Source organism: Pseudomonas sp. NFACC24-1, assembly GCF_900115235.1.
Classification (GTDB): Bacteria; Pseudomonadota; Gammaproteobacteria; order Pseudomonadales; family Pseudomonadaceae; genus Aquipseudomonas; species Aquipseudomonas fluorescens_AA.
The window spans coordinates 1-162,821 of record NZ_FOVS01000014.1 but is presented as its reverse complement, the minus strand read 5'-3'; the positions used below and the strand labels follow the sequence as shown (position 1 = coordinate 162,821).

The 162,821-nt window shown below is 60.7% G+C and carries 167 protein-coding genes, 3 tRNA genes and 2 pseudogenes; 55 read left to right on the top strand and 117 right to left on the bottom strand.

The features are described from left to right. Nucleotides 1-213: 213 nt before the first annotated feature. The gene (rhtA, locus tag BM317_RS15435; protein WP_092168732.1) at nucleotides 214-1,104 is read left to right on the top strand and encodes a threonine/homoserine exporter RhtA; all 891 of its coding nucleotides are present in this window, start codon (nucleotides 214-216) and stop codon (nucleotides 1,102-1,104) included. Between the two features lie 168 nt (nucleotides 1,105-1,272). Continuing rightward, complete coding sequence (locus tag BM317_RS15430) at nucleotides 1,273-1,554, top strand: hypothetical protein (protein ID WP_060741372.1); 282 nt, start codon at nucleotides 1,273-1,275, stop codon at nucleotides 1,552-1,554. A 6-nt stretch (nucleotides 1,555-1,560) separates the two neighbouring features. Here BM317_RS15430 and BM317_RS15425 read toward each other — a convergent pair whose 3' ends face one another. Beyond that, nucleotides 1,561-2,130 carry a TetR/AcrR family transcriptional regulator gene (locus tag BM317_RS15425; protein WP_092168729.1) on the bottom strand — a complete coding sequence of 190 codons (570 nt, stop codon included), beginning with the start codon at nucleotides 2,128-2,130 and terminating at the stop codon, nucleotides 1,561-1,563. Between the two features lie 89 nt (nucleotides 2,131-2,219). Between BM317_RS15425 and BM317_RS15420 the strand changes: the two genes are divergently transcribed. Together BM317_RS15420 and BM317_RS15415 are read left to right on the top strand one after the other, a co-directional pair. After that, complete coding sequence (locus BM317_RS15420; RefSeq protein ID WP_092168726.1) at nucleotides 2,220-2,948, top strand: SDR family oxidoreductase; 729 nt, start codon at nucleotides 2,220-2,222, stop codon at nucleotides 2,946-2,948. Between the two features lie 31 nt (nucleotides 2,949-2,979). Beyond that, a complete protein-coding gene (locus tag BM317_RS15415) occupies nucleotides 2,980-3,570 on the top strand; it encodes a 2-hydroxychromene-2-carboxylate isomerase (RefSeq protein ID WP_092168723.1) in 591 nt (196 codons plus the stop codon). A 9-nt stretch (nucleotides 3,571-3,579) separates the two neighbouring features. Here the strand turns inward: BM317_RS15415 and BM317_RS15410 are convergent, their stop codons facing one another. From BM317_RS15410 to BM317_RS15390, 5 genes are all read right to left on the bottom strand, one after another. Next, on the bottom strand, nucleotides 3,580-5,388 hold the full coding sequence (locus BM317_RS15410; RefSeq protein ID WP_092168719.1) for an aminopeptidase P family protein: 1,809 nt from the start codon (nucleotides 5,386-5,388) through the stop codon (nucleotides 3,580-3,582). Between the two features lie 45 nt (nucleotides 5,389-5,433). Next, a complete protein-coding gene (locus tag BM317_RS15405; protein ID WP_092168715.1) occupies nucleotides 5,434-6,600 on the bottom strand; it encodes a cysteine desulfurase family protein in 1,167 nt (388 codons plus the stop codon). 159 nt (nucleotides 6,601-6,759) lie between these two features. Continuing rightward, nucleotides 6,760-7,374, bottom strand: a complete 615-nt coding sequence (locus tag BM317_RS15400) for a LysE family translocator (protein WP_053123629.1) — start codon at nucleotides 7,372-7,374, stop codon at nucleotides 6,760-6,762. A gap of 103 nt (nucleotides 7,375-7,477) precedes the next feature. After that, nucleotides 7,478-7,744, bottom strand: coding sequence for a hypothetical protein (locus BM317_RS15395; protein WP_053123631.1), 267 nt, complete (start codon nucleotides 7,742-7,744; stop codon nucleotides 7,478-7,480). Between the two features lie 116 nt (nucleotides 7,745-7,860). Beyond that, on the bottom strand, nucleotides 7,861-8,226 hold the full coding sequence (locus BM317_RS15390; RefSeq protein WP_060741364.1) for an antibiotic biosynthesis monooxygenase: 366 nt from the start codon (nucleotides 8,224-8,226) through the stop codon (nucleotides 7,861-7,863). A gap of 96 nt (nucleotides 8,227-8,322) precedes the next feature. On the opposite strand from BM317_RS15390, the gene soxR reads away from it, so the two are divergent. The 10 genes from soxR to BM317_RS15340 all read left to right on the top strand — a co-directional run bounded on the left by soxR (nucleotide 8,323) and on the right by BM317_RS15340 (nucleotide 15,773). Next, nucleotides 8,323-8,769 carry a redox-sensitive transcriptional activator SoxR gene (soxR, locus tag BM317_RS15385; protein WP_060741363.1) on the top strand — a complete coding sequence of 149 codons (447 nt, stop codon included), beginning with the start codon at nucleotides 8,323-8,325 and terminating at the stop codon, nucleotides 8,767-8,769. Between the two features lie 109 nt (nucleotides 8,770-8,878). Next, nucleotides 8,879-9,340: a VOC family protein gene (locus tag BM317_RS15380; protein ID WP_092168709.1), complete on the top strand. Its 462-nt coding sequence runs from the start codon at nucleotides 8,879-8,881 to the stop codon at nucleotides 9,338-9,340. 292 nt (nucleotides 9,341-9,632) lie between these two features. Continuing rightward, the gene (locus BM317_RS15375; protein ID WP_092168706.1) at nucleotides 9,633-10,829 is read left to right on the top strand and encodes a PepSY-associated TM helix domain-containing protein; all 1,197 of its coding nucleotides are present in this window, start codon (nucleotides 9,633-9,635) and stop codon (nucleotides 10,827-10,829) included. Continuing rightward, a complete protein-coding gene (locus BM317_RS15370; RefSeq protein WP_092168703.1) occupies nucleotides 10,826-11,368 on the top strand; it encodes a thiamine pyrophosphate-binding protein in 543 nt (180 codons plus the stop codon). Before BM317_RS15375 ends, BM317_RS15370 begins: the two co-directional genes overlap by 4 nt. Beyond that, the gene (locus BM317_RS15365) at nucleotides 11,365-11,691 is read left to right on the top strand and encodes a hypothetical protein (RefSeq protein ID WP_092168700.1); all 327 of its coding nucleotides are present in this window, start codon (nucleotides 11,365-11,367) and stop codon (nucleotides 11,689-11,691) included. The genes BM317_RS15370 and BM317_RS15365 overlap by 4 nt, the downstream gene beginning before the upstream one ends. Further along, complete coding sequence (locus tag BM317_RS15360; protein ID WP_092168698.1) at nucleotides 11,688-12,263, top strand: DUF6162 family protein; 576 nt, start codon at nucleotides 11,688-11,690, stop codon at nucleotides 12,261-12,263. The genes BM317_RS15365 and BM317_RS15360 overlap by 4 nt, the downstream gene beginning before the upstream one ends. Nucleotides 12,264-12,298: 35 nt before the next feature. Next, entirely contained in the window at nucleotides 12,299-13,228 is a 930-nt protein-coding gene (locus BM317_RS15355) for a metal ABC transporter solute-binding protein, Zn/Mn family (protein ID WP_060741357.1), read from the top strand. Beyond that, the gene (locus tag BM317_RS15350) at nucleotides 13,225-13,977 is read left to right on the top strand and encodes a metal ABC transporter ATP-binding protein (RefSeq protein WP_092168695.1); all 753 of its coding nucleotides are present in this window, start codon (nucleotides 13,225-13,227) and stop codon (nucleotides 13,975-13,977) included. The genes BM317_RS15355 and BM317_RS15350 overlap by 4 nt, the downstream gene beginning before the upstream one ends. Further along, entirely contained in the window at nucleotides 13,977-14,876 is a 900-nt protein-coding gene (locus BM317_RS15345; RefSeq protein WP_014339414.1) for a metal ABC transporter permease, read from the top strand. The genes BM317_RS15350 and BM317_RS15345 overlap by 1 nt, the downstream gene beginning before the upstream one ends. Further along, nucleotides 14,877-15,773 carry a metal ABC transporter substrate-binding protein gene (locus BM317_RS15340; RefSeq protein WP_092474889.1) on the top strand — a complete coding sequence of 299 codons (897 nt, stop codon included), beginning with the start codon at nucleotides 14,877-14,879 and terminating at the stop codon, nucleotides 15,771-15,773. A 131-nt stretch (nucleotides 15,774-15,904) separates the two neighbouring features. Here BM317_RS15340 and prpF read toward each other — a convergent pair whose 3' ends face one another. The 5 genes from prpF to BM317_RS15315 all read right to left on the bottom strand — a co-directional run bounded on the left by prpF (nucleotide 15,905) and on the right by BM317_RS15315 (nucleotide 22,781). Next, the gene (prpF, locus tag BM317_RS15335; RefSeq protein ID WP_092474886.1) at nucleotides 15,905-17,098 is read right to left on the bottom strand and encodes a 2-methylaconitate cis-trans isomerase PrpF; all 1,194 of its coding nucleotides are present in this window, start codon (nucleotides 17,096-17,098) and stop codon (nucleotides 15,905-15,907) included. 52 nt (nucleotides 17,099-17,150) lie between these two features. Next, nucleotides 17,151-19,742, bottom strand: a complete 2,592-nt coding sequence (acnD, locus tag BM317_RS15330) for a Fe/S-dependent 2-methylisocitrate dehydratase AcnD (protein WP_092474883.1) — start codon at nucleotides 19,740-19,742, stop codon at nucleotides 17,151-17,153. 180 nt (nucleotides 19,743-19,922) lie between these two features. Further along, a complete protein-coding gene (gene prpC, locus BM317_RS15325; RefSeq protein WP_063325004.1) occupies nucleotides 19,923-21,050 on the bottom strand; it encodes a bifunctional 2-methylcitrate synthase/citrate synthase in 1,128 nt (375 codons plus the stop codon). Between the two features lie 136 nt (nucleotides 21,051-21,186). Beyond that, nucleotides 21,187-22,071, bottom strand: a complete 885-nt coding sequence (gene prpB / locus BM317_RS15320) for a methylisocitrate lyase (protein ID WP_030137801.1) — start codon at nucleotides 22,069-22,071, stop codon at nucleotides 21,187-21,189. Then, nucleotides 22,068-22,781 carry a GntR family transcriptional regulator gene (locus BM317_RS15315; protein WP_060741351.1) on the bottom strand — a complete coding sequence of 238 codons (714 nt, stop codon included), beginning with the start codon at nucleotides 22,779-22,781 and terminating at the stop codon, nucleotides 22,068-22,070. Before BM317_RS15315 ends, prpB begins: the two co-directional genes overlap by 4 nt. A 283-nt stretch (nucleotides 22,782-23,064) precedes the next feature. On the opposite strand from BM317_RS15315, the gene BM317_RS15310 reads away from it, so the two are divergent. From BM317_RS15310 to pabB, 4 genes are all read left to right on the top strand, one after another. Then, entirely contained in the window at nucleotides 23,065-23,601 is a 537-nt protein-coding gene (locus BM317_RS15310; RefSeq protein WP_053186065.1) for a retropepsin-like aspartic peptidase RloA, read from the top strand. A gap of 5 nt (nucleotides 23,602-23,606) precedes the next feature. After that, the gene (locus BM317_RS15305) at nucleotides 23,607-25,139 is read left to right on the top strand and encodes an osmotic stress tolerance membrane protein RloB (protein ID WP_060741350.1); all 1,533 of its coding nucleotides are present in this window, start codon (nucleotides 23,607-23,609) and stop codon (nucleotides 25,137-25,139) included. Continuing rightward, nucleotides 25,139-26,125, top strand: a complete 987-nt coding sequence (locus tag BM317_RS15300) for an alpha-L-glutamate ligase-like protein (RefSeq protein ID WP_092168683.1) — start codon at nucleotides 25,139-25,141, stop codon at nucleotides 26,123-26,125. The genes BM317_RS15305 and BM317_RS15300 overlap by 1 nt, the downstream gene beginning before the upstream one ends. Nucleotides 26,126-26,447: 322 nt before the next feature. After that, nucleotides 26,448-27,812: an aminodeoxychorismate synthase component I gene (gene pabB, locus BM317_RS15295; protein ID WP_092168681.1), complete on the top strand. Its 1,365-nt coding sequence runs from the start codon at nucleotides 26,448-26,450 to the stop codon at nucleotides 27,810-27,812. 118 nt (nucleotides 27,813-27,930) lie between these two features. Here pabB and thrH read toward each other — a convergent pair whose 3' ends face one another. Beyond that, the gene (gene thrH, locus BM317_RS15290) at nucleotides 27,931-28,548 is read right to left on the bottom strand and encodes a bifunctional phosphoserine phosphatase/homoserine phosphotransferase ThrH (protein WP_092168678.1); all 618 of its coding nucleotides are present in this window, start codon (nucleotides 28,546-28,548) and stop codon (nucleotides 27,931-27,933) included. A 174-nt stretch (nucleotides 28,549-28,722) separates the two neighbouring features. Between thrH and BM317_RS15285 the strand changes: the two genes are divergently transcribed. From BM317_RS15285 to BM317_RS15275, 3 genes are all read left to right on the top strand, one after another. Further along, entirely contained in the window at nucleotides 28,723-29,466 is a 744-nt protein-coding gene (locus BM317_RS15285) for a phosphoadenylyl-sulfate reductase (RefSeq protein WP_063325000.1), read from the top strand. A gap of 452 nt (nucleotides 29,467-29,918) precedes the next feature. Continuing rightward, nucleotides 29,919-31,448, top strand: a complete 1,530-nt coding sequence (locus tag BM317_RS15280; protein WP_092474880.1) for an NCS1 family nucleobase:cation symporter-1 — start codon at nucleotides 29,919-29,921, stop codon at nucleotides 31,446-31,448. A 60-nt stretch (nucleotides 31,449-31,508) separates the two neighbouring features. Next, nucleotides 31,509-32,237 carry an aspartate/glutamate racemase family protein gene (locus tag BM317_RS15275; protein WP_060741345.1) on the top strand — a complete coding sequence of 243 codons (729 nt, stop codon included), beginning with the start codon at nucleotides 31,509-31,511 and terminating at the stop codon, nucleotides 32,235-32,237. Nucleotides 32,238-32,383: 146 nt separating this feature from the next. Here BM317_RS15275 and BM317_RS15270 read toward each other — a convergent pair whose 3' ends face one another. Further along, entirely contained in the window at nucleotides 32,384-33,307 is a 924-nt protein-coding gene (locus tag BM317_RS15270) for a LysR family transcriptional regulator (RefSeq protein WP_060741344.1), read from the bottom strand. A 125-nt stretch (nucleotides 33,308-33,432) separates the two neighbouring features. Between BM317_RS15270 and BM317_RS15265 the strand changes: the two genes are divergently transcribed. Continuing rightward, nucleotides 33,433-34,179 (top strand): 3-oxoacyl-ACP reductase family protein, encoded by a 747-nt coding sequence (locus BM317_RS15265; protein ID WP_060741343.1) that lies wholly within the window; start codon nucleotides 33,433-33,435, stop codon nucleotides 34,177-34,179. A gap of 63 nt (nucleotides 34,180-34,242) precedes the next feature. Here the strand turns inward: BM317_RS15265 and BM317_RS15260 are convergent, their stop codons facing one another. The 6 genes from BM317_RS15260 to BM317_RS15235 form a co-directional block, all read right to left on the bottom strand. Beyond that, on the bottom strand, nucleotides 34,243-34,938 hold the full coding sequence (locus BM317_RS15260; RefSeq protein ID WP_060741342.1) for an HAD-IA family hydrolase: 696 nt from the start codon (nucleotides 34,936-34,938) through the stop codon (nucleotides 34,243-34,245). Nucleotides 34,939-35,292: 354 nt separating this feature from the next. Continuing rightward, on the bottom strand, nucleotides 35,293-35,673 hold the full coding sequence (locus BM317_RS15255) for a hypothetical protein (RefSeq protein WP_092168666.1): 381 nt from the start codon (nucleotides 35,671-35,673) through the stop codon (nucleotides 35,293-35,295). 88 nt (nucleotides 35,674-35,761) lie between these two features. Continuing rightward, on the bottom strand, nucleotides 35,762-35,965 hold the full coding sequence (locus BM317_RS15250; protein WP_092168663.1) for a hypothetical protein: 204 nt from the start codon (nucleotides 35,963-35,965) through the stop codon (nucleotides 35,762-35,764). A 69-nt stretch (nucleotides 35,966-36,034) separates the two neighbouring features. Further along, nucleotides 36,035-36,208, bottom strand: a complete 174-nt coding sequence (locus BM317_RS30715; RefSeq protein WP_170842313.1) for a hypothetical protein — start codon at nucleotides 36,206-36,208, stop codon at nucleotides 36,035-36,037. 151 nt (nucleotides 36,209-36,359) lie between these two features. Then, the gene (locus tag BM317_RS15245; RefSeq protein WP_092168660.1) at nucleotides 36,360-36,776 is read right to left on the bottom strand and encodes a glycine zipper domain-containing protein; all 417 of its coding nucleotides are present in this window, start codon (nucleotides 36,774-36,776) and stop codon (nucleotides 36,360-36,362) included. Between the two features lie 724 nt (nucleotides 36,777-37,500). Further along, nucleotides 37,501-39,690, bottom strand: coding sequence for a GAF domain-containing hybrid sensor histidine kinase/response regulator (locus BM317_RS15235; RefSeq protein WP_092474877.1), 2,190 nt, complete (start codon nucleotides 39,688-39,690; stop codon nucleotides 37,501-37,503). 401 nt (nucleotides 39,691-40,091) lie between these two features. Between BM317_RS15235 and BM317_RS15230 the strand changes: the two genes are divergently transcribed. Continuing rightward, nucleotides 40,092-40,370, top strand: coding sequence for a short-chain dehydrogenase (locus BM317_RS15230; RefSeq protein WP_092474874.1), 279 nt, complete (start codon nucleotides 40,092-40,094; stop codon nucleotides 40,368-40,370). Nucleotides 40,371-40,497: 127 nt separating this feature from the next. Here BM317_RS15230 and BM317_RS15225 read toward each other — a convergent pair whose 3' ends face one another. Then, nucleotides 40,498-41,121: a hypothetical protein gene (locus tag BM317_RS15225; RefSeq protein ID WP_092474870.1), complete on the bottom strand. Its 624-nt coding sequence runs from the start codon at nucleotides 41,119-41,121 to the stop codon at nucleotides 40,498-40,500. A 144-nt stretch (nucleotides 41,122-41,265) separates the two neighbouring features. Here BM317_RS15225 and BM317_RS15220 point away from each other — a divergent pair, with 144 nt between their 5' ends. Both BM317_RS15220 and BM317_RS15215 read left to right on the top strand, forming a co-directional pair. Continuing rightward, the gene (locus tag BM317_RS15220) at nucleotides 41,266-41,943 is read left to right on the top strand and encodes a phytanoyl-CoA dioxygenase family protein (protein WP_092474867.1); all 678 of its coding nucleotides are present in this window, start codon (nucleotides 41,266-41,268) and stop codon (nucleotides 41,941-41,943) included. 99 nt (nucleotides 41,944-42,042) lie between these two features. Further along, entirely contained in the window at nucleotides 42,043-43,098 is a 1,056-nt protein-coding gene (locus BM317_RS15215) for an alpha/beta hydrolase family protein (RefSeq protein ID WP_092168645.1), read from the top strand. Between the two features lie 95 nt (nucleotides 43,099-43,193). Here BM317_RS15215 and BM317_RS15210 read toward each other — a convergent pair whose 3' ends face one another. Next, nucleotides 43,194-43,580 (bottom strand): Imm41 family immunity protein, encoded by a 387-nt coding sequence (locus BM317_RS15210; RefSeq protein ID WP_170842312.1) that lies wholly within the window; start codon nucleotides 43,578-43,580, stop codon nucleotides 43,194-43,196. A gap of 129 nt (nucleotides 43,581-43,709) precedes the next feature. Here BM317_RS15210 and BM317_RS15205 point away from each other — a divergent pair, with 129 nt between their 5' ends. Next, the gene (locus BM317_RS15205) at nucleotides 43,710-44,180 is read left to right on the top strand and encodes a hypothetical protein (protein ID WP_092168639.1); all 471 of its coding nucleotides are present in this window, start codon (nucleotides 43,710-43,712) and stop codon (nucleotides 44,178-44,180) included. A 62-nt stretch (nucleotides 44,181-44,242) separates the two neighbouring features. Next, nucleotides 44,243-44,917 carry an HD domain-containing protein gene (locus BM317_RS15200; protein WP_092474864.1) on the top strand — a complete coding sequence of 225 codons (675 nt, stop codon included), beginning with the start codon at nucleotides 44,243-44,245 and terminating at the stop codon, nucleotides 44,915-44,917. Nucleotides 44,918-44,964: 47 nt separating this feature from the next. Here BM317_RS15200 and BM317_RS15195 read toward each other — a convergent pair whose 3' ends face one another. Then, a complete protein-coding gene (locus BM317_RS15195; RefSeq protein WP_092474861.1) occupies nucleotides 44,965-45,588 on the bottom strand; it encodes an SMI1/KNR4 family protein in 624 nt (207 codons plus the stop codon). A gap of 100 nt (nucleotides 45,589-45,688) precedes the next feature. Further along, complete coding sequence (locus BM317_RS15190; RefSeq protein WP_092474859.1) at nucleotides 45,689-46,504, bottom strand: suppressor of fused domain protein; 816 nt, start codon at nucleotides 46,502-46,504, stop codon at nucleotides 45,689-45,691. A gap of 74 nt (nucleotides 46,505-46,578) precedes the next feature. Between BM317_RS15190 and BM317_RS15185 the strand changes: the two genes are divergently transcribed. Next, entirely contained in the window at nucleotides 46,579-47,139 is a 561-nt protein-coding gene (locus BM317_RS15185; RefSeq protein ID WP_092168626.1) for a nucleotidyltransferase family protein, read from the top strand. A gap of 133 nt (nucleotides 47,140-47,272) precedes the next feature. On the opposite strand, the gene dapF is transcribed toward BM317_RS15185, so the two are convergent. The 4 genes and pseudogenes from dapF to BM317_RS15165 all read right to left on the bottom strand — a co-directional run bounded on the left by dapF (nucleotide 47,273) and on the right by BM317_RS15165 (nucleotide 50,083). After that, nucleotides 47,273-48,076 carry a diaminopimelate epimerase gene (gene dapF, locus BM317_RS15180; RefSeq protein ID WP_092168623.1) on the bottom strand — a complete coding sequence of 268 codons (804 nt, stop codon included), beginning with the start codon at nucleotides 48,074-48,076 and terminating at the stop codon, nucleotides 47,273-47,275. Then, on the bottom strand, nucleotides 48,067-48,432 hold the full coding sequence (locus tag BM317_RS15175; RefSeq protein WP_092474855.1) for a VOC family protein: 366 nt from the start codon (nucleotides 48,430-48,432) through the stop codon (nucleotides 48,067-48,069). The genes dapF and BM317_RS15175 overlap by 10 nt, the downstream gene beginning before the upstream one ends. A gap of 14 nt (nucleotides 48,433-48,446) precedes the next feature. Beyond that, nucleotides 48,447-48,653 (bottom strand): annotated as a pseudogene (locus BM317_RS15170) (transcriptional regulator); the annotation flags it as partial. Between the two features lie 269 nt (nucleotides 48,654-48,922). Continuing rightward, nucleotides 48,923-50,083: a PDZ domain-containing protein gene (locus tag BM317_RS15165; RefSeq protein ID WP_092474852.1), complete on the bottom strand. Its 1,161-nt coding sequence runs from the start codon at nucleotides 50,081-50,083 to the stop codon at nucleotides 48,923-48,925. 269 nt (nucleotides 50,084-50,352) lie between these two features. On the opposite strand from BM317_RS15165, the gene BM317_RS15160 reads away from it, so the two are divergent. Beyond that, nucleotides 50,353-51,408, top strand: coding sequence for a S1C family serine protease (locus tag BM317_RS15160; protein WP_092474850.1), 1,056 nt, complete (start codon nucleotides 50,353-50,355; stop codon nucleotides 51,406-51,408). A 34-nt stretch (nucleotides 51,409-51,442) separates the two neighbouring features. On the opposite strand, the gene BM317_RS15155 is transcribed toward BM317_RS15160, so the two are convergent. From BM317_RS15155 to BM317_RS15135, 5 genes and pseudogenes are all read right to left on the bottom strand, one after another. Further along, nucleotides 51,443-52,003: a GNAT family N-acetyltransferase gene (locus BM317_RS15155; protein ID WP_092168611.1), complete on the bottom strand. Its 561-nt coding sequence runs from the start codon at nucleotides 52,001-52,003 to the stop codon at nucleotides 51,443-51,445. Nucleotides 52,004-52,065: 62 nt separating this feature from the next. Further along, complete coding sequence (locus BM317_RS15150) at nucleotides 52,066-52,836, bottom strand: class I SAM-dependent methyltransferase (protein ID WP_092168608.1); 771 nt, start codon at nucleotides 52,834-52,836, stop codon at nucleotides 52,066-52,068. A 69-nt stretch (nucleotides 52,837-52,905) separates the two neighbouring features. Next, on the bottom strand, nucleotides 52,906-53,544 hold the full coding sequence (locus BM317_RS15145; RefSeq protein WP_092474847.1) for a helix-turn-helix domain-containing protein: 639 nt from the start codon (nucleotides 53,542-53,544) through the stop codon (nucleotides 52,906-52,908). After that, nucleotides 53,541-53,873, bottom strand: a complete 333-nt coding sequence (locus tag BM317_RS15140; protein ID WP_092168602.1) for a type II toxin-antitoxin system HigB family toxin — start codon at nucleotides 53,871-53,873, stop codon at nucleotides 53,541-53,543. Before BM317_RS15140 ends, BM317_RS15145 begins: the two co-directional genes overlap by 4 nt. Nucleotides 53,874-54,126: 253 nt before the next feature. Further along, nucleotides 54,127-54,693, bottom strand: a pseudogene (locus BM317_RS15135) (NAD(P)-dependent oxidoreductase); the annotation flags it as partial. Between the two features lie 186 nt (nucleotides 54,694-54,879). Between BM317_RS15135 and BM317_RS15130 the strand changes: the two are divergent. After that, entirely contained in the window at nucleotides 54,880-55,695 is an 816-nt protein-coding gene (locus BM317_RS15130) for a DUF1206 domain-containing protein (protein WP_092168599.1), read from the top strand. Nucleotides 55,696-55,698: 3 nt separating this feature from the next. Here the strand turns inward: BM317_RS15130 and BM317_RS15125 are convergent, their stop codons facing one another. Next, on the bottom strand, nucleotides 55,699-56,184 hold the full coding sequence (locus BM317_RS15125) for a nuclear transport factor 2 family protein (protein ID WP_092168753.1): 486 nt from the start codon (nucleotides 56,182-56,184) through the stop codon (nucleotides 55,699-55,701). 220 nt (nucleotides 56,185-56,404) lie between these two features. After that, nucleotides 56,405-56,494: transfer RNA gene (locus tag BM317_RS15120), tRNA-Ser, on the bottom strand. A gap of 308 nt (nucleotides 56,495-56,802) precedes the next feature. Here BM317_RS15120 and BM317_RS15115 point away from each other — a divergent pair. From BM317_RS15115 to BM317_RS15105, 3 genes are all read left to right on the top strand, one after another. Beyond that, the gene (locus tag BM317_RS15115; protein ID WP_060741273.1) at nucleotides 56,803-57,492 is read left to right on the top strand and encodes a crotonase/enoyl-CoA hydratase family protein; all 690 of its coding nucleotides are present in this window, start codon (nucleotides 56,803-56,805) and stop codon (nucleotides 57,490-57,492) included. 328 nt (nucleotides 57,493-57,820) lie between these two features. Beyond that, on the top strand, nucleotides 57,821-58,543 hold the full coding sequence (locus tag BM317_RS15110; RefSeq protein ID WP_092474843.1) for a 1-acylglycerol-3-phosphate O-acyltransferase: 723 nt from the start codon (nucleotides 57,821-57,823) through the stop codon (nucleotides 58,541-58,543). A gap of 133 nt (nucleotides 58,544-58,676) precedes the next feature. Beyond that, the gene (locus BM317_RS15105) at nucleotides 58,677-59,648 is read left to right on the top strand and encodes a magnesium and cobalt transport protein CorA (protein WP_092474840.1); all 972 of its coding nucleotides are present in this window, start codon (nucleotides 58,677-58,679) and stop codon (nucleotides 59,646-59,648) included. A gap of 174 nt (nucleotides 59,649-59,822) precedes the next feature. On the opposite strand, the gene BM317_RS15100 is transcribed toward BM317_RS15105, so the two are convergent. The 3 genes from BM317_RS15100 to BM317_RS15090 form a co-directional block, all read right to left on the bottom strand. Continuing rightward, on the bottom strand, nucleotides 59,823-60,557 hold the full coding sequence (locus BM317_RS15100) for an amidotransferase (RefSeq protein WP_092168589.1): 735 nt from the start codon (nucleotides 60,555-60,557) through the stop codon (nucleotides 59,823-59,825). 89 nt (nucleotides 60,558-60,646) lie between these two features. Further along, complete coding sequence (locus BM317_RS15095; RefSeq protein ID WP_092168586.1) at nucleotides 60,647-62,791, bottom strand: 3-hydroxyacyl-CoA dehydrogenase NAD-binding domain-containing protein; 2,145 nt, start codon at nucleotides 62,789-62,791, stop codon at nucleotides 60,647-60,649. 25 nt (nucleotides 62,792-62,816) lie between these two features. Continuing rightward, on the bottom strand, nucleotides 62,817-64,022 hold the full coding sequence (locus tag BM317_RS15090; RefSeq protein WP_092474837.1) for an acetyl-CoA C-acetyltransferase: 1,206 nt from the start codon (nucleotides 64,020-64,022) through the stop codon (nucleotides 62,817-62,819). 609 nt (nucleotides 64,023-64,631) lie between these two features. On the opposite strand from BM317_RS15090, the gene BM317_RS15085 reads away from it, so the two are divergent. Next, complete coding sequence (locus tag BM317_RS15085) at nucleotides 64,632-65,444, top strand: c-type cytochrome (protein ID WP_092168750.1); 813 nt, start codon at nucleotides 64,632-64,634, stop codon at nucleotides 65,442-65,444. Between the two features lie 157 nt (nucleotides 65,445-65,601). Here the strand turns inward: BM317_RS15085 and BM317_RS15080 are convergent, their stop codons facing one another. The 12 genes from BM317_RS15080 to BM317_RS15025 form a co-directional block, all read right to left on the bottom strand. Beyond that, entirely contained in the window at nucleotides 65,602-66,405 is an 804-nt protein-coding gene (locus BM317_RS15080) for a transglutaminase family protein (RefSeq protein WP_092168580.1), read from the bottom strand. Then, nucleotides 66,402-67,352, bottom strand: a complete 951-nt coding sequence (locus BM317_RS15075) for an alpha-E domain-containing protein (protein WP_092168577.1) — start codon at nucleotides 67,350-67,352, stop codon at nucleotides 66,402-66,404. The genes BM317_RS15080 and BM317_RS15075 overlap by 4 nt, the downstream gene beginning before the upstream one ends. A 9-nt stretch (nucleotides 67,353-67,361) precedes the next feature. Continuing rightward, nucleotides 67,362-68,771, bottom strand: coding sequence for a circularly permuted type 2 ATP-grasp protein (locus BM317_RS15070; RefSeq protein WP_060741264.1), 1,410 nt, complete (start codon nucleotides 68,769-68,771; stop codon nucleotides 67,362-67,364). Between the two features lie 388 nt (nucleotides 68,772-69,159). Beyond that, nucleotides 69,160-69,501 (bottom strand): ribonuclease E inhibitor RraB, encoded by a 342-nt coding sequence (locus BM317_RS15065; protein WP_003179463.1) that lies wholly within the window; start codon nucleotides 69,499-69,501, stop codon nucleotides 69,160-69,162. 201 nt (nucleotides 69,502-69,702) lie between these two features. Then, on the bottom strand, nucleotides 69,703-69,939 hold the full coding sequence (locus BM317_RS15060; protein ID WP_072406264.1) for a hypothetical protein: 237 nt from the start codon (nucleotides 69,937-69,939) through the stop codon (nucleotides 69,703-69,705). Between the two features lie 140 nt (nucleotides 69,940-70,079). Further along, on the bottom strand, nucleotides 70,080-70,688 hold the full coding sequence (locus tag BM317_RS15055) for an START domain-containing protein (protein WP_092168574.1): 609 nt from the start codon (nucleotides 70,686-70,688) through the stop codon (nucleotides 70,080-70,082). Nucleotides 70,689-70,741: 53 nt separating this feature from the next. After that, nucleotides 70,742-70,996 (bottom strand): YkgJ family cysteine cluster protein, encoded by a 255-nt coding sequence (locus tag BM317_RS15050; RefSeq protein WP_060741261.1) that lies wholly within the window; start codon nucleotides 70,994-70,996, stop codon nucleotides 70,742-70,744. 150 nt (nucleotides 70,997-71,146) lie between these two features. Further along, a complete protein-coding gene (locus tag BM317_RS15045; protein ID WP_092474898.1) occupies nucleotides 71,147-71,626 on the bottom strand; it encodes a translation initiation factor 2 in 480 nt (159 codons plus the stop codon). 85 nt (nucleotides 71,627-71,711) lie between these two features. Beyond that, the gene (locus BM317_RS15040; protein WP_092168571.1) at nucleotides 71,712-73,154 is read right to left on the bottom strand and encodes an aminotransferase-like domain-containing protein; all 1,443 of its coding nucleotides are present in this window, start codon (nucleotides 73,152-73,154) and stop codon (nucleotides 71,712-71,714) included. A gap of 200 nt (nucleotides 73,155-73,354) precedes the next feature. Then, complete coding sequence (locus tag BM317_RS15035) at nucleotides 73,355-74,164, bottom strand: OmpA family protein (RefSeq protein ID WP_014339473.1); 810 nt, start codon at nucleotides 74,162-74,164, stop codon at nucleotides 73,355-73,357. Then, a complete protein-coding gene (locus BM317_RS15030) occupies nucleotides 74,161-74,520 on the bottom strand; it encodes a DUF4398 domain-containing protein (RefSeq protein ID WP_072406275.1) in 360 nt (119 codons plus the stop codon). Before BM317_RS15030 ends, BM317_RS15035 begins: the two co-directional genes overlap by 4 nt. Nucleotides 74,521-74,529: 9 nt before the next feature. After that, on the bottom strand, nucleotides 74,530-75,354 hold the full coding sequence (locus BM317_RS15025; protein ID WP_092474833.1) for a substrate-binding periplasmic protein: 825 nt from the start codon (nucleotides 75,352-75,354) through the stop codon (nucleotides 74,530-74,532). Between the two features lie 308 nt (nucleotides 75,355-75,662). Here BM317_RS15025 and BM317_RS15020 point away from each other — a divergent pair, with 308 nt between their 5' ends. After that, nucleotides 75,663-77,621: a hypothetical protein gene (locus BM317_RS15020; RefSeq protein ID WP_092474830.1), complete on the top strand. Its 1,959-nt coding sequence runs from the start codon at nucleotides 75,663-75,665 to the stop codon at nucleotides 77,619-77,621. A gap of 144 nt (nucleotides 77,622-77,765) precedes the next feature. Here the strand turns inward: BM317_RS15020 and BM317_RS15015 are convergent, their stop codons facing one another. Together BM317_RS15015 and BM317_RS15010 are read right to left on the bottom strand one after the other, a co-directional pair. Next, nucleotides 77,766-78,695: an electron transfer flavoprotein subunit alpha/FixB family protein gene (locus BM317_RS15015; protein ID WP_072406279.1), complete on the bottom strand. Its 930-nt coding sequence runs from the start codon at nucleotides 78,693-78,695 to the stop codon at nucleotides 77,766-77,768. A 2-nt stretch (nucleotides 78,696-78,697) separates the two neighbouring features. Further along, complete coding sequence (locus BM317_RS15010; protein WP_014339477.1) at nucleotides 78,698-79,447, bottom strand: electron transfer flavoprotein subunit beta/FixA family protein; 750 nt, start codon at nucleotides 79,445-79,447, stop codon at nucleotides 78,698-78,700. A 543-nt stretch (nucleotides 79,448-79,990) separates the two neighbouring features. Between BM317_RS15010 and BM317_RS15005 the strand changes: the two genes are divergently transcribed. Beyond that, nucleotides 79,991-81,655 (top strand): electron transfer flavoprotein-ubiquinone oxidoreductase, encoded by a 1,665-nt coding sequence (locus BM317_RS15005; RefSeq protein WP_092168562.1) that lies wholly within the window; start codon nucleotides 79,991-79,993, stop codon nucleotides 81,653-81,655. Between the two features lie 182 nt (nucleotides 81,656-81,837). On the opposite strand, the gene BM317_RS15000 is transcribed toward BM317_RS15005, so the two are convergent. After that, complete coding sequence (locus BM317_RS15000; protein WP_092168559.1) at nucleotides 81,838-82,728, bottom strand: AraC family transcriptional regulator; 891 nt, start codon at nucleotides 82,726-82,728, stop codon at nucleotides 81,838-81,840. A gap of 190 nt (nucleotides 82,729-82,918) precedes the next feature. On the opposite strand from BM317_RS15000, the gene BM317_RS14995 reads away from it, so the two are divergent. Next, nucleotides 82,919-83,971, top strand: coding sequence for an NAD(P)-dependent alcohol dehydrogenase (locus BM317_RS14995; protein WP_092168556.1), 1,053 nt, complete (start codon nucleotides 82,919-82,921; stop codon nucleotides 83,969-83,971). A gap of 6 nt (nucleotides 83,972-83,977) precedes the next feature. Here BM317_RS14995 and BM317_RS14990 read toward each other — a convergent pair whose 3' ends face one another. The 5 genes from BM317_RS14990 to BM317_RS14970 all read right to left on the bottom strand — a co-directional run bounded on the left by BM317_RS14990 (nucleotide 83,978) and on the right by BM317_RS14970 (nucleotide 89,147). Next, the gene (locus tag BM317_RS14990) at nucleotides 83,978-84,781 is read right to left on the bottom strand and encodes an IclR family transcriptional regulator (RefSeq protein ID WP_092168553.1); all 804 of its coding nucleotides are present in this window, start codon (nucleotides 84,779-84,781) and stop codon (nucleotides 83,978-83,980) included. Nucleotides 84,782-84,840: 59 nt separating this feature from the next. Continuing rightward, on the bottom strand, nucleotides 84,841-86,151 hold the full coding sequence (locus tag BM317_RS14985) for an MFS transporter (RefSeq protein ID WP_060741253.1): 1,311 nt from the start codon (nucleotides 86,149-86,151) through the stop codon (nucleotides 84,841-84,843). 177 nt (nucleotides 86,152-86,328) lie between these two features. Then, on the bottom strand, nucleotides 86,329-87,477 hold the full coding sequence (gene dgoD / locus BM317_RS14980) for a galactonate dehydratase (RefSeq protein WP_003179439.1): 1,149 nt from the start codon (nucleotides 87,475-87,477) through the stop codon (nucleotides 86,329-86,331). Nucleotides 87,478-87,526: 49 nt separating this feature from the next. Beyond that, nucleotides 87,527-88,147, bottom strand: coding sequence for a 2-dehydro-3-deoxy-6-phosphogalactonate aldolase (locus BM317_RS14975; RefSeq protein ID WP_092474827.1), 621 nt, complete (start codon nucleotides 88,145-88,147; stop codon nucleotides 87,527-87,529). 19 nt (nucleotides 88,148-88,166) lie between these two features. After that, entirely contained in the window at nucleotides 88,167-89,147 is a 981-nt protein-coding gene (locus BM317_RS14970; RefSeq protein ID WP_092168546.1) for a 2-dehydro-3-deoxygalactonokinase, read from the bottom strand. 189 nt (nucleotides 89,148-89,336) lie between these two features. Here BM317_RS14970 and BM317_RS14965 point away from each other — a divergent pair, with 189 nt between their 5' ends. Further along, complete coding sequence (locus tag BM317_RS14965) at nucleotides 89,337-89,969, top strand: glutathione S-transferase family protein (RefSeq protein WP_092474823.1); 633 nt, start codon at nucleotides 89,337-89,339, stop codon at nucleotides 89,967-89,969. A 5-nt stretch (nucleotides 89,970-89,974) separates the two neighbouring features. On the opposite strand, the gene BM317_RS14960 is transcribed toward BM317_RS14965, so the two are convergent. Beyond that, the gene (locus BM317_RS14960) at nucleotides 89,975-90,457 is read right to left on the bottom strand and encodes a GNAT family N-acetyltransferase (protein WP_092474820.1); all 483 of its coding nucleotides are present in this window, start codon (nucleotides 90,455-90,457) and stop codon (nucleotides 89,975-89,977) included. A 189-nt stretch (nucleotides 90,458-90,646) separates the two neighbouring features. Between BM317_RS14960 and BM317_RS14955 the strand changes: the two genes are divergently transcribed. Together BM317_RS14955 and BM317_RS14950 are read left to right on the top strand one after the other, a co-directional pair. Beyond that, nucleotides 90,647-90,991 (top strand): hypothetical protein, encoded by a 345-nt coding sequence (locus tag BM317_RS14955; protein WP_092168539.1) that lies wholly within the window; start codon nucleotides 90,647-90,649, stop codon nucleotides 90,989-90,991. Nucleotides 90,992-91,028: 37 nt separating this feature from the next. Then, entirely contained in the window at nucleotides 91,029-91,409 is a 381-nt protein-coding gene (locus tag BM317_RS14950; RefSeq protein WP_092168536.1) for a Rho termination factor N-terminal domain-containing protein, read from the top strand. Between the two features lie 363 nt (nucleotides 91,410-91,772). On the opposite strand, the gene araH is transcribed toward BM317_RS14950, so the two are convergent. The 23 genes from araH to BM317_RS14830 form a co-directional block, all read right to left on the bottom strand. Next, nucleotides 91,773-92,741, bottom strand: a complete 969-nt coding sequence (gene araH, locus BM317_RS14945) for an L-arabinose ABC transporter permease AraH (protein WP_025214842.1) — start codon at nucleotides 92,739-92,741, stop codon at nucleotides 91,773-91,775. A 10-nt stretch (nucleotides 92,742-92,751) separates the two neighbouring features. Then, the gene (gene araG, locus BM317_RS14940; RefSeq protein WP_092474817.1) at nucleotides 92,752-94,296 is read right to left on the bottom strand and encodes an L-arabinose ABC transporter ATP-binding protein AraG; all 1,545 of its coding nucleotides are present in this window, start codon (nucleotides 94,294-94,296) and stop codon (nucleotides 92,752-92,754) included. Nucleotides 94,297-94,371: 75 nt separating this feature from the next. Continuing rightward, the gene (locus BM317_RS14935; RefSeq protein ID WP_060741245.1) at nucleotides 94,372-95,376 is read right to left on the bottom strand and encodes a substrate-binding domain-containing protein; all 1,005 of its coding nucleotides are present in this window, start codon (nucleotides 95,374-95,376) and stop codon (nucleotides 94,372-94,374) included. A 174-nt stretch (nucleotides 95,377-95,550) separates the two neighbouring features. Further along, nucleotides 95,551-96,369: an SDR family oxidoreductase gene (locus BM317_RS14930; RefSeq protein WP_092474814.1), complete on the bottom strand. Its 819-nt coding sequence runs from the start codon at nucleotides 96,367-96,369 to the stop codon at nucleotides 95,551-95,553. Between the two features lie 236 nt (nucleotides 96,370-96,605). Continuing rightward, nucleotides 96,606-97,481, bottom strand: coding sequence for an SMP-30/gluconolactonase/LRE family protein (locus BM317_RS14925; RefSeq protein WP_092168527.1), 876 nt, complete (start codon nucleotides 97,479-97,481; stop codon nucleotides 96,606-96,608). Next, a complete protein-coding gene (locus BM317_RS14920; protein WP_092168524.1) occupies nucleotides 97,478-98,224 on the bottom strand; it encodes a FadR/GntR family transcriptional regulator in 747 nt (248 codons plus the stop codon). Before BM317_RS14920 ends, BM317_RS14925 begins: the two co-directional genes overlap by 4 nt. A gap of 291 nt (nucleotides 98,225-98,515) precedes the next feature. After that, nucleotides 98,516-99,076: a DUF1285 domain-containing protein gene (locus BM317_RS14910; protein WP_092168522.1), complete on the bottom strand. Its 561-nt coding sequence runs from the start codon at nucleotides 99,074-99,076 to the stop codon at nucleotides 98,516-98,518. Nucleotides 99,077-99,091: 15 nt separating this feature from the next. Continuing rightward, complete coding sequence (locus BM317_RS14905) at nucleotides 99,092-99,697, bottom strand: DUF4823 domain-containing protein (RefSeq protein WP_072406309.1); 606 nt, start codon at nucleotides 99,695-99,697, stop codon at nucleotides 99,092-99,094. A 230-nt stretch (nucleotides 99,698-99,927) separates the two neighbouring features. Further along, a complete protein-coding gene (locus BM317_RS14900; RefSeq protein WP_072406311.1) occupies nucleotides 99,928-100,896 on the bottom strand; it encodes a GTP 3',8-cyclase MoaA in 969 nt (322 codons plus the stop codon). A gap of 156 nt (nucleotides 100,897-101,052) precedes the next feature. Further along, on the bottom strand, nucleotides 101,053-101,691 hold the full coding sequence (locus BM317_RS14895) for a TetR/AcrR family transcriptional regulator (RefSeq protein ID WP_060741238.1): 639 nt from the start codon (nucleotides 101,689-101,691) through the stop codon (nucleotides 101,053-101,055). A gap of 384 nt (nucleotides 101,692-102,075) precedes the next feature. Beyond that, nucleotides 102,076-102,870, bottom strand: coding sequence for a TatD family hydrolase (locus BM317_RS14890; RefSeq protein WP_060741237.1), 795 nt, complete (start codon nucleotides 102,868-102,870; stop codon nucleotides 102,076-102,078). Between the two features lie 11 nt (nucleotides 102,871-102,881). Further along, entirely contained in the window at nucleotides 102,882-103,238 is a 357-nt protein-coding gene (locus tag BM317_RS14885; RefSeq protein ID WP_060741236.1) for a PilZ domain-containing protein, read from the bottom strand. 49 nt (nucleotides 103,239-103,287) lie between these two features. Then, nucleotides 103,288-104,274, bottom strand: coding sequence for a DNA polymerase III subunit delta' (locus BM317_RS14880; protein WP_092168519.1), 987 nt, complete (start codon nucleotides 104,272-104,274; stop codon nucleotides 103,288-103,290). Further along, nucleotides 104,267-104,899 (bottom strand): dTMP kinase, encoded by a 633-nt coding sequence (gene tmk / locus BM317_RS14875; protein ID WP_092474895.1) that lies wholly within the window; start codon nucleotides 104,897-104,899, stop codon nucleotides 104,267-104,269. Before tmk ends, BM317_RS14880 begins: the two co-directional genes overlap by 8 nt. A gap of 20 nt (nucleotides 104,900-104,919) precedes the next feature. Then, nucleotides 104,920-106,080, bottom strand: coding sequence for an endolytic transglycosylase MltG (gene mltG / locus BM317_RS14870; protein ID WP_092474808.1), 1,161 nt, complete (start codon nucleotides 106,078-106,080; stop codon nucleotides 104,920-104,922). Between the two features lie 3 nt (nucleotides 106,081-106,083). After that, on the bottom strand, nucleotides 106,084-106,899 hold the full coding sequence (gene pabC / locus BM317_RS14865) for an aminodeoxychorismate lyase (RefSeq protein ID WP_092474805.1): 816 nt from the start codon (nucleotides 106,897-106,899) through the stop codon (nucleotides 106,084-106,086). Next, nucleotides 106,899-108,143, bottom strand: a complete 1,245-nt coding sequence (gene fabF, locus BM317_RS14860) for a beta-ketoacyl-ACP synthase II (protein ID WP_092255817.1) — start codon at nucleotides 108,141-108,143, stop codon at nucleotides 106,899-106,901. Before fabF ends, pabC begins: the two co-directional genes overlap by 1 nt. Before the next feature lie 108 nt (nucleotides 108,144-108,251). Further along, nucleotides 108,252-108,488, bottom strand: a complete 237-nt coding sequence (acpP, locus tag BM317_RS14855; protein ID WP_003175607.1) for an acyl carrier protein — start codon at nucleotides 108,486-108,488, stop codon at nucleotides 108,252-108,254. A 191-nt stretch (nucleotides 108,489-108,679) separates the two neighbouring features. Then, nucleotides 108,680-109,423, bottom strand: a complete 744-nt coding sequence (gene fabG / locus BM317_RS14850; RefSeq protein ID WP_092168510.1) for a 3-oxoacyl-ACP reductase FabG — start codon at nucleotides 109,421-109,423, stop codon at nucleotides 108,680-108,682. A gap of 15 nt (nucleotides 109,424-109,438) precedes the next feature. Beyond that, entirely contained in the window at nucleotides 109,439-110,377 is a 939-nt protein-coding gene (gene fabD, locus BM317_RS14845) for an ACP S-malonyltransferase (RefSeq protein WP_072406322.1), read from the bottom strand. A gap of 123 nt (nucleotides 110,378-110,500) precedes the next feature. Next, nucleotides 110,501-111,511 (bottom strand): phosphate acyltransferase PlsX, encoded by a 1,011-nt coding sequence (gene plsX, locus BM317_RS14840; protein ID WP_072406324.1) that lies wholly within the window; start codon nucleotides 111,509-111,511, stop codon nucleotides 110,501-110,503. Between the two features lie 4 nt (nucleotides 111,512-111,515). After that, entirely contained in the window at nucleotides 111,516-111,698 is a 183-nt protein-coding gene (gene rpmF, locus BM317_RS14835) for a 50S ribosomal protein L32 (protein WP_003179396.1), read from the bottom strand. 13 nt (nucleotides 111,699-111,711) lie between these two features. Further along, nucleotides 111,712-112,239 (bottom strand): YceD family protein, encoded by a 528-nt coding sequence (locus tag BM317_RS14830; protein WP_003204262.1) that lies wholly within the window; start codon nucleotides 112,237-112,239, stop codon nucleotides 111,712-111,714. A gap of 105 nt (nucleotides 112,240-112,344) precedes the next feature. Between BM317_RS14830 and BM317_RS14825 the strand changes: the two genes are divergently transcribed. After that, a complete protein-coding gene (locus tag BM317_RS14825; protein ID WP_092168504.1) occupies nucleotides 112,345-112,923 on the top strand; it encodes a Maf family protein in 579 nt (192 codons plus the stop codon). 211 nt (nucleotides 112,924-113,134) lie between these two features. On the opposite strand, the gene BM317_RS14820 is transcribed toward BM317_RS14825, so the two are convergent. From BM317_RS14820 to rluC, 3 genes are read right to left on the bottom strand one after another with little or no spacing between them, the layout of a single operon-like run. Beyond that, the gene (locus BM317_RS14820; RefSeq protein ID WP_060741227.1) at nucleotides 113,135-114,124 is read right to left on the bottom strand and encodes a S49 family peptidase; all 990 of its coding nucleotides are present in this window, start codon (nucleotides 114,122-114,124) and stop codon (nucleotides 113,135-113,137) included. A 20-nt stretch (nucleotides 114,125-114,144) separates the two neighbouring features. Beyond that, nucleotides 114,145-114,807, bottom strand: coding sequence for an HAD-IA family hydrolase (locus tag BM317_RS14815; RefSeq protein ID WP_092168501.1), 663 nt, complete (start codon nucleotides 114,805-114,807; stop codon nucleotides 114,145-114,147). Continuing rightward, nucleotides 114,797-115,753, bottom strand: coding sequence for a 23S rRNA pseudouridine(955/2504/2580) synthase RluC (rluC, locus tag BM317_RS14810; RefSeq protein WP_060743156.1), 957 nt, complete (start codon nucleotides 115,751-115,753; stop codon nucleotides 114,797-114,799). Before rluC ends, BM317_RS14815 begins: the two co-directional genes overlap by 11 nt. A gap of 699 nt (nucleotides 115,754-116,452) precedes the next feature. Here rluC and rne point away from each other — a divergent pair. Continuing rightward, nucleotides 116,453-119,662: a ribonuclease E gene (gene rne, locus BM317_RS14805; RefSeq protein ID WP_092474801.1), complete on the top strand. Its 3,210-nt coding sequence runs from the start codon at nucleotides 116,453-116,455 to the stop codon at nucleotides 119,660-119,662. Between the two features lie 206 nt (nucleotides 119,663-119,868). On the opposite strand, the gene BM317_RS14800 is transcribed toward rne, so the two are convergent. The 12 genes from BM317_RS14800 to BM317_RS14745 all read right to left on the bottom strand — a co-directional run bounded on the left by BM317_RS14800 (nucleotide 119,869) and on the right by BM317_RS14745 (nucleotide 131,375). After that, nucleotides 119,869-120,459 (bottom strand): nucleotidyltransferase family protein, encoded by a 591-nt coding sequence (locus tag BM317_RS14800; protein ID WP_092474798.1) that lies wholly within the window; start codon nucleotides 120,457-120,459, stop codon nucleotides 119,869-119,871. A 20-nt stretch (nucleotides 120,460-120,479) separates the two neighbouring features. After that, nucleotides 120,480-121,451, bottom strand: a complete 972-nt coding sequence (locus BM317_RS14795; protein WP_092474795.1) for an XdhC family protein — start codon at nucleotides 121,449-121,451, stop codon at nucleotides 120,480-120,482. Next, nucleotides 121,451-123,766 carry a xanthine dehydrogenase family protein molybdopterin-binding subunit gene (locus BM317_RS14790; RefSeq protein WP_092168489.1) on the bottom strand — a complete coding sequence of 772 codons (2,316 nt, stop codon included), beginning with the start codon at nucleotides 123,764-123,766 and terminating at the stop codon, nucleotides 121,451-121,453. Before BM317_RS14790 ends, BM317_RS14795 begins: the two co-directional genes overlap by 1 nt. Beyond that, nucleotides 123,763-124,233, bottom strand: a complete 471-nt coding sequence (locus BM317_RS14785; protein WP_092168486.1) for a (2Fe-2S)-binding protein — start codon at nucleotides 124,231-124,233, stop codon at nucleotides 123,763-123,765. The genes BM317_RS14790 and BM317_RS14785 overlap by 4 nt, the downstream gene beginning before the upstream one ends. Nucleotides 124,234-124,512: 279 nt before the next feature. Further along, nucleotides 124,513-125,532 (bottom strand): UDP-N-acetylmuramate dehydrogenase, encoded by a 1,020-nt coding sequence (gene murB / locus BM317_RS14780; RefSeq protein WP_092168484.1) that lies wholly within the window; start codon nucleotides 125,530-125,532, stop codon nucleotides 124,513-124,515. Next, nucleotides 125,529-125,993 carry a low molecular weight protein-tyrosine-phosphatase gene (locus BM317_RS14775; RefSeq protein ID WP_060741219.1) on the bottom strand — a complete coding sequence of 155 codons (465 nt, stop codon included), beginning with the start codon at nucleotides 125,991-125,993 and terminating at the stop codon, nucleotides 125,529-125,531. The genes murB and BM317_RS14775 overlap by 4 nt, the downstream gene beginning before the upstream one ends. Beyond that, nucleotides 125,993-126,757 carry a 3-deoxy-manno-octulosonate cytidylyltransferase gene (kdsB, locus tag BM317_RS14770; protein WP_092474792.1) on the bottom strand — a complete coding sequence of 255 codons (765 nt, stop codon included), beginning with the start codon at nucleotides 126,755-126,757 and terminating at the stop codon, nucleotides 125,993-125,995. The genes BM317_RS14775 and kdsB overlap by 1 nt, the downstream gene beginning before the upstream one ends. After that, the gene (locus BM317_RS14765) at nucleotides 126,754-126,939 is read right to left on the bottom strand and encodes a Trm112 family protein (RefSeq protein ID WP_003179363.1); all 186 of its coding nucleotides are present in this window, start codon (nucleotides 126,937-126,939) and stop codon (nucleotides 126,754-126,756) included. The genes kdsB and BM317_RS14765 overlap by 4 nt, the downstream gene beginning before the upstream one ends. Before the next feature lie 23 nt (nucleotides 126,940-126,962). Continuing rightward, nucleotides 126,963-127,973 carry a tetraacyldisaccharide 4'-kinase gene (gene lpxK, locus BM317_RS14760; RefSeq protein ID WP_092474789.1) on the bottom strand — a complete coding sequence of 337 codons (1,011 nt, stop codon included), beginning with the start codon at nucleotides 127,971-127,973 and terminating at the stop codon, nucleotides 126,963-126,965. Next, complete coding sequence (locus tag BM317_RS14755; protein ID WP_053123850.1) at nucleotides 127,973-128,401, bottom strand: ExbD/TolR family protein; 429 nt, start codon at nucleotides 128,399-128,401, stop codon at nucleotides 127,973-127,975. Before BM317_RS14755 ends, lpxK begins: the two co-directional genes overlap by 1 nt. Next, nucleotides 128,398-129,033 (bottom strand): MotA/TolQ/ExbB proton channel family protein, encoded by a 636-nt coding sequence (locus tag BM317_RS14750; RefSeq protein ID WP_170842311.1) that lies wholly within the window; start codon nucleotides 129,031-129,033, stop codon nucleotides 128,398-128,400. The genes BM317_RS14755 and BM317_RS14750 overlap by 4 nt, the downstream gene beginning before the upstream one ends. A gap of 95 nt (nucleotides 129,034-129,128) precedes the next feature. Then, nucleotides 129,129-131,375, bottom strand: coding sequence for a DNA internalization-related competence protein ComEC/Rec2 (locus BM317_RS14745; protein WP_092474786.1), 2,247 nt, complete (start codon nucleotides 131,373-131,375; stop codon nucleotides 129,129-129,131). Between the two features lie 146 nt (nucleotides 131,376-131,521). On the opposite strand from BM317_RS14745, the gene BM317_RS14740 reads away from it, so the two are divergent. Next, on the top strand, nucleotides 131,522-132,037 hold the full coding sequence (locus BM317_RS14740; RefSeq protein ID WP_046063671.1) for a DUF2062 domain-containing protein: 516 nt from the start codon (nucleotides 131,522-131,524) through the stop codon (nucleotides 132,035-132,037). Nucleotides 132,038-132,208: 171 nt separating this feature from the next. Here BM317_RS14740 and BM317_RS14730 read toward each other — a convergent pair whose 3' ends face one another. From BM317_RS14730 to BM317_RS14715, 4 genes are all read right to left on the bottom strand, one after another. Beyond that, a complete protein-coding gene (locus BM317_RS14730) occupies nucleotides 132,209-132,988 on the bottom strand; it encodes an ABC transporter permease (protein WP_170842314.1) in 780 nt (259 codons plus the stop codon). A 2-nt stretch (nucleotides 132,989-132,990) separates the two neighbouring features. Next, the gene (locus tag BM317_RS14725) at nucleotides 132,991-133,923 is read right to left on the bottom strand and encodes an ABC transporter ATP-binding protein (protein ID WP_092168464.1); all 933 of its coding nucleotides are present in this window, start codon (nucleotides 133,921-133,923) and stop codon (nucleotides 132,991-132,993) included. A 135-nt stretch (nucleotides 133,924-134,058) separates the two neighbouring features. Beyond that, nucleotides 134,059-134,682, bottom strand: a complete 624-nt coding sequence (locus BM317_RS14720; protein WP_092168738.1) for a glutathione S-transferase family protein — start codon at nucleotides 134,680-134,682, stop codon at nucleotides 134,059-134,061. Nucleotides 134,683-134,726: 44 nt separating this feature from the next. Continuing rightward, entirely contained in the window at nucleotides 134,727-135,362 is a 636-nt protein-coding gene (locus BM317_RS14715) for a transglutaminase-like domain-containing protein (RefSeq protein WP_092474781.1), read from the bottom strand. Nucleotides 135,363-135,734: 372 nt separating this feature from the next. On the opposite strand from BM317_RS14715, the gene BM317_RS14710 reads away from it, so the two are divergent. Both BM317_RS14710 and BM317_RS14705 read left to right on the top strand, forming a co-directional pair. Further along, nucleotides 135,735-138,182 carry an acyl-CoA dehydrogenase gene (locus tag BM317_RS14710; protein WP_092474778.1) on the top strand — a complete coding sequence of 816 codons (2,448 nt, stop codon included), beginning with the start codon at nucleotides 135,735-135,737 and terminating at the stop codon, nucleotides 138,180-138,182. A 116-nt stretch (nucleotides 138,183-138,298) separates the two neighbouring features. Further along, nucleotides 138,299-138,706: a PA2817 family protein gene (locus BM317_RS14705; RefSeq protein WP_003204309.1), complete on the top strand. Its 408-nt coding sequence runs from the start codon at nucleotides 138,299-138,301 to the stop codon at nucleotides 138,704-138,706. Between the two features lie 168 nt (nucleotides 138,707-138,874). On the opposite strand, the gene BM317_RS14700 is transcribed toward BM317_RS14705, so the two are convergent. After that, entirely contained in the window at nucleotides 138,875-139,873 is a 999-nt protein-coding gene (locus BM317_RS14700) for a LysR family transcriptional regulator (protein ID WP_092474775.1), read from the bottom strand. A 90-nt stretch (nucleotides 139,874-139,963) separates the two neighbouring features. Here BM317_RS14700 and BM317_RS14695 point away from each other — a divergent pair, with 90 nt between their 5' ends. The 5 genes from BM317_RS14695 to BM317_RS14675 all read left to right on the top strand — a co-directional run bounded on the left by BM317_RS14695 (nucleotide 139,964) and on the right by BM317_RS14675 (nucleotide 143,880). Further along, the gene (locus tag BM317_RS14695) at nucleotides 139,964-140,590 is read left to right on the top strand and encodes an alanyl-tRNA editing protein (protein ID WP_092168452.1); all 627 of its coding nucleotides are present in this window, start codon (nucleotides 139,964-139,966) and stop codon (nucleotides 140,588-140,590) included. Between the two features lie 195 nt (nucleotides 140,591-140,785). Beyond that, nucleotides 140,786-141,115 (top strand): hypothetical protein, encoded by a 330-nt coding sequence (locus BM317_RS14690; RefSeq protein WP_092168449.1) that lies wholly within the window; start codon nucleotides 140,786-140,788, stop codon nucleotides 141,113-141,115. A gap of 479 nt (nucleotides 141,116-141,594) precedes the next feature. After that, nucleotides 141,595-142,818, top strand: coding sequence for a type II and III secretion system protein family protein (locus tag BM317_RS14685; protein ID WP_060741210.1), 1,224 nt, complete (start codon nucleotides 141,595-141,597; stop codon nucleotides 142,816-142,818). Between the two features lie 56 nt (nucleotides 142,819-142,874). Next, complete coding sequence (locus BM317_RS14680; protein WP_092168735.1) at nucleotides 142,875-143,588, top strand: tetratricopeptide repeat protein; 714 nt, start codon at nucleotides 142,875-142,877, stop codon at nucleotides 143,586-143,588. Between the two features lie 22 nt (nucleotides 143,589-143,610). After that, on the top strand, nucleotides 143,611-143,880 hold the full coding sequence (locus BM317_RS14675; RefSeq protein ID WP_053123871.1) for a DUF3613 domain-containing protein: 270 nt from the start codon (nucleotides 143,611-143,613) through the stop codon (nucleotides 143,878-143,880). A 926-nt stretch (nucleotides 143,881-144,806) separates the two neighbouring features. On the opposite strand, the gene BM317_RS14670 is transcribed toward BM317_RS14675, so the two are convergent. The 12 genes from BM317_RS14670 to BM317_RS14615 all read right to left on the bottom strand — a co-directional run bounded on the left by BM317_RS14670 (nucleotide 144,807) and on the right by BM317_RS14615 (nucleotide 155,077). Continuing rightward, a complete protein-coding gene (locus tag BM317_RS14670) occupies nucleotides 144,807-145,772 on the bottom strand; it encodes a type II secretion system F family protein (protein ID WP_072406368.1) in 966 nt (321 codons plus the stop codon). Nucleotides 145,773-145,799: 27 nt separating this feature from the next. Next, nucleotides 145,800-146,786 (bottom strand): type II secretion system F family protein, encoded by a 987-nt coding sequence (locus BM317_RS14665; protein WP_092168446.1) that lies wholly within the window; start codon nucleotides 146,784-146,786, stop codon nucleotides 145,800-145,802. Then, entirely contained in the window at nucleotides 146,783-148,225 is a 1,443-nt protein-coding gene (locus BM317_RS14660) for a TadA family conjugal transfer-associated ATPase (protein ID WP_092168443.1), read from the bottom strand. The genes BM317_RS14665 and BM317_RS14660 overlap by 4 nt, the downstream gene beginning before the upstream one ends. 3 nt (nucleotides 148,226-148,228) lie before the next feature. After that, nucleotides 148,229-149,449 (bottom strand): AAA family ATPase, encoded by a 1,221-nt coding sequence (locus BM317_RS14655; RefSeq protein WP_092168440.1) that lies wholly within the window; start codon nucleotides 149,447-149,449, stop codon nucleotides 148,229-148,231. Beyond that, entirely contained in the window at nucleotides 149,443-149,937 is a 495-nt protein-coding gene (locus tag BM317_RS14650) for a TadE family protein (protein ID WP_092474772.1), read from the bottom strand. Before BM317_RS14650 ends, BM317_RS14655 begins: the two co-directional genes overlap by 7 nt. Beyond that, nucleotides 149,937-150,416: a TadE/TadG family type IV pilus assembly protein gene (locus tag BM317_RS14645; RefSeq protein WP_060741202.1), complete on the bottom strand. Its 480-nt coding sequence runs from the start codon at nucleotides 150,414-150,416 to the stop codon at nucleotides 149,937-149,939. The genes BM317_RS14650 and BM317_RS14645 overlap by 1 nt, the downstream gene beginning before the upstream one ends. An 8-nt stretch (nucleotides 150,417-150,424) precedes the next feature. Continuing rightward, nucleotides 150,425-151,741 (bottom strand): TadE/TadG family type IV pilus assembly protein, encoded by a 1,317-nt coding sequence (locus BM317_RS14640; protein ID WP_092474769.1) that lies wholly within the window; start codon nucleotides 151,739-151,741, stop codon nucleotides 150,425-150,427. Between the two features lie 71 nt (nucleotides 151,742-151,812). Continuing rightward, nucleotides 151,813-152,628, bottom strand: a complete 816-nt coding sequence (gene cpaB / locus BM317_RS14635) for a Flp pilus assembly protein CpaB (protein WP_092168434.1) — start codon at nucleotides 152,626-152,628, stop codon at nucleotides 151,813-151,815. 15 nt (nucleotides 152,629-152,643) lie between these two features. Further along, a complete protein-coding gene (locus BM317_RS14630) occupies nucleotides 152,644-153,972 on the bottom strand; it encodes a P-loop NTPase family protein (protein ID WP_092474765.1) in 1,329 nt (442 codons plus the stop codon). Nucleotides 153,973-153,974: 2 nt separating this feature from the next. After that, entirely contained in the window at nucleotides 153,975-154,505 is a 531-nt protein-coding gene (locus tag BM317_RS14625) for an A24 family peptidase (protein WP_092474762.1), read from the bottom strand. A 26-nt stretch (nucleotides 154,506-154,531) separates the two neighbouring features. Continuing rightward, a complete protein-coding gene (locus BM317_RS14620) occupies nucleotides 154,532-154,726 on the bottom strand; it encodes a Flp family type IVb pilin (RefSeq protein WP_060741197.1) in 195 nt (64 codons plus the stop codon). Nucleotides 154,727-154,882: 156 nt separating this feature from the next. Next, a complete protein-coding gene (locus BM317_RS14615; RefSeq protein WP_008070254.1) occupies nucleotides 154,883-155,077 on the bottom strand; it encodes a Flp family type IVb pilin in 195 nt (64 codons plus the stop codon). A 299-nt stretch (nucleotides 155,078-155,376) separates the two neighbouring features. On the opposite strand from BM317_RS14615, the gene BM317_RS14610 reads away from it, so the two are divergent. Next, complete coding sequence (locus BM317_RS14610; RefSeq protein WP_092474760.1) at nucleotides 155,377-156,246, top strand: response regulator transcription factor; 870 nt, start codon at nucleotides 155,377-155,379, stop codon at nucleotides 156,244-156,246. 133 nt (nucleotides 156,247-156,379) lie between these two features. Here the strand turns inward: BM317_RS14610 and BM317_RS14605 are convergent, their stop codons facing one another. Next, on the bottom strand, nucleotides 156,380-156,811 hold the full coding sequence (locus BM317_RS14605; protein WP_060741195.1) for an Lrp/AsnC family transcriptional regulator: 432 nt from the start codon (nucleotides 156,809-156,811) through the stop codon (nucleotides 156,380-156,382). Between the two features lie 198 nt (nucleotides 156,812-157,009). On the opposite strand from BM317_RS14605, the gene BM317_RS14600 reads away from it, so the two are divergent. From BM317_RS14600 to BM317_RS14585, 4 genes are all read left to right on the top strand, one after another. Continuing rightward, a complete protein-coding gene (locus BM317_RS14600) occupies nucleotides 157,010-157,723 on the top strand; it encodes a YczE/YyaS/YitT family protein (protein ID WP_092474758.1) in 714 nt (237 codons plus the stop codon). 102 nt (nucleotides 157,724-157,825) lie between these two features. Next, nucleotides 157,826-159,310: an AmmeMemoRadiSam system radical SAM enzyme gene (gene amrS, locus BM317_RS14595; RefSeq protein WP_092168422.1), complete on the top strand. Its 1,485-nt coding sequence runs from the start codon at nucleotides 157,826-157,828 to the stop codon at nucleotides 159,308-159,310. Then, nucleotides 159,307-160,452, top strand: coding sequence for a trans-sulfuration enzyme family protein (locus BM317_RS14590; protein WP_092474755.1), 1,146 nt, complete (start codon nucleotides 159,307-159,309; stop codon nucleotides 160,450-160,452). Before amrS ends, BM317_RS14590 begins: the two co-directional genes overlap by 4 nt. Before the next feature lie 60 nt (nucleotides 160,453-160,512). Next, nucleotides 160,513-161,769, top strand: coding sequence for an aminotransferase-like domain-containing protein (locus tag BM317_RS14585; protein WP_092474892.1), 1,257 nt, complete (start codon nucleotides 160,513-160,515; stop codon nucleotides 161,767-161,769). 11 nt (nucleotides 161,770-161,780) lie between these two features. Here the strand turns inward: BM317_RS14585 and BM317_RS14580 are convergent, their stop codons facing one another. The 3 genes from BM317_RS14580 to BM317_RS14570 form a co-directional block, all read right to left on the bottom strand. Continuing rightward, nucleotides 161,781-162,413 (bottom strand): LysE family translocator, encoded by a 633-nt coding sequence (locus BM317_RS14580; RefSeq protein WP_072406398.1) that lies wholly within the window; start codon nucleotides 162,411-162,413, stop codon nucleotides 161,781-161,783. A gap of 251 nt (nucleotides 162,414-162,664) precedes the next feature. Then, nucleotides 162,665-162,740: transfer RNA gene (locus BM317_RS14575), tRNA-Gly, on the bottom strand. 3 nt (nucleotides 162,741-162,743) lie between these two features. Next, nucleotides 162,744-162,819 (bottom strand) — tRNA-Glu (locus BM317_RS14570). Nucleotides 162,820-162,821: the final 2 nt, after the last annotated feature.

Genomic DNA, 162,821 nt, shown 5'->3' with positions numbered 1-162,821 from the left:
TCATTGAATCTCAAGGAGTTTTCCGTTTCGACTGCGCCGGAAGTGGGGCGAATTATAGACTTCCAGAATCTGCCGTCAACCCTTAATTTCGCTTTTCTATCTTTAGCCCCACATGACACTTAAATATGCCCTGCATATAGACGGAATCGCTGCATATGCGCAATATACTGCTCAACGCAGCCTCCTCGCCTTTATTCTGGACGACACTTCGTAATGACGCTCCCCCCACATCGCAGCCTGGCCTCCACCCTCTACCCGGTTGCCCTGCTATTGATAGCCATGGCTTCCATTCAAACGGGAGCCTCCCTCGCCAAAAGCATGTTCCCGGTAGTGGGTGCACAAGGCACTACGACGCTGCGACTCATTTTTGCCAGCCTCATCATGCTGTTAATGCTACGCCCCTGGCGCGCCAAGCTCACCGGTCAATCCCTGCGCACGGTGATCGTTTACGGCATGGCACTGGGGGGTATGAACTTCCTCTTCTATATGTCCGTTCGCACCGTTCCACTGGGCATTGCCGTAGCGTTGGAATTTACCGGGCCTCTGGCAGTCGCCATTTACGCCTCGCGCCGGGCGATCGACTTTCTCTGGATTGCCTTGGCAGTGGTTGGCCTGCTGCTGCTCATACCGACCGGCGCGACCAGTGCCGGTATCGATCTGGTTGGCGCCGGCTACGCGCTGGGCGCCGGTTTCTGCTGGGCGTTGTACATCCTGTTCGGCCAGAAAGCCGGAGCGGACAATGGCGTACAGACTGCCGCACTGGGCGTCATGATCGCGGCCCTGTTCGTCGCGCCTATCGGTATTGTCCACGCTGGCGCCGCACTGCTCACACCAAGCCTGATTCCAATCGCCATCGGCGTGGCCATCCTGTCCACAGCCCTGCCCTACACGCTGGAAATGATCGCCCTGACTCGAATGCCCGCGCGCACTTTCGGCACCCTGATGAGCGTCGAACCGGCAATCGCGGCCTTGTCGGGGCTCGTCTTTCTCCAGGAATACTTGTCCCTGGCCCAATGGATGGCCATTACCTGCATCATCCTCGCGTCGGTGGGCGCAACGCTGACCATGGCCAGCACCGCAAAGCCTGCTGTCGCGGTAGATTGAATCAGGATTTAACGAAGGTCTGGCATTTGCCGCGCATTTAGGCCATGTTTAGGCCAGTAACCTAATGCCAGACATGGATTTTTTCATACAGGACGTCATGAACGCTTCAAGCCAGAGCGAACACGATCGCACGCAGACATAAGATCCGCGGCGGTCATAAGGACGGGAATGAAACGAATTTTGATACTGATCGCCGTACTTGCAATAGCGGGCTGTGCGGCAACCTCGAAAAGTGAAGTCAAACGCGGCAAAAAGGGTCTGCACATCAACTGCTCCGGCCTGTCCTCATCCTGGGACCAGTGCGCTGCCAGTGCCGCCAATTCATGTGCTCCCAAGAGTTACAAGGTCATTGCCAAGTCCGGCGACGCCGTCGAAGAACCCGGGGATTATCCCTTCGGGCTCAATCCCGCCGGCTACACGAGCCGCAGCATGATCGTCATCTGCAAATAAATCACCTTAACCGAGCCCCTGCTCGGCGATTCGACGACTGATTTCCTCATGGCTGGACCTGAGGACGTCACGCTGGACCTGCGGCGTGACCAGCATCCGCGCGACAACCAACGCCCCCACGCATTGAGACAGAATGGCCCAGGCCAGGCTGTCGCTTCCCAATATCCGTGCCCAGCTTTCGTGCAAACGACAGATCCATGTTTGCGCCGCCTCCCTCACCTGGGCATCCGATCGTGCGATCTCAGCGCCCAGTACCGGTAACGCACATCCTGCCTCGGGCTGCTCGACATGGCTCATGCTCAAGTACTGCTTGAGGCAGCGCTCCAGTTTCATCGAGTCCATGGCGCCGTCGCCGCTCAAGCGATCCAGGCTCTGAGCCAACTCCCGCTCAACAATGGCCTTGAAAAGCTCATCCTTGGACGAGAAATGGCTATAGAACGCACCGCCACTCAACCCGATCGCCTTCATCAGACCGTCGACACCGACCGTAGAGAAACCGGATTTCTTGGCGGAGACGGCACTGCTGGCGAGCAGTTTCTCGCGGGTTTCCATTTTGTGATTGGCTGAATAACGCATGGTCCTGCCCCTGATTGCTCACCTTGACGCTTGCCGGACCTTAGCATAACGTCCGTTTAGTTAACGATCGTTTACCCATGAGGCTGACCATGAATAACAAGAAGGTCGTACTGGTTGTTGGCGCGGGCGATGCCACCGGCGGAGCGATTGCCAAACGCTTTGCGCAGGAAGGTTTCGTGGCCTGTGTTACCCGTCGCAGCGCTGACAAACTCCAGCCGCTTGTGGATGGAATCCGCGCTCAAGGCGGCGAAGCCCACGGGTTTGCCTGTGATGCACGCAAAGAAGACGATGTGATCGCACTCATCGAGCAAATCGAGAACCAGATCGGCCCGATCGAAGCCTTTGTGTTCAACATCGGCGCCAACGTTCCCTGCAGCATCCTCGAAGAAACCGCACGCAAGTATTTCAAGATTTGGGAGATGGCCTGTTTCTCAGGTTTTCTCAATGCACGGGAAGTGGCCAAGCGCATGGTCAAGCGCCAACGCGGAACCATTCTGTTTACCGGGGCGACGGCGGGATTGCGCGGCGCTTCAGGGTTCGCTGCATTCGCAGGCGCCAAACATGGCATCCGCGCACTGGCCCAAAGCATGGCCCGGGAGCTGGGGCCGCTGAATATTCATGTGGCCCATGTGGTGGTGGACGGCGCCATCGACACTGACTTCATCCGCGATCATTTCCCGGAAAAATATGCCACCAAGGATCAGGACGGCATCCTGAATCCTGAACACATCGCCGACAGCTATTGGTATCTGCATAGCCAACCTCGCGACGCCTGGACCTTCGAGCTGGACCTGCGCCCCTGGAATGAACGCTGGTAAACCCTCCCCGTACAACAAGAGAGCAGATACCATGAGCAAATCAGTGGAGTTTTACTTCGATCTCGGCAGCCCGACCACGTACCTGGCCTATACCCAGTTGCCGGCGTTGTGCGCACAGACAAACAGCCAGTTGATCTATCGTCCGATGTTATTGGGCGGCGTCTTCAAGGCAACCGGCAACGCATCACCGGCGACAGTGCCAGCCAAGAACCCTTACCTGTTCAAGGATCTGAATCGCTTCGCCAAGCGCTACGGTGTCGCCTTCCAGTTCAATCCACACTTCCCCGTCAATACACTGCGGCTGATGCGAGCGGTGACCGCCATGCAACTGCGCCATCCCGAACGCTTCGAGGCCTTCGTCGATTGCCTGTTCCGCGCCTTTTGGGTGGACGCCCGTAACCTCAATGACCCCGCGACTGTCGCAGCGGTCCTGAACGAAGGCGGTTTCGACGCCGACCATGTGCTGGCCCTGACGAACGACGAGCAGGTCAAGCAAGCACTCAAGAGCGCCACCGAAGACGCCATCGGACGCGGCGTGTTCGGTGCCCCGAGCATGTTTGTCGGTGACGAGCTGTTCTTCGGCCAGGATCGGCTGGACTTCGTCCGTGAAGCCCTCGCCTGATCCTCTACCTCAAATCGCCATCGTCCGGGTGTTGAGCCACTGCAGCGCGGCACCGTCCAGCAACGGGCTCAATCGACGCTGAACCTCGGCGTGGTAGGCGTTGAACCAGTCTTTTTCATCCTGGGTCAGCAGCGAAGGCTCCAGGCAACGGGTGTCGATCGGGCACAGCGTGAGGGTTTCGAACTCAAGGAACTCGCCGAACTCGCTGCTTCCGGCTTCGCGATTCAACACCAGGTTCTCGATGCGCACACCCCAGCGGCCGGGACGATAAGTGCCCGGCTCGATCGAGGTGATCATGCCGGCCTGCATCGCCGTTTGCGGCGCGGCAGCGGCTTGATAGGCAATCACCTGCGGGCCTTCGTGGACATTGAGGAAATAGCCGACACCATGGCCGGTACCGTGGCCGTAATCGACTTGCTCCGCCCAGATCGGCGCACGGGCGATGGCATCCAGCAAGGGCGAAAGAATGCCCCGCGGAAATTTGGCCCGGGACAGGGCAATCACACCCTTGAGCACACGGGTGCAGTCACGTTTCTGCTCGGCGGTGGGTGTTCCGACCGGCACCATGCGGGTGATGTCAGTGGTGCCCCCAAAGTACTGGCCCCCGGAATCGATCAGCAACAGGCCATCACCTTCGATGACGGCATGGGCCTCTTGCGTGGCGTGGTAATGGGGCATCGCGCCGTTGGCGTTAAAGGCGGCGATGGTATTGAAGCTTAAGGAAACGAAATCCGGCCGACGTGTGCGGGCGGCAGTCAGGTGCTCGTCGATGGTCAACTCGGTGATGCGCTCGCGCCCCCAGGCCCCTTCCAGCCAGGCGAAGAATTCACAGAGCGCCGCGCCGTCCTGCTCCATGACCCGACGGATGTGTTCGGCGTCGGCCAGGCTTTTACGGGACTTGGCCAGCGTCGTTGGATTGAGGCCTTCGATCAGCTTCACGCCACTGCCCAGGTTATCCAGCAAACCAACCGTCACCCGCGCTGGATCGACCTGCAGATTTGCGCCGTCCGGCACTTCGCGCAACGCGGCGGCGGCTTCGCTGTAATCGCGCAGGGTCACGCCGTCCTGCTCCAGAATCGCCCGCAGCGCTGCGTCAACCTTGTCCAGGGCCACGAACAACGTTGCTTGCTGCTGGCTGATCAAGGCAAAGGAAACGAACACGGGGTTGAACGACACATCTGCTCCGCGCAGGTTGAACAACCAGGCGATGTCATCCAGCGTGGCGATGAAATGCCAGTCGGCACCACGCTCCTGGAGGGATTCGCGCAGCTTGGCGAGTTTTTCGACCCGGCTGACGGTCGCCTGGGGCGGCAAATGGGCGTAGACCGGTTGATCCGGCAAGCCTGGACGATCGGTCCAGACGTCCTTGAGCAGGTCGATGTCGGTGCGCAACCGCGCGCCGCGTTCGGCGAGCTTGCCGCCCAGGGTGCGGGCCGATGCCACGGCCATGACCGCACCGTCGACCGCAACCACTGCGCCTTCAGGCGTTTGTTCGGCCAGCCAGTCCAGGGGACCGGGCTGGCCTGGAATCAGCTTGACCAGCTCGATACCACTGCCCTCCAGCTCCTTGGTGGCCTGCTCCCAGTAACGGCTGTCGGCCCAGACGCCGGCGAAACTGCCGGTCACGATCAAGGTACCCACCGAACCATGGAACCCCGACAACCATTGCCGCCCCTGCCAATAACCCGGCAAGTATTCAGACAGGTGCGGGTCGGCCGATGGCACCAGCAGCGCGTGAATACCCTCGCGGCTCATCAGTTGGCGGATTCGGGCCAGGCGCTGGGGAACCAGTCCATGGGGCAAAGGCTCGGTGCTCATTGTTTCTCCTGCTCATTGATATTGTTGTTCGATGCCGAATTCGGCTTATGGGGTCGTGGCCCAGAACGCCGGCGCAGTCGCGCACGCCGCCTTGATCAGCCGCACCGCCTCGTCGATATCCTGCTCGGTGGTAAAGCGCCCCAGGCTCAAGCGGATGGTCCGCCCGGCCGCACGGGCATCGTGCCCCAGGGCCAGCAGCACGTGGGACGGGGTGTTGTGCGCCGAATTGCAGGCCGAGGTCGCGGAAAATGCAATCGATGCGCCCAATGTCGCTGGGTTGAACTCACCTTCGTTGAACGTCAGGCTCAGCGTGTGGGGAATCCGCCGGCTCGCACTGCCGTTTATGCGCACACCAGGCAACGCCAGCAGCGGCTCGAGCAAACGATTGCGCAACCGGGCGATTTTAGCGAGTTCTTCGTCGAATGCCGCGGCTGCCAGTTCGAATGCGGCGCCCATGGCTGCAATCTGGTGGGTCGCCAGGGTTCCGGAGCGCAAACCGCCCTCATGTCCACCGCCATGGATCTGCGCCGCTAGCCGTGGCCGGGCACGGTCGCCGACGTAGAGCGCACCGATGCCCTTGGGGCCGTAGATTTTATGCGCGGAAAAGGACATCAGGTCCACCGGCCAGCGAGACAGGTCGATCTGCACCTTGCCAGCGCCCTGGGCCGCGTCCACATGGAACAACGCACCGTGCTCGCGAACGATCTCGCCGATGGCGATGACGTCGTTGACGGTGCCCAGTTCGTTGTTCACCAGCATCAGCGAGACCAGGAACGTGTCTTCGCGCAACGCCTCGCGAACCGCTTGCGGGCTGATCAGGCCCTCGGCGTCCGGCGCCAGCCAGGTAACCGCGACGCCACTTTCCTCGAGCTGGCGCGCGGTATCGAGAATCGCCTTGTGCTCGATCAGGCTGGTGATGACATGGCCGGCGGAACCACTGCGTGCCTGGGCCACACCCTTAAGGGCCAGGTTGTTGGATTCGGTGGCGCCGGAAGTCCAGACGATCTGTTCGGGCTGGGCCCCCACCAATTGCGCCACCTGCTGGCGGGCACGCTCCACCGAGCGCCGGGCCTCCTGGCCGAAGGCATGGGAACTGGACGCCGGGTTGCCGAAGTTGCCGTCAAAACCCAGACACTCGACCATGACCCGGATGACCCGCTCATCCACCGGCGTGGTGGCGGCGTAATCGAAATACAAAGGACGTTTATTCATAGGAAACTCGCAGAGCCTGCTCCGGGATCAGGCGCCCTCGTTGGGTTCGAGACAAGCAATACCTGATCAAAGACCTTAAAGAAGTCGGACTTCGTTTAAAAGTGCGTAGGAACGCTCCTGAACAGCGAGCTTAGCAGGCATCGCCTCGAAGCTCAGCCCTCAACTGATGCTTTCGAGCAACAACGGATACATCGACGCGACCAACAACAGCGCCATGCCCCAGTTGAACACGCGCAGCCAGCGACGATCACGCAACAGGTTGCGCAACAGGCTGCCGCACACCACCCACAGGCTCACGCTTGGCAGGTTGATCAAGGCAAACACCGCCGCAATCACCAGCACATTGAAGAAATAACCCTGGAGTGGCGTGTAGGTACTGATGGCGCCGATGGCCATGATCCAGGCCTTGGGATTGACCCATTGGAACGCCGCTGCGCCCCAATAGCTGATCGGCGTATTGTTCCCCGGCTGGCTGTCCGAAACCGGGCCGGAGTGGGCTATTTTCCACGCCAGGTACAACAGGTACGCCGCGCCGATGTAGCGCAACGCGGTATAGAGCAGTGGATAAGTCTGGAACACCGCGCCCAGGCCAAGGCCCACCGCCAGCACCAGGGAAAAGAAGCCGCAGGTAATACCCAGCATGTGCGGAATGGTGCGGTTGAAACCGAAATTGACACCCGAGGCCAGCAACATGGTGTTGTTAGGACCTGGCGTGATCGAAGTCACCAGGGCAAACAGGGCGAAGCCCAGCAGCAGGTCAAGCGAAAGGGTCATGTCAGGTCAGTCCATCAGGGGCGGTCAGTCAAGTCATGACCCTACCCCACGTCCCTACCCAAACCCACGGACAGTTGGGCAAAACTTTGAGCGGTACAGTCCCTCAGCTAGACCGGCCAGGCTGTTGCACGACCTGCTCGGCACTCATCTGGCCCTGATCGTCGAACCCCACGTTTTTCTGCGACGAGCCAAGTAGCTCGGCTTTTTTCGCGTGGTATTCCTCGAACGAAAGGCCACGGCGATTCAAGGCTTCAAGGGCCAGCTCGCGGGTCTCATCGGCAGTGTAGGGGCGCAGTTCCGGGGAAGAGCTGGCGCAGCCGCCCAGGAGGGTGGCGGTCAAGAGCAACAAAACGGCAAAGGTACGGTTCATGGCGGGTGTCCGGTGTTCTGGAGTTGGGCGATGAACAAAGGCTACTCGCCGGTCCTGCGCGGCAGAAATCAACCCTCTCGATAGTGGGTATTGCCTGCCTGGATCAGCCGTTGCGCTTAATCGACCAACTGGCAATGTAGCGCGTTGTCCAGGCTGCGCTCGATGTTGCGCAACACCTGGAACGAAGCGAACGTCACGGCCTTGGCGCGGTGAGCCTGGATCAGCCGCCAGAAACCCTGCTCGCCCTTTTCGACACTTCGAAGTGCCGCCTCGCCTGCCTCGCGGGTCTGCCACTGCAAATAGTTGAGCACGCGGCGACCATCGTCGCTGGCCTGGATACTGGCACTCAGGAACCCCTGGTGGTCCCGGGCCAGGCGCTCGGTCTGTTCCGACAAGGCGGTTACCAGCGCCTGCTGCCATTGAGGTTCGATGTCGAATTCCATCAGTTGGGTGAAACTGCGATTGTTCCTTGGCGATTGCATGAAAGGTCCCCTATGCAGGTCAGGCGAATCTTGCGATCCGAAGGCGTGCAGGGTAAAACCTCTAGTTAACTTGAGGTCAAGCAGTGAATTGAAACAATGGCGCAAATCGATATCCACAAGGAACTCACCGTCGGCCAAGTGGCGGCCCGCAGCGGCGTGGCGGTCACCGCCCTGCACTTCTACGAATCCAAGGGGCTGATCAAAAGCACACGTAACCCGGGTAACCAACGTCGTTACCCACGGGCAGTATTGCGTCGCGTGGCATTGATCAAGGTCGCCCAGCGCCTGGGCATTCCGTTGGCGGAAATCGGCGAGGCGTTGAACAACCTGCCAGACAACCGCGCCCCGACGGCCGCCGACTGGCAAACCCTGTCGGCGCAGTGGAGTCGGGACCTGGACGAACGCATCAACCAATTGGTGGCGCTGCGTGATCGACTCAACGGTTGCATCGGCTGCGGATGCCTGTCGATGGAAGCTTGTCCGCTGCGCAACCAGGGCGACGTACTGGGCCAACGCGGGCCGGGGGCTCATCTGCTGGAATAGCCTTAGCGTTCGTCGGCCCCTGCGTCCAGCCAGGGTCGCTGGCCTATAGTGGAGGAGCGCAAATCGACGAAGACTCTCTTCGCCTCCCTATAACAAAAGGAGAAACGTCATGGGCGTCAATGCCATTCCCGAAGGTTTCCATAACATCACGCCCTACCTGGGCATTCAAAAAGCTGCCGCAGCCATCGACTTCTACAAAAAAGCCTTCAATGCCACCGAGGTCATGCGCCTGGCCATGCCCGACGGGGGCATCGGCCATGCCGAGCTGCGGATCAACGGTTATCCGATCATGCTCGGTACGCCTTGCGATCAAGGCCCCCTGAGCAATCCGGATCAATCGCCATCGGTCGGCCTGCATTTATATGTCGAGGATGTGGACCGCGCATTTGCCCAGGCCATTGCCGCCGGCGGCACGGTGATTTCCGAGGTCAAAGACCAGTTCTACGGAGATCGCAGCGGCACCCTGAAGGATCCCTATGGGCATCTGTGGTTCCTCGCGACGCGCAAGGAAGACCTGAGCCAGGAACAGATCGAGCAACGGGCCAGGGAGATGTTTCAACAGCAAGGCTGACTTGTCCCCGCGCTCACCGGGTCGCCCTGTAGGAGCTGCCGAGTGCAACGAGGCTGCGATCTTTCCCCTGACACTTGAGTCCCAAGGGGAAAGATCAAAAAATCGCAGCCTTCGGCAGCTCCTACCACGCGAAACATTTTCTTTCATCTTCCCCTTCAGGATTACGATCGCTCGTTCGTCTTAATTAGATGCAGCAGGCCGCGTCGGCAAAAGCCACGGCCTGCCTTTTTTGGGTTCACGGTGTTGCAAAGCCCGCAATACGGAACCTTTCATCGAATCAAGACGTTCAATCATGTCGAAGAAATCCCGCTCCAAACTCTGGTTCCTGGTCCATAGCTGGCTGGCATTGCCCATCTGGTTCTTCGTACTCATCGTCTGCGTCACCGGCACCCTGGCGGTGGTCAGCCAGGAGATCGTCTGGCTGGCCAACCCCGACATGCGGGCCAACAAGCCCTCGGACGAGGCCACGTCACTCAGCTATGACCAGGTGATCGCCGCGATCAAGCAGGCCCAGCCGCAAACCCAGGTGCAAAGCATCATCCGTCCGGACGAGTCGCATTTTGCGCTGGAAGTCGGCGTGACCTACCCCGACGGACGCCCCGACACGGTGTACGTCAACCCGTACAGCGGCGTCATCCAGGGCTCGGCGCCGACATTCAATTTCCAGGCGTTCACCCGCGCCCTGCATGGCTGGTGGCTGGTACCGTTCACCAACGGCTACAGTTGGGGCTGGTACCTGGTGTCGTTCCTGGGCCTGCCCTTGCTTGCGTCCCTGGTGACCGGGCTGGTGGTCTACAAGCGTTTCTGGAAAGGCTTCTTCCGTCCTACCCTGCGGATTCGCCATGGCGCACGGATTTTCTGGGGGGATTTCCACCGGCTCAGCGGTATCTGGTCGATCTGGTTCATCGCGGTCATCTCCGTCACCGGCACTTGGTTCCTGATCCAGGCCTTGCTGGGCGACAACCAGATCTCCATTTCCAGCGAACCGGTCATCCCGGTGGTGGCCCGTGAAAACGTGCCGTTGTCCGTCGACGGCCAGGCGCCACCGCAGTTGAACCTGGACCGGGCCATCGAAATCGCCCAGCAACGCATCCCGGGACTGGAAGCGAGTTTCATCAGCCTGCCCGGCAATGCCTACAGCCATCTGGAAATCGGTGGCCGCGGCTGGTATCCGCTGATGTTCCAGACCGCCACCATCAATCCCTACAACGGCGACGTGGCGGCCTCCCGGTTGCTGTCGGACCGCACGACCCTGGAGTTCGTCACCGAATCCATGCGGCCCTTGCACACAGGGGACTTCGGCGGCCTCTGGATCAAGCTCATCTGGTTTTTCTTCGGTCTAGTCCTGAGCATGATGGTCCTCAGCGGGCTGCTGATCTGGACCAAACGCACGGCCCTGGCCACCGCCAATGCCTTCAAGCGTAGCCAGAAACCCACCCGTGGCGCCCGAATCGCGCAGGCACTGCAATCGTCGGAGGGCAGCCTGTGACCCCGTCCAATGCCGCTTCATCACCGTCACGCCTGAGTCTGTTCTGGCATAAATGGCGTTTCCATCTCAACGTGTTGTTGCTGCTGATTCCCCTGGGATTCATGCCCAAATACCTCTCCGAGGCCGCCCTGTTCCGCGGTGATGCAGGGCTTGGCGAGCGGGACATCGGCGAAGTCCAGGTCGGTCCCTGGAGCCTGCGCCTGGCGGAGTTTCGCAACGAAGCCCCACGGACCCAAGGGCCCGCCGGGCCGATGAAGCACTTCAACGCGGCCCTGTGCCAGAGCTGTATCGGCCAGGTCAAGGCCACCTACCTGCGCATTGGCAAACCCCGCAGCCTGCGCGCCGCCGGGGTGATTTTCTTTGGCTCGCCCTATCGTATGGGCGCCTTGTTGCCGGTCCCGCCAAAGACCCAGCCCGATGCCGAACTGTGGATAACCCTCGAGGGTTGGGACGGTTCGATGCATCAGGCCTCCATTCCCCTGAGCCAGGCCTCCCCGGCCACCCTCGCCTGGCTGAAGAACCAAGGACCCAAACCATGACCCTCCGCGTTTTATCCAAGGGCCTGGCGCTGTTGCTCTGCGCAGGCGCAAGCACCAGCGTCCTGGCCCACAACCCGATGTGCGAGTGCAAGGCCATCGACGCCGAACAGATCCAATGCACCGGCGGTTTTTCCGACGGCAGCGGCGCACCCGGAGTGACCCTGGACGTGATCGGTTATGACGAAACCATCCTCGTCCCGGGCAAGCTCGGCGCCGACTCGAAGCTGACCTTCAAGAAACCGAACGCTGAATTCTACGTGCTCTTCGACGCCGGCCCCGGCCACGTGGTGGAAATCGACCAAGCCGACATCGAGGCCCCATGAGCAACGCCACGACTCAAGTCATCCGCCCCGCTGGCGCGGGCCATGAAACCCTGTATGTGTTGCTGCTGTGCCTGGTCATCGTACTGGTGGCCGGGTCCGTGGTGGCCTGGCATGGCAAGGCCGAGGACACGCCTCACCTGGCCTCGAACCAGCTCGACGCCCGCCGCGACCTCAGCGCCGCCGAGCAAGGCATCTATGCCGACCTGCGGGTGACCCTGGATGAAATCCGCTTGCTGCGCGAAGACCAACAAACCCTGCCCGCCCCGCAAACCTTGGCCGAAGAAGGCTTCGCGCCGTTCGCCCAGGACGCCAGTTCCGTCAGCCGGGGCGGCCATGCCTGGCAACAACTCCAGGACCAGGCCTACTTCGGCGCCAGTGCCAATCCGTCGGTGGCCGGTTCGTTTCTGATGCGCATCGGCGAAGCGTCCGACGCCGCCCCGGACATCTGGCTCAACCGCGGCACTGGCCTCGCGACGCCCACCGCCCTGGACGATGCGGCGTTGTCCGCCGCCGGCTGGCAACAGATCGTCGCGCAATTCGATGCCGGCGTAACCCGCCAGCACCGGCACTGACCCCACGCCCTCATTCGAGAGAAGACCGTTTGCCCATGCCTATTGCATCCCAACGCCGACCCTTGCTGCGCTTGCTGTTGATCGGCCTGCTGGCCTGCCTGTTCACCTCGCCGGTGAGCGCCGAAACCGCCAAGCGCCTGCGCATCGGCATCACCTTGCACCCGTATTACAGCTACGTGGCCAACATCGTCGGCGACAAGGCAGAGGTCGTGCCGCTGATACCGGCGGGTTTCAACCCCCACGCCTATGAACCACGGGCCGAAGACATCAAGCGCATCAGCGGCCTCGACGTGATCGTGCTCAACGGCGTGGGCCATGACGACTTCGCCGACCGCATGATCGCCGCCAGCGAAACCCCGAACGTCAAAGTGATCGAGGCCAACGAAAACGTGCCCCTGCTGGCCGCCACCGGCACGGCGGCACGAGGCGCGGGCAAGGTGGTGAATCCGCACACCTTCCTGTCCATCAGCGCCTCCATCGCCCAGGTCAATAACATCGCCCGGGAATTGGGCAAGCTCGACCCGGACAACGCCAAGGCCTACACCCAGAACGCCCGTGCCTATGGCAAACGCCTGCGGCAGATGCGCGCCGCCGCCCTGGCGAAGCTGACCCAGGCCCCCAATGCCGAATTGCGGGTCGCCACGGTGCACGCCGCCTACGACTACCTGTTGCGCGAATTCGGCCTGGAAGTGACCGCCGTGGTCGAGCCGGCCCATGGCATCGAACCGAGCCCCAGCCAATTGAAGAAAACCATCGACCAACTGCGGGAGCTGGACGTGAAGGTGATCTTCTCGGAGATGGATTTCCCCTCCACCTACGTCGATACCATCCAACGTGAGTCGGGCGTGAAGCTGTACCCGCTCTCGCACATTTCCTACGGCGACTACAGCGCCGAGAAGTACGAAAAGGAAATGGCCGGCAACCTCGACACCGTGGTCCGGGCGATCCAGGAGTCCGGCGCATGACTGTCCCAGAACCCCTCACCCTGCAACGCGTCGGCCCCTTGATCGAGTTCGCCGAGGTCAGCCTGAACCTGGGTCGCACCACCATTCTCGACAACGTGGCCTTTCAGGTGGTGCCCGGCAGCGTCCATGCCCTGGTCGGTCCCAATGGCGGCGGCAAGAGTTCGCTGATCAAGACCTTGCTGGGGCAGATGCCGCACCAGGGACGCTTGAGCCTGCAATGGCCGGGCGAACCCGGAGTGATCGGCTACGTACCACAGGCGCTGGAATTCGACCGGGGCCTGCCCATGACCGTGGATGATTTCATGGCGGCGATGTGTCAGCGGCGGCCGGCCTTTCTCGGCTTGAGCAAGCATTACGCCGGCGCCATCGGCCAGGCCCTGGAGCGGGTCGGCATGCAGGACAAGCGCAAGCGGCGCATGGGCGCGCTGTCCGGCGGCGAGCGCCAGCGGGTGTTGCTGGCCCAGGGGTTGATTCCCTCGCCGCAATTGCTGGTGCTGGATGAACCGATGTCGGCCCTGGACGAGGCCGGTATCCAGGTGTTCGAACGGTTGCTGCAGGACTGGCGCCAGGCCGGGATCACCGTGCTGTGGATCGAACATGACCTGGAAGCCGTCGGGCGCCTGGCCGACCGTGTCACCGGCCTGAATCGCCGCGTGCTGTTCGACGGCCCGCCACGCCAGACCCTGACCCCGGAACGGCTGCTGACGCTGTTTTCCACCCATCCACGCACGAACGGGAGCGCGGCCTGATGAGTTATGAAGCCTTTCGTTTGATGGTCCAGGGCTGGGCCTCGGCCGGTTACCTGCCTGAAGCGCTGGCCTATGGGTTCGTGGTCAATGCGCTGTTGGCCGGGCTGTTGATCGGCCCGGTGCTGGGCGGCCTCGGCACGCTGGTGGTGGTCAAGCGCTTCGCGTTTTTCTCCGAGGCGGTGGGCCATGCGGCGCTCACCGGCGTGGCCATCGGCATCCTGCTCGGCGAACCCTACACCGGGCCTTACGGCAGCCTGTTCGGCTACTGCCTGTTGTTCGGCATCCTGCTCAATTACCTGCGCAACCGCACCGGCCTGGCGCCCGACACGCTGATCGGCGTCTTCCTGTCGGTGTCCCTGGCCCTGGGCGCCAGCCTGCTGTTGATCCTGGCGGGCAAGATCAATGTGCACATCCTGGAAAACGTACTGTTCGGCTCGGTGCTGACGGTCAATGGCAATGACCTGCTGGTGCTGGCGGTGGTCGGCTCGCTGGTGATGGCCCTGGCCTTGCCGCTGTACAACCGCATCATGCTCGCCAGCTTCAACCCGCAACTGGCGGCGGTGCGCGGGGTGGCGGTCAAGACCCTGGACTACCTGTTCGTGGTCCTGGTGACGCTGATCACCGTGGCGGCGGTGAAAGTCATCGGCGCCATCCTGGTGGGCGCGTTGCTGGTGATTCCCGCCGCGGCGGCGCGCTTGCTCAGTCAATCACTGAAAGGCTTTTTCTGGTGTTCAGTGCTGATCGCCACCGTCAGCACTTTGTGCGGGATCCTCGCGCCGATTGTGTTCGACCTGCCGATCCCGTCCGGCGCCGCGATCATCCTGGTGGCCGGCATCGCCTTCGCCCTGAGCGCCATCGCCCGTGGTGTCGTCCCCAGCCTCAAAGGGAATCTTGGATAAATGGTTTTTTCATTGCGACAACTGACCCTGGCCGTCGCGTTGTGCGGCGTGGCCGTCACCTCGTCATTCGCCAGCGAAAAGATTCGCCTGCTGGCATCGCTGCCAGTCACCTATGGATTGGGCGAAGCTTTGCTCAAGGGCACCGAGGTCAGCCTGGAACGGGCCGCGCCCGCCAATCTGCCCGGCACCCGCCAGAGTGCCTATTTCAGCGGTCGTGGTGCGCCGGCCTTGAGCAAACTGGCGAGCGCTGCCGATGGGGTGATCGGCCTGCGCTCGCTATGGCCGGACGATCCGCTGTACCCCATGGCCCGACGCAGCAATATCCGCATCGTCGAAGTCGATGCCGCGCGCCCGGTGGACGGCGCCCTTCCCGGTATCGCCGTGCAACCGGGCATGGCCGATGGCCTGGCGAGCCAGCCGTGGATGGCCAGCCATAACCTGGGGCGCATGGCCGACGTGATCGCCGCCGACCTGGTGCGCCTGGCCCCGGCGGACAAAGCGAAAATCGACGCCAACCTGGCGGCACTCAAGCAGCGCCTGCTCAAACTCAGCGCCGACAGCGAAAAACGCCTCGCCAGCGCCGATAACCTGAGCGTGGTCAGCCTGAGCGAACACTTCGGCTACCTGATCAGCGGGCTCAACCTGGACGCCATCAGCACCGATACCCGGCCCGATGCCGAGTGGACCGCCGAAACCCTCAAGCAATTGAGTACGACGTTGAAGGACAACGACGTGGCGCTGGTGCTCCATCATCGCCAGCCTTCGGATGCGCTGAAGGCAGCCATTGCCGAGGGCGGCAGCCAGTTGCTGGTGCTCAGCATCGATGCCGACGACCCGGTGGCAGAACTGGAGAGTAATGCAGGGCTGGTGGTCGCGGCGCTGACGAAGAAGGGCTGATTGCAGAAACGCAATCCCTGTGTGGGAGCGGGCTTGCTCGCGAAGACGGTGTGTCAGTCGCCATAAAAGTTGACTGTATGATCGCATTCGCGAGCAAGCCCGCTCCCACAGGTTTCACTTGAGGCTGGCTGTCAGCCCAAAACATCCCCCGGCACCCGCACGACCCCTTCCATCAACACCCGCGCGCTGCGGCTCATGATGGCTTTTTTAACGGTCCATTCGCCGTTGACCACGCTGGCCTCGGCGCCGACGCGCAGGGTGCCGGACGGGTGGCCGAAGCGTACAGCGTTACGCTCGATGCCGCCGGCGGCCAGGTTCACCAGGGTGCCGGAAATCGCCGCAGCCGTGCCGATGGCAACCGCCGCCGTGCCCATCATGGCGTGGTGCAGCTTGCCCATGGACAACGCCCGCACCAGCAAGTCGACATCCCCCGCCGCCACGGCTTTTCCGCTGGAGGAAAGGTAATCCGCCGGCGGCGCGACAAACGCCACTTTCGGTGTGTGCTGGCGCTGGGCCGCTTCGTCCAGGTGCTTGATCAAGCCCATGCGCAAGGCACCGTGGGCGCGAATGGTTTCGAACATCGCCAACGCCTTGGGATCGCTGTTGATCGCCCCCTGCAATTCAGTGCCGGTGTAGCCGACATCGCGGGCATTGATGAAAATCGTCGGGATCCCCGCGTTGATCAGCGTTGCCTTGAAGGTGCCAACACCGGGCACTTCCAAGTCATCCACCAGGTTGCCGGTGGGAAACATCGAGCCACCACCGCCCTCCTCCTCGGCCGCCGGGTCCATGAATTCCAATTGCACTTCGGCCGCTGGAAAGGTCACGCCGTCGAGTTCGAAGTCCCCGGTTTCCTGCACCACGCCCTCGGTGATCGGCACATGGGCGATGATGGTCTTGCCGATGTTGGCCTGCCAGATCCGTACCACGGCCACGCCGTTTTGCGGAATACGGTCAGGCGCCACCAAACCACTGCTGATGGCAAACGACCCCACCGCCGCCGACAGGTTGCCGCAGTTGCCGCTCCAGTCCACGAACGGCTTATCGATGGACACCTGGCCGAACAGGTAATCGACATCGTGGTCGGCCCGGGTGCTCTTGGACAGGATCACGGTCTTGCTGGTGCTGGACGTTGCGCCACCCATGCCATCGATCTGTTTCTCGTACGGGTCGGGGCTGCCGATCACCCGCAGCAGCAGGGCATCGCGGACCGGGCCAGGAACGCGAGCCGCTTCGGGCAGGTCTTGCAAACTGAAAAACACGCCTTTGCTGGTGCCGCCACGCATGTAGGTCGCGGGGATCTTGATTTGAGGCGAGTGAGCCATGTGCTCTAACTCCTGAAAAAGGGGCGGCCAGAGAACGGGCCACCCAAGCGATTTAAACAGCCACCGCCGATTCCAGGAAGTCCTGGGCAAAGCGTTGCAACACGCCCCCGGCTTCGTAGATCGACACTTCTTCGGCGGTATCGAGACGGCAGGTCACCGGTACTTGGATGCGCTCGCCGTTCTTGCGAGTGATGACCAGGGTCAGCGTCGCCCGCGGCGTGCGTTCGCCGATCACGTCATAGACTTCGCTGCCGTCGATGCCCAGGGTCTTGCGATCGGTGCCGGGCTTGAACTCCAGCGGCAACACGCCCATGCCCACCAGGTTGGTGCGGTGGATGCGTTCGAAACCTTCGGCGGCGATCGCCTCGACACCGGCCAGGCGCACGCCCTTGGCCGCCCAGTCCCGGGACGAACCCTGGCCGTAGTCGGCGCCGGCAATGATGATCAGCGGCTGCTTGCGCTCCATATAGGTCTCGATGGCCTCCCACATGCGCATGACCTTGCCTTCCGGCTCGACGCGGGCCAGGGAGCCCTGCTTGACCTTGCCGTTTTCCTGGACCATTTCGTTGAACAGTTTCGGGTTGGCGAAGGTGGCGCGCTGCGCGGTCAGGTGGTCACCGCGGTGGGTCGCGTAGGAGTTGAAGTCCTCTTCCGGCAGGCCCATTTTCGCCAGGTACTCGCCAGCGGCGCTGTCCAGCATGATGGCGTTGGACGGCGACAAATGGTCGGTGGTGATGTTGTCCGGCAACACCGCCAGCGGACGCATGCCCTTGAGCGGCCGAGCACCGGCCAGCGCCCCTTCCCAGTACGGCGGACGACGAATGTAGGTGCTTTGTGGGCGCCAGTCGTACAGCGGCGTCACTTTCGGCCCGGTGTCTTCCTGGATGGCGAACATCGGAATGTATACCTGGCGGAACTGCTCCGGCTTCACCGAAGCCTTGACCACCGCGTCGATTTCTTCGTCGCTCGGCCAAATGTCCTTGAGACGGATCTGGCGACCGTCCACCACGCCCAGCACATCTTTTTCAATGTCGAAGCGGATGGTCCCGGCGATGGCATAAGCGACCACCAGGGGTGGCGAGGCCAGGAACGCCTGTTTGGCGTACGGATGAATACGCCCGTCGAAGTTGCGGTTGCCCGACAACACGGCGGTGGCGTACAGGTCGCGGTCGATGATTTCCTGCTGGATCATCGGGTCCAGCGCGCCCGACATGCCGTTGCAGGTGGTGCAGGCGAAGGCCACCACGCCGAAGCCCAGCTTCTCCAGTTCGGACGTCAGGCCGGCCTCATCCAAGTACAGCGCCACGGTTTTCGAGCCCGGTGCCAGGGACGACTTGACCCACGGCTTGCGGGCCAGGCCCAGGCGATTGGCGTTACGCGCCAGCAGGCCGGCGGCGATCACGTTGCGCGGGTTGCTGGTGTTGGTGCAACTGGTGATGGCGGCGATGATCACCGCGCCGTCGGGCATTTGCCCGGGCACATCGTCCCACTGGCCGGAAATGCCTTTGGCGGCCAGCTCCGACACCGCGACGCGGGCGTGGGGGTTGCTCGGGCCAGCCATGTTGCGCACTACCGAGGACAGGTCGAAGGTCAGGCCACGCTCGTACTGCGCGCCCTTGAGGCTATCGGCCCACAGGCCCACGTGCTTGGCATAGGTTTCCACCAACTGCACCTGGGTGTCTTCGCGTCCGGTGAGCTTCAGGTAGTCGATCGTCTGTTGATCGATATGGAACATCGCCGCCGTAGCGCCGTATTCCGGGGCCATGTTGGAAATGGTCGCACGGTCGCCCAAGGTCAGGGCACTGGCGCCTTCACCGAAAAACTCCAGCCATGCCCCGACGACTTTTTGCTTGCGCAGGAACTCCGTCAGCGCCAGCACCATGTCGGTGGCGGTGATGCCCGGCTGCAGCTTGCCGGTCAGCTCGACGCCGATGATTTCCGGCAGGCGCATCCACGAGGCGCGACCGAGCATGACGCTTTCGGCCTCCAGGCCACCGACGCCGATGGCAATCACGCCCAAGGCATCGACGTGGGGGGTGTGGCTGTCGGTGCCGACGCAGGTGTCGGGGAACGCCACGCCGTCACGCTGCTGGATCACCGGCGACATTTTTTCCAGGTTGATCTGGTGCATGATCCCGTTGCCCGGCGGAATCACATCGACGTTCTTGAAGGCTTTCTTGGTCCAGTTGATGAAGTGGAAGCGGTCTTCGTTGCGGCGGTCTTCAATGGCGCGGTTCTTGGCGAAGGCTTGCGGATCGGCACCACCGCTTTCCACCGCCAGGGAGTGGTCGACGATCAGTTGGGTCGGCACCACCGGATTGACCTGCGCCGGGTCCCCCCCCTGCAAGGCGATGGCGTCGCGCAGGCCGGCCAGGTCCACCAGGGCGGTCTGGCCGAGGATGTCATGGCACACCACACGGGCCGGAAACCAGGGGAAGTCCAGGTCACGCTTGCGCTCGATCAGTTGCAGCAGCGACTCGCGCAGCGTGGCCGGGTCGCAGCGACGCACCAGGTTTTCCGCCAGCACGCGGGAGGTGTACGGTAGGCCGTCATAGGCGCCGGGGCGGATGGCATCCACGGCCTCGCGAACGTCGAAATAATCCAGCGAAGTGCCAGGCAGCGGTTTGCGAAATTCTGTGTTCATCGTCAGGACTCGGTCACGGTGGTTTCAGAAAGGCGCTTGCCACGACCATGATCGTTCCCACGCTCTGCGTGGAAACGCATCCAGTGACGCTCTGCGTCACAGGGACGCGGAGCGTCCCGGGCGGCATTCCCACGCAGAGCGTGGGAACGATCACAGCAATTAGCGTCAGCGCCCTCCAGCTCAGCGTTGTTCGATTGGCACGAACTTGCGCTGTTCGACGCCGGTGTATTCGGCGCTCGGTCGGATGATGCGGTTGTTGGCGCGTTGTTCGAACACGTGGGCGGCCCAGCCGGTCAGACGCGAGCAGACGAAGATCGGCGTGAACAGCTTGGTCGGGATGCCCATGAAGTGGTACGCCGAGGCATGGTAGAAATCGGCGTTGGGGAACAGCTTCTTCTGCTCCCACATGGTCTTGTCGATGGCTTCGGAGACCGGGAACAGCACGGTATCGCCCACTTCGTCGGCGAGTTTTTTCGACCAGCCCTTGATCACCTCGTTGCGCGGGTCGTTGTCCTTATAGATCGCGTGGCCGAAGCCCATGATCTTGTCCTTGCGCGCGAGCATGCCGAGGGTGCCTTCGATGGCCTCCTGAGGTGAGCTGAAACGCTCGATCATTTCCATCGCCGCTTCGTTGGCCCCGCCATGCAACGGGCCACGCAGCGAGCCGATGGCGGCGGTGATGCAGGAGAACAGGTCCGACAGCGTGGAGGCGCAGACCCGGGCGGTGAAGGTCGAGGCGTTGAATTCGTGCTCGGCGTAGAGGATCAGCGACACGTTCATCACCTTGACGTGCAGCTCGCTCGGCTTCTTGCCGTGCAGCAAGTGCAGGAAGTGGCCGCCGATGGACACTTCGTCGGTCACGCATTCGATGCGCTGGCCTTGGTGGCTGAAGCGATACCAGTAGCACATGATCGCCGGGAACGCGGCCAGCAGGCGATCGGTCTTGTCATGTTGCTGGGAAAAATCCTGCTCGGGTTCCAGGTTGCCCAGGAACGAGCAGCCGGTGCGCATCACGTCCATCGGGTGGGCGTCGGCGGGAATGCGCTCCAGCACTTCCTTCAAGGCTTGGGGCAGGTCGCGCAGCTGGCGCAGCTTACCGGTGTAGGCGTCCAACTGTGCCTGGGTCGGCAGTTCGCCGTACAGCAGCAGGTAGGCCACCTCTTCGAATTGCGCATCTGCCGCCAGGTCGCGAACATCGTAGCCGCGATAGGTCAGGCCGGCACCCGATTGGCCCACGGTGGACAATGCGGTTTGCCCGGCCACCTGGCCACGGAGCCCGGCGCCACTGAGTACTTTTGCTTCGGCCATTTGCTGTCTCCATTTTTTAGATTTGTAGAGAATGGGGGGGAAAGATCGCAGCCTCGTTGCACTCGACAGCTCCTACACAGCTCCTACGCGGCCCAACTCTGTAGGAGCTGTCGAGCGAAGCGAGGCTGCGATCTTTTCATTTTTTCGCCGCGAACAACGCATCGAGCTTCTGCTCGAAGGTGTGGTAATCGATGCGATCGTAAAGCTCCATGCGAGTCTGCATGGTGTCGATGACGTTCTGTTGCGTGCCGTCGCGGCGGATCGCGGTATAGACGTTCTCGGCCGCCTTGTTCATGGCCCGGAAGGCCGACAGCGGGTAGAGCACCAGGGACACGTCGGCACCGGCCAACTGTTCGGTGGTGTACAGCGGGGTCGCGCCGAATTCGGTGATGTTGGCCAGGATCGGGGCTTTCACGCGGCTGGCGAACAGCTTGTACATCTCAAGCTCGGTGATGGCTTCGGGGAAAATCATGTCCGCACCGGCCTCGATGCACGCGGCGGCGCGGTCCAGGGCCGATTCCAAGCCTTCCACCGCCAAGGCATCGGTACGGGCCATGATCACGAAACTGTCATCGGTACGGGCATCGACGGCGGCCTTGATGCGGTCGACCATCTCTTGCTGGGAGACGATTTCCTTGTTCGGACGATGGCCGCAACGCTTGGCACCGACCTGGTCTTCGATATGAATCGCCGCGGCGCCGAACTTGATCATCGACTTGACCGTGCGCGCCACATTGAACGCCGAGGAACCGAAGCCGGTGTCCACGTCCACAAGCAGCGGCAGGTCGCACACATCGGTGATACGCCGTACGTCGGTCAGCACGTCATCCAGGCCGGTGATGCCCAGGTCCGGCACGCCGAGGGAACCGGCCGCCACGCCGCCGCCCGACAGGTAGATCGCCTTGAAACCGGCGCGCTTGGCCAGCAGCGCGTGGTTGGCGTTGATCGTGCCCACCACTTGCAGCGGATGCTCGCTGGCGACCGCATCGCGGAAACGCTGGCCTGGAGTGCTGTTGCTCATGACTCACCTCGTTCAGTGGCGGCGCTGTCCTGGAAATGACGCGCGATATTGCGTTTGGAGGCGCCGATGTGCCGGCGCATCAATAATTCAGCCAGTTCGCCGTCACGGTCGGCGATGGCGTCGAGTATCCGGTGGTGCTCGGCAAAGGCCTGGCGCGGACGGTTGGGCGTGGTGGAGAACTGGATCCGGTACATGCGCACCAGTTGGTACAGCTCGCCGCACAGCATCTGCGTCAGGGTACGGTTGCCGCTGCCCTGGATGATCCGGTAATGAAAGTCGAAATCGCCCTCCTGCTGGTAATAGCCGACACCGGCCTGGAACGCCGCATCGCGCTCGTGGGTTTCCAGCACCCGGCGCAGTTCGTCGATTTCTTCCAGGGTCATGCGTTCGGCCGCCAGGCGGCAGGCCATGCCTTCGAGGGATTCACGGATTTCGTAGAGTTCCAGCAGCTCGGCGTGGCTCAGGGACACTACCCGGGCACCGACGTGGGGAATGCGCACCAGCAGGCGCTGGCCTTCCAGGCGGTGAATGGCCTCGCGCAGCGGCCCGCGGCTAATGCCGTAGGTACGCGCCAGCTCAGGCTCGGAGATCTTGCTGCCGGGGGCGATCTCGCCCTTGACGATGGCGGCCTGAATACGCCGGAAGACGTTCTCGGACAGGGTCTCCGAGTCGTCCTGGACCATCACCGGGGTTTCGAGCTGATCGAGCATATTGTCGACACCTTGAAAATCAATATGGCAAAAACTAACCAAATACGACCTTTACGTCAAAACAAAAATCAACATTGTCGACAATCGTCTAATAATCGCCCTGGAGATAACCCTGTTGCATGAAGACTCGTAGCCTCCGGCCAGCGGTGGCGTCAGAAAACCACCGTGCTAGAATGCCGCGGTTATTCGCCGCTCTCCTTTTATTAGAGAAAGGCTGCCTAGGGAGCTTGTGCAGTAATGCCAGGGCCTGAACCGATAAACGGAACGCTGCGCACCAGGATCTATGACACTCAAGCCCTTATCTGCCGCTTTCTACTTCATGTGCCTGCCGGGGCTTGCCGTGGCGGGTGAAAAAACCGTGTACGGCCTCAACGAATACGCCGCCCTGCAGGGTATCGACCTGGAGGTCGCCGCCAAGCTCGACACCGGCGCCAAGACCGCCTCCCTCAGCGCCCGGGACATCAAGCGCTTCAAGCGCAATGGCGAATCCTGGGTGCGTTTTTACCTGGCCATCGACGCAGCCCACTCGCACCCCATCGAACGTCCGCTGGCCCGGGTCAGCAAGATCAAGCGCCGCGCCGGTGACTACGACCCGGAAGAAGGCAAGAAATACACGGCCCGGCCGGTCATCGAACTGGACATCTGCATGGGCTCGGCCCTGCGCAGCATCGAAGTGAACCTGACCGACCGCAGCGCCTTCCAATACCCGTTGCTGATCGGCTCCGAGGCGCTCAAACGCTTCGACGCGCTGGTCGACCCCAGTCTTAAATACGCTGCCGGCAAACCCGCCTGCGCCAATGCCGCTCAAACCGCAGAGTAATTCCAATGCGCTCCCTTACCCTCCATTTGAAAATGCTGATCGCCATCCTGGTGGTGCTGGGCCTGTCGGTGACGGCCTATCAGATTTTCGTGCTCGGCATCCCGGTCACCGAAGACGCCACCGACGATTTGTGGAACATCGACGCCAAGGTCGAATTCGTGCCCAACGCCAAGGACCCGGTGAAGATCCAGATGTTCGTGCCGCCCCTGAGCCGCGACTACGTGAGCCTCAACGAGAGTTTCATTTCCAATAATTACGGCGTGGCGGTGAACCGGGTCGACGGTAACCGCAAAGTGACGTGGTCAGCCCGTCGCGCCAAGGGTAACCAGACCCTGTATTACCGCCTGGTACTGACCAAGCGTTACAGCGCCGAGAAAACCAAGGTCAAGGGCCCGACCTTCCGCGACAGCATCGCCGTCGAAGGCCCGGAGAAACTGGCCGCCGAAGCCCTGCTTGCGCCGATCCGCCAACATTCGGCCGACGTCGAGACGTTCATCAGCGAAGCGATCAAGCGGGTCAACAACCTCAACGACGACAACGTCAAGCTGTTGCTGGCCGGTGATCCTTCCTCGGCCAACAAGGCGCGCATCGTCGAATTGGTGCTGTCCATCGCCCACGTGCCGGTGGAAAAGGTCCACACCATCCGCCTGGTGGCCGACCAGCCGCAGACACCCGAGCTGTGGCTGCGCAGCTTCAACGGCACCGACTGGCTGTATTTCAACCCGGACTCCGGCGAACAAGGCCTGCCCACCGACCGCCTGCTGTGGTGGACCGGCGATGAAAACCTGATCACCGTCGATGGCGGCAAGAAAGCCACCGTCACCTTCAGCATGAACAACAGCGAAATGAACGCCATCCGCCTGGCCAAGCTGACGGACGAGAACACCGACGCCAACTTCCTCGAGTACTCGCTCTACGGCCTGCCGCTGCAAACCCAGCAAACCTTCATGATCATGGTGATGATCCCGATCGGCGTGCTGGTGATCCTGATCCTGCGCAACCTGATCGGCCTGCAAACCCTCGGGACCTTTACCCCGGTGCTGATCGCCCTGGCCTTCCGTGAAACCCAATTGGGCTTCGGCATCATCCTGTTCACGGTGATCACCACGCTGGGCCTGTCGCTGCGTTCGTACCTGGAGCACCTCAAGCTGCAGATGCTGCCAAGGCTCTCGGTGGTGCTGACGTTCGTGGTAGTGCTGATCGCCGCCATCAGCCTGTTCAGCCACAAGCTGGGCCTGGAGCGCGGCTTGTCGGTGGCGCTGTTCCCGATGGTGATCCTGACCATGACCATCGAACGCCTGTCCATCACCTGGGAAGAACGCGGCGCCGGCCACGCGATGAAAGTCGCCATCGGCACCTTGTTCGCCGCGTCCCTGGCGCACCTGATCATGAGCGTGCCGGAACTGGTGTACTTCGTGTTCACCTTCCCGGCGATCCTGCTGATCCTGGTGGGCTTCATGCTGGCCATGGGACGTTATCGCGGCTACCGCCTGACCGAGTTGGTCCGGTTCAAGGCCTTCCTCAAGGCAGACTCCTGATGTTCGGCTTCTGGAAGACCTGGAAGGCCCTGGAAGCGCGGGGCATCATGGGCATCAATCGGCGTAACGCCGACTACGTGCTCAAGTACAACAAGCGCAGCCTGTACCCCATCGTCGATGACAAGATCATCACCAAGGAACGGGCGATTGCCGCCGGCATCCATGTGCCGGAGCTGTACGGGGTGATCTCCACCGAGAAAGAAATCGACAAGCTCGACGACATCATCGGCGGGCGCACCGACTTCGTGATCAAGCCGGCCCAGGGCGCGGGCGGCGACGGCATCATCGTCATCGCCGACCGCTTCGAAGGCCGCTACCGCACGGTGTCCGGCAAGATCATCAGCCATGAAGAAATCGAGCACCACGTTTCCAGCATCCTCACGGGCCTGTATTCCCTGGGTGGACACCGTGACCGGGCGCTGATCGAGTACCGCGTGACGCCGGACCAGATCTTCAAGAGCATCAGCTACGAGGGCGTGCCGGACATCCGCATCATCGTGCTGATGGGCTATCCGGTGATGGCCATGCTGCGGCTGCCAACCCGTCAGTCCGGTGGTAAGGCCAACCTGCACCAGGGCGCCATCGGCGTGGGCGTCGACCTCGCCACGGGCCTGACCCTGCGCGGCACCTGGCTGAACAACATCATCACCAAACACCCCGACACCACCAACGCGGTGGACGGCGTGCAATTGCCCTACTGGGACGGTTTCATGAAACTGGCCGCCGGTTGCTATGAACTGTGCGGGCTGGGCTACATCGGCGTCGACATGGTGCTGGACCAGGAGAAAGGGCCGTTGATCCTGGAACTGAATGCCCGACCGGGCCTGAACATCCAGATCGCCAACGACTGCGGCCTGACCCTGCGCACCCACGCGGTGGAAGCCCGCCTGGAAGAACTCAAGGAACGGGGCGTTATCGAAACCGCGGAAGAACGCGTGGCGTTTGCCCAGGAGTTGTTTGGGCATATTCCGCCGGTTGAAGGGTGATCTCTCTAAACCTGCACACTGCAAATTGTTTGGACCGGGGACATTGTGGACTTGTGGCGAGGGGATTTATCCCCGCTGGGTTGCGAAGCGACCCCAAACAGGCAGATGCAACCAACCTGATGTACCGGGGTGGCAGATTTTAGGGTTGCTACGCAACCCAGCGGGGATAAATCCCCTCGCCACAGAATGTTCTCATCACAAATGTTTCCCCCCAGTCATCTTCGACAGCCCCAGACGTGCTCATCTCCGACATCCCCCTAGGAGCAAATCCTACAGGGGATTACAATCGCTCCCCCGCCTGAATGGCTGACCCGCCCCGCCCATGCCAACCTGCTCCGTACACCCGCTGCCCTACCGTACCAATCCCGCCGAGTATTTCGCGGCGATCCGTCATGCCCCGGGCAGCGTGCTGCTTGACAGTGGCCGGCCGAGTGCCGAGCGTGGGCGTTACGATCTGCTCAGCGCCTGGCCGCTGGCACAATTGGCGGTGTTGCCGAACGAGAGCGGCAGCGATTTCCTGCAACGCCTGCGCATCCAGCTGACGCAACTGGGCGATGCGGCGCTGCCGGCCACGGTACAGTTGCCCTTCGCCGGCGGCCTGATCGGCTACTTGAGCTACGACTTCGGCCGACACCTCGAAACCCTGCCGTCCCACGCCCAGGACGACCTGCAACTGCCCGACGCGCGTTTTGGCGTGTACGACTGGGCTTTGATCAGCGATCACCAGGCGGGCACCAGCCAACTGGTGTTCCATCCCCATTGTGGCGAAGGCGAACGCCAGCGCCTGATCGCGTTGTTCAGCCAACCGACCACCGCAACCGCTCCCTCGTTCAGCCTTGAAGGCCCGATGACGCCGGACCTCAGTGCCGAAGCCTACCGACAGGCGTTCGAACGTATCCAGGCATACATCCAGGCCGGCGACTGCTATCAGGTCAACTTTGCCCAACGCTTCCGCGCGCCCTGCCAGGGTGATGCCTGGGCCGCTTACCAGGCGTTGCGGGCGGCTTGCCCGACGCCGTTTTCCGGCTTCCAGACCCTGCCGGAGGGCGGCGCGGTGCTGAGCCTGTCCCCGGAGCGCTTCGTCAAAGTCAGCGAAGGCCAGGTGGAAACCCGGCCGATCAAAGGCACCCGCCCCCGCGGCACAACGCCCGAGGAAGATGCGGCCCACGCCGCCGAGCTGCTGGCCAGCCCCAAGGACCGGGCGGAAAACCTGATGATCGTCGACCTGCTGCGCAACGACCTGGGCCGCACCTGCCGTATCGGCTCGGTGCGGGTGCCAGAGTTGTTCAGCCTGGAAAGCTACCCGAACGTGCATCACCTGGTCAGCAGCGTGACCGGCGCACTGGCCGACGACAAGGACGCCCTGGACCTGATCGCCGGCAGCTTCCCCGGCGGTTCGATCACCGGCGCGCCGAAAATCCGCGCCATGCAAATCATCGACGAACTCGAGCCGACCCGGCGCGGGCTGTATTGCGGCTCATTGCTGTACCTGGACGTGCGCGGGGAAATGGACAGCTCCATCGCCATCCGCAGTTTGCTGGTCAAGGATGGGCAGGTGTGCTGCTGGGGCGGCGGCGGGATTGTCGCGGATTCGGACTGGGAGGCCGAGTATCAGGAGTCGATTACCAAGGTTCGGGTGTTGCTGGAAACCTTGCAGAACCTCCGAACAACTCCTAGGCCTCACTGATCGTTCCCACGCTCCGCGTGGGAATGCATTTAGTGACGCTCTGCGTCACAAGCGGACGCAGAGCGTCCAAGGGGCGGCATTCCCACGCGGAGCGTGGGAACGATCAACCCGCTCTGGTTTACAGGCTGAGATCGCGGTTCGAAGCCTTGAGGAATTCCTGCTTCAACTCGGCAAACGTGTGCACCGCCGGGAATTGCGGGAATTCACGGATCACGTTCTCCGGCGCATGGAACAGAATCCCGGCGTCGGCTTCGCCCAGCATTGTGGTGTCGTTATAAGAATCGCCCGCCGCAATCACTCGGTAGTACAGGCTCTTGAAAGCCAGAACCGACTGGCGCTTGGGATCTTTCTGACGCAACTGGTACCCCGTCACCCGCCCGCTGTCATCGGTAATCAAGCGATGGCAGAGTAAAGTCGGGAAGCCCAGCTGGCGCATCAACGGTTGGGAAAATTCGTAGAACGTGTCGGAAAGAATCACCACCTGGAAGCGCTCGCGCAGCCAGTCGACGAATTCGATGGCGCCGTCCAGCGGCTGGAGGGTGGCGATGACTTCCTGGATGTCGGAGAGCTTGAGGCCATGCTCATCAAGGATGCGCAACCGTTGCTTCATCAACACGTCGTAGTCGGGAATGTCCCGAGTGGTTGCCCTGAGGGATTCAATCCCGGTTTTTTCGGCGAAGGCGATCCAGATCTCCGGGACGAGCACACCTTCCAGGTCGAGACAGGCAATTTCCACAAGACACTCCCATTTTTTCTGATGTTTATCGGTTGAGCGGACAAAAGGCCTGCCGACTCTAGCCATTCGCCAGTGCCCGCGCAACGCACAGGAGCGCGCCAGCCCCGACAGCTTTTGTTACCATCAGCCCCATATAGAGCGCCCAGCGCCACCGACCTGTAGGAAACCGCCCTGATGAGCCCATCGTTCGACGTCGTGGAACTCGCCACGACCTATGCCAACAAGTCCCCCCAGGACATCCTCAAGCTGGCCTTCGCCGAGTTCGGCGACGACCTGTGGATATCGTTCAGTGGTGCCGAAGACGTGGTGCTGGTGGACATGGCCTGGAAACTGAACAAGAACGTCAAGGTGTTCAGCCTCGACACCGGTCGCCTGCACCCGGAGACCTATCGCTTCATCGATCAGGTGCGCGAGCACTACAAGATCGACATTGAACTGGTCTCGCCGGACTACACGAAACTTGAACCCTTCGTGAAGGAAAAAGGCCTGTTCAGCTTCTATAAGGACGGTCACGGCGAGTGCTGCGGCATCCGCAAGATCGAGCCCCTGCGACGCAAACTGACCGATGTCCGCGCCTGGGCCACCGGCCAGCGCCGTGACCAGAGCCCCGGCACCCGCAGCCAGGTGGCGGTGTTGGAAATCGACACGGCGTTTTCCACCCCGGAGCGCACCCTGTACAAGTTCAACCCCCTGTCGCAGATGACCAGCGAAGAAGTCTGGGGCTACATCCGCATGCTCGAGCTGCCTTACAACAGCCTGCATGAACGCGGCTTCATCAGCATCGGCTGCGAACCCTGCACCCGCCCGGTGCTGCCAAACCAGCACGAGCGCGAAGGCCGCTGGTGGTGGGAAGAAGCCACGCAGAAAGAATGCGGGCTGCACGCCGGGAATATCATTGCCAAATCCAAGACCGTCTAAGCGGTCGTCGTCCTCTGTACACAAAAATGTCACCACAAGTGGCATTTTTGTGTGCACCTATGTCGTCACTGCCCCGAAAAGTTACACCCAATTCCCCGCTCCACCTGGCTTCCTTCCTCCACTGGCGTTCGCCAAAAAATAAATACCTGTTTAAACGGTCAGCTTTAAATCTCCATATTTCAGCTAGTTACTCAAAGACCATAACGAAACGAAATTAGCGTCACCTTGGATAGATCCGTAAGTGGCATAAATCTGGCTTGAGTCGACAAGTGTTTTGTATACAACATTCATAAAACATACACACACTTTAGATCCGCAAGCCTGAAGCGCCCTATCCCGTACAGGCTGCAGATGCCCCGTAACCAATGATGCTCGCCCGCCGCGACGAAGATTTGTCGAGCCCCGCGCTCATGCACAGTCATCGCAGCGCCGAGAATCAGGAGCCTGCCGGAATGCGTACAAGTCTCTCCAATAACATCGCGCTGGATCTGCCCTCCTCCACCACTGCCCTCGATGACAAGGCCGCAGCCTCCCTGGCCCTGAGCCCGCGGCTGCACAACGAGGACCTGGCGCCGACCAAGGCCGAAGGTCGCCGCTGGGGCCGCTACAGCATCTTCGCCCTGTGGACCAACGACGTGCACAACATCGCCAATTACTCCTTCGCCATCGGCCTCTATGCCTTGGGGCTGGGTGGTTGGCAGATCTTGCTGTCCCTGGGGATAGGCGCGGCATTGGTGTATGGCTTCATGAACCTGTCCGGCTACATGGGCCAGAAAACCGGGGTGCCGTTCCCGGTGATCAGCCGGATCAGCTTCGGGATCCACGGCGCGCAGATTCCTGCGTTGATCAGGGCGGTCATTGCGATTGCCTGGTTCGGGATCCAGACCTACCTGGCGTCGGTGGTGTTCCGCGTGTTGCTGGTGGCGATCCACCCGGGCTTCGCCGACTACGATCGCGACTCGATCCTGGGCCTGTCGAGCCTGGGCTGGGTGTGTTTCGTGGCGATCTGGTTCGTGCAACTGGTGATCCTGGCCTACGGCATGGAGACGGTGCGCCGTTATGAAGGTTTCGCCGGTCCGGTGATCCTCGTGACCGTCGCGGCCCTGGCCGGTTGGATGTATACCCAGGCCGGCGCCACCATTGCCTGGTCGATCCGCGAGCCGCTGACCGGTGGCGAAATGTGGCGCAATATCTTTGCCGGCGGCGCGCTGTGGCTGTCGATCTACGGCACCTTGATCCTCAACTTCTGCGACTTCGCCCGCTCCTCGCCGTGCCGCCGAACCATCATCGTCGGCAATTTCTGGGGCCTGCCGGTGAACATCCTGGTGTTTGCCGGGATCACCATCCTGCTCTGCGGTGCGCAGTTCCAAATCAACGGGCAAATCATCGAAAGCCCGACCCAGGTCGTCGCCTCGATCCCCAACACGTTCCTTCTGGTGCTGGGCTGCCTGGCCTTCCTGATCGTCACCGTGGCGGTGAACATCATGGCCAACTTCGTCGCCCCGGCGTTCGTGCTCAGCAACCTGGCACCCAAATACCTGACCTTCCGCCGCGCCGGGCTGATCAGCGCCGCCATTGCCGTGCTGATCCTGCCGTGGAACCTGTACAACAGCCCGCTGGTGATCGTGTATTTCCTGTCCGGCCTCGGCGCCCTGCTCGGGCCGCTGTACGGGGTGATCATGGTCGACTACTGGCTGCTGCGAAAAGGCCGCATCAACGTGCCGCAACTGTACAGCGAGGACCCAAACGGTGCGTATTTCTACAGCAAGGGCGTCAACCTGCGTGCGGTGGCGGCGTTCATTCCGGCCGCGCTGATCGCGATCATCCTGGCCCTGGTGCCCGGTTTTGAAGCCGTTTCACCGTTTTCCTGGCTGATTGGCGCTTCGATTGCAGGGCTGCTGTACCTGATCATCGCCAAGCGCGAACCGTATTACGAGGACGTCAGCGGCGAATCCATCGCTGTGGATAACGTTCATCATTGATCCCTCAAACGGCCCGGCCGGTACGGGCCGCCTACTTTCATGCATCAAGGAGGACAGCTCATGCGAATTCTCGTGGTCAACGTCAACACCACCGAATCCATCACCCAGGCCATCGCCCGCCAGGCCCAGGCCGTGGCTGCGCCGGGCACCGAGATCGTCGGGCTCACGCCGCATTTCGGTGCCGATTCCATCGAGGGCAACTTTGAAAGCTACCTGGCGGCCATTGCGGTGATGGACCGGGTGATGTCCTACGACCAGCCGTTCGACGCAGTGATCCAGGCCGGCTACGGCGAGCATGGCCGCGAAGGTCTGCAAGAACTGCTGAACGTGCCAGTGGTGGATATCACCGATGCCGGCGCCAGCACCGCCATGTTCCTCGGCCACGCTTATTCGGTGGTCACCACCCTGGACCGCACCGTGCCGCTGATCGAAGACCGGCTCAAGCTGTCCGGCCTGTTTGACCGCTGCGCCTCGGTACGGGCCAGCGGCCTGGCGGTACTGGAACTGGAGCAAGACCCACAGCGGGCGGTCGAGGCCATCGTGCGCCAGGCCGAACTGGCGGTCAGCCAGGACAAGGCCGAAGTGATTTGCCTGGGCTGCGGCGGCATGGCCGGGCTTGATGAGCAGATCCGCCAGCGCACCGGGGTGCCGGTGGTCGATGGCGTGACGGCGGCGGTGACCATTGCCGAGTCGCTGGTGCGGCTGGGGTTGTCGACCTCGAAAGTACGCACCTACGCCACGCCTCGGCCCAAGACCATCATTGGCTGGCCGGGGCGGTTTGGGCGGTGAGTTCACAGGCTTGGACCGAGGTGCCTTGAATCGCGAGCACGCTCGCTCCCACAGGGTTTATGGTGTTCACGAAACTGCTGATCAGCCCCTCCAACTGTGGGAGCGAGCTTGCTCGCGATTGAGGCCAACGCGGTCCAGAGCCAAACTCAAACCGCACTGAACCGCCGCGCCAACCCCTGCTCGGCAAACTGCTCGATGATGAAATCCACGAACACCCGTGTCTTGCCCGGCAGCAACTTATGCTCGGCGTAGTAAATGGAGATATTGCCGTCATCGACGTACCAGTCCGGCAGCACCCGTTGCAGCGCGCCGGACTCCAGATAGGGCACGGCCACCGGCATGCTCACCAGCCCGATGCCCAGCCCTTGGGCCGCGGCCGCGCAGTCGGCTTCCGAATCGCTCATGGTCATGCGGGTCTTGAGCATGAGCGGGCTGTGTTGCTGGGTTCGGCTGGTCAGTTGCCAGGAACGCACGCGGCCGGTTTGTGGCGAGCGAATCAGGATGCCCTGGTGCTGCGCCAGATCTTCCGGCTCCACCAATGCAGCGTGGGTGTTCAGGTAGTCCGTGGATGCAACCAGCACCCGATGGGCCACCGTCAACTTGCGCGCCACCACGCCCTGGGGCAGCTCGAAACCACCGCCGATGGCAGCATCGAACCCCTGGCCGATCAGGTCTACCTGGCGGTTATCGAAATGCCAATCGGGGTTGATCGCCGGGTAACGTCGCAGAAATTCCCCCAGCAGCGGCACGACATACAATCGACCGAACGCCGTGCCCATGCTCACCTTCAGCGTTCCCGCCGGTTGCCCACCGGCGCTGGCCAGGTTGGCGACGGCGTTCTGGATGGTGTTGAAACTGCTGCCGACTTCCCTCAGAAACAACTGGCCGGCTTCGGTCAGCCTCAGGCTGCGGGTGCTGCGCTGGAACAGGCGCACTCCCATTCGCGCCTCCAGCTTGGCGACGCTTTTACCCACCGCCGCCGGGGTCACGCTCAAACGTCGCGCCGCTTCGGCAAAGCTGCCGACTTCGGCGCTGCGCACAAAGCATTCGATACTGTTGAAGGTCTCCATGAGCCCCACTCTAAACTTTTGGTTTAGACAGACTATAGCAATGACGGTCTACACAGCCCATGACCTCTTCTTGATACTCGCTCCATCACCGCGGCACTTCGCCCCGGCACTTTTTGGAGAACATCATGAGTACCCAAGCACTGAACGGTAAAGTCGCCTTGATCCAGGGCGGTTCTCGCGGCATCGGCGCCGCCATCGTCAAACGCCTTGCCGCAGAAGGCGCCGCCGTGGCCTTCACCTACGTCAGCTCTGGCGCAAAATCAGAAGAATTGCAGAACAGCATCACCGCAGCGGGCGGCAAGGCCTTGGCAATCAAGGCGGACAGCGCCGACGCCGACGCCGTTCGTAACGCCGTCGCCGCCACCGTCGAAGCTTTTGGACGGCTGGACATCCTGGTCAATAACGCAGGCGTGCTGGCCATGGGGCCGCTGGATGAATTCAAACTCGAAGATTTCGACCAGACCCTGGCCGTCAACGTGCGCAGCGTGTTCGTCGCCACCCAGGCGGCAGCGCGGCACATGGGCGAAGGTGGACGGGTCATCAACATCGGCAGCACCAACGCCGACCGCATGCCCTTCGTCGGCGGCGCGACCTACGCCATGAGCAAATCCGCGCTGGTGGGCCTGACCAAAGGCCTGGCCCGCGACCTCGGCCCGCGCGGCATCACCGTCAACAACGTGCAGCCCGGCCCGGTGGACACCGACATGAACCCGGCCGACAGCGACTTCGCCTCCAGCCTGTTGTCGCTGATGGCCGTCGGGCGCTACGGCAACGTCGATGAAATCGCCAGCTTCGTCGCCTACCTGGCAGGGCCGGAAGCCGGTTACATCACCGGCGCCAGCCTGACCATCGACGGTGGTTTTGGCGCCTGATCCGAGCCAATCATTGTGGCGAGGGAGCTTGCTCCCGCGGGGCTGCGCAGCAGCCCTTCGCTGTCAGGCCCACTCCAGCTCCGGCAGACCGCAAAGGCTCGGCTGGAACATTTTCAAGGAGCGGATGATCCCGTCGGCATGGGCGTATTTTTCGTCCGCCATGGCCGAATCCGGAATGGCAATGGCGGTCATGCCGGCGGCTTTCGCGGCTGTCACGCCGAACGGCGAATCTTCGAACACCAGGCAGTCGCGGGGCTCGACACCCAGGCGCCGGGCGGCGGTGAGGAAGATATCCGGTGCCGGTTTCGCCGCACCGACCTCCGGGTCGTCCGCCGTCACAATGCAATCGAACAGCGCGAACCAGTCCCGGTGCAATGTGGTTTTCAGCGCGAATGTAGGGCTCGACGAACTGGTGCCCACCGCAATGGGAATGTTGTGAGCCTTGAGATGCCGCACCAGTTCCTCGGCGCCGGGCATGCCCAGGGCGTGAGGAAAACGCTCGCGCATCAAGGGCTCGCGGATGACCAGGAATTCCTGGGGGGTGATCGGCAACTCCAGGGCCTGGACGACATAATTGGCCAGGTCCGTGGCCCCGCGCCCGATGATGTTTTGCTTGACGCTCCAATCGAACGTGCGCCCGTAGCGCTCGGCGATGATGGAGGTGACCTCGGTGTAGATCCCCTCGGTGTCCAGCAACAGCCCATCCATGTCGAAAATCACAGCCTTGATCGGGCCAAACTCTTTCAGCGGTGCATTCATCGCATCTGATCCGTTATCAACACAACATTCCAGGGATGGCTCAGGTGCGGCCAGGGCAGCGTGTTCGCCTTAAAGGATTCAGCAGGATAACGAAGGGGGCTTGGAACCGGCAATGGGAAATCGAGTGGCTTACGGCTCGGTTGTGCACTGTAGGAGCTGCCGAAGGCTGCGATCTTTTGATCTTTCGCTTTCTTTCGCTTGAGATTTAAGTGTCTGGGGAAAGATCGCAGCCTCGTTGCACTCGACAGCTCCTACACAGCTCCTACACGGCTCCTACGCAGCGCCTATGGGACCCAGCGGGAGCGAGTTTTCTCCAACACGGAGGTGGATCGGTGTCGGATGATGACGGGACGGCTACTGGCTTGAGCTGCCGGAGCCGCCCGAGCCCGAACCACTGCCGCCCGAGCTGCCACCGCTGTCACTGGTACCGGTTCCGCCGTTGGTCCCACCGCCCGCGTCGGCACCGCCCATCGTGCTGCCGCCACTCATCGAACCGCTGCCCGTGCCGGGGCTGGTGCTGCCGCTGGCATCACCGCCATTGCCGCCGCCAATAGAACCCGGAGGCAAGGCGTTCCCGCTGGCACCGGACTTGGAGCCGGCTTCCATTTCCGAGGAAGGTGGCATTCCGCCCTTGTCCACGGGGGGCGTGCCGCTCGAAGATTGTGCGAAAGCGGCCAATGAACTGACGGAAAGAATTCCGGCGAGTGTCAGCGCTGTCATGTTGGATTTCATCATGGTGAGTCTCCTTTTCAAGATACTTACCTGATGTCTGGCACCCGTGGCGGGGCGATGGTGCCACTGAATCGACAAGCGGGCCCGTCGATCAGCTCGGCGTGCCAGAGGCGTCGTCACCGGCGATGTCCGGATCATCCGGAGTCGCTTCAACATCTTCGTCGTCGCTGGGCACCTGCTCGACACCCACCTCATCATCGGGCGGGAGCTGGTCGCGGCTCAACGGATTGGTGGGCGATGGCAGCGGATATTCCGGGGTTTCTTCGTCATCGGGAACGGGGGAATCGGCAGTCATAGAGTCTCCTGACAGGTGCACGCACCTGTCCTGCAGCCTAGGGAACGCGGGCGATCAGTTTGAGCGCCTTCACTCGTAGGATTCGTCCTCGAGTTCAGCGTCTTCATCGTCGAGCAAGGGCACCTGGGCGTCATCCATCAGGGAACCGGGGTCTTCATTGCCCGGGTCGTTGGGGCCCGGATCGTTGATGAAGGGCACGCCCGTCGGGCCTTTTTCTTCCTTGCCTTCGGTTTCCGGCGTCATGGCACACCTCTCGCGATTGCTGATGGTTGTATGAATTTGAGGTGGGGGGGCGGTAATCGTTCCTGAGAAATGTTCAGGGACCTGTTCACGGGAATGGCAGGTCAATAAAAAACCCGGCACAGAGACCGGGTCTTTTCATGCAAGCATCCGCTTAACGATGATTTCTCTTGTGCTTATGCTTGTACTTCTTGCCGCCGGAGTGACCGTCGTTGTCATTGGACAGGTTGCTGCCCAACGCGCCACCCGCTGCGCCGCCAACGCCAGCACCGATGGTGGAGCCGGTGGAGCCGCCCAGACGGTTACCGACGATCGAACCACCGGCCGACCCCAGGCCACCGCCGATGGCGGCTTCCGTGCGGCTGCCCTTGCGCGCGCCCACGGCACTGCCGGCTGCGCCGCCGACACCCGCGCCGATCGCGGCGCCTGTGCTGCCGCCCATCTGCTGGCCGACCACGTTGCCCAACACACCGCCCAGACCGCCGCCGACTGCAGCGGTACCGTCACCGGCAGCCATCGCGCCCTGGGCAACCACCAGCCCCAGTACCAAGGTGGACAAAGTCAAACGCATGATAGAAACCTCAAGAATGCCGCATCGGGGAGAAATGGCCAGTGCGCGCGGGCGCGAGTGTACGCCAAACGCGTCAGCCATGACGGTTGGACAACGAAACGGCGGATTATTTTATGACAGGCAAAAAAAAGCCCGCTGGGGAAACGGGCAGGTACTGCTTTCTAACGGATGAGCTGAGAGTACGTACCTGCTTGTGAAAGAAACGTGAAAGAAACCGCCGGTTGAGAAAATATGAAAAATATTTACGCAAAGACCGGAATGCTCCCCGTAGGAGCTGCCAAAGGCTGCGATCTTTTATCTTTCGCTTTGGATTCAATCGACAGGGGAAAGATCGCAGCCTCGTTGCACTCGACAGCTCCTACGCAGCCCGGTGGAAACCTGTCACTTCTTGACCGGGACCCTGGGCAAGAACTTGGCCTTCTCACCTCGCTGCACTTTAGCCACCTTCGTCCTGATGGACTTGATCGGCTCGTCGCCAAAGTCCGCATGGTAGGTCGACTGGCCACACTGCAATCCTTCATTGATCGGATACGCGGCTCCGTGCTCCTCGCTGTACGATGCTCCCATTGCCTTTCCCCTTTTCATTGAGGTCCATACCGGCAACAACCGGTTGCCTGACAATATCGACCTTCACGACAATGAGACTAGTCGGTCAGCAACAGACTGTTGATTCGACAAAGCCCTTCGCCGACGAGTGGAACTCACTGTTTCAAAAAGGAAACACTCATTCAGCGCCCAGTATCGTCCGGTTCAAAACCCGGGAAACCTGGTCGGCTGAATAGGGTTTGGACAAGAACTCAAAGCCTTCATGACCACTGTGGGCCAACTCTTCGCTGTAGCCGGAAGTGAGCACCACCGGCAGATCCGGGCGACGCTGGCGCAGTTCCCGGGCCAAGGCGATACCGCCGATGCCCGGCATCACCACATCAGAAAATACCGCGTCGAATGCCATCGCATCCGGCCCGACCATTTCCAGCGCCTCTTCGGCGTTGGTCGCCCAGGCGGTTTCGTAGCCCAGGTCCTGGAGGATCTGGTTGGCGAAACGCCCCACCTCCAAGTTGTCTTCCACGATCAACACCCGGCGCTTGCCCTTTTCCAGCACCAGGTGCGTGACCTCTTCCTTGACCGGCTCGTGGTTTTGCTCGGGCGCCACTTCCGGAAGGTACAACGTGAACACCGTGCCCTCGCCCACCACGGTCGAAACATCGACGTTGCCACCGGACTGTTTGGCAAAACCGAACACCTGGGACAAGCCCAGCCCCGTGCCCTTGCCCACTTCCTTGGTGGTGAAGAAGGGTTCGAAGATATGCTCGAGCACTTGCGAATCAATACCGGTACCGGTGTCAGCCAAGGCAATGGCGGCAAAGGATTGCCCGGCCCCGGCATGACCACGGATCGGCGGCATGCCACTGCCGCAACTGAGCCGAAGCCACAGCGTGCCCTGGCCGTTCATGGCATCCCGGGCATTGAGGGCCATGTTGATCAACGCCGTCTCGAACTGGCTCAGGTCCGCGCGGATGTAACAGGGCCGATCGCACAATTCGACGTTGACCTGGATCCGCGCCCCGGTGACGGTTTGCAGCATGTCCCCCAGGCTCTGCACTTGCTTGCCCACATCGATGACCTCTGGCTTCAACGGCTGGCGCCGGGCAAACGCGAGCAACTGGCTGGTCAACTTGGAGGCGCGCTCCACGGTTTCGGACACCGCCGTCATATAGCGTTGCCGGCGCTCTTCGGACAAGTCGGGCATGCGCAGGAAGTCCACTGAAGAACGGATGATCGTCAGCAGGTTGTTGAAATCATGGGCCACGCCGCCGGTGAGCTGGCCGATGGCTTCGAGTTTTTGCGACTGGCGCAGCGCCGCTTCGGTCTGTTTCAAACGCGTGGTGCGTTCCTCGACCCGTTCTTCCAGCGTCGCGTTCAATTCGGCCAGGGCCGCCAAACCTTCGCGCACGGCAGCGTCGGCACGGGCACGCTCGATGTGGGCCCAGGAGCGCTCGGTGACTTCCATCAGCAGCGCCAGATCGTTGGATGACCAGACCCGCGGCGTTTTGTCGTGAATGGCCATCAGCGCGGTCAAGCGCCCGCCCTTGATCAACGGCACGCAAATGGTGGCCGCGATACCAATGGCCTGGAACGTTGCCGCTTCCTCCGGCGCCAGTTCCTTGAGGTTGTCGTTGATCACCAGCGGCTTGCCGGCCCGCAGGTTGGCGACGGCCAGCCGACCAAAATCAGCCAGCCGATAATGCCCGAGAATATGAGGCGACCCCGCCCTGGCCCAATCGCCGCGAATGGTGAAGCCGTCCTCGTCCTCATCCATGTCCGCATAGGCACAATTGGACAGGTTCAAGTGCGCCGCCAGAATCCGCGTGGTGGTCGCCATGATGGCCTGCGGGTCGGTGGCGTTGGCCACGGCATTGCCGATAGCATCCAGCACCGCCAGCCGTTGGGTCATGAACACCGTGGACGTGGTCTCGGTGACCGTATCCAACATGCCCACCACCGTGCCGAACTGGTCACGGATGGGGCTGTAACAGAACGTGAAGTAAGCCTGCTCAGGACCGCCGCCGCGCTCGATGACCAGGGGGAAGTTCTCTATATAAGTGGCTTGCCCATCGAAGGCCGCGCGCACGATCGGCCCGATATCGTTCCAGACCTCCCGCCACACCTCATCGAACCGCCGCCCCAGCGCCTCGGGCTTGCTGCCGAGGATCGGCAGGAACGCATCGTTGTACAACGTGATCAGGTCCGGCCCCCAGACGATAGCCTGGGGAAAATGCGAGGCGAGGCTCAGCGCCACCGTGGTCTTCAACACATCAGGCCACTGCGAAGGCGGCCCAAGCGGCGTGTCCCCCCAAGGATGGCGCCGAACCCGTTCAGCCATTTCTCCAGAGCTCTGAAGCCAATCTGTCATTGCGTTCGATCCTTCTGAGACGCCAATACCAACGAGGGGGGAAACGCTTGTGACCCCAGGCAGGGCCGTATTATCCCGCGACGGGTGGGAATGCGCGATTGGATTGTGGGAGGCGTCGGGGGGCAAATGGGGGGTGAAGGGCGGAAATCGGGGGTTAGGCTACAGAAATGTCTTACAAATCGCTGGGAATGGGCTTGATGTAGGGAAGGAGACTGCCAAGTTGTAAGACGTACAGCTCGGATGCTTACGACGATGGCAACGTCCTACATATGATTGGGAAACCCCTTCGCTATCAATCCCTTGCGTATTTTTTGCGGTGACGTCTATAGTTTTGGCGTCGCCCAAATGGTGGCCGGGTTTGGCGACCCGCAGTGGGCAAAACTATCCAGTGGAGCTTACTTATGAATCAATACATAAGCCTTACCAGCAACGCCGACGACCAACCCCTCTACGTCGATACCACCGCCCCGCTACACATCCTGCTCGACTCAGCCGCTTACCGAATCCGTGCCGCCACCCAATTCCTGGAGAACCTGGCGATGCGCGATGAACTGACCATCGATCCCGCAACCTTGCAAGATCTGGCGCAGCTTTGCTGCATCCCGCTGCGTGACGGGTGTGACGTGATGGATGTGATTGCACGACGATTGGATGCGGCACCGGCAGGCTCCCCGCTATAAGCCTGCCCGCCGACAACCTGTGGCGAGGGAGCTTGCTCCCGCTGGGCTGCGCAGCGGCCCCTTTTATGAGCGCTGCGCACTCAAGCGGGAGCAAGCGCCCTCGCCACAGGTGCATCGTCGACCTGAACTACTCGACCATCCCGTTATAAACAACAGTCGCAGCGCCCTCCTTCTTGACCATGAGCTTGTTCCCTTCCGCCATGGCCTCGACCAACTCAGAACACCCCTCCACTTCACGCTTGCCATCAACGCGCTCGGCCTGGGTGTCGAAACTGAATACATAAGTGGACGCAGGGCAAGCATTGCCGCCCTCGCCCGTGGAAACCACCAGCACATACTTGCTCGGGCCAAACGTGTAAGCCTTTTCAATCGTCACATAACCGGTGTACTCGGCCTGCTCGACAACGGATTCCATGACGTTCATCACACCCGCTCGCGATTGATAATTCAGCGCAGTTGCCATCGCTTCAGTCTGAGTCGTGAAAGGTCCGGCACGCTCGGTATTGACGGGCAGCGGTTGATAGGCAACGCCCGGCGGCGCGGGAGGTGCGGCTTGAGTCTTGGCGGTGGTTTTTGCAACAGGGCTTCGCTGGAGTTGAGGGCTGTCGCATTGGCCGTTTTTGCAGATGAAATCGCCTTGGCAATCGATGTCTTCCGAGCACGAGTTCGTTTCTTCGAAGGTGCTCTGATCGGCCTTGGCGTAACCGACGACGGCCAGTGTCAGGAGGGTGCAGGCGAGCAAACGCTTCATCGGTGAAGTCCTTTTCTTGGATGGTGGCTGGATGATAATTGCAAAACATTCCGGGATTGTCTCTGTCGCCTTCGTTTTCCAGTGTCCGGTGGCCCCACTTTGGTTTACAGGCTAGCCTTCCAAATGCCCGCACAAGGATGAACCATGGCTGAGCGCACACAACTCCACCAAGACGGCTACGCCCTGCTCCGTCGAGCGATCCCGAACGAGTGGCTGGCTGACTTGCGTAGCGTGTTCGACGCAGGCGTGCGACCGTCGGATCAATGGCCAGTGCCCCGTGGCATGGACTGGCGCTATTCGATGCTGGACGATGATTCGAGGATTCAAGCCGTGTGTCGTCTACCCCAGCTACTGGCGGTGGCAGGTGAGTTGATCGGCGAGCAATTCTTCCTCTCCCAAGTGGAAGGCCGCGAGCCCCTTGCCGGTGGCGGCCAGCAACCACTGCACCGCGATCTGTCGGCCCAACGACCAGGCGACATCGCCATCGCCCTGGCATTCTTCGACGATTACGGCCCCGAGAACGGCGCGACACGGATCGTCCCCGGCAGCCATCGCCCCGAGCCGGATGCGCCACCCTTCGACTTCAATGACGAGTCACGCGCTGTACAGCTTTCAGGCAGTGCCGGTGACATCCTGGTGTTCGATGTGGACCTGGTGCACGCGGGCAGCCTGAACGCGATTGGCGCACGCCGTCGCTCCATCCTGATCAGCTACTTCTCGGAATCGCTCTACGCGTCACACCTGGAAACCGTGGCGCTGCGCAATATTCGCATGGACACCCGCGATCGATTCGCCCCCTCGGCGTTTACTTTCGAGGGCTAGTTTTTTGGGTCGATGAAAGTTGTGCGCAACGGTTCGAATCTGAGCTTTAATGCCCGTGCTTTTTGAGAACCCCATTCGTCTGATCAAGGAAGAACGACATTGAAAACAGCTTTCGGCACCCTGTTGTTGGCCTGCCTGACAACGACCGCGTTGGCTGACGAAGCCCCCATCGGTTTTCAATCTTCCACCCTACCGGATCCGCACAATGGCCGCGCACTGGAGATGGTTGTCTGGTACCCGAGCGCAACCACCGCGGCCCCGCAACTGATCGCCGATAATGCGGTGTTTGTCGGCGCGTCCGCCGTGCGTAACGCGCCGCCAACTGCGGGCGAACACCCACTGGTGGTGCTCTCCCACGGCTACAGGGGTAACTGGAGCAACCAGATTTGGCTGGCCAGCGCCTTGGCCCAGAAGGGTTACATCGTCGCAGCCATCAACCACCCCGGCAGCACCACCCATGACCGCAGCCCCCAAGCAGCGGCGCAGTTATGGCAGCGACCCGTCGACCTGCGCCGAGCCATCGATGCGGTCACGACTCAACCTGAAAAATTTGGTCGGGTCGCCGATGATCGAATTGCAGCCGTGGGCCATTCACTCGGCGGCTGGACCGCCCTGGAGATCGCCGGCGCTCGCTTCGATCCAGAGCGCTTCGCCCAGGACTGCAAAGCCCATTTGCAGTTATCCAGCTGCACGGTTTACAAACAAATGAACCCCGCCAGCACCTCAGAAGCAAAGACCGAACTGGCCGCCGATTGGCGCGATAAACGTGTTACTGCGGTGGTGACATTGGACCTGGGCCTTTCGCGGGGCCTGACCGATAAAAGCCTGGCCGCACTGCCGGTCCCCGCCTTGGTGATCGCGGCCGGTGTACCGTCGCAAGAGCTTCCCGCTGAGTTGGAATCTGCCAACCTGGCCAAGCGCCTGCCCCCAGCGTCAAGCCGTTACGTCGAGATCAGCGATGCGAGCCATTTCAGCTTCATGTCGATGTGTAAGCCTGGTGCGCAGGAAATGCTTGAGGAGGAAGTGCGAGGGGATGGGATCATTTGTCGCGATGGTGATGGTGGTCGTGCTCGGGGGGTGATTCAGCAGCAGGTTGCATCGCTGATCGCAGCGTTTTTGGCGCAGTCATCGGGTTATAAAGAAGGTAGCTTGTAATCGGGTGGTACTGACTTAAAGCGGTTCGAAGAAGGCCTGGGGAGCCATTTTTGCGCCCAGACTCATCAGCGACTATTAATCCCGTCCTGTCGGAATCACCGAGCCCCTACGAGCCACGGATTGGGTTCGTCAAAGCGAGCTGGTGTCGGCATTTCTCCTGCGAAGAAGCCCTCAAAAACCATCTGGAATCTCTCGCGAAAATCATAGATCTGCTTTCTTTTTAGATTTCGGATCTTGAAGAGATCCTTGCGATCAAAGTGGCACCCGAATAACAGAAAGCTGTAGCTGAATATCTCGAACACCCTATGTGAGAGCGCTTGGCTGAAGCTTGCCTCTGTTGCGATTTGATAAAGTGCCCATTCCAGTAGCCAGTATTCGTCACGATCCCAGAGTCCTGCTTCGTGTAACCGTCCGATGAACGAGGCGTCTTCGTATGCTTCGCACCCGACGAAATTTCTGGCGATCAGAGCGTGCGCATCCATGTTAATGATTTCCATATCAGATAAGGTCGACAGCGTACCGAGTTGACATTCTCGGATAATATCCCGAAAAACTCCCGCGCCCTCCCCAACGGAGCTGTTGTCCAGCCATCCACCTTACGGAACCAGGAAATGCCTGCTTTTGAAATTTTACCGCTCGAAGCTATTGGTCCTGTGCGTCTTGGTGTAGCACGCTCTGTAGCGAGGCAAGCAATGGCCGCCATTGGGTTCCCACTCGAGCATTCCCGGAACAGCGTCGATTATTTTTGCGAGTCCTGCATGCAGGTTTCCCACGGACCAAACGATGAAGTCAGCTTCATTGGTGTCTCTGGAAACCCGAACGTCACGTTCGTCTTCAAGGGCATCGATGTCTTCAGGCACTCTGCCATCGACGTGTTTTCGCTGATGGCTGCTTCGGACAATTCCGGTTCGCATGAATTCTCAAGATATGAATACCTATTTCCTAACCAAATCCTGACGCTATGGGATGCGGATGAACAATACGACCGTCAAGGAGGAGAGAGTCGCAAGGTCTGGGGTCAGGTCGGAATCGGAAATAGCGCTTACCTAGCAGCCATTAGCGCCATCAAAACAAAAATGTGATGAGCCATCCTCTCTTCCAATGAGAAAATTTACAGGGACAGCTTCGAAACGCAGGAGAAACAATGACGGACTCGCCAGAAGAGAGCGCTCTGTTTCCGGCCAACTTCGCCATGGCTGATAGCACGGGTTTCGTCGCCTGGGCTCGCGTCTGGGCGGAGCTTGGCGTCGGATGCGCGCCCCAAGAGACGTACGAAGCACTCATTCGACGCTACGGCGAGCCGCACCGCGCTTACCACACCCTCCAGCATCTGCAGGAATGCCTTCAGGTGCGCCGATTCGTCAACGCGGCCTGCCCGGCCCCCGCCGAAGTCGACCTCGCGCTATGGTTCCATGATGCGATCTACGATCCTCTTCGCAGCGACAACGAGCTGCGCAGTGCCCAATGGTTGGATGATGTGGCACGTGATAACGGCCTGGGCGATGAAACGCGCCAAAGGCTTTACGAGCTGGTGATGGTGACGCGACACGACGCTGCTCCGGCGTCGGCAGACGAAGCGGTGCTGGTGGACACGGATCTGGCGATCCTTGGGGCAGCGTTCGAGCTGTTCGAGGAATACGACCAACAAATTCGCCGCGAGTACCAATTTGTACCGCTGCCTGCGTACCGCCAAAAGCGCCGCCAGGTCCTTGAAGGTTTTCTGGCGCGCGGGCGCATTTATACGAGTGCACCGTACTTCGACGCATTCGAGCAGCAGGCACGGGCCAATCTTGCACGCGCCATCGACCGTCTCGACTGAAGACCGGCGTCATTCGGGACATCGGGTTTCAGCCATCGGATCAGGCTTCAGATCAATCGATCCACAACCCTCGCATTCCACAACTCCCGATACCGCTCCCGCCACCCCGGACTTCCCTTATCCAGCCACTCCAACGTCGCCTCAATACTTTCAGGGCTGATGATGAAGTGATTGATATGCTCCTCGATCCGCTCTTGCGATAAATGCAACGCGTCCAAGTAACCATTGAAAGAGTCAGCCAGCACCACATACTCATCGCCCTGCTGACGGCGCCCGGTCCAGGCCGGTAAGCCCGCCACCATCGCCGCCACGTCCTGGCGCCCTTCACGCAAATCCAGCAGCAAGATACTCGCGCCGCCGTCGCGCCCGATCGGCAACAATCCCGTCGCGGGGAAGCCGGGCTGAGCCCGCAGTTGCTCCAGTTCGAAGGGGTTGGATTCATACTCTTTGTCCGGGTCCAGCCCGTACAGTGAAAAGCTGAGCAACTCCTCATCGCCATTGGCGAGCGTGGCCAGCACATCGTACTCCACGTAAGCGCCGTTGCAGGTCTTGAGGAACTGGCGATAGTCGTCCGGCAAGCGGGCACCCAGGCTGGCTTCCAGTTGCGCGATGGCAAGGTCGGTGGCGCCTTCACGGGTGTCTTCGAGGATGAGTCCACGATAGTCAGTCATTGATGTCTCGAAAGGATATTGGATGGGACGCGGTATCAATCGATCTTACAAAAAAGCAACTATTCACTGAGGTTGTTTTTTGGCCGACAGCCCTCCGGCCTCACACCACACTCGCCCGATGCAGATTGCTCATATGCCCAACGCCCGCCGCCTTCAAGCGGCTCACCAGGTCTTCCCGCGCCGCTCGTCCACCGGAACGGACATACTCCAGTTCCGCCGCGGTTATCAATACCACCGGCACCAACCTGACCGGGGACAAGGGCATATCATCCAGTTGGGTAGGGAAATCCGGCAGTGGGGCGCCTAGCAGAACGCCCGTGGAGTCGTCATCGGTCACGAAGAGTTTGGGCAGTTGATCGCTCATGTGGTGCGATTGGCTCAGCCCGGGAAGTTCAAGGGATAGCGCCCCGTGCTGGTCGAGTTGGTGGGTGATGCCACCCGCGTCGGCCACCGTTTTGGCGACGTGTTCCACCAGCTCGAATGCCCAGCTGCGTTTGAAAGGGTCGACCTCTCCCACCGGGCCATAAGCATGCTCGGGTATATCCGCGGTTTCGACGAACAACTCCATTTCGAAGCCGTTGCCCATTCCTTCCGTATCATCGAACGGATCGGACAGGCCTTCAGTGGCGAGAATGATCGTGTCGCCACGGCGCACCACGCGGTAGGCCTGGCGGGTCGAAGGCCAGTACGGGCCGCCGGAAAAGGTCGGACTGATCAGGTAGGCAAGGACATCCCGCTCGACCGTGCCGACAGCGCTCCAATGACGATCCAGGCACGCTGCGCCAGCTTCCCGGACGGCCAGATTGGCGGCTTCAGCCTCGGTCAGGTCATCAAGCTCATGGGGTTGCGGCGCAGGCTGGTCGTTTTGGGTTTCAGGGGCTTTCGATGAACCGAAGAGCTTCTTGAAGAAATTCATGGGCGTTCCTATCCGAAAATTGCAATTGATGTAGGCTCAGTCACTACGCTTGGATCGATTTCAAAAGGATGAATATGACGTTGACGGTCGAAAGTTTGGTCAGCATAGCAATGACCAATCCAATCAACGGGCAAATCACTTCGCGCTTGCCTTCACTCGGTTTGAATCAATGCATGCTCACGGCTGGCTGCCTGTTCCAAGCCGTCTGGAATCATCAGTCGCAGCGCCCACCCGCCTGGGGCGTGAAGGACTACGACGTTTTTTACTTCGACCCCGACCTGTCTTGGGAGGCCGAGAATGAAGTGATCAGCGCCGCCCAGCGTCTGTTCCAGGACCTCGACGTCAACATCGAGATCAAGAACCAGGCGCGCGTCCACCTTTGGTACGGCCAGCGGTTTGGCAAGCCGTATCCTCAGCTACAGTCGGCCAAGGATGGCATTGATCGTTACTTGATCGCGGGTACGTGTATCGGGCTGGATGTTGAAACCGGTGAGGTCTATGCGCCCTATGGCCTGGACGATGTAGAGCAAGGCGTCCTTCGCATGAATCCAAGAAATCCCCAGCCGGATTTGTTTGATGAGAAGGCGAAAAGTTATCAGGCTCGCTGGCCGTGGCTCAGCATTATGGAGAAATGAAGCAAACCGCCATAATCCTGTGGCGAGGGATCTTTAAGACTATGTATGTCACTTGCTGCCGCCTTCGCGAGCAAGCTCGCTCCCGCAGGAGATTGGCGGTGGGCACTGGTTCTGTGGAGTTCATCCTATCCACTCAGCCTTGACTCATCGTCCCCGAAAAACTCGCCTCCACCGGCCCGATGAGAAAGACCGCGCCCAGGCCATCCCATCGCACCGTCACGCTGCCGCCATCACATTCAACCTCGACGATGCTGTCTAACAAACCACGACGAATCCCGTTGACAACCGCACCGCAGGAACAGGACCCCGACCCCAGCGCAATACCCGCCCCGCGCTCCCAGATGCGCAACCGAATATGTGTGCGATCAATGATTTGGACAAAATGAACGTTGGTCTTGAGCGGGAACAGCGGGTCGATTTCGATGGCCGCTCCGATCGTCGCGATATCAACGCCAGCCAGATCATCGACAAAATAGGTGCAGTGGGGATTTCCCATGCTGCACGTGGCCGGGCTACCGGCAAGTGGCAGGATGGCGGTGTCCAGCTCTTGCGCCAAGGGAATGTCCGACCAGCCGAAAAGCGGCACGCCCATGTCGACGGAAATATCGCCGGTGGGGGTACGTTCGCAAGTAAGCAAACCACGGTTAGTGCGCAGCACCAGCGAAGTCACATTTGCTTCGCCCATGAGCAGGTCCGCCGCACCTCGTGTCGCGCTGCCGCAAACATCCAGTGCGGAGCCATCTGCGTTCCAGAACATCACCCGCGCATCGGCATCGTCGCAATCGAGCAACACCGCGAGTTGGTTGAAGCCTATGCCCCGGTTCCGATCCCCCATCCGCTGGGCCATGGCGCTCGTCACCGCACTGGCCGAATTTCGCGAATCTACAATCACGAAGTCATCGCCATTGGCATGCATCTTATGAAAGCTCAGTTGCATGCAAACGCCCTGCTGGAGATAGAAATGGAATTACCGTCAGGGTCTTTGGCGTTGGCAAAAGAGTAACCGTCTGCCCTGTGCGTCGCGCCAAACTTCAGGCCCTGGGCCAGGCACTTTGCCTTGAAACCTTCTACATCCTGGAGATCAAAAACAAGCTTTACGGTGACTTGCCCCGTTTTAACGGCCTTCCCCGCAGGGTGAACCATGAGGATCGCGCCACCGTTTGCAGGGCTCAATTCGGTGACGCGGTCATCGACTTTTCTTTCTCTGGTAAAACCGAAGTGACGCTCATAAAAAGTGCAGGTCGCTTGAACGTCCCGGACATACAGCATGATTCGATTGAGTGACGGTTGCATGGGGTCTTCCTTGATCATTGTGAGTGTTGCGCTTGCTCATATGCCTTGGTCATGACCTCCCAGGTCTTGGCATCGGCAGGAATCAGATGCTCGATACGCAATGAGCTCATGGTGATGTCGAGCGGCATGCCGAAGGTTGTGAACGTTGACATGAACGTCAGCTCCCCCTGGGGAGAGTCGACTCGTGTCAGCAACAGCGGAGGCAGTTCGTTCGCCAGCGCAGAATTGTTCAAGGCTTCCCGAGTAATCAGTGCGCAGTCCAGTTGACTCAATCCGGTCTGCTGGTGCAAGTGACGCAGTGCGCACCCGCCGAGATTGACGGCGTCGTTCGAGAAAAAGGTCGACTGGTCATCCGTTGACTCTGGTGACAGGTACTCCCGATTACCCACCTCTTTAAGCAACGCACCACAGCGTCCCCATCATGCGCATGCCTCCAGGGCACTCCAGCACTTCAAACCGCTGGATCATAACCGCAGAAAACGATTGCCGCTCAAGGCCAATCAACAAGCACCGCCTTCGGATCGCCCTGGCGCATCTGGGCCAGTTCGGCATCCGCCTTGGCTTGCGTCGCGTGGCAGAACTCGAAGGCGTTCTGGGTCTTGCCGCTCGGCCCCTTGGCCTCGGCCATGCACACCACCGCACCCGGTGCACAAACAGCGCTGTTAAGTTTGAAATCCCCCCAAACGCCAGGTTGTTCCTGCTTCACCTTGGCGATGTAGTTTTTGAGCGAGGGTTGCATGTCGCTCGCGGCTCCGGGGATCAATTTGACCGGGCTGACGCTAGCGCCGTAAGTATGCTGGGTGGACAGTACGGCGGTGCAATACAGTGCATCGGCCGGAACCGCAGCAGCTACGCCGTTCGCCATCACCGTCGGCGTCATCGATACTTGAGTCCCGCCAGGCCCCACCAGAACCGGCACGATGCTGAACGCGTTGTTGCGCCATACCTTCAGGTTCACCCGCGAACCAATTGACGCTTTTGCAACGGCCACCCTGAAATCGATTGAATCGGCGATAAGCCCGTTATCCACCGCCACGATCACGTCTTGAGGCAAGATCCCGGCCTGTTGCGCACCGCTCCCCGGAACGGTCGCCAGCACCACAACCCCGGCCGGGGGAATTGACAGGGCCATGGCCCGCTTCGGATCGATGGTGTCGATGCTGGCGCCGATCCGGCCGCGAGGTAAATTGGCGGGCTGGCAAGCTTTTTCCAGCCATACCTGGCTGGCCGCTTCTTTTCGAGCCGTGGCGACCTGCTTCATGACCGGCTCCGCGCTCGCCTGGTACATCGGCACTTCGCTGAGGGACATTTCGATGTACTCACAGGACTTGGAGCGATAGCGGTCGGGCGTTTCCCGGGTCACCAGTTTTTGCAGGTCAATGGGCGGCAGGCCTTGGGGCGCGGCAATGGTGGAGGTCGCCGGAGAGACGCTGGCAGAGTCCGCTGTCGCGACCGAGGAGACCACATAGGCGCCGGCCGCCAGGCCTACGGCACTGGTCATTACGCTGGTGTCCACTCCCCCCATGGGAAGCAGCATCGCACCGACTACCGCCGCCTCACCGAGACCGCCATCAGAGGCACAGCCAGCCAAGGCAGTGAGCGAAAGTACAACGGCGAGCCTGGTGCTTGATTTGAAGGCAGGAGCAGACATTTCGCTTCTCAGTGATGGATTCGAATGGATCGTGCCGCATCATGGCAAAGTGCCTTTAAGTTGTATATCGAATGCATGTTCGCCCGGATGCCGCCCGTCTCAATCACCACGGCAACGAAGTGCTTGGTTTGAGGTTGGACAGGATGATGGCCAAATAGTACCTTGCCTGGACCCGCCTGAACGCCACGACCCCAGAGAAGCCCATGTCGACAAAATGCCTTGCTGCAATACTGGTGCTCTCCCCGCTCCTGGCGTCTTGCGTCAACCCCATGTACAGCGCCGCCGAGCGAGCCGAAACAGCGGAATACCTGCGCAAGGTCAGAGACCCGGCGACCTACTACGCCATGGATTGTGAAACGTTCCTGGCAACCAAACGGGGTTGGGAACAATACCCCAACATGGCCGCCGACCCCGTTAACCTCGTGATCCAACAGGTCGCCACACAACGCGACTGTTCAGCCGGCAGCGCCCCTGTGCCCAACGCGGCTATGGTGGCTCCGACATCCGTGACGCCAGCGGCAACGCCCGCCCCCGCGTCCAATCAGTCGGGAACCTTGGGCCTGCACATCACCCCTGTTACACCGACGGTGGCTCGGCAATTCGGCTTAGCCGCTGTCAGTGGCGTCTTGGTCTTGGGACCCGTACCAGGAAGTGGCGCTGAAAAGGCAGGCATGTTGGCCGGTGATATCGTTTTGCAAATTGCCGGGACTTCGGTCAATAGCCCAGCCGAGCTGACCGCCGTCGCCAGCCGTATTCGACCTGGTTTCGCGGCGCCGCTAAAGGTGTGGCGTTATCGGGCTCCCATCGATGTGCTGGTGGAAGTAGGCGACTCATCGGGCATGACGCCCTCGGTAGCACCTGCGCCTGCGGCAGTCGTCGCGCCGACGCCGAGCCTCCCCTTGGCCGCCCCCGTTGCATCGTCAGCGAGCAATAACGCGACAAATACTTCGTTCTGCTTTGCCCTGTTCGAGGCCAGGCAAGTCCAGGGGCTGAGCGACTATCCATCAAGGGGCCTTATCACCCCCGTCTGGCAAGGCCCGGCACTGAGCGGCACACCGGCTCGTCTTGCCATGCCGGAGTTCCAGGCATTCACTCGGGCCCAAGGCTACGACGTGAAAATGCAACCGATGTTCTGCCAACCCATCGGCGCCAGCGAGCAGTGCCAGGCGCTAGGGTCGGAGAGTTTCATGCTGACCACTCGCAGCTTTACCGCGATGGTCAATTGCACTGAAACCTTGCAGGGCGTAGAAACAACGCGCGGTCTGCTGCTCAAACAGTGGCCTTATCTGCAGACCACCGCGTGGCGTCCTTTGGCGGGTCAATAACGCGTTCGATGGATTGCTCTGGGCGGCGCGGGAATCAGGTGTTCGATAAAGCTTTCGCTTTAAACCACGCCTCACGCGTCATCTCCCAGACCTCTTTAAGCAGACGTCCACAGACAAAGTCCCCCTGCTGAGTCCCGATCATGCGCATGCCTTCGCGCTCCGAAACCCTGCGCGAAGCCAGGTTGCCCACCGCCTTGGGCACTTGCATGACCGGGCGTCCCAGGGTTTCAAACCAATGGGCGTTGATCGTCTCGCACGCTTCGCGCATGTAGCCCTTTCCCTGCCATTGCGGCGCCAGCCAGAAACCTCGGTTGTTGCCAGGCTGGTCGTACAGGCTGATGCTGCCGATGCGTTGTGGCGGATCGTCGGCAATCCGGATCATCCAGTGCCACTCGCATCCGGCGGCGACAGCGGGGAGCGCATGGTCGCGCACGTACGTCAGCGCGCCATCATCCGGGTAGGGCCAAGGCACGCGACTGTCCAGGTAACGGACCACTTCCCAGTGTGGGAACAACTGTTGAATCGCCGGTGCGTCCGTCAGTTCGAGGGGTGTGAGGATGAGGCGGCGGGTTTGGAATGTGGGGATGGTTTGCATCATGAAAGTCCTTATTCAAACATCATGGTGTCCTTGAAAAACAACCCACTCCAGCGCTGTCCTCAATCCAGACGGCGACACAGATAGGCTTGGGTTTGATAAGGGAAATCAATAGTTTCACGCCCCCTCAAGGAGGGATGCGTGTCGATAAGATGCTGCAACTGATCACTCACCGTGGCCTTTTCGGCGGCAGGCAAGGCGGCGATGAAACTCACCGACAGGAACCGGTCCATGATGACTTCCCTGGCGCTTCCGGAATGTGTGTATCGAAAGCAGGTCAGTTCAGGAGTCGAAAAGTAGTTTCCTGTGAAGGGTAACCGCCACGATCCGGTATGAAAACGCGGGGTATCGCCTTCGTATGGAGTGATGATATCAGTGATAGCAGCCACCCAGTCCACCGACTCATCACGTACGTTCCAGATCAGGCCCAATCGGCCATTCGCCCTGAGCACTCGGTAAATCTCGGCAAGTGCTTTTTCATTTGCAAACCAGTGGAAGGCCTGAGCACACACCACTGCTTGTGCCATTCCAGATTCGAACGGGATACTTTCTGCCGTCCCCTCCACAATCCTGACGTCCGGCAGGCTTTGGGCAAACTCGGCACGCATGGCCTCAACCGGTTCGACTGCAATGACATCGAGCGCCATGGACTTCAACAATCGAGTGAATTTTCCTGTACCGGCCCCTAGATCGATAACTGCCGATCCCGGAAGAAGATCCAATTCTTGTTTAAGCCAGGCACTGAGTTCACTCGGGTAGTTCGGGCGCCCCTTGGCATAAGTGTGGGCTTGCGATGAGTATCCAATCTGGGCGGCCTTCTGAATGTTTGCCATGAGCAACGACCCTCATTGTGAATGTTACATTAGCTGGGCTGCCCCTGGATGGAAGAGGAGAATGATTGCCTAGCCGTTTTCCGGATCTTCAACTGTCTTTCTGCGGCCTTTCGAAACCACCACTTTGTATGCACCAGTACGCACCTCTTTAACCGAATGTGCGGTCAAAGGGTCGCTACGAAAGCGGAAATGAGCTGAGGTTTTCTTGGCGGGAGGACGAACGGTTTGGATAGGCGTAGCCTTTGCCGGGGCTGGCGGCAAGAAAGCACTCGGCTCCATCGCAAAGCGTTCTGCCAGTGCGTACGCCATCTTGTGGCTGATGGGCCGATTCCCACTGAGCACCTTGGACACCGCTGTTTTATCACCGATTTCAGGAAGATCTGAACCGGTGAGCCCGAGCGTCTCCATCAAATCCCTGATCAGTTGCACAGGGGTGCATGTCGCCTCAAAAGCGGCATTCGATTCGCGAAACTGGTCGGAGTCGCGCTGGTAGGCCAGGATTTCATCCTCGAGTTCAATGAGAATTTTCTCCTCGGTCTTGCTCAGCTCACGCCCGTCGGTGAGTTCATCGAGCAAGTCGGTCGCACGCTCATAGTCGGCGGGGGTCTCGATGCCATGCACAAACTCGCCGCGCAAGCGCTCCAGCACCGCATGCAGCTCACCAAGCGTTGCGATCACGGTCTGGCAATCGTTCCGGTCTGCGCTCATCGTTTTACCCCTTTGTTCCTTGCATACCAGGCGTTGGCCACGTCGTAATCAGCATGCGTGTAGATGTGTTTGACGTAGAACTTCTGCCGGGTGTAGTTGACACCCCCTATCACCCTGAGATTATTTCCGCCTACCTCGATCACAACCCAATTCATTGCGGCTCTGGGCTTGAACAAATCGACACCGTGCGTACCGAAAAGCTTTTGCAGGTCCGCGAACGCCTTGGGGCGAGCCATCCTCAAAATGCGCAGGCAACGATCAAGTCCAGCCTTGTCGTTCGGATACAAAATTGCAGCGTCGTCAAAACGTGATGGCGTGAGTATATCCATAGGCTTCCTTGTCTTTGAGCCCATGGTACTCTGGTTGTGTTTTTTCACAACTTCGATGTGTTGGCAGCAGCGGGACTCACACCATGGCAAGTAGGCGACTTAAGCGGCAGCCGTGGGCTAAATGGGGAATCACCTACACATTCCGAGACAAAAGCATGAACCCAGACCATCACACCATCTGAGACCTTACCTGCGCCTCAACACAGCAAGTTCATCAATTTGATCGTCTCGCAACCGCCTTAAGCTCCACATCTCACCCCGTCACACACCCCTGCGGCACCTTCCCGGCAAAACTGTCCACCAGACTCGCCACCACCATCTCCCCCATCCGCGTGCGGGTCTGCAACGTCGCACTCGCCCGGTGCGGTTGCAGCACCACCTGCTCATTGCCAAACAACGCCTCGGGCACGTGCGGCTCATCGACAAACACATCCAGCGCCGCACCGGCGATTTCCCCGGCGGTCAGCGCCGCCACCAGGTCGGGCTCGTTGACCCGTTTGCCGCGGGCCACGTTGATCAGGTAACCGCCCTGGCCCAAGGCGCGCAACACCTCGGCATCGATGATGGCTTCAGCCTTGTCGGCGGCCGCCGCGAGGATCAAGGCGTCGCTGTCGCGAGCCAGTTGCTTGAGGTCGGCAATGAAGGTGTGGTTCACGTCCCTCATCGGTTGCAGATCGGTATAGCTGATCGGACAACCGAACGCGGCGGCGCGGGTTGCCACGGCGCGACCGACCCGGCCCATGCCGACGATGCCGATGCGCATGCCGGACACCTGCCGGGCCAATGACAACGGAGCCAGTGGCGTCGGGCTCTGGGGCCAGGTTATCTGTGTCGCCTTCCTATGAGTGCTTCGCACTCAAGCGGGAGCGAGCTCCCTCGCCACTGATTCACTGCCACTCTAAAAATCAGCGCAGGATCCACACCGCCGCTACCGCTATCACACTGATCGAACCCACTCGCCATGCCAGGGGTCTGCTCCTGTATGACCTCTTTGGAATCTGCTCCTATGTCTCCACACCAAAGCCTCGTTTTCCTGGCACGAGGTGGCTACGCCGCTCGAGGCGTTATTTACCTGATCATGGGCATCTTCGCCCTGCTGGCGGCTCGCGACTCAAGCAACCCGAAAGACAGCCACAGCAGCCTGGAAACGCTATTGAGCCAACCTTTCGGCCACGCCCTGGTGGGTCTGGTGGTGATGGGCCTGCTCGCCTTCGCCGGATGGCGCGTGTTGCAGGCCACTCGCGACGTCGATCATCACGGCAAGGCACTCGAGGGCCTGGTGATCCGCGCAGGCTTGCTGACGGGCGGGCTCATCAACGGCGCGCTCGCATTCTTCGCGTTGAGCCTGCTCGTCAGCGGGCTGAAAAGCTCCGGCGGCTCCGGTGGCGGACAGACCCAGGACCTGCTGGCACGCCTGCTGTCCTGGGACCATTCGAACCTGCTGATCTACCTCATCGCCCTGGTGCCCTTCGGGGTGGGCATCGCTCACATCATCAAGGGGTGGAAGGCGACGTTCGAGAAGTACTTTGAAGCAGACGAAGACGTCATGCGCTATGTGCGCCCGGTATCGCGCTTCGGTCTGATCGCCCGCGGGGTCGTCTTCATTGAAATCGCCCTGCTGCTGATCATCAGCGGCTCGACCTACAAGGCCATGGACCCACCCGGCATGAAAGACGCCCTCGACGCGCTGCAGAACCTGCCGGCTGGCGGTGTGCTCTTGATGGCGATGGCACTGGGTCTGATCGCTTTTTCGGTCTACAGCTTTGCCGAAGCGGCCTGGCGCAAGATCAATATGGATGTGCCCGGCGTTTCGCAAACGTAGCGCTTACTGCCCAGGTTTTATGCGATGCATAAGGTCGTTCAACGCGTAGGTGTCCAGAAAGGCCTGTACCTCGGTGACCTGGCCGTCCTTGAATGTCATATGCCATAAGTAGGTGTTGCGGTAAGGCTTGCGATCCAGGGCCGTTGCCTCACCGTTCCACAGCACCACAACGACATCGCCCTCGGCGATAATGCTTTGGACAGTAGGAGAAATGGGCGTCGCCAGCCGGGCACTGATCGGCCTTACGGCTTGCTCCATTAAATCGGCCTTGCTGTTATACACACCTGAAACCGGGCTCGATCCGCTGACTGTCCATATGGCACCGGGCGCCAGCAAATCGAATACCGTGCCTTTGCCCTGCTGCCAGTTCATGAACGCTTGGCGCACCAGGTCCGTATTGGCATGAGTCGCTGTTTCCGATGCCCAGGCGGGGCTCGATGAAACGATCCAGGACAAAGCAACAGCCTGAAGGCTCAAAGCCAAACTCATCCGCGTAGTCATGATGTTTTTTCTCCAACAATGCAATCGATGAAGGGGAACCTTAACGGCATGCGCTTGGCGGCTGTTGCTCGATGCTGTTGCAGATTTGCCTGATGCTGTTTGGTGAAGGGACTGGGCGGATATTGTCGATATCGCTGTTTTTGCAGACAGCAGAAACCACAAAACCCCTGGTTTCTTGGGAAACCAGGGGTTTTGTGTATATCGAATTTGGCGGTGAAGGAGAGATTCGAACTCTCGATACAGTTTCCTGTATACACACTTTCCAGGCGTGCTCCTTAAGCCACTCGGACACTTCACCGTATCTCGGCAAACTGTTCAGTCTGTCGAGGCGCGCTAATGTAGTCGAAAGCTTTTCCGATGGCAAAGGTTTTTTTCAGAATTTTCATGCGGTTAAGCTTGGCTGGGCATTCAAAACCCGTCTGGGCAGGGCAAACCGGCCAATCTTCGGGGCTGTATAGGCAATGCTCTATAGATGAAGGCTTGGCGGGATGGGCGGGCCAGGCTGTTTACGGGGCCTGGGGCTGACCGGTGAGTCAGTCACGGTGCTTTACCTGGCCTGCGGCGGTGGGTAACGTCTGCGACACTTCTCTTACAAGGAATAGCGTCATGAGCGACTTGATTGCCTACCATCTCGAAGACGGTATCGCGACCCTGACCTTGAACAACGGCAAGGTCAACGCCATCTCGCCGGATGTGATTGCCGCGTTCAACGCTGCGCTGGACCAGGCGACGGCGGATCGGGCGGTGGTGATCATTACCGGGCAGCCGGGGATTCTGTCGGGTGGCTACGATCTGAAGGTAATGACCGCCGGTCCCAAGGAAGCAGTCAGCTTGGTCACGGCTGGCTCGACGCTGGCCCGTCGCCTGTTGTCGCACCCCTTCCCTGTCGTTGTCGCTTGCCCGGGGCATGCGGTGGCTAAAGGTGCGTTCCTGCTGTTGTCGGCAGATTACCGCATTGGTGTGGAAGGGCCGTTCAGCATTGGCCTGAACGAAGTACAGATCGGCATGACGATGCACCACGCCGGTATCGAGTTGGCTCGTGATCGCCTGCGCAAGTCGGCGTTTCACCGTTCGGTGATCAATGCCGAGATGTTCAATCCCCAGAGCGCTGTGGATGCGGGCTTCCTCGACAAGGTGGTGTCGGCCGAGGAACTGCAAGGCGCAGCTCTGGAAGCAGCGCGTCAGTTGAAGAAAATCAACATGTCCGCCCACAAGAACACCAAGCTGAAAGTTCGCAAGGCCCTGCTGGAGACACTGGACACTGCGATTTTGCTGGATCAGGAGCATATGGGCTGACGCTTGTAGGAGCTGTCGAGCGGAGCGAGGCTGCGATCTTTCCATTACCAATTGAGTCCGGAGCGAAAGATCAAAAGATCGCAGCCTCGCTCCGCTCGTCAGCTCCTACGGGAGCAAGCTCCCTCGCCACAGATGCCCCCCTCCCCTAGAGCGGGGCTTTTTCCTACGCGCGCCGTTTAAAAGTCCGCAACCGCTCTAGACCGCTTCCGTCACGCAATGTGGAAACATGCGCTTAAACATCGTCCATTTCCGACCTCTATAGGGGCAATTGCCGAAAACAGTGCACATCCGTACACTGCGCCACCTTTTGTCCCGATAGGGCCTGTAGATGCTGTTTGTACTGCGTATGTTGTTGATGGGCCTGCACTTTGTCCTGGCGGGTGTGCTCGGGGTGATTCTGGGCCTGTGCAGACCGTTCAATCCGGACAACAGCCGTTTATGCGCAAGGCTGTACGCATTGCCGGCCATGTGCATCTTGCGCCTGCGGGTCCGGACGCAGGTCGACACGCTAGTGGACAAACCCAACGGCTGCGTGATCATCGCCAACCATCAATCCAACTATGACTTGTTCATGTTCGGCAACGTGGTGCCGCGCCGCACCGTGTGCATCGGCAAGAAGAGCCTGAAATGGGTGCCGCTGTTCGGGCAGTTGTTCTGGCTGGCGGGCAATGTGTTGATCGACCGTGGCAACGCGATCAAGGCACGACAGTCAATGCTGACCACCACCCATACGTTGCAGCACGAGGACACCTCGATCTGGGTTTTTCCGGAAGGCACGCGCAATCTGGGCGAGGATCTGCTGCCTTTCAAGAAAGGCGCATTCCAGATGGCAATCGCCGCCGGAGTCCCGATTATTCCGGTGTGCGTCAGCAGCTACATCAAGCACATGCGCCTCAATCGCTGGCGCAGCGGTGACATCCTCATACGCTCGTTGCCGGCGATTCCGACGGCCGGATTGAGCATGGATGACATGCCCCGGCTCATCGCCCAATGCCGTGAGCAGATGCGCGAATGCATCGCGACAATGGACCAGCAGTTACAAGCCGCGTAATGGAAAACCCGCCCCTCGGCGGGTTTTCTTTTGCCGCCGAACTCCGCAGATTTTGCTGACTCTCATGCTACAGGGCGCGTTAAGCTGAACACTGCCTGCCACTGCCATTTCCAATAAGAAGTGAACCACCATTATGGGTAGAGTCGTTGCTGCTGCGGTTTACAGCGCCGGTAAGAAAATCACCAACATAACCCTCGACGAAGGCAGCGCCTGGGCTGCCAAACCTGGTCATTTTGTATGGATCGGTCTCGAAGAGCCCAGTGCCCTGGAGCTGACCAACCTGCAGCGTCAATTCAACCTGCACGAATTGGCCATCGAAGACGCCATGGAGAAACACAGCCGGCCCAAGTTGGAGACCTTTGGCGATGCGCTGTTTATCGTCACGTATTCGCCGATACGCAAGGACGGCAAGCTGCAGTTCATCGAAACCCATATCTTTGCCGGCAAGGGCTACATCATCACCGCTCGCAACGGTCATTCAGCCTCCTACGCCCACGTCCGACAGCGCTGTGAGGCTCGTCCTATCCTGCTGGAGCACGGCGAAGATTTCGTGCTCTACGCCATCCTCGATTTCGTGATCGAAAACTACCAACCGGTGGGTGAAGCCATTCACGCCGAGATCGATGAGCTGGAGCGCAACGTGCTGTGCAGCGCCCTGAATGAGCGAGACATCCAGAACCTGCACAGCTTGCGCCGCGATGTATTGCGCCTGCGTCGTTACGCAGCGCCCATGGTGGAGATCAGCGAGGAACTGCAGCGGCTGGACTTCCCCTTTATCGACAAGAACATGGGACCATACTTCCGCGACGTACAGATCCACGTCACGCGGCAAATGGAAGACTTGGCCACCCTGGCGGACATTGCCAGCCAGACCATTGAAGTCGGGGTGCTGCTGGAAGCCTCACGCCAGAGCGTGGTGCAGCGCAAATTTGCAGCGTGGGCGGCGATTCTGGCATTCCCCACCGCGGTGGCCGGGATCTATGGGATGAACTTCGAGAACATGCCGGAGTTGACCTGGCACTACGGCTACTTTCTGGTACTCGGATTCATCGGGGTGGGATGTACGGCTTTGTGGGCGAGTTTCAAGCGGTCGGGATGGTTGTAGACCCGCTCTCCTGGGGAACTGCGCGGCCTGCATCGCGAGCAGGCTCGCTTCCCACCGCTCATCCCCTGTGGGAGCGAGCTTACTCGCGATGACAGCGGCACATCCGACATCAACGCCAAACTGATCCACCGCTATCGCGAGCAGGCTCGCTCCCACATTGGAGAGGGGTGATCGTTAGCCTTGGGTGGTTTCGGCCTGCGGCTTGTGTGCAACGAAACGCATCATCCACTCCGCCACCGTGGTGCCGTGATGCTCGTGGGCCAGGCTCGCCAAGCCCTGGCTGTAGATCTGCTCGCCGAGGTGTTGCTGACGAATCTCCAGCAAGGCCCGGGAATAATCGTGAATGAACTCCGGGTGGCCCTGGAAGCACAGTACCTGATCGTTGATATGGTAGGCGGCGAACGGGCAGAAATCGCTGGAGGCGATGACGGTCGCGCTTTCGGGAAGTTCGGTGACCTGGTCCTGATGGCTGATCAGCAAGGTCAGCTCTTCCATCACCGGGCTCATCCACGGCGCCTTGGCGGCGAGTTTGTAGCGATGGGTGCCGACACCCCAGCCTTGGGTGGCGCGTTCGGTCTTGCCGCCCAGCAACAACGCCAAGAGCTGATGGCCAAAGCACACACCGAGCAATTTATCGCCCCGCTGGTAGCGCTCCAGCAGGTAGGTCTTGAGGGTTTGAATCCAAGGGTCGGTGCCGAAGGAGTCAGCCTTGCTGCCAGTCACCAGATAAGCGTCGAACACCTCGTCATCGCTGGGGTAATGCCCCTCCATCACGTTGTACACGATGAATTCGGCCGCGATGGGCTGCTGTGAAAACAGGCGCTGGAACATCTGCCCGTAACCCTGATATTGGTCGACCAGTTCCGGACGCAGGATATCGGTTTCCAGAATGCAGATGCGTAGCGACATAAAAAATACCTGACACGATGATGGGAATACTGCACACACCAGAGCCTGCCCTGAAACATGGTTCCAAGGCAAGCCCCTTCCCAGGTCTGTCAGAACAGTTCGTGCCGGGCGGCTTTCTCCAACAACAAGGCCGGCGGTGAGAAGCGCTCGCCGTATTGCTCGGCCAGATACTGGGCGCGACCGACAAAGTCCTGCAGGCCGTATTGGTTGATGAACTGCAACGCACCGCCGGTCCAGGCCGCGAAACCAATGCCAAAGATCGAGCCGATGTTGGCGTCGGCCGTCGAAGTCAACACCCCCTCCTCCACGCAACGCACAGTCTCCAAGGCCTGGATGAACAGCAGGCGATCACGGATATCCTGGGGCGAAATCTGCCCATCGGCTTGCTCGAAGCGACTCTTCAGCTGCGGCCACAGGTGCTTTTGCCCGTTGGCCGGGTATTCATAAAAACCGGCGCCGGCGGCCTTTCCCGGCCGCTTGTATTCGTTGAGCAGCAAGTCAATCACGGCGAATGCCGGGTGCTCAATCGGCGTTTTCCCTTCTGCGCGCAGGTCCTTGGCGGTTTGCGCGCGGATATGGCTCATCAGGCTGAGGGAAACTTCGTCAGAGATCGCCAGGGGCCCGACCGGCATCCCGGCCTTGCGCGCTTCGGTCTCGATCATCGGTGCACTCACGCCCTCGCCGAGCATGGCGATGCCCTCCTTGGTAAAGGTACCGAACACCCGCGACGTGAAGAAACCGCGACTATCGTTGACCACAATCGGCGTCTTGTTGATCTGCAGGACAAAATCGAAACCCCGAGCCAGGGTGGCGTCACTGGTGCGCGCGCCCTTGATGATCTCCACCAGGGGCATTTTTTCCACCGGGCTGAAGAAGTGCAGGCCGATGAACTTCGTCGGGTCCGGAACGGCCATGGCCAGGCCGGTGATGGGCAAGGTCGAGGTGTTGGAGGCGATCACCGCATCGTCGCCCGCCACCGCCTGGGCCGCAGCCGACACGCTGGCTTTGAGGGCGCGATCTTCAAACACCGCTTCGATGATCAAGTCGCAACCGGCCAGGTCAGCATTGCTGTCGCTGGCTTGAATCCGCGCCAGCGTGGCGTCGCGCTGCTCAGCCGTGAGTTGGCCACGGACGACCTTTTTATCCAGCAACGCCGCCGAACGGGCCTTGCCCTTCTCGGCCGCCGCCAGATCGACATCCTTGAGTACCACCGCGATGCCGGCCACGGCGCTGACATAGGCGATACCCGCCCCCATCATGCCCGCGCCGAGCACGCCGACTTTTTTCGTCAGATAAGGCGCAAAACCCTGTGGGCGAGAACCACCGGCCTTGATCTCGTTGAGTTGGAACCAGAGGGTGCCGATCAGGTTCTTCGCCACTTGGCCGGTGGTCAGTTCGGTGAAGTAGCGGGTTTCGATCAGGTGCGCGGTATCGAAATCCACTTGGGCCCCCTCCACCGCCGCGCAGAGGATTTTCTCCGGTGCCGGCAGGCAGCCCTGGGTCTTGTTGCGCAGGATCGAGGGGGCGATCGCCAGCATTTGCGCGACTTTCGGGTCGGACGGCGTGCCGCCCGGAAGCCGATAGCCCTTTGCATCCCAGGGTTGCACGACGCTGGGGTTGGCCAGAATCCAGGCCCGGGACTTGGTCAGCAGTTCCTCACGATCCTTGGCCAGCTCATCGATCAATCCTGCCTGCAGCGCTTGTTGTGCACTGACCTTCTTACCTTCGAGCAGATACGGCAGGGCCTTTTCCAAACCGAGCAGGCGCACCATCCGCACCACCCCACCGCCCCCCGGCAGCAGCCCGAGAGTGACCTCCGGCAAGCCGAGCTGCACCGATGGCTGCTCCAGCGCCACGCGATGATGACAAGCCAGGCAGATCTCCCAACCACCGCCTAGGGCCGCGCCATTGATGGCCGCCACCACGGGCTTGCCCAGGGTCTCCAAGGCCCGCAGTTGCGCTTTAAGCAGCAGGACCATGTCGTAGAACGCCTTGGCCTCGGGCTTGCCGACCTTGACCAGTTCATTGAGATCACCACCGGCGAAGAAGGTGTGCTTGGCCGAGGTGATGATCACACCGGCAATCGCGTCCTTTTCAGCCTTCAAACGGGTGACGCAAGCGGCCATGGCTTCGCGGTAGCGCGCATTCATGGTGTTGGCGCTCTGGCCCGGCATGTCCAGGGTCAGGACGACGATCCGGTCCTGGCCGGTTTCGTAACGGATGGCAGCGGTCATGAAAAATGTTCCTTGAAGTCTGGGCTCAGAGGCGTTCGATGACGGTGGCAATGCCCATGCCGCCGCCGACACAGAGGGTCGCCAGGCCATAGCGCAGGCGACGCGCCTCCAACTCGTCGAGCAACGTGCCAAGGATTGCGCAGCCGGTAGCCCCCAAGGGATGCCCCAGGGCGATGGAGCCACCGTTGACGTTGACCTTGGCGGGGTCGATGGCCATGTCCCGGATGAACTTGAGCACCACCGAGGCGAAGGCTTCGTTGACTTCGAACAAGTCGATATCCTCCACCCGCAGCCCGGCCTTGCCCAAGGCCTTGCGGGTGGCCGGCGCCGGGCCGGTAAGCATGATGGTCGGGTCGGTACTGGTGACGGCCGTGGCGACGATCCGGGCCCGGGGTTGCAGGCCCATGGCGCGTCCCTTGGCTTCGGAACCGATCAACATCAGCGCCGCGCCGTCGACGATGCCGGAACTGTTGCCCGGCGTGTGCACATGATGAATGCGTTCGACATGGCTGTAGACCCGCAGCGCCGTGCCGTCGAAGCCCATCTGGCCCATGGCTTCGAAGCTCGGCTTGAGCTTGCCCAGACCTTCGAGGGTGGAGTCGGCGCGGATGAATTCGTCGTGGTCCAGCAACACGATGCCATTCTGGTCCCGCACGGCGACCAGGGATTTATCGAACGAACCGTCGGCCCGGGCACGTGCCGCTTTTTGCTGGGAGTGCAGTGCGTAGCGGTCGACGTCCTCGCGGCTGAAGCCTTCCAGGGTGGCGATCAGGTCGGCGCCGATGCCCTGGGGAATGAAGTGGCCCTGCAGGTTGGATTGCGGGTCCAGCGCCCACGCACCGCCATCGCTGCCCATGGGCACCCGGGACATGGATTCAACGCCGCCGGCCACCACCAGGTCTTCGAACCCGGAGCGCACCTTCATCGCCGCCAGGTTCACCGCTTCCAGTCCCGAGGCGCAAAAACGATTGAGTTGCACCCCGGCCACGCTGACATCCCAATTGGCCACCAACGCAGCAGTCTTGGCGATATCGGCACCCTGCTCACCCACGGGCGTCACGCAACCGAGCACGATGTCGTCGACCTGGCTGGTGTCCAAATCCATGCGCTGGCGCAAGGCACTGAGCAGGCCCCCCATCAGGTTCACCGGCTTGACGCTGTGCAGGGCGCCATCAGCCTTGCCCTTGCCACGAGGCGTGCGTAATGCGTCGAAAATCAAAGCTTGGGTCATGACATCCTCGAAACCACGGGGTAATGCGACGCCTCCAACCATAAGCCCAGCGGCGCCGGATTCAATGACCACAGCGCTCAATGGCGTTGACGGCCACGCTCAGACGAACGGTAGCGAGCTATCGGGTTAACCGATTCAGGAGGGCAAGCTGTCTAGCAAAAGGGCCGGCAGGAAGGTGGCAATAGGCCTCATGCTGTTTTAATAGCGATAAGTACCCAGTTGATACGAATTGGATCTAAGCCAAGGCGGCCGCGGCCCCTAATGTAATCCTTGTACAAGTTAGTCGTCGGGTTTTGCCGAGGCGCTTGTCGGAACAGGAAGTGCAACGCCAGCCATCATGGATATGCAGGCTGGTTTTCAGGACATAACAAAAAAGGCGGATCAGCCATGTTCAAACATTCGAAAGTTCGTCAAGCCGGACTCATTCTCTTTGCCACGACGCTGCTGTTGATTTTGCCGAATATCACCAAGGTGATTGGCTGAATCCTGCGCGGGCACCTGCTTCATCCAATACGTTGTGTCGCCAAAAAATGTGATGGGTTCACTGTTCGAGCTGCGATGGCTGTGCCAACCTTTGCGGCCACCCTCTCGACATGGAAGGCGATCGACTTGAAAGCTCTCATTGTGTTCGGGGCGTTGCTGCTCAGCACGCCCCTTTATGCCGCGCAACTGGTGCTGGAGTTGGGCGCGAGCACGCGTACCTGGCAAACCGAAGAACTGCTCAAGCATCCGGACGCTCAAACGGTCGAGATTGCTGAGGACGTTTCCTACAAGAAACCCATGAGTTATCGAGCCGTGCCGCTGACGTCACTGTTGGCGGGCATCCATCCGGACGACCACCTGCAGGCCGTTGCCCTGGACGGCTTCGCTGCCGAGATGCCCGCGGCGCCATTACTCAACAAGAGCGGGGCCCGGGCCTGGCTGGCGATCGAGGACCCGGCCAAGCCGTGGCCGTCGCTGGGGGAAGGCAAGTCCAGTGCCGGGCCTTTCTATCTGGTCTGGACCGACCCGCAGGCGGGTCGCATCAGCCCGGAACAATGGCCCTATGCGGTAGCGAGCATCAAGCGCCTGTCGGCGGTGGCTGAACGCTTCCCGGCCCTGCTGCCGGCGCCCAACCTGGCCAAGGACGACCCGATCAATAAAGGTTTCGCGCTGTTCCAGAAGAACTGCCTGGCGTGTCATCGGCTCAATGGCGCTGGCGATGCACAGTTCGGCCCTGACCTGAACATTCCTTTCAATCCCACCGAATACTTCTCCGGGGATTTCCTCAAGCGCTACATTCGCGACCCGCAAGGCCTGCGACGCTGGCCCCAGGGCAAGATGCCCGGGTTCTCGGCAGCGGTGTTGCCGGATGCGGAGCTGGATTTGCTGGTGGGTTACTTGAAGCATATGGCGGGACGCAAGCAGCCCCCAGCCCAATAATCCGCTACCACTGTGACGAGGTTGTCCCCTCAAGCCGTAGGAGCTGACGAGTACAACGAGGCTGCGATCTTTTCCCCGACGCTTGAGTTTCAAGCAAAAGATCAAAAGATCAAAAGATCAAAAGATCGCAGCCTTCGGCAGCTCCTACGGGGCAAGGTTATTGTTGTTGCACCGTGATCACCGGCGCCGGAGTCACGACCAGCCTGGCATGCATCTGCTCGCCACCACCGCCGCGGCGCATGCCACGCACAGGGCAGGCGTCCAGGTAATCCAGGCCCACGGCCAGTTTCAGGTGGCGCTCCGGGCGGGCGAGTTGGTTGGTCACGTCGAAGCTGTACCAGGCGTCGTCCAGCCAGGCCTCTGCCCAGGCATGGCTCGCCAGGTGCTCGCTCTCTCCGCTGAACAGATAACCCGACACATACCGTGCCGGCACCCCCAGGCTACGAGCGCAGGCCAGGAAGGCATGGGTATGGTCCTGGCACACCCCGCTACGACCGGCGAACGCCTGGGCTGCACTGGTCTCGACTGCCGTGGTGCCAGGGGTGTAGATCATGTGCTGATTCAACCCATGCATCAGGTCGATCAACGCTGTGCGGTCGCGACGCTGCTGGCACTGCTGCGCGGCGAAGGCTCGAAGGGCCTCGTCCGCCTCGGTCAGCCGGGTGAAGCGCAGGAATGGCAGCGCCGACTGGCTCTCGTGTTCGGCTTCGCGCAACGGATCGATATCCACCTGTCCGCGGGCGCCGATGATGACCGTTTCGTGGGGCTCATCCAGGGTCAGCACGTGCAGGATGTTGCCAAACGGATCCAGTTGCGCCCGCACCGGCCGTGGTAAATCAAGCTGCCAGCTCAGCACATGCTGGCGTTCGCTGTCGTGGGGCGTCAGGCGCAGGTACTGGATGCTGGCGCGAACCTGATCGTCATAGTGGTAGGCCGTTTCGTGGCTGATCGAGAGTCTCATATGACCTCCAGGTAGGAACTGTGAATGGTGTTGCCCAGTTCACGGACCAGTGGGATGAATTCGGTGAGCCAGGCATGCAGGCCCCCGTCGAGGATTTCGCTGATGCCGGTGTAGCGCAGCCGTGCGTCCATTTCCGCCGCCAGCCGTTGTGCCTGCCGACCGTTGGTGCCCGGCAGGCTTGCGAGGATCTGGTCGATTTCTTCGGTACAGGCACGCAGCGAGCGCGGCACGTCGGCGCGCAACAGCAGCAACTCGGCTACATGGCGAGCGCCCGGGGCATCACGGTAGATCTCGGTGTAGGCCTCGAAGGACGACAAGGCCCGCAACAAGGCGCTCCATTGGTAGTAGGCGTGGGCCGTGCCATCGCTGACTGCATCGGCCTGGTCGCCGGCCATTTCGTAACGGGCATCGAGCAAGCGCAGCGTGTTGTCGGCCCTTTCGATAAAGGTCCCCAGGCGAATGAACCGAAACGCGTCATTACGCATGATGGTGCCGTAGGTCGCGCCACGAAACAGGTGCGAGCGCTCCTTGATCCACTCGCAGAAACGGCTCATGCCGTAGCGATTCAAGCCTTGCTCGCCGATACCGCGAATTTCCAGCCAGGTGGCGTTGATGTTTTCCCACATGTCGGCGGTGATTCGGCCACGTACCGCATGGGCACTGGCCCGCGCGGAACCGAGACAGCTGTAGATGCTGGCCGGGTTGGCCGCTTCCAGGGCAAAGAAATGCAGCAGGCGCTCGGCGTGCAGATCGCCGTGTCGCTCCCGGTAATCGTCCAGCGTGCCAGTGATCAGCAATGGCATGGCCAGTTCGTGCAGGCCGTCGCCACGCCCGTCCTGGGGCATCAGTGACAACGAATAACTGACGTCGAGCATCCGCGCGAGGTTTTCCGCCCGCTCCAGGTAGCGCGACATCCAGTACAGGTCCGAGGCGGTTCTACTCAGCATGGCAGCTCCTCAATCCTCGACCACCCAAGTGTCCTTGGTACCACCGCCCTGGGATGAGTTCACCACCAGGGAGCCTTCGCGCAGCGCCACCCGTGTCAGCCCGCCAGGGACCACGCGGGTCTCGCGGCCGGCCAGCACAAACGGGCGCAAGTCGATATGACGCGGAGCGATGCCGTTTTCGACAAAGGTCGGGCACGTCGAGAGCGACAGCGTCGGCTGGGCGATATAGGCGTGCGGCTTGGCCTTGATCCGCTCGCGAAAGGCATCGATTTGCGCCGTCGTCGCGGCCGGCCCCACCAGCATTCCATACCCGCCGGAGCCCTGGGTCTCCTTGACCACCAGGTCGGGAAGATTCGCCAGCACATGGGAGAGCTCTGCAGGATTACGGCACTGCCAGGTGGGAACGTTCTTCAGGATCGGCTCTTCGTCCAGGTAAAAACGGATCATGTCGGTGACGAACGGGTACACCGACTTGTCATCCGCCACCCCCGTGCCGATGGCATTGGCCAGCACCACGTTGCCGGAACGGTAGGAGGACAACAGCCCCGGTACGCCGAGCATCGAATCCGGATTGAAGGCCAGTGGATCGAGGAACGCGTCGTCGAGGCGACGGTAGATCACATCCACCGCCTTCGGCCCGTCGGTGGTGCGCATGAACACTTTGTCATCCCGTACGAACAGGTCAGCGCCTTCCACCAACTCCACGCCCATCTCCCGGGCCAGGAATGCGTGTTCGAAAAATGCACTGTTGAAACGCCCCGGCGTCAGTACCACGACGCTGGGGTCGTCCAGCGGACTGGAGCTTTTCAGGGTGTCGAGCAGCAGATTCGGATAATGATCGATGGGGGCGATGCGCTGGGCGGCGAACAGCTCGGGAAACAGGCGCATCATCATCTTGCGGTCTTCGAGCATGTAGCTGACGCCGCTGGGCGTACGCAGATTGTCTTCGAGCACGTAGTAGGTGCCGTCACCGTCGCGTACCAGGTCGACACCGCAAATGTGCGCGTAGATGTCACGGTGCAGATCGAGCCCTTGCATCGCCAGTTGGTACTGCTCGTTGGCCAGCACCTGTTCGGCGGGGATGATGCCGGCCCGGATGATCCGCTGTTCGTGGTAGAGGTCGGCCAGGAACATGTTCAGCGCCTTGACCCGTTGAATGCAGCCACGTTCGACCACCCGCCATTCGCTGGCCGGGATGCTGCGCGGGATCGTGTCGAACGGGATCAGGCGTTCGGTGCCTTGCTCGTCCCCGTAGAGCGTGAACGTAATGCCGGCACGGTGAAACAACAGGTCGGCTTCGCGCCTGCGCTGCGCCAGAAGCTCGTCAGGCGTGTCGGCCAGCCAGCGGGCAAACGCCTGGTAGTGCGGGCGGACCTGGCCGTCGGCATCGTACATTTCATCAAAACCGCTGCGGATCATGCCGTGCTCCTTGTCACCCTGGCAGCAAGGCTTCGCAAGCCCCGTGCCATCGGCATAAACGCTTTATGATCAACGGGTTGGAATCTCCATTGAGAGGCCGCGCACTTTTATAGTGCGGCAAATGCCCCCAACCCGCTGCCCCCGCTTCATTGCGACGCAGGGGCGTCGCTTTCATGAGCATAGTCATGGAAAAACGAAGCGGCCTGGTCTGGATACAGTTAGGTACAAAACCTGGGGAAGTGATTGTGGTGTGTCAGCGGGTAAGATGTTGATCGTGCAGCCGCCATCGCGAGCAAGCTCGGCTCCCACAGGGACTCTCGGTTAGCTCACAGACATGAAAACGGCCGACACAAAGGTCAGCCGTTGCTGTGGTTGCGGTGAATGACTGTCAGGCCTGCAGGCGCCGGATCTCTTGCTTGACGCCCCAACCCTCGATAACCCCCCCCAAGGGTTCGACAACTGCCTCGAAGTCTTGCTCGAAGTCGCCAATATCATCGTAAGTGGCGTACATCACCCGGCTCAGTTCCAATGACCAAGCCCCGTCGTCCCGTGCACTGATCTGCGCGTTCAACGATTCGCCCCGAAAATGACCTGCCGCCCTGCGCGCCCGCTCCTCGTCCGGGAAAATGGCGTAGAACTCAATGGGATGGAATCGGGAAAAATCGAAACCGCCTTCTTTCATGCGGCGCAATACGCTGGTGCTGATGTCTTCTTGATAGGCTGTGCTCATGAAACGTCCTCCTAAAACCGATGGATAGACTTTCCGTCTTCCCGTGCGTGAAGCCTTCAGGCTGCAAGCGATACGGCATCAAATGGCCGTCGGGACACAAGCATGTAGCTGACAAGACCGGACCTTGGCGATCCTTTCGCTGATCTCAATTGCAGAGTAGCCGCAAGTGGTGGCCACTGCCAAGCGAGACCAGGCAACGTTTCATGAAATCGGTGTAATGCTGAGGATTTCGATGCTGTTTTGGGACTTGAGGTTCTTGACTGTCGGGTCTTCGGTGCGGTCAACCAGGTCGTTGAGGTCCAACTGGCTGAGCACGGGTAGCAACCTTTCGCGGATCAGCTGGGCGGCCTGCTCCATGGTGGGCTTGTGGTCATAGTCGAACTGCTCGACGGTGGTTTCACCGTGATCGTCAATGAAAGTGATTTCCCACTTTTGCATCAGTGTCTCCTTGATCAATTCAGGGCAGGGCTTACCTTCATCTCGACATTGAGCGGCGGACAATCGTTCCGCTGGGTGCTTGGACGGCACACATGAAAAGACCGCCTCGGGGGCGGTCTGTTTTGTGCGGCCTTGGCCGATCACTTTTCGGCGCGTTCCTTCAGGGCCTTGAGGGTGTTGAACGGCGCATCCACCACGAACTTGTTCGCCAGCCAGGACGGCACGTCACCGCCCGGTTCGGTGTGGACCTGATAAACGACTTCAATCTGGTCCGCGCCCTTTGGCGTGAACTTCCAGAAGCCGTCGACCTGGGCCACCCGTACGAAACCTTGCTCCTCAGGCAGGTATGTCGGCACACCCTTGAGCTTGCGGGTCAGGCTGCCGTCGGCCCCCTCCTCGGTGGTGACTTCCAGCACCGAGTCCCGTGGCGTCACCGGCCATGGCGTGTTGAACTGGGTATAAGTCCAGCTCTTGTCGCCTTCGTGCTTGAGCAGTTTCTGGCTCTTGCACTCATGAATCCAGGCGCAGGCGCCGGGAACGTCTTCCTGCAGGGCCCGCAGCTTGGCCATGGTGGTTTTCATCACCGTCACGCCGCGATAGGCCTTGTACTTGGAGCCCGCCACTTCACTGAGGGAAACCTTGATACCTTCCTTTTCCTTGGCAACCTGCCAGTCCTCTGCCTGGGCGGTGGCCGTCGCCAGCAACACGGTCAACCCACACAACACAGCCATACGATGCAGCGAACCCATAGTTTTTTCCTTATTGTCCAAGTTCGTTCATTTCGGATCTGTTCATTGACCCATTACGCTGCCGTGACTTGCTCCCACCAACCGATCAGGCGGATGGCCTCTTCACGGCTGCCGCCGCACACCTCAATGTCGGCTTCGAACGCCGAGCACACCGCCGGACGCTCGGGCTGGCCGAAGATCCGGCACAGGTTATCGACCGATAGTTGCACACAACGTTCTCCCGCCGGTTTGCCTTGGGGCATGCCAGGGATAGGTGAGCTGATGGAAGGGGCGATGCAACAGGCGCCACAGCCTTCACGGCACTTCATGACGGCAACAATCCTCGCGGCGGGTAATGATGAGTAACAGAAGACAGAGTAACGGCTAAAACACCCGTTTTAAATTACCGTCTGCGTGTTTTTTTGCCGTTGGCAAAATGACCGAACGGTCAGCGACGAGCTGCATGCCCTGTGGAAGGCTTACTGCTTGAATTCGAAATCCAGCGCTGCGCCTTCCACCTCGTTGCGCTCCTGATTGCGCAGCGGCAGTTGCATTTCATTGCTCAACAACCGGCCATTGAGCTGGAACGGTCCGGGTTTCTCTCCGAACATTGACGGCAAGAGCGGTTCGCGCTTGGGCGGCGCTACCTTACCTGGTGGCTGCAGCTCTTCGACCATGTCATGGGGCAGGCTCAGGTCCAGCTTGGCCGGAGGCAATGGCGTCTTGGCGACCTCACGGGCGGATTTGCTCTTGGAAGCAATGGGCGCACGCTTTTTTTTCTTCGCCGCAACCGCCTTTTTAGCGGACGGCTTCTTGGCCACTGAGGTTTTTTTCGGCGCATTCTTCGTGGCACTGACGACCGGTTTTTCCTGCGCCGGAGCCGCCAAGACGGCGCCTCCCATTTGGAAGGCACTGAACAGGCCGATCAAAACCCAGGCAACAGGAACATTGGCTCTCATAGACACAACGGCACTGACGGCAGAAAAGCCCATGCTCGCCTGATAATGAGGCGCTGACAAGCACATCAAGCTAAGCCGCTGATTTCTATAGAAACCCGTTGGCCGTTTCTTGGCACAATTGAGTCGCCAACAACCCCAGCGTCATCAAGGCCCGCTCTGCCTCACGGTTCCAGGGGGTACCGCAGTTCAAACGAATGCAGTGGTTGAACTGCTCGGTGTTACTGAAAATCAGCCCTGGCGCGATACTGATGCCTTGTTGCAATGCCCGCACATGCAACTCCTGGGTATTGACCCGTCCCGGCAGGCTGACCCACAGGATGAAACCGCCGTTGGGACGGCTCATTTGCGTGCCTTCGGGGAAGTGCTGTTGCACCGCCAGCTGAAAGGCGCTGAGGTTCTTGCGGTACTCCTGGCGGATATAGCGCAGGTGCCGGTCATAGCCGCCGTTTTCCAGGTAGGCGGCAATGCCCATCTGCGTAACGCTGCACGCCGAGTGAGTGCTGAAGGTCTGGAGCCGCTGGATTTCCTGCTGGAATTTCCCCGCGATCATCCAACCGATGCGCACACCCGGCGACAACGTCTTGGAAAAGCTCGAACAGTAGATGACCCGGTCCAGCCGATCGTAGGCCTTGAGGGCCTTGGTGCGCCCCTGCTCGAACATCAGCTCGCCATAGATATCGTCCTCGACGATCTGGATGTCGAAGTCCGACGCCAGGCGCAGCAGTTGCTTTTGCCGCTCCTCGGGCATGGTGCCGCCGAGGGGATTACTCAGGCGCGTGGTCAGTACCAGCGCCTTGATCGACCACTGGTTGGCCGCCAACTGCAAGGCCTCCAGGCTCATGCCGGTGACCGGATCGCTGGGGATCTCGATGACCTTGAGGCCCAACAGATCCGCCAGTTGCAGCAAGCCGTAATAGGTCGGCGACTCAGCGGCGATCAAGTCCCCCGGCCGCGTCAGCACCCGCAAGGACATCTGCAGCGCGTCGACGCAACCGTGGGTGATCACCACCTCGGAAGGGTCCACCACGACACCGGCGTCGCGCATGCGAATCGCCACTTGGCGCCGCAACGGCTCGAAGCCCGGGCTGAACATGTAGCTGAACGCCCGTGGGCTGTGGAAACGCGTGACCTTGGCCAATTGCTGATGCAGGGCCCGGACAGGCAGGTAGTCGACACTCGGCACCGCCGCGCCCAGGGGGAACACCCCTTCGCGGCGCGACTCGACCAATACCTGCTGGATGATGCTGCTGCGCGTCACCAGCCCCGGGCGCTCTACCCGGGCGATGTCCGGTGTCGGTGCCGTCAGGGCCGGTGTCTGGTGCACGTAGTAGCCCGATTGCGGCCGCGCGCGAATCAGCCCCTGATCTTCAAGGTTCGCGTAGGCCTGCAACACCGTGGCATGGCTGACGTTGAGCTGCGAACTCATCTTGCGCACCGAAGGCACGCGTTCACCGGGCTGATACACACCGCGCCGGATGTCTTCAGCCAGCTGTTGCGCAATACGTTGATAGAGCAGGAGGTTGGTCATGACGCAGCACTCGATTTCACGGGCATTTTATTCTTGTCGGAAACGATACCGGAACAGTTTAGAAGTGTACTGGGACAGTTGCCAGATTACTCGACAGTACAGTGGAGTGACAGCTCTAACTGTACTCATCCTGCATCGATTAAAGGGCTAAAAAAACCCGGCGCCTGCTACAGGGGCCGGGTTTTCCAGTGACGCAACCCTTAGCGGGCGGCGCCGAGCTGGCCTTTTTCGTCGGAGAACACAATTTCAACGCGACGGTTCTGGGCCCGGCCCCGCTCGGAAGCGTTGACGTCCACCGGGTACTCATCACCGTAGCCTTCGACCTGGATGCGCTTTTCATCAATCCCCAGGTCCACCAGCACATCCGCGACCGCTTGCGCGCGATCGCGAGAGAGCTTGAGGTTTTCCTGCTTACCGCCCGTGCTGTCGGTATACCCCTCGATACGCACCACGCGCTTGGGATTGAGCTGCAAGAACTGCACAATCTTGAGCACCACCCGGTTGGCCGAGTTCTTCAGTTCCGCTTCGCCGGTGTCGAACAGCACGTCGCCCAGGGTCATTACCAGGCCGCGATCGGTCTGGGTGGTCGCCATCGCCATGATCTGTTCTTCAAGCCATTTGCCTTGCTGCTGCACACTCAGCAACTTGGATTCGCGCAGGGCCAACTGCAGGCGCTGACGCTCCAGTTCAAGCTTCGCCGCGCGCTCTTCGTTGAGCACCTGATTGCTGTGCTCCCGGGCGATCGCACTGTAGCGCTGGCTCAGGTAGGCGTAATGTTGCACATCCTCGCCGCTGCCCCAGTAGCTGGACAAACGATCGGCACGGGCCAGGGACTCCCCGGCGCGGATCACATCCCGAGGCGCGGCACGCAATACGTTGGCGTCTTCCTTGACCTTCTGGAAATCGGTGCTGGCCTGCTCGAGCGCCGCTTCGCTGCGTTGGCCGGCGCAGCCATACAAGCTGGCCAGGCCGGCGAGGACCAGACCGCCCAATACGTGGGAGTGCTTCATTGGGCATCCTCCCTCAGCTGTTTGCGCAAGCGCTTGATGCGGGTGTCGAGCACGTTCAGTTGCTCCTGGCTCTTGAGGGTCAGCACCTTCGCTTCGGCCAGGCGGGCGTCGAGTTCAGCCTGTTCGGCCCGCATGCGCGCCTTCTTGTAGGATTCGTCGGCCATGTTGGATTTGGCTCGGGCGAATTTTTCTTCAGCCAGTTTCAATTCGGGCACTTCATCGGCGGTGGCGCCAACGGCCCGGGCTTGCTGCAGTGCCTGTTCGGTCAGGCGGATCTGTTCATTCGGCGCCGGATCGGCTGCGCAGCCCGCCAGAGCCAGAACGGCCAGGGCAGCGAAAAGAGGTCGAATAGTCACTAATGTTCCCTACTGTTTTGGGGCACTGACAGGCGGCTGCAACTGTGTTTTCCAGCGTTCGAGATTGCGCTGCAACACAGCCTCCGTCAGACCGGACGCGGCCAATTCTGTCATCTTTTGCGCCAGCTGTCCGCGTAACCATGGGTCATTGCAGGCGGAGTTATGGGAAACCGCGAGGAACAGCCCGGGTTTGTCCACCGGTTGCGGTGCGGCTTGCAGGTCGTTGGCCATGCCCAGTGTCTGCGCCATCGCCAGACCCGAATAGCGACCCGCCAGGACATATTCCACCTCTCCCAACAGCAATTTCTGAAAGGCCTGGGTCAGATTGGGCGTGCGCACCAGGGACAATTGCTGCTCGGCAAAAACGCCAAATCCCTGGGTCATTCGGGATTTTTCCGACAAGGCACCGAGGTGACCATGAAGGTCCCCGGGCTGGTTGATGACCAGCGTCGAGTCCTTGCGGGTCCAGACCAGGTAATCGTTTTCCAGCAAGGGCGGGTGGACGTAATCCAGCGCTTCAAGCCCCGTGCTGCTCAGTGGCGCGTCGGTGAGCAGGTCCATGCGCCCACTGCGCACTTCATCCAGTGCCTGGGCGCGCTTGCCAGCGTAAAGCAGCTCGATCTTGATCCCCAGTTCGCCTGCCACTTGTGCCAGCAGGTCTGCGCCAGCGCCGATCAGGTGCTTGGGGTCCTGAGGGTCTTGCCAGAGGTAAGGCGGTGCGTCCGGGCTGCCGGTGGCGATCAGGCGTTCACATTTGCCCAACGCCAAGACGTCCGAAGATACCGTGGACAAGCCTAACAGTAGCGACAGCGCAGCGATGTAAAACCTGTCCATCTTTAATTCCTGTGCAGATACCGGTTGGAAAGCGGATGTCGCTCCGACAGTTATGATCTCTGTTCCTAAAGGGAAATGTCACGGGTACGGGCAACTATCGAAAACTCGAGACCTCACCATAGGGTAAGACGCCAGTCAAATACAAAAATGAGTCGCTGCATCTCAGGGGCTAACCCGAAACTTAACGCAACACCGAAAACACCTCCACTAATTAACACTCATCTACCCTGTAGATTTACTGAGTGGTCAACCCGGATCACGACCGGTTCCGACGTACTGCAAACAACAAAAAACATGAGGAAAAGAAAATGAACAATTCCTACCTTGATGTTCGGGATTTCGGTGCTATTGGCGATGGCATCACTGACGATGCCCTCGCCTTTCAACGGTGCTCCGATGCAGCTTTCCTTGAGAACAAAACCATCTCGGCGACGGGCCGGTTTCTAATAAAACAGCAAGTCCTGATTTACACCAATCTAGATTTTGCCAACGCTCATTTGATCATGGACTCAGGCGGCCTGGCGATCATGGAACATCCGGAGCAACGCAAGCAGCGGAGTTTTTCTGTCGCCAAGGGTGACTTTGCTCCCACGCATCTGATTTATCTGGGCACAGATCTCAGCGGCACACTGCCCAGCGATATCATTGATGAATATGCCGAAAGTTTTGTCGTAGTGTCCAGTGACGATACTTATATTTTCCGCAATGGCGACAGAAATGCGCCTCAAAAGAAAAGTACGGTCACGCTCATGACCAAATACGGTCGATTGGTCTATCCGTTGAGCTTTGATTACTCCAGGTCTGCAACGGTAACGATTAAATTACGCAAGCTTCCGCAAAGCAGATTGCAGATCAAGGCTCCCTCCATAGAGGTCAAGGGACCGGTCACCTTCCCGATTTTTCAAATAAATCGAGACCTGGTAGACGTGATCGGCTTACGTTGTATCTGCAAGACTTTTGACGATACTTACTATGCGCTCACCCGTTGCAGCGACTGTTACGATGTCTCCTTTTACGGGGTCAATCTTCCTGGATACGGGTGGCCGGCTTATCAGCCAGGAATTTCCCCGAAAGCCATCTATGACGTGATTCTCAATGCATGTTTAAAAATGAGCTTCTCCAACATCTCCGGAAATACCGGCTGGAAAACGATTGACGGCAATAATGTTCGTAATGTCAGCGTCGTTGATTCCGAACTGGAAGCTTTCCACTGTCATTTCAATGCTCAAGACATTCAGGTCAGAAATTGCGTCTTTCATGGAAAAGGCTGCTCATTTGGAACAGGCAGCGATGACTCAGTCATCGAGATCCTCGATTGCAAGTTCATGACACGTTCCTGGAGCGCCCTGGGCATGCGCACCGACTATGGAGAACTACGAGGGACGCTGATCGTAGAGAACTGCACCTTTCAGTTCGTAGATAAAGCACAGACGCGAACAACGTGCATACTGGTCCTTGACGACAGCGCAATAAGACTGATGGATCAACCTGAAACCTACGCACTACCTTCGAATATTCTTATTAGAAATATAAAAATCTTCAGCAAACAGGCCTGCGAACTGATCAGTTTCCCCACTGAGGATCACTATAACAACCAACGCAAACTACTCCCTCCGAGAAATATCAATATCAGCGGCGTAGACGCCACGACAGCGCAAGGCGGTATCTCATTCGATTATGCCTTCCTTCCATTCAATGGTGCCGATTCCGACGTCGTCAATATCAGGCTTGAAAAAATAAGAATGCCACCATCGCGCGGTTTTATATTGCGCGTTGGCGCAGCGGACACTCGCCAGAGCAAAGTGCATTTTTGCCTGAAAGTGATCGATGTCGACGCAGTCTATGGCTTCTTGATGGGCAGCAGAAAATCGGAGATTCATATTCGCGACTCCAGCGCCAGCCGTCTCAGATGCTATTGGGGTGGGCACGCCCAGCTAAAAAGCTTGAGCCTCGAGAATGTGGTCGTGAAGTTTGGAAGCAACTACAACGATAACGATATTTCCCTGGACACCCCTCAAGTGGGATTCGTCAGTGTCGTTGACTGCGTCTTCGACGCGTCTGCCTATAAAGCGGCCACAGGGAACACCTTGAGCCTGGGTAGCTCAACCGCTCATCGATCGAGCAACAACGTTGCGATCGAATGCTACGGCAGCCATGACAATGAGAACTTCAATAGCCTCGGAAGAAAGCCAATTATCCCTGGCCTGGGACGCCCGTCGAACTACACGGTTGGGCCCGACGGTCTCCTGGTCAGAAACTGGCCCTGAGATCCACTACACGCCCCGTTGAACAGGCATAAAAAATCCGATGCCACGATCTGGCATCGGATTTTTCAGGGAGCCCAGCGTCTACTTGGACAAGCAGTAGCAAAGGCAAAAAACCGGGCTCCTTCCTGAAGTGAAGAGGCCGGATTAGACCAGCTTCTCCAGCTCAGGGATGGCTTCGAACAGGTCCGCTACCAAGCCATAGTCAGCCACCTGGAAGATCGGCGCTTCTTCGTCCTTGTTGATCGCAACGATCACCTTGGAGTCCTTCATGCCGGCCAGGTGCTGGATCGCGCCGGAGATACCGACAGCGATGTACAGCTGTGGCGCAACGATCTTGCCGGTCTGGCCGACCTGCATGTCGTTGGGTACGAAACCTGCGTCGACCGCCGCGCGGGAAGCGCCGACAGCAGCACCCAGCTTGTCGGCCAGGGCGTACAGATGCTTGAAGTTGTCACCGTTCTGCATGCCACGGCCGCCGGAAACGACGATCTTGGCAGCGGTCAGTTCAGGACGATCGGACTTGGCCAGTTCTTCGTTGACGAAGCTGGAGATGCCAGCGTCGTGGGCAGCGCCTACGGCTTCGATGGCAGCCGAGCCACCTTCGGCGGCCACCGGGTCGAAACCGGTGGCGCGGACGGTGATGACCTTGACCGATGCGTTCGATTGCACGGTGGCAATGGCGTTACCGGCGTAGATCGGACGCTTGAAGGTGTCGGCGCTTTCTACCGAGATGATCTCGGAGATCTGGTCGACGTCCAGCGCAGCGGCAACGCGCGGCAGGATGTTTTTGCCGTTGGAAGTGGCGGCTGCCAGGATGTGGCTGTAGCCCTTGCCCAACTCGGCTACCAGCGGTGCGATGTTCTCCGGCAACTGGTGTGCATAGGCGGCGTTGTCGGCCGACAGCACTTTTGCCACGCCAGCGATTTTCGCAGCGGCTTCGGCAACGGCGCTTGCGCCCTGCCCGGCCACCAGGACGTGCACATCGCCACCGATTTTGGCGGCAGCAGCAACGGTGTTCAGCGTGGCCGGAGCCAGCACCTTGTTATCGTGTTCGGCGATTACCAAGATAGTCATGTTTAGATTACCTTCGCTTCGTTTTTCAGTTTCTCGACCAGTTCAGCCACCGACTTGACCTTGATGCCCGCGCTGCGTGCAGCCGGCGCTTCGACTTTGAGGGTCTTGTTGGTGGAGGCGGTGGAAACGCCCAAAGCGTCAGGCGTCAGCACTTCAAGCGGCTTCTTCTTGGCTTTCATGATATTTGGCAGGGACGCGTAGCGCGGCTCGTTCAAACGCAGGTCAGTGGTGACGATGGCCGGCAGTTTCAGGGAAACGGTCTGCGCGCCGCCGTCGATCTCGCGCGTCACGGCAACGCTGTCGCCGGACACTTCGACTTTGGACGCGAAGGTGCCCTGACCGTAGCCGCTCAATGCCGCGAGCATCTGGCCGGTCTGGTTGTTGTCGCTGTCGATGGCTTGCTTGCCGAGGATCACCAGCGATGGCTGTTCCTTGTCGACAACGGCCTTGAGCAGCTTGGCCACGGCCAGGGAAGTCAGGTCTTCGGCGGATTCGACGAGGATGGCGCGATCGGCACCCAATGCCAGCGCGGTGCGCAGTTGTTCCTGGGCGGTGGTCGGGCCGATGGAGACGACGACGATTTCCGTTGCCACGCCCTTCTCTTTCAGGCGTACGGCTTCTTCCACGGCGATTTCGCAGAAAGGGTTCATCGACATCTTGACGTTGGCGAGGTCGACGCCGGAGTTGTCCGCCTTGACGCGAACCTTGACGTTATAGTCGACCACTCGTTTGACAGCTACAAGAACCTTCATGGATTCCTCGTTACTCTCCGGTGAAAAAAAGTCGCCTAGGCGAACCTGGCGGTTGATGCTCATGGGCGCAAGGGCACCTCTAAAAACGCCGGCATGAACCACACATGACCCTGCTCACGGAGTGAAGACCATTCGTCAGTGATGACCGATGAGTCATTCATTATCGCGGCGTGTAAACTGCGCCTCGGAACCGCGCAATACGTCACTTTGTGCTGCCTTCGCCCTGTCTTTAGAGGTGCTCTTGAAACCAACAGTCAGCCTACGGCGAGCGCAAAACCGCCCGTATCTTGACCGGAACACCTATTCCGGTCAATACGGCAAAATGGCCAGTCATAAGCCGTACGTCAGTGATTTATCTGGGCTGCGGCAATTTCAAACAAACGTTTGTATTGGACCCTGAGAGTGGTGTAGATATAATGCGCCGCTTAAGAGAGACCCGCGGTTCATCCATTGTCGCTTTCGTCGCTTTTCGCGAAGGAAACAACGGATGCAACGCCAAACCTCCAATTAGAAAAACTGTGAGCCTTGAGTAGGAGATAGCCTGTGGAACGCGAATACATGGAATTCGACGTGGTCATCGTCGGTGCCGGCCCCGCTGGCCTGTCTGCCGCTTGCCGACTGAAACAGAAGGCCGCCGAAGCCGGTAAGGAAATCAGCGTCTGCGTGGTCGAAAAAGGTTCCGAAGTCGGTGCGCACATCCTCTCCGGCGCGGTGTTCGAGCCCCGCGCCCTGAACGAACTGTTCCCGGACTGGAAAGAACTCGGCGCACCGCTGAATACGCCTGTCAAACGCGATGACATTTATGTCCTGAGAAACGCCGAGGCCGCGAGCAAAATCCCTGACTTCTTCGTGCCCAAGACCATGCACAACGAAGGCAATTATATTATTTCCCTGGGCAACCTGTGCCGCTGGCTGGCCCAGCAGGCCGAGAACCTGGGCGTGGAAATCTACCCGGGCTTCGCCGCCCAGGAAGCGCTGTTCGACGAAAACGGCGTGGTGCGCGGGATCATCACCGGCGACCTGGGTGTCGACCGTGAAGGTCACCCGAAGGAAGGCCTCTACACCCCCGGCATGGAGTTGCGTGGCAAATACACGCTGTTCGCCGAAGGCTGCCGTGGTCACATCGGCAAGCAGCTGATCAAGCGTTTCAACCTGGACAGCGAGGCCGACGCCCAGCACTACGGCATCGGCCTGAAGGAAATCTGGGAAATCGACCCGGCCAAGCATCAACCCGGCCTGGTGGTGCACACCGCTGGTTGGCCGCTGGACATCATGGGCACCGAGAACACCGGCGGCTCCTTCCTCTATCACCTGGAAAACAACCAGGTGGTGGTCGGCCTGATTATCGACCTGTCCTACAGCAACACCTTCCTTTCGCCGTTCGACGAGTTCCAGCGTCTCAAGCATCACCCGGTGCTCAAGCAGTACCTGGAAGGCGGCAAGCGCGTCAGCTACGGCGCCCGTGCCATCTGCAAGGGCGGCCTGAACTCGTTGCCGAAAATGGTCTTCAAGGGCGGCGCGCTGATCGGTTGCGACCTCGGCACCCTGAACTTCGCCAAGATCAAGGGCAGCCACACCGCCATGAAATCCGGCATGCTCGCTGCCGAGGCCGTGGCCGATCGCCTGTTCGCCGAGTCCGAAGGCGGTGATGAACTGACCGCCTACGTCGACAACTTCAAGAACAGTTGGCTGTACGAAGAACTGTTCGCCAGCCGCAACTTCGGCGCGGCGATCCACAAGTACGGCGCGATCGTCGGCGGTGGTTTCAACTGGCTCGACCAGAACATCTTCGGCGGCAAAATACCGTTCACCCTGCACGACAACAAGCCGGACTATGCCTGCCTCAAGCTGGCCGCCGATTGCAAGAAGATCGATTACCCGAAACCGGACGGCAAGCTCAGCTTCGACAAACTCAGCTCGGTGTTCATCTCCGGTACCAACCATGAAGAAGAACAACCCTGCCACCTGAAGCTGACCGACCCGAGCATCCCGATCGGCAAGAACCTGCCGCTGTACGACGAACCAGCCCAGCGCTACTGCCCGGCTGGCGTGTACGAAGTGGTGACCAAGGAAGACGGCGAGAAGCGCTTCCAGATCAACGCCCAGAACTGTGTGCACTGCAAGACCTGTGACATCAAGGATCCTGCGCAGAACATCACCTGGGTATCCCCGGAAGGCGCTGGCGGGCCGACTTACCCGAACATGTAAGCCGACACGCTGAACATCGAGGCTCCCGCAATGGGGGCCTTTTTGTTGCCTGCCATCCAAGGAACACCGCAACCCAATATGGGAGCGGGCTTGCTCGCGATGACGGCAGCCCATTCAACCTTGATGCAAGCTGAACCGCCGCTATCGCGAGCAAGCTCGCTCCCACAGAGAACATCGCAGGATCAGGCGGCGCGCTCTTCTCCGGGGTTGCGCTCGAAGTAGCGCTTGTACTCCCGACTGAACTGCGACGGGCTCTGATACCCCACGTGATGCGCCACCTGGGCCACACCCATGCCGTCGATGAGCAGCAGCCGCTGGGCCTTGAGCAAACGCAAGCGCTTGAGGTACTGCACTGGCGAGAGCAAGGTGCTGCGCTTGAAATGTTCATGAAAGGTCGATGCGCTCATGTTCGCGCAACTGGCCAGTGTCTCGACGTTCAGCGGCTCGGTGAAATGCGCATGCAGATGGCTCAGCGCCGCGGCAATCCGAGCGAATTGCCCATGCTGCTCCACCAGCGCCCGCAATACGTCGGCCTGAGGCCCGCGCAACGCGACGAACAGCAATTCCCGCAGCCGCGCCTGGCCCATGACCTGGCACTCCAACGGATCGTGCAAGCAGTGCAACAGTCGCTCGACACACCCTCGCATAGCACCATCGAGCGCGGCGCTGGTCATGGATTCAGGCGTCTGCGCCGCCAGGCTTCGCCCCGGCGCCAGCCCCATGGCCAGCACCAATTCCCCCAACATCGCCCGATCGATCGCCACGGAAATCCCGAGCAACGGAGCATCGGGCATGGCATAGGTTTCGCACTCGAACGGCACCGGCAGCGCCTGGATCAGGTAGTGCCCGGCGCCGTACTCCAGCGTGCGCGGTCCCAGGTAAGCCAGCTTGCTGCCTTGGGCAATGATCACCAGGCTTGGCTCGTAGAGCTGCGGACCACGGGCGATGTCCTCGCTGCACCGCAGAACTTGTACCCCAGGCAGCGAGGTCGGGATAAAACCGTCACGGGTCGCCAGAGGTTCGATCAGCGAAACCAGCGCCGCGTTGGCATCGAGATGGCGGGTCAACAACATGATGAAAACTTCACGAAATAAGGGATGGGAACATCATCGCAGGTCTGGCGTCACATAGAACCAATTCACGGCCAAGGTCGGAGGATTAGGCATGACACCCGTAGGAATCGTCATCGCCGAATATCGCCATGGCTACCAGAATAGATCGCCTCACCACCGTTCACTGCTTCACTGCTTAGCGAGGTCCATTATGTACACCGCCATCGGATATGCCGCTCAATCACCCACCGCCCCCCTCGCCCCCATGAAGTTCGAGCGCCGCAGCCCGCGAGCCGACGATGTGGCGATCGACATTCTCTACTGCGGCGTCTGTCACTCCGACATCCATCAGGCCCGCAATGAATGGGGCATCGCCGTTTACCCGCTGATGCCCGGCCATGAAATCATCGGCAAAGTCACCGCCGTCGGCGCGGACGTCACCCGCTATAAAGTCGGCGATCTGGTGGGCGTTGGCTGCATGGTCGACTCCTGCCGCGAGTGCGAAGCGTGTCACGCCGACCTGGAGCAATACTGCTACCAAGGCATGACCCAGACCTACGCCAGCCCGGATCGCATCAGCGGCGGCCACACCATGGGCGGTTACTCCAACAGCATCGTGGTCAAGGAGCACTTTGTGCTGCGCATCCCGGCAGCACTCGACCCGGCCAGTGCCGCGCCGATTCTCTGCGCGGGCATCACCACCTACTCGCCGCTCAAGCACTACGGCGTGAAGGCCGGCGACAAGGTCGGCGTGCTGGGCATGGGCGGACTCGGCCACATGGGCATCAAGTTCGCCAAGGCCATGGGCGCAGAAGTGACGCTGTTCACCCGCTCGGCCAGCAAGGCCGAAGAAGCCCGTCGCCAGGGCGCCGACCATGTGATCGTGTCCACTGACGCCGAGCAGATGGCCGCTGCGGCCGGACGTTTCCACTTCCTGCTGGACACCATTCCGGTGCAGCACGACCTGAACCCCTACCTCGGTACACTGCGGTTCGACGGTGTACACATCCTGGTGGGCCTGGTCGAGCCGATCGATCCGCCAGTCCATGCGGCCAACTTGATCATGGGCCGTCGCGTCCTGGCCGGCTCGTTGATCGGCGGTATCGCCGAAACCCAGGAAGTGCTGGACTTCTGCGCTGAACACAACATCAGCTGCGACATTGAAATGCTCGACATCCGCCAGATCAACGAGGCCTACAGCCGCATGATCGCCGGGGACGTGAAGTACCGCTTCGTCATCGACATGGCGACGCTCAAGGCCTGACGTTCGTCAGACCTTGGCGCCCAGCTCCGCCGACAGCCGGGCTGTGACCCCTTTGACCAGGGGAATCAGCTCGGCCATTTTTTCCAGCGGCATGTACGGCACGGTGCTGGCGATGCTGATACCGGCGACGATACGCTTGCCGGCGTCACGGATCGGCGCCGCCACACAGCGAATCGACGGTTCGTTGTCTTCCAGGTCGAAGGCATAGCCCCCCCCTACGTATTCCAGCATCCGTTGCTGGAACTGTTCCCAGGATTGCTCCTGATGCTGGGGCCAGAACTGATGCTTCCCACCCGCCGGCAGGCTGATTTCATACAGCCGCTTCCATTGTTCCTGAGTGTCATCAAGCATCAGCGCCTTGCCGATCCCGGTGCGTGCCAACGGCATGCGATGGCCCACGCGCGAGCGCATTTCCGGGCCGTTACGCCCCGGATTCTTCAGCAGGTACAAGACTTCGTCGCCCTCGCGAATCGCCAGGTGAACGGTGTCCCCGGTCAACGCCGACAGCTCGTCCAGGTACGGTCCCGCCAGGCTCACCAGTGGCAGTTCTTCCCGGGCCTGGAAGCCCAGCTCGATCAACTTCGGCCCCAGCAGGTAACCCACTTGCGGCACCACGCGCAGGTAACGTTCGTCCACCAGGCAACTGGCCAAGCGATGGGTGGTGCTGCGGGTAGTGCCGATCAGCCGGGCGATTTCCTTCAAGTCACGGGCGCCGCTGGCGACCGCCTGGACGACGCCCAGACCACGCAGCAATGTCTGCGTGCCTGTCGGCGCGGCGTCCTTGGTGATTTTTGGATCGTCTTGCTGCATAGCCGGCCTTCAACAGTGAGCGGGGAACGGGCGGCATTATGGTCGCCCGCCCCGTCGGACTACAACTCGATGCGCTCGACCTTCCCGACCAGCAGGATGTAGGACAGCGCGCCAGCCAATGCCAGGACAGAGATATAGGTAATGGCCGGGGCGAACGAATCGCCGCTGGCGAGGAAGCCAATCACGATCGGCGTGGCGATGGCCGCCAGGTTACCGATGAAGTTGAACACCCCGCCGGTCAACCCGAGCAATCGTGCCGGCGCCAGGGTCGACACCAGCGACCAGGTGATCGACGCCAGGCCATTGCCAAAGAACGCCAGGGCCAGGAAAGCGATCACCAGCGGCGTCGACTCGACAAAGTTGGCACCGATGATCGAGGTGGAAATCAGCAGCCCGCCAATGATCGGCAGCTTGCGCGCGAACCCCACGGTGGCGCCGCGACGAATCAACCAGTCGGAGAAGAACCCGGAGCACAGCACGCCGACAAACGCCGCGAGGAACGGCAACGACGCCAGCAAGCCGGACTTGATGAAGTCCATGCCGCGATACTTCACCAGATAGGTGGGGAACCACGTCAGGAAAAACCACAGCGTGGAGTTGAGGCAGAACTGCCCCAGGTAGATGCCCCACAACTTGCGTTGCGTCAGGACGATGCCTAGGTCGGACCAACTGAATTTCGCCTTGACCTTGGCGGTATCGGCCTGGATATCCACCAGCCCGCCGCCCTCGCGGATCAGCTCGATTTCAGCGGCGTTGGCGCCTTTGAAATCCCGGGGCTCGCGATACACCGCGTACCAGATCACCGCCCAGAGAATACCCACCGCGCCCGTGGCCACAAACACCATGTGCCAGCCGAAGGCGTGTTGCAGCCAGGCCAATACCGGCGTCAGGAAGGCCAGCCCGACAAACTGCCCGGAGGTGTAGAAACCGATGGCCGTGGCCCGCTCGCGCTCGGGAAACCAGGTGGTCACCACACGGCTGTTGATCGGATAAGCCGGTGCTTCCAGGGCTCCGACCGCCATGCGCAGTACGAACAAGGCAATGAAGCTGGCGGCGAACCCCAGCATCACCGTGGCCACCGACCACAACAGCAATGCCACGCTATAGAGAATGCGCGGCGGCACCCGATCCACCAGCCAGCCACCGGGAATCTGCATGGCGGCGTAGGTCCAGCCGAACGCCGAGAAAATCAGCCCGACGTGGATCGGGTCGATGCCCAGGTCGCTGGTCAGCGCAGGAGCGGCAATGGACAGGTTGCTGCGATCCAGGTAATTGATCACCACGGTGATGAACAGCAGGACCATGATGAAAAAACGCTTGCGGCTGGGCGTCACCAACGACGCTTGCGCGCTCAGGGTGTGCGCTTGCATGTGAGGTGCCTCTTTTTATGTTTATTGAGGAGTCGAGCACGTCCGATCGTTCCCACGCTCTGCGTGGAAACGCCTCTACGGACGCTCTGCGTTCGGCTCTTGAGGGACGCGGAGCGTCCCGGGCTGCGTTCCCACGCAGAGCGTGGGAACGATCAAACCGCGTGAGTCAGGCGTGACTCACCACTCGGCAAAACTGCCATCGGCATGGCGCCAGATCGGGTTGCGCCAGCGGTGGCCGATGGCCGCGCGTTCGATGACGTATTCCTCGTTGATCTCGATGCCCAGGCCCGGGCCGTTGGGAATTTTCACGAAGCCTTTGTCGTAGTCGAACACCTGTGGATCCTTGATGTAATCCAGCAGGTCGTTGCTCTCGTTGTAGTGGATGCCCAGGCTTTGCTCCTGGATGAACGCGTTGTAGCAGACCGCATCCAGTTGCAGGCACGCCGCCAGGGCGATGGGCCCCAGCGGGCAGTGCAGCGCCAGCGCCACGTCGTAGGCCTCGGCCATGTTGGCGATCTTGCGGGTTTCGGTGATGCCGCCGGCGTGGGATGCATCGGGCTGGATGATGTCCACGTAGCCCTCGCTGAGCACCCGCTTGAAGTCCCAGCGGGAAAACAACCGCTCGCCCAGGGCAATCGGGGTGCTGGTCAGCGGCGCCAGTTCCTTGAGGGCTTCATAGTTTTCGCTGAGCACCGGCTCTTCGATGAACATCAACTTATAGGGGTCGAGTTCCTTCATCAGCACCTTGGCCATCGGCTTGTGCACCCGGCCATGGAAGTCCACGCCAATACCGACGTTCGGCCCGACCGCATCGCGCACTGCCGCCACGTTGGCCAGGGCCAGGTCGACTTTCTCGAAGGTGTCGAGGAACTGCAGCTCTTCGGTGCCGTTCATCTTCACTGCGGTGAAGCCCCGCGCCACCGCCTCTTTCGCCGCGCGAGCGGTGTCCGCCGGCCGGTCGCCGCCGATCCACGAATACACACGGATCTTGTCCCGCACCTGGCCGCCCAGCAGGTCGCTGACCGACACGCCCAGGGCCTTGCCCTTGATGTCCCACAGCGCCTGGTCGATGCCGGCCAGGGCGCTCATGTGAATGGCCCCGCCGCGGTAGAAGCCGCCGCGATAGAGCACGGTCCAGATGTCTTCGATGTTGCGGGGGTCTTTGCCGATCAGGTAGTCGGACAACTCCTCGACGGCAGCCGCCACCGTGTGGGCACGGCCTTCGACCACGGGCTCGCCCCAACCGGTCACGCCCTCGTCGGTCTCGACCTTGAGGAAGCACCAGCGCGGCGGAACGATAAACGTGGTCAGCTTGGTGATTTTCATCTTGTTGTCTCTCTTGTCAGATGCAGCGCACAGGGCGCTGGAAAAGTCTTCAGTTCAAGGCGTTCCATGCGGCCACGTAGGCCTTGGCGCGCACCGCCACTTCATCCGCTGTCAGGCCCGGCTTGAACAATCCGGAACCGAGGCCGAAACCCTTGACGCCGGCTTCGACGAACACCGCCATGTTGTCTGGTGTAATCCCGCCCACCGGCACCAGCACGGTCCCGGCCGGCAGCACCGCGAGCCAGGCCTTGACCACCGCCGGACCCATTTGCTCGGCGGGAAACATCTTCAGCACATGGGCGCCTTCGGCCAGTGCGGCAAAGGCTTCGGTGGGCGTGGCGACGCCTGGCGACAGGTACAAGCCCGCCGCTTTCGCCGCACGCAGCACATTCGGATCGCTGTGGGGCATGACGATCACCTGGCCACCGGCGGCTTTCACCTGTTCCACCTGTTCCGGCGTCAGCACGGTGCCGGCACCGATCAGGCAATCGGCGGGCAAAGTACTGCGCAGGATGCGAATACTTTCGTACGGCTCAGGGGAATTGAGCGGTACTTCGATGACACGAAATCCGGCGCTGTACAGGACCTCGCCAATGGCCGCCGCCTCTTCGGGACGCAGGCCACGCAGGATCGCGATCAGCCCGTTGTGCGCCAGTGCTTGTGTGAGCATGTCAGACCTCCAGTCAGGTTCAGGGGGCGGTGGAGTCGAGCAACCCGGCCGCCACTGCCAGTTGCCACAAACCGCGTTCGGTGGCCTGTTCGGCCAGGACCACCCGGGCGAAGCCGCAGGCGTCGAGGGCCCGTTGATAACGGACACAGAGTTGGGAATTGCCAATCAGCACCACCGTTGGCAGGTGCAGGCTGTCGCGGCGTCGGCGTTGTACTTGGGCCAGCGCCGTCAGCTCATGGCCGATCAACAGGCCCGAGAGGTAGTCCGCTTGGGCGCTGGCGCCCAACTCGCCGGTCAAGCCCAGGCTGCGGGCGCTGAACACGGTGGACAACGGGCCGATCTGGCCGTCCACCGACAACGCCACTTGCACGCCGCGATCAAAGGCCGCGCCATCGAAGGTCGCACTCCGTCGCTGGGTGCGGCCGAGAATGCTGTGGTCACTGAGCACGGCAAAGATCTCGCCGGTCATGAAGGTATCGAAATGCACGATGCAGCCATCGGTCACTTCCACCCATTTCGAGTGGCTACCGGGCAGGCCGATCAGCACCGCTTCGTCCGGCAGGCTGTGCAAGGCACCGAGCACTTGGGTTTCTTCGCCGCGCATGACATTGGGCAAGCGCGAACGCTGAATCACGCCTGGCACGATGTGCACATCGACACCGCGAAGGCTGCGAACGGTTTGTAGGGAATGTCCGAGATTGGCGACGTTGGCGGGGGTGTCGCAGTACGGCGCTTCACGCCAGCCCTGAGCGCTGCCGACCATGCCGCAAGCAATGACAGGCAAGCCCGGTTGGGCATCGAGCCAGTCCCCGCAGGCCTCGTCGAAGGCCAATTCAAAACCGTCGATGCACGCCCGGCCGGCCACGTCTCGCGGCCCGGCTGGCAACTGCATGATCCCCGACGACAGCGAACGCTGCTCGAGCACCTCGCCACCGGCTGCGAGTTTGTAAGCCCGTAATGAGGTGGTCCCCCAATCGAGCGCGATCAATTGCGCCTGCATCCGCTTCACCTGTTTTGTTTTTTGGCAGTGAGTGAGACGGACTATAAACCTGGGGGCAATTAAATCTCAATATATAAATATCACTCCCATATATTGGGATGAAAATGCATCACCTATAAAGCTAATCGCCATCCGCCCAAGACCCTGCTACGTTTTCTGACCGGACGCCAAACAACTAGGGAAAAAGTGATGGGACAACCGCTGAAAATCCTCGGCCGAACGTCTTCGATCAACGTCAGAAAAGTGCTGTGGACCTGCCAGGAACTGGACATCGCCTACGAGCGCGAAGATTGGGGCATCGGTTTTGCCTCGACCCAGGACCCGGCGTTCCTGGCCTTGAATCCCAATGCCCAGGTGCCGGTGATCATTGATGAGAACGGCGTGTTCTGGGAATCCAATACCATTTGCCGCTACCTGGTGGGCAAACATGGGCCCAGCGACCTGCTACCTGTCGAGCCTGCCGCCCGGGCGCGAATCGAACAGTGGATGGACTGGCAAGCCACAGAGCTCAACCCGTCCTGGGGCTACGCCTTCCACGCCCTGGTGCGCAAGAATCCGGACTTCCAGGACCCGCAGCGCATCGCCGCCGGCATCAAGGGCTGGAACGAGAAGATGGGGTTGCTGGAGCAGCAGTTGAACCGCACCGGCGCCTACGTGGCAGGTACGGCGTTTTCCCTGGCGGACGTGCTCATCGGCCTGTCCGTACACCGGTGGCGCCAGGCGCCCATGGAGCGTCCCGACTATCCGGCCGTGGCGGCCTACTGCAAACGCCTAGAGCAACGATCGGGGTTTGCCGAGTACGCGTCTGCCGCACACTCATGAAGTGCTCAGTGGCCGTTAGCGAAATCCCGTAGCACCTTGCCGTCCATTCGGTAGCGCACCCATTCTTCCTGGGGTTGCGCGCCGAGGGATTTGTAGAACTCGATGGCCGGCGTGTTCCAGTCCAGCACGCTCCATTCGAAGCGACCGCAATCGTTGTCGCAGGCGATCTTCGCCAGGTGGCGCAACAGCGTCTTGCCCGCCCCGCCACCGCGCTGCTCAGGCGTGATGTACAGGTCTTCGAGGTACAGGCAGTTGCTGCCCAGCCAAGTGGAATAACTGAAGAAAAACACCGCGAAACCAATCGGCACGCCATCACGCAGGCAGATCAACCCGTGGGCGGTCGCGCCTTCGCTGAACAGGCTGCGCTCGATGTCGGCCACACTGGCGATGACTTCGTGGCGGGCCTTTTCGTAATCGGCCAACTCGGTGATGAAGGCAAGGATTTGAGGCGCATCGCTGGGTTGCGCAGGACGGATCTTGATCGACATGAACAGGCCTTGTAGCCAATTGAAAGCGCCATACTAAGCCGCTGCGCGACGCTCGTCACATACCGATCCAACTATTTGATCGCCGACGCGAGCTTCTTTCAAAAGTGCCATTCGTCGCGCCCAAGGCACCAACTCCAAACCACCACGGCCCAAGATCAGGCAAGCATTCTGAAAAATGGAGGCGACACCATGATCACTTCAAGGCTGACTGCATTCACACTCGCCACGCTGCTGTCTTCGGTGGCTTTCGCGGCGTCCACTTCCGGCACCGGCCCCACCGACCCGGTACAGGCGCCCAATTCTCCAGCCACGCAAGGCCTGCCCAAGTTGAATACCGACGGCACCGGCGGCGCCCTGAACAATGGCCAGCCACCTGCCACCGGCACCGATCCCCGCGTGCAGGGTAATGACATGGGGCGCCAGGGCGGCATGAATACACCTGACTCCACCGCTCCTGACAACGCCGAGACCGGCGTGGGTTCGAAAACCACGACCGGTGGCTCAGGCTCCGAAGGTGGCGCTGCCAGCCAGTAAGCAGCCTCTGCCCGGACACTTGAGGAGGAAAAATCCCATGCCTCGTGGAAGCAAAGACAAATACACCGCCGAGCAAAAACGCAAGGCCGAGCACATTGAAAAGAGTTACGAGAAAAAAGGCGTGTCGGAGAACGAAGCCGAGGCACGGGCCTGGGCGACGGTGAACAAGCAGTCCGGTGGCGGCGAACGTTCCGGTGGTTCGGGGAAGACTAAACCGGCTGTGGAAAAGAAAACCGACCGCAAGGAATCGGCCCGACGCGCCGCCAAGACCCGCGAAGGCCACCCGCGTAGCAGCAAGGCCTCCCATGGGACCCAGACGGTGGACAGCCTGATGAAGGAGGCCCGGGCGAAAAACATTCCCGGACGGTCGAAGATGCGCAAGCAGGAGTTGGTCGAAGCGTTGCGCAAAGCGGGGTGATTGTCGGCGTCAGGGAGGACGCCATCGCGCATAGGATCGGCGGTGTGTCGCGATGTTGTGTCGAACACAAAAACCTGTGGGAGCGGAGCTTGCTCGCGAAAGCGCTGGGTCAGCTTGCATCAATGCCGAATGTGCCACCGCCTTCGCGGGCAAGCCCCCTCCCACATAGGTTCGGCGCTGTGCCGCGATGTTGTGCCGGACACAAAAACCTGTGGGAGCGGGCTTGCTCGCGAAAGCGGTGGGTCAGCTTGCATCAATGCCGAAGTGCCACCGCCTTCGCGGGCAAGCCCGCTCCCACATTGTTGGGTCTGCATCAGGTCAAAAAAACGGGCTTGCCCGTGCGCAGCCCGGCCGACGCAAGCTTCAGCGCTGCTTCAACCGGTCGATCACCACCGCCAGCAACAGGATCGAGCCGCGGATGACGTATTGATAGAAGGTGTCGATGTTCTTCAGGTTCATCGCGTTTTCGATGATCGCCAGAATCAGCACGCCCGCAATGACATGGCGAATCATGCCGATGCCACCGCTCAACGACACCCCACCCAGCACGCACGCCGAGATCACGGTCAATTCGAAGCCCTGGCCGATCATCGGCTGGCCCGAGGTCATGCGCGACGCCAGGATGACCCCGGCCAAGGCGCCGATCAAGCCATGTACGGCGAAGATGATGATCTTGGTGCGATCAACGTTCACCCCTGCCAACAACGCCGCTTCCTGGTTGCCACCGATGGCCATGGTGTTGCGCCCGTAGGTGGTGTAGTTCAGCAGCCAGCCGAAAAACAGGAAGCAGACGATGGTGATCAGGATCGGCACCGGCACGCCGAACAATTGGCCGTTGCCGAACACGAAGAACGATTCCTGCGAGACACCCACCGCCTTGCCGTTGGCAAAGATGTAGGCCAGGCCACGGACGATCTGCATCGTCGCCAGGGTGGTGATCAAGGCGTTGACCCGTAGCTTGGCGATGACGATGCCGTTGATCAGGCCGACGATCAGCCCCATCGCCAGCGCCGCGCTGACGCCGAGGAACACGCTGTTGGTGTCGCGCATCACCACCGCCGCGACCACGCCGGCACAGGCAATCACCGAACCGACCGACAAGTCGAAGTGCCCGGACGCCAGGCAATACAACATGGTGCACGCGGCGATGCCGGTGGTGGAAATCGCCAGGCCCAGGCCGCGCATGTTCAACGGCGACAGGAAGTTGTCGATCATCAAGGTGCAGAGCACGAAGATACCGATGGCCGCCAGCAGCATGACCCAGTCATCCAGGAAACGGCGCAAGTCCAGGGGTTTGCGTGCCGTTGGCAGTGCATTGTTTTGAATGGTCATGATTTACCTCTCAGTTCGCCGCGTCGGCAACGCGTTGGCGCGGCAGCGCCAGTTGCAGCAAGTTGGATTCGTTGGCCTGGTCACGCGACAGCTCGCCGCGCATGGCCCCTTCGCAAAGCACCAGGATTCGGTCGGAAATGCCCATCACTTCCATCAGGTCGCTGGACACCACAATCACCGCGATGCCATCGGCCGCCAGGTTGTGGATAATCTGGTAGATCTCGGCCTTGGCGCCGATATCGATGCCACGGGTCGGTTCGTCCAGCAGCAGGACTTTCATCGGCATCGACAGCCAGCGACCGAGAATCGCCTTCTGCTGATTGCCGCCGGACAGGTACATGATTTTCTGGCTGGCCGCCGGGGTCTTCACCTTCAGCGACTTGATCTGCTTGTCGGCATTGCCCCGCTCCCAGTCGCCGCGCAGCAGGCAGCCGAGCGCGGAATGAGCCGGACGGGCACTGATGTTGATGTTCTCACCCACGCTGCCCAGCGGGATGATGCCTTCCTTCTTGCGATCCTCCGGGCACAGCAGCACGCCAGCGGCGATGGCATCCCGGGGCGAACGCAGCTTCAATTCCTTGCCGTGCAGCACGAGACTTCCCTCGCTCTGGCGCTCCAGGCCACTGAGCATGCGAAACAGCTCGGTACGACCGGCACCGACCAGCCCGAACAATCCAAGGATTTCACCCTTGTGCACCTGGAAACTCACCGGCTCGCGCAGGCCCGGCCCCAGCAGGCCCTTCACCTGCAGCGCCACATCGCCGCGCGCCCGAGGGCGGTAATCATAGATGTCCTGGATATCGCGACCGACCATGCACGTGACCAACTGATCGTGGGTCAGCTCATTCATGTTTTCGAAGGTCCGGACATAACGACCGTCCTTGAATACCGTCACCGCGTTACAGATACGGAACACTTCTTCCATGCGGTGGCTGACGTACAGCACCACTTTGCCCTCGTCGCGCAAGCGAGCGATGATCGCCATCAAACGGTCGATTTCCCGAGCCGACAGGCTACTGGTGGGTTCGTCGAAGGCAATGACGTGGGCGCCACGGGACAAGGCCTTGGCGATTTCCACCAATTGGCGCTGGCCGAGGGACAGGCGACCGACTTTTTCCTGTGGGTCGATTTCGTCGGCCAGGCCTTTGAGCAGCGTCAGCGCCTGCTGGCGCAGCACGCCACGGTTGACCAGGCCGAAACGCGCCGGCAAATGACCGAGAAACAGGTTTTCAGCGACGGTCATTTCCGGCACCAGGTGCAGCTCCTGGTGAATCACCGCCACTCCGCTGGCGATGCTGTCGGCGGTGCCTTTGAAGGCCATCGTCTGTTCGCCGATCTGCAGGTCGCCGCTGCTCGGGATGTAGGCACCACCGAGGATCTTCAGCAACGTGGACTTGCCCGCGCCGTTCTCGCCCATCAAGGCATGCACCTGCCCCGGATGCGCGACGAAACTGATATTGGCCAGCGCCTGCACGCCGGGAAAGGATTTGCCGATCCCGTTGAACCGCAAGCTGCCGCCGATGTTGTGTTGCCGTGTCGCTGTTTGCGCTTGCATAACCACCTCGAACTTACAGAGATCAAGCGACCCCGCCACTCATGTGGCCAGGGCCGCTTTTGAATCAACCGACCGTCAGTTCCACAGGCCGATTTTTTCCAGCTCTTGCTTGAAGTTCTCCCGGGTGATCAGCGTCACCTCGTCCATGGCGGTGTACTTCGGCGGTTCCTTGCCGGTGGTGATCCACTCGTACATCATTTCGGCGGTCTTGTAGCCTTCAATGTGCGGGCTTGGCAGCATCGAACCGAAGAAGCCGCTGTCGGGCTTCTTCAATTCACCGATGGCGTCGGTGCCGTTGATACCAATGCCGATCACATTGGCCGCCTTGAACCCAGCGGCTTCGGTGGCGCGCACGCCGCCCAGCACGGTGTTGTCGTTCATGCCGCCGATGATCAGGTTTTTCGCGGCGCTTGGCAGCTTCACCAACGCCGAGTTGGTGGAGTCCATGCTACCGGGTACGTCGAGGGTCTTGAGCGCCGAATAAAGGATGTGGTCTGCCGGCATCCCGGCCTTCTTCAGGGCATCGACCGAACCGTCGGTGCGCTTCTTGCCGGTGTCCAGCTCGTTGAAGGTGTTGATCACCGCGTAGGTATCTTTCCACTCCCAGTTGCGCTTTTTCGCTTCAGCGGCCATGGCGGCGCCCTGCTTCTGGCCCACCTCGAACGCGGCCATGCCCAGGTACGGCACGTCCTCCATGAATTTGCCGTTGGCATCGACGAACCGGTCGTCCACGGCAATCACCTTGAGATCGTTGAGCTTGGCCTTGGCCATGATGGCCGGGCCGAGGGACACGTCCGGCGGGCAGATCACAAAGCCCTTGGCACCGTTGGCGGCCAGGCTGTCGATGGCCGAGAGGGTCTTCTCGCCGTCAGGCACGGCGATCTTGATCAACTCGAAGCCTTTGTCCTTGCTCGCCTTCTCGGCGAACGCCCATTCGGTCTGGAACCAAGGTTCCTCGGCCTGCTTGACCAGGAAACCGATTTTTACGGGATCGGCCGCCAGCAAGCTGCTGCTGAGGCTGACCGCGGTGACCGCCAGGGCGGCGCGACACAGGGAACGGATCCCACGACGATGATTCATAGTTGACTCCTTGTTTTTTTTATTGAAAGCCAAACGTCCAGGGTCTGCTCCACCGACGGTGGAAGTGCGCAGGCTGGGCGGTTACATCAAGTTGCTACACAGCATAGGCCTAAATAGTCATATCGTATGATGATTGGATTGCAGGCGAAGTTTCACACCGCAATCCAGGAATATTCAGTCGTGGTACATGACCGAACGTCCTCCATCGATGGTGATGCATGAGGCATTGATAAACGGTGCTTCGTCACTGGCCAGGAACACGGCCGTCATTGCCACTTCGATCGGTTGCCCGACACGGCGTGGCGGGTGCAGATCCAGCGCACGCTGGCGTTCGGCATGGGGATCGGCAAAACCGTTCCAGTAGTCGACGTTCAGTTGGGTTTCGATGTAACCCGGGGCGATGGCGTTGACGCGTACCCCTTTGGGCGCGTATTCGATGCCCAGGGCGCGGGTCAGGCCGAGCAGGCCGTGCTTGGCCACCGGGTAAGGGAAACAGCCGGGAATGATGTGGGACGAATGGACAGAGGCAATGTTGATGATACAGCCCACGCCCTGCTCGATCATCTGTGGCAGCACCGCCTTGCAACCGTACCAGGCGCCATCCAGGTCGATGGCGAAGCAGCGGCGCCAGTCCTCTTCGGTCATTTCCAATGGGTCACGGAAGACATTGACGCCGGCGCAGTTGACCAACACATCGATGCGGCCGTGCAACTCGACGGCACGACGGGCCATGGCCTGCAAGTCCTGCTGCTTCGACACATCGGCCTGTACTGCTTGCACATCGGCGCCGCGTTCACGCCAATGGGCGGCCACCGCCTCGACCTTCTGCGCCTGGATATCACTGATCACCAGCCGAGCCTGTTGCGAAGCGAATGCCGCGACGATGGCTTCGCCAATACCTTGGGCGGCGCCGGTCAACAGCACCACCTTGTCCTTCAGGCGTTCGCCCTTGGGTGGCTCCGGCACGGGTGGCAAGACCAAGGGCTCAGCCATGGTTCAAGGCTCCTGTGCCCAGGCACGACGAAAACCGGGCATCCACGGATGACCGGCACGAAGGCGCTTGGAAGAACAGTGGCCGACGTACGCCGTCGGGGCGTACGGGGAAAGATCGTTGCATCACTTCACCTGTTTTGTTTTTTTAGTGTGAGTGCGTATTGCCGATGGAGCCGACTATAAACCCGACCGCCAAATAATCTCAATATATATATTTACATCCCATATTTTGGGATTCAGCCAGCAAACCTTGTACAGGCCACGCCAGGCACGTCGACACGCATCGACAGCACGGCACCGTCCAGCGGATGAGCCAATGGGCTCGCCGCGCTGGTGATGTACAACGTCTTGAGGTCCTCGCCGCCGAATACACAACTGGTCGGGCGGCTGACGGGCAATTCGATCACCCGATCAACCTGCCCGTCCGGGGTCAGCCGCAACAGGCAACTGCCGTCCCAGCGGGCGTTCCAGATATGCCCTTGGGTATCCATCGCCGAACCATCCGGACCGCCACGGGGGTGCGGGCCGAACCAGACCTCGGCAGGCGCCAGGTTACCTTCCGGGTAAATAAAGTGCCGATACACCGTGCCATCCAGGCTGTCGCCGAAATACACCGTGGTGCCATCGGGGCTCCAGAGCAAGGTGTTCGGGATGCCCAGCCCGCGCAGCAAGGGCAAGACCCGGCCATCACTCCCGACGCGAAACAGGCCGCCGGACCGATGTTCGATCGGCAAGTCCTCGCCTTCGGCACCGATGTTGTTCTGCATCGTGCCAAGCCAGAGTTGACCCAGGGGGTCGCAACGGGCCTCGTTGGCACGATTGCCTGGCTGGGGGTCGGCCATGCACAGCAATGTCAGGCGCGGTTCCAGGCCCGGCGAATCAAGATCGAGGCGATAGACGCCACTGCTCAGGGTCACCAGCGCGTCGCCACTTTGGGTCGGGATAAAGGCGGAGACATGCTCGGGCATCTGCCAGATCTCCACATTGGCGCCGATCAGCCGCAGGGCCTGCTTGCCGGCGATATCGACCCAATACAACGCTTGGGTCGGCGCATCCCAGAACGGCCCTTCGCCCAATTTCGCCCGGTGTTCCGTCACAGCCGTCCACTTCATTGAAACCTCCGGTTCCCGACTTGCCCGGCGGCGTCTGTTCGACCCGCCATGACATTGGGGTAAAAGCGTTTGATCGCCAGGTCGGCGTTATCGATCAGGGTCATGCAGGCCCAGACGCCTCGCGCCGCGTCACGGGCGGCGATGGCGTCGGCGATGTCCTTGTGGATGGGCAAGGTACGGCGCAGCTCATCCGGGTCGGCCGCCGACACCTCGAATGACACCGCCAGCAGCGCCCCCAGGGCCGGGACCATTTGTTCGATGAATTGATTATGGCTGGCGGCCAGAATGCACTCGTGGAAAAACTGGTCCGCGCGGTTGTAATCGGCGCCGCTGTCCACCGCCCGTTCCAGCGCATGGTAGGCCAGGCGGATCGCCTGCACCTGATCGGCCGTGGCCCGCTCGCAGGCCCAGCGCACCGCCATCGGCTCGATGGTACGGCGCAGGTCCAGCAAGTCATCGACGAAGTTTTCCGGCAGGCCGCTGCGTGACAGCCAGCCCACCACTTGGGGGTCGAACAGGTTCCAACGGCGCACCGGCAACACCCGGGTACCGACTTTCGGCCCGACTTCCAGCATCCCCTTGGCCACCAGGGTCTTGATCGCCTCGCGAATCACCGTGCGACTGACGCCCAGTTGCTCGCCCAAGTCCGCTTCGACTTTGATGGTTTGCCCAGGCTTGACCTGGCCGGCGGCTATCCAGCCCCCCAGCCAATCAACGGTCGATGCATGAAAACTGCTGGACATGAAAACCCCGCGGGCCACTCTTATTGGAGGCCCACGCTAATCATCATATGATTGGGTGTCAATTCGAATTTCACTTGGCCACTGTGGGAGCGGGCTTGCTCGCGAAAGCGGTGGGTCAGTCAAGAAGATGCTGGATGTGCCGACGCCTTCGCGAGCAAGCTCGCTCCCACAGGGTCTGGTGGCGCACACAAATATTGCAGCCCCCCAAATTCACTGTGGGAGCGAGCTTGCTCGCGATAGCGGACGTCCAGTCAACACAGATATTGGATCAACCATCGCTCCCACAAGGGCTCAGGGTTCCAGGCCGATCGGGAAGAACACGCCACCACTCCACACGCCCAACCACCGCTGCCCATCGATCTCGCGACTGACCGCCAGCTCCACCAGTTGGTAGAACACATTGCGATGGACCAGCGCTTCGAGATTGCTGCGCACATGCACGTAGGGCGCCGGTTCCTGGGTCTGGGGTTCGATCACCACCCGCAACGGGTGCTCGGCGCCAGCCTCAGTGGTTTCCTCGACATTGGTGGTGAAGCGCAACAACTGCCCTTCGCCCTGCCCTTCAACCTCAAGGGTCACGGCCACGAACGGCGCGTCATCGACCTTGATGCCGACTTTTTCCACAGGGGTAATCAGGAAGTAATCATCGCCGTCGCGGCGGATGATGGTGGAGAACAGCTTGACCATCGGCTTTCGCCCGATGGGCGTGCCCAAGTAGTACCAGGTACCGTCCCGGGCGATGCGCATGTCGATGTCGCCGCAAAAATCCGGGTTCCACAAGTGGACCGGCGGCAGGCCTTTGGTCTTGGGGATCTGCCCCAGCAAGTCATTGGCTTTTTGCGGTCCGCTCATGGTGACTCCTTGTGATTACTCGTCGCTCATCCCCAGCAGGCTGCGGGCATACTCACGCAACGGCGTGGCGATGAGGTCCTGGGGCTGTTTGTCGTGCAACGTCAGTAAACCGCCACGACTCTTGATCCGCGCAGTATCAATCAAATACTGGGTACTGGTCTCGATCAACATGATTTGAATCACGCTGGTATCGACACCGAGGCGATCCACGGCTTCTTCATCCAGCCATTCGTCGGAGTTGCCGATGCGGTTATCGGCCTTGGCGAAGCGGGTGTACAACAGGTAATGGGCACCTGCGGCACGGGCTTCACCCATGGCCTGGTCGAGGCCTTCGGGAACACGGGCGCGACGGACCATGGGGAAATATTCGATGAAACCATTGAAGGCTTCTTCGGCCACCACGTTGGGACGCGGATAGGCACTGCCCGGCGGAGCGAAGGCGCCCTGGGCGATGTAGATGAACGAGTCAGGCTGAATACGCAGGTTGTTCACACGACGGCTGTCGCTATGGTCCAGCAGGCCGGCGTCGCTCATGTGATAACGAACGCCCTCTCCCATGTCGCTGACATTCATGCAACCGCCAAGCACCAAAACGGCCAGCAGCAAAACCAGGCTACGCATCCTACCCTCCAGAAACCGGTGTCGGAAAACCGGCGAATGGTCGTGGGATGCAGCTTTTGCGCCAGCTTGATGGGGGGGACGATTCGTTCCTGTGGCGAGGGGATTTATCCCCGCTGGGTTGCGCAGCAACCCCCAAGAACTATCGCCTCGGAGCATCAGGTCGAATATTTCTATCCTTTGGGGCGCTTCGCACCCAGCGGGGATAAATCCCCTCGCCACAAAAGCCTTATTCAGCCGCCGATGATCTTCATGATGGTCGCACCACCGGAGAACGCCACTTCCTGCTTGTCTCCCAAGGCTTTGACCAGCAATCGCTGAAGAGCGGGCAACGCCTGGTGACGCGGCTTGTCCAGGAGATCGCCGACAAAGTGACGGTTACTGGAGGACAGGCAGCCATGCAACCACCCCGTAGAGGACAGCCGCAGGCGCGAGCAGGTCCGGCAGAAAGGTACGCTTTCATTGGCGATCACGCCGAAATACCCCAACCCCGGGATTTCATAGCGCACCGCCGTAGCATCCACCGGCGCGTCGGCTTGCAGGTATTCGTACTGATCGCCGATCAGGCTGAGCAGTTGCTGGAGGCTGACGAACTGCTGCAGGAAGGCGTTGGAGTCGCTCGCCAGGTGGCCCATGCGCATCAATTCGATGAAACGCAACTCATAACCACGTTCCAGGCAGTACTCGAGCAACGGCATCACCTGGTCCAGGTTCTGTCCGCGCAACGGCACCATGTTGACCTTGATCTTCAACCCGGCGGCCCGAGCCTGTTCCATGCCGTCGAGCACGGTCGCCAGGTCCCCACCACGGGCGATGCTGCGAAACGCAACGGGGTCCAGGGTGTCGAGGGAAACGTTGATGCGACGAATACCGGCGTCCACCAGCAAAGGCAGCTTTTTCGCCAGCAACTGGCCATTGGTGGTCAGGCTGATGTCTTCCAGCCCCATCTGCCCTACAGCCGTCATGAAACGTTCGAGCTTGGGGCTGACCAGCGGCTCGCCCCCCGTGATGCGCAGCCGTTCGATACCGGCGGCCTCGATCAAATAGGCCACACCGCGTGCCATGGCATCGGCCGACAATTCATCCTGCGCAGCCACCAACCGCTTGCCATCAGGCACGCAATAGGTACAGGCGTAATTGCAGGCTGAGGTCAGGCTGATCCGCAAATTACGGAAACGCCTGCCTTGACGGTCAACGATCATGGATCACTCCGGCACAAGAAAAATCGGACTCGCGATAATTGACCTGGAAATCAAGATTTCGCAAGACCCAAGCCTGAGTATATTACTGGGGCACTGCGCCATGTAAGCGGACATGGCGCAATAAGGCAGCTGAATGTCTTGTTGCCTTGCGGCCAGTCAGTTGCTCGGGACGTCGGTATCGCGCTTGCGCTTGTTGCCCATGCGCACGCCGATGTCCATCAGGAACTGGAAGAAACCTTCCTGGTCTTCCAGCACGTTGCTCCAGAACGGCGAGTGATACAGCGCCACCGCGCCATGCACCAACGCCCAGGCAGCGCAATAGTGGAAATAAGGCGGCACGTCCTCGAGCTTGCCCTCGCTGATCCGGCCCTTGATCAGCAGGGTCAGGCGTTCGAAGTTCGAGGCGCGGATCTTGTGCAGCTCCTCGACCATCTCCGGCACCTGGTTGCCCTTGACCACCTTCTCTTCCAAACGGTCGAACAAGCGGTAGCGCTGCGGGTCGCGCATGCGGAACTCGAAGTAGGCCCGGGACAGGGCTTCCTTGTCCTTGTCCACATCGGCCGAATGCAACAGCTCGTTCAAATCGCGCTCGTAGTCGAGCATCAGGCGCAGGTAGATCTCCGCCTTGGATTTGAAATGTTTATAAATCGTGCCTTTGCCGATACCCACGGCATCCGCAATCATCTCGACGGTGACACTGTCTTCACCCTGGTCGAGGAACAACTTGAGCGCGGTGTCGAGAATTTCCTGCTCGCGGCGGCGAAACTCACGGACCTTACGGGGTTCTTTGTGCATAAGAAAAAGGTCTGAAGGGTCAAAATTCGAAGCCGGGTATTATGCCTAACTTACGCAAAAATGCACGGATCATCCGTTCTCGGCCACTGTTCTTCACAAAACCGTACACACCCGGCTCGTCGCTTCCCGCAGCCATGCGCCGTGCCGGCGAGCTTTGGCGGCAGTGAGAACTTATCCGAAGCGAGCGTATTCCAAATTTGTTTAAAAACCGCCCCGGCCAGACTGGACGCGTTGGCATACTGATCAATACTTGAACTGTCGGCGCGACATCTCCCCCAAGTGACGCGCTGATAAAGGTACCAACGGACCGCGTGCCTTTGTTTTACTCCTAATGGTCTTAACCCGGATTCACCCCCCAGAACCCGGGTTTTTTTTGCATGAAATTCAGGCATCCACCGAACGGACATGAGCCAGCGGAAACAATTGCTTAAAGTTTTCCGTCGTCTGCTCGGCAAACCGTTCGTAGGACTCACCGCGCAACATCGCCAGAAACTCCGCCACTTCCCGTACGTATTGCGGAAGGTTCGGCTTGCCGCGATACGGAATCGGCGCCAGGTAAGGCGAGTCGGTTTCCACCAACAGTCGATCAGCCGGCACTTTGCTCGCAACGTCGCGCAAGGCATCGGCATTGCGGAACGTGACAATCCCGGACAAGGAAATGTAATAGCCCATGTCCAGGGCGGCCTTGGCCATGTCCCAGTCTTCGGTGAAGCAATGCAGCACACCGGCCTGGGGCAGCGCGGCGTCACGCAGCAGGGCCAGGGTGTCGGCCCGGGCGCCACGGGTGTGGATGATCACCGGCTTGCCGGTCTGCCGGGCGGCCTCCAGGTGCAGCCGGAACGAGGCTTGCTGCACGTCGGCGGCTTCTGGCTCGTAGTGATAGTCCAGGCCGGTTTCGCCAATGGCGACCACCCGTGGATGATCGAGCTCACGCAACAGCCAATCGAGCGCCGGCGCGGCGTCGGGCTGGACATCCAAGGGATGGATACCGACCGAACAATCGACATCGGCATAACGCTCGGCCAAGGCCTTGACGTCGGCGGCATTGTCGGCGCTGACGCCGATGCACAGGAAGTGCCCCACACCCCGTTCACGGGCCGCGTCCAGCGCAGCATCCAAGGAACCGCCATGGGCAGCGAGGTCGAGACGGTCGAGGTGACAATGGGAGTCTACAAGCATAAAAGGCCAGGCTACATCGTATGGGTGGGACGGTCGGACTTCAGGGAGCCGGCCAAGTGGGTTTCGATCTGATTGCGGGCAGAATTGTCGCCGTCGTTGAACTGCACGCCTACGCCGGCGGCCCGATTGCCCTGGGCGCCCTTGGGGGTCAGCCAGATTACCTTGCCGGCGACCGGGATTTTCTCCGCTTCGTCCATCAGGCTCAAGAGCATGAACACTTCATCGCCCAAGCGATAATGCTTGTTGGTCGGAATGAACAGGCCGCCGTTCTTGATGAAGGGCATGTAGGCGGCGTAAAGCACCGACTTGTCCTTGATCGTCAGGGACAGGATGCCGTTGCGTGGACCGGGACTGACAGGTTCGTTCATGCTGATCTCCGCTGCGGTTGAGCTGAGTTTAGTAGCTAGGCCGTGCCTGTCAGTTTCGACCAGGCAAACTTGCCCACTGCACCAACAGCGCCTCGAGCAACAGCACCCGATTGAGGTTCGCCTTGCTCAGCACCTTCTGCCGTTGGGCAAGAATCCAGTCCTGGATGTTCAAGATTTTATCCTGGCTGCTTTTTTGCGCCAGGTACTGGATCACCTTGCGCATGTCCGCCAGCCCCAGGCCCGCCTCGTCTTCGGTCAACTGGTAACGCAGGATCAGGCTCGACCAGTCGCAGAACCAGTCAAACAGCAGGAGTAGCGGGATGGCGTTCCAACCCTCGGCCAGTTGCGTGGGGGATTGCTGCTGCTTGAGCAGTTTCTTCACCCCGTCCACCACCAGGGCCCGCTGTTCACGCACGCCTTGGGCCTGAAGGCTGACAGCCGCCAGCGGCGAACCGGCCGCGAGGGTCAGTAGCTCGATACGTTCTTCATCAGTGTTGTCAGGCAGGGCCTGGGCCAACCATTGCAAGCTCATCGCTTCGCTCGGCAACGGACAGGCCTGCTGCACGCAGCGACTCTTGATGGTCGGCAACAAGCGACTCGGCTGGTGGCTGACCAGTAGCAGCACGGTATCGCCGGAGGGTTCTTCGAGGCTCTTGAGCAAGGCGTTGGCGGCATTGATGTTCATCGACTCGACCGGCTCGATCAGCACCACTTTGCGCCCGCCCATCTGCGAGGTCTGAACCACGAAGCTGACCAGGTCCCGGACCTGGTCGACCTTGATCGCCTTGTCCGCCTCTTCCGGTTCCAGCACGTAATTGTCGGGATGGCTGCCGGCCTTGAGCAGCAGGCAGGACTTGCATTCACCACAGGCGTTCGAAGCCCCCGGACGCAGGCACAGCAGGCTGGCCATCAGGCGTTCGGCCAGTGCCCGCTTGCCAATGCCGACCGGGCCGTGCAGCAGATAGGCGTGGGCATGCTGGGCACGACCGGCCAGTTGCTGCCAGAGACCGTCTTGCCAGGGATAGGCTTCAGCCACGGACACGCTCCAGCAAACGCGGCAGCAAGCCGTCCAGGGATTGCTGGACCTGGGTCAGCGGCTGTGCGGCATTGATCAGCAGGTAACGCGCCGGATCGGCCTTGGCGCGCCCCAGGAAGGCATTGCGCACGGCATTGAAGAAATCCTGCCCCTCAAGCTCGAAACGATCCAGCCGGCCACGGGCGCTGGCGCGGGCCAGGCCAATTTCCACCGGCAGGTCGAACACCAGGGTAAGGTCTGGTCGCAGGTCACCCTGGACGAAGGTTTCCAGCGCGGCGATACGCTCCACGGACAAGCCCCGGCCGCCGCCCTGGTAGGCGTAGGTCGAATCGGTAAAACGATCGCAGAGCACCACGGCACCACGGGCCAGCGCCGGGCGAATCACCTCGGCCAGATGCTGTGCCCGGGCAGCGAACACCAGCAGCAGCTCAGTGTCAGGGTTCATGACCTCTTCAAGAGGGGCCAGCAGTACCTCGCGAATACGCTCGGCCAGCGGCGTACCGCCCGGCTCACGGGTCAATACCACCTCGATGCCGGCGGCCCGCAGGCGTTCGGCCAGGTATTCGCGGTTGGTGCTCTTGCCGGCGCCTTCCGGGCCTTCCAGCGTTATAAACAAGCCAGTCACGGGGCGATCCTTAATCAAAGTCATTGCGGGCTCGGTGGCTCGCTGGCGTCCGGTTCGGGAGCCGGTACCTGGGGCGGCACCTGGGGCACCGCTTCGGGGGCCGTGTCGGGCGAAGCCGCCGGGATCGGCGCTTGCTCGTCCGGCGCTGCCGGGGCCGGGCTGGAGCGGTAGTCGGCACGGCGCTTGAGCTGGAACTCGCGCACCGCGTTGTTGTGGGACTCCAGGTCATCGGAAAACACGTGGCTGCCATCGCCACGGGCGACAAAGTAAAGGCTGTTGCCCGGCGCCGGGTTCAACGCGGCGTGAATCGCTTCACGCCCCACCATCGCGATCGGCGTCGGCGGCAAGCCCGGGATCAGGTAGGTGTTATAGGGGTTTTCTTCTTTCAGATGGGCGCGGGTGAGTTTGCCCGTGTAACGCTCGCCCAAGCCATAGATTACCGTGGGATCGGTCTGCAGCAGCATGCCCAGACGCATGCGCCGTACGAAGACGCCGGCAATCTGCCCGCGTTCCTGGGGCACGCCGGTTTCCTTCTCCACCAGGGATGCCATGATCAGCGCCTGGTACGGCAAGGTGTAAGGCACATCGGCGGAACGCTGTGCCCACTCTTTGGCGAGCACGTCTTCCAAGCGGTCGTAGGCCTTTTTCAGCAGGTCGACATCCGAGGTACCGCGCACGAAGCGATAGGTGTCCGGGAAGAACCGCCCCTCGGGAAATACGCCCGAATGACCGAGACGATCCATGACCTGGCTGTCGCTCAGGTCGGTGAGGGTCTGCTGGAGCTTTTCATCCTTGGCCAGTGCGGCGCGCACCTGGCGGAAATTCCAGCCCTCCACCAGCGTCACGCTGTACTGCACCACTTCGCCGCGCTTCCAGACGGCGATCAGGCCTTCCATGGTTATGCCTGGCACCATACGGTATTCGCCGGAGTGCAATGGCTGGCCGGCAAGATTGAAGCGCCAATAGATCCGCAGCCAGAAAGCGTCCTTGATCAAGCCATCGGCTTCGAGGCGCTTGAGGGTTCCGGTCGGGGTGGTCCCGTTGGGCACGTCCAGCAATTCTTCCTGGGTGATGTTCAGCGGCTGTTGCAGCGCCGAATGAATCTTCCAGGCCGAAGCACCCAACAACAGCCCTGCCAGGACCAGTCCGGTCTCCAGCAGCAGCAAGAATTTACGTCTCACGAATCAAACATCCAATAGCGCACGGGCAAGGGTCTGCAGTTTACGGGTGAGCGGGCCAACCGACCAGCGCGCCGAACCGCATCCGCGCACCGGCCACACGCCATAAACGCTATTGCAGACGAAGACTTCATCGGCCTGGTGCAGCTGTTCGAGGCTGATGTCGCTGATTTGCGTGGCGATGCCTTGGGACTTGGCTTGAAACAATAATTCGGCGCGCATCACCCCGGCCACACCGCAACGGCTCAGGTCCGCCGTGAACAAGACACCATTGCGCACCAGGAACAGGTTGCTGAACACACCTTCGATTACCCGTCCGGACACGTCCAGCATCAAGCCTTCAGCGTACTGCGTATCGCGCCATTCGGCACGAGCCAGCACTTGTTCCAGGCGATTGAGGTGCTTGAGCCCCGCGAGCAAGGGCTGCTCGGACAAACGCACGGTGCAGGGAAACAGAAGAATGCCCTGGTCGCCATGGACGGCGGGATAGGCGGCCGGCGGACTGCCTTGCAGAATGCGCCTGGCCGGCGTCGAGGGATCAGCGGCATAACCGCGCAGGCTGTCGCCACGGGTCACGATCAACTTCAGCACGCCGTCGCCCAGGCCGCGGGCGTAGGCGTCCAGCTCTGCGCTCAACGCGATCATGTCGACGTTGAGCGCCAACCGCTGGCAACCTGCTTCCAGGCGCTGCAGGTGACGCTCCAGCAACAGCAGGTTGCCACCGTGCACGGCGATAGTCTCGAACAACCCATCCCCGTAAGCCAGGCCGCGATCTTTCAGCGACAGGACGTCGGCTGGCTGACCGTCGACCCAGCTTTCCATCAACCGGCGAACCGGCGGAACACCAGCGAACCGTTGGTCCCGCCAAAGCCGAAGGAGTTGGACAGCACCACATCGATGTCCATGCCGCGGGCAGTGTGCGGCACGAAGTCCAGGTCGCAGCCGTCGTCCGGCTCATCGAGGTTGATGGTCGGCGGCGCCGTCTGGCTGTTGATCGCCAGTACGCTGAAGATCGCTTCCACCGCCCCAGCCGCCCCCAGCAGGTGACCGGTCATGGACTTGGTCGAGCTGACCGCCAGCTTGTAGGCGTGCTCGCCGAACACGGTCTTGATCGCCTGGGCTTCGGCCAGGTCGCCGGCCGGTGTGGAAGTACCGTGGGCGTTGATGTACTGCACCTGTTCGCCGTTGATTTTCGCGTCACGCAAGGCATTGGCGATGCAACGGGCCGCACCGGCGCCATCGGCCGGTGGCGAAGTCATGTGGTATGCGTCGCCACTGGTGCCGAAGCCGATCAGTTCGGCATAGATGGTCGCGCCGCGCGCCTTGGCGTGCTCCAGCTCCTCGAGCACCAGCGCACCGGCACCGTCGGACAGTACGAAGCCATCGCGGCCCTTGTCCCATGGCCGGCTCGCGCGGGCGGGCTCGTCGTTGCGGGTCGACAGCGCACGGGACGCGCCGAAACCGCCCATGCCAAGACCGCAAGCGGCCATTTCAGCGCCACCGGCGATCATCACGTCCGCTTCGTCATACATGATGTTGCGCGCGGCCATGCCGATGCAGTGGGTACCGGTGGTGCACGCCGTGGCGATGGCGTAGTTGGGCCCCTGGGCACCCAGGTGGATGGACAGGAAGCCGGAAATCATGTTGATGATCGAGCCCGGCACAAAGAACGGAGAAATCCGCCGCGGCCCCGAATCGTGCAGCGTACGGCTGGTTTCTTCGATATTGGTCAAGCCGCCAATACCTGACCCCATGGCCACGCCGATGCGTTCACGGTTGGCGTCGGTGACTTCCAGGCCAGCGTTACGCACTGCCTGGAAACCGGCTGCCAGGCCGTATTGAATGAACAGGTCGAGCTTGCGGGCTTCCTTGACCGACAGGTATTCCTCGACATTGAAGCCCTTTACCGAGCCGCCAAAACGGGTGGAATAGGCAGAAAGGTCGGTGTGTTCGATCAGACCAATGCCACTGCGGCCAGCCAGAATGCCCTGCCAACTGCTCGGCACATCCGTGCCCAGTGGCGACAACATACCCATACCGGTGACTACGACGCGTCTACGCGACACAGCACTCTCCTTTTTCTAATGACGACTTTGCATCAGGCCTAAAGAAAAAACCGCACGCCGTGACGGCAGTGCGGTTTTTCCATGACAGCTAGCGACGACTAAAAACGATTACGCCTGGTGGCTGGTAACGTAGTCGATAGCAGCTTGTACAGTAGTGATCTTCTCAGCTTCTTCGTCAGGAATCTCGGTCTCGAATTCCTCTTCCAGAGCCATCACCAGCTCAACGGTGTCAAGGGAGTCGGCACCCAGGTCTTCAACGAAGGAAGCGGTGTTCACAACTTCTTCTTCTTTAACGCCCAGTTGCTCGGCAACGATTTTCTTGACGCGCTCTTCGATGGTGCTCATACCTTGTTTTCACTCCTAATGGACAAATTCAGGCAGCTGGCCGGTGGGTAAGTGTATAGAAGAACTTTTCGGTTTTTCAACCGAAAGCTTCACTCCTCAAACCCCGCGGCCCGCCGTCTATAAATTGATTGCAGCTTTATAACGGATTTTAGACAGCTCGTATGACATTTTTTTGAAGCAATCCGTCACATTTAACTCATGTACATCCCGCCGTTCACCGGGATTGTAGCCCCGGTCACGTATGCCGCACCGTCCGACGCAAGAAAAGCGACCACGGACGCGATTTCTTGAGCTTGCCCCAGACGACCCAGCGGAATCTGTGTCAGCAACGCTTCGCGCTGTGCTTCCGGCAGTTCACGGGTCATGTCGGTGTCGATGAAACCCGGTGCAACCGAGTTTACCGTAATCGAGCGCGAACCCACTTCACGCGCCAGCGCACGGCTGAAACCTTCCAGACCGGCCTTCGCCGCAGCATAGTTTACTTGGCCTGCGTTGCCCATGGCACCCACAACCGAGCCGATACTGATAATTCGCCCCCAACGCGCCTTGGTCATGCCACGCAGAACCCCCTTGGACAGCCGATACAGGCTGTTCAGGTTGGTATCGATCACATCGAACCATTCGTCATCTTTCATGCGCATCATCAGGTTATCGCGGGTGATACCGGCATTATTGACCAGGATCGCCGGCGCGCCGAACTGCTCCTGAATGCTTGCCAGCACCGCCGCAACGGATTCGTCGCTGGTGACGTTCAGCTCGAGGCCGGTGCCCTGGATGTCGTTTTCCTTCAGGGTCGCGGCGATACGCTCGGCGCCCGAAGCGGAAGTCGCGGTGCCGATGACGATGGCGCCTTGACGACCCAGCTCAAGGGCGATGGCCTGGCCGATGCCACGGCTTGCACCGGTCACCAGTGCAACTTTACCTTGCAGACTCATGCAAGTTTCTCCTGTTCAGGCCTGCGCTGCACGGGCGGCAGCGAAGGCATCTGGGGTATTGAGGTTGGAAGTCGACACGCCTTCGGCGCAGCGTTTGTTCAGGCCCGCCAGCACTTTGCCAGGACCGCATTCGACCAGTTCGGTCGCGCCCTTGGCTGCCAGGGTCTGCACCGATTCGACCCAGCGAACCGGCTTGTAGAGTTGCTCCAGCAGATCACGCTTCAAGGTCTCGAGATCAGGCGCCACGTCGGCGCTGACATTCTGCACCACGGGAATCTGCGGGGCCTGCCAATCGATGGCAGCGATGGACTCGGCAAAGCGCTCGGCGGCCGGACGCATCAGTTCACAGTGCGACGGCACGCTGACCGGCAGTGGCATGGCGCGCTTGGCACCACGGGCCTTGCAGCCCTCGATGGCACGCTCGACAGCCGCCTTGGCGCCGGCGATGACCACCTGACCCGGAGAGTTGAAGTTCACCGCGCTGACCACTTCGCCTTGCGCCGCCTCGGCACAGGCTGCCAGTACATCGGCGTCTTCCAGGCCGAGGATCGCGGCCATGCCGCCCTGCCCGGCCGGAACGGCTTCTTGCATCAACTGGCCACGACGCTCCACCAGTTTCACCGCGGCGCCCAGGCTCAGGCTGCCAGCGGCCACGAGGGCACTGTATTCGCCAAGGCTATGACCGGCGACGAATGCCGGGCGCGCGCCGCCTTCAGCCAGCCAGAGGCGCCACAAAGCGATCGAGGCGGTGAGGATGGCCGGTTGGGTCTTATCGGTTTGATTGAGCCGCTCTTCCGGCCCTTGCTGGGTCAGTGCCCACAAGTCATAGCCGAGCGCATCGGAAGCTTCTTTGAATGTTTCGAGGACCAGCGGGTATTGCGCGCCCAGCTCGGCCAGCATGCCGAGGGACTGCGAGCCCTGCCCTGGAAAGACGAATGCGAGGGAAGCAGACATGAAAACAAAGCCCCTAATGATCTTGTCGTCAAAAATTGACGCCCCTGGGGGCGCTAGCAAACTGAAAGTTGGATGGCGGGTTGAACCGACCGGTCACATTTAAGCATTGTCGGACGAAAACGCCTAAGTTAACAAATCCTCGAGGCGACCGTGCAAGCGCTCCGGCAGGTTCTCCTGGATCTCGATCACCGCTCGGTTGATCGCACTTTGGAAACCCTGCACACCCGCCGACCCGTGACTCTTGATCACGATACCTTGCAACCCGAGGAAACTCGCACCGTTGTGCCGCGCCGGCGCCAGGTCCGCCTGCAAGCGACGCATCAACGGCAGCGCCAGGGCGCCGACCACCCGCGAAGCGAGGCTTTGCCTGAACAAGGTCTCGATGCGCTGGCCGATCATGGTCGCCAGCCCCTCGCTGGACTTGAGCAGGATATTGCCCACGAAACCGTCACAGACCACCACATCGGCCTCGCCACGGTACAGACCATCGCCTTCGACGAAACCGATGTAGTTGATGCCCCGCGCAGCCTGCAACAACGTGGCCGCCAGCTTGACCTGCTGATTGCCCTTGATGTCTTCGGTGCCGATGTTCAGCAACGCCACGCGAGGGCGCACGATGCCCAGGGTTTCAGCCGCGACCGAGCCCATCACCGCAAACTGCAGCAGATGCTCGGCGCTGCAATCGACGTTCGCCCCCAGGTCGAGCAACTGACAGAACCCACGCTGGGTCGGGATCGCCGCCACCATCGCGGGCCGGTCGATACCTGGCAAGGTCTTGAGCACATAACGCGACAGCGCCATCAGTGCACCGGTATTGCCCGCACTGACACAAGCCTGGACCTTGCCATCACGCAGCAGCTCAAGGGCCACGCGCATCGAGGCGTCAGGCTTGCCGCGCAGGGCCTGGGCCGGCTTTTCGTCCATGGTGATGATTTCGGACGCCGGGACAATCGTCAGGCGCGCGCGATCCACAGCCGATTGGCCGCTGAGCATGTCTTCCAGGAGGGGGGATTGACCGACGAGGGTCAGGTGCAGCGAGGGCGTAGCATTCAGACAAGCAAGGCTGGCCTGAACAATGCTGCGGGGACCGAAGTCCCCGCCCATTGCGTCAATCGCGATGACTTGAGCGGACAAGTGATTACTCGTCGGCGCCCTTGTCGATCACTTTACGACCACGGTATACGCCTTCTGGCGATACGTGGTGACGCAGGTGAACTTCACCAGTGGTTTTTTCTACGGACAGAGTGCTAGCCTCGAGAGCGTCGTGCGAACGGCGCATGTCACGGGCAGAGCGGGATTTTTTGTTCTGCTGAACAGCCATAATTGATTAACTCCTAAACGTTTGGGTCACGCTTTAACTGCGCCAATACACTGAACGGGTTGGACCGCGTTACCTCGTCCTCGCTCGGTTCGGGCTCATCTGCTCCCGCCGGCTGCTGGCATTCTTCCGGATGATGAGCAGGCACAATGGGCAAGGCGAGCAGAAGCTCCTCCTCGATCAGTGACTGCAGATCCAATGGATCTTCGCCCAGTTCCAGCACGTCATAACCTTTCGGTAACGACTGGGTATTCGCACCCTCCTTCACCACGGCGTAACTGCATTCGCTGTGGATCGGCAGGGTGACCAGCTCAAGACAACGCTGGCAAACCATTTTGACTTCAGTGTCGATAAAGCTGTGGATTACCACAGATTTACGTTCATCTCGTTCAAAAACGAATTTGGCCTGGACCGTACCGACATCGTCGGAAAGCGGGTCGCAGAGTCTCTTCAAATCGGCCAGCAGCAGTTCACCTTGAAGGGTGGTGCCACGGTCAGCCAATTTGCGCGGGTCAACGTGAGGTGGAATCGGGTCATTCAACATAGGCGCAGCATTATAGGGATGCCCCCGGCCATGTCAAAGGAAATTCAGCCCTGTCCGTCACTTGCGTGCCTCGCTAGAATTCGTCCCCGACTCCTGGAGATGCCCATGCTGCCTTTATTACTTGCCTCAAGCTCGGTCTACCGCCGGGAATTGCTCGCCCGCCTGGGGCTGCCGTTCGTCTGCAGCTCACCCGATATCGACGAAAGCCATCGGCCCGGCGAACCCGCCCTTGAACTGGTCAAACGCCTGGCCCGGGAAAAAGCCCTGGCATTGGCCCAAAGCTATCCAGGGCACCTGATCATCGGCTCAGACCAGGTCGCCGTGCTCGGCGAGCGCATCCTGGGCAAGCCTCACACCTTCGAGAACGCCCGCGAACAGCTGTTGGCCGCCAGCGGCGCCAAGGTCACGTTCCTGACCGGCCTGGCGCTGCTCAACAGCCAGACAGGCGCCTGCCAGGTCGATTGCGTTGCATTTACAGTCAATATGCGCACCCTGGATCCAGGCCGCGTCGAACGCTACCTGCGCGCCGAGCAACCCTACGATTGCGCCGGCAGCTTCAAGGCCGAGGGGCTGGGCGTAAGCCTGTTCCAGAGCACCGAAGGACCGGACGCCACCAGCCTGGTCGGGCTGCCGCTGATTCGCCTTGTGGACATGTTGCTGGCCGAGGGTGTGCAAATCCCCTGAAGCCTGGGCATTGAGAGCAACCACTGCTAAATACAAAACTTGTAAATACAAAACTTGTGGCGAGGGGATTTATCCCCGTTGGCGCGAAGCGGCCCTATCAATGGAGCCGCGCACCGAGGCGACAGACTAAGGGGCGCTTCGCGCCCCAGCGGGGATAAATCCCCTCGCCACAGAGGCTGTCAGCCTCTCCTGCATTGAAGCGCCAAGACAATCAGCGCAACGCCGGACCCTGGAACCCCATCCACATCGCCAGACGCTCGGCGATGCTGGCGCCCAGTTTTTTCGAGAAACGGTCGAGCGGCGACTCTTCAATGGTGAAATCCACCAGCTCCTTCTCGCCAATCACGTCCCGAGCCACCGAGCTGGCGCTACCCAAGCCATCGATCAAGCCCAGCGGCAACGCCTGCTCGCCCGACCAGACCAGCCCGGAGAAGAGCTCCGGGTGCTCCTTGTCTTTCAGGCGCTCGCCCCGCCCCTTCTTGACGCTGGCGATGAACTGCTTATGGGTAGTGTCGAGCACCCCCTGCCAGAACGCCGTTTCCTCAGGCTTTTGCGGCTGGAACGGATCGAGGAAGGATTTGTGCTCGCCCGCGGTATAGACCCGGCGCTCCACCCCAAGCTTGTCCAGCGTCTGGACGAAGCCATAACCCGCCGCCGTCACGCCAATGGAGCCTACCAGGCTGGCCTTGTCGGCATAGATCTGGTCCGCCGCACTGGCGATGTAGTAGGCACCGGAGGCACCGAGGTCGGAAATCACCGCGTAGACCTTGATATCCGGATGCGCCGCGCGCAAGCGGACGATTTCGTCATAGACGTAGCCGGCCTGCACCGGACTGCCACCCGGACTGTTGATGCGCAGCACCACGCCCTTGACCTTCGAATCTTCGAACGCGGCCCTCAGGCTGCCGACAATATTGTCCGCACTGGCCGCCTCTTTGTCGGCAATCATGCCTTCGATGTCGATGACCGCCGTATAGGCCGAACCACCCCCCGGACTCTTCTTGCCATCAACCGCCTGGAAGATCAACGCCAAGCCGAAAAACAGATAGATGAAGACCAGGCATTTGAAGAAGATCCCCCAGCGCCGCGCACGACGCTGCTCCTCCACCCCGGCCAACAGGGTCTTTTCCAGCAGCTTCCAGCTTTTTTCGTCACCGTTGTCAGCGCTCGCTTTGGCCGGTGCCTTCCATTCATCGGTCATACATGCATCCTCAACAGACTTTAATCGGCGCGCTGGCTCAGCCAGGCGTGCAATTCAGGAAAATGATCAATCGCCAGTCGCGGCTCGAACGCCTTGAGCGCCTCGATGGACTGCGCACCATAGCTGACAGCCACCGAACCCATGCCGGCATTGCGCGCCATCTGCAGGTCGAACGAGGAATCCCCCACCATCAACGCCTGCGCAGGCAGCACCCCACAATGAGCCAGTATCTGCTCGAGCATCAGCGGATGCGGCTTGCTGGCCGTCTCATCGGCGGCACGGGTGATATCGAAATAATCGTCCCAACCATGGGCCTTCAATACCCGATCCAGCCCGCGACGGGCCTTGCCGGTCGCGACCGCCAAGCGATAACCCTCGCCCTTCAAGGTTTCAAGGGTATGAACCACGCCCTCGAACAACGGCGAAGGCTCGGCCTCCAGTGCAATGTAGTGATCGGCATAGTGCTGGCGAAAAACCACCAGCTCATCGTCGTCGATCTCCGGGTACAAACTGCGAATCGCTTCCGGCAACCCCAAGCCGATGATGCCCTTCACCGCAAAATCGTCGCACCGGGCAAAACCCGAGCGATCCGATGCGACATGCATCGACTCCACGATCCGACCGATGGAATTGGCAAGAGTGCCGTCCCAATCGAATATCAGCAATTTGTACTCAGGATGCACTCAGCCGCTCCACCGTCTTGGCCCACATGTCATCCACTGGGGCCTGCAATTTCAGCTCGCCGCCATCGGGCAGCGGCACGGTGAGCATATAGGCGTGGAGAAACAGGCGCTTGCCGCCCAGGTCGCGGATTTCCTTGGTGAAATCGTCATCGCCGTATTTACTGTCACCGGCAATGCAGTGGCCGGCGTGCAGGGTATGGACGCGGATCTGATGCGTGCGCCCGGTCACAGGCTTGGCCTCGACCAAGGTGGCGAAGTCGTCGAAACGGCGCAACACCTTGAACACCGTCAGCGCCTCCTTGCCCTCCTCATTGACTTCGACCATGCGCTCGCCGGAGCGCAGGTTGCTCTTGAGCAGCGGCGCACGCACTTGTTTGATGGAGGTTTCCCAGCGGCCACGCACCAGCGCCATGTAGCGCTTGTCGACGCCGTCGCCGCGCAGTTGCTCGTGCAAGTGGCGCAACATGCTGCGTTTCTTGGCGATCATCAGCAGGCCGGAGGTGTCGCGGTCGAGGCGATGGACCAGTTCCAGCTCCTTGGCGTCCGGACGCAACTGACGAAAGGCTTCGATCACCCCGAAATTCAGGCCGCTGCCGCCGTGAACCGCAATGCCCGCGGGCTTGTTGATCACGATCAGGGCCTTGTCTTCGTAGACGATCGAGGCTTCAAGGCGTTGCAACAATCCCTGGGCCAAGGGCACCGGCTCATCGCGCTCGGGCACACGAACCGGCGGCACGCGCACGATGTCACCGGCCTGGAGCTTGTATTCGGGCTTGATCCGACCTTTGTTCACCCGCACTTCGCCTTTGCGCAAAATGCGGTAGATCAAGGTCTTGGGCACGCCTTTGAGCCGGGCCAGCAGGAAATTATCGATTCGTTGGCCGGCATATTCCGGCGAGACCTCGAGCAGTTGAACGCCAGGGGTCGAAGGGGCAGTAGTTGTCATGGCGGCGATCATAACAATTTTTTATGGAATTGAAGCACTTAATCATTGCTGCTATAGTCGCGAACGCCGCCAAAAGTGGCTGGACAGTGGACCAGCGGTCAAAAACCGGCCCTGACCAACGCAATTCACGAGGACGAGAGGCCGTCCTACGGGGCTTTCGCTACGTAACGGTAGAGTTTTCAGGTGTAACGAGCGCAGGTGACATGAGGCCTGAAATACGCCGCAAAGCAGAGTTTTGACTCGCCTTGCGCGCCACATTCACGGCCAGTTCACAAAGTGCAGTCAGCTGCGAACGACCCCGAGCGAGAGCTTCGGAAACAACGCCTAAATTAGCCATGATGCGTGACCTCCCCTTCCGGAGCTCACGGTAAATGCCAACCCGCTGCGGATTCTGCGCGCGGCAGCACCCGAATTATCAGGGATACGTGTAGGGTGGAGACGTACAACCGTCGGACTGTGTAGCACTAGGCTTATATTTAGACGCTTCATCTCGTCCACAGACGCCGGTTGATTCCTCCTCCTGACTGAGTGCTTGAGTACCAGCAAGCAGGACGCGTCCGTCGCGACTTCGCCATCATTGGGCCGAACTCGCTGGACACTGGAATGGCCTCGCCATCTCCAGGACGCACCTGACACCGACCGTGAGAAGTCGTGTGTGCCGAACGCCGTTTCCGGCAGCCCGGAAACCGACGGTACTACATGAAAAGAATGCTGATTAACGCAACTCAACCCGAAGAGTTGCGTGTTGCACTGGTAGACGGCCAGCGCCTCTACGACCTGGATATCGAATCCGGTGCACGCGAGCAGAAGAAGGCCAACATCTATAAAGGCCGGATTACTCGCATCGAACCAAGCCTTGAGGCTGCCTTTGTCGATTTCGGCTCCGAGCGCCATGGCTTCCTGCCCCTCAAAGAAATCTCCCGCGAATACTTCAAGAAGGCCCCTGAAGGCCGCGTCAACATCAAGGACGTCCTGAGCGAAGGCCAGGAAGTCATCGTCCAGGTCGAAAAAGAAGAACGTGGCAACAAGGGCGCCGCCCTGACCACCTTCATCAGCCTGGCCGGCCGTTACCTGGTCCTGATGCCAAACAACCCGCGTGCCGGCGGCATCTCCCGCCGCATCGAAGGCGAAGAGCGCAACGAACTGCGCGAAGCCCTCAACGGCCTGGTCGCGCCAGCCGACATGGGCCTGATCGTGCGCACTGCCGGCCTGGGCCGCAGCAGCGAAGAAATGCAGTGGGACCTCGACTACCTGCTGCAACTGTGGACCGCCATCAAAGAAGCCTCGCTGGATCGTTCCGCGCCGTTCCTGATCTACCAGGAAAGCAACGTGATCATCCGCGCCATCCGCGATTACCTGCGCCAGGACATCGGCGAAGTGCTGATCGACAGCGTCGAAGCCCAGGACGAAGCCCTGACCTTCATTCGCCAGGTGATGCCGCAGTACGCCAGCAAGATCAAGCTCTACGAAGACAGCGTTCCGCTGTTCAACCGTTTCCAGATCGAAAGCCAGATCGAGACCGCCTTCCAGCGCGTCGTCGAACTGCCGTCCGGCGGCTCCATCGTCATCGATCCGACCGAAGCCCTGGTGTCCATCGACATCAACTCGGCCCGCGCCACCAAAGGCAGCGACATCGAAGAAACCGCCCTGCAGACCAACCTTGAAGCGGCCGAGGAAATCGCCCGTCAGTTGCGCCTGCGCGACATCGGCGGCCTGATCGTCATCGACTTCATCGACATGACCCCGGCCAAGAACCAGCGCGCCGTGGAAGAAAAGGTCCGTGAATGCCTGGAAGCCGACCGCGCCCGCGTACAGGTCGGTCGCATCTCGCGCTTCGGCCTGCTGGAAATGTCCCGTCAGCGCCTGCGTCCATCCCTGGGCGAAAGCAGCGGCATCGTTTGCCCGCGTTGCAACGGCACCGGCATCATCCGTGACGTCGAGTCGCTGTCCCTGGCGATCCTGCGCCTGATCGAAGAAGAAGCCCTGAAAGACCGCACCGCCGAAGTTCGCGCCCAGGTGCCGATCCCGGTGGCCGCGTTCCTGCTCAACGAAAAACGCAACTCGATCACCAAGATCGAACTGCGCACCCGCGCCCGCATCGTCATCCTGCCGAACGATCACCTCGAGACACCGCACTTCGAAGTGCAGCGCCTGCGCGATGACAGCCCGGAAGCCCACACCAACCAGTCCAGCTACGAAATCGCTGCCGCCGCCGCCGAAGTGGAAGAAGTCCAGCCGGCCGCCGCCACTCGCACCCTGGTTCGCCAGGAAGCCGCGGTCAAGACGGCTCCGGCCCGCGCCAACGCTCCGGTTCCGACCGAAGTGGCCGCTCCGGTTGCCGCCCCGGCCGCAGCCCCCGAACCAAGCCTGTTCAAAGGCCTGGTGAAGTCGCTGGTCAGCCTGTTCGCCACCAAGGAAGAACCCGCCACCCCGGCCGTCGTCGCCAAGCCTGCCGCTACCGAGCGTCCTGCCCGCAACGAAGAACGCCGCAACGGTCGCCAGCAGACCCGCAACCGCAACGGTCGTCGCGATGAAGAGCGCAAGCCTCGCGAAGAACGTGCACCGCGTGAAGAACGTGCGCCACGTGAGCCGCGTGAAGAACGCCAGCCGCGCGAAGCCCGTGAGGAAGCGCCAGCCGTAGCCCGCGAAGAACGCGCACCGCGTCCGCCGCGCGAAGAACGTCAGCCACGCGCACCGCGTGAAGACCGCAAGCCACGTGGCGAGCGCGAAGAACGTGTTCGTGAACTGCGCGAGCCACTGGATGCCGCCCCGGCTGTGGCTGCCGCCACCGCTGAAGAGCGTCCAGCCCGCCAGCCTCGTGAAGAACGCGCACCGCGTCCTCCACGTGAAGAACGCCAACCACGCGCCGAGCAGGCAACCGCCGCTGCCAGCGAAGAAGAAGTGCTGAATGCCGAAGAGCAGCTGCAGGAAGATGGCCAGGACACCGCCGAAGGCGATCGTCCACGCCGCCGCTCCCGTGGTCAGCGTCGTCGCAGCAACCGTCGTGAACGTCAGCGCGACGCCAACGGCAACGTGATCGAAGGTTCGGAAGAGTCCGAATCCACCGAGAACGCCGAAGCGCCAAGCGCTGCGGACCTGGCCGCCGGCCTGGCCGTGACCGCGGCCGTTGCCAGCAGCGCGATCAGCGCCCCGGCTGAAGCCCAGGCTCACGAACAAGCCGAACGTGCCACCGCTGCGGTGGAAAACGCGCCGGTTGAAGCGCCTGTAGTCGAAGCCACCACCCCGGTAGAAGCCACCGCCTCGCCAGAAGTGGAACTCGCACCGGCCCATGACGCCCAGCCTGAAGCCGAAGTCGCCGTCGAGCCTGCACCGGTCGTCGAGGCTCCAGTCGTTGCTGCCGAACCGGTCGTCGAAGCACCGGCCGAGGAAAAGGCACCAGAGCCTGTCCGCGAAGAGCAGACTGCGTTCAACTGGACCGCCGAGCCAGCCGCACCGGCACCTGTTGTCGAGCCTGAGCCGGCACCAGAGCCCGTGAAAGCGGTCGAGCCAGAAGTGATCGAGCCTGCTCCAGTGGTCGAGGCACCGGTGGTTGCCGAAGTCCCGGCCCCGGTGGAAGAGCCTGTACCTGCCAGCGCCCTGACCGCGAATGGCCGTGCACCGAACGATCCACGTGAAGTGCGTCGTCGCAAGCGTGAAGCCGAGCGTCTGCAGAAGGAAGCCGAACAAGCTGCCGCTGCCGCCGCTCAAGCGCCTGCTGCCGAGCCTGCGCCAGTCGTGGAAGAAGTCGCCGAGGCAGCCCCTGCCCCTGCCCCTGCCCCTGCCCCGGCCGCCGAAACCCCGGTTGAATCGGCTCCGACGTTCGACGAGCCTCAGCACACCGCTGAAGAAATCGCACCACGTCACACTGAAGCCCTGGAAAAAGAGCACGAGCCTAAACCTCACGCCTGATTCCACCGCCCAGTAAAAAGCCCCGCCTGGTAACCCCAGGCGGGGCTTTTTTATGCCTTCAGAGTTATCCACAGGGGACTGGAAGCGGACAAAAGTCCAATGTGGGAGCGAGCTTGCTCGCGATGGCGCCGGGTCAGCTTGCATCAATGCTGAAGTCAGACCGCTTTCGCGAGCAAGCTCGCTCCCACAGGGTTCTGCGTCGCCTGTTATTTGAAGACCAGTGCCTCTGGCACATCCACGTCCCACGTCACGCCAGGGTCGTCCACCGGCACTTCGACCACTGGCGCCCCGGCAAACAATACCTTGGCTCCCCGATCGCCGGTGAGCGCCATCAGTTTCGGCCCAAACTCACCACCGAATCCAACCGGATGCCCGTACTCACCGGCCAGGACCGGCACGCTGATGCCGTCCGCGCGAATCCCCGCCACCACCTGCTCGATGCTCGACGGCAGGATGAAGGGCATGTCCCCCAGCACCATCAGCCAGCCATCAAGCTCAGGGCAGGCCTGAACACCGGCGGCAATGCTGTCGCCCAGGCCGGGGGAGTCCAGTTCCACGAAATCGCAGCCATAGGCCTGGGCCATGCGAATGGCTTGCGGCCGGTCCTTGCTCGTCACCAGCACGCGCTTTTCCAGGGAGGCTGGCAGATTCACCAGCACCTGCTCGATCACCGAGCGCACGGCACCGTCACGCCCGGTGCAATCGGCGAGCAATTTATCCTTGCCGGGGCCTGCAATCCGGCGAAAACGGCTGCCCGTTCCGGCCGCCAGGATGATCACGCCAATCGACTCGCTCATACGCCCTCCTTACCCACGGCTTACAGCGGTTTTTTCTGCCGCAGTTCCACGCCATTCTTGATGGCCACGATTTCGGCCAGCAGCGACAAGGCGATTTCCGCCGGGGTATGGCTGCCGATATGCAAGCCGATCGGTCCATGCAAGCGCTCAATCGCCTCCGCAGACAAGCCTAGCTGAGCCAGGTTGTCCCGGCGTTTCTGGCTGTTGACCCGCGAACCCAGGGCGCCGACATAAAAAGCCTTGGAGTCCAGTGCCGTGAGCAGCGCCATGTCGTCCAGGCGTGGATCATGGGTCAGCGCCACAATGGCCGTGCGCTCGTCGGTCTGGATGCTCAACACGGCTTCGTCGGGCATCCCCGGGACGAAGCGCCCATGCTGTTCCTCCCAACCATAGACGAACTCCTTGCGCGGATCGCAAATCAGCACTTCGAAGTCCAGCAGCCGGGCCATTTCCGCCACGTAGCGCGACAATTGCCCGGCCCCGATCAGCAGCAACCGCCAACGCGGGCCGTAAATGGCCCGCAGCACCTGCCCATCGAACACCAGCACGTCGGTCTTGATGGCCGGGGTCAGGACCACGTTGCCGCTGGCGACCGTCAGTTCACGGGCGACAATTTCATGGGCTTCGCAGCGCTCCAGCAGTTCGGCGACCCACTGTGGATCGCCCACCCGCTCTTCGGTCAGGCGCAGGGTGCCGCCGCACGGCAGGCCGAAGCGCGCCGCTTCTTCGCGGGTGACGCCATAGGTGATCAGTTGCACCGGCGGACCGTCCGCCGGAATACGGCCGTCGTGCAGCCGGGCGATCAGGTCATCCTCGACACAACCGCCCGACACTGAACCGATCACCACGCCATCTTCGCGCAAGGCCAGCATCGCCCCCGGCGGCCTTGGCGCAGTGCCCCAGGTCTGGACCACGGTGAACAACACCACTCGCTGCCCGGCGCGGCGCCACTCGAGCACGCTGCGCAGGACATTCAGATCGACGCTGTCCATCAGGCCTTGGCCTGTTGCCAGCCTTGCAGCTGATAGCGCACAGGCAGGTTACGGATACGCTGGCCGGTGGCGGCGAAAATCGCGTTGCACAGAGCCGGCGCAATCGGCGGCACGCCCGGCTCGCCAACCCCACCCAACGGCACCTCACCCGGCGGCGTGACCAGGTGCACGGCCACTTCCTTGGGGGCCAGGGACATGCGCGCCACTTCGTACATATGAAAATTGTCCTGCTGCACCTTGCCATCCTTGAAACTGATTTCGCCCACCATGGCATTGCCCAGGCCCATGACGCAGGCGCCTTCGAATTGCGAGCGGATGCGCTCGGGGTTGATCTGCGGGCCGCAGTCCACGGCGATGTCCGCCTTGTGCACGATCACCGTGCCATCGTCCTTGACCTCCACCTCGAGCACCGCCGCCACGTAGGTGACGAAGCTGTAGTGCACCGCCAGCCCCAGGCCACGGCCCTTGGGCAGTTCCCGGCCCCAACCGGCGGCCTTCGCGGCGGTTTCCAGCACCGTGCGGATCCGCGCCGTATCAATCGGGTAACGCTCGGGGGATTCGCCGTAGTTCCATTCTTCGCTCAAAGTGCGCGGATCGATCTTACGGTCCGGCCCGAGCAATTTGACCTGGTACTTCAGCGGATCCTGGCCGGCTTTGTGGGCCAGTTCGTCAATGAAGCTCTGGATTGCGAAGCCGTGAGGAATGTTCGACACCGAGCGATACCAGCCCACCCGGGCATGGGCCACCGCCTCGGGGTTCTCCAGGCGCAGGTTGGGAATGGCGTAGGCCATGTTGGTCACGCCCATGCCTATTTCGAACGGTGCCTCGTGAGTCATGCCCGGTGCAAACAGTGCGGTGATGCTCGGGGCTACGGTGCGGTGCAGCCAACCGGACGGCATGCCGTCCTGGTTCAGGCCGGCCTTGAGGTATTCGGCCGATACGGTATGGAAGTACGAGTGATGAATGTCGTCCTCGCGGGTCCATTGCACCCGTACTGCCTGGCCGGGAAACTCCTTGGCGAGGACCGCCGCCTCGACGACAAAGTCAGGTTTTGACTTGCGTCCGAAACCGCCGCCCAGCAACGTGATGTTCACCGTGACCTTCTCGAAAGGAATGCCCAGGCGTTCGGCGACACGCTCACGGGTGACCTGCGGTGCCTGGCTCGGCGCCCAGGCCTCGCATTGGCCGTCCTTGAACCGGGCGACGGCAACCATCGGTTCCATGGGGGACTGGGACAGGTGCGGCAAGTAATACGACGCCTCCAACGTCGAATCAGCCTTGGCCAGCGCATCGTCGAGGTCACCGCTGCTGCGCACGACTTTTCCAGGCTTGAGGGCGGCCGCTTCCAGTTCCTTGCGATAGACAATGGAGTCATAACCGGCATTCGGGCCGTCGTCCCACTGGATTTTCAGCGCCTCGCGGCCCTTGATCGCCGCCCAGGTGTTCTTCGCCACCACCGCTACGCCGCCCAACGGCTGGAATTCCGAGGGCAGCGGACGGCCCTCTATCTGGACCACCTTGACCACGCCCGGTACCTTCAGCGCCGCGCTGCTGTCCACGCTCTTGACCTTGCCGCCATAGACCGGCGGACGCGCGATGACCGCATAGAGCATGCCGTCGAAATGCACATCGGCACCAAACACCGCACGACCGTTGACGATGTCCGCGCCATCGATGGCCCGGCTCGCTTCCTTGCCGATGTAGCGGAACTCCGATGGCTGCTTGAGACGCAAGCTGTCACGGGCCGGCACCGGCAAGGCACTGGCGGCGGCGGCCAATTCGCCATACCCCAATTCACGTCCCGAAGGCTGGTGCAGCACTTTGTGCAGTTGGGCATGGCATTCACCCACCGGGACCTTCCACTGGGCGGCAGCGGCCAGTTCCAGCATGGTCCGGGCGGCAGCCCCGCAACGGCGCATCGGCTCGTACCAGTGACGCATGCTGCGCGAACCGTCGGTGTCCTGGTTGCCGAAACGCGCCTCATCGGCCGGCGCCTGCTTGACCTTGACCAGCGCCCAGTCAGCGTCCAGTTCGTCGGCGACCACCATGCTCAGGCTGGTGCGCACGCCCTGGCCCATTTCCGAACGGTTGCAGATCACGGTCACGCTGCCATCGGCGGCAACGCTGACGTACACCTTCGGGTCGTCGACCGCGCCATGGGGCATGCCCTCGGCGCCGAATTTCTTTTCCTCGGCAAAGGCATCCGGCAGGCCCCACGTTGCCGCCAGCACCAGCACGCCGGTGGCGCTCGCACCCTTGAGGAAACCACGGCGGCTGAGGTTGCTCAGCACGAAATCATCGGGCAAGCGGCTCATGCCTTGGCCTCCTTCAGGTGAGTGGAAGCCTGGCGGATCGCGGTCTTGATCCGGTTATACGTGCCGCAACGGCAGAGGTTGCCGACCATAGCTTCTTCGATCTGCTCATCGCTCGGGTTGGGGTTGGTCTTGAGCAATGCGGTGGCGGACATGATCTGCCCGCCCTGGCAGTAACCGCACTGAGCCACCGCCGTGTCGAGCCAGGCCTTCTGGACGATTTGCCCGACCGGGTCGGCATGAAGCCCGTCGATGGTGCTGACGTCCTGCCCTTTCACCGAGCCGATTGGCGTGATGCAACTGCGCGCCGGGGCGCCGTCGATGTGGATGGTGCAGGCGCCACACAGGCCCAGGCCACAGCCGAATTTGGTACCGTTGTAACCGGCCACATCCCGGATAGCCCACAGCAGCGGCATGTCCTCGGTCACATCCAGTTGATGGTCTTTTCCATTGAGTTTCAGGGTAATCATGGGCACGCCCGCACATTATTCGAGTGATGGGGTCGAGCAATCTGCCGCTTGGGTAACGGGTCGGTTGTCGCAGACTGGCTCAGGCTGATCGGGCTCTCTTATGCAGTCGCACACAGGCGTCTGCACCGGTCCTTTAGGATGCGATGGTCGCATCGTTAGCGAACTAAATTAACCCAGGATCAAGCAAAACGCCCTGCACAATCCTGCACAAATGATCTGTGCGTGATTGTGGCAGGGCGTTGTTCAGTTGATCGCGAGCAAGCTTTGCTCCCACCGCGCTCAGTACCGATTGGGCTCCATTTCCAGCTCGACCTGGAAACGTTCGGCAATGTCTTTCTGGATGCGCAAGGCCAGGTCCAACAGTTGCGGGCCCGTGGCATTGCCGTAGTTGACCAGCACCAACGCCTGCAACTTATGCACACCCGCATCACCCTCGCGAAAGCCCTTCCAGCCGGCCCGTTCGATCAGCCAGCCGGCGGCGATTTTCATCTGCCCTTCGGGCTGTGGATAAGCCACAAGATCAGGGTATTGCTGCTTGAGATACGCCACGTGCGTGGCCGGCACCAGCGGGTTCTTGAAGAAGCTGCCGGCATTGCCCAGCATGGCCGGGTCGGGGAGTTTTTCGCTGCGGATGCTGCAAATGGCCCGGCTCACATCCGTGGGCGTCGGCTGATCGATGCCCTGTTCGGTCAGTCGCTGGCGAACCGGGCCGTACTCCAGATGCAAGTGTGCGGCGCGGCTGAGGGCAAAGCGCACCCGCAGGATCAACCAGCGACCCGCTTGCTGTTTGAACAGGCTGTCGCGATAAGCAAACCGACAGTCTTCAAGGGTGAAGTCCCTCAGCTCGCCGGTCTGGCGATCCAGGGCGGTGAGGCCGGCGAAGACATCCTTGATCTCCACACCGTAGGCGCCGATGTTTTGCATCGGTGCCGCGCCTACGGTACCGGGAATCAGGCTGAGGTTTTCCAGGCCCGACCAGCCTTGCGCCAACGTATGTTGGACGAAGGGATGCCAGGGTTCCCCGGCTTCGGCCTCGATCACCACCCGTTCGCCATCATCGCTGAGCAGGCGGATTCCCTGGCTGGCCATGCGCAGCACCAAGGCGTCGATGTCGCCGGTCAGCAACAGGTTGCTGCCGCCACCGATCACCAGCAGCGGCACGGCATGCTCGCTGGCATAGGCCAGCGCCTGGCGAACATCGCCATCGTCGCGGGCTTCGGCGAACAACCGGGCGCTGACGTCCACGCCAAAACTGTTGAAGGGCTTGAGGCTGACGCCCGCCCGTACCTGCAAGGTCATAACCGCCCCTTCAATTCGATCACCAGGCGATCGGTGGCCCGCTCGATCAAGTCCAACACCTGCTCGAAGCCCTGCTCGCCGTCATAGTACGGGTCAGGCACGTCATCAAGTTCGGCTTCGTAGCGCCGCAGGAACAGATCCAGCTCGGCCTTGCCATTGGCCGGTTGCAGGGCCTGGAGATTGCGCAGGTTGCTGCTGTCCATCGCCAGGATCAGGTCATAGGCGGCAAAATCGGCGCGGGTAACCTGTTGCGCGCGCTGGGCCGACAGGTCGTAGCCACGCTTCAAGGCCGCCGCCTGGCTGCGCTTGTCCGGGGCCTTGCCGACGTGCCAGTCACCGGTGCCGGCGGAAGCGACTTCCACCTGCCCGGCCAGCCCGGCCTCTCGCAACTTGTGGCGCAAGATGCCTTCGGCGGTGGGTGAGCGGCAGATATTGCCGAGACAGACGAACAGGACCCGCATCAGGCCTCCAGCAGGCGGCGAACGCGCTCGAGGTCTTCGGCGGTGTCGACACCGGTCGGTGGGGCGATCAGCGCATCGGCGACATGGATCCGCACGCCATGCCACAGCGCTCGCAGTTGTTCCAGGGCCTCAGTGTTTTCCAGCCAGCACGGACCCCAGGCGACGAAGTCCTGGAGGAAGCCGGCGCGGTAGGCGTAGATGCCGATGTGACGACGGTACGGCACGCCTTGCGGCATCACGTCGCGACCTTGGGCGAAGGCATCCCGCGCCCAGGGCAACGTCGCACGGCTGAAGGTCAACGCCAGGCCATTGAGGTCGCTGACCACCTTGACCACGTTGGGATTGAACAGGGTCTGCACATCCTCGATCGGCTCGGCCAGGGTGGCCATGCGCGCTTCGGTGTGGGCCGCGAGGTTGGCGGCGACCTGATCGATCACGCTCGGCGGGATCAACGGCTCGTCACCTTGCACATTGACCACAATCGCGTCGGCGGCAAGACCGAGCTTCGCCGCGACCTCCGCCAGGCGATCGGTACCGGAATTATGGTCTTCGCGCGTCAGCACGACCTCGGCGCCAAAACCTTTGCAGGCCTCGACGATACGCGCATCGTCAGTCGCCACCACCACGCGCTGGGCGCTGCTTTTACTGGCTTGCTCCCAGACATGCTGGATCATCGGCTTGCCGGCGATCGACAGCAACGGCTTGCCGGGCAGGCGTGTCGAGGCGAAGCGCGACGGAATGACAACGGTAAAGGCGGTGGTCATTTATCCAGACGCTCGTCGGTGGTCAGGGTGCGGGCTTCGCTTTCGAGCATCACCGGGATGCCGTCGCGAATCGGGTAGGCCAGGCCGGCACCCTTGCTGATCAGTTCGGTCTTGTCGGCGCTGAGCTTGAGCGGACCTTTGCAGACCGGGCAGGCCAGAATATCGAGCAGTTTGGTGTCCATGGAATTCCCCTGGGTAAAAGGTGTTAAGGCAAGAGCCGATCCGGCAACAGGCGCATCAACTGCGTATCGAACCAGGCCGCGAAGGCCGGCGACGGCGCGGCGTCCACCGCCAGGTACCACCAGTCGGGCGCGGCGAAGGCACGGCATTTGACCGCGTCTTTTTCCGTCATGACCACCGGCAGGGAAGGCGTGAAGTTCAAGGCCTGGGCGCTGTATTCGGCATGGTCGGCAAACCCGTGCGGTATTGGCCGCCAGTGTAGCGTTTCGAGGGTCTTGAAGAAACGCTGGGGGTTGCCGATGCCGGCCACGGCGTGCAGGGTCTGGCCGGGTGGAAAATGGTCGAGGGGACGGCGTTCGCCACTGGCCAGGTTCACCAGTTCGGTGGGGCGCAATTGGAAGGCAAAGCCGTCTTCGCGGTCGGCACTGGCGCCGTTGTACAGCACGGCGTCGACCGATTGCAGGCGCTCGACCGGTTCGCGCAACGGCCCGGCGGGCAGGCAACGCCGGTTGCCCAGGCCGCGGGCGCTATCGATCAGCACCAGCTCGAGGTCCCGGGCCAGCCGATAATGCTGCATGCCGTCGTCGGACAGGATCAGGTCCAGCGGCTCGGCCTCCAGCAGCGCCTGGACCGCGCGGCTGCGGTCGGGGTCGATCATCAACGGCACGCCCGTGCGCTGGACGATCAACAGCGGCTCGTCCCCCGCGACGTCGGCGCCCTGCCCGGCCGCGACCCGCCATGGCAGTTGCGGCGGCTTGGCGCCATAGCCCCGGCTGACCACCCCGACCCGCAAGCCACTGCGCTGGCAGTGCTGGATCAGCCACAGGATCAACGGCGTCTTGCCAGTGCCACCCACGGTGATATTGCCCACCACCACCAACGGCACGGGGGGCTGGTAGATCTGGCCTTCACCCGCCAGGAAACGCTCGCGCTTGCTCACCACCACCCGCCGGTACAACCACTCCAGCGGCCGTAGCAGGGTCAGGGCCGGGTGGCCTTCGTACCACGCGGCAAGCAATCGATCGGACATGGCCATCAGGGTGCCGGAGCCGCCTCGACCGTGGTCATGCGCAGATGGCTGAAACCGAGCTTGCCGGCCGCGTCCATGGCGGTGATCACCGATTGATGAGGGGTCTTGCCGTCGGCACTGATGGACAGCGGCAGGTTGGTGTCGCCGCCGGATTCTTTCTGCAGGGCCTCGATCAGGCTCGCCAGGTCGCTCTTGGGCAGCAACTGGTTATTCACCGAAAACGCCCCTTCGGCGCTGATGGTGACTTCCAGGTTCTTCAATTGCTGGTCTTCGGCCGGCGAGCCGCTGACGGCTTGCGGCAATTCCACCTTGAGCTGGGTTTCCCGGGTGAACGTGGTGGTCACGACGAAAAACAGCAGCAGGATGAACACCACGTCGATCAGCGACGCGAGGTTGATCTCGATGTTTTCCCGTGGCTTGCGGCGGAATTTCACTGCTTGCCCCCAGCCAGGTCCACGTCACGGTCACCCTGCACCACCTCGACCAGCTTGATGGCTTCCTGCTCCATGCCAACGACCAACTCGTCGACGCGGCGTTGCAGGAACCGATGGAAGAACACGGCCGGAATACCCACCATCAGGCCGGCGGCGGTGGTGATCAGGGCCTTGGAAATCCCCCCGGCCAGTACCGCGGCATTGGTGGTCATGCCAGAGCCGGTAAACGCGCTGAAGATGTCGATCATGCCCAGCACCGTCCCCAGCAGGCCCAGCAGCGGGGACATGGCGGCGATAGTGCCCAGGGTATTGATGTAGCGCTCCAGCTCATGGATGACCCGGGCGGCGGCTTCCTCGATGCACTCCTTCATGATCTCGCGACCATGCTTGGAGTTCGCCAGGCCGGCGGCAAGGACTTCCCCCAAGGGCGAACTGGCCCGCAGCTCCTTGAGCTTGTCCTTGTTCAGTTGCTTGTCCTTGATCCAGACCCAGACCTGCCCGAGCAGATGCTCCGGGGTCACGCGGCTGGCCCGCAGGGTCCACAGGCGTTCGGCAACGATACCCAGTGCCGCGATGGAACTCAGAATGATCGGCAACATCATCCAGCCGCCGGATTTGACCAATTCCCACACAGTGACTGCCCCCTCGAAAAAGTGCGCCACTTTATCACACAGACTCGCCTTGCAGACCCGCCCCGCCGATAAGCGCATCAGCCGATTGCCCTGGATCAATGTTGCCCCAGTGGCCCGACGGCGGGCGGATCGCGCCAGTAACGTCGGTGCCCGGCCTCGGTGCGCGGCACCTCGAACGCGCCCAGTTGCAGACGAATGGCGCCCTGCTCGGCGCTATCGTAGACCGCCAGGCCCGAGCGGCGGTAGCGGGCCATCACTTGGGGATGGGGATGACCGAACGCGTTGCCCTGCCCTCGAGAGATCAACACCGAATGCGGCTTGAGGCGCGACAGCAACGCCATCGACGACGAACTGCGGCTGCCGTGATGAGGCGCGGCCAGCCACTGGATCGGTAGCGCCAGGGCCTCGTCGAGCAAGGCGCGCTCGGCAGGGGTGTCGATATCGCCGGTCAACAGCAGGCGTTCGCCGCCGGCCTCCACCAGCAGGACGCAGGACTTCTGGTTGCTTTCGACAGCAGATGCCCAGCGCCACAGCTCGAACCCGACGCCATCCCATTCCCAGCGCCTGCCGCTGTCGCAAGGCCCGGCTTGCAGTTCATCGGGCAGCGCGTCGGGATCGCCACTGATGACTTCCATCGTCGGCAGCCCATTGCGCACTGCTTGGGCACCGCCGGCATGATCGGCATCGGCATGACTGAGGAGCATCAGGTCCAAGCCGTGCACACCGAGCTTGCGCAAGGTCGGCAGTACGACGCGCTCGCCCGCATCGGCCTCGCCAAAACGTGGCCCGGCGTCGTAAAGCAGGCTGTGATGCCGGGTGCGCACCAGCACCGCCAGCCCTTGGCCCACGTCCAGTTGCCAGACCTCGGCGTGCCCTTGCGGCAGGTGTTCTCGCGGGGGAAACACCATCAGCAGCACCATCGGCCACCCCAGCACACGCAGCGGCACGCCTTTGGGCAGCAGCAGCAAAAATGCCCCTGAAGCGGCGATGCCCAAGGCCCACGGCGGGATCGCAACGGGGACCCAGGCGGGTATTCGTCCGGCAATCAGCCCCAGCCCCTTGAACAACAGATCGAGCAACCCGCCGGCGATCCACAGCAGGCCTTCACCGATGAGCGGTACTGGCAAAAACGCCGTGCCGAGCAGCGCTGGCGGCAAGACCAGCAGGCTGATCCAGGGCACCGCGAGCAAGTTCACCAGCGGCCCGCTGAGGCTGACCGGCAAGCCCACGATCAACAGCAACGGACACAGGCCGACCGCAACCAGCCACTGGGCACGGGTCCAGGTTTGCCACCAGCGCCAGGGCCCCAGGCGAGCGCCAAAGGTGAACATCAGGATGGCCACGGCCGCAAACGACAACCAGAACCCTGGCCGCAGGCTGGCAAGCGGGTCGAACACCAGCACCCCGGTGAAAGCCAACAGCCATGCCCACCACGGATCCGGCTGTTTGAAACGCAAGCGCCACAGCAACACCAGGCCAATCATTGCGCAGGCCCGCCGCACCGGCACCTCGAAGCCGGCGAGCAAGCCGTAGCCCAGGGCGGCGCAAAAGGCCAGCGCACAGGCCCAGGGCAACCACGCCAGCCCTGCCGGCCACAGGCCATAACGCGCCGCGCCGGCCACCAACAGATACACCAGGCCGGCCAGCAGACCGATGTGCTGCCCGGAGATCACCAGCAAATGGACAGTGCCGGTGTCTTGCAAAACCTGCCAGTCCTCGCGACTCAGCCCGCCGCCGTCGCCCAGGACCAATGCCGCCAGCGCGCCGGAGCGGCCGTGGGCGTCGACCTGTGCCAGCGCCTGGCGCACCTCGTCACGCCAGGCGCCCCGGGCCGCTTGCAGGAGCCGCCCGTCCTTGACCGTACCGGTTGCGCCAACGCCACGGCTCAACAACCAGGCGGCGTAGTCGAAACCGTGTGGATTCAACAACCCGGCGGGCCGCTTGAGCTTCACCGCCAATCGCCATCGTTCGCCACTGTTGATGGGCGGTCCCGCGAACCAGGCCAGGCGCATCGTTGTCGGTAATCGGGTACGACGCGAATGGACATCGGCCAGTTCGAAGCGCACCACGCCGTCGCCCTGTTGCGGCAAACCGACGACGCGCCCTTCGACCCAGCGGGTTTCTCCGTCCAGGGCGGCGGGCAATCGATTGTCCAGCGCCCACTGCGCCGACAGGCAGGCCCAGGCCAGCCCGAACAGGAAAAAACCCAGCGGGTAGGTTCGAAACGGCAACACCATCAGCGCCAGCACCGGCATGGCTGCAACCAGCCACAACGGCGGCAGTACCGGTAAACAAATCGGGGCCAACAACCCCAATGCAAGCGCGACTAATCCTGTGCGCATAACCCGTCCTTGAGAGTGCCCCTCTTCAGGCATAGACGGTCAGCGGCACCCCCGGCGTTATCAATTGTCACAAAGTCTGAATCTGCCAGCCGTAGAATCCAGACATACTTGCGGCCTTTACTGCGTTGAACCGACCGAGAAGCCTTATGCCCCGGCGCCTATTCAAACGTTACATGCCAGACCCAGAGAGCATTCGGGAACATAAGTCCTTACGTTTTCTCGGCACCCTGCTGCACGACCCCAACCTTTGGCACCTCAATCGGCACTCCGTGGCCCGGGCGATGGCTGTTGGCCTGTTTGCCGCATTCCTGCCAATCCCGTTGCAAATGTTGCTGGCCGCCGCGCTGGCCGTCACGGTGCGCGGCAATATGCCGATTGCGGTGAGCCTGGTGTGGCTGACCAATCCGATCACCATGCCTGCGGTGTTTTTCTGCACCTACCAGACCGGTGCCTGGCTGATGGACGTGCCTGCCCGGACACTGCCCGAAGAACTGACCTGGGAATGGATCAGCGGCCAGTTATCCACCTTGTGGCAGCCATTCCTGCTGGGCTCGGTGGTGACCGGCCTGGTGCTCGGTGCCCTGGCCTACTTCGTCACCATGAGTTACTGGCGCTGGTGGGTGGCCAGACAGTGGCGGCGGCGCAAGAAAAGCCGGATGTGAGATGCAAAAAAGGCCTCCTGGGAATGGAGGCCTTTTTTGTGGTGCATGGACTGCGTCCACCCAAATCCCCTGTGGGAGCGAGCTTGCTCGCGAAAGCGGTGGGTCAGCTTGCATTGATGCTGAATGTGCCGCCGTCATCGCGAGCAAGCTCGCTCCCACTGGGGGCTGGGGTCAGGTGCGCATGCCGCGCCCGCTGACCAGCAACCGCGCACAGCCGATGTAGAGCACCACGGTGGCCACCAGCATGAAGGTGATGGCGATGCTGATCTTGATGTCCGACACCCCGAGGATCCCGTAACGGAACGCGTTGACCATGTGCAACACCGGGTTGGCCAGGGACACGGTCTGCCAGAACGGTGGCAACAAGGAGATCGAGTAGAACACCCCGCCCAGGTAGGTCAGCGGCGTGAGCACGAACGTCGGGATAATCGAAATATCATCGAAGTTGCGCGCAAACACGGCATTGATGAACCCCAGCAGCGAAAAGATCGTGGCTGTGAGCACCACCACCAATATCGTCACCCCCAGGTGATGCACCTGCAGATCGGTGAAGAACAACGACAGCAGGGTCACGATCAGGCCCACCGCCAGGCCGCGCAGGACACCGCCCAAGGTGTAGCCGATGAGGATCGTATGGGGCGACACCGGCGAGACCATCAGCTCCTCGATCGAACGCTGGAACTTGCTGCCGAAGAAACTCGACACCACGTTGCCGTAGGAGTTGGTGATCACCGACATCATGATCAGCCCCGGCACGATGTAGTCCATGTACGTGAAGCCACCCATGTCGCCGATCTGCCGGCCGATCAGGTTACCGAAGATCACGAAGTACAAGACCATGGTGATGGCCGGTGGCAGCAGCGTCTGCGGCCAGATCCGCATGAAACGCCGGACTTCACGGTAAACGATGGTATTGAGGGCGATGAGGTTGGGGCGCAGTTCGGAACTCATGCTCATACCGCCACCTTCGCCAGATTCTTCTCCACCAGGGACACGAACAACTCCTCGAGGCGATTGGTTTTGTTGCGCAGGCTCAGCACTTCAATGTTTTGCAGGGCCAGTTGGGTGAACAGCCCGGTGATGCCCACGGCTTTGTCCACCTGCACTTCCAGGGTACGGCTGTCCACCAGGCGCGCCGGATAGCCGATGAGCTGGGGCGCGGTCTTCAGGTCGTGTTTCAGGTCCAGCAGGAAGGTTTCCACATGCAGTTGGCTGAGCAACTGGCGCATGCTGGTGTTCTCGACAATGGTGCCGTGGTCGATGATGCCGATGTTGCGGCACAACTGCTCAGCCTCTTCCAGGTAATGGGTGGTGAGGATGATGGTGATGCCTTTCTGGTTCAGTTCGGTCAAAAAGCTCCACATCGAACGACGCAGTTCGATGTCCACGCCAGCGGTCGGTTCGTCGAGGATCAGCAGGCGCGGCTCATGCACCAGCGCGCGGGCGATCATCAGGCGACGCTTCATGCCGCCGGACAGTGAACGGGACGGCACGTCACGCTTGTCCCACAGGCCCAATTGGGTCAGGTACTGCTCGGCGCGCTCGTTGGCGATCTTTGGCGGAATGCCGTAGTAACCGGCCTGGGTCACGACGATGTCGAAGGTCTTTTCGAACTGGTTGAAGTTGAATTCCTGGGGCACCACGCCAATGCAGCGCTTGAGGGCTGCGGGCTCGCGGTCCAGATCATGACCGAACACGTTCACCGTGCCGCTGGTCTTGTTCACCAAAGTGGAAAGAATGCCGATGGTGGTGGATTTGCCGGCACCGTTAGGGCCGAGCAAGGCGAAGAAATCACCTTCGGCGACGTCCAGATCGATACCACTCAAGGCCTGGAAACCGTTGCCGTAGGTTTTGGTTAGCTGCCGGATGGACAGAGCGGAACTCATATCGGATTACGCACCAAGAAGGGAGGGAAGAAAAGAATAGATAAGGGCGGGCGGCGAGCAATGCAACACGGCGCACCAAGGCAATGGTGCTTGGCGTCGCCGCACAAGTACAGTCAAGCGTGTTGATAGTAGGTATTAAGTCAACGCGGTCATGACGGCTTTGCGATAGGCCGGGCGCTGCTGCAACCGCGCGTACCAGGCCTGTACGGCAGGCCGCTCGGCGCGCTGGATGGGCATCTCGAACCAGGCATAAATGAAACTGCCCAGGGGAATGTCGCCCACGCCGATTTCATCACCCGACAGGTAAAGCTGTGCACTCAAGGTCCGCTCGACCATGGCCAGCAGATCGTCGCACTCCTTGATCGCCGCGTTGATGGCCGTCCAATCCTGTTGTTCGGCCGGGGTGCGCAAGACGCCCCAGAACACCGTGCGAAACGGTGCGGCAAAGCTGGACGTGGTCCAGTCCATCCATTTTTCAGCCTGGGCCCGGGCCTGTACGCCAGCAGGATACCAAGCCGAACCCGACGCATGACGAGCCGCCAGGTAACGCACGATGGTGTTGGACTCCCAGAGCACGAAGCCGTCGTCCTCGATCATCGGCACGCGGCCGTTGGGGTTTTTCGCGCGGTACTCGGGCGTGTCCACCACACCGAACGCCCCGCCCGCATCGATAGCCTCGTAGGCCAGCCCCAACTCCTCCGCGCACCATAATGCCTTGCGCACATTCGATGAATTTTTCCGGCCCCATATCTTCAGCATCACGGCGTCCTCGATGGATAAATGCCGCAGCAGCATACGCCGGATCAGGCGCGACTCAAATCGCCCTGCATGTCGCCGAACAGGTGCGGGTAGCACTTTTCCAGGTGTTCGAAGAAGAATGCCTCGGGCACGTCGGCGAACTGGCCATGGTCGGTGATGTACTCCATCAGCTTCGCCCCTTGCCGATTGAACGGGTGGAAGACGCTGTCGTGGCGACCGTCGAATTCGAGCGGGGCCACGTCGAACAACGCGCACAAGCCCTGGTTGAAAGCTGGCGTGGCCTTGACCCAGCGGTCGTTCAGGTACAGCTCGGTATAACCGTGCATGGCGAACACGTCGCTCCTGAGCAACTCCAGCAGACGCGGGGTGGACAGGTGGTTGCGTACATCCGCCAGGCCGATGCGCGCCGGGATGCCGCAATGCCGGGCGCAGCCGGCCAGCAAGGTGGCCTTGGGCACGCAATAGCTTTCCCTTGCAGCCAGCGCATAACTGCCACGCAGGGTCGCCGGGTCGCGACTGAAGGTATAGGGGTTGTAGCGCACCGCCTCGCGTACGGCGTAATACAGGCTGACCGCCTGGGCCCGCGGGTCGCGCTCGGCGCCGCGGTGGGTTTCGGCGAAGTCGATGACCGCGGGATGATCGCTGTCGATAAAGCGGCCGGGGTTCAGATATTGCTGCATAAAGGAAAGGCCTCTGGAAAAACATCACCCCCGCGTAGGAGCTGTCGAGTGCAACGAGGCTGCGATCTTGTCCCAGACAGTTGAATCGCAAGCGAAAGATCAAGATCAAAAGATCGCAGCCTTCGGCAGCTCCTACGGAGGGCTTGCCTCGAGTTTATCCACAGCCCCGGCCCAGGGATAACGGCATTCCGGCCAAACAATGGCGTTTTCTCACCTTGTTAACGAACGATTTCCCGCGGCTGTTGCCAACCAGACTGGCGCAATGCAACCAGGGTTTCCCACGAAATCAATCACATCGCGCCGACTGCCGGTTTTGCAGATGCCGTCTAAGCTCTGAAGGTCGGTTTTGCCTTGGTTCACGGAGGATTACATATGCTGTTGTTGTGGATACTGGTCCTGGTTGTCGGGATCGCCTGGCTGGCGCATCGGCGTACCGCCCCGCTGCCCGCGCTGGGTATCGTCGCGGTCTACCTGTTGGCCATGGGCATTTTCAGCCACGCGCCCGGCTGGCTGATGCTGATCCTCTGGGTGGTGCTCGCGGCTGTCGCGGCCCCGCTGCTGCTACCGGACCTGCGCCGCAAATATTTCAGCGCGCCGATGTTCGACTGGTTCCAGAAAACCCTGCCGCCCATGTCCGAGACCGAGCGCGACGCCATCGATGCCGGCACGGTGTGGTGGGATGGCGAACTGTTCAGCGGCCGCCCGGACTGGGACGTGCTGCTGGCCTACCCCAAGGTGCAACTGACCGAGGAAGAGCAGGCGTTCCTCGACGGCCCTACCGAAGCCCTCTGCGCGATGGTCAGCGACTGGCAGATCGGCCAGGCCATGGACCTGCCCCCTGCAGCCTGGGCCCATATCAAGGAGCACGGGTTCTTCGCGCTGATCATTCCCAAGGAATATGGCGGCAAGGGCTTCTCCGCCTATGCCCACTCCCAGGTCGCGATGAAACTGGCCACGCGCAGCGGCGACCTGGCCTCCACCGTGATGGTCCCCAACTCCCTCGGCCCGGCGGAACTGCTGCTGCACTACGGCACCGACGAGCAACGCGACCATTACCTGCCGCGACTGGCCCGCGGCGACGATATCCCCTGCTTCGCCCTGACCGGGCCGCTGGCCGGCTCCGACGCCGGGGCGATGCCCGACACCGGCATCATCTGCAAGGGCGAATGGGAAGGCCAGGAAACCCTCGGCCTGCGCCTGAACTGGGAAAAACGCTACATCACCCTCGGCCCGGTGGCCACGCTCCTGGGCCTGGCCTTCAAGGCCTATGACCCCGACCACCTGCTGGGTGACGAAGAAGACCTGGGCATCAGCCTCGCCTTGATTCCCACCGACACCCCAGGCGTGCATATCGGCCGCCGTCACCTGCCCCTGGGCGCCGCGTTCATGAACGGGCCGAACTGGGGCAAGGACGTGTTCATCCCGCTGGACTTCCTCATCGGCGGCCAGGCGATGCTCGGCAAGGGCTGGATGATGCTGATGAACTGCCTGTCGGTCGGGCGCTCGATTTCCCTGCCGGCGGTGGGCACCGGCGCGGCGAAGTTCACCAGCCTGGTGACGGGCCAGTACGCCCAGGTGCGCGAACAATTCAACGTACCGTTGTCGGCGTTCGAAGGTATCCAGGAGGCCATGGCGCGCATCGGCGGCAACGCCTGGTTGATGGATGCGGCACGCATGCTGACCGCCAACGCCGTGGACCTGGGGGAAAAACCTTCGGTGCTGTCGGCCATTCTCAAGTACCACCTGACCGAGCGTGGTCGCGAGTGCATCAGCCACGCCATGGACGTACATGGCGGCAAGGGCATCATCATGGGCCCGAACAATTACCTGGGTCGCAGTTGGCAAGGTGCGCCAATCTTCATCACGGTCGAAGGCGCGAACATTCTGTCGCGCAACCTGATGATCTTCGGCCAGGGCGCCATTCGCTGCCATCCGTTCGTCCTCAAGGAAATGGCCCTGGCAACCCGTGAAGACAAGGACCAGGCGCTGGTCGAGTTCGATGCCTTGTTGCTCAAGCACATCGGTTTCGCCGTCAGCAACGCCGCCAGCACCCTGGTGCTCAACCTGGGCCTGGGGCATTTCGAGAGGGCCCCCGGCAATACCTTGAGCCAGGGTTATTTCCGCGCCCTCAACCGGCAGGCCGCGGCATTCGCGCTGCTGGCGGACTTGAGCATGATGTTGCTGGGCGGAGAGCTCAAACGCCGCGAACGCTTGTCGGCCCGCCTGGGCGACGTCTTGAGCAACCTGTACCTGGCCTCCGCCGCGCTCAAGCGTTATCACGACCTGGATTCGCCGGACCACATGACGCCGCTGTTCACCTGGGCCCTGGAAGAAAGCCTCGGCCAGTCGGAACGTGCGCTGGATGAACTGCTGAGCAACTTCCCGAACCGGGTGCTGGGTTGCCTGTTGCGCCTGGTGGTGTTCCCCTTCGGTCGGCGTCACAAGGGCCCGAGCGACAGGCTCGACGCCGAGGTGGCTGCGGTCATCGGCCGGCCCAAGGGTGACCCGACTCTCGAAGAGTTGCTGCAGGGTTGCTATCGCCCGCAATCGACCGACGATCCGGTGGGCGCCCTGCAACACGCCGCCGACCTGCTGGCCGCCGCTCATCCGCTGCACAAGAAACTGCACGGTGCGCTCAAGCAGGGTCAGCTCAATCCGGCGCCTGGCGAACCCCTCATCGATGCGGCCTTGGAGGCCGGCGTGCTGCAAGCCGGTGAAGCGCAGACCTTGCGCGCGGCCGAGGCGGCGCGGCGCAAGGTCATCGACGTGGATGATTTCGACAAGGCCGAACTGACACTGGCGCCAGACAAGGTCCGTTGATACTGACGGCCAGGTACGCCGTCACCTGTAGCTCTTCACCTACAGCTCTTCATCTATAAAAGCGGGCGCAAGGGCTTTATACTCCTGCGCCCGTTTTGCTCTTGAGGACTTATCTCGTGTCCAATGTCGTTGCCGATCACCTTGTCTTGCTTGACCACTTGCGCAGCATCCTGGTCGCCGTGGGTGAGGCCGAACAGGTGCCCGAAGAAAGCCACGCCTTGTTCCTGGAGCGCTTCGACGAGTTGCGCGCGCAATTGCCCGTCGACCCGATCGAAAGCCAGTACCTGGGCCAGGACCTCCTGTGCCAAGTGATCGTGCGTTACCCACAGATCGCCCACCTGGTGCCTCGCGACCTGCTCTGGTACTTCGCCGGTGACTGCCTGCACTACATGCCTGACGAAGAAATCGCCCTGTACCAGGCCCTGGAAGAACGTCGCTTCGAAGCCGAGCAAAACGACGAGCCTTTCGACTGGAACCAGGAAAAGCAACTGCTGGCGATGTCGGACCAGGACAGCAAGCACTGATTGCGATCCGTCATGCGAAAGGCCCGCACGGTTAAACCGGCGGGCCTTTTTTTGGTCTTGCCGGAGTGTGTTGCCTGGATGGGCCTCATCGCGAGCGAGCTCGCTCCCACAGAAGGTCATGATCAACCGCAGCCAGTGTGGGAGCGAGCTTGCTCGCGATGGGGCCCGTCAGAACAACCCATCACTTTCCGGCACCTCATAGTGCGCCGCGACCTTGCTGGAACGCTCCCCTCCCGCCACCTTGTTCAAGGTCGGCTCCTTCGCCAGGCACTCCACCAGATAATCAATGAACACCCGCAGCTTCGGTGGCAGGTAGCGGGTCGGCGAATGCAGCAACCACAAGCCACCGTGGTACGAAGCGAGGAACGTCCAGTCGGCCAACACCTGCACGATCAACCCCTGCTCCAAGGCGTGACGGGCGGTGAAATACGGCAGGCTACCGATGCCTATGTGCTGCAAGACCGCCCCCAACCGCACCCCCGTGTGATTGGCCGCGTAGCGTCCGCGTACGCCTACGGTGACCGACTTGCTGCCTTTCTTGAATTTCCAACGCGCGTCATTGGGCGATTCGCCCAAGTAAATGCAACTGTGCTCCAGCAAATCGTGGGGATGCGTGGGAACACCCTGTTCCGCCAGGTATTGCGGCGTGGCGCAGAGCAGGTGGTCAATAGTCAGCAACTGGCGCCCCACCAGCCCGGCCGATGGTTGATCGGTAATCCGGATGGCCAGGTCGACGTGATCATCGATCAGGTCGACTTGCCGATCCTCCAGGAACAACTCCACATCAACCTTCGGATAACGGCGCAAAAATTCAGGCATGTGTGGATGAATCACGAAACGCCCCACTGCCTTGGGCACGCTGACGCGGATGCGCCCTTCCGCTTCCTGGGTGAACTGGCCGCTGATTTCCATCACCGACCGAGCCGCGGCGACCATCTCCTGGCAGCGCTTGAACACCTCTTCCCCGCCATCGCTCAAACGCAACTTGCGGGTGGTGCGCTGCAGCAATCGGGTCGCCAGGGCCTTCTCCAGGCGAGAAATGCTGCGGCTGATGGCCGACGGCGATGAGCCTGACTGGCGGGCCGCTTCGGAAAAGCTGCCGGTCTCCACGACCTTGACGAAGACCGCCATTTCGGCGAGCAACGGCAACGGTAGATTTGTGCTCATGACGCAACAGTCCTTTGAAATTTGAACGGATTATCACCCTTTTCCACGCTACCTATAATCCCGTCACAATTTCTGATGTGGGTATGGACCATGACGCTTCGCCTTTTTTTCCATAGCGATGACCTCAAGGCCAACGTGGAAGTCCTGGACTGCAGCCCCCAGGAAAACGAATTCGCCGTGGTGCTGCGCGCCACCCTGTTCCACCCCAAGGGCGGCGGGCAGCCCTGCGACACCGGATGGATTGACGACGGCCAAGTACTGCGCGTCGTTCAAGACGGGCAACAGATCATTCATTACGTCGACCGCCCAGTAGCCCCGGGCATGGCCACGATCCGCGTGGATGAGCAGCGGCGGCGGCTGAATTCACGCCTGCACTCGGCCGGGCACCTGATCGGCCATTTTGCCGAAAGCCGTGGCTGGAAACCGATCAAGGCCCACCACTGGCCCGGCGAAAGCCGTGTGCAATTCCAGCCTGGGGAAAATCCTCAGGAACTGGACAGATCAATCATCCAGCAAGGCATCGATGAGTGGATTGCCGAGGATTTGCCTCGCCTGATCGCATTGCGCGAAGGCTCGCGAGAAGTCGGTTTCGGTGAGCTGTCTGCCTATGGCTGCGGCGGCACTCACGTACGGCGCCTGCAGGAACTGGGAGCAGTCACTATCGCCTCGCTTTCACAAAAGAAAGGCACCTTGTCGGTTCACTACCACGTGGACTGATACCCGCCGTGGCCCGCGGCTCTCGGGCCTACTCGCCCCAGACGGATCGGCCCCCCGGTCCTTGGCGTCGAGTACCTCGATCAGCGGCGCGTTCTGCTTCCCAGGTAACCCTTCATGCTTCTCCACTACCCACCACGAGAAAGGCTCTTTCCCTCATGGGCAGGTTTCTTCGCGCGCTCAAAAGAGAGGCACACCATGTCCGGTTCGCTCAAACTGCAAAGACTATCCCTTCTTCAATTGCCCATAGTGTTCACTCCTGAGGCCTGGCAGCGTGCAGTACTGCTTGAGCATGCAAATCACTCTGAAAAACTGCTGTTCGATCGACTGAGCAATGTATTGCGCGCAGCTTTCGAAACTCGCCGGGCCTATCCACACAACCCCTATGTGGTCTTCGAGGTCGCCCAAATCGGCTCAACGGATCACCCACACCACGCCCCGTTGCTGCGACTGAGCCTTAGCCTGATCCACGAGCCAGACCAGCCTGAGGCACTGCTGATAGCGCTTGCAGGAGAGCACCAGCGCTAAGCCGTAAAAAATATACACCACGGGGCGATCCTGATTTTTCGTCGCAAGGCGGCCCTCTTTCTCATGTAAATCTGTCACGCAAAAAACACGTAAAAGACAAATTATTGACGGCCATCCGATCACCAATTTTCCTTCCGTCACTTTTTAGTCGTTTTTTTGTTTAAGGCGTGGCGCTTTGCCATGCTTGAACTACCTTCAAAAAGAAGCGAGAACAAGGCAAGGGTAATCACCCTTCAGACGACCTGATTGACATCGGTCTCCTTGCTCGACAACCCGGATATTCCGGTTCCCATAAAGCTTTTTCGTAAGCTGCCTGCCGTTCGGTCAGGCCGGTGTAATGCGCCCGTTTGTTTGTAGCAACGAGGCCTGTGCCCGGACCGCTGAAGGGTTGGATGAAATAGAAGGGGCAGCCCGGGCCTCTCAAGTGATCCGTGGCACTGGTTAAGCCTAAGGATGGCCTCTCTATCGAGGATCACTTCATGACCCAGCGCACCGCCCCCGTTTTAAAACATTTCATTCATGGCCTGTTCTGGATGGGCCTTGGCCTGGATGCGGCTCAGGCCGCAGCGGCAAATTGTTCGCAACTGGACAATTTGCCGGCAACCTTCGAGGTCGGCCAAGGGCTCCAGAGCGAACTGCGTATCCTCGCCCCCGTGACGAAATTGGCTGTCGGCGACCCGAAAATTGCCGATGTGCAACCCAGTGGCAGCGATGCCTTCATCCTCACGGGCCTGGCGCCCGGCGCCACCAGCCTGATGGTCTGGACCGACTGTTCGAAAATACCGCGACAGAGCATGGTCTTTGTCAAAGGCCGGGCCACTGAGGCGCTGACGGGCGCTGCGAGCATGCCTTCCGAAGACCCGATGCTGCTTGCCCAGGTACAGACCGACATCCGTTTCGTTGAAGTCAGCCGGACCAAGCTCAAGGAAGCCTCGACGTCGATTTTCGGCAGCCGTGGCAATTTCCTGTTCGGCTCGCCGAGGACCTTGCCCACCATCGGCGGCGTAGTCCGGCCTTCATTGCCGGTCAATAACGACATGTTCAACCTGTCTTTCGCCACCGGTAAGACCCTGTTGATGATCAACGCCCTGGAAGGCAGCGGTTTTGCCTATACCCTGGCGCGGCCGAGCCTGGTGGCCCTCAGCGGGCAAAGCGCGAGTTTCCTGGCCGGCGGCGAAGTGCCGATTCCGGTACCCAGTGCCGGCAGCGACAATGTGTCCATCGAGTACAAGGAATTCGGTATTCGCCTGACCCTGACCCCCACCGTCATTGGCAAGAATCGCATCGCCTTGAAGGTGGCACCGGAAGTCAGTGAGCTGGATTTCACCAACGCGGTGAACATCGCCGGAACATTGGTGCCCGCACTCACCGTGCGCCGTACCGATACCAGCATCGCCCTGGCCGATGGCGAAAGTTTCGTCATCAGCGGCCTGATCAGCACCCGCAACAGCGCCCAGGTGAACAAGTTTCCAGGGCTGGGCGACGTGCCGATTCTCGGCGCGTTCTTTCGTGACAACTCCATCAACCGCGAAGAGCGCGAACTGCTGATGATCGTCACGCCGCACCTGGTCCAACCGTTGGCGGCCGACGCGCAACTGCCGACCTTGCCGGGTGAGCAACTGCGCAATTACGACCCGAATTTCTACCGTATGTACTTCCTCGAACATGGCGAGTTCGACAACCGCAGCGGGCTTTCCCAATGAGCCGGCGCCTGGTGTGCAACGCGTGCGACCTCCAACGGTTCGCCAAGGGGTATTCCATGAAAACAGTGATCGCATTAGCGGCGTCCTTGATGCTTGCCGGTTGTGCCAGCAGCGGCGTGGTGGCTTCACGCACGGCCGATTGCGCCAAGCCCGGGGCCGACCAGGAACTGGCCTTGAACATGGCCGAAGACATGGCCAACGAGGGCCGCTTATACGCCAGCCTGGCGAACCTCGAACGCTTGCCCGAGGACTTGGTCCAGGTCCGCCTGCGCAAGGCTCGGGTACTGCGCCTGATGGGCCGCAACGAGGCCGAACCTTTGTACAAAAGCCTGCTGGGGACATGCCTGGCCGCTGACGGTGAGCATGGCCTGGGTCAATTGGCGGCCGCCAGGAATGACAATTCGGCCGCCACGCAATACCTCGAACGCGCCGCGAAGATGGCCCCGACCGAAGGCAAGATCCGCAATGACCTGGGGGTTGTCTACCTCAATCAGCGACGCATTGCAGAAGCCCGCTTCGAGTTCATGACCGCCATGGAGCTCCAGCAGTCCGACACACTGGCCGCGCTCAACATGGTGACCCTGCTGATTTACCAGGACAACTGGAAGCAGGCCGCCGAGCTCGCGAACATGGCCAAGCTCAGCCCCCAGCAAGTGGCAGATGCCCAAGCCCGTGCCGAAAAAATCAGGGGTTCGGCCACTCAGGCAGCGACGTCACCCGCCAACCACCTGGCCGAGGTTGTCGATGTTTCAACCGGCGCGGTCAAGTAGAGCGTTACGAGGAGTTCAAGAAATGATGACCAAACAATTGATGATCGTGTGTATGGTGAGCCTGTCCACCGCCGCCTGGGCCATTGAGCCTGGCCCCTCCTCGGCCGCACAGCAAGGCACCGAGAGCTGGATGCAACTGCAGATTCGCGGCGTGGTGGCCTCCACCAACCTGCAAACCGCCTCGGCCGCCGAACGCGAGATGGCCATGCAGCGTTGGCTCAACAGCTTCAACTACCCGATCCCGGAGTTCTTTGACCAGGACTCGGCAGGAGAAATCACCAGTAGCAAATGAACCACGCAGAAAACGAAAAGATCGCAGCCTTTGGCGGTACCTGCCTCCGAATCAGGACGGGAACTGTCGAAGGCTGCGATCTTTTGATTTGAACGTATCAATTGTCGCTTATGGCGAGGGAGTGACTGCCGCGTCTTCGACGCTGCGTTGTCGCGTGGGAACTGGAGCCACGCCCACGAAATCGGGTCTTTGATCGTTCCCACGCTGCGTGGGAATACATCCCCTGACGCTCTGCGTCACCTTGCAGAAGCGGAACGCGGAGCGTCCCTGGCGGCATTCCCACGCGGGAGCGTGGGAACGATCGAATCCAGACAACCTGACACAACGAGGTGTTGATCGTTCCCACGCTGCGTGGGAATACATCCCCTGACGCTCTGCGTCACCTTGCAGAAGCGGAACGCAGAGCGTCCCTGGCGGCATTCCCACGCAGGAGCGTGGGAACGATCGAAACCTGTGGGAGCAAGCTTTGCTCCCACAGATCTGATGGGGTGTACGACCGCGAGAGCCAGGTCGGCTACTAGGCCGCCTCGGGGTGGATGTTGATCTCGGGCGCCCCGTTAACCACGATGGCCGAACGTAGGTATTGCGTAGTGGGCATCCCGGCATGGATGCCGGGATAGCCGCGCTGGGCCATGAATGGCCCTTCGCGGCGGGCCCACGGAGCAATGCCTTCGTTCGGGCATGCCGAGCCTAGGCGAAGCACCGAGTGGTGGGGCAAAAAGCGCTTTGCTTACTTTCGCCTGGGCCGGCTTCCGGATTTTCGAAAGTGAGTCGCCGTCAGGGCGAAACCCTAAGCAGCCGTTACCGCAGCAATGGATATGTACTCAGTCAACAAGAGCAACTCCAGCCGTCAGGCCGCCTTCGCGAGCAAGCCCGCTCCCACAATGGGCCTGTGGTGAACACAAGACTCATGGACACTCACCGACCTACATATTCCCGAAGGCCCTGAACACACCAATCATGGCCGGGCCGATGGCGACCAGGAAGAAGCTCGGCCACAGGCAGAAGATCAGCGGGAAGATCAGCTTGGTGCCGATCTTGGCGCCCATTTCTTCCGCGGCCTGGGTACGCCGGTCGCGAAACTCATCGGCGTAGATTCGCAGGGTATCGGCCACGCTGGTGCCGAAACGGATACTTTGCGCCAACAAACTGACCAGGCCCTGGATATCCTCCAGGCCGGTGCGCACGGCCAGTTGCTTGAGCGCCTCGGTACTGGTGATGCCCGCCCGGATCTGCGCATTGACCAACGCCAGTTCCTCGGCCAGCTCAACCTGGCTGACCGACATCTCTTCAGCCACCCGTTCAATCGTCGTGGGCAGGGCCAGGCCCGACTCGACGCAGACCACCATCAGGTCCAGTGCATCCGGGAACGCCGCGCGCAGCCGGCCTTGGCGCGCCTGCTTGCGTTTACCGACGTAGATCGCCGGCAGCAACCAGCCGATGCCTGCGATGAGGGTTACCGCCAGTAGACCAATGGCCACTGAAACCTTGACCATCGGCAGCAGCAACAACGCAATGCCGACCAGCAACAACGGCAACATCAGACGCACGGCCCAATACATCTGCACGGCCGAGGCAGAGCGGTAACCGGCGTGGGTGAGCAAGGTCTGGGTAGCAGACGTGTGGGCCTGGTCGGTGGAGGCAAAACGTTGGCCGACCCGTTCCAGCAAGAGCTGCAGGTTACCCGGCGCCTCCTGCCCCGTCGTGCTTCCAGCGTAACCGCGCTTGATCAGCGCCAGGCGCCGCTGCACCGGATCCTGCAGGCCCAGCATCAAGAGCAGGAGCGCGACGGCCGCCAGCACCGTGCTCAGGCCAATCGCGGCGATGAACAACAGCCGTGCCAGTTCTTCGTTACCGGTCAACCGACTCAACAATCCGAGCAAAAAGTCCATGACTGAAACCTCTCGGCGCAACAGCGCTTAAACCTGGATCCGGATGATCTTTCTTATCCAGAAAATCCCGATCAACATGGCGCAGAACGCGCCGATGATCAGCTTGTGCCCTATGGGGTCATTGATCAGCACGGGCATGTAGCTGGGGCTGGTGAGCACGATGGCGATCGCCAGCACGAACGGGATCGCCACCAGCACCCACGCCGACATGCGCCCTTCCGCCGACAACGTCTTGATCTTGCGCTGGAACCGGAAACGCCCGCGAATCAGCCGACTCAGGCGCTCCAGCACTTCGGTCAGGTTGCCGCCGGTCTCGCGGTGGATGAGGATGGAGGTCACCAGCATCATCACCGTCATGCTCGGCATCCGCTCCAGTAGCCCGAGCATCGCCCGGCGCACGTCGTTGCCATAGTTGATGTCGGAAAACGTCATGCCGAATTCCTGGGCGACCGGCCCCTTGTGCTCCTCGGCGACCAGACGCAGGGTTTCATTGAACGGATGTCCGGCGCGCAAGGCACGGCACATGGCGTCCAGCGCATCCGGCAAACCCTCCTCGAACGCGGCGAAGCGCTTGTTGCGGTCACGCAGGATTTTCAACACCGGCGCCCAGGTCAGCGCAAAGGCCGCCAGCAGTGCCATCCACCAGACCAACGAAACCATCAGCACCAAGGCACCGGCCGCCACCCCCAGGATCAGACCGAGCAGCATGACCCGATAAGCCCGGTATTCATGGCCGGCCTGCTCGATCAGTTGCGTCAGGTTGGCCATGAACGGCAGTTGTTCCAGGCGGGCTTCCAAGGGTGACAGGCGCGTCAGGTATTTCTGCCGCAACACGGTCTGCATGTTGGGCAAGTGGTTGGCCTTCTCCAGCACATGCAGGCGCCCACGAATACGCTTGCGCATTTTGCCGGCTTCGCCGAACACCGGCACCACCACGCCCTGGGACAGCAGGAACACGGCGATGAACACCATGCCAAGGAAGATCAGGATGAACTCACTGGGGATATTGTTCATGACGTGCGGCCCTCCATCCACTCAGGACGAAACAAGGTCAGCGGCAACTCGATGCCGCGCTTGGCCAGCACATCGCGGAAGGCCGGGATCATGCCGCTGGGCCGATATTCCCCGAGCACCTCGCCGTGCTCGCCGATACCCTGGCGCACGAAGGAGAAAATTTCGGTCATGGTAATGACCTCCCCTTCCATCCCGTTGATCTCTTGCATGCTCACCACGCGTCGCTTGCCGTCTTCTTGACGCTCCAGTTGGATCACCACATCGATGGCCGAGGCAATTTGTTGACGCATGGCCTTGATCGGAAATGTCGCCCCGGTCATCGACACCATGTTCTCGATTCGCCCCAGCGCATCCCGTGCGGTGTTGGCGTGAATGGTGGTCAGCGAACCGTCATGGCCGGTGTTCATCGCCGTGAGCATGTCCATCGCTTCGGCGCCACGCACCTCACCGATGACAATCCGGTCCGGGCGCATGCGCAGGCTGTTTCGCACCAATTCCCGCTGGCTCACCTCGCCGCGCCCCTCGATGTTCGACGGCCGGGTTTCCAGGCGCACCACGTGGGGCTGTTGCAGTTGCAGCTCGGCCGAATCCTCGATGGTGACGATGCGCTCGTTGTGGGGGATGAAACTGGAGAGCACGTTGAGCATGGTGGTCTTGCCGCTGCCGGTCCCGCCGGAGATCAGCACGTTCAGGCGCCCGCGAACAATAGCCTTGAGCAGCAAGGCAATGGCCGGGGTCATGGTGCCGACCTGGATCAGGCTGTCGGTGTTGAGCAGGTCCACGGCGAAGCGCCGGATCGACATGCTCGGACCGTCGATGGCCAGCGGCGGGATGATCGCGTTGACCCGCGAACCGTCCTTGAGCCGGGCGTCCACCAACGGCGAAGACTCGTCGATACGGCGCCCCAGGCTGGACACGATGCGGTCGATGATGTTCAGCAAATGCTGGTCGTCGCGAAACCGCACGTCGGTGCGTTGCAGCTTGCCGAAGCGCTCGACATAGACCGAGGCAAACCCGTTGACCAGGATGTCGGACACGCTATGGTCGGCCAACAGCGGTTCCAGCGGCCCGAGGCCGAGTACTTCGTCGGTGATCTGCTTGATGATCAATTGCCGGCTGACGGTGCTCACTGGCGCCGAATGTTCCTCGAGCAGGCGCTGGCAGATATCGCGGATCTGCCGCGCGGCCTCGGCCTGCTCGAGGGCATCGAGCAACGACAGGTCCATGACCTTGAGCAGTTGCTGGTAGATCTTTTCCCGCCATTCGGCCTCCACGGGCGTGACCTGGCTGCGGGTTTCATACAGCACGTCCGGAATGGCCTGCTCCCAGGCCATCAAGGCGTCCGTCGGGTCCGGCAAGTCATCGCCGGGCTGGGCGCCCGCGGCGGTGCCAGGTTTGGCGGGCTGTTTGCGCAAGCGGTTACGAAAGTCGCTGATCATGGGTCATCCCCCGAAAAAACGGTTGAAGGCACGTTTAAGCAAGCCCTTGTCCGTGGCCATCTGGTGACCGACCAGGTCTTCGGTCAAATCGCGCAACGCAGCGGTGATTGCCGCCTTCGGCGCATGCAGTCCCAACGGCACGCCAGTGTTCTGACTCTGGCTGACCAGGTTGAAGTCATTGGGCAATTTCGACAGGTTCGTGCAGCGCAGGGCCTCGCCGATGTCCTTGAGACTGACGGCGGCGTTTTTGTCATAACGGTTGATCACGATCTGCAACTGCTCCCCACGCACGCCCAGGTCTTCGCGAAGGATCCGCACCAGAGCGCTGGCATCACGCAGGTGGCTGACGCTCTGTTGCACCACCACGTACACCCGGTCCACCTGTTCCAGCACCGAGCCGGTGAGGTGATCGATCTGCCGCGGCAGGTCCACCACTACCCAGTCATAGCTGGCGCGGGCCAGTTGCAACAGGGCGTCGAGCTGCTCGGGTTGAGCATCCTGGGGCAGGCACAACTCACCGGCCCGGCCTCCCAGGACGTGCAGGGTCGGACTGAAGTGGCTGCAAAAACCCCGTAGCGCGACGCTGTCCATCTCATCGATCTGCTGCAGCACTTCCAGATGACTGTGGGACTGCGCCACGTCCAGGTAATGGGTCACGCTGCCAAATTGCAGGTCCATGTCCAGCAACAGCGTATTGCCTGCCCGGGCGCTGAGCTGCTGGGCCAGGTTGCACGCCACCAGGGTTCCGCCCGAGCCGCCCTTGGCGCTGATCACCGCGATCAGTTTCCCTTCGTTGCCGTTGCCGAGACGGACTTCCGCCACCAGGCGATTCAGCGCCGCCACCAGTTCCGTATCGGCGACGGGTTCGGGCAGCACATCCCGGGCACCGGCCTGCATCGCCAGGCGCATGCCCTCCTGCTCGCCCAAGGGACCGCACACCAGCATCGGCGGACGCTCATGGGCAGGGCGTTGCAGCAACGCCGACAGTTCCTCGCGCCACAGATGGCTGACGCGCAACAGCAGCAGGTCGGGCATGCGGTCCAGGCCGTAGAGCGGATCGACATGGCCGTTGCTGACCAGGCGCGTGCTGACCTCAAGGCCAGGCATGCGCTGGCAGACACATTGCAGGTCGCGCAGGGACGTAGCATCGCGACTGCTGATCAGTATCCGCAGCCCGGCTCTGCCGGTGGTGGTCGAAAGCGGATTTTCCCTGGTGTTCAGCATGGTGTGATCTCCCCGGAATCGGAATGACGCCCAAGGCTTTCGCGTGGCAAGGTTGCCCTGAACGTGGGCAAGGCAATGGGCACGCCCAAGCCGGGAATGAACAGGTTGAAAACAAAGTTCTGCACGCTCAGCCGGACATAGCGAATGGCTCGAAAGCCGGTGGCGCCGGACGTGTCGGTGGGGTTCGCTACCACGGCGCCGTTGACGTCCAGGTAGGTCAGCGCCAGGTTCGAGGTCGCCAGGTTGCTGATCAGTTGGCTGGTGCCGGCGTCCGTCGCGGCGTTGAAGATGGCCCGGCGCAAGACCACCGGATCGCTGACATTGCACACCGCCGCCAGCCGCGCACCACGGCGCGCCGCTTCATCCAGCGCATTGACCGTGAAGTACAGCCGGCCCATTTCCACCACGCCGAACAGCAGGATGAACACCAGCAAGCCCACGAAGGAGAACTCCACGATGTAAGTGCCGCGCATGTGCTTGTGATTCATCACAGCGCCCTCATGACAGTGGTCGCCACCAACTGGATGCCCAGTGGAATGGCATTGCCGAAAAAACCCGGGATCGAACCCGCGCAGTTGCCCGCGCCAATCACCGGGCAGAAGGTGTAGGTAATGGTGACGCGCACATGATCGATGCCCTCGGCGGCGACCTGCACATTCGCCGTGGTCAAGCCTGACACCACGGCGGTTCCCGTCGCGCTGGGCACGCCATACACCGCGACGTTTTTCGTCTGGGTCAGGAGCGTGCTGCCCAAGGCGACAGTGCCAAGGGTGGAGTTCCAGGCCTGGCTGGCGACGAAGCGGTCGGCATCGCGGCTGGCCTGCAACAGTACGTTGTACTGGTAGAGCATGCGGCCGAACTCGCCGAAGGCCAGCAGCAACAACAGCAACAACGGCAGCACCAGGGTGAACTCCACCAGCGCCACGCCTTGCTGGGCTTGCGCGGGTTTGAACTGAGAAAGTCCCATGACGCCTCCTACGAGTCGGTGCTCGGAGTGCCGCTGCCGTTGAGATAGGTTTTGTAGAGCTGGATGATCTGCGGGCCGGCATCGGTGGAGGGTGTAGGACCGGGTACGTTGTCGCCTTCGCACTCCTGGACGAACTGGCCAAAGATGATGGACTCCGAACCACCGCCGTCCACTGGCTGCACGACGAAGTAGCAGCCGAACCCCAAGACTGGAATCGACGTCGAGCCGCTCAGTTTCCCGGCGCAATCGCCAATCACGATCTTCAACATCCGGCGCTCGAAAACCCCGTTGCTTTGGCAACCGCTGGCGCCTCCCGCCACACAGGCGGCGACCTTGGCCCGCCAGTCGTTGTAGTCCTGTATCGCCTCGCCACCCGACGAGAGATCGCCGTTGCTCGAGGTAATGGGCTGGCCTTTGTATTGCGCCTGGGAGAGCGCATCGTTGTAGGTGATCGCCGGGGTGCCTGAGGCCGTGACCAGGTCCGGTGGGTAGTCCGAAGAACTGACCGGACCATTGTAGATACCGAAGCGCGTGTTCAAGCCCTGGGAAGTAGGGCCGGCTTTATTGCCCGGCGCCGTCTGGACGTTGCTCCCGACACTGCGGCAAACCGAGCCACCGCCGGCCAGGTCCTCCCGGACTGCACTGCCGCCCGAGCCGAAATCCAGCAATTGGAAATTGCCCGGCCCAATGGGCGATGTATTCCCCGCCGCCGTCTTCAAGACCTCCAGGTCGCCAAATTGGTATCCCCAGAAGTTGCCGGCGCCAGGGTTGTATTGAGTGGGATCGCCACAGACCATCAACGGCGCCAGGTCACAAGGCGAGGTGGGGCTGGGACCTGCCGTTGCAATCGCCGCCACGCGCTTGTTGCCCAAGCCGGCGCTGCCCATCGTTTGCACGAAACTCCAGAAAAAACCGTTCAATTGATAACTGGACACCGACACCCGCACGTATTTGGCATCGGCAGGCCCGGGATAGGAGAACGGGCCGTAGACGCTGCTGGACAGTTCCACCACGGCAAACGCGCCCGGGTTGCCGGCGATCGCGGTGGCCAGTTCGGTGTTGCCGGCGGCGTTGGCATTTCTGTTCAACGTGTCCAGGGCCGCCGCGCGGGTGCTGCTGGCCATGTTGATGCCACCGCTCACCTGGCTCAGGGTCTTGGCCCCGCCCAAGGCCGCGGCATCCACCGCATTTTGCAGGCGCGTCTTGTTCAGCAGCATGTGCCCGCCATCCAGGGCCAAGGCCGCCATCATGGAAATCGCTACCAGCGCGATCACCATCAGTACACTCACCGCCCCTCCCTGGCGCCGGATATTGGCATTCATCATCGAGCCCTCATCTACAACGTTTGAGGATCGGCATCGCCACGGCCCGGACAGGCCTGGCATGGAGGCGTCATTCAGCGGACATTGATCACGCTGCTTTCAACGCCGCGGATCAGCGTGATCGCCCCGCCTTGCGGCTTGGCACTGCGTTGCACCACAGGTTTTGGCACCGGGGCGGCCGCCATGGCCATGACCGGCGCAGGGGCTGGCGGCGCAACGGCCACGGCCTTCTTCTCCAGGTTCAACGGGTTGCGCAAGGCCAATTGCAGCTTGCCTTCGGTTTGCGCAGTGACCAGTGCTTCGGCTTCGGTGGCCGACATTTCCAGGGTCACGGCCCGTACTACCACCGGCTGGGTCTTGTCGGTGCCCGCCGTCTGGTCCACCGCCAGCACCCGCAGGTTTTCCAGGATGGTCCGGGACGTGGCGCTGTTGCTGCCGGCGCTGGTGGTCTTGGTCGCCAATACATCGACCCGGTTGCCCGGCAAGAGAAAGCCGCCCACGCCGACCACATCATCCACACGAACCGAAATGGCGCGTTTGTCCGGCGCGATCAGCGAAGCCAGGGTGCTGCCGCCCAAGTGCTCACTCAGACGCGCGCCCCGCACGATGTCGCCGCGCAGAATGTCGAAGGTGGCGATCTTGCCCACGGCCTTTTCGCTGGCATCGAAAGCGTCGTCCGGGATCGTATCCATGGGCATGCGCACCGTGGTGACTTGCTGGGCCTCGACCATTTGCCCGAAGGGGATTTCCACCGTGGCGACCACCACGCTTCGCAAATGATCATCGGGGGACGCGTTGAGTCGTGCGCTCAGCCAGGCGTCAGCCATCCATGCGGCACCAAGGCCCATTACCAGGGAAACGCCAATCAGCGGAAGCGTACGAGAGCTCATGTCGGTATCTCCAGATCAAAGGAAGTCGAGCTGAACGAAGTAGTTGTGCCAGGCCCATTCCAGCTCTTGCGGCAACAGGGGGCCGGAACCGCCCAGGTAACGCTGGCGATCGAGCGCCATGTTCAACAGGTCACGGGGGTGGCATGGCACCAGCGGCATGCCTTCGCTTGCATACAACCGCTGCAGGACATAGCGCACCAACAGCGGGTCATGCGGGATGCCCAGGCGCTCGCACTCCTGGCGCCAGATGCGTTCGTAATCCTCGGGCTTGAGGTAGCCGAACTGCACTTTGTAGCCAATGCGCCGCAGGAAGGCCTCGTCGGCCAGTTCGAGGGGATTGAGGTTGGTGGAAAACACCAGCACCAGGTCGAACGGCAGCTCGCAATGCCGACCGCCGCCCAGGTTGATGAAGTCGCGCTTCTCCTCCATCGGCACGATCCAGCGATTGAGCAACTCCGCAGGGGCCATGCGCTGGCGCCCCATGTCATCGATGATGAACAGGCCGTTGCTGGCCTTGAGCTGCAACGCCGCCTGGTATTGCCGGGTGAACGGGTCATAGCGCACGTCCAACTGCTCCATGCTCAGCTCGCCGCCGGTGATGACGATCGGGCGTTTGCAGCACAGCAGCCGACGGTCGATGCCTTCGTTGAGCATCAGGTTGTTCGCTTGGCCATTGTCGTCCAGGCGCTGGTGCACCTGCGGGTCGTAGATCTCGATCACCGACTCGTTGATGACGATGGCATGGGGCACCCAGATGGCCTCGGCGAACAGCCGGATCAATCGGCTGCTCACATAGGTTTTTCCGGTGCCCGCCGGCCCGTAGATCATGATCGCCCGCCCGGAATTCAGGGCGACGCCCAACTGGTCGAGCATGCCTTGGCTCAGCACCAGGCCGGCCAAGGCCTGGTTCATGTCCTTGGCGGTGATGCGACCGTGGTGGATGGTCTGGATCTTGATCAGCGAGCGATACGTGCTCACCGGGAACGGCGCAGCGCCGATGTAGCCACTGCGGGCCAGGGCGTCACGGGCCGAACTGCGACCGCGCTCGGTGAGGCCATAACGCAGCGTCTGCCCACCGGTTTGCCCCAACTGGCCCAGCACTTCGACACGACCGTCCTTGCGCAGGAACGCCAGGACCTCCTCCAACACCGCGCCGGTCAGCGCCAGGCGCTCCACCAACCGCGACATGTCCAGCACACCGGCGTCGTGCAGATGCTTGCACACCAGCTCCCCCAGGAAACTGTCGGTCAGGCCTGTGTCGCGAATGGTGCATGGCTGGGGTGCCAGGCGTTGCACCGCTTCCCGTTCGCTGGGGTAGGCATCGCTATCGTTGATGACGTGCATGACTAGACTCCCCAGCCGCCGGCAACCAGTTGCCAGTAAACGCTGTTCAAAGTGCCGATCAGGATCGCGATCGAATAGGGAAAGGGTTTGCCCGCCACTTCATCCGCAGTCGGCGCCAGATAGGCCTGGGCTCGGACAATCAACCAGTAACGTCCAAGGGTCTGGAGCAGTTGGCCGCGGGCCAGGACGATCAGGAAACCGCACACACCGCCGGCGATCAGGCTGAACAGCGCCGCCCACAGTGCGTAATGAAAAGGCAGGAAGCTGCCGACCATGGCCATCAGCTTGACGTCACCGGCGGCCATGCCGCCGACGGCGTACATGGGCAGGAACAGCGCGAAACAGATCAGCATGCCCAACAGGCTGTCGCCCAGGCCACCGATCCCGCCGGTATACACCTGGCCAGCCAAGCCCAGGGCAAGGCCCAACAGGACCAGCGTGTTGGGGATGCGGTGGCGAAGCAGATCGCTCACCACCGCCACACCCAGCAGTCCCAGCAGCAGTACCGTCGACACCAGCAGTTCCATGGACATGATGCGTCTCCCTGGGGGGATTTTCGTTAGCAGGCGACGTTGCTATTGACGACCTGGCACAGTGCCCGGATCTTGGTATCCACGGCGCCGCCCAGAAGAACGAAGGCCGCCGCTACCAACACCGTGATCAAGCCACCCGCCACCGCGTATTCAACGATGGTCAGGCCGTCTTCATCTTTGGCGAACTTGCTGATCGAGTTGCTTATTGTCTGGAGAGTCATTTCATGAACCTCACGCGGGTCAGAAGTACTGTTACGAACTTGATGGGAGGGGACAACGCGAAGTCCATTTGATTGATTCGTTGTACTCACTGCATGAGAGTCGCAAGCGGTTTTCCTTGAAAGTGACCGTGCCCCCTTCACTGCAAGTCGCCGCTGTCAGCAGGCAACGTTGCCGTTGACCGCCTGGCACAGCGCACGGATCTTGGTGTTCACGGCACCGCCCAGAAGCACGAACGCGGCGGCTACCAACACGGTGATCAACCCACCGGCCACGGCGTATTCCACAATGGTCAGGCCATCTTCATCTTTGGCGAACTTCAGCACCGAAGCCTTGATTGTTTGAAGAGTCATTTCGCACACCTCATCGGGTTGTTTATCAAGGGCAGTACATTGCGAACTGCCTGATGCAACCCTAGTCAGCAGGTGATCATTGCCGTTAGGAGGATTTTGCACATCGCTAGGATTTTTTTGCGTCGCACAGGACAGGCGCCGGGACGGGAAATCCAGCCCTGGGACAGCGGGAACGGGCGTCCCATGACGCCGGATGGCGCTAAACGATCGGACTTTTATAAAAATTTATTCGGCGAAATGATGGCACAGTGGCAATACTGCTAGCTAAAGGGCAGCAAGCACCTGTGGGTAGTCGTCCTATGGCGTCAAATCCGACTGCAAAGCCAAAGCTGTTATGGGTCGATCTGACCCATGACCGGTCCACCCCGGAACTCGTCTCCCTGTTCCAGGACACGTGCGACTGCACGCTGGCAAAAAACGCCATGCTGCCCAGCGCGGAACAGGTCGACATGATCTGCATCCATTTTGATCGCCCGGACACGCCGGGCCTGCGACGCCTGTTGGAGATCAAACGAACCGCTCCTGGCACGCCCATCACCATGTTCACCGTGCAACACTCCGAAGAGCTGGCGGTGTGGGCCATGCGCTCCAGCGTCTGGGAATACATGGTGCTGCCCTTGTCCGCCGCCGAGAAAAAGCGCTACCTCACGGCCGTGGTGCAACTGTGCGAGCTGCGCCGCAATGCCAATGGCCGAGCAAAGACCTCGCAGATCGACCACTCCCCGACCCTGCCGGACAGCATTCGCCTGACCGCCGGGCACCAGAAGCACCAGGCCCTCAGCCACATCATGCTGTACATCGACCAGCATTTTCGCGACAGCATCGATCAGCGCGACCTGGCCAAACGTTGCGGCATGACGACGTTTCGTTTCAGCCGGGTGTTCAAGGAAGCCAATGGCCTCGGTTTCACTGACTACGTATTGAACAAACGCATGAGCTTCGCCAAGGAGTTGCTCGATAACAGCCAGATGCCCATCACCAGCATCGGCTACGAGGCCGGCTTCAAGGACCCGTCCTACTTCGCTCGCGCCTTCAAGCAATACGCCAGTTGCACGCCCAGTGAATACCGTCTCGCGTACCAGATGCGCAACGCACATCCGGCACCGGAGCCCGCGGATGAGGCCGCCCTGGAAGCGATTGAAAACCTGGTGCACAGCCTTGAGGGGTAAAAGGTTTTGTACCGTTATCGCCATCTTTCCATAAGCATCCCCATCCGTACCAGAGCTAGACCGGACGCCCATGGCCGGGGAGCGACCTCGTCGATAGAGCACTCCCCCGCCCCTGCCTGACAGGCGCCCCGACTCACGGGGCGAGTTTTCTTCTCTCGATAGGAATGGACAGGACAATGCTGGTCCGCGTCTCACCGTACGCGTTGATTTTCGCAATAATGTCCTCGATCTCAGCCATGGACCTGGCGTAGATGCGGATCAGATAAGAGTCATTCCCCGTGATGTGCAGGCACTCGACGACTTCGGGTATGTCGGTGAGTGTCGCTATCAACTTGGCTTTCGCCGGCTTGAGGGTGGTGATGCCAACGACAGCCGATATGCCATACCCCAGCTTGGTTGGATCTAACTGAGCGCAATAGCCCTTGATGACCCCGGAGTCTTCAAGTTTGCGCAACCTGTCATTGGTGGCAGGAATAGAAAGCCCCGCGTGCTTGGAAAGCTCTGTGATGGAAATGCGACCACAGTCCTGTACCTTACCCAGGATTTTGACGTCTATACGATCCATGTGCGTTTTCCCCGGTTAAAAGTATAAATTTTAATGAAAAGCCCGCGTTTTTCATTAAAAAAAGCATGCACCAAAATAAAGCATGGCGCTAGTCTATTTCCAGCCTGAAAAACCTGAAAAGAATCCGGGCAATCAACGGCCCTGCTCTTTAGCGTGACGCACTCATAATAAAATATTCTCTCCAGGGATGGTGTTTGCATGGAAGATGAAAAGAAAAAGTGTGAAAAAAAACCTCACCCGCTCGTCCAGCACATTGGCACGCAAGTCCTAAGTCTCCGGCATTTCAAGAAAGATCAGTTACTGATGTACCTGATGGGCGTCGGTTTCTTTTCGTTGGGTGCCAAGTGTTTCATCATCAGCCAACTGGGTACTGACCCATTAGATGTCCTGATCATCTCGATCGATAAAATACTCATGCTGGGCATGGGCGTTTGCTCGGCTATCGTATCGCTGTTTTTCCTGACATGGTGGGTGCTCTGGAACAAAAAATACCCACCGATAAGTCCCTTCATTACAACGACGCTGACCGGGCTGCTGATCGATCTCTGGTCGTGGCTGGGGCTCGGGGAGTATTTGATCGTCAGAATGAATGAGTACGCGTTATTGGTCTCGGGGCTGATGCTGTGTGCCTATTCCTCCGCCTTGATCATCATGAGCGGTATCGGCATCAGAATCATGGACCTGGTGGTATTGACCATGGTATCCAAATGGAACTGGTCGTTCACCAAAGCCAAAATGATTATTGAAATCGGCATCTTTTCGAGCGGTTGGCTTTTAGGCGGGCCCTTCGGTATCGGCACGATTGCATTTCTGCTGGTGATCGGCCCGCTTATTCAACCGTTCATGAACATGAATGCCAAGCGCTTTGCACTTAAAAACTATGGATTGATGAGCGCTTCATCCGCTTACTAATAAATCTACAACCATGACTGCCCTGCAGGGCGGCAGGATCGTTTCGCCTCGCCTTTTTAAACCGATGCTATTGATGGCAACTTCCGTGATGAGGAGTGAAAGATGGACACTACAAAAAATAAAAACTGGACCTTGGAAAGCAGCCCGGCAAAACTGGAAGAAATACTCCCCGGGGGTGCTGTGAAGTGTCATCTTTCCCCGCGCAATTGTGTGATCCAGGAAGGCAAGTTAGGTTTTTGCAAAGTGCGCGGAAACCGTGGGGGCAGGCTCGTTACATTAAACTACGGTAAAGGCGTTCACAGCACCGAAGAGACAATCGAAACCGAAGCCGTTTTCCACTTTGCCCCGGGGGAGCGAATCTTGTCCCTGGGTAATATCGGCTGCATGCTCAACTGCGGTTACTGTCATAACTGGAAGACATCGCAGGCCAAGTACGTCACCGACAAGGACGTTTACTACTACACCCCCGAGCAGGTGGTGGAAACCGCACTCAAGCACGGCATACGCGTCATTTCCTGGACGTATAACGACCCCGTTGTCTGGCACGAATTCATCCTCGACACAGCAAAACTGGCCAAGGAAGCGGGCCTGATCAACCTCTATAAATCGGCATTCTTCATCAGCGAAGAGGCCATTGATGAGTTACTGCCGGTCATCGATATTTTCTCGATTTCGCTGAAATCCATCTCCCCGGAATACTACCGCAAGGTCACCACCGGCTGGGTAGAGCCCGTTTTGGCAGGTATCAAGAAAGTCTATGACGCCGGCAAATATGTCGAGGTCAGCACCTTGATGGTGACCGACATCAGCGACGACGAGGAAACGGCCAGGAAAATCAGCCAGTGGGTCTTGGATGAACTGGGCCCGAACGTACCGCTGCACTTCGTCAGGTTTCACCCCGATTACAAAATGAGCAACAGCATCCGTACGCCTGTGGACAGGCTCCTGAAGGCTCGGGACGTTGCTCGGAGCATGGGCGTTGAGCATGTCTACCTGGGTAACGTGAATGACGTCGAAGGGACCAATACCAGTTGCAACCACTGTAACGCCCTGCTCGTCACCCGTTATGGCCTGAACGCTGAAATCATCGGTCTGGACAGCAAAGGATGCTGCTCTCAGTGCGGACATGATGCGCATTTCAAATTGCTGGGTGAACACCAGGCGAACGCCCCTGTCGAGTTGCGCGAGGACGCGTTGAGCGCCTACGAGAAGCGAAAGTTCGAATGGCACGGAGACATTGTCTCGCTGCACGCCCAAGTGCTGAATACCGAAGACTTCGAACAGACCGTCTACCTGCGACGCAATTATACGGACGGGCACAACAGCGATTGGAAATCACTGACCTTGCGCCCCCATGAAAGCTATCGATTCATCGTTGCCAAGGCTCGTATCGATGAAACAGGCCCTGAAGTCTGGCTCCCCAACGGCGTGAACTCGAACCTTCATGAAGTCTTCGACAGGGCCCACTTCCCGACAGAGTCGATTGAAGAAATCGGTATTTCGCAAAATGACATCACCCCGACCGTGGGTTACGAGGGTAAGCAAAACATGTATGAACAGGTCATCAAACTGGTCAGCCAAGCATGAAAGTGTCTACAGAAATACTTCATATCAAGGTGGATGACCGGGACGCCCACCCTTCGGTAACGCCTATTTATCAGTGCAGCGCTTTCAACGCCGACTCGACCTTCTTCTACTCAAGGAAAGCCAACCCCAACGTGACGGAACTGGAACAGGTCGTCGCGTCCCTGGAGGGCAGTGAACATGCCCTGGCCTACAGCACCGGGATGAGCGCGATCTACATGGTGTTGGAACTGTTGAAACCGGGTGCTTCGCTGGTCATCAACAAATACATCTATGGCTGCTCCTATAAATTGTTCCAGCGCTATGCGGCACGTATCGGCGCACACCTGACGATTCTGGACCTCACCACGGCAGAGGGGCTGAAGGCCTTGCCGGCGAACGTCGACATGGTCATTTTCGAAACGCCGACCAATCCCTTCCTGAAAGACATTGATATCCATGGGGTCAGCAGGGCCGTCAAACAACACAACCCGCAGGCGCTGGTGGTCGTTGACAATACCTGGGCCACACCGATATTTCAGAAGCCGTTGAATTTTGGCGCCGACATATCCCTGTACAGCGCAACCAAATACTTCTCAGGACACAGCGATGTCATGGGCGGCCTGGTGCTGGTCAACAATGAAACGATTTACAACCGTCTCCTTGAGGGTCGCTTTTATTCAGGCACGATACTCACCCCCAATAGCGCCTGGTTGCTGCGTAGAAGCATGCAGACGTTCCACCTGCGCATGGAAAAACACAGCCAGACGACGGCAAGCATGTTCAACTATCTGCGCGAGTTGCCTTTTATCGAGCATGTCTATTACCCACGCATCGATGGCCAGCAATTGACCGGTTATGGCGGCATTGTGTTTGTTGATATTCGGCCCGATCTGGTGCCCTTTTACAAAACGTTCACCAGCGCGCTCAAATGGTTTGGCACAGGCACCGGAATGGCCTGCGTGACCTCGATGGTCGCCCAGCCCTTCAGTGGCAGCCACGCCTCGATGACGGATCAGGAAAAAGCGGACATGGGCATCGAGAAAGGCCTGGTTCGATTGTGCTTTGGCCTGGAGGATCTTGAAGACCTCAAGGAGGACCTGCTCCAGGCATTCGAAACCATGGAAAGCAAGGTCGATCAGAAAAGCTCACTCGATCCTGCATAGCGTGTCATCACAAGCAACGAGCCTTCAGTGGCTCGTTGCTTTTTTATGGAGAAGCGAAAAGTGTCCAGCGCATTCGAAAACACGATATTCGAAGACCCCACCCTGAACGTTATCCACCTTCTAAACTCCATCGCCCAGGAAAATCCGGAGGCCATTTCACTGGCCTCCGGTCGACCCGATGACCAGCAGTGCGACCCGTCGCTCATCGACCGGGGCCTGGCCCAGTACAAACTTCACGTTGCCGGCACGGGGCACTCACTGGCGACGCTGCTTTGCCAATATGGAAAAACCTCGGGAATCATCAATGAAACAATCGCCACCTATTTGCAGGCGGATGAAGGGATAACAGTCTCCAACCCTGAAAGCATCGTGGTGTGCCTGGGGTTCCAAGAAGCCTGTACCTTGACGCTCCTGTCCATTTTTGAAGGCGGTGGGATTTTATTGGTGCCTGACCCGGTGTTTTCAGGGATCACGGGCATCGCAAAACTGCTGGGCATAAAAATAGTCCCCGTCCCCATGGCGGCTTTTCTCGACCCAATCGCCCTGCGCGGAATCATTGAAGAACTTGAATCCAGAGGGGAAAAAATCAAAGCACTGTATGCCGTTCCGGATTTTAGCAATCCGACCGCCGACAGCCTCTCCTATCAAGCCAGGACAGCCATGCTTTCCTTGGCCAATGAAAAGAATTTTTTCGTCCTTGAAGACACGGCCTACCGTTACTTCAGGTACGAAGGCGATGCCATTGCGTCCATGAAGTCCATCGACAGCAGTCGAGTATTCTTGCTGGGCTCCTTTGCCAAGTCGATTTTTCCAGGCTTGCGCATGGGTTATGTGGTCGCACCGGAGGGCGCCGGCCTCATGTCATTCAGCACCCGATTGTGCAAGGCCAAAAGCCTGATCACCGTCAATACCCCTGCCCTGTGCCAAGCGGTCGTCGCCGGTTTGCTGATCGAGAACAACCACTCGCTCAAAGAGCTGAACCAACCCAGGGTGTTGTCCTATACGAAGAAAAGAAACCACATGCTTGAATGCCTCAAGCGTGAATTCCCGCTCAAGGCCCGCGCCCAAAGAGCGGTCAGTTGGAATCAACCGGCCGGCGGCTTTTTCATCAATCTGCAGCTGCCTTTCGCCTTTGGGTATTGCGAAATGCGCGAATGCGCCCAGCAGTTCAAGGTGATCGTATTCCCCACCACTTTATTTTCGCTGACAAATGAGGCGGCTAATCAGGTCAGGCTTTCATTCAGCAATGCCACCGCCCCAGACGTCACCCAAGCCATAGGCCGCTTCAGGGCGTATGTCGAGTCCAGACTGCAGTAAGACCTCTTTTATCAGGTTGCCGTGGCCAGCATGACGCCAGTGGCGACCTGGTAGGCCCCCAGAATGGTGATGGTCGCCCCCGAAAAGTAGTTGATCAGCCTTAGCTTCGATTCGGCAATCCGCGCCTTGAAAATGGAGGAGAACCCGCTCAGGCCCAGCCACCAGGCAGCCGAGCCCAGGAATATACCGGTCACCATCGGCAGCAAGGCGTGCTGGCCGCCTTGGTCGCTGGCCATGCCATCGCTCAACGCGGCAAATATCGCGATAAACGACAAGATGGTCATGGGGTTCGACAGGGTCAGGAACAGCGTGGTCGAGTAGGCTTTGAACATGTTGGCACGCTCACCTGCCATGGCGGTCGCGCCCCCCTTCGATCGTATTGTCTGATAGCCAATGTAGGCGAGGAACAGTCCACCAAAAATACACAACCAAGGTTTGAAGCTGATCAGCGTCGCGATGATGGCCGTGACCCCGAGGGCCCCGATGAATCCGTAGATCGAATCGGCAGTGGCGGCCCCCAATCCCGTTGCGAAACCGGCTCTCCAGCCCAGCATGAGGCTTCGCTGTATGCACAACAGCCCAATAGGCCCCACAGGGGCAGCAATGCACAGCCCAATGACCATCGATTTAACAAAAATCAGCATAAATGCACCTCCAGAATGGGTACTGGAAGGTTAGGAGAAGTGCTTTTTTTTAGGAATGAACTATTAATCTTCCTGAGCGTTTTACCTTAAGTTTTGCATGAAGTACTTTCGCTTCGCCTTCATTATTAAGGTAAAGCGCAGCAAGCCCCCTAAGACAACGAAAATCGTCCGTTAAAGATCTATACGCGCTGAATGACCTTTTCACGCGCATAAAAAAAACGCCGCTCGTATGAGCGGCGTTTTTTTGAATTTGGAGCGGGAAACGAGACTCGAACTCGCGACCCCGACCTTGGCAAGGTCGTGCTCTACCAACTGAGCTATTCCCGCAAATGGCGTCCCCTAGGGGACTCGAACCCCTGTTACCGCCGTGAAAGGGCGGTGTCCTAGGCCACTAGACGAAGGGGACAC

Excerpts from the sequence above, each read along its gene's own strand:
- BM317_RS15310 (WP_053186065.1), top strand. The coding sequence starts at position 23,065 with ATGACACTCAAGCCCTTATCTGCCGCTTTCTACTTCATGTGCCTGCCG.
- BM317_RS15040 (WP_092168571.1), bottom strand. The coding sequence starts at position 73,154 with ATGACCAACCTCCTGCTCTATCAACGTATTGCGCAACAGCTGGCTGAA.
- BM317_RS15225 (WP_092474870.1), bottom strand. The coding sequence starts at position 41,121 with ATGAAGCGTTTGCTCGCCTGCACCCTCCTGACACTGGCCGTCGTCGGT.
- BM317_RS15390 (WP_060741364.1), bottom strand. The coding sequence starts at position 8,226 with ATGCAATCGCCAAGGAACAATCGCAGTTTCACCCAACTGATGGAATTC.
- BM317_RS15400 (WP_053123629.1), bottom strand. The coding sequence starts at position 7,374 with ATGACCCTTTCGCTTGACCTGCTGCTGGGCTTCGCCCTGTTTGCCCTG.
- BM317_RS15100 (WP_092168589.1), bottom strand. The coding sequence starts at position 60,557 with ATGTCGCTACGCATCTGCATTCTGGAAACCGATATCCTGCGTCCGGAA.
- BM317_RS15425 (WP_092168729.1), bottom strand. The coding sequence starts at position 2,130 with ATGCGTTATTCAGCCAATCACAAAATGGAAACCCGCGAGAAACTGCTC.
- BM317_RS15110 (WP_092474843.1), top strand. The coding sequence starts at position 57,821 with ATGCTGTTTGTACTGCGTATGTTGTTGATGGGCCTGCACTTTGTCCTG.
- BM317_RS14800 (WP_092474798.1), bottom strand. The coding sequence starts at position 120,459 with ATGAGCGAGTCGATTGGCGTGATCATCCTGGCGGCCGGAACGGGCAGC.
- BM317_RS14660 (WP_092168443.1), bottom strand. The coding sequence starts at position 148,225 with ATGATCAGCGACTTTCGTAACCGCTTGCGCAAACAGCCCGCCAAACCT.
- BM317_RS15195 (WP_092474861.1), bottom strand. The coding sequence starts at position 45,588 with ATGACTGACTATCGTGGACTCATCCTCGAAGACACCCGTGAAGGCGCC.
- BM317_RS15210 (WP_170842312.1), bottom strand. The coding sequence starts at position 43,580 with ATGGATGCGCACGCTCTGATCGCCAGAAATTTCGTCGGGTGCGAAGCA.
- BM317_RS14830 (WP_003204262.1), bottom strand. The coding sequence starts at position 112,239 with ATGTTGAATGACCCGATTCCACCTCACGTTGACCCGCGCAAATTGGCT.
- BM317_RS14890 (WP_060741237.1), bottom strand. The coding sequence starts at position 102,870 with ATGCTTGTAGACTCCCATTGTCACCTCGACCGTCTCGACCTCGCTGCC.
- prpC (WP_063325004.1), bottom strand. The coding sequence starts at position 21,050 with ATGGCCGAAGCAAAAGTACTCAGTGGCGCCGGGCTCCGTGGCCAGGTG.
- BM317_RS14725 (WP_092168464.1), bottom strand. The coding sequence starts at position 133,923 with ATGAGTTCCGCTCTGTCCATCCGGCAGCTAACCAAAACCTACGGCAAC.
- cpaB (WP_092168434.1), bottom strand. The coding sequence starts at position 152,628 with ATGAGCTCTCGTACGCTTCCGCTGATTGGCGTTTCCCTGGTAATGGGC.
- BM317_RS14795 (WP_092474795.1), bottom strand. The coding sequence starts at position 121,451 with ATGGACAGCGTCGATCTGAATGTCCTGCGCAGCGTGCTCGAGTGGCGC.
- BM317_RS15260 (WP_060741342.1), bottom strand. The coding sequence starts at position 34,938 with ATGAATGCACCGCTGAAAGAGTTTGGCCCGATCAAGGCTGTGATTTTC.
- BM317_RS15235 (WP_092474877.1), bottom strand. The coding sequence starts at position 39,690 with ATGACAGATTGGCTTCAGAGCTCTGGAGAAATGGCTGAACGGGTTCGG.
- BM317_RS14935 (WP_060741245.1), bottom strand. The coding sequence starts at position 95,376 with ATGAATCATCGTCGTGGGATCCGTTCCCTGTGTCGCGCCGCCCTGGCG.
- BM317_RS14905 (WP_072406309.1), bottom strand. The coding sequence starts at position 99,697 with ATGCGTAGCCTGGTTTTGCTGCTGGCCGTTTTGGTGCTTGGCGGTTGC.
- BM317_RS14740 (WP_046063671.1), top strand. The coding sequence starts at position 131,522 with ATGCCCCGGCGCCTATTCAAACGTTACATGCCAGACCCAGAGAGCATT.
- BM317_RS14655 (WP_092168440.1), bottom strand. The coding sequence starts at position 149,449 with ATGCTGAACACCAGGGAAAATCCGCTTTCGACCACCACCGGCAGAGCC.
- BM317_RS14620 (WP_060741197.1), bottom strand. The coding sequence starts at position 154,726 with ATGACTCTCCAGACAATAAGCAACTCGATCAGCAAGTTCGCCAAAGAT.
- BM317_RS14615 (WP_008070254.1), bottom strand. The coding sequence starts at position 155,077 with ATGACTCTTCAAACAATCAAGGCTTCGGTGCTGAAGTTCGCCAAAGAT.
- BM317_RS15380 (WP_092168709.1), top strand. The coding sequence starts at position 8,879 with ATGGGCGTCAATGCCATTCCCGAAGGTTTCCATAACATCACGCCCTAC.
- BM317_RS14675 (WP_053123871.1), top strand. The coding sequence starts at position 143,611 with ATGATGACCAAACAATTGATGATCGTGTGTATGGTGAGCCTGTCCACC.
- dapF (WP_092168623.1), bottom strand. The coding sequence starts at position 48,076 with ATGCAACTGAGCTTTCATAAGATGCATGCCAATGGCGATGACTTCGTG.
- BM317_RS15205 (WP_092168639.1), top strand. The coding sequence starts at position 43,710 with ATGCCTGCTTTTGAAATTTTACCGCTCGAAGCTATTGGTCCTGTGCGT.
- BM317_RS15305 (WP_060741350.1), top strand. The coding sequence starts at position 23,607 with ATGCGCTCCCTTACCCTCCATTTGAAAATGCTGATCGCCATCCTGGTG.
- BM317_RS15070 (WP_060741264.1), bottom strand. The coding sequence starts at position 68,771 with ATGATCCGCAGCGGTTTTGATGAAATGTACGATGCCGACGGCCAGGTC.
- BM317_RS14690 (WP_092168449.1), top strand. The coding sequence starts at position 140,786 with ATGTCCGGTTCGCTCAAACTGCAAAGACTATCCCTTCTTCAATTGCCC.
- BM317_RS14765 (WP_003179363.1), bottom strand. The coding sequence starts at position 126,939 with ATGGACACCAAACTGCTCGATATTCTGGCCTGCCCGGTCTGCAAAGGT.
- pabB (WP_092168681.1), top strand. The coding sequence starts at position 26,448 with ATGCCAACCTGCTCCGTACACCCGCTGCCCTACCGTACCAATCCCGCC.
- BM317_RS15410 (WP_092168719.1), bottom strand. The coding sequence starts at position 5,388 with ATGAGCACCGAGCCTTTGCCCCATGGACTGGTTCCCCAGCGCCTGGCC.
- acnD (WP_092474883.1), bottom strand. The coding sequence starts at position 19,742 with ATGAACACAGAATTTCGCAAACCGCTGCCTGGCACTTCGCTGGATTAT.
- BM317_RS14720 (WP_092168738.1), bottom strand. The coding sequence starts at position 134,682 with ATGCTGAAGATATGGGGCCGGAAAAATTCATCGAATGTGCGCAAGGCA.
- BM317_RS14785 (WP_092168486.1), bottom strand. The coding sequence starts at position 124,233 with ATGATTACCCTGAAACTCAATGGAAAAGACCATCAACTGGATGTGACC.
- BM317_RS15315 (WP_060741351.1), bottom strand. The coding sequence starts at position 22,781 with ATGCTCGATCAGCTCGAAACCCCGGTGATGGTCCAGGACGACTCGGAG.
- BM317_RS15365 (WP_092168700.1), top strand. The coding sequence starts at position 11,365 with ATGACCCTCCGCGTTTTATCCAAGGGCCTGGCGCTGTTGCTCTGCGCA.
- BM317_RS15105 (WP_092474840.1), top strand. The coding sequence starts at position 58,677 with ATGGGTAGAGTCGTTGCTGCTGCGGTTTACAGCGCCGGTAAGAAAATC.
- soxR (WP_060741363.1), top strand. The coding sequence starts at position 8,323 with ATGGCGCAAATCGATATCCACAAGGAACTCACCGTCGGCCAAGTGGCG.
- BM317_RS14600 (WP_092474758.1), top strand. The coding sequence starts at position 157,010 with ATGGAAGATGAAAAGAAAAAGTGTGAAAAAAAACCTCACCCGCTCGTC.
- BM317_RS14975 (WP_092474827.1), bottom strand. The coding sequence starts at position 88,147 with ATGCTCACACAAGCACTGGCGCACAACGGGCTGATCGCGATCCTGCGT.
- BM317_RS14680 (WP_092168735.1), top strand. The coding sequence starts at position 142,875 with ATGAAAACAGTGATCGCATTAGCGGCGTCCTTGATGCTTGCCGGTTGT.
- araG (WP_092474817.1), bottom strand. The coding sequence starts at position 94,296 with ATGCAAGCGCAAACAGCGACACGGCAACACAACATCGGCGGCAGCTTG.
- BM317_RS15015 (WP_072406279.1), bottom strand. The coding sequence starts at position 78,695 with ATGACTATCTTGGTAATCGCCGAACACGATAACAAGGTGCTGGCTCCG.
- BM317_RS15300 (WP_092168683.1), top strand. The coding sequence starts at position 25,139 with ATGTTCGGCTTCTGGAAGACCTGGAAGGCCCTGGAAGCGCGGGGCATC.
- fabD (WP_072406322.1), bottom strand. The coding sequence starts at position 110,377 with ATGTCTGCTTCCCTCGCATTCGTCTTTCCAGGGCAGGGCTCGCAGTCC.
- BM317_RS14820 (WP_060741227.1), bottom strand. The coding sequence starts at position 114,124 with ATGACCGATGAATGGAAGGCACCGGCCAAAGCGAGCGCTGACAACGGT.
- BM317_RS15345 (WP_014339414.1), top strand. The coding sequence starts at position 13,977 with ATGAGTTATGAAGCCTTTCGTTTGATGGTCCAGGGCTGGGCCTCGGCC.
- prpF (WP_092474886.1), bottom strand. The coding sequence starts at position 17,098 with ATGGCTCACTCGCCTCAAATCAAGATCCCCGCGACCTACATGCGTGGC.
- BM317_RS14605 (WP_060741195.1), bottom strand. The coding sequence starts at position 156,811 with ATGGATCGTATAGACGTCAAAATCCTGGGTAAGGTACAGGACTGTGGT.
- BM317_RS14730 (WP_170842314.1), bottom strand. The coding sequence starts at position 132,988 with ATGAGTTCCGAACTGCGCCCCAACCTCATCGCCCTCAATACCATCGTT.
- amrS (WP_092168422.1), top strand. The coding sequence starts at position 157,826 with ATGGACACTACAAAAAATAAAAACTGGACCTTGGAAAGCAGCCCGGCA.
- BM317_RS15130 (WP_092168599.1), top strand. The coding sequence starts at position 54,880 with ATGTCTCCACACCAAAGCCTCGTTTTCCTGGCACGAGGTGGCTACGCC.
- BM317_RS15075 (WP_092168577.1), bottom strand. The coding sequence starts at position 67,352 with ATGCTGAGTAGAACCGCCTCGGACCTGTACTGGATGTCGCGCTACCTG.
- BM317_RS15230 (WP_092474874.1), top strand. The coding sequence starts at position 40,092 with ATGAATCAATACATAAGCCTTACCAGCAACGCCGACGACCAACCCCTC.
- lpxK (WP_092474789.1), bottom strand. The coding sequence starts at position 127,973 with ATGGCCATGTCCGATCGATTGCTTGCCGCGTGGTACGAAGGCCACCCG.
- BM317_RS14930 (WP_092474814.1), bottom strand. The coding sequence starts at position 96,369 with ATGGCTGAGCCCTTGGTCTTGCCACCCGTGCCGGAGCCACCCAAGGGC.
- BM317_RS15270 (WP_060741344.1), bottom strand. The coding sequence starts at position 33,307 with ATGGAGACCTTCAACAGTATCGAATGCTTTGTGCGCAGCGCCGAAGTC.
- BM317_RS14955 (WP_092168539.1), top strand. The coding sequence starts at position 90,647 with ATGATCACTTCAAGGCTGACTGCATTCACACTCGCCACGCTGCTGTCT.
- rne (WP_092474801.1), top strand. The coding sequence starts at position 116,453 with ATGAAAAGAATGCTGATTAACGCAACTCAACCCGAAGAGTTGCGTGTT.
- BM317_RS15140 (WP_092168602.1), bottom strand. The coding sequence starts at position 53,873 with ATGGATATACTCACGCCATCACGTTTTGACGACGCTGCAATTTTGTAT.
- BM317_RS15020 (WP_092474830.1), top strand. The coding sequence starts at position 75,663 with ATGAACAATTCCTACCTTGATGTTCGGGATTTCGGTGCTATTGGCGAT.
- BM317_RS15220 (WP_092474867.1), top strand. The coding sequence starts at position 41,266 with ATGGCTGAGCGCACACAACTCCACCAAGACGGCTACGCCCTGCTCCGT.
- BM317_RS14970 (WP_092168546.1), bottom strand. The coding sequence starts at position 89,147 with ATGCAGGCGCAATTGATCGCGCTCGATTGGGGGACCACCTCATTACGG.
- kdsB (WP_092474792.1), bottom strand. The coding sequence starts at position 126,757 with ATGACCACCGCCTTTACCGTTGTCATTCCGTCGCGCTTCGCCTCGACA.
- BM317_RS14925 (WP_092168527.1), bottom strand. The coding sequence starts at position 97,481 with ATGAAGTGGACGGCTGTGACGGAACACCGGGCGAAATTGGGCGAAGGG.
- murB (WP_092168484.1), bottom strand. The coding sequence starts at position 125,532 with ATGACCTTGCAGGTACGGGCGGGCGTCAGCCTCAAGCCCTTCAACAGT.
- BM317_RS15175 (WP_092474855.1), bottom strand. The coding sequence starts at position 48,432 with ATGCAACCGTCACTCAATCGAATCATGCTGTATGTCCGGGACGTTCAA.
- BM317_RS15245 (WP_092168660.1), bottom strand. The coding sequence starts at position 36,776 with ATGCGTTTGACTTTGTCCACCTTGGTACTGGGGCTGGTGGTTGCCCAG.
- BM317_RS14715 (WP_092474781.1), bottom strand. The coding sequence starts at position 135,362 with ATGCAGCAATATCTGAACCCCGGCCGCTTTATCGACAGCGATCATCCC.
- BM317_RS14745 (WP_092474786.1), bottom strand. The coding sequence starts at position 131,375 with ATGCGCACAGGATTAGTCGCGCTTGCATTGGGGTTGTTGGCCCCGATT.
- BM317_RS15095 (WP_092168586.1), bottom strand. The coding sequence starts at position 62,791 with ATGACCGCTGCCATCCGTTACGAAACCGGCCAGGACCGGATCGTCGTC.
- BM317_RS14900 (WP_072406311.1), bottom strand. The coding sequence starts at position 100,896 with ATGATCGTTGACCGTCAAGGCAGGCGTTTCCGTAATTTGCGGATCAGC.
- fabG (WP_092168510.1), bottom strand. The coding sequence starts at position 109,423 with ATGAGTCTGCAAGGTAAAGTTGCACTGGTGACCGGTGCAAGCCGTGGC.
- BM317_RS14630 (WP_092474765.1), bottom strand. The coding sequence starts at position 153,972 with ATGCACGTCATCAACGATAGCGATGCCTACCCCAGCGAACGGGAAGCG.
- BM317_RS14670 (WP_072406368.1), bottom strand. The coding sequence starts at position 145,772 with ATGGACTTTTTGCTCGGATTGTTGAGTCGGTTGACCGGTAACGAAGAA.
- BM317_RS15420 (WP_092168726.1), top strand. The coding sequence starts at position 2,220 with ATGAATAACAAGAAGGTCGTACTGGTTGTTGGCGCGGGCGATGCCACC.
- pabC (WP_092474805.1), bottom strand. The coding sequence starts at position 106,899 with ATGGAAAGCTGGGTCGACGGTCAGCCAGCCGACGTCCTGTCGCTGAAA.
- BM317_RS14700 (WP_092474775.1), bottom strand. The coding sequence starts at position 139,873 with ATGAGCACAAATCTACCGTTGCCGTTGCTCGCCGAAATGGCGGTCTTC.
- BM317_RS15360 (WP_092168698.1), top strand. The coding sequence starts at position 11,688 with ATGAGCAACGCCACGACTCAAGTCATCCGCCCCGCTGGCGCGGGCCAT.
- BM317_RS15275 (WP_060741345.1), top strand. The coding sequence starts at position 31,509 with ATGCGAATTCTCGTGGTCAACGTCAACACCACCGAATCCATCACCCAG.
- BM317_RS14965 (WP_092474823.1), top strand. The coding sequence starts at position 89,337 with ATGGGACAACCGCTGAAAATCCTCGGCCGAACGTCTTCGATCAACGTC.
- BM317_RS15375 (WP_092168706.1), top strand. The coding sequence starts at position 9,633 with ATGTCGAAGAAATCCCGCTCCAAACTCTGGTTCCTGGTCCATAGCTGG.
- BM317_RS15350 (WP_092168695.1), top strand. The coding sequence starts at position 13,225 with ATGACTGTCCCAGAACCCCTCACCCTGCAACGCGTCGGCCCCTTGATC.
- BM317_RS14590 (WP_092474755.1), top strand. The coding sequence starts at position 159,307 with ATGAAAGTGTCTACAGAAATACTTCATATCAAGGTGGATGACCGGGAC.
- BM317_RS15150 (WP_092168608.1), bottom strand. The coding sequence starts at position 52,836 with ATGGCAAACATTCAGAAGGCCGCCCAGATTGGATACTCATCGCAAGCC.
- BM317_RS15115 (WP_060741273.1), top strand. The coding sequence starts at position 56,803 with ATGAGCGACTTGATTGCCTACCATCTCGAAGACGGTATCGCGACCCTG.
- BM317_RS14985 (WP_060741253.1), bottom strand. The coding sequence starts at position 86,151 with ATGCAAGCGCACACCCTGAGCGCGCAAGCGTCGTTGGTGACGCCCAGC.
- BM317_RS15200 (WP_092474864.1), top strand. The coding sequence starts at position 44,243 with ATGACGGACTCGCCAGAAGAGAGCGCTCTGTTTCCGGCCAACTTCGCC.
- BM317_RS14640 (WP_092474769.1), bottom strand. The coding sequence starts at position 151,741 with ATGATGAATGCCAATATCCGGCGCCAGGGAGGGGCGGTGAGTGTACTG.
- BM317_RS15055 (WP_092168574.1), bottom strand. The coding sequence starts at position 70,688 with ATGGGTTCGCTGCATCGTATGGCTGTGTTGTGTGGGTTGACCGTGTTG.
- BM317_RS14650 (WP_092474772.1), bottom strand. The coding sequence starts at position 149,937 with ATGAATCACAAGCACATGCGCGGCACTTACATCGTGGAGTTCTCCTTC.
- BM317_RS15065 (WP_003179463.1), bottom strand. The coding sequence starts at position 69,501 with ATGAGCACAGCCTATCAAGAAGACATCAGCACCAGCGTATTGCGCCGC.
- BM317_RS30715 (WP_170842313.1), bottom strand. The coding sequence starts at position 36,208 with ATGACGCCGGAAACCGAAGGCAAGGAAGAAAAAGGCCCGACGGGCGTG.
- BM317_RS15165 (WP_092474852.1), bottom strand. The coding sequence starts at position 50,083 with ATGTCTGCTCCTGCCTTCAAATCAAGCACCAGGCTCGCCGTTGTACTT.
- araH (WP_025214842.1), bottom strand. The coding sequence starts at position 92,741 with ATGACCATTCAAAACAATGCACTGCCAACGGCACGCAAACCCCTGGAC.
- BM317_RS15145 (WP_092474847.1), bottom strand. The coding sequence starts at position 53,544 with ATGAGCGCAGACCGGAACGATTGCCAGACCGTGATCGCAACGCTTGGT.
- BM317_RS14825 (WP_092168504.1), top strand. The coding sequence starts at position 112,345 with ATGCTGCCTTTATTACTTGCCTCAAGCTCGGTCTACCGCCGGGAATTG.
- BM317_RS14710 (WP_092474778.1), top strand. The coding sequence starts at position 135,735 with ATGCTGTTGTTGTGGATACTGGTCCTGGTTGTCGGGATCGCCTGGCTG.
- BM317_RS14920 (WP_092168524.1), bottom strand. The coding sequence starts at position 98,224 with ATGTCCAGCAGTTTTCATGCATCGACCGTTGATTGGCTGGGGGGCTGG.
- prpB (WP_030137801.1), bottom strand. The coding sequence starts at position 22,071 with ATGAGCAACAGCACTCCAGGCCAGCGTTTCCGCGATGCGGTCGCCAGC.
- BM317_RS14685 (WP_060741210.1), top strand. The coding sequence starts at position 141,595 with ATGACCCAGCGCACCGCCCCCGTTTTAAAACATTTCATTCATGGCCTG.
- BM317_RS15415 (WP_092168723.1), top strand. The coding sequence starts at position 2,980 with ATGAGCAAATCAGTGGAGTTTTACTTCGATCTCGGCAGCCCGACCACG.
- BM317_RS14775 (WP_060741219.1), bottom strand. The coding sequence starts at position 125,993 with ATGCGGGTCCTGTTCGTCTGTCTCGGCAATATCTGCCGCTCACCCACC.
- BM317_RS15125 (WP_092168753.1), bottom strand. The coding sequence starts at position 56,184 with ATGAGTTTGGCTTTGAGCCTTCAGGCTGTTGCTTTGTCCTGGATCGTT.
- BM317_RS15250 (WP_092168663.1), bottom strand. The coding sequence starts at position 35,965 with ATGACTGCCGATTCCCCCGTTCCCGATGACGAAGAAACCCCGGAATAT.
- BM317_RS14610 (WP_092474760.1), top strand. The coding sequence starts at position 155,377 with ATGGCGTCAAATCCGACTGCAAAGCCAAAGCTGTTATGGGTCGATCTG.
- BM317_RS15035 (WP_014339473.1), bottom strand. The coding sequence starts at position 74,164 with ATGAAGCACTCCCACGTATTGGGCGGTCTGGTCCTCGCCGGCCTGGCC.
- BM317_RS14665 (WP_092168446.1), bottom strand. The coding sequence starts at position 146,786 with ATGAACAATATCCCCAGTGAGTTCATCCTGATCTTCCTTGGCATGGTG.
- BM317_RS15405 (WP_092168715.1), bottom strand. The coding sequence starts at position 6,600 with ATGAATAAACGTCCTTTGTATTTCGATTACGCCGCCACCACGCCGGTG.
- BM317_RS15340 (WP_092474889.1), top strand. The coding sequence starts at position 14,877 with ATGGTTTTTTCATTGCGACAACTGACCCTGGCCGTCGCGTTGTGCGGC.
- rpmF (WP_003179396.1), bottom strand. The coding sequence starts at position 111,698 with ATGGCTGTTCAGCAGAACAAAAAATCCCGCTCTGCCCGTGACATGCGC.
- BM317_RS15025 (WP_092474833.1), bottom strand. The coding sequence starts at position 75,354 with ATGGACAGGTTTTACATCGCTGCGCTGTCGCTACTGTTAGGCTTGTCC.
- BM317_RS14910 (WP_092168522.1), bottom strand. The coding sequence starts at position 99,076 with ATGAGCGGACCGCAAAAAGCCAATGACTTGCTGGGGCAGATCCCCAAG.
- rhtA (WP_092168732.1), top strand. The coding sequence starts at position 214 with ATGACGCTCCCCCCACATCGCAGCCTGGCCTCCACCCTCTACCCGGTT.
- BM317_RS14625 (WP_092474762.1), bottom strand. The coding sequence starts at position 154,505 with ATGTCCATGGAACTGCTGGTGTCGACGGTACTGCTGCTGGGACTGCTG.
- BM317_RS15185 (WP_092168626.1), top strand. The coding sequence starts at position 46,579 with ATGACGTTGACGGTCGAAAGTTTGGTCAGCATAGCAATGACCAATCCA.
- acpP (WP_003175607.1), bottom strand. The coding sequence starts at position 108,488 with ATGAGCACCATCGAAGAGCGCGTCAAGAAAATCGTTGCCGAGCAACTG.
- BM317_RS15190 (WP_092474859.1), bottom strand. The coding sequence starts at position 46,504 with ATGAATTTCTTCAAGAAGCTCTTCGGTTCATCGAAAGCCCCTGAAACC.
- dgoD (WP_003179439.1), bottom strand. The coding sequence starts at position 87,477 with ATGAAAATCACCAAGCTGACCACGTTTATCGTTCCGCCGCGCTGGTGC.
- rluC (WP_060743156.1), bottom strand. The coding sequence starts at position 115,753 with ATGACAACTACTGCCCCTTCGACCCCTGGCGTTCAACTGCTCGAGGTC.
- BM317_RS15045 (WP_092474898.1), bottom strand. The coding sequence starts at position 71,626 with ATGAGAGCCAATGTTCCTGTTGCCTGGGTTTTGATCGGCCTGTTCAGT.
- BM317_RS14695 (WP_092168452.1), top strand. The coding sequence starts at position 139,964 with ATGACGCTTCGCCTTTTTTTCCATAGCGATGACCTCAAGGCCAACGTG.
- BM317_RS15060 (WP_072406264.1), bottom strand. The coding sequence starts at position 69,939 with ATGCAAAAGTGGGAAATCACTTTCATTGACGATCACGGTGAAACCACC.
- BM317_RS14990 (WP_092168553.1), bottom strand. The coding sequence starts at position 84,781 with ATGCAGCAAGACGATCCAAAAATCACCAAGGACGCCGCGCCGACAGGC.
- BM317_RS15280 (WP_092474880.1), top strand. The coding sequence starts at position 29,919 with ATGCGTACAAGTCTCTCCAATAACATCGCGCTGGATCTGCCCTCCTCC.
- BM317_RS15050 (WP_060741261.1), bottom strand. The coding sequence starts at position 70,996 with ATGAAGTGCCGTGAAGGCTGTGGCGCCTGTTGCATCGCCCCTTCCATC.
- BM317_RS14895 (WP_060741238.1), bottom strand. The coding sequence starts at position 101,691 with ATGCACAAAGAACCCCGTAAGGTCCGTGAGTTTCGCCGCCGCGAGCAG.
- BM317_RS14960 (WP_092474820.1), bottom strand. The coding sequence starts at position 90,457 with ATGTCGATCAAGATCCGTCCTGCGCAACCCAGCGATGCGCCTCAAATC.
- BM317_RS15080 (WP_092168580.1), bottom strand. The coding sequence starts at position 66,405 with ATGAGACTCTCGATCAGCCACGAAACGGCCTACCACTATGACGATCAG.
- BM317_RS15160 (WP_092474850.1), top strand. The coding sequence starts at position 50,353 with ATGTACAGCGCCGCCGAGCGAGCCGAAACAGCGGAATACCTGCGCAAG.
- BM317_RS14950 (WP_092168536.1), top strand. The coding sequence starts at position 91,029 with ATGCCTCGTGGAAGCAAAGACAAATACACCGCCGAGCAAAAACGCAAG.
- BM317_RS15155 (WP_092168611.1), bottom strand. The coding sequence starts at position 52,003 with ATGCAAACCATCCCCACATTCCAAACCCGCCGCCTCATCCTCACACCC.
- BM317_RS15285 (WP_063325000.1), top strand. The coding sequence starts at position 28,723 with ATGAGCCCATCGTTCGACGTCGTGGAACTCGCCACGACCTATGCCAAC.
- BM317_RS15090 (WP_092474837.1), bottom strand. The coding sequence starts at position 64,022 with ATGACCCAAGCTTTGATTTTCGACGCATTACGCACGCCTCGTGGCAAG.
- BM317_RS15395 (WP_053123631.1), bottom strand. The coding sequence starts at position 7,744 with ATGAACCGTACCTTTGCCGTTTTGTTGCTCTTGACCGCCACCCTCCTG.
- BM317_RS15265 (WP_060741343.1), top strand. The coding sequence starts at position 33,433 with ATGAGTACCCAAGCACTGAACGGTAAAGTCGCCTTGATCCAGGGCGGT.
- BM317_RS15355 (WP_060741357.1), top strand. The coding sequence starts at position 12,299 with ATGCCTATTGCATCCCAACGCCGACCCTTGCTGCGCTTGCTGTTGATC.
- BM317_RS15255 (WP_092168666.1), bottom strand. The coding sequence starts at position 35,673 with ATGATGAAATCCAACATGACAGCGCTGACACTCGCCGGAATTCTTTCC.
- BM317_RS15010 (WP_014339477.1), bottom strand. The coding sequence starts at position 79,447 with ATGAAGGTTCTTGTAGCTGTCAAACGAGTGGTCGACTATAACGTCAAG.
- BM317_RS14885 (WP_060741236.1), bottom strand. The coding sequence starts at position 103,238 with ATGAACGAACCTGTCAGTCCCGGTCCACGCAACGGCATCCTGTCCCTG.
- BM317_RS15000 (WP_092168559.1), bottom strand. The coding sequence starts at position 82,728 with ATGTTGTTGACCCGCCATCTCGATGCCAACGCGGCGCTGGTTTCGCTG.
- BM317_RS14790 (WP_092168489.1), bottom strand. The coding sequence starts at position 123,766 with ATGAGCCGCTTGCCCGATGATTTCGTGCTGAGCAACCTCAGCCGCCGT.
- BM317_RS15430 (WP_060741372.1), top strand. The coding sequence starts at position 1,273 with ATGAAACGAATTTTGATACTGATCGCCGTACTTGCAATAGCGGGCTGT.
- BM317_RS14995 (WP_092168556.1), top strand. The coding sequence starts at position 82,919 with ATGTACACCGCCATCGGATATGCCGCTCAATCACCCACCGCCCCCCTC.
- BM317_RS14645 (WP_060741202.1), bottom strand. The coding sequence starts at position 150,416 with ATGGGACTTTCTCAGTTCAAACCCGCGCAAGCCCAGCAAGGCGTGGCG.
- BM317_RS14580 (WP_072406398.1), bottom strand. The coding sequence starts at position 162,413 with ATGCTGATTTTTGTTAAATCGATGGTCATTGGGCTGTGCATTGCTGCC.